This is a genomic window from Paenibacillus sp. E222 (assembly GCF_013401555.1).
In the GTDB taxonomy this organism is placed as follows: domain Bacteria; phylum Bacillota; class Bacilli; order Paenibacillales; family Paenibacillaceae; genus Paenibacillus.
Map to the genome: position 1 here is coordinate 2825733 of NZ_CP058552.1, position 230686 is coordinate 3056418.

General features: G+C 46.3%; 200 protein-coding genes, 2 pseudogenes and 1 riboswitch (2 of these 203 only partly in view). Of the genes and pseudogenes, 154 read left to right on the plus strand and 48 right to left on the minus strand.

What is annotated here, in order from left to right:
* The 3 genes and pseudogenes from ilvD to HW560_RS12650 all read right to left on the minus strand — a co-directional run.
* Positions 1 to 297, minus strand: partial view of a dihydroxy-acid dehydratase gene (ilvD, locus tag HW560_RS12640; protein ID WP_090903949.1) — the beginning only. 1389 nt of this gene lie to the left of the window's left edge; only the first 297 of its 1686 coding nucleotides appear in the window; its start codon is at positions 295 to 297; its stop codon lies beyond the left edge, outside the window.
* A gap of 315 nt (positions 298 to 612) precedes the next feature.
* Positions 613 to 861 (minus strand): annotated as a pseudogene (locus tag HW560_RS12645) (KGG domain-containing protein); the annotation flags it as partial.
* 112 nt (positions 862 to 973) lie between these two features.
* Positions 974 to 2026, minus strand: coding sequence for an acyltransferase family protein (locus HW560_RS12650; RefSeq protein WP_179263280.1), 1053 nt, complete (start codon positions 2024 to 2026; stop codon positions 974 to 976).
* A 221-nt stretch (positions 2027 to 2247) separates the two neighbouring features.
* Between HW560_RS12650 and HW560_RS12655 the strand changes: the two genes are divergently transcribed.
* The 6 genes from HW560_RS12655 to mgrA all read left to right on the plus strand — a co-directional run bounded on the left by HW560_RS12655 (position 2248) and on the right by mgrA (position 7524).
* A complete protein-coding gene (locus tag HW560_RS12655; RefSeq protein WP_090903947.1) occupies positions 2248 to 3213 on the plus strand; it encodes a sugar kinase in 966 nt (321 codons plus the stop codon).
* An 85-nt stretch (positions 3214 to 3298) separates the two neighbouring features.
* On the plus strand, positions 3299 to 3964 hold the full coding sequence (locus HW560_RS12660) for a bifunctional 2-keto-4-hydroxyglutarate aldolase/2-keto-3-deoxy-6-phosphogluconate aldolase (RefSeq protein ID WP_024633088.1): 666 nt from the start codon (positions 3299 to 3301) through the stop codon (positions 3962 to 3964).
* Positions 3965 to 4054: 90 nt separating this feature from the next.
* Entirely contained in the window at positions 4055 to 4819 is a 765-nt protein-coding gene (locus HW560_RS12665) for an alpha/beta fold hydrolase (RefSeq protein WP_090903946.1), read from the plus strand.
* A 61-nt stretch (positions 4820 to 4880) separates the two neighbouring features.
* Positions 4881 to 5666 carry an HAD family hydrolase gene (locus tag HW560_RS12670; RefSeq protein ID WP_090903945.1) on the plus strand — a complete coding sequence of 262 codons (786 nt, stop codon included), beginning with the start codon at positions 4881 to 4883 and terminating at the stop codon, positions 5664 to 5666.
* A gap of 21 nt (positions 5667 to 5687) precedes the next feature.
* The gene (locus tag HW560_RS12675) at positions 5688 to 6428 is read left to right on the plus strand and encodes an NAD-dependent protein deacylase (protein WP_090903944.1); all 741 of its coding nucleotides are present in this window, start codon (positions 5688 to 5690) and stop codon (positions 6426 to 6428) included.
* A gap of 88 nt (positions 6429 to 6516) precedes the next feature.
* Positions 6517 to 7524 carry an L-glyceraldehyde 3-phosphate reductase gene (mgrA, locus tag HW560_RS12680; protein WP_179265793.1) on the plus strand — a complete coding sequence of 336 codons (1008 nt, stop codon included), beginning with the start codon at positions 6517 to 6519 and terminating at the stop codon, positions 7522 to 7524.
* Between the two features lie 103 nt (positions 7525 to 7627).
* Here mgrA and HW560_RS12685 read toward each other — a convergent pair whose 3' ends face one another.
* Positions 7628 to 8599: an AraC family transcriptional regulator gene (locus HW560_RS12685; protein WP_179263282.1), complete on the minus strand. Its 972-nt coding sequence runs from the start codon at positions 8597 to 8599 to the stop codon at positions 7628 to 7630.
* A gap of 156 nt (positions 8600 to 8755) precedes the next feature.
* Between HW560_RS12685 and HW560_RS12690 the strand changes: the two genes are divergently transcribed.
* The 11 genes from HW560_RS12690 to ptsP all read left to right on the plus strand — a co-directional run bounded on the left by HW560_RS12690 (position 8756) and on the right by ptsP (position 22347).
* Complete coding sequence (locus tag HW560_RS12690) at positions 8756 to 9937, plus strand: galactokinase (RefSeq protein WP_179263284.1); 1182 nt, start codon at positions 8756 to 8758, stop codon at positions 9935 to 9937.
* 1 nt (position 9938) lies between these two features.
* On the plus strand, positions 9939 to 10928 hold the full coding sequence (gene galE, locus HW560_RS12695) for a UDP-glucose 4-epimerase GalE (RefSeq protein WP_090903940.1): 990 nt from the start codon (positions 9939 to 9941) through the stop codon (positions 10926 to 10928).
* 15 nt (positions 10929 to 10943) lie between these two features.
* A complete protein-coding gene (locus HW560_RS12700) occupies positions 10944 to 12542 on the plus strand; it encodes a UDP-glucose--hexose-1-phosphate uridylyltransferase (RefSeq protein ID WP_179263286.1) in 1599 nt (532 codons plus the stop codon).
* 131 nt (positions 12543 to 12673) lie between these two features.
* Entirely contained in the window at positions 12674 to 13261 is a 588-nt protein-coding gene (locus HW560_RS12705) for an MSMEG_1061 family FMN-dependent PPOX-type flavoprotein (protein ID WP_090903938.1), read from the plus strand.
* Between the two features lie 92 nt (positions 13262 to 13353).
* Positions 13354 to 14517 carry an iron-containing alcohol dehydrogenase gene (locus HW560_RS12710; protein ID WP_090903937.1) on the plus strand — a complete coding sequence of 388 codons (1164 nt, stop codon included), beginning with the start codon at positions 13354 to 13356 and terminating at the stop codon, positions 14515 to 14517.
* Between the two features lie 261 nt (positions 14518 to 14778).
* A complete protein-coding gene (locus HW560_RS12715; protein ID WP_090903936.1) occupies positions 14779 to 15315 on the plus strand; it encodes an NfeD family membrane protein in 537 nt (178 codons plus the stop codon).
* A 58-nt stretch (positions 15316 to 15373) separates the two neighbouring features.
* Positions 15374 to 16927, plus strand: a complete 1554-nt coding sequence (locus tag HW560_RS12720; protein ID WP_090903935.1) for a flotillin lipid rafts scaffold protein FloT — start codon at positions 15374 to 15376, stop codon at positions 16925 to 16927.
* Between the two features lie 166 nt (positions 16928 to 17093).
* Positions 17094 to 17948 (plus strand): glucose PTS transporter transcription antiterminator GlcT, encoded by an 855-nt coding sequence (gene glcT, locus HW560_RS12725; RefSeq protein ID WP_090903934.1) that lies wholly within the window; start codon positions 17094 to 17096, stop codon positions 17946 to 17948.
* A 288-nt stretch (positions 17949 to 18236) separates the two neighbouring features.
* On the plus strand, positions 18237 to 20288 hold the full coding sequence (gene ptsG / locus HW560_RS12730; RefSeq protein ID WP_179263288.1) for a glucose-specific PTS transporter subunit IIBC: 2052 nt from the start codon (positions 18237 to 18239) through the stop codon (positions 20286 to 20288).
* A 78-nt stretch (positions 20289 to 20366) separates the two neighbouring features.
* Positions 20367 to 20642, plus strand: coding sequence for an HPr family phosphocarrier protein (locus tag HW560_RS12735; protein WP_036617010.1), 276 nt, complete (start codon positions 20367 to 20369; stop codon positions 20640 to 20642).
* Positions 20635 to 22347, plus strand: a complete 1713-nt coding sequence (gene ptsP / locus HW560_RS12740) for a phosphoenolpyruvate--protein phosphotransferase (RefSeq protein ID WP_090903932.1) — start codon at positions 20635 to 20637, stop codon at positions 22345 to 22347. Before HW560_RS12735 ends, ptsP begins: the two co-directional genes overlap by 8 nt.
* 259 nt (positions 22348 to 22606) lie before the next feature.
* On the opposite strand, the gene gcvPB is transcribed toward ptsP, so the two are convergent.
* The 3 genes from gcvPB to gcvT all read right to left on the minus strand — a co-directional run bounded on the left by gcvPB (position 22607) and on the right by gcvT (position 26675).
* Complete coding sequence (gcvPB, locus tag HW560_RS12745; protein WP_090904024.1) at positions 22607 to 24094, minus strand: aminomethyl-transferring glycine dehydrogenase subunit GcvPB; 1488 nt, start codon at positions 24092 to 24094, stop codon at positions 22607 to 22609.
* A gap of 92 nt (positions 24095 to 24186) precedes the next feature.
* Positions 24187 to 25542 carry an aminomethyl-transferring glycine dehydrogenase subunit GcvPA gene (gcvPA, locus tag HW560_RS12750; protein ID WP_090903931.1) on the minus strand — a complete coding sequence of 452 codons (1356 nt, stop codon included), beginning with the start codon at positions 25540 to 25542 and terminating at the stop codon, positions 24187 to 24189.
* A complete protein-coding gene (gcvT, locus tag HW560_RS12755) occupies positions 25539 to 26675 on the minus strand; it encodes a glycine cleavage system aminomethyltransferase GcvT (protein ID WP_179263290.1) in 1137 nt (378 codons plus the stop codon). The genes gcvPA and gcvT overlap by 4 nt, the downstream gene beginning before the upstream one ends.
* Before the next feature lie 301 nt (positions 26676 to 26976).
* Positions 26977 to 27099, minus strand: a riboswitch (glycine riboswitch).
* 346 nt (positions 27100 to 27445) lie between these two features.
* On the opposite strand from gcvT, the gene gcvH reads away from it, so the two are divergent.
* The 5 genes from gcvH (at position 27446) to HW560_RS12780 (ending at position 33554) form a co-directional block, all read left to right on the plus strand.
* A complete protein-coding gene (gene gcvH / locus HW560_RS12760; RefSeq protein ID WP_062324957.1) occupies positions 27446 to 27835 on the plus strand; it encodes a glycine cleavage system protein GcvH in 390 nt (129 codons plus the stop codon).
* Positions 27836 to 28403: 568 nt separating this feature from the next.
* Positions 28404 to 29870 (plus strand): PTS mannitol transporter subunit IIBC, encoded by a 1467-nt coding sequence (locus HW560_RS12765; RefSeq protein WP_090903929.1) that lies wholly within the window; start codon positions 28404 to 28406, stop codon positions 29868 to 29870.
* A complete protein-coding gene (locus HW560_RS12770) occupies positions 29870 to 31975 on the plus strand; it encodes a BglG family transcription antiterminator (RefSeq protein WP_090903928.1) in 2106 nt (701 codons plus the stop codon). Before HW560_RS12765 ends, HW560_RS12770 begins: the two co-directional genes overlap by 1 nt.
* Complete coding sequence (locus HW560_RS12775; RefSeq protein WP_024633110.1) at positions 31972 to 32406, plus strand: PTS mannitol transporter subunit IIA; 435 nt, start codon at positions 31972 to 31974, stop codon at positions 32404 to 32406. Before HW560_RS12770 ends, HW560_RS12775 begins: the two co-directional genes overlap by 4 nt.
* The gene (locus HW560_RS12780) at positions 32403 to 33554 is read left to right on the plus strand and encodes a mannitol-1-phosphate 5-dehydrogenase (protein ID WP_090903927.1); all 1152 of its coding nucleotides are present in this window, start codon (positions 32403 to 32405) and stop codon (positions 33552 to 33554) included. The genes HW560_RS12775 and HW560_RS12780 overlap by 4 nt, the downstream gene beginning before the upstream one ends.
* A 52-nt stretch (positions 33555 to 33606) precedes the next feature.
* Here the strand turns inward: HW560_RS12780 and HW560_RS12785 are convergent, their stop codons facing one another.
* Together HW560_RS12785 and HW560_RS12790 are read right to left on the minus strand one after the other, a co-directional pair.
* Positions 33607 to 33855: a cysteine-rich CWC family protein gene (locus HW560_RS12785; protein WP_090903926.1), complete on the minus strand. Its 249-nt coding sequence runs from the start codon at positions 33853 to 33855 to the stop codon at positions 33607 to 33609.
* 92 nt (positions 33856 to 33947) lie between these two features.
* The gene (locus tag HW560_RS12790) at positions 33948 to 35960 is read right to left on the minus strand and encodes an endonuclease MutS2 (protein ID WP_179263292.1); all 2013 of its coding nucleotides are present in this window, start codon (positions 35958 to 35960) and stop codon (positions 33948 to 33950) included.
* Between the two features lie 574 nt (positions 35961 to 36534).
* Between HW560_RS12790 and HW560_RS12795 the strand changes: the two genes are divergently transcribed.
* The 12 genes from HW560_RS12795 (at position 36535) to HW560_RS12850 (ending at position 54250) form a co-directional block, all read left to right on the plus strand.
* Positions 36535 to 38871 carry a helix-turn-helix domain-containing protein gene (locus HW560_RS12795; protein ID WP_179263294.1) on the plus strand — a complete coding sequence of 779 codons (2337 nt, stop codon included), beginning with the start codon at positions 36535 to 36537 and terminating at the stop codon, positions 38869 to 38871.
* 283 nt (positions 38872 to 39154) lie between these two features.
* A complete protein-coding gene (locus tag HW560_RS12800; RefSeq protein ID WP_063566889.1) occupies positions 39155 to 40108 on the plus strand; it encodes an ABC transporter permease in 954 nt (317 codons plus the stop codon).
* 45 nt (positions 40109 to 40153) lie between these two features.
* A complete protein-coding gene (locus tag HW560_RS12805; protein ID WP_090903923.1) occupies positions 40154 to 41026 on the plus strand; it encodes a carbohydrate ABC transporter permease in 873 nt (290 codons plus the stop codon).
* 64 nt (positions 41027 to 41090) lie between these two features.
* A complete protein-coding gene (locus tag HW560_RS12810; RefSeq protein ID WP_179263296.1) occupies positions 41091 to 42590 on the plus strand; it encodes an extracellular solute-binding protein in 1500 nt (499 codons plus the stop codon).
* Positions 42591 to 42613: 23 nt separating this feature from the next.
* A complete protein-coding gene (locus HW560_RS12815; RefSeq protein WP_179263298.1) occupies positions 42614 to 43723 on the plus strand; it encodes a glycoside hydrolase family 88/105 protein in 1110 nt (369 codons plus the stop codon).
* A 185-nt stretch (positions 43724 to 43908) separates the two neighbouring features.
* The gene (locus HW560_RS12820; protein ID WP_179263300.1) at positions 43909 to 45420 is read left to right on the plus strand and encodes an extracellular solute-binding protein; all 1512 of its coding nucleotides are present in this window, start codon (positions 43909 to 43911) and stop codon (positions 45418 to 45420) included.
* Between the two features lie 164 nt (positions 45421 to 45584).
* Positions 45585 to 47636 (plus strand): type I pullulanase, encoded by a 2052-nt coding sequence (gene pulA, locus HW560_RS12825; RefSeq protein WP_179263302.1) that lies wholly within the window; start codon positions 45585 to 45587, stop codon positions 47634 to 47636.
* Positions 47637 to 47995: 359 nt separating this feature from the next.
* Entirely contained in the window at positions 47996 to 50875 is a 2880-nt protein-coding gene (gene pulA / locus HW560_RS12830; protein WP_179263304.1) for a type I pullulanase, read from the plus strand.
* A gap of 271 nt (positions 50876 to 51146) precedes the next feature.
* Positions 51147 to 51779 (plus strand): 50S ribosomal protein L25, encoded by a 633-nt coding sequence (locus HW560_RS12835; protein ID WP_179263306.1) that lies wholly within the window; start codon positions 51147 to 51149, stop codon positions 51777 to 51779.
* Positions 51780 to 52087: 308 nt separating this feature from the next.
* Positions 52088 to 52606 carry a hypothetical protein gene (locus tag HW560_RS12840; protein WP_179263308.1) on the plus strand — a complete coding sequence of 173 codons (519 nt, stop codon included), beginning with the start codon at positions 52088 to 52090 and terminating at the stop codon, positions 52604 to 52606.
* Between the two features lie 271 nt (positions 52607 to 52877).
* Positions 52878 to 53843 carry a helix-turn-helix transcriptional regulator gene (locus HW560_RS12845; protein WP_090903915.1) on the plus strand — a complete coding sequence of 322 codons (966 nt, stop codon included), beginning with the start codon at positions 52878 to 52880 and terminating at the stop codon, positions 53841 to 53843.
* A 44-nt stretch (positions 53844 to 53887) separates the two neighbouring features.
* Positions 53888 to 54250, plus strand: a complete 363-nt coding sequence (locus tag HW560_RS12850; protein ID WP_090903914.1) for an HIRAN domain-containing protein — start codon at positions 53888 to 53890, stop codon at positions 54248 to 54250.
* A gap of 23 nt (positions 54251 to 54273) precedes the next feature.
* Here the strand turns inward: HW560_RS12850 and HW560_RS12855 are convergent, their stop codons facing one another.
* Entirely contained in the window at positions 54274 to 55374 is a 1101-nt protein-coding gene (locus HW560_RS12855; RefSeq protein WP_179263310.1) for a glycosyltransferase family 4 protein, read from the minus strand.
* A 174-nt stretch (positions 55375 to 55548) separates the two neighbouring features.
* Between HW560_RS12855 and HW560_RS12860 the strand changes: the two genes are divergently transcribed.
* The 6 genes from HW560_RS12860 (at position 55549) to msrA (ending at position 61801) form a co-directional block, all read left to right on the plus strand.
* Positions 55549 to 55863 carry a DUF3817 domain-containing protein gene (locus tag HW560_RS12860; protein ID WP_064635903.1) on the plus strand — a complete coding sequence of 105 codons (315 nt, stop codon included), beginning with the start codon at positions 55549 to 55551 and terminating at the stop codon, positions 55861 to 55863.
* A 279-nt stretch (positions 55864 to 56142) separates the two neighbouring features.
* Positions 56143 to 56961 carry a TerC family protein gene (locus tag HW560_RS12865; protein WP_090903911.1) on the plus strand — a complete coding sequence of 273 codons (819 nt, stop codon included), beginning with the start codon at positions 56143 to 56145 and terminating at the stop codon, positions 56959 to 56961.
* Between the two features lie 605 nt (positions 56962 to 57566).
* Entirely contained in the window at positions 57567 to 59030 is a 1464-nt protein-coding gene (locus HW560_RS12870; RefSeq protein ID WP_179263313.1) for an RtcB family protein, read from the plus strand.
* The gene (locus HW560_RS12875; protein ID WP_090903909.1) at positions 59030 to 60334 is read left to right on the plus strand and encodes an AAA family ATPase; all 1305 of its coding nucleotides are present in this window, start codon (positions 59030 to 59032) and stop codon (positions 60332 to 60334) included. The genes HW560_RS12870 and HW560_RS12875 overlap by 1 nt, the downstream gene beginning before the upstream one ends.
* 525 nt (positions 60335 to 60859) lie before the next feature.
* The gene (locus HW560_RS12880) at positions 60860 to 61117 is read left to right on the plus strand and encodes a GlsB/YeaQ/YmgE family stress response membrane protein (protein WP_017686880.1); all 258 of its coding nucleotides are present in this window, start codon (positions 60860 to 60862) and stop codon (positions 61115 to 61117) included.
* A gap of 165 nt (positions 61118 to 61282) precedes the next feature.
* The gene (gene msrA, locus HW560_RS12885; protein ID WP_090903908.1) at positions 61283 to 61801 is read left to right on the plus strand and encodes a peptide-methionine (S)-S-oxide reductase MsrA; all 519 of its coding nucleotides are present in this window, start codon (positions 61283 to 61285) and stop codon (positions 61799 to 61801) included.
* Positions 61802 to 61929: 128 nt separating this feature from the next.
* On the opposite strand, the gene HW560_RS12890 is transcribed toward msrA, so the two are convergent.
* Positions 61930 to 62796, minus strand: coding sequence for a putative RNA methyltransferase (locus tag HW560_RS12890; RefSeq protein ID WP_177185859.1), 867 nt, complete (start codon positions 62794 to 62796; stop codon positions 61930 to 61932).
* A gap of 298 nt (positions 62797 to 63094) precedes the next feature.
* A complete protein-coding gene (locus HW560_RS12895) occupies positions 63095 to 64369 on the minus strand; it encodes a hypothetical protein (RefSeq protein ID WP_179263315.1) in 1275 nt (424 codons plus the stop codon).
* Between the two features lie 256 nt (positions 64370 to 64625).
* Between HW560_RS12895 and HW560_RS12900 the strand changes: the two genes are divergently transcribed.
* From HW560_RS12900 to HW560_RS12910, 3 genes are all read left to right on the plus strand, one after another.
* Positions 64626 to 65222 carry a restriction endonuclease gene (locus HW560_RS12900; protein ID WP_090903905.1) on the plus strand — a complete coding sequence of 199 codons (597 nt, stop codon included), beginning with the start codon at positions 64626 to 64628 and terminating at the stop codon, positions 65220 to 65222.
* Positions 65223 to 65292: 70 nt separating this feature from the next.
* Positions 65293 to 65517, plus strand: coding sequence for a hypothetical protein (locus tag HW560_RS12905; RefSeq protein WP_090903904.1), 225 nt, complete (start codon positions 65293 to 65295; stop codon positions 65515 to 65517).
* A 140-nt stretch (positions 65518 to 65657) separates the two neighbouring features.
* Entirely contained in the window at positions 65658 to 66905 is a 1248-nt protein-coding gene (locus HW560_RS12910) for a DNA glycosylase AlkZ-like family protein (protein WP_179263317.1), read from the plus strand.
* Positions 66906 to 67013: 108 nt separating this feature from the next.
* On the opposite strand, the gene fabV is transcribed toward HW560_RS12910, so the two are convergent.
* Entirely contained in the window at positions 67014 to 68204 is a 1191-nt protein-coding gene (fabV, locus tag HW560_RS12915; RefSeq protein WP_090903902.1) for an enoyl-ACP reductase FabV, read from the minus strand.
* A gap of 198 nt (positions 68205 to 68402) precedes the next feature.
* Between fabV and HW560_RS12920 the strand changes: the two genes are divergently transcribed.
* The 3 genes from HW560_RS12920 (at position 68403) to HW560_RS12930 (ending at position 71258) form a co-directional block, all read left to right on the plus strand.
* Positions 68403 to 69683, plus strand: coding sequence for an XRE family transcriptional regulator (locus HW560_RS12920; RefSeq protein ID WP_179263319.1), 1281 nt, complete (start codon positions 68403 to 68405; stop codon positions 69681 to 69683).
* Positions 69684 to 69960: 277 nt separating this feature from the next.
* On the plus strand, positions 69961 to 70377 hold the full coding sequence (locus HW560_RS12925) for a hypothetical protein (RefSeq protein ID WP_179263321.1): 417 nt from the start codon (positions 69961 to 69963) through the stop codon (positions 70375 to 70377).
* 86 nt (positions 70378 to 70463) lie between these two features.
* The gene (locus HW560_RS12930) at positions 70464 to 71258 is read left to right on the plus strand and encodes a hypothetical protein (protein ID WP_179263323.1); all 795 of its coding nucleotides are present in this window, start codon (positions 70464 to 70466) and stop codon (positions 71256 to 71258) included.
* 102 nt (positions 71259 to 71360) lie between these two features.
* Here HW560_RS12930 and HW560_RS12935 read toward each other — a convergent pair whose 3' ends face one another.
* Together HW560_RS12935 and HW560_RS12940 are read right to left on the minus strand one after the other, a co-directional pair.
* Positions 71361 to 72176: a class I SAM-dependent methyltransferase gene (locus tag HW560_RS12935; RefSeq protein ID WP_179263325.1), complete on the minus strand. Its 816-nt coding sequence runs from the start codon at positions 72174 to 72176 to the stop codon at positions 71361 to 71363.
* A gap of 72 nt (positions 72177 to 72248) precedes the next feature.
* The gene (locus HW560_RS12940; RefSeq protein WP_257031877.1) at positions 72249 to 73190 is read right to left on the minus strand and encodes a helix-turn-helix transcriptional regulator; all 942 of its coding nucleotides are present in this window, start codon (positions 73188 to 73190) and stop codon (positions 72249 to 72251) included.
* A gap of 71 nt (positions 73191 to 73261) precedes the next feature.
* On the opposite strand from HW560_RS12940, the gene HW560_RS12945 reads away from it, so the two are divergent.
* Positions 73262 to 74713: a glycoside hydrolase family 1 protein gene (locus tag HW560_RS12945; protein WP_373564998.1), complete on the plus strand. Its 1452-nt coding sequence runs from the start codon at positions 73262 to 73264 to the stop codon at positions 74711 to 74713.
* Between the two features lie 197 nt (positions 74714 to 74910).
* Here the strand turns inward: HW560_RS12945 and HW560_RS12950 are convergent, their stop codons facing one another.
* Positions 74911 to 75579 (minus strand): phosphatase PAP2 family protein, encoded by a 669-nt coding sequence (locus tag HW560_RS12950; protein WP_179263327.1) that lies wholly within the window; start codon positions 75577 to 75579, stop codon positions 74911 to 74913.
* Positions 75580 to 75701: 122 nt separating this feature from the next.
* On the opposite strand from HW560_RS12950, the gene HW560_RS12955 reads away from it, so the two are divergent.
* Entirely contained in the window at positions 75702 to 76277 is a 576-nt protein-coding gene (locus HW560_RS12955) for an undecaprenyl-diphosphatase (RefSeq protein WP_090903895.1), read from the plus strand.
* A 121-nt stretch (positions 76278 to 76398) separates the two neighbouring features.
* On the opposite strand, the gene HW560_RS12960 is transcribed toward HW560_RS12955, so the two are convergent.
* Complete coding sequence (locus HW560_RS12960) at positions 76399 to 77808, minus strand: HAMP domain-containing sensor histidine kinase (protein ID WP_256222357.1); 1410 nt, start codon at positions 77806 to 77808, stop codon at positions 76399 to 76401.
* Positions 77805 to 78476, minus strand: a complete 672-nt coding sequence (locus HW560_RS12965; protein WP_090903893.1) for a response regulator transcription factor — start codon at positions 78474 to 78476, stop codon at positions 77805 to 77807. Before HW560_RS12965 ends, HW560_RS12960 begins: the two co-directional genes overlap by 4 nt.
* A gap of 182 nt (positions 78477 to 78658) precedes the next feature.
* Here HW560_RS12965 and HW560_RS12970 point away from each other — a divergent pair, with 182 nt between their 5' ends.
* A complete protein-coding gene (locus HW560_RS12970; protein WP_179263329.1) occupies positions 78659 to 79480 on the plus strand; it encodes a hypothetical protein in 822 nt (273 codons plus the stop codon).
* Between the two features lie 131 nt (positions 79481 to 79611).
* Positions 79612 to 80178: a hypothetical protein gene (locus tag HW560_RS12975; RefSeq protein ID WP_179263331.1), complete on the plus strand. Its 567-nt coding sequence runs from the start codon at positions 79612 to 79614 to the stop codon at positions 80176 to 80178.
* 136 nt (positions 80179 to 80314) lie between these two features.
* On the opposite strand, the gene HW560_RS12980 is transcribed toward HW560_RS12975, so the two are convergent.
* Together HW560_RS12980 and HW560_RS12985 are read right to left on the minus strand one after the other, a co-directional pair.
* The gene (locus HW560_RS12980) at positions 80315 to 81091 is read right to left on the minus strand and encodes an AraC family transcriptional regulator (protein ID WP_179263333.1); all 777 of its coding nucleotides are present in this window, start codon (positions 81089 to 81091) and stop codon (positions 80315 to 80317) included.
* 21 nt (positions 81092 to 81112) lie between these two features.
* Positions 81113 to 81694, minus strand: a complete 582-nt coding sequence (locus HW560_RS12985) for a LysE family translocator (protein ID WP_179263335.1) — start codon at positions 81692 to 81694, stop codon at positions 81113 to 81115.
* 196 nt (positions 81695 to 81890) lie between these two features.
* Between HW560_RS12985 and HW560_RS12990 the strand changes: the two genes are divergently transcribed.
* From HW560_RS12990 to mmsB, 6 genes are all read left to right on the plus strand, one after another.
* Positions 81891 to 82898, plus strand: a complete 1008-nt coding sequence (locus HW560_RS12990) for a substrate-binding domain-containing protein (protein ID WP_110002013.1) — start codon at positions 81891 to 81893, stop codon at positions 82896 to 82898.
* 91 nt (positions 82899 to 82989) lie between these two features.
* Positions 82990 to 84864, plus strand: coding sequence for a cache domain-containing sensor histidine kinase (locus HW560_RS12995; protein ID WP_257032012.1), 1875 nt, complete (start codon positions 82990 to 82992; stop codon positions 84862 to 84864).
* Between the two features lie 41 nt (positions 84865 to 84905).
* Positions 84906 to 86171 carry a response regulator transcription factor gene (locus HW560_RS13000; protein WP_257032013.1) on the plus strand — a complete coding sequence of 422 codons (1266 nt, stop codon included), beginning with the start codon at positions 84906 to 84908 and terminating at the stop codon, positions 86169 to 86171.
* Positions 86172 to 86486: 315 nt separating this feature from the next.
* Positions 86487 to 87572 carry a multiple monosaccharide ABC transporter substrate-binding protein gene (gene chvE / locus HW560_RS13005; protein WP_090903886.1) on the plus strand — a complete coding sequence of 362 codons (1086 nt, stop codon included), beginning with the start codon at positions 86487 to 86489 and terminating at the stop codon, positions 87570 to 87572.
* Between the two features lie 21 nt (positions 87573 to 87593).
* Positions 87594 to 89144, plus strand: a complete 1551-nt coding sequence (mmsA, locus tag HW560_RS13010) for a multiple monosaccharide ABC transporter ATP-binding protein (RefSeq protein WP_110001923.1) — start codon at positions 87594 to 87596, stop codon at positions 89142 to 89144.
* Entirely contained in the window at positions 89128 to 90291 is a 1164-nt protein-coding gene (gene mmsB / locus HW560_RS13015; protein ID WP_110001922.1) for a multiple monosaccharide ABC transporter permease, read from the plus strand. Before mmsA ends, mmsB begins: the two co-directional genes overlap by 17 nt.
* Positions 90292 to 90436: 145 nt before the next feature.
* On the opposite strand, the gene mgtE is transcribed toward mmsB, so the two are convergent.
* Positions 90437 to 91804, minus strand: a complete 1368-nt coding sequence (gene mgtE / locus HW560_RS13020; RefSeq protein WP_179263340.1) for a magnesium transporter — start codon at positions 91802 to 91804, stop codon at positions 90437 to 90439.
* Positions 91805 to 92209: 405 nt separating this feature from the next.
* Between mgtE and HW560_RS13025 the strand changes: the two genes are divergently transcribed.
* The 11 genes from HW560_RS13025 to HW560_RS13075 all read left to right on the plus strand — a co-directional run bounded on the left by HW560_RS13025 (position 92210) and on the right by HW560_RS13075 (position 99620).
* The gene (locus HW560_RS13025) at positions 92210 to 92914 is read left to right on the plus strand and encodes a DNA alkylation repair protein (RefSeq protein WP_090903882.1); all 705 of its coding nucleotides are present in this window, start codon (positions 92210 to 92212) and stop codon (positions 92912 to 92914) included.
* A 63-nt stretch (positions 92915 to 92977) separates the two neighbouring features.
* On the plus strand, positions 92978 to 93532 hold the full coding sequence (locus tag HW560_RS13030) for a methylated-DNA--[protein]-cysteine S-methyltransferase (protein ID WP_090903881.1): 555 nt from the start codon (positions 92978 to 92980) through the stop codon (positions 93530 to 93532).
* 571 nt (positions 93533 to 94103) lie between these two features.
* Positions 94104 to 94805 (plus strand): DUF1361 domain-containing protein, encoded by a 702-nt coding sequence (locus HW560_RS13035; protein ID WP_179263342.1) that lies wholly within the window; start codon positions 94104 to 94106, stop codon positions 94803 to 94805.
* Between the two features lie 123 nt (positions 94806 to 94928).
* Entirely contained in the window at positions 94929 to 96152 is a 1224-nt protein-coding gene (locus HW560_RS13040) for an amidohydrolase (protein WP_179263344.1), read from the plus strand.
* Positions 96153 to 96265: 113 nt separating this feature from the next.
* Positions 96266 to 96670, plus strand: a complete 405-nt coding sequence (locus HW560_RS13045) for a GNAT family N-acetyltransferase (RefSeq protein WP_090903878.1) — start codon at positions 96266 to 96268, stop codon at positions 96668 to 96670.
* A gap of 29 nt (positions 96671 to 96699) precedes the next feature.
* Positions 96700 to 97155 carry a GNAT family N-acetyltransferase gene (locus tag HW560_RS13050; RefSeq protein ID WP_090903877.1) on the plus strand — a complete coding sequence of 152 codons (456 nt, stop codon included), beginning with the start codon at positions 96700 to 96702 and terminating at the stop codon, positions 97153 to 97155.
* 13 nt (positions 97156 to 97168) lie between these two features.
* Positions 97169 to 97597 (plus strand): GNAT family N-acetyltransferase, encoded by a 429-nt coding sequence (locus HW560_RS13055; RefSeq protein ID WP_179263346.1) that lies wholly within the window; start codon positions 97169 to 97171, stop codon positions 97595 to 97597.
* A 66-nt stretch (positions 97598 to 97663) separates the two neighbouring features.
* Positions 97664 to 98074 (plus strand): DUF6157 family protein, encoded by a 411-nt coding sequence (locus HW560_RS13060; protein ID WP_179263348.1) that lies wholly within the window; start codon positions 97664 to 97666, stop codon positions 98072 to 98074.
* Between the two features lie 64 nt (positions 98075 to 98138).
* A complete protein-coding gene (locus HW560_RS13065) occupies positions 98139 to 98630 on the plus strand; it encodes a GNAT family N-acetyltransferase (protein WP_090903874.1) in 492 nt (163 codons plus the stop codon).
* A 27-nt stretch (positions 98631 to 98657) separates the two neighbouring features.
* A complete protein-coding gene (locus HW560_RS13070; protein WP_090903873.1) occupies positions 98658 to 99131 on the plus strand; it encodes an NUDIX hydrolase in 474 nt (157 codons plus the stop codon).
* Positions 99132 to 99158: 27 nt separating this feature from the next.
* Positions 99159 to 99620: a DUF6896 domain-containing protein gene (locus HW560_RS13075; protein WP_179263350.1), complete on the plus strand. Its 462-nt coding sequence runs from the start codon at positions 99159 to 99161 to the stop codon at positions 99618 to 99620.
* Between the two features lie 82 nt (positions 99621 to 99702).
* On the opposite strand, the gene HW560_RS13080 is transcribed toward HW560_RS13075, so the two are convergent.
* A complete protein-coding gene (locus HW560_RS13080) occupies positions 99703 to 100605 on the minus strand; it encodes an ArsR/SmtB family transcription factor (RefSeq protein WP_179263351.1) in 903 nt (300 codons plus the stop codon).
* A gap of 177 nt (positions 100606 to 100782) precedes the next feature.
* Between HW560_RS13080 and HW560_RS13085 the strand changes: the two genes are divergently transcribed.
* From HW560_RS13085 to HW560_RS13130, 10 genes are all read left to right on the plus strand, one after another.
* Positions 100783 to 102273 carry a glycoside hydrolase family 43 protein gene (locus tag HW560_RS13085; RefSeq protein WP_179263353.1) on the plus strand — a complete coding sequence of 497 codons (1491 nt, stop codon included), beginning with the start codon at positions 100783 to 100785 and terminating at the stop codon, positions 102271 to 102273.
* A gap of 183 nt (positions 102274 to 102456) precedes the next feature.
* Positions 102457 to 103026: a hypothetical protein gene (locus HW560_RS13090; protein WP_179263355.1), complete on the plus strand. Its 570-nt coding sequence runs from the start codon at positions 102457 to 102459 to the stop codon at positions 103024 to 103026.
* A gap of 112 nt (positions 103027 to 103138) precedes the next feature.
* Positions 103139 to 103684, plus strand: coding sequence for a GrpB family protein (locus HW560_RS13095; RefSeq protein ID WP_090903868.1), 546 nt, complete (start codon positions 103139 to 103141; stop codon positions 103682 to 103684).
* A gap of 41 nt (positions 103685 to 103725) precedes the next feature.
* Positions 103726 to 104148 carry a hypothetical protein gene (locus HW560_RS13100; RefSeq protein ID WP_090903867.1) on the plus strand — a complete coding sequence of 141 codons (423 nt, stop codon included), beginning with the start codon at positions 103726 to 103728 and terminating at the stop codon, positions 104146 to 104148.
* 45 nt (positions 104149 to 104193) lie between these two features.
* Positions 104194 to 104721 carry a cysteine hydrolase family protein gene (locus HW560_RS13105; protein ID WP_179263362.1) on the plus strand — a complete coding sequence of 176 codons (528 nt, stop codon included), beginning with the start codon at positions 104194 to 104196 and terminating at the stop codon, positions 104719 to 104721.
* Positions 104722 to 105094: 373 nt separating this feature from the next.
* Entirely contained in the window at positions 105095 to 105661 is a 567-nt protein-coding gene (locus HW560_RS13110) for a GNAT family N-acetyltransferase (RefSeq protein ID WP_179263364.1), read from the plus strand.
* Positions 105662 to 106144, plus strand: a complete 483-nt coding sequence (locus HW560_RS13115) for a DinB family protein (protein ID WP_179263366.1) — start codon at positions 105662 to 105664, stop codon at positions 106142 to 106144. It begins immediately after the preceding gene.
* 57 nt (positions 106145 to 106201) lie between these two features.
* A complete protein-coding gene (locus HW560_RS13120; protein ID WP_256222353.1) occupies positions 106202 to 107065 on the plus strand; it encodes an aminoglycoside phosphotransferase family protein in 864 nt (287 codons plus the stop codon).
* A gap of 47 nt (positions 107066 to 107112) precedes the next feature.
* Positions 107113 to 107466 (plus strand): hypothetical protein, encoded by a 354-nt coding sequence (locus tag HW560_RS13125; protein WP_090903862.1) that lies wholly within the window; start codon positions 107113 to 107115, stop codon positions 107464 to 107466.
* 460 nt (positions 107467 to 107926) lie between these two features.
* Entirely contained in the window at positions 107927 to 108475 is a 549-nt protein-coding gene (locus HW560_RS13130) for a hypothetical protein (protein ID WP_179263368.1), read from the plus strand.
* Between the two features lie 78 nt (positions 108476 to 108553).
* On the opposite strand, the gene sdaAA is transcribed toward HW560_RS13130, so the two are convergent.
* The 4 genes from sdaAA to HW560_RS13150 form a co-directional block, all read right to left on the minus strand.
* Entirely contained in the window at positions 108554 to 109429 is an 876-nt protein-coding gene (sdaAA, locus tag HW560_RS13135; protein ID WP_109998997.1) for an L-serine ammonia-lyase, iron-sulfur-dependent, subunit alpha, read from the minus strand.
* A gap of 66 nt (positions 109430 to 109495) precedes the next feature.
* Complete coding sequence (gene sdaAB / locus HW560_RS13140; protein WP_090903859.1) at positions 109496 to 110164, minus strand: L-serine ammonia-lyase, iron-sulfur-dependent subunit beta; 669 nt, start codon at positions 110162 to 110164, stop codon at positions 109496 to 109498.
* A gap of 4 nt (positions 110165 to 110168) precedes the next feature.
* Positions 110169 to 111611: a M20 family metallopeptidase gene (locus tag HW560_RS13145; RefSeq protein ID WP_179263370.1), complete on the minus strand. Its 1443-nt coding sequence runs from the start codon at positions 111609 to 111611 to the stop codon at positions 110169 to 110171.
* A gap of 94 nt (positions 111612 to 111705) precedes the next feature.
* Entirely contained in the window at positions 111706 to 112953 is a 1248-nt protein-coding gene (locus HW560_RS13150) for an MFS transporter (RefSeq protein ID WP_256222352.1), read from the minus strand.
* A gap of 143 nt (positions 112954 to 113096) precedes the next feature.
* Here HW560_RS13150 and HW560_RS13155 point away from each other — a divergent pair, with 143 nt between their 5' ends.
* Positions 113097 to 115166, plus strand: a complete 2070-nt coding sequence (locus HW560_RS13155) for a helix-turn-helix domain-containing protein (protein ID WP_179263372.1) — start codon at positions 113097 to 113099, stop codon at positions 115164 to 115166.
* A gap of 13 nt (positions 115167 to 115179) precedes the next feature.
* On the opposite strand, the gene HW560_RS13160 is transcribed toward HW560_RS13155, so the two are convergent.
* The gene (locus HW560_RS13160) at positions 115180 to 116247 is read right to left on the minus strand and encodes an ABC transporter substrate-binding protein (RefSeq protein WP_177185855.1); all 1068 of its coding nucleotides are present in this window, start codon (positions 116245 to 116247) and stop codon (positions 115180 to 115182) included.
* Between the two features lie 88 nt (positions 116248 to 116335).
* Positions 116336 to 117904 carry a helix-turn-helix domain-containing protein gene (locus HW560_RS13165; protein WP_179263374.1) on the minus strand — a complete coding sequence of 523 codons (1569 nt, stop codon included), beginning with the start codon at positions 117902 to 117904 and terminating at the stop codon, positions 116336 to 116338.
* A 411-nt stretch (positions 117905 to 118315) separates the two neighbouring features.
* On the opposite strand from HW560_RS13165, the gene HW560_RS13170 reads away from it, so the two are divergent.
* Positions 118316 to 119446 carry an MFS transporter gene (locus tag HW560_RS13170; protein ID WP_179265797.1) on the plus strand — a complete coding sequence of 377 codons (1131 nt, stop codon included), beginning with the start codon at positions 118316 to 118318 and terminating at the stop codon, positions 119444 to 119446.
* A gap of 5 nt (positions 119447 to 119451) precedes the next feature.
* On the opposite strand, the gene HW560_RS13175 is transcribed toward HW560_RS13170, so the two are convergent.
* Entirely contained in the window at positions 119452 to 119892 is a 441-nt protein-coding gene (locus tag HW560_RS13175) for an Lrp/AsnC family transcriptional regulator (RefSeq protein WP_109998991.1), read from the minus strand.
* 170 nt (positions 119893 to 120062) lie between these two features.
* Here HW560_RS13175 and HW560_RS13180 point away from each other — a divergent pair, with 170 nt between their 5' ends.
* The 7 genes from HW560_RS13180 (at position 120063) to HW560_RS13210 (ending at position 126693) form a co-directional block, all read left to right on the plus strand.
* Positions 120063 to 121238, plus strand: coding sequence for a serine hydrolase domain-containing protein (locus HW560_RS13180; protein ID WP_179263376.1), 1176 nt, complete (start codon positions 120063 to 120065; stop codon positions 121236 to 121238).
* Between the two features lie 90 nt (positions 121239 to 121328).
* Positions 121329 to 121505 (plus strand): hypothetical protein, encoded by a 177-nt coding sequence (locus tag HW560_RS13185; protein WP_179263378.1) that lies wholly within the window; start codon positions 121329 to 121331, stop codon positions 121503 to 121505.
* A gap of 264 nt (positions 121506 to 121769) precedes the next feature.
* Positions 121770 to 122588 carry a purine-nucleoside phosphorylase gene (locus HW560_RS13190; RefSeq protein WP_079697326.1) on the plus strand — a complete coding sequence of 273 codons (819 nt, stop codon included), beginning with the start codon at positions 121770 to 121772 and terminating at the stop codon, positions 122586 to 122588.
* 285 nt (positions 122589 to 122873) lie between these two features.
* Positions 122874 to 123413, plus strand: a complete 540-nt coding sequence (locus tag HW560_RS13195; protein ID WP_179263380.1) for an SMI1/KNR4 family protein — start codon at positions 122874 to 122876, stop codon at positions 123411 to 123413.
* 45 nt (positions 123414 to 123458) lie between these two features.
* On the plus strand, positions 123459 to 123899 hold the full coding sequence (locus tag HW560_RS13200; RefSeq protein WP_179263382.1) for a GNAT family N-acetyltransferase: 441 nt from the start codon (positions 123459 to 123461) through the stop codon (positions 123897 to 123899).
* Between the two features lie 141 nt (positions 123900 to 124040).
* Positions 124041 to 125288 carry an MFS transporter gene (locus tag HW560_RS13205; protein ID WP_257031882.1) on the plus strand — a complete coding sequence of 416 codons (1248 nt, stop codon included), beginning with the start codon at positions 124041 to 124043 and terminating at the stop codon, positions 125286 to 125288.
* An 82-nt stretch (positions 125289 to 125370) separates the two neighbouring features.
* A complete protein-coding gene (locus HW560_RS13210) occupies positions 125371 to 126693 on the plus strand; it encodes an LLM class flavin-dependent oxidoreductase (protein WP_179263384.1) in 1323 nt (440 codons plus the stop codon).
* 157 nt (positions 126694 to 126850) lie between these two features.
* Here the strand turns inward: HW560_RS13210 and HW560_RS13215 are convergent, their stop codons facing one another.
* Entirely contained in the window at positions 126851 to 130000 is a 3150-nt protein-coding gene (locus HW560_RS13215; protein ID WP_179265799.1) for an alpha-mannosidase, read from the minus strand.
* 231 nt (positions 130001 to 130231) lie between these two features.
* Between HW560_RS13215 and HW560_RS13220 the strand changes: the two genes are divergently transcribed.
* The 20 genes from HW560_RS13220 to pstB all read left to right on the plus strand — a co-directional run bounded on the left by HW560_RS13220 (position 130232) and on the right by pstB (position 158689).
* Positions 130232 to 132064, plus strand: a complete 1833-nt coding sequence (locus HW560_RS13220; RefSeq protein ID WP_179263386.1) for a cache domain-containing sensor histidine kinase — start codon at positions 130232 to 130234, stop codon at positions 132062 to 132064.
* Complete coding sequence (locus HW560_RS13225; protein WP_179263388.1) at positions 132061 to 133620, plus strand: response regulator transcription factor; 1560 nt, start codon at positions 132061 to 132063, stop codon at positions 133618 to 133620. The genes HW560_RS13220 and HW560_RS13225 overlap by 4 nt, the downstream gene beginning before the upstream one ends.
* A gap of 283 nt (positions 133621 to 133903) precedes the next feature.
* Positions 133904 to 134809 carry an ABC transporter permease gene (locus HW560_RS13230; RefSeq protein WP_205524889.1) on the plus strand — a complete coding sequence of 302 codons (906 nt, stop codon included), beginning with the start codon at positions 133904 to 133906 and terminating at the stop codon, positions 134807 to 134809.
* 24 nt (positions 134810 to 134833) lie between these two features.
* Positions 134834 to 135790: a carbohydrate ABC transporter permease gene (locus HW560_RS13235; RefSeq protein WP_179263390.1), complete on the plus strand. Its 957-nt coding sequence runs from the start codon at positions 134834 to 134836 to the stop codon at positions 135788 to 135790.
* A 58-nt stretch (positions 135791 to 135848) separates the two neighbouring features.
* On the plus strand, positions 135849 to 137348 hold the full coding sequence (locus tag HW560_RS13240) for an ABC transporter substrate-binding protein (protein ID WP_076287867.1): 1500 nt from the start codon (positions 135849 to 135851) through the stop codon (positions 137346 to 137348).
* A gap of 100 nt (positions 137349 to 137448) precedes the next feature.
* Positions 137449 to 140112 carry an endo-beta-N-acetylglucosaminidase gene (locus HW560_RS13245; RefSeq protein ID WP_179263392.1) on the plus strand — a complete coding sequence of 888 codons (2664 nt, stop codon included), beginning with the start codon at positions 137449 to 137451 and terminating at the stop codon, positions 140110 to 140112.
* 325 nt (positions 140113 to 140437) lie between these two features.
* On the plus strand, positions 140438 to 141445 hold the full coding sequence (locus HW560_RS13250; RefSeq protein WP_179263394.1) for a zinc-dependent alcohol dehydrogenase: 1008 nt from the start codon (positions 140438 to 140440) through the stop codon (positions 141443 to 141445).
* A gap of 12 nt (positions 141446 to 141457) precedes the next feature.
* Entirely contained in the window at positions 141458 to 142285 is an 828-nt protein-coding gene (locus HW560_RS13255; protein ID WP_179263396.1) for a sugar phosphate isomerase/epimerase family protein, read from the plus strand.
* Positions 142286 to 142320: 35 nt separating this feature from the next.
* On the plus strand, positions 142321 to 143205 hold the full coding sequence (locus HW560_RS13260) for an AraC family transcriptional regulator (RefSeq protein ID WP_179263398.1): 885 nt from the start codon (positions 142321 to 142323) through the stop codon (positions 143203 to 143205).
* Between the two features lie 70 nt (positions 143206 to 143275).
* On the plus strand, positions 143276 to 143707 hold the full coding sequence (locus HW560_RS13265; RefSeq protein ID WP_179263400.1) for an RrF2 family transcriptional regulator: 432 nt from the start codon (positions 143276 to 143278) through the stop codon (positions 143705 to 143707).
* Between the two features lie 72 nt (positions 143708 to 143779).
* Complete coding sequence (locus tag HW560_RS13270; protein ID WP_179263402.1) at positions 143780 to 144649, plus strand: aldo/keto reductase; 870 nt, start codon at positions 143780 to 143782, stop codon at positions 144647 to 144649.
* 212 nt (positions 144650 to 144861) lie between these two features.
* A complete protein-coding gene (locus HW560_RS13275) occupies positions 144862 to 146349 on the plus strand; it encodes a dockerin type I domain-containing protein (protein ID WP_257031885.1) in 1488 nt (495 codons plus the stop codon).
* A gap of 21 nt (positions 146350 to 146370) precedes the next feature.
* The gene (locus tag HW560_RS13280; protein WP_179263404.1) at positions 146371 to 148767 is read left to right on the plus strand and encodes an S-layer homology domain-containing protein; all 2397 of its coding nucleotides are present in this window, start codon (positions 146371 to 146373) and stop codon (positions 148765 to 148767) included.
* Between the two features lie 190 nt (positions 148768 to 148957).
* Positions 148958 to 151993 carry a hybrid sensor histidine kinase/response regulator gene (locus HW560_RS13285; RefSeq protein WP_179263406.1) on the plus strand — a complete coding sequence of 1012 codons (3036 nt, stop codon included), beginning with the start codon at positions 148958 to 148960 and terminating at the stop codon, positions 151991 to 151993.
* Between the two features lie 150 nt (positions 151994 to 152143).
* The gene (locus HW560_RS13290) at positions 152144 to 153274 is read left to right on the plus strand and encodes a response regulator (protein WP_179263408.1); all 1131 of its coding nucleotides are present in this window, start codon (positions 152144 to 152146) and stop codon (positions 153272 to 153274) included.
* A gap of 311 nt (positions 153275 to 153585) precedes the next feature.
* Positions 153586 to 154980 (plus strand): stalk domain-containing protein, encoded by a 1395-nt coding sequence (locus HW560_RS13295; protein ID WP_257031886.1) that lies wholly within the window; start codon positions 153586 to 153588, stop codon positions 154978 to 154980.
* Positions 154981 to 155035: 55 nt separating this feature from the next.
* Positions 155036 to 155899 (plus strand): phosphate ABC transporter substrate-binding protein, encoded by an 864-nt coding sequence (locus HW560_RS13300; RefSeq protein WP_063565318.1) that lies wholly within the window; start codon positions 155036 to 155038, stop codon positions 155897 to 155899.
* A gap of 107 nt (positions 155900 to 156006) precedes the next feature.
* The gene (pstC, locus tag HW560_RS13305; protein ID WP_063565319.1) at positions 156007 to 156975 is read left to right on the plus strand and encodes a phosphate ABC transporter permease subunit PstC; all 969 of its coding nucleotides are present in this window, start codon (positions 156007 to 156009) and stop codon (positions 156973 to 156975) included.
* Complete coding sequence (gene pstA / locus HW560_RS13310; RefSeq protein WP_179263410.1) at positions 156972 to 157880, plus strand: phosphate ABC transporter permease PstA; 909 nt, start codon at positions 156972 to 156974, stop codon at positions 157878 to 157880. Before pstC ends, pstA begins: the two co-directional genes overlap by 4 nt.
* Positions 157881 to 157933: 53 nt before the next feature.
* Positions 157934 to 158689 (plus strand): phosphate ABC transporter ATP-binding protein PstB, encoded by a 756-nt coding sequence (pstB, locus tag HW560_RS13315; RefSeq protein WP_179263412.1) that lies wholly within the window; start codon positions 157934 to 157936, stop codon positions 158687 to 158689.
* 65 nt (positions 158690 to 158754) lie between these two features.
* Here the strand turns inward: pstB and HW560_RS13320 are convergent, their stop codons facing one another.
* On the minus strand, positions 158755 to 159633 hold the full coding sequence (locus HW560_RS13320; protein WP_179263414.1) for an SDR family NAD(P)-dependent oxidoreductase: 879 nt from the start codon (positions 159631 to 159633) through the stop codon (positions 158755 to 158757).
* Positions 159634 to 159768: 135 nt separating this feature from the next.
* On the opposite strand from HW560_RS13320, the gene HW560_RS13325 reads away from it, so the two are divergent.
* From HW560_RS13325 to HW560_RS34410, 4 genes are all read left to right on the plus strand, one after another.
* Positions 159769 to 160227 carry a MarR family winged helix-turn-helix transcriptional regulator gene (locus HW560_RS13325; RefSeq protein ID WP_179263416.1) on the plus strand — a complete coding sequence of 153 codons (459 nt, stop codon included), beginning with the start codon at positions 159769 to 159771 and terminating at the stop codon, positions 160225 to 160227.
* A 507-nt stretch (positions 160228 to 160734) separates the two neighbouring features.
* The gene (locus HW560_RS13330) at positions 160735 to 164268 is read left to right on the plus strand and encodes an S-layer homology domain-containing protein (RefSeq protein WP_179263418.1); all 3534 of its coding nucleotides are present in this window, start codon (positions 160735 to 160737) and stop codon (positions 164266 to 164268) included.
* A gap of 217 nt (positions 164269 to 164485) precedes the next feature.
* Positions 164486 to 164800 carry a hypothetical protein gene (locus HW560_RS13335; protein ID WP_179263420.1) on the plus strand — a complete coding sequence of 105 codons (315 nt, stop codon included), beginning with the start codon at positions 164486 to 164488 and terminating at the stop codon, positions 164798 to 164800.
* A 33-nt stretch (positions 164801 to 164833) separates the two neighbouring features.
* Entirely contained in the window at positions 164834 to 165208 is a 375-nt protein-coding gene (locus HW560_RS34410; protein WP_373564999.1) for a phosphodiester glycosidase family protein, read from the plus strand.
* Here the strand turns inward: HW560_RS34410 and HW560_RS13345 are convergent.
* Both HW560_RS13345 and HW560_RS13350 read right to left on the minus strand, forming a co-directional pair.
* Complete coding sequence (locus HW560_RS13345) at positions 165172 to 165582, minus strand: hypothetical protein (RefSeq protein WP_090903826.1); 411 nt, start codon at positions 165580 to 165582, stop codon at positions 165172 to 165174. The two genes, HW560_RS34410 and HW560_RS13345, sit on opposite strands and share 37 nt — an antisense overlap.
* 186 nt (positions 165583 to 165768) lie before the next feature.
* Positions 165769 to 166197, minus strand: a complete 429-nt coding sequence (locus tag HW560_RS13350) for an RNA polymerase sigma factor (protein ID WP_179263422.1) — start codon at positions 166195 to 166197, stop codon at positions 165769 to 165771.
* A gap of 328 nt (positions 166198 to 166525) precedes the next feature.
* On the opposite strand from HW560_RS13350, the gene HW560_RS13355 reads away from it, so the two are divergent.
* Both HW560_RS13355 and HW560_RS13360 read left to right on the plus strand, forming a co-directional pair.
* Positions 166526 to 166726: an S-layer homology domain-containing protein gene (locus tag HW560_RS13355; RefSeq protein ID WP_179263424.1), complete on the plus strand. Its 201-nt coding sequence runs from the start codon at positions 166526 to 166528 to the stop codon at positions 166724 to 166726.
* Between the two features lie 201 nt (positions 166727 to 166927).
* On the plus strand, positions 166928 to 167875 hold the full coding sequence (locus HW560_RS13360; RefSeq protein ID WP_179263427.1) for a helix-turn-helix transcriptional regulator: 948 nt from the start codon (positions 166928 to 166930) through the stop codon (positions 167873 to 167875).
* A gap of 106 nt (positions 167876 to 167981) precedes the next feature.
* Here HW560_RS13360 and HW560_RS13365 read toward each other — a convergent pair whose 3' ends face one another.
* The 4 genes from HW560_RS13365 to HW560_RS13380 form a co-directional block, all read right to left on the minus strand.
* Positions 167982 to 169013 carry an alpha/beta fold hydrolase gene (locus tag HW560_RS13365; protein ID WP_179263429.1) on the minus strand — a complete coding sequence of 344 codons (1032 nt, stop codon included), beginning with the start codon at positions 169011 to 169013 and terminating at the stop codon, positions 167982 to 167984.
* Positions 169014 to 169089: 76 nt separating this feature from the next.
* Positions 169090 to 169296 carry a DUF554 family protein gene (locus HW560_RS13370; RefSeq protein WP_179263431.1) on the minus strand — a complete coding sequence of 69 codons (207 nt, stop codon included), beginning with the start codon at positions 169294 to 169296 and terminating at the stop codon, positions 169090 to 169092.
* 16 nt (positions 169297 to 169312) lie between these two features.
* Entirely contained in the window at positions 169313 to 170635 is a 1323-nt protein-coding gene (locus HW560_RS13375) for an amidohydrolase family protein (RefSeq protein WP_179263433.1), read from the minus strand.
* 198 nt (positions 170636 to 170833) lie between these two features.
* Complete coding sequence (locus HW560_RS13380; RefSeq protein ID WP_179263435.1) at positions 170834 to 171445, minus strand: TetR/AcrR family transcriptional regulator; 612 nt, start codon at positions 171443 to 171445, stop codon at positions 170834 to 170836.
* Positions 171446 to 171807: 362 nt separating this feature from the next.
* Here HW560_RS13380 and HW560_RS13385 point away from each other — a divergent pair, with 362 nt between their 5' ends.
* The 9 genes from HW560_RS13385 (at position 171808) to HW560_RS13425 (ending at position 179601) form a co-directional block, all read left to right on the plus strand.
* Entirely contained in the window at positions 171808 to 172812 is a 1005-nt protein-coding gene (locus HW560_RS13385) for an ABC transporter ATP-binding protein (protein ID WP_218152295.1), read from the plus strand.
* A 14-nt stretch (positions 172813 to 172826) separates the two neighbouring features.
* Positions 172827 to 173615 carry an ABC transporter permease gene (locus HW560_RS13390; protein WP_090905545.1) on the plus strand — a complete coding sequence of 263 codons (789 nt, stop codon included), beginning with the start codon at positions 172827 to 172829 and terminating at the stop codon, positions 173613 to 173615.
* 25 nt (positions 173616 to 173640) lie between these two features.
* Positions 173641 to 174435 (plus strand): ABC transporter permease, encoded by a 795-nt coding sequence (locus tag HW560_RS13395; protein WP_090905543.1) that lies wholly within the window; start codon positions 173641 to 173643, stop codon positions 174433 to 174435.
* Positions 174436 to 174439: 4 nt separating this feature from the next.
* Complete coding sequence (locus HW560_RS13400) at positions 174440 to 175819, plus strand: nucleotidyltransferase family protein (protein ID WP_090905541.1); 1380 nt, start codon at positions 174440 to 174442, stop codon at positions 175817 to 175819.
* A 62-nt stretch (positions 175820 to 175881) separates the two neighbouring features.
* Positions 175882 to 176592, plus strand: coding sequence for a hypothetical protein (locus HW560_RS13405; protein WP_090905539.1), 711 nt, complete (start codon positions 175882 to 175884; stop codon positions 176590 to 176592).
* Positions 176593 to 176622: 30 nt separating this feature from the next.
* Positions 176623 to 177252 (plus strand): AAA family ATPase, encoded by a 630-nt coding sequence (locus HW560_RS13410; RefSeq protein ID WP_090905537.1) that lies wholly within the window; start codon positions 176623 to 176625, stop codon positions 177250 to 177252.
* A gap of 20 nt (positions 177253 to 177272) precedes the next feature.
* Complete coding sequence (locus HW560_RS13415) at positions 177273 to 178118, plus strand: class I SAM-dependent methyltransferase (protein WP_177185949.1); 846 nt, start codon at positions 177273 to 177275, stop codon at positions 178116 to 178118.
* A 40-nt stretch (positions 178119 to 178158) separates the two neighbouring features.
* Positions 178159 to 178824, plus strand: a complete 666-nt coding sequence (locus tag HW560_RS13420; protein WP_090905534.1) for a hypothetical protein — start codon at positions 178159 to 178161, stop codon at positions 178822 to 178824.
* 24 nt (positions 178825 to 178848) lie between these two features.
* Entirely contained in the window at positions 178849 to 179601 is a 753-nt protein-coding gene (locus tag HW560_RS13425) for an IMP cyclohydrolase (protein WP_090905532.1), read from the plus strand.
* A 176-nt stretch (positions 179602 to 179777) separates the two neighbouring features.
* Here the strand turns inward: HW560_RS13425 and HW560_RS13430 are convergent, their stop codons facing one another.
* The 5 genes from HW560_RS13430 to HW560_RS13450 form a co-directional block, all read right to left on the minus strand.
* A complete protein-coding gene (locus HW560_RS13430; RefSeq protein ID WP_179263437.1) occupies positions 179778 to 181100 on the minus strand; it encodes an amidohydrolase family protein in 1323 nt (440 codons plus the stop codon).
* A 195-nt stretch (positions 181101 to 181295) separates the two neighbouring features.
* The gene (locus tag HW560_RS13435; RefSeq protein ID WP_179263439.1) at positions 181296 to 181907 is read right to left on the minus strand and encodes a TetR/AcrR family transcriptional regulator; all 612 of its coding nucleotides are present in this window, start codon (positions 181905 to 181907) and stop codon (positions 181296 to 181298) included.
* A 717-nt stretch (positions 181908 to 182624) separates the two neighbouring features.
* Complete coding sequence (locus HW560_RS13440) at positions 182625 to 184133, minus strand: hypothetical protein (protein WP_179263441.1); 1509 nt, start codon at positions 184131 to 184133, stop codon at positions 182625 to 182627.
* Positions 184133 to 184612, minus strand: a complete 480-nt coding sequence (locus tag HW560_RS13445) for a hypothetical protein (RefSeq protein WP_111618596.1) — start codon at positions 184610 to 184612, stop codon at positions 184133 to 184135. Before HW560_RS13445 ends, HW560_RS13440 begins: the two co-directional genes overlap by 1 nt.
* A 298-nt stretch (positions 184613 to 184910) precedes the next feature.
* Complete coding sequence (locus HW560_RS13450) at positions 184911 to 185126, minus strand: helix-turn-helix domain-containing protein (RefSeq protein WP_111618597.1); 216 nt, start codon at positions 185124 to 185126, stop codon at positions 184911 to 184913.
* A 108-nt stretch (positions 185127 to 185234) separates the two neighbouring features.
* On the opposite strand from HW560_RS13450, the gene HW560_RS13455 reads away from it, so the two are divergent.
* The 11 genes from HW560_RS13455 (at position 185235) to HW560_RS13505 (ending at position 195368) form a co-directional block, all read left to right on the plus strand.
* Positions 185235 to 185504 carry a hypothetical protein gene (locus tag HW560_RS13455; protein ID WP_179263443.1) on the plus strand — a complete coding sequence of 90 codons (270 nt, stop codon included), beginning with the start codon at positions 185235 to 185237 and terminating at the stop codon, positions 185502 to 185504.
* 197 nt (positions 185505 to 185701) lie between these two features.
* Complete coding sequence (locus tag HW560_RS13460; protein WP_179263445.1) at positions 185702 to 186739, plus strand: ROK family protein; 1038 nt, start codon at positions 185702 to 185704, stop codon at positions 186737 to 186739.
* A gap of 336 nt (positions 186740 to 187075) precedes the next feature.
* Positions 187076 to 188275 carry an MFS transporter gene (locus HW560_RS13465; RefSeq protein ID WP_179265803.1) on the plus strand — a complete coding sequence of 400 codons (1200 nt, stop codon included), beginning with the start codon at positions 187076 to 187078 and terminating at the stop codon, positions 188273 to 188275.
* Positions 188276 to 188462: 187 nt separating this feature from the next.
* Positions 188463 to 189425 carry a phosphatidylinositol-specific phospholipase C/glycerophosphodiester phosphodiesterase family protein gene (locus HW560_RS13470; RefSeq protein ID WP_179263447.1) on the plus strand — a complete coding sequence of 321 codons (963 nt, stop codon included), beginning with the start codon at positions 188463 to 188465 and terminating at the stop codon, positions 189423 to 189425.
* Positions 189412 to 190110: a response regulator transcription factor gene (locus tag HW560_RS13475; protein WP_179263449.1), complete on the plus strand. Its 699-nt coding sequence runs from the start codon at positions 189412 to 189414 to the stop codon at positions 190108 to 190110. Before HW560_RS13470 ends, HW560_RS13475 begins: the two co-directional genes overlap by 14 nt.
* Positions 190085 to 191395, plus strand: coding sequence for a sensor histidine kinase (locus HW560_RS13480; protein WP_218834991.1), 1311 nt, complete (start codon positions 190085 to 190087; stop codon positions 191393 to 191395). The genes HW560_RS13475 and HW560_RS13480 overlap by 26 nt, the downstream gene beginning before the upstream one ends.
* 157 nt (positions 191396 to 191552) lie before the next feature.
* Positions 191553 to 192404, plus strand: a complete 852-nt coding sequence (locus HW560_RS13485) for an aldo/keto reductase (RefSeq protein WP_109998948.1) — start codon at positions 191553 to 191555, stop codon at positions 192402 to 192404.
* Between the two features lie 77 nt (positions 192405 to 192481).
* Positions 192482 to 192730 (plus strand): transcriptional regulator, encoded by a 249-nt coding sequence (locus tag HW560_RS13490; RefSeq protein WP_090903813.1) that lies wholly within the window; start codon positions 192482 to 192484, stop codon positions 192728 to 192730.
* A gap of 33 nt (positions 192731 to 192763) precedes the next feature.
* Entirely contained in the window at positions 192764 to 193252 is a 489-nt protein-coding gene (locus HW560_RS13495; protein ID WP_090903812.1) for an NUDIX hydrolase, read from the plus strand.
* Positions 193253 to 193810: 558 nt separating this feature from the next.
* Positions 193811 to 194266: a DinB family protein gene (locus tag HW560_RS13500; protein ID WP_179263451.1), complete on the plus strand. Its 456-nt coding sequence runs from the start codon at positions 193811 to 193813 to the stop codon at positions 194264 to 194266.
* A 109-nt stretch (positions 194267 to 194375) separates the two neighbouring features.
* Positions 194376 to 195368 (plus strand): phosphotransferase enzyme family protein, encoded by a 993-nt coding sequence (locus HW560_RS13505; RefSeq protein WP_090903809.1) that lies wholly within the window; start codon positions 194376 to 194378, stop codon positions 195366 to 195368.
* A 186-nt stretch (positions 195369 to 195554) separates the two neighbouring features.
* On the opposite strand, the gene HW560_RS13510 is transcribed toward HW560_RS13505, so the two are convergent.
* The gene (locus tag HW560_RS13510) at positions 195555 to 196931 is read right to left on the minus strand and encodes a hypothetical protein (RefSeq protein ID WP_179263453.1); all 1377 of its coding nucleotides are present in this window, start codon (positions 196929 to 196931) and stop codon (positions 195555 to 195557) included.
* Positions 196932 to 197258: 327 nt separating this feature from the next.
* Between HW560_RS13510 and HW560_RS33810 the strand changes: the two genes are divergently transcribed.
* The 9 genes and pseudogenes from HW560_RS33810 (at position 197259) to HW560_RS13555 (ending at position 205505) form a co-directional block, all read left to right on the plus strand.
* On the plus strand, positions 197259 to 197654 hold the full coding sequence (locus HW560_RS33810) for a hypothetical protein (RefSeq protein ID WP_257031891.1): 396 nt from the start codon (positions 197259 to 197261) through the stop codon (positions 197652 to 197654).
* Between the two features lie 100 nt (positions 197655 to 197754).
* Positions 197755 to 198255 (plus strand): ClbS/DfsB family four-helix bundle protein, encoded by a 501-nt coding sequence (locus HW560_RS13520; protein ID WP_179263455.1) that lies wholly within the window; start codon positions 197755 to 197757, stop codon positions 198253 to 198255.
* Positions 198256 to 198482: 227 nt separating this feature from the next.
* A pseudogene (locus HW560_RS13525) lies at positions 198483 to 198728 on the plus strand (winged helix-turn-helix transcriptional regulator); the annotation flags it as partial.
* Positions 198729 to 198759: 31 nt separating this feature from the next.
* The gene (locus tag HW560_RS13530) at positions 198760 to 199128 is read left to right on the plus strand and encodes a GNAT family N-acetyltransferase (RefSeq protein WP_179265805.1); all 369 of its coding nucleotides are present in this window, start codon (positions 198760 to 198762) and stop codon (positions 199126 to 199128) included.
* Between the two features lie 111 nt (positions 199129 to 199239).
* A complete protein-coding gene (gene rarD, locus HW560_RS13535) occupies positions 199240 to 200118 on the plus strand; it encodes an EamA family transporter RarD (protein ID WP_090903805.1) in 879 nt (292 codons plus the stop codon).
* A gap of 420 nt (positions 200119 to 200538) precedes the next feature.
* Positions 200539 to 200841 carry an AbrB/MazE/SpoVT family DNA-binding domain-containing protein gene (locus HW560_RS13540; RefSeq protein ID WP_017687001.1) on the plus strand — a complete coding sequence of 101 codons (303 nt, stop codon included), beginning with the start codon at positions 200539 to 200541 and terminating at the stop codon, positions 200839 to 200841.
* Positions 200838 to 201173 carry a type II toxin-antitoxin system PemK/MazF family toxin gene (locus HW560_RS13545; protein ID WP_179263457.1) on the plus strand — a complete coding sequence of 112 codons (336 nt, stop codon included), beginning with the start codon at positions 200838 to 200840 and terminating at the stop codon, positions 201171 to 201173. The genes HW560_RS13540 and HW560_RS13545 overlap by 4 nt, the downstream gene beginning before the upstream one ends.
* Before the next feature lie 299 nt (positions 201174 to 201472).
* On the plus strand, positions 201473 to 204625 hold the full coding sequence (locus HW560_RS13550) for a GNAT family N-acetyltransferase (RefSeq protein WP_179263459.1): 3153 nt from the start codon (positions 201473 to 201475) through the stop codon (positions 204623 to 204625).
* 1 nt (position 204626) lies between these two features.
* Positions 204627 to 205505: an amidohydrolase family protein gene (locus tag HW560_RS13555; RefSeq protein WP_090903802.1), complete on the plus strand. Its 879-nt coding sequence runs from the start codon at positions 204627 to 204629 to the stop codon at positions 205503 to 205505.
* A gap of 177 nt (positions 205506 to 205682) precedes the next feature.
* On the opposite strand, the gene HW560_RS13560 is transcribed toward HW560_RS13555, so the two are convergent.
* The gene (locus HW560_RS13560; RefSeq protein WP_179263462.1) at positions 205683 to 206639 is read right to left on the minus strand and encodes a phosphotransferase family protein; all 957 of its coding nucleotides are present in this window, start codon (positions 206637 to 206639) and stop codon (positions 205683 to 205685) included.
* A 176-nt stretch (positions 206640 to 206815) separates the two neighbouring features.
* A complete protein-coding gene (locus HW560_RS33815) occupies positions 206816 to 207832 on the minus strand; it encodes a hypothetical protein (RefSeq protein ID WP_257031892.1) in 1017 nt (338 codons plus the stop codon).
* Between the two features lie 245 nt (positions 207833 to 208077).
* On the opposite strand from HW560_RS33815, the gene HW560_RS13570 reads away from it, so the two are divergent.
* Positions 208078 to 210135: a methyl-accepting chemotaxis protein gene (locus HW560_RS13570; RefSeq protein ID WP_179263464.1), complete on the plus strand. Its 2058-nt coding sequence runs from the start codon at positions 208078 to 208080 to the stop codon at positions 210133 to 210135.
* 263 nt (positions 210136 to 210398) lie between these two features.
* On the plus strand, positions 210399 to 210872 hold the full coding sequence (locus tag HW560_RS13575) for a hypothetical protein (RefSeq protein ID WP_090903799.1): 474 nt from the start codon (positions 210399 to 210401) through the stop codon (positions 210870 to 210872).
* A gap of 61 nt (positions 210873 to 210933) precedes the next feature.
* On the opposite strand, the gene HW560_RS34415 is transcribed toward HW560_RS13575, so the two are convergent.
* A complete protein-coding gene (locus HW560_RS34415; RefSeq protein ID WP_090903798.1) occupies positions 210934 to 211272 on the minus strand; it encodes a winged helix-turn-helix domain-containing protein in 339 nt (112 codons plus the stop codon).
* 312 nt (positions 211273 to 211584) lie between these two features.
* Here HW560_RS34415 and HW560_RS13585 point away from each other — a divergent pair, with 312 nt between their 5' ends.
* Complete coding sequence (locus tag HW560_RS13585; protein WP_090903797.1) at positions 211585 to 213405, plus strand: S8 family serine peptidase; 1821 nt, start codon at positions 211585 to 211587, stop codon at positions 213403 to 213405.
* Between the two features lie 91 nt (positions 213406 to 213496).
* Here HW560_RS13585 and HW560_RS13590 read toward each other — a convergent pair whose 3' ends face one another.
* Positions 213497 to 213871, minus strand: a complete 375-nt coding sequence (locus HW560_RS13590; RefSeq protein WP_244192784.1) for an iron-sulfur cluster biosynthesis family protein — start codon at positions 213869 to 213871, stop codon at positions 213497 to 213499.
* A gap of 247 nt (positions 213872 to 214118) precedes the next feature.
* Here HW560_RS13590 and HW560_RS13595 point away from each other — a divergent pair, with 247 nt between their 5' ends.
* The 8 genes from HW560_RS13595 (at position 214119) to HW560_RS13630 (ending at position 226836) form a co-directional block, all read left to right on the plus strand.
* Complete coding sequence (locus HW560_RS13595) at positions 214119 to 215147, plus strand: LacI family DNA-binding transcriptional regulator (RefSeq protein WP_179263466.1); 1029 nt, start codon at positions 214119 to 214121, stop codon at positions 215145 to 215147.
* Between the two features lie 182 nt (positions 215148 to 215329).
* On the plus strand, positions 215330 to 216589 hold the full coding sequence (locus tag HW560_RS13600; RefSeq protein ID WP_179263468.1) for an ABC transporter substrate-binding protein: 1260 nt from the start codon (positions 215330 to 215332) through the stop codon (positions 216587 to 216589).
* 101 nt (positions 216590 to 216690) lie between these two features.
* Positions 216691 to 217578 (plus strand): carbohydrate ABC transporter permease, encoded by an 888-nt coding sequence (locus HW560_RS13605; RefSeq protein WP_063565348.1) that lies wholly within the window; start codon positions 216691 to 216693, stop codon positions 217576 to 217578.
* Entirely contained in the window at positions 217571 to 218416 is an 846-nt protein-coding gene (locus HW560_RS13610; RefSeq protein ID WP_072734634.1) for a carbohydrate ABC transporter permease, read from the plus strand. Before HW560_RS13605 ends, HW560_RS13610 begins: the two co-directional genes overlap by 8 nt.
* An 82-nt stretch (positions 218417 to 218498) precedes the next feature.
* Positions 218499 to 220037 carry a glycoside hydrolase family 30 protein gene (locus tag HW560_RS13615; RefSeq protein ID WP_257031893.1) on the plus strand — a complete coding sequence of 513 codons (1539 nt, stop codon included), beginning with the start codon at positions 218499 to 218501 and terminating at the stop codon, positions 220035 to 220037.
* A gap of 105 nt (positions 220038 to 220142) precedes the next feature.
* Positions 220143 to 223133: a beta-galactosidase gene (locus HW560_RS13620; protein WP_257031894.1), complete on the plus strand. Its 2991-nt coding sequence runs from the start codon at positions 220143 to 220145 to the stop codon at positions 223131 to 223133.
* 289 nt (positions 223134 to 223422) lie between these two features.
* Complete coding sequence (locus HW560_RS13625; RefSeq protein ID WP_179263470.1) at positions 223423 to 224757, plus strand: glycoside hydrolase family 43 protein; 1335 nt, start codon at positions 223423 to 223425, stop codon at positions 224755 to 224757.
* A 234-nt stretch (positions 224758 to 224991) separates the two neighbouring features.
* Positions 224992 to 226836 (plus strand): RICIN domain-containing protein, encoded by a 1845-nt coding sequence (locus tag HW560_RS13630; protein ID WP_179263472.1) that lies wholly within the window; start codon positions 224992 to 224994, stop codon positions 226834 to 226836.
* Between the two features lie 89 nt (positions 226837 to 226925).
* Here HW560_RS13630 and solA read toward each other — a convergent pair whose 3' ends face one another.
* On the minus strand, positions 226926 to 228092 hold the full coding sequence (gene solA / locus HW560_RS13635; protein ID WP_090903790.1) for an N-methyl-L-tryptophan oxidase: 1167 nt from the start codon (positions 228090 to 228092) through the stop codon (positions 226926 to 226928).
* 231 nt (positions 228093 to 228323) lie between these two features.
* Here solA and argH point away from each other — a divergent pair, with 231 nt between their 5' ends.
* Both argH and HW560_RS13645 read left to right on the plus strand, forming a co-directional pair.
* Complete coding sequence (gene argH / locus HW560_RS13640; RefSeq protein WP_257031897.1) at positions 228324 to 229832, plus strand: argininosuccinate lyase; 1509 nt, start codon at positions 228324 to 228326, stop codon at positions 229830 to 229832.
* A gap of 17 nt (positions 229833 to 229849) precedes the next feature.
* Positions 229850 to 230686 carry the 5' portion of an amidohydrolase family protein gene (locus tag HW560_RS13645; RefSeq protein ID WP_090903789.1) on the plus strand. It continues 108 nt past the right edge of the window, so only the first 837 of its 945 coding nucleotides appear in the window; it begins with the start codon at positions 229850 to 229852; its stop codon lies off the right edge, out of view.

A 230686-nucleotide genomic window follows, 5' to 3' on the forward strand; every position in this document is an offset into this window, starting at 1 on the left:
ACGGCTTGGCAGCGAGTAACGCATACCAATGTGTCCCATGGCAATTCCGTCGTCAACTCCGATGGTGTTGAATTCGAATGGAACGCCACCGGCTTCACGAATAGCTTCCTTAACAATTTTACCGAATTCCTGCAGGTGAACATGTCCGGGCACGATATCAATGTATGAGTTACATACGGCAATAAATGGTTTGCCAAAGTCCTCTTCTTTAACGCCCGCTGCGCGGAGCAAACTGCGGTGCGGTGCACGGTCAAAACCCTTTTTGATCATATCGGAACGCATCTTCTTGGCTGACATGGTGTATTTCCCCCCAAATTTATAATATTGAGCAACATGAATGGAAATATAAATGGCAGTGCATCTGTCGTTTAATTTCATCCGTACTCTAAAAAAATTGACCAGTGATACTGGTTTCGAGCTTCCCGTAGTTTGTGAAAGTCTTTGCTGCTTTAAACCCGTGAACAACCCGGTTTTTCTATAGAGTCTATCACAACCGTCATCATATTTCTACAATTCAATAGAAAGAAGCTTCAATCCATTAGTGGAATGAAGCTTTCTTAATTTGCTGCACAATATCAGTCTATCTTTCACCATTGCTATGGGGATAGGCTAACTGCTCCCGCCTTTGCGGCCAATCTCCCGATAGAATTCTTTATTATGAGTTTCGGAAGTTGCTTCTCCACCCTTGCGGCCAATTTCCTTATAGAACTGAGAATCGTGCGCATCTGAAGTCGCTTCTCCACCTTTTTTACCTATCATTTGGTAGAAGCTCCGATCATGCTTTTTGGATGTGGCCTTGCCACCTAATCTACCCGCTTCCTCGCGACTCATTTTGTGTTCAGACGTCTGTGGACGTGCCATTACAAATCACTCCTTATATCATAAGTAGATTGTTGTAGCGCGTAATGCTACTTACCACAACATTTCCAGCCTGAAACAAGGCAATTCTAATGGAAAGGAGCAGGATTTCAGTTCATCTGAACCAGGAGGCTGGACGTTTTAATCCCCCCTGACGATTGAAGTGAACGCGGGAAATGTCGGGCTCAATGAGCGGCCGAAAGGCATGACGGAGGGCTGGGTGGGCCAGCGTTATAGCGAACAGTAATGCAATGGAAACAATCACCGGAATGTACAAGCTGGTCTCTATATAATTGTAAACCCCGGACCAGACCGCCAGGCGAACGAGAAATCCATGTAAAAGGAATACATAAAGAGTACGTCTTCCCAGATCGGTCAATCTGGATGTTAATGAAGGGACCCAGGCGAGAAATAAAGCTCCCGATCCGATTTCAAGCGCATAGATGCCGAGTCTGTATATTCCTGCAAACCACTCATGGTGTCCAAGCTCTGCGTAAGTCATGCTCCCCAGTAACCAGCCTGGTGAAATGTTGAACGCTCCGAGTCCAATCCAACCAAGAAGAGCAGCAGACAACGTAGCAGCAATTCTACGGCCCCATCCGGATCGTAAACGGGAGCGGATAGATGCTCCGTAGTCATACCCGATAACAAAGAAAGGTAGAAATACAAATGTTCGACTGAAGCTCAGCCAGAAACCATCCATAGGTAAATATCCTGCACATACTCCCAGCATCACGGCAACGAGTAGTCTGTATAGCGGTTTCCAAGAGAGGGTAAGACGAAGCAGCAGCCGCCAGCAGAAATGACTTGCCAGAAACCAGAGCAATAAATAAGGTGCAAAGAAAGACAAACGCATATGCGGTGTGTGGAATACGGTGAAATCCATTATTGCATACAAAGACTGAAACAGAAGGTACTGTAGTGCAATCTGTATAAGCACATTACGGCCAGATGCACCTTTGAGTGTATGTCTGGCAAAGTAGCCGGTTACCCATACAAACAGCGGCATGTGAAACGTATATATCCACAGAAACAGAGCCTCTGCTCCTGCAAAACGTGTAATGATTGGTTCGAGAGCATTGCCCGCGAGTACACAGACAATGAGCATAAAGCGCAAGTTGTAAAAAAAGGAATCCTGATCTTCGTGAATGATGGCCGGTTTGGTCATGTTGTAGCCCCCCTGATAACCCTTGGCGATTGCAATCTGGTTCTGTAATAAGGGTAATATGGATGTGTATCATTCATTGTGATATATTTCACAATAGAAAGCGCTATCCTTTCTCAAAGCTGTGACAACAAAATGAACGCTCCGGGATTGACAACGGTTGCATAGAGGCTGACAATGGGGAAAGAAGATGAGAAATTGTAAATATAAGGAGGGGAGAATTCATGTCGACGAATACCCGCCGAAGCCCTGAAATTGTTACGTTTGGCGAAAGCATGGGTTTACTGACAGCAAAGGATACAAGAGGTCTCGAATATGCCGCGACATTAGACAAATCATTTGGTGGCGCAGAGAGTAATCTGGCGATTGGTGTATCCCGGCTTGGGCATACCAGCGGCTGGTTTGGCCGCCTGGGTAATGATCCGATCGGTAACATGATCTTGAAGGCTATTCGTGGTGAAGGTGTAGATGTATCCAGAGCAAGGATGAGCGACAAAGAACCTACCGGTTTGATGATTCGTGAGAACGCTTCCGGGAAAGCCTCGGTGCATTATTATAGGAAGCTGTCCGCTGCAAGTGCGATTACTCCTGAGGATCTGGATACAGATTATATCGCGGGTGCGCAGATCCTTCACGTTACAGGCATCACCGCAGCAATAAGCGCGTCGGGACTTGCTACTGTTGAAGCTGCTATACATATAGCCAAGCAGGCTGGTGTGAAAGTGAGTTTTGATCCGAATCTGCGTCTTAAGCTGTGGTCGGCTGAAGAAGCGCGTCCTGTTCTGCTTCGTCTGGCTGAGCAAGCCGATTATTTCTTGCCGGGTCTGGACGAGATGAAACTTCTGTATAACGAAGAAGATGATCAAAAAGTACTTGAGCGTTTGTCCGCCATGAATGCAGTCTGTATCGTGAAGGGCGGCCCTGATTTGACCTACGTATTGGTGAATGGTACCCTAACGGAAGTTCCGTACTTCAAGGCAGATCATGTCCTGGATACGGTTGGGGCAGGAGATGGATTCTGTGCGGGCTTTCTGTCCGGCCTTCTTAAAGGATATTCCCCGCAGGAGGCGACCCGCCTGGGGAATTTGACCGGTTCCATGGTTATACAGGCTGTTGGCGATTGGGAGGCGCTTCCGACGTGGGAGCAGGTCGAGGCCAAGCTGAACAATGTAGCTCATGTTGAGCGCTAGTCGCTGCTGATATCATAATGTCTCATCTTCGTTCATTAATGTAAGGCTTGTAATACACAACCACATTGACAAGGGAGAGAATGAAATGAAGAAGCTTCAGCTGCTGCAAAAAATAACGGACAGTGGGGTTGTAGCGGTTCTGCGTGCAGATTCTGCTGATCAGGTTATCGCCATGGCCGAGCAAGCCATCGCGGGTGGCATCAAGATTATCGAGATTACGATGACGGTGCCTAGTGCCCTCAAAGCTATCGAGAAATTAAGCCGTGTATACCATTGGAACACACAAGATCCAGAGAAATTTGCCATTATTGGAGCTGGAACAGTGCTCGAACCCCAGACAGCGCGTGCCGCAATTATGTCAGGGGCGGAGTTTGTTGTGGGTCCTTCCCTGAACCCGGACACTGTGAAAATTTGCAACCTATACCGGATTCCGATTCTCCCAGGTGTGATGACCATTGCGGATGTACAACGTGCACTGGAACTTGGCGTGGATATTGTGAAGTTGTTCCCGGGTAATCTCTACGATCCGTCCATAATCAAAACGATGAAGGGACCTATGCCACAAGCGAATTTCATGCCGACTGGTGGGGTTTCCTTGTCCAATCTGGGTGACTGGATCAAGGGAGGCGCCGTTGCTGTAGGTATCGGTTCTGACCTTACAACGGAAGCAGTGAAGACGGGGGACTTGAGTCATGTTCGCCGCAAAGCAGAACAATATATGGATGCTTACCGCAAGGCCAAGGCCGAATAGCAATGAATGATGGAGAAGGGGAGCCTCAGGAATGAAGGCTCCCGTTCTGCAAGCCGCGGAACCTGCGGAAGTGCAGAAAGGTGATGAACGTTGAGAAACCGATATAATACAGGGCGCAAGAAGAGGGGCATAGGGAAATTCCTGCTCGTTCTTCTGGCGCTCATTGTCATTGGGTGTGGGTTTGTGGCCTGGAAGCTGTTTACGCCTTATGGACCACAGGAGATGGCTCAGACAGCTATGGAAACTGCAAATCAGGTGACAGTAACTGAAAAAGACAGCTGGATTGATTTTGTGCCGGACAAATCTGCTGGGGTGAGTGTTATTTTTTATCCAGGCGGATTGGTTAAACCGGAAAGTTATGCACCTCTTGCCCATGAACTTGCGGCAGCAGGACATCATACCATTATTGCGAAAATGCCGGTAAATCTGGCGGTACTCAAGCAGAATCTCGCAGATGACATTATTAAAGCCTATCCGGATGAACCATTTGTTATGGGAGGGCATTCTCTTGGTGGATCGATGGCGGCACGTTATGCGGCTTCCCATCCAGATGCACTTCAGGGCATCTTTTTCCTCGCATCCTATCCGGATGAAAAAGGCAGTGTGAAGTCACTGGGAATACCCGCGTTATCCATCCTGGGGACTAATGATGAAGTTGTGAATGCCACGAAGTATCAGAATGGTCGGGCATATTTGCCAGAAGATACGGTGTATTACACCATCGAAGGTGGTAACCATTCGCAGTTCGGTGACTATGGCCACCAGAGCGGTGACGGCGAAGCTGGGGTCAGTGAAGAGGAGCAGCTGTCCCAAACGGTTAAAACGACTGTAGGTTGGCTGGATACCATTAAGTAAGCTGCAAGTTCATTGGTGAATGTCACCAATCCATAGCAGACGGGAAGTGGAGGTGATACGTATGTCCATGCTTCAAATCCGTGGTAAGCAAGTTACGTGCCGAGGCATTCTATTTGATAAGGATGGTACGCTGCTGGATTTCTTACAGCTATGGGGGCCGTGGGCGGAGTCTTTGCTGAATCAGCTGGAGTCACAACTGTCAGAGCTTGGGGCCTCGTTCACGGTGGAGCGTGAGCAAGTTCTCGGTACGGTCCGCAATCGCGAAGGTCATCTGATCGGATATGATCTTCAAGGGCCATTGGCTATTGCCACGGTGGACGAGAGCAATGGTTTGCTTGCTGGGCAGTTGTATGCAGCAGGCATGCCTTGGAATGAAGCAATCACTACGATCCGCCATTTTTCCAGTGTCGCCATGGGTGAGGTAAGGCAGAGAAAAATGGCAGAATCGCTGCCTGGACTAAATGCATTCTTGCAGAGCTGCAAGGAAGCATCGATTCCCATGGCAGTCGTCACTTCGGACAACACAGCTGCTGCCGAGGAGCATATGGAGTGGATGGGAATCCGGTCGTATTTTACATCGATTGTTGGCAGTGACCGGGTGACTCGGGGCAAACCGGATGGAGAGGCTGCGGTTCTGGCTTGCCGGGAATTACATATTCTTCCTGAGGAGGCTGTTGTGATCGGTGACAGCAATGGGGATATGCAGATGGGACGCAACGCAGGGGTGTCCTATAGGATTGGTTTCTGTCCAGAAGTCGAGGGAAGCCACTATTTATATGACGCCGATGCCATTATCCAAAATTATGATGAGTTAAAAATCATCTCTGAACGTTCCTCACAGGGGTGATCTCGTAAAGGAGGAGAGAGGATGAACGCAACAGAACAACTGGCTGCCTGGATTAAGGAAAGTTCAAATATTGTTTTTTTCGGAGGGGCCGGAACTTCAACGGAAAGCGGGATTCCCGACTTCCGCTCTGCCGCTGGCTTATACCAGACAGAGCAGCATTCACCTTATCCACCCGAAGAGCTGCTGAGCCGACATTTTTTTGACCAGCATGCTGATATTTTTTATGATTTTTATCGAGGCAAAATGCTTCATCCCGATGCGATGCCCAACGGCTGCCATCGACTGCTCGCCAGATTGGAGCAGGAAGGAAAACTTCAGGCGGTTATCACACAAAATATCGACGGGTTGCACCAGAAGGCTGGCAGCAGCAATGTCCTGGAGCTTCATGGTTCGATCCATCGAAACGCCTGTATGGATTGCAAGAGGTTTTACGGGTTGGATGACATTATTACGGCAAAAGATACGGTTCCTCGCTGCACTGCGTGTGGTGGCGTGATCAAGCCGGATGTCGTACTGTATGAAGAGGAGCTGGACCAGACGATTTTATATCGTTCGGTTGATGCACTGTCCTCGGCGGATTTGCTGCTGGTAGGTGGAACTTCATTAACGGTGTATCCTGCCGCTCAATTGATTACGTATTTTCAAGGGAAACACACGGTCTTGCTGAATGCTACACCTACGGCTTACGACAGGCAGGCTGATTTGCTGATTACAGACCCTATTGGTGAGGTAATGAATAAGATGGACCAGCTTCTTGGTTAAATGTAAGTCAACATTGTCCGAATAACCGCATTCTCCGGCATACGGACCGGGTACTAGAGGCGGAACCTGGGGAAAGAAGGGATTCATGATGGTCTACGTAGCCAGCGATGCACGCTACGAAACAATGAAATACAACCGCGTTGGACGTTCAGGATTGAAACTGCCAGCGATTTCACTTGGGTTATGGCATAATTTTGGTGGCATTAATAATGCGGAGAACGGCCGAAATATGATCACCCGTTCGTTTGATCTGGGCATTACGCATTTTGACCTTGCCAACAATTATGGTCCGCCAGCAGGTTCTGCTGAGCAGTTATTCGGTCAGGTGTTGGCGCAGGATCTGAAGCCATATCGAGATGAACTTGTCATCTCCACCAAAGCCGGGTACTATATGTGGCCTGGACCTTACGGTGAGTGGGGTTCTCGTAAAAACCTGGTTTCCAGTCTCAATCAGAGCTTGAAGCGCATGGGTCTCGATTACGTAGACATCTTTTATTCTCATCGTTATGATCCCGAAACACCTCTGGAAGAAACGATGATGGCGCTGGACCATATTGTTCGTTCCGGCAAAGCATTGTACGTCGGCATCTCCAACTATCCTGCTGAACAGACGAAGCAGGCGGCAGAGATTCTCAAAGGGCTGGGTACACCTCTGTTGATTCATCAACCCAAATATTCCATGCTGGATCGCTGGATTGAAGGTGGGTTGCAGGATGTACTTGATGAGTATGGAACAGGCAGCATTGCCTTTTGTCCATTGGCACAAGGCGTGCTCACCAACAAATATCTGAATGGTATTCCAGAAGATTCACGTGCCAAGGGCCCGTCTGTATTCTTGAATGAAAACAACATCTCACCAGAGACATTACGCAAAGTACGTGCTTTGAACCAGATTGCAGCATCGCGTGGTCAGAGTCTGGCCCAATTTGCGCTCGCTTGGGTATTGCGTGATGGCAAGGTAACTTCTGCACTGATTGGTGCAAGTCGCCCTTCGCAGATTGAAGAGAATGTGGCTGCTCTCAGCCAGTTGGAATTCTCCTCAGAGGAATTGGAGCGCATTGAATCGATTCTCCGTCCGGAACCGGATCATAAATAAAGTTCAAAAGGTGCATCTTAGCCATAATGGCTGGATGCACCTTTTTTGTCTCTTATTATTTAAGCTGATCTACGGGATAGAAGATCCTGCTTTTGATTACAGGTTATCGCTGGTTCGGTGGTACTTGGCGTGTCGTTTGATGCATGGCCCTGTTAAGAATGTTCTCCCGGTACAGACTAGGAGCTTCCCCATGGAATCGCTTGAACTGTTTGGAGAAATACAGCGCATCTGGCAACCCCACGGAGGCCGATACCTGTTCAATGGACAGATTCGGACGTTCACGCAGCAGCTGGCGCGATTTGTCGATCCTTAGTTTCAGCAGGTAGGTAACTGGGGATAGCCCGGTTTCCTGTTTGAAAATGCGGGACAGGTACGCGCGGTTATAGCCAAGACTGGCCGACATTTGCTCAATTGAGACAGGGTAGGCATATTGGGTAGACATGTATTGAATCATCTGTTTCACAGTTCGTCGTATTGAAGATTCACCTGGTATTAAGGTTTGCCCCTGAGAAAGGTGATTTTGTGCCTCGGCTAGAATCATATATAACGTACCCAATGATGTAAAATGAGAGCTTTCTTTCCGCTCGGCAAAAGCCGTCTGCATCACGGATAACCAGTCGGAAATACCGCACGAAGGACCGGCATGAAAGACGGATTTCTCCGGACGGAAGCCTGCTTCCTCTATATGCTTCGCAGCCTGGCTGCCAGTAAAGGCCATCCAGCGGTATTGCCAGGGGTTCCGGGTATGGGATTGGTAGCTTACAAGCTGCCCTGGTTGAATAAGGAAACAATCTCCTGCGGATAGTTCGTAGGTATGTAGTTCAGTACGGAATGTACCGGCTCCTTTTTCTACATAGTGCAATAGATAATAATCGTATAGCTTCGGTCCAAGGGCGTGACCGGGAAGGGTCTGGCTTGCGCCTGCAAAGAGGACATGCAATGCCCCTTTTTCATAATAAACAGGATTGGAGGCAACCGAGTAGCTGAGTGCTCCACTTTTTCCAGAGGTTTCCGGAATATGTTTTATCGGATCTACCGAAGCCCCCATTGGACCTTCCTTACGTTGTTCAGTCATGATGACATTCCTTTCCTTCCTGGATGTTCCATTCATTATACGTCGAAAGGTCACATTTATCCATATGGAACACACATGGTTTCATTTCAAGGGGAACCGCCTTCTTGTATAATAACATTAAGAAAACCAACAACATTGAGATGGGGTGCAGCAGCAATGAACATAAATGAATTGAAACAAAAGTTTATTGACAAGTACGGAGAGAGTGGAGCGGACATCCGTGTGTTCCATGCCCCTGGGCGGGTGAATCTGATCGGTGAGCACATTGACTATAACGGTGGATACGTGCTTCCGGCAGCGCTTGAATTCGGTACCACTTTGATTATCCGTGAGCGTGAGGACAACAAGTTGCAGTTGGCTTCCACGAATATGTCCTATGAAGGAACGCTGGATACATCCACGATTGGCAAGGAAAAAACAGGGGAATGGACGGATTACCCGGTTGGCGTCATGGTTGAACTGCAAGGCAAAGGCGTAAAAGTAACCAAAGGTTGTGACTTCCTCTATCATGGAGAAATTCCGAACGGCGCAGGACTTTCCTCTTCCGCATCGCTGGAGGTTCTTACCGGGTTTGCCATCCAGTCGCTTGAAGGTGTGAAGGATATTGACACGGTTCAACTGGCGCTGCTGTCCCAAAAGGCAGAGAACGAATTCGTCGGCGTCAACTGCGGCATCATGGATCAGTTCGCTGTAGCCAATGGAGCAGAGGATCACGCGATCCTGCTGATGTGTGACACTCTTGAATATGAAAAAGTGCCATTCCGTACCGGCGCCTACAAGCTGGTTATTGGTAACACGAACAAACGTCGGGGGTTGGTGGACTCGGCTTACAACGAACGTCGCTCCCAATGTGAGCAGGCACTTGCCATTTTGAAAGAACAACTGCCTGCACTGAACTATCTGGCGCAACTTACACCTGAACAATTCGTTACACTGCAGGATCACATCAAGGATGAGAAGGTAAGACAGCGTGCCCAGCACGTCGTGGAAGAGAATGCACGTGTACTTGCATCAGTGGATGCACTGCGTGATAACGATCTGGAAACTTTCGGCAAGCTGATGAATGCTTCTCATGAATCCCTTCGTTATCTATATGAAGTGAGCTGCGAAGAACTGGACGTGATGGTTGAAGAGGCTCAACGTATTCCAGGCACTCTGGGTGCTCGGATGACTGGTGCGGGATTTGGTGGATGTACGGTATCTCTTGTGCATGAAGACGATGTAGAGCGTTTTGTAAGTGAAGTTGGAGCGGCATATGAAGCACGTACCAGTCTCAAAGGCGAGTTCTATGTATGCGGAGTAGGCGACGGCGTTAAAGAATTGAAGGAGGCGAAGTAAGATGGCGATTTTGGTGACAGGTGGAGCAGGATATATTGGTTCTCATACGGTGGCGGCTTTGTTGGAGCGAGGCGAAGAGGTCGTTGTACTGGATAACTTGCAGACAGGGCATCGTGAAGCTCTGCTGGGCGGAAAATTGTATGAAGGTGATCTGCGTGACAAGGAACTTCTGGCGAAGCTGTTCGCTGAGAACTCCATTGATGCAGTCATCCACTTTGCAGCTAACTCACTGGTTGGCGAGAGCATGAAAGATCCTGTTAAATACTATGACAACAACGTATTTGGCACACTCTGTCTGTTGGAAGCGATGAATGCAGCGAATGTACGTCGCATCGTCTTCTCCTCCACAGCTGCGACTTACGGCGAGCCGGAGAAAGTGCCGATTGAAGAGAGCGACCGCACAGAGCCTACGAATGTATATGGTGAAACCAAGCTGATGATGGAACGCATGATGTCCTGGTTCGATAAAGTACAGGAAATCAAATACGTCTCCCTTCGTTACTTTAACGCAGCCGGAGCCCATGAGAGCGGCAAAATCGGTGAAGATCACCAGCCTGAGAGCCATCTCATTCCACTCGTACTGCAAACCGCACTGAAACAACGTCCGCACATCGCCGTGTTCGGTGACGACTACGCAACAGAAGATGGAACCTGTGTACGTGATTACATCCACGTAAGTGATCTGGCGGATGCGCATCTGCGGGCCGTAGATTATCTTCGTAAAGGGGAGAACAGCAACGTGTTCAACCTGGGCAACGGTCAAGGCTTCTCTGTTAAACAGGTTATTGAGACGGCTAAGAAAGTAACCGGACTGGACATTCCAGTTGTACAGGAACCACGTCGTGCGGGTGATCCGGCTGTACTGGTGGCTTCATCTGCCAAAGCAAGATCCGTACTGGGCTGGAATCCGAAATGGACGAATCTCGAAGATGTTATTCAAAGCGCATGGAGCTGGCATCAGTCTCACCCTGACGGCTACGGAAAAAACTAGGAGGCGAACATCGATATGTCACAGACTCATATTGCAGCAGGCGCCACAGAGCGGACACCGGAGCAGCAGGAAGCACTGCATGCCATTGAACGTCTGGTAGCATTTGCCTTGCAGAACAAATTGATTGAAGAAGCGGATCGGGATTACAGCCGTAATCTTCTGCTGGAACAGTTCGGGTTCTCCGAGCCGTATGCTGGAGTATTGAACGAGACGGTGTTGGATGGACCCCAACCATTGCTGGACACGCTGATTGATTATGGATTCGAAATTGGACTTATACCTGAAAATACCGACACGTACCGTGATTTGCTCGATGCGAAAATTATGGGTCAATTGATGGCCCGTCCATCCGAGGTGGTGCGCGCATTCCGTTATACCGAGCAGACCGAAGGCATCGAAGCGGCTACCTCGCAATTCTATGAGCTTTCGATTCATTCCAACTACATTCGGATGGACCGCATTTCCAAGAATGTGTATTGGACACAGCATACAGCTTATGGAGATATGGAGATTACGATCAACCTCTCCAAGCCGGAGAAAAGTCCGAAGGAAATCGCGATGGCCAAGCTGCTTCCGCCTCCGGTATATCCGAAATGCCAACTCTGTCGTGAAAATGTGGGCTATGCCGGTCGGGTCAACCACCCGGCACGTCAAAACCTGCGTGTCATTCCATTGGAATTGAACGGCGAACCTTGGTTTTTCCAATACTCGCCATATGTGTACTACAACGAGCACTGCATTATTTTCCATCACGATCATGTGCCGATGAAATTGACCAAAGATACGCTGCGCAGGCTGCTGGCTTTTGTGGGAGAGTATCCGCATTACTTTATCGGTTCCAATGCCGATCTGCCCATCGTTGGCGGTTCCATCCTGACTCATGACCATTTCCAGGGTGGACGTCATACCTTTGCCATTCAAAATGCGAAGCCAGAGGCTGTATTCCGCCACGCTGGTTCACCGGGCCTTACGCTCAGTCTTGTGAAATGGCCAATGTCCGTACTGCGGCTGGCCTCACAGGATCCGACTGAGTTGCTCGAAGCGGGGAATGCCGTTTATGAAGCGTGGAAGGTGTACAGTGATTCTACGGTGGAGATCGAAGCATTCAGTGAGGTTGATGGAGAGCGGATTCCGCACAATACGGTTACGCCAATCGTTCGTCGCAGTGCGGACGGTGGATATGAGATGGACCTCGTTCTGCGGAACAATCGCACGAATGATGAACATCCCGAAGGGATTTTCCACCCGCATCGCGAAATGCATCATCTGAAAAAAGAGAACATTGGACTCATCGAAGTGATGGGGCTTGCAATTCTGCCAGGTCGTTTGAAAGAAGAGCTGGACAGCATCGCGGATATTCTTGCTGGGGATACCCAACTTGCTGAGGCGGCCAAAGCCTCCGAACATGTGTTGAATAAACATCTGGGCTGGGCAGAAGAATTGATCGAACGTTTCGGTCCCAACCTGAACAAGGAGCAAGCTGTTGCGCTTGTGCAACAGGAAGTCGGCTTGAAATTCGCCGAGATTCTGGAGCATGCGGGTGTTTACAAATATGATGAGGCAGGACGTAAAGCATTCCGTCGTTTTGTAAGCAGCATGGGATACACCGAATAAACATGATAACGAGGAACACCAGCCCATACAAGGGCTGGTGTTTTTGGTACTTCTTTTCTATGCACACATGTATAATCTTAGAAGAAAAGTCATGGACACTCCTTATCATTTGAAGAAAAGGGGATACGAAAATGGAAAAAAAGGTTTTGAATTTACCATTAGTTACCGATGCAGAGGAATTGCAGACCATGGTAGGAGAACCAAGCGAACAAGTACTCAACAAGGTGATTTCCTTTGTGGACACACATGTACAGCACTTTCTGTCCATGTCGCCATTATTCTTCCTGTCCACTTCAGACAGTTTAAGTAAAAGGGATGTATCCCCTCGCGGCGATGAGGCAGGCTTTGTGAAAGTGTTGGATCAATATCGGCTTGTCTATCCCGAACGTCCGGGTAATCGCCGTATCGATTCGTTGCTGAACATCCTGTCCAACCCTGGAGTTGGCATGATTTTTCTAATTCCGGGTATGAATGAAGTGCTGCGCATCAATGGGAGGGCCTCAATTACGAAGGATGAGGAATTTATCGCGAGCATGGGGTGGAGCGGCAAAACCATCGGGGCTGCTGTCATTGTGGATGTGGAAGAATGTTTCATTCATTGTCCAAGAGCGTTTAAACAGGCGGGAATATGGTCTTCTGAGACATGGGTGGATAAGGAAAGTCTGCCTTCAACCAGTGAAATGTTCCGTGCACACTTGCAAATTAATGGATTGCTATAAAGTGAGTGGCTATCGATTTGTTTTTGTATAATCGGGGTACTATAATTGGAGTTGCACTAAAAATTCTAAACTCCATTGGAGGCGACATAGATATGAGATCTTTTCAATTTTATAATCCAACCCGATTGATTTTCGGTAAAGGTCAGCTGGAAGCACTGAAAACCGAAGTACCGAAATACGGTAAACGGGTTCTGCTTGTATATGGTGGCGGCAGTATCAAACGCAGCGGTTTGTACGAGCAGGTGATCGGACTGCTGAAGGAAGTTGGAGCTGAGGTTACAGAGCTGGCTGGTGTAGAACCGAACCCGCGTCTTTCGACTGTTCACAAAGGCGTAGACCTCTGCAAAACGAACAACATTGACCTGGTCCTCGCTGTAGGCGGCGGCAGTGTACTGGATTGTGCCAAAGCGATTGCCGTAGGTGCCAAGTATGATGGCGATATGTGGGATTTTGCTCAGCGTAAAGCCGTTGCACAGGATGCTCTTCCGCTCGGAACCGTGCTGACAATGGCTGCAACGGGCTCGGAAATGAACTCTGGATCGGTTATCACCAATCAGGATACACAGGAGAAGTTGGGCTGGGGCAGCGCGTATTCGTTCCCTGCGTTCTCGATCCTTGATCCGGTAAATACATATACCGTTCCTTTGGACCAAACGGTTTATGGCATGGTTGATATGATGTCCCACGTACTGGAGCATTACTTCCATCTGGATGCCAACACACCGGTTCAGCTCGGATTCTGTGAGACGATTCTGCGCACAGTTATGGATGCAGCCCCTCGTCTGGTTGAAGACCTGGAGAACTATGAACTGCGTGAAACGATTCTGTACTGCGGAACGATGGCATTGAACGGCGTACTGAACATGGGTCTCGCGGGTGACTGGGCTACTCACAATATCGAACACGCGGTATCCGCAGTGTATGACATTCCGCATGGCGGAGGGCTCGCGATTCTGTTCCCGCACTGGATGAAGCATAATGTGGACGTCAATGTGGATCGGTTCAAACGTCTCGCGATCAATGTGTTTGAAGTTAACCCTGAAGGTAAATCGGACAAACAGATTGCTGAAGAAGGAATTGAAGCGTTGAGCAAATTCTGGACATCCATTGGTGCGCCTAACCGTCTGGCTGATTATGATATCGATGACAGCCAAATCGAAGTTATGGCTGATAAAGCCATGCTCTTCGGCCCATTTGGTAACTTCAAAAAATTGCAACGTGAAGATGTTGTATCCATCTACAAGGCTTCTCTGTAAAAACAAAACGCAAAAGGCACAGCAATGTGTTCTGGAACCGCACGTCTCCTTTAACGGAGATTTGCGGTTTTTTGTTGTGAATAAGAGCCAATCGGAGATTGTTCCAGCAACGGGGCCATATTGCGAGGAGAATAACCATTATCGGGTCTGGAAACCAAATGAGGAAAGATTTTGAAACATAACGGCACCTTGCTACGTATTTATTTACATGAGGAATGCCCAGTTGGATGGAATTGCGGCAGAAGAGAGGAGGAACGGGGAATGGAGTCAATCTATTGGGGGTGTCTAATTGGAGGAGCCATATTTGCAGTTGTCAGCCTTGTACTAGGTGACTTGATTGATGGCTTGCTGGACGGGGCCTTTGAATTGCCAGGCCTTGATTTTTTCAAACCTGTTGTGCTGGCCGGTTCCATAACAACCTTTGGCGGAGCCGGTATTATGCTGACACGTTATAGCTCGTTAAGTGCAATTTCGGCATTGATACTATCCCTGCTTATAGGTATTGCTGCAGCCATGCTGGTATTCTTCGCATATATCAAGCCGATGCGTAACAGTGACGTCTCCATAGCGTTTTCCATGAAAGAGCTATCTGGGAAAATTGGAGAAATTACCATTCCGGTACCGGAAAAAGGTTTTGGTGAGGTTATGATCAAAATTGCTGCCGGTAATACGGTGCACACGGCATCCAGCTTTGAACATCGTCCCATTGCGGCGGGAGCGCGTGTTGTAGTTGTGGATGTAACCGAAGGTGTCCTGCGAGTATCGGAATGGGATGAAGATGTACTTAAAAATGTTTAAGGTAGTTTAACCGTTAGCAGTGTAAGCAGTCATGTATGAATAAGGGGAGAGATGTGGAATGGATTTGAATTTGGATTGGGATGTATTGTTGATTCCTGCAGTTGTGGTAGGTGTTATTCTGATTCTTGGTTTGGCGTTCTGGGCGAGGTACAAAACGGTTGGGCCGGATGAAGCCATGATCGTTACGGGTTCATTCCTGGGAAGTAAAAATATATCCGACGATGACTCCGGACGAAAAATTAAAATTGTTCGTGGAGGCGGCGCATTTATCTTGCCAGTGTTCCAGCAGTCAGAGTTTATCTCGCTGTTGTCCCACAAGCTGGACGTTTCCACGCCGGAAGTATACACGGAACAAGGGGTACCGGTCATTGCCGATGGTGTCGCCATTATCAAGGTCGGAAGCTCTGTAGAAGACGTGGCTACTGCAGCCGAGCAATTTATCGGTAAGCCGGTAGAATCGTTAAGAGGTGAAGCGCAGGAAGTTCTGGAAGGGCATTTGCGGGCCATCCTCGGAACGATGACGGTGGAAGAAGTATACCGTAACCGCGATCGCTTCGCGCAAGAGGTTCAAGGTGTAGCTGCCAGGGATCTGAAAAAAATGGGACTGCAAATTGTCTCTTTTACCATCAAAGATGTTCGTGACAAACAAGGTTATCTGGATGCCCTCGGTAAACCGAGGATAGCAGCCGTCAAGCGGGATGCTGAAATTGCGGAAGCGGAAGCGATGCGGGATGCACGTATTCAGAAGGCTAATGCGGAAGAGCAGGGGCAAAAAGCCGAGTTGCTGCGTGATACGAATATCGCTGAAGCTGCAAAAGAGAAGGAACTGAAAGTAGCGACATTTAAGCGGGATCAGGATACAGCTAAAGCCGAAGCGGATCAGGCGTACCATATCCACGAAGCACGTGCGAGACAAACCGTGGTGGAAGAAGAGATGAAGGTTGAGCTCGTTCGTAAAGAACGTGAGATCGATCTGCAAGAGAAAGAAATTATCGTACGTGAGAAGCAATATGATGCTGAAGTGAAGAAAAAGGCAGAAGCAGACCGTTATGCGGTGGAGCAGGCTGCCGAAGCGGATAAAGCCAAAAGAATGCGTGAAGCCGATGCGGTACAGTACTCCATTGAAACGCATGCAAAAGCTACTGCCGAGCAGAAGCGTCTCGAAGGTCAGGCGATGGCAGATGCTGAACGCGCTAAAGGTACAGCAGATGCAGAGGTTATTCGCCTCCGGGGTCTGGCGGAAGCAGAAGCGAAGGAAAAACTGGCCGAGGCGTTCCAAAAGTTCGGCGAAGCTGCCGTGCTCGATATCATCGTCAAAATGCTGCCTGAACTTGCTGGTAAAATTGCGGAGCCGATCTCCTCGATTGATAAGCTGACTGTTGTGGACACAGGTAAAGGTGAAGGCGCCACTCGTGTAAGTAATTATGTAACTGAGCTCATGGCGACGGCTCCTGAGATGCTCAAAAGTGTCTCCGGCATTGATGTGGAGCAGTTAATTAAAGGTCTCACCAAACCTAAAACAACAGCACCGGTTGCTATTCAACAGAGTGAACCTGTTACAACCCCATCGATAATCGATAAGATTGTGGAAAAAGCTGGAGTTGAAGATTAAGACAACGAATCATAACGCACTCATGCTCTATTGACCTTAAGGCAAATTTTTGTTACTTTTTAAGCGAGACGTCCGGCGCGGTTTGCCCGCTTCCGGATGTCTTTTCTTACTTAATAGGGTGTGACTGAATCACACCTAAGATGGTGTGAAAAAAGAGGTGCAAACATTGAGTAGCCTGCAAGTAGCCAAAGCGCTAAATAATAATGTAATTATTGCACAGCATCCTGAGCATGGAGAAGTTGTCGTGATTGGTAAAGGCATCGGCTTCAATCGGAAGACGAAAGACATTATTCCACTGATGGCTGTGGAGAAGATGTTCATTTTGAGAAACCAGCAGGAGCAGGAGCAGTATAAACAGCTTCTTCCACAAGTGGATGAAGCATTGATCGAAATTATTAACGAAGTCATTACGTATATTGCAGAACATACAGACGTTCCTTTAAATGAACATATTCATATCGCATTGACCGACCATATTTCTTTTGCATTAAAACGAAAAGAACAAGGGATTGTCATTCAGAATCCTTTTCTATATGAGACCCGTGAAATCTATCCTGACGAATATCGCATGGGCGAATATGCAGTTCGTTTGATTAAAGAAAAACTGGGCGTAGATCTGGGAATGGATGAAATCGGTTTTATTGCGCTCCACATCTACAGTGCGATGACCAACCAAAATATTTCTCAAGTTCGCGAGCATTCCCAACTGATTACCGATTTGGTGAGCCTGGTGTCCACCCAACTGGATTATTCGTTTGAGACGCAGTCACTGGATTACTCCCGGTTACTGACTCATCTTCGGTTTGCCTTGGAACGAGTCCGTCGGGGAGATAAAGTGGAAGAAATCCACAAATTGGATTCCCTATTGAAGTTAGAATATCCTGAAATGTACTCGCTTGCATGGAAGCTGACGAAGGTGATGGAAAAAAGGTTGAATCTTCCAGTCTATCCTGCTGAAGTAGGGTATCTGACCATCCATTTGCAGCGACTGAATCAAAGGAAAGAAGAAGACAACCAGTGAATTTTTTCCACAAGTGGAATTGCAGTTTGAGAAATTTCTTGTAAAGGCTTGCATCGTTTTTGAAGTGATGCTACAATGGTCTCCGTAATCAAGCAACTGAATAAACACAAACGACGTGTTACTGATTCGATCAGGCATGAGTTATCTAGAGCATGATTGTTCTTACCTTATACCGGGTATGCTATACCCGAAGGTTGGACCAATTTAGCTTTGTTAACTCGTGCCTTTTTTGTTTTCCCTTGCTTGCATCACAACATAAAAATTTAAGAGAAAGGTGGATACGACGCAATGTTTAAAAAGCTTTTTGGTGTATTGCAAAGAGTAGGTAAAGCTCTTATGCTACCTGTAGCAATCTTGCCAGCGGCAGGTTTATTGCTAGGGATCGGTAACATGCTTGTGAATCCGGATTTCTTGCAGTATGCAACAGTGCTAGATACCCCATGGGTAAGCTCAATCGCGACCATTATGATGAATGCGGGTCAGATCGTATTTGATAATCTGGCATTGCTGTTCGCTGTCGGTGTAGCCGTCGGGCTGGCCGGAGGCGAAGGTGTCGCAGGTCTTGCGGCCATCATCGGTTACTTGGTCATGAACGTGACTCTAGGTACGGCTGTTGGTGTTACACCAGCCATGATCGGTGAAGTACCAGGTTATGCGAGCATCTTGGGTATTCCTACATTGAGTACAGGCGTGTTCGGGGGTATCATCATTGGTATTACCGCCGCGCTATGTTACAATCGATTTTTCAAAATCGAACTGCCGTCTTACCTCGGTTTCTTTGCAGGTAAACGATTTGTTCCCATTGTCACTTCAGTCGTTTCCCTCTTAATCGGGTTGCTTCTGGTGATCATCTGGCCTCCAATTCAAAATGGGCTGAATGCTGTATCTCACTTCATGGTAGATACAAGTCCGACATTATCGGCATTCATATTTGGAGTGGTAGAACGGTCACTTATTCCGTTCGGACTGCATCACATTTTCTATTCACCATTCTGGTTTGAATTCGGTGAATATGTGAACAAAGCTGGAGATGTCATTCGTGGTGACCAGCAAATCTTCTTCAATCAACTGCGTGATGGCGTGAACCTTACAGCGGGAACGTTCCAAGTTGGTAAATTCCCGTTCATGATGTTCGGTTTGCCAGCTGCGGCGCTTGCGATGTACCATGAAGCAAGACCGGAGCACAAAAAGTATGTTGCAGGGATCATGGGATCAGCTGCGCTGACTTCGTTCCTCACAGGGATTACAGAACCGCTTGAGTTCTCATTCCTGTTTGTAGCGCCAATCCTGTTTGCAGTACACTGTATCTTTGCAGGTTTGTCTTTCATGACAATGCAAATTCTTGGAGTCAAAATCGGGATGACATTCTCCGGTGGATTCATTGACTTCCTGATCTTCGGGATTATCCCGAACCGCACGCCTTGGTGGGATGTTATCATCGTAGGTTTGATTCTTGCAGTGATCTACTATTTCGGATTCCGCTTGATCATTCGCAAATTCAACCTCAAAACACCAGGTCGTGAAGAGGCGACACCTGAAACAACTTCGGGCGGTGGAGGCTCAGGTTCAACAGATGATCTGCCTCACAACATTCTTGCTGCATTCGGCGGACAAGAGAATATCAAACATCTGGATGCCTGCATTACTCGTTTGCGGATTGAAGTATATGAGAAATCCAGTGTAAATAAAGATCGTTTGAAACAATTGGGTGCATCTGGCGTACTTGAAGTGGGTAATAATGTACAGGCCATCTTCGGTACACGTTCAGATACGATTAAATCCCAAATGCAGGATATCATTGCAGGACGGACACCGGCACCAGCAGCTGTGGCTAAGCCAGCTCCTGAACAGGAAAAGGCGCAAGGTGAAGAAGGCGAACGTATTATTGCGGAAGACATCGTTATGCCAGTTAACGGCGAATTGATGGATATCACAAACGTTCCTGATCCGGTCTTTGCTGAGAAAATGACAGGTGATGGCTTTGCTGTTCTGCCTCATGATGGCAAGATCACTTCTCCTGTATATGGTAAGGTGTTTAACGTATTTCCAAGCAAACATGCCGTGGGCATTATGTCTGACGGAGGCAAGGAAGTGCTTGTTCATATAGGTGTCAACACGGTGAAGCTGAAAGGACAGGGCTTCAACGTGCTCGTGCAGGAAGGCGACCTGGTATCTGCAGGACAGCCGATTATGGAAGTGGATCTGGAGTATGTGAAAGCTAATGCTCCGTCAATCATCTCTCCGATCATTTTCACCAACCTGCCAGAAGGCTCGACAGTAACGCTAACGAAAAGTGGGTTACTGAAAATTGGCGATCAGCCGATTATTGAGATAAAATAAGAAGTGTTACAACAATGGCAAGCAAGTGTAAATATATGCAATGCCTAAAACTAAATTATTGAAAGTGAGATGATTGTAATGCAACAAACATTCAGAATTACAGATGAAGATGGTATCCACGCACGTCCGGCGACAGCCCTGGTTAATACAGCAAACAAATTCAAAGGTGCAGAATCCTTTGCAGAAGCTAACGGTAAAAAAGTAACGTTGAAATCCATCCTGGGCGTACTTTCCCTTGGTCTGGAACAAGGCGACACTATCAGCATCATCGTTGAAGGCGAAGGAGAAGCTGAAGCTCTTCAAGCTCTGACAGACGTTATGGTTAACGAAGGGCTGGGCGAAATTAATGCTTAATGTTTCTGGGATCGCGGCTTCGGCGGGTATTGCTATCGCCAAGGCGTTTATCTTGGAGCATCCCAATTACTCTGTAGAAAAACGCGAAATCAACGACGTTGACGCAGAGATCGCGAAACTCGACTCAGCACTGGGCAAGTCCCAGGCTGAGCTTGAGGCGATCAAAGAGCGTACTTTACAAGAGCTTGGCGAGAAAAAAGCTGAGATTTTTGCTTCGCATTTGCTCATTCTGAATGACCCGGAACTGATTGATCCGGTTAAAGCGAAAATTGCAGATGATAAGGTTAATGCAGAATTCGCATTGAACGAAACAGCAACGCAATTTATCGAAATGTTCGAAAACATGAAGAGTGCTTACCTGCAGGAACGTGCTGCGGATATGCGTGATGTAACCAAACGTGTGCTAAATCACTTGCTTGGTATCGAATTCATGAGTCCGGCGGAGATCAGTGAAGAAGTGATCGTGCTTGCGGAGGATCTTACGCCTTCCGACACGGCTCAACTGAACCGTCAATATGTTAAAGGTTTCGCAACCAATATTGGTGGACGTACTTCTCACTCCGCGATCATGGCTCGTTCACTTGAAATTCCGGCTGTCGTTGGAACCAAGGACATTCTGGCTCAAGCGAAACAAGGTGATATGATTATCGTTGACGGTTTGGACGGTCACGTACTGGTTAATCCAACGGATGATGTGATTGCTGAGTATCGCTCCAAACAGGAACAGTACGATGCACAACGTGCCGAGTGGAGAAAACTGCGTGACGAGCCAACGGTAACGGTGGACAACGTTCATGTGGAACTGGCAGCCAACATTGGTACACCGAATGATGTTGCCGGTGTTCTGGAGAATGGCGGCGAGGCTGTAGGCCTGTACCGTACCGAGTTCCTGTACATGGGCAGAGACAAGCTTCCTTCTGAGGACATTCAGTATAATGCTTATAAGGCTGTACTGGAAAAAATGGAAGGCAAACCTGTTGTTGTTCGTACACTCGACATCGGTGGAGACAAAGAGCTTCCATATCTGGATCTGCCAAAAGAAATGAATCCATTCCTCGGTTTCCGCGCAGTTCGTCTGTGTCTGGACCGTTTGGACATTTTCCGTACTCAATTGCGTGCATTGCTGCGTGCAAGTGTACATGGTAATCTGCGTGTTATGTTCCCAATGATCGCAACACTGGGTGAATTCCGTGAAGCCAAAGCTGTCCTGCTCGAAGAGAAGGAAAAGCTGGTTGCTGAAGGTATTGCTGTTTCAGACAGCATCCAACTGGGAATCATGGTCGAAATTCCTTCGACTGCGGTTCTGGCAGATCAATTTGCCAAAGAAGTGGATTTCTTCAGTATCGGAACGAACGATCTGATTCAATACACCATGGCTGCTGACCGTATGAACGAGCGTGTGTCGTATCTGTATCAACCATACAACCCTGCTATCTTGCGTTTGGTTAAAATGGTAATTGATGCAGCGCACCGTGAAGGCAAATGGGTTGGCATGTGTGGAGAGATGGCCGGAGACGAAACAGCAATTCCATTGCTGCTCGGTCTCGGACTGGATGAGTTCAGCATGAGCGCAACATCCATTCTGCCAGCTCGCAGTCAGATCACCAAGCTGTCCCGTGCAGACATGCAAGAACTTGCTGCCAAAGCACTGGATATGCAAACGGCTGAACAAGTCGTTGAATTGGTTCAAAGCATTCAAGCGTAATGTAATTTTACGGGGTTTCCACCCGATTTTAAGGGTTTCTTTTTCCGATAAAAAAGCTGCAGTCGTGCAGCGATTTTGCCGGTATCTGTTGTTATAGCAGATACCGGCTTTTTTTGTTCTGAGCCGGTATTTCTATTGTAAGGTTTGTCTTAAGCAGACGGAATCAATAAAAGAAGACACAGCAACAGCGGCTTAGAGCTAGGCTGTTACTGTGTCTATATGTGCCGATATCGGAATTGCGTTTTTTTGTCAGACTGTTTTAACTGCAAGCGCAGTTCAATACAGGTTTACGGGCTGCTGTTGTTTCATCCAGACGGGTAACCGGTGTGCTATAAGGGGCATTGAGTACCAGTTCAGGTGTCTCTTCTGCTTCCTTGGCAATACGAATCATCGTATCGATGAACCCATCAAGGGTTTCTTTGCTCTCGGTTTCCGTTGGTTCAATCATGATGCACTCCTCCACGTTCAGTGGGAAGTACACGGTTGGCGGGTGATACCCAAAATCAAGCAATCGTTTGGCAACATCCAGTGTACGTACACCGTACTGCTTCAACCCCCGGCCAGACATAACAAATTCATGTTTGCATACGCCTGGATACGGAATCTCGTAGTAAGGTGCGAGACGAGCCATCATGTAGTTGGCATTGAGCACCGCACATTCAGATACCCGACGTAAGCCTTCAGGTCCATAAGTACGAATGTAGGCATAGGCGCGGACCAGAATACCGAAGTTACCATAGTACGCTTTGACCCGGCCAATGGATTGATCACCTTCACGATCCAATGCATATATACCCTCATCATTTTTGATGACCATCGGTTTCGGCAGAAATGGAATCAAGCGGCTCTTCACGCCAACCGGGCCGGCACCAGGTCCACCTCCGCCGTGCGGAGTACTCATTGTTTTGTGCAAATTCAGATGCACCACATCGAAGCCCATATCGCCAGGCCGAGTGATGCCCATAATGGCATTGGAGTTGGCTCCATCGTAGTACAGCAGGCCACCTGCCTGGTGCACAATGGAGGCAATCTCCTGAATGTCTTTTTCAAAAAGGCCGAGTGTGTTCGGGTTAGTCAGCATGAGCGCTGCGGTGTCCGAACCAACAGCTGCGCGAAGTGCGTCCAGATCCACCAGCCCGTCTGCGCGGGAAGGGATCGTTACCGTTTCGAAACCTGCTACGGTTGCACTTGCCGGGTTGGTCCCGTGAGAAGAGTCCGGTACGATAACTTTTGTACGCTGTTCACCACGGCCTTCGTGGTAGGCGCGGATCATCATGAGCCCGGTCCATTCGCCATGTGCACCAGCGGCAGGTTGCAGCGTAACGGCGTCCATACCGGTTAGTCCGGCAAGGTCATTTTGCAACGTGTAGAGCAGCTCAAGTGCACCTTGAATGCTGGATTCGTGCTGATAGGGGTGAATTTTGGCGAACCCGTTGTAACGGGCCACATCCTCATTAATCTTCGGATTATATTTCATCGTACAAGAACCCAGTGGATAGAATCCGTTATCTACCCCGAAATTACGACGAGACAGGGCAGTGTAGTGGCGAATGACGTCAACTTCAAAAACCTCAGGCAATGCTGCTGCTTCAGACCGGAGCAATTCCCGGGGAATCAGGGAATCCACAGCTTGACGGGGAACGTCGCATTCAGGCAAGGAATAAGCGACCCGACCCGGACTGCTGAGTTCGAAAATCAACGATTGCTCCGGTGCTGGAGAGGCAGTCTGATTAGTGACTGTTGTGATAGTTTCAGGTTGGCCCGAAGTGGAGATAGAGGTTACCGTTTCAGATTGTCCTTGTGCCGATGTTGTCGTTGTCTTTGTTGTCGTTTCCTGAGTCACAGCGATCCCTCCAATACACGTGCGAATTCATCGATCTCTTCCTTACTGCGTCGTTCCGTAACCGCAATCAGCATATGTCCGGCGAGCTCTGGATAATCACGTCCAAGTTCATACCCGCCAATGAAACCTGCATCGAGCAATTTCAGTTGCAGTGGTTCCACGTTTGTTCCTTGAGGCAGTTGGATCACAAACTCATTGAATGTAGGGGCGGTAAATGTAAGAGAGACGCCTGGAATTGCGGTAAGCGTGTTAAGGGCATAATGGCTCTTTTGCAAATTCAGATCAGCGACGTCGATCATGCCTTGTTTACCCATAATAGACATATAGACAGAGGCGCTCAGCGCGAGTAACGCCTGGTTGGAACAGATGTTGGACGTCGCCTTTTCCCGGCGGATATGCTGTTCCCGTGCTTGCAGCGTGAGTACAAAACCACGCTTGCCGTTGCGGTCCGTTGTCTGGCCTACAATTCGGCCAGGAATCCGACGCATATGAGCCTGGGATACGGCGAAGTATCCGCATGTTGGGCCGCCGAGTGAAGCGGCGATACCAAGGGGCTGTGCATCGCCAACAACGATGTCAGCACCCAGCTTGCCTGGGGCTTCCAGCAGACCCAGCGATAGCGGGTTGGCGCTGACCACGAGCAGGCTCTTGTGCGCATGCGCAAGGTCTGCGGCCTGTTTTACATTTTCCACGGCGCCGAAGAAGTTCGGGCTCTGGATCATGACGGCTGCGGTGTCATCGGAAACGGCGGCTTGCAGGGCATCCCAGTCTGTTACTCCATTTTGATATCCAATCTCAACAATCTCCAGATTGAGGCCGTGTGCGTAAGCTTGCAATACCTGACGGGACTCAGGGTGCACGGTACGTGACACAATCAGCTGTTTGCGGCGGGTTGCTGCTGCGGCCAGATTGCCTGCTTCCGCAAATGCAGTTGCACCATCGTACATGCTGGCATTGGCTACGGCCATGCCTGTTAACTCACAAATGTAAGATTGAAACTCGAAAATCGCCTGCAATTCTCCTTGGCTGATCTCGGGTTGATAGGGTGTATAGGCAGTGTAGAACTCGGAACGGGAGATGACATGATTAATGACAGAGGGAACGTGGTGATCGTAAATGCCTGCGCCCAGGAAGCTGGCGTGTGTCTCGAAGTTGGCATTGGCTCCCGCCTGCTTCGACATATGACGTGTCAGTGCATATTCATCCAGTTTGGAGGAAACGGGCAGTTCACCCTGATAGCGAATCTCCTGTGGAATGTCATGGAACAGATCCTCAATCGTTTCCACACCGATGGTTGCCAACATGGCACTCTGATCCTGCTCGGTCATGGGAATGTAGCGATGCTTGCTCATGCTTGATCAGCTCCTTGAGTAGGTGTCTTTGATTCACGTGTCCGTTTATGAAAAGGGGTCTTCACGACCTCGGCTTTTAGTTTCTTGCCACGAATCTCAATCTCCAGCGGGGTACCCAATGCAGCATATTTGCTGTCAATCAAGGCCAGCCCCAGATTACGTTTCAACGTAGGCGACTGGGTGCCTGTGGTCACTTCACCAATCTGCACGCCTTCGGCGTAAATGGGATAATGAGGGCGAGGGATGCCGCGCTCCAGTACTTCGATGCCGACCAGCTTGCGCGCAGGCCCATCATTTTTTTGCTGCAACAAGGCTTCATGTCCGATAAACGGGCCTGCATTTAGCTTCACAAACATGCCAACGCCAGCCTCCAGCGGTGAGATGGTTGCAGACAATTCCTGTCCATACAGAGGAAGCTTGGCTTCAAAGCGCAGCGTATCCCGAGCTCCTAGTCCAGTCGGAACGAGTCCGTGACCTTCTCCGGCTTGCATCAATCCGTTCCAGACCTCAGCGGCTTGTTCTGCAGGAACGTATAGCTCAAAGCCATCTTCACCCGTGTATCCGGTGCGGGATAACAGCAATGTAACGCCACATACCTTCGCATTTGCCACAAAGCGGAAAGGCTCAATCGATGACACATCGGTGTCTGTCACCGTTCTGAGAATATCCACTGCCAGCGGACCTTGCAGAGCAAGCAGCGCCGTTTGATCCGAATCATTGGTCATCGTTACGCCTGGCGTCATGTGCTGTTGCAGCCATGCCCAGTCCTTGTCGATGTTGGAGGCGTTAACGACCAGCATATAATGCTGTTCTTTCAGTTTATAGATCAGCAGATCATCGACCACGCCGCCATCCGGATAACACATTAACGTGTATTGGGCCTGACCGGGAACGAGTGTTGTTACATCATTGGTGGTCATGTGCTGTAAAAAAGCTTCCGCGTGTTCACCTTGGACGGTGAATTCGCCCATGTGGGATACATCAAATAATCCGGCACGTTCTCGCACCGCTTCATGCTCTTTCTGAATTCCACTGAATTGTACCGGGAGCTCCCAACCGCCAAAATCAATGCATCGTACGCCTTCATATTGCTGATAGAGTGGAAAGAGTGGGGTTCTAAGCAAATCGGACATCCAATCACCTCGTCATGGGCCGTCAACCGGCCGAGTGTATAACCGTGGATCAATGAATCTGGCATCACATTTTATTATAAAAGTAAGGCAAGGGCGCTATAGGCAGCGCCGCTCTATAACCTGTTTTCGTTTTTTTGGGAAAAAGGAAAAGGACAGGCCAAAGAACCGGCATGCCAGAAGCACGCTGTATTCTTAGGCTCTGTCCTTGGTACCTGAGAGTTACCCCGCCGCCTGATGCAGCAGGTTTCCCCTTGGGTGATCATAACGCCCGCACAGGGCGAATAGATGCTCTCCAGAGTTGCGTCCCGTAAAAGTCCTTTTGCCTGAGAGATTCACCTCCGCTTGTCGGTGGTTTACTCCTTCGGCGTTACCGCATGTACACCCTGATTCGGGTGTCAAGGGTAATCTCTCCCTTTACATTCATCCGCGGGTATTGCATAGACCAATTAAACACATTGACTACTCTCATTAAAGCCTGAATCGTCTATTGATGTCAAGAACGATATCATAGAAATGAATAAAAAACCGAATGATATTTTTATTTTATTTCTTAATGTTCGTCTATTTATAAAGATCGCGCTTACTTTTCTAATATTCACCATTATATGTAGGGAGGGCCCATTTGAGTTACAGGTATATAAGGAAGAAAATCAAATAAATTGTGAGGTATCTTGACATTTGAATCGAAAATATCATACGCTATGTTCTGGGAAAAAGGTTAAGGTCAAAGAAACGCATGCACTCATTAATGAAAAGCGAGGCGGATATCGATGAGCGAATTGAAAAGTGATTTCCTGTACAGTGAAGAGCACGAATGGGTGCAGACCGTTGGGGAGGATACCGTACGTATTGGCATTACCGAGTTCGCGCAGCATCAGCTGGGTGACATTGTGTTTGTAGAATTGCCTGACCTGGAATCGGATGTAAAAGCGGAAGACAGTATTGGAACGATTGAATCCGTCAAAACCGTTTCAGATTTGTTTTCTCCTGTCAGTGGAACGATTATTGCTGTGAATGATGCATTGCAGGATTCCCCGGAGCTGGTTAACAACTCTCCTTATGAGGAAGGCTGGATGATCGAGATTCGTGTTGAAGGCGACCTGACAGCAGCGCTATCCACATTGATGAATGCGGATGCGTATCGTAAACATACGGAATAATATGAAGGTATAATTCATTGGTTGGATCGAGAGCTATAGCTTGATGTAAAAGTCCGTTTAGCTTGAAAAAAATGAAATGATTGTTTATAGATCCGGATAGTGACACTGCTTATTCGGAGAATACTTGGGCGCAATGGCCTCACCTGAGACAGGGTGAGGTGATTGCGCTTTTTTGCCGTTGTTAAATGATGAATGGGATGGAATGTTTATCACTCTAATGTGTTCCAATATCATTTCTAAATTAAATAGAAATGGCTCGTTTAAATAGAATATATTTACCATTTTATTTGTCATTAAAATGGGCTAATTCGTGGGTATGATACATGAAAGGGAATAACAGGTTCCATTCCATATACAAGGTCAAACGTTAGAAAATCCTTTAAATTTAAATCTTGTCATCAACGTTCATGACGGAAGTAGGTTTTCATTTCGTTGTAGAAGATACCGTTTTCATTTACGATATGGTTGTAAATTAAGATTTATTGCAGATTTGTACCTTTGTTCGTCTGGATCATCGTTGTCAAAATTCAGTGGAATTAAGGTTTAATATGTTGAGGAGGTTTTCAGTATGAGTTCAGTGGACGCAAAGTCCGAGAAAAGCGGAGGAATACGGGTCGGCGTTCAGAAGTTTGGACGTTTCCTGAGTGGTATGGTTATGCCAAACATGGGTGCATTTATCGCCTGGGGTCTAATTACGGCATTGTTCATTCCAAAAGGATGGTTCCCTAACGCAGATTTTGCATTGCTGGTTGATCCAATGATCAAATATTTGCTGCCTTTGCTTATCGGTTACACAGGCGGTACCATGGTACACGGCCAACGTGGTGGTGTAGTCGGTGCAATTATGACCATCGGGGTTATTGTCGGCAGTGACATTCCAATGTTCCTTGGAGCCATGATAGCCGGACCATTGGGAGCCTGGGTCATTAAAAAATTTGACAAGGCTGTTGATGGCAAAATCAAATCAGGGTTTGAGATGCTGGTTAACAACTTCTCCGCTGGTATTATTGGTGGGATTTTGGCCCTTCTAGCCCTTAAAGGCATCGGGCCTTTTGTTGAAGCAATTAGCAAGGTGTTATCGGCCGGGGTAGAAGCTTTGATGAATGCTGGACTTCTCCCGCTGGTCAATTTGATCATTGAGCCAGGAAAAGTATTATTCCTGAACAATGCGATCAACCATGGGATTTTGACGCCAATTGGTACGGATCAAGCAAGAGAACTGGGTCAATCCGTATTATTCATGCTTGAATCCAATCCAGGACCTGGACTCGGCATTTTGCTGGCATACTGCTTCTTCGGTCGCGGATCAGCCAAATCTTCCGCTCCAGGTGCTGTAATCATCCATTTCTTTGGCGGGATTCACGAGATTTATTTCCCTTACATTCTGATGAGACCGATACTGATTCTGGCTGCAATGGCTGGTGGTGTAGCGGGTACATTGACCTTCATGCTGACTGGAGCTGGTTTGGTGTCAGCACCGTCACCGGGAAGCATCATTGCATACTCGTTGTTAACACCTAAGGGTGGATATCTTGGCATGTTTGCAGGGGTAGCCGTAGCTGCAATCATCTCGTTCCTCGTAGCATCCATACTGCTCAAAACAGGTAAACAGAAGGACGACGAAGATCTGGACAGTGCGTCCAACCGCATGAAGGATATGAAAAATCAGGGCAAAACAGGCAACCTCACTGTTGATAAAGACAATCGGGAAGCTGACCGTGCAGCCGATATTGCTTCTTCGGCAGTAAAAACGGATATCAATAAAATTGTATTCTCCTGTGATGCAGGGATGGGTTCGAGTGCCATGGGGGCCTCCATTCTGCGCAAGAAAATGAAGGCAGCCGGTGTGGATGTTGCTGTAACCAATACGGCGATCAGTGAGATTCCACAAGATGCCGACATCGTCATCACACAGAAAACATTGACTGACCGGGCCAAATCCGTGGCTCCAAATGCAGAGCATATTTCCATCGATAACTTCCTGAAGAGTCCTGAATATGAGGCACTGGTGGAGCGCCTCAAATCCGACTCCTGATGAGTAATATTACAAGGAGACAGCGTGAAATCGTGGAGTTCCTGCTGGAGCATCCGCATGAGGTAACTGCTGGCGATATAGCTGTTGCGGTCAAAGTAAGCACTCGTACCGTACATCGGGAGTTGCAGATGATTGAACAATGGCTTGAGCCCCTTGGTATGAGATTGGAAAAAAAATCGGGAACCGGGGTTCGAATTGATCCCGGTTCCGATGATTTGGCCGTATTGCGTCAACAACTTGAGCTTAACGAATATGTGGAGTTTACGCCCGAAGAGCGTAAACTCTTCATGCTTTGTATTTTGCTGGATGAAGCCGAGCCTGTGAAGCTGCTTGCGCTGGCCTCAGATCTGAAGGTAACCGTGTCGACGGCAAGCAATGATCTGGACGATCTGGAGCCGCGCATTCAGCTGGCTGGCTTGAAGTTGGTTCGCAGGCGTGGATACGGGGTCAAAATCAATGGAAGCGAGCTGGCTCATCGCATGGCTATTTCCGCGCTTGCTCTTGAATATCTGGATGAATCCGATTTGTTCGGTAGACAAGCGGAGCATGGAGTTTCCAAAGTAAACAGCAAGCTTCTGGAAATGATAGGGCATGAGGATGTACTTACGGTCGAAAATGCATTATGGCAGCCGGATATTGAGTGGTTGGAAAATATACCGGAGCGTCAATACATGAAGCTGCTGATCCAATTGTCTGTAGCGGTTGTGCGGATTCGCAAAGGCTTTGGCATAGGTCGGGGTACTCAACAGGACAAAAAAGACGTTGGAATGCCTCTACATGGTGAGCAGAAGGTGCCGGAATATTTAGCTTCCAGACTGTGCGGTGTTCTATCTGCCCAACTTGGGCTGGAGTTTGTGAGCGAGGAGCAGGCTTATTTTCACAGGCTGCTGATTGAAATCGCGCAATCGATTCATTCCTCGCGTCTGCTGCCCGTAGACGATCTGGTCTTACTTGACATGGTTCGTTCCCTCACAGATCGGATGCAGCAGAAAACTCATTATTCGTTCCATGAGGATCGTATGCTCCGTGAAGGTCTGATTGCCCATATGGAGCCGGTGCTGGAACGAATGGATGGGCGGCAGCTCATCCGTAATCCGCTGCTTCAACAGATCCGCAAGGATTATGAATCACTGTTTGAGGATGTAAAGTTAGCGGTGCGAGAGGCTTGGCCCCATACGGATGTGCCGGACGAGGAGATCGGATTTTTGGTGATGCACTTCGGTGCTTCCATTGAACGGCTGCGTGTGCTGAAACGTGAGATCAGAGCAGTCGTCGTCTGTACGAGTGGGATCGGATCTTCACGGATGTTATCGAGCCGTCTGTCCAAGGAAATTCCCGAGATTCGGATTGTGGACAGTGTGTCCTGGTATGAAGCCGCACGTATACCGAAGACGGAATATGATCTGGTTCTCTCTACTGTGGATCTGCCGATGGATAAACATCAATACTACAAGGTGAGTCCACTGCTGACGGCAGAAGAAAGTGAACGTTTAAGGCACTTCATCAGGACAACGACGCTTCAGCGGGAACATAGCCCCCCACCTGAAGCTGAGTTAAGGACAATAGGACGAATTGCCGATCCAGTTGGACTGGAAGCAACCCTGATTGAAATCGTACAGATTATCGGCAAGTTTCAGGTGTTCCCGTTGGATAATCAGGAGATCGGATTTTTTGACACGGCCTACGCGATGTGCAGTGTTTTACATCAATCCGGTGTGTTAAATAATCCAGAAGAGATTGCCAGGCTGCTGGAGGAGCGTGAAGCGATTGGAAGCCAGAAAATTCCTGGGACTTCCCTCGCTTTGTTTCATACACGCAGTGATGGCATTCACAGTCCATCCATTACACTGTTCCAACTGACAGAGCCGCTTCTACGCACGACGGAAGACCCGACAGGTGTCAGCCATGTGCTCTTGATGCTAGGACCCAGACAGTTATCGAAGGAAAGCTTGGAGGTACTGAGTGAGATCAGTGCACTATTGTTGCAGGAAGAAATGATCACTTTACTTGAAAAAGGCAACCGGGATGATCTTATTCATTACTTGTCCCAAGAACTTGCGGGATTTTACCGCAGCAAAACCGAAATTGGAGGTATTCAAACATGAGTGTGTTAACTAAAGATAAAGTCATCATGAATGCAACGGCTCAGGACAAATACGAAGCGATTCGTATGGCAGGTCAAATTTTGAAAGATGCGGGACATATCACCGCTGAATACATTGACAAAATGCTGGAGCGTGAAGAGATTGTCTCCACGTATGTCGGCAACGGACTTGCAATTCCACATGGCACGAAGGAATCCAAATCATTCATTTTGTCCACAGGTATATCGGTGATTCAGTTCCCGCAAGGTGTTGATTTTGGGGAAGAGAAAGCGTATATGGTCATTGGTATCGCTGCTCAAGGTGGAGAACATATGGAGATCCTGACCAGCATCGCAGTCATCTGTGCCGAGGAAGAGAACATGGAAGCTTTGCGTCATGCTCAAACCGCTGAAGAAGTCATCACTATTTTGGAAAGCGAAATGGAACTATGAAGGCCCTTCACTTTGGAGCAGGTAATATTGGACGTGGCTTTATCGGGTTGATTCTGTCCCGTGCAGGCTACAATGTCGTTTTCTCGGACGTTAACCAGGAGCTGGTTAAGGCTCTAGAGCAGCGTGGAGAGTATACGGTTGAACTGGCTAACGAGGCCAAGGATCTGGAGACAGTTACCGGTGTGAGTGCAATCGATGGAACCAATCTGGATACTGTTGCTCAGAACGTTGCAGAAGCTGAACTGATCACAACCGCTGTGGGTGTGAACATTCTGAAACATATTGCTCCGGGTATTGCAAAAGGACTTACATCCAGACTGGGAACAGGTGATGTCTTCCAGCCCCTTCACATTATTGCCTGTGAAAATGCAATTGGAGCCAGCACGCAGCTGAAAGAACATGTATATGGTCTACTTGATGAGCGTACTCGCCAGCTTGCGGATCAGTACGTGTATTTCCCGGACTCTGCCGTGGATCGGATTGTGCCGATTCAGCATCATGAAGATCCATTGCATGTACAGGTAGAGCCTTTCTATGAATGGGTTGTTGACCGTTCACAAATGGCCCCTGCATTCAAACCGGTTGAGGGTGTAATGTATGTGGATGATCTGGAGCCTTATATCGAACGGAAGCTGTTTACCGTAAACACCGGACACTGTATTGCTGCCTATATTGGATATGTGAACGGGTATGATACGATTCAGAAGGCTATTGCCGATGAAAAAGTCAAATCCATCGTATATGGTGCCTTGCAGGAAACCGGAGCTGTTTTGGTGAAGCGTTTTGGATTCAATGCCGACGATCATCAGTTGTACATTGCCAAAATATTGGAACGGTTCGTTAACCCGCATCTGACGGACGAAGTAACTCGTGTAGGACGTTCGCCGCTGCGGAAACTGTCCCCGAATGATCGTCTGGTTCGCCCGGCTCTCCAGGCTTACGAGTATGGAACGGAGACAACACATTTGGCAATGGGTATGGCGGCTGCTTGCAAGTTTGACATTTCCGAAGACCCAGAAGCAGTGGAACTCCAGACTACGATCCAGCAAAAAGGGATTGAAGCAGCACTCAGCCAGTATACGTCCATGGATGAGAGTCATCCTGTACTGAAGCAGGCTGTAGCGCATTATCAACAAATGCAGAAGTAACGGTCTGTATTTCAATACAAAATCATATCGATAGAAGAAGAGCCTCACAGGGTTAACTGTGGGGCTCTTTATTTTGCTCTTTCTTCTTTTTATACGTATCCAGACATGCCTCGCAGATGCAGGACTTCCTGCGCTGTTCTGCCGGAATGGGGTCAAATACCCCTTCTGGGAACACAGCCCGGTTACACCAGCATTCTGAATGAGGACGACCAGCGGCATAGGAGCAACCATTGGCCTCACCGCATAAAGGACATACAAGAACTTCTGGAGTGACTTTCTTTGTATCCTGCTCAACAGACATACGAGTCTTCCTTCCCCGATAAATTTCTAACCACGAACGATCGACAGGTTTATTCAAGTATAGCAACTCAATCCATTATATCAATCCTGTGGTTATTCTTCAGGGGGCAATTCAATCTTCAATCCTTCCACATGCTTGCGACTCATCAGTTTGCGTTTTTTGCGGTTCTCTTTGGTCTCCAGCACGATGTCGAGGTCATAGTCGTCGCCCGGATAAAGTTCCTGTGCAGAAATATGCAAAGTCAGGCGTTTCTTGTGAATTTTGACTTTACGTCCACGCAGCATGACTCCGATATTTCCGCGACTGTCCTCCACATCACAGACGATGCCTGACTGGTTCAGATAAGCTGCATAGACGCGATCCCCTTTTCGGAATGCTTTAACAGGGGCGGTGGGTTCTAATGTTTCAGGCCGATCAGCAAATTTCTTTTTTGTTCCAGTCTGTACGGGCGGACTGACAGGTTTCATCATGTTCCTTGTTTCATTCAATCGTTCTTGTTCAACCGTGCTGTTTGTTTGTGATGACGTTGAACTTACATTAGGCACGGATGGAGAGGAGATGGAAGAGACACTTTGCGGGACACCCTGATCTGAGATGAGCTTGGATCGCTCAATAATGCGCTGTGGCATACCCAATTTCAGTGCAATGGAGTAGGCATAGCTGTCCCCGGCTTCTCCGATCCGCAATCGATAAAGAGGTTGAAGAGAGACCGTATCGAATTCCATTCTTGCATTCTCAAATCCAGGCGTGGCTGCAGCAAAATGTTTGATTTCCCCAAAATGGGTTGTAGCGATAACGGTAGCTCCACGGCTGTGCAGCTCCTCCAGCATGGCGATCGAGAGTCCCACTCCCTCACCGGGATCGGTACCGGAGGCCATCTCGTCAATAAGCACAAGCGTCGATGAATCGGCTTGCTCCAGGATGCCAATCATGTTGCGAATATGTGCAGAAAAGGTACTAAGTGCTTGCTCCAGGCTCTGTCCATCACCGATATCCACAGCAATTTCATGATACACGGCCATCTCGCCATCTTCAGCGACAGGCACAAGCAGACCGGATTGCATCATCAATGTCAGCAGACCCAATGTTTTGAGTGCAACCGTTTTGCCACCCGTATTCGGCCCTGTAATGATTAGTGAGGAATACGTCTGACCAATTGCAAAATCAAGCGGAACCATGGATGCGCCCATAAACGGATGGCGGGCATGATGAAGCCGAACCCGTCCATTGGCATTGACACGTACAGTCCGTCCGTCCATGGTCGCCGCATATTTCGCTTTGGCGAACAGGAAATCCAGAATTCCTACCGTTTCCGTGTTTAGTGAGATTTCTCGATTATAAGACTCTGCAAGAGAGGTTAAGTCACCGAGTATTTTCATCTCCTCCCGTGATTCCTCGGCTTGCAGTGAAGCCAGCTCCATTTGCAGACCTACTAATTCAGCAGGTTCAATATATACGGTTTGGCCACTTCCCGATTCATCCAGCACACTGCCTTTAACGTGTTTGCGGAATTCTTTCTTAATGGGCAGCACTGTTCTTCCACCACGCTGACTAATCACATTTTCCTGCATGATGGAGCGGTGTTTGCTTATTAGCGAATCCAGCTTGCGCTTCATTCGTTCCTCGTTCACCGTCATTTTTTTACGAATACGTATCAGCTCCTTGCTCGCCTGATCCTGAATGCGTCCACTATGGATACAGCGTTCAATCTCGCTCAGCAGGGATTCCATCCATATCATGGATGAAGCGTAGCGACTTACTGTGGGTGCCACTTCGGATTTGCCTTCCATGTATTTCATCAGCTGTGCACAGCTGCGCAGAAACTGGGCAAGATGGCTGAAATCACGTTCCGTAAATAAATAACCGGTACCTAGCAGATCCATAATGGTCTCCATGCCATCCAGTGATGGAATGGGCACACTGGCGCCGTTACGAATCAAAGCAGCCGCTTCAGCGGTCTCTTCCAGACGCATTTGAATCAGAGGAGCGTCCACCATTGGCTTCATGTCTCTTGCGTAACGTTTGCCTAAATAGGATAGGGCACAGGCGGCAACGTTTTTTTGAATTTGGAGATAACCCAGACTGGTTAACGTTTTTTCATTCATGCTTGATCTCTCCTTGGATATAAAATGGAATTTCGGTTAAAGCGATGGAACATATTCCTGGAAAACGCAAAAAGGGCGGAGAATGAACAAACGTCATTCTCCGCCCTTAACGTACGGGAAAGTAGGGCCCGTTATAGGTCTATACAAAAAAATCCACGCTGAACACAGCGCGGAAATAGACCCGGACAAGTACAATCCCGGAGGCGATTTATGATATCCGCTGTTCTTAACTAAGTACAGGGTAATGGCGCATCATGAAACACACGTATGCCACAAGGCACAAGTGAATCGAAGGCCAAACTCCTGAATATGAAACTTGTTAGTTAAGAACGCTCACCGACATCAAAATCTCTCCTTTGATTGAGGAATATGCATTCAATATAAACTGGAAATTGCCTTGAAGTCAACCTTCAAGAATAAATAGTGGACTTGAATAACAATGGGTTTTAAAATAACAATAGTAAATTAATCCAATGAAAGCGATATTATACATACGTTTTGCATTCGATCGGGAAGTGATTTCGAAATCGTTCTCGTTCAAATCACGCAAAATGCACAAAGGAGGATGCTCTATTTGCCTAAATACCTGCTGCGTTTGCTCTGTTTTACGATGATTCTCGGAGCCCTTCCGGTCATTGTTATTGGTTCAGTCTCCTATTCGATTGCTTCACGTGACATTGAGCAGAAGGTGCGGGAGAGTAATTTGCAGATTCTGCATCAGACCCAAATGCGGGTAGAACAAGTATTGCGCAGCCTGCAATTATCGTCCATCCAATATGTGAATTCTCCCTTGGTATTACAAGCGATGAAAAAACCGCTGGACAGCAGCGAATTTCAGGAAATTCGTGATCTGACTTCCGGATTTAATAATCTGCAATCGGTTACAAATATCGATCAGGCCTACCTTGTGAATCTGGATGAAGACTGGGTTGTTTCGATGCGATCCTTTGGAAAATTGGATGATTTCAGTATTCGGGACCGGATAGGCTCTTATTTGAAATATACAAACAGCCTGTTCTGGGTAACGCAAAATGTGAGTTCAACCAAAGAAAGTGTGTCGGGATCGGCGGAAGTTGGTGAAGCGACACCAGAACACTCGCCTACCCTTATTTCATCCGACAACGTGGTCAGCATGGTATTCAAGATTCCGATGATACCAACGAATGTGAAACCCAAGGGATTTCTGGTTATAGACATAGCCGATACAGAGCTAAGTACATTTCTAAGCCGAAATCCGAATTCAGGGGATATGTACGTCCTTGATCGGGAGCAGAAATATTTTCTCAACGATACAGAACAAGATGGGAAATACGACACGCTGAATCAGGAAATCCACGAAAAGGTACAAACGACGGGACAGTCGGAGGGTTTCTTCAGCGCAGAGGTGGAAGGAAGCCAGGTGGCGGTTAGCTACAGGCAGTCCCCACTTAATGGCTGGTTGTATGTATCTGTTGTATCGCTGAGTCAGATAACCGCCCAGTCGCAGAAAATTGCATTGGTTACAGGTGTGGCTACGCTGGTCATGTTATGTTTAACGGGACTAGTAGCCTTTTATGGCAGTCGCAAGATGTACTCTCCCATTTCCAGACTTCTGCAGTTTACGAAAGGACTGGATTCTCCTATGGCTCCGTCGGGACGCCGCCAGGATGAATTTATATACATTGAAGAGCAATTATCGACCTTGTTCAGCTCGGAGAAAACGATGCGTGAGCAGATGAAGGGCCAACATGTTCATTTGCAGGAATTTTTTATGACCAAACTGCTTACAGGCAAAATATCGGAAGATGACTTCAGATATCAGGGTCAGTTATACGATTTTCCAACCTCATGGTCTAGACTTGGGGTACTTACACTTCAGATTGATACTCTTGAAGGGACAAGATATGAAGAGCAGGACCGGGATCTGCTGCTGTTCGCGTTAAACAATATGGTCGGTGAGCTGCTGCCCTCTGAGATTCGTTTCGCACCTGTCATGATTGATGACGCCCAGGTTACGGTATTGGCATCCGTGTTGGATGATGAAGTACAACTAAAAGAGTGGATGCACACTCAAGCGGAATTGATTCGTGAGCGGGTCGTGACCTATCTGAATCTGCCTGTAAGTATCGGTATTAGTCGCTCCTATTCTGCAATAGGTGATTCACCAAGGGCTTACCAGGAGAGTCGTGAGGCGCTGCAAGGCAGGGTAAGTCTGGGCAGCCGTATTATTTTGCATTATGAGGATATTCAGCCGCGCGGTCAGACGGAGGCAGCGTTATATACACAGCTCAGGATGATTGAAGACCAGTTGGCTTCTGCACTCAAGCAAGGGGACGAGGAGAAAACCGATGTGTACTTTAAGCAATACCTCGGTCTGCTCGCAGACAAGAAGCTGCACTTCAGCGAATACCCCGTTATCATGGTTCAGCTGTTGTCCCATGTGTATCAGCTTGTTCAGGAGCAGGGTGGGAATGTTGCGGAAGTGTTGGGCGAAAAGGCCTCTATGGCTCGACTGCTGAAGTTGTCCACATTGGATGAAATGACGAACTGGTTCCGCAAATGTTTATTTCAACCCGTCATTCGATTCTGGCGCGAACAGGAAGAGTCTCAATATTTGAATATTGCCCGGCGCATGATTCGGCTGATCGAAGAGCGATATGATCGCGAATTGTCGCTGGAAGCTTGCGCAGAAGAACTGAATTTTCATCCGGTTTATTTGAGCCGTGTGTTCAAGAAGGAGGCTGGTGTCAACTTTACGGAATACCTTGCCGAATACCGGATGGAAAAAGCCAAAACCTGGCTGCAGACGACCAATCTGAAAATATCGGAAATTGCCGAGAAACTCAATTACACCAACCCTACCGCTTTTATCCGTACATTTCGTAAAATTACGGGAACCACCCCCGGAAAATACCGGGAGCAGCAGCGATAAAAGAAACCTGCTCTGCCTGCCATGGCAGGCAGGTTTTTCTTTGTTTCAGGGTCAGCCTTTATTCTGCGTTTGCAGCAGAGTTAAGACAGGAATATCGGAGGTTAAAAGTGGTTCATTCAGGGGAGCAGCCCAGAATTACAAATGCCTTAAACCCTTGCTGCATAAGGGAAAACAAGAAGCTAAAACGAGACGATAGCCAGTTACCCGTTTATCCTCCACAATGAAGACATGAATTCAGGAAGTGATATTTTGTAATCGTTTCCAATGTGGGGAGGAAGACACTATGAAAGCCGAAACGGCGGCTCGGACACGACCCGCTACCCGCAGTGACAAAAACCTGCTGTGGAGGGACATCATCAAAAACCGGTGGCTCTATATTATGTTGATACCGGGCGTGCTTTACTTTGTTATTTTCAAATACATACCCATGTACGGCATTACGATGGCTTTTCAGGATTACACGCCTTACAAGGGCATTCTGGGCAGCGACTGGGTAGGGTTCAAGCACTTCCAGCGTTTCTTCGGGGAACCGCAGTTCTGGACTTTATTCCGGAATACGTTTTTGTTAGCGATTTATAATATGGTGTTCTTCTTCCCGCTGCCAATTGTATTGGCACTCATGATGAATGAAGTTCGCCGTGAAAGGTTCAAACGCTTTGTTCAGACGCTGGTATATGTTCCGCACTTTGTTTCCTGGGTTGTTGTGGTTGGTGTGTTCTACATGCTCTTCACAACCGAGGGTGGAGCTATTAACGAATTACTTTATAACCTGACGGGACAAAAAGTGGCTTTTCTGCTTGAGCCCGGCTGGTTTCGAACCATGATTGTTGGACAATCCATCTGGAAAGAGGTAGGCTGGGGCACGATTATTTTCCTGGCGGCACTCTCCGGTGTAGATACACAGCTCTATGAAGCTGCACGGATGGATGGTGCCAATCGCTGGCGTCAGACATGGCATATTACGTTGCCTGCCATACGCAGTACAATCATTATTTTGCTCATTCTGCGTCTGGGTAACTTCCTGGATACAGGCTTTGAACAGATCTTCCTGATGCTCACGCCGACGAACCGGGATGTGGGTGAGGTATTCGATACCTACGTCTACACCAAAGGTCTCACACAAGCACAGTACAGTTATAGTGCTGCTGTCGGTTTGTTCAAGTCGGTGGTCGGACTGGCGCTTGTATTGGGTGCCAACACGATGGCCAAAAAATTCGGGGAGGAAGGCGTCTACTAACACTTGACAGCAGACGTTCTTCACCAGACAGGAGTGAACATTAAGATGCAACAGGATAAAACGTGGGGCAATCGGATCTTTGATATCCTCAATCATGGCTTGCTGTTATTGATCGGAATCGTGACCGTTATCCCGTTCATTTATATTTTGGCCGTCTCGTTTACTAGTCCGCATGAAGTGGCCAAGGGAGGATTCATTCTTTTCCCAAAAGAATTCTCCCTCGCTGCTTACCGTTACATCTTCTCTACAGACACATTGATTCGCAGTCTGGGTGTATCCATTTATATCACCGTAATAGGAACACTGCTTAACCTGTTGTTCACGTCGCTGATGGCGTATCCGCTCTCCAGAAGATACTTGCGTGGACGTCAGCCGATCTTGCTGGGTGTACTGTTCACCATGTTGTTCAGCGGCGGGATGATCCCAACCTACTTTGTCGTAAAATCATTGCACCTGACGGATACATTATGGTCTTTGATGCTGCCTACCGCCATTAGTGCGTTCAACCTGATCGTACTTAAGAACTTCTTCCAAGCCATTCCGGACGAACTGGAGGATGCTGCCAAAATCGATGGATGTAACGATGTGGGCGTATTGTTCCGTATTGTTCTGCCTTTGTCGATGCCAGCAATGGCTACATTCTCTCTCTTTTACGCGGTGGCTCATTGGAACAGCTTCTTCAACGCTGTCATTTATATCAACGATAGTGAAAAGTGGCCCGTACAGGTATGGTTGCGGGAAATTGTCATCCTGGCTCAGAGCCGCATCGGGGACACCAGTATCGAAGAGACTGAGATTCAGCCGCTCACTATTCGCATGGCCGTTATTGTGTTCTCCACGATTCCAATCATGCTGGTGTATCCGTTCCTGCAAAAGCACTTTGCCAAAGGAGTGATGCTGGGATCGGTAAAAGGTTGAAATTGCACCAGGTTGAACATCAGAACGGGTTATCGACTGTATAAAAAGGGGAGGTTTTCGTTTAATGAAAGCAACAAAAAAGAAAGCCGTAGCTGTCTTGAGCACACTGGCATTGGTAACAGGCCTGCTGGCAGGATGCGGATCGGATGAAGGTCAGGCTGCCGAGGGCGGCGTGCAGAATGTGTCCATTGCAATAGCACAGGTGGGCGACGTACCGAGCAAAGGCAATGAGGTCCAGCAAAAGATCGAGGCGTATACGAACACCAAGCTGGACATTCAGTGGATTCCGGCTTCGGCTTACAATGACAAAATTAATGTCATGATTGCATCCAGCGATATGCCCAAAATTGTGAAAGTGCAGTATAACCCAACCGTAACCAGTGCGATGCGTAACGATGTATTCTGGGAAGTTGGACCTTTGCTGAAGGATTACAAAAATCTGTCTGCACAGAACGAGCGTTTCTTTGACAATATCAAGGTGGAAGGCAAAATCTACGGGGTACCCGTATTCTCTGATATTGCTCGTGCAACGGTGATTTACCGTAAAGACTGGTTTGATAAGCTGAATCTCAAAGTACCAACGACACCGGATGAATGGTATGAAACGATCAAAACGCTGGCGACCTCCGATCCGGATGGAGACGGTCAGGATAATACGTTTGGACTAATGCTTTTCAAAAAGTATAACGAGGATCAATATTCCTTCACTACACGCCTTGGTGTAAGTTTTGGTGCACCAAACAAGTGGAAGGTAGAAGATGACGGCAGTTTTACGCCGGAATTCATGACACCGGAATATATGCAGGTGCTGGATTTACTGAAACGTTTGTATAGCGAGAAACTGCTGAATCAGGACTTTGCTGTATTTGACTCCACAGAAGCGGAGAAGAAATATGATACAGGGGTTGTCGGCATGCGTATCGGTGTCGCCCAGAACGGAAAGAGCCAGCAAGAGCGTTTGTCCAAGAATGACCCGGATGGCGTAGTAGACATTGCCGGTTTGCTTGGCGTGAGTGGTGACCGTGTAGCGGGGCAGACGGGTAACTCCGGTATTCTGGCCTTTCCGAAAGCGACGGTAAAATCGGAAGACGAGTTGAAAAACCTGTTGTCTTTCCTGGATAAATTGATGGACCCGGAGATGGCGACGCTGCTAATGCGTGGTATTGAAGACAAACATTACAAGAAGGCTGGCGAAGACCAGGTAGAGATGAGCGACTTCGATGCATTCCAGCGGGAAGTGAAGCCATATCGTGATAACTTGCCTTACGTGGAAGGATACAATGTGCCGAAATTGAAAGATACCGAACTGGGTGAGAAGGGGACGGAACTTGCCAAAGAATTGGCGGAACATGCTGTGCCAAACCCTGCATTAACTTTGTATTCGCCTACTTATGGCGATCGTGGGGCAGATCTGGATCAGATGATTGCAGATGCGCAGACCAAATATATTATGGGCAAGATCGATGAAAATGGCTGGAAACAGGAGATCGAGAATTGGGGCAATGCGGGCGGTACCAAAATTCGTGAGGAATATGCCGAAGACTACAAAAAACAGGCTGAATAAAAAGCCGGAAGCGGAGGAACATCATGAAAGAAACACTGCAATTCACACCGGTACGGATGGCCGAACAGTTCATGGAAAGTTATCGCAATCATGAGTTGTATCCGACCTGGCATTATGAAAATGGTTGTCTGCTGAAAGCGCTGGAGGAGCTGTACATCCATACTGGAGAACAGAAATATTTCGACTACATCCGTGAACTGATGGATAACTTCATTCAGGAAGATGGCTCGATTCGCTTGTATGCGGTCGAGGAATATAACCTGGACCAGATTAACCAGGGGAAATCGCTGTTCCTGTTGCTGGACAAAACGGGTGAAGAGAAATACCGTAAAGCCGCGGATTTGCTCATGGTACAGCTTAAGGGACAGCCCCGGACGAGTGAAGGCGGATTCTGGCACAAGAAAATCTATCCGTTCCAGATGTGGCTGGATGGGCTGTATATGGCCACGCCGTTTCTAACGCAGTATGGTGCGGTTACTGGCGAGGAGAAGTGGTTTGACAAGGCGGCATTACAGCTGCTGCTGGTGGAGAAACGTACACGTGATTCACGCAGCGGTCTGCTGTACCATGCCTGGGATGAGAGCAAGGAACAGCGCTGGAGCTCGGGAGAAACCGGGTGTTCTCCGCATGTATGGAGCCGGGCGATGGGCTGGTATGTGATGGCAGTAGTGGATACACTGGATCATCTGCCTGTAGATCATGAGCAGCGGGGTCAGATCGTAGGGATTTTCGAACGTGTAGCGAATGCGCTTGTACATGTACAGGACCAACAGTCCGGGTTATGGCCTCATTTGCTCGATCAGCCAGGGCGTGAGCGTAATTATTTGGAGGCTTCGGGAACGTCAATGTTTGTGTATGCACTGGCGAAGGGCGTACGTAAGGGGTATCTGAGTGGCAAGTTCAAAGCGATCGCAGAAAAGGGTTATCAGGGTTTGCTGCTGCATCTGCTGCAAACGGACCGTGAAGGTGTATTGTCCCTGACGCAGTGTAACGGCGGGGCAGGGTTGGGCGGTACCCCGTATCGTGACGGGTCATACGAGTATTATGTGACGGAATCCATTCGGATTAATGATCCGAAATCGGTAGCTCCATTTATTTTGGCAGGAGTGGAGATGGAACTGGCGACACGCTAGTTCTTTCTTCAGACTTATTTATGATAGCGCATTCATGGGGCATTTTGCATCAATCCAAGGAGCGGCTTCAAATCAGCACCATATAGATCGGAACGGTTCAGTCCGTCTATATGGTGTACCCGTAGCGATTTGAATCAAATGAGGCAAAATGTGAACAATTTGGTTATCCAAAGGAGAGATGGTTCATGAGTCCAAAAGGTCGGATGTCTCGGTTAGGCGGATTGGTCGTGGTTGGTGCAATGTCCGCCGGACTGCTTGCAGGCTGTGGGGGAGAGAAAGCACCTGCGGCAGGGGAGGGCAAGCTTCCTATTTCGATTTCTTTGATGCAGGTTGGTGATGTGCCAGCCAAGGAGAACGGAATTGAACAAAAGATTGAGGAATATACGAATACGGATGTCAGTGTACAGTGGATTCCGCAGTCTGCTTTTGATGATAAAGTGAATGTCATGGTTGCTTCGGGCGAGATGCCGACCATTATGCGCGTGAATTATGTACCCACAACATTCAACGCAGCCAAAACAGGGCTGTTCTGGGAAATTGGACCCTACCTGAAGGATTATAAAAACCTGTCTGCTCAATCCGAGGCTTATTTTGACAACATCAAGATCGAAGGAAAGGTCTACGGGGTACCCAACTTTCGCGATATCGGGCGTACAGCCATCGTGTACCGCAAGGACTGGTTCGACAAGCTGAAGCTGGATGTACCAAAAACGCTGGATGACTGGTACGAAGTGATGCGCTCCATTCGCAAGGATGATCCTGATGGTAACGGTAAGGAAGATACGTATGGAACGGTACTGTTCAAAAAGTACAATGAAGGCGTATCCTCTCCGCTGACACGAATCGCCGTAAGTATTGGTGGGGTGAACAAGTGGGGTGTGAACGATGCGGGTAAACTTACCCCTGAATTCCTGACCACAGAATATGTGGATACGATGAAGCTGTTCAAGCGTCTGTTCAGTGAGGGATTGATCAACAGTGACTTCCCAGCGCTGGACCCTTCCGATGCGGACAAAAAAATCGACTCTGGTCTCGTAGCCATGAAGCTGAACGGTGTTGCTCAGAACGGAAAGTCGTTCCAGCAGCGGCTGACACCAAATGTGCCTGATGGCGAGATTGATGTGGCCCCGTTCCAAGGACCGGATGGCATTCGAATTGCCGGGGAACCGGGAAACTACGGCATGCTTGTTATTCCTAAAGCTTCCGTACCGGACGAAGAACAGTTAAAACAGGTGCTGACGTTCCTGGATCAACTGATGGACGAACCACTGAGTACGCTTCAGCTGCGTGGTCTGGAAGATGTGCACTATACGAAGACTGCGGATGGCAAAACCGAGTTCAAGGACTTCGATGGATACCAGCGTGAAGTGAAGCCTTATCGTGACAATCTGCTAAGCGTTGAAGGTCATAATGTGCCTGAGCTTGTCGATGTACCAATCGGTATGAAGGGCACGAAGATGGCACGTGAGAATGAGCAGTATGCCATTCCAAATCCGGCGCTGACCTTGTCTTCTGCCATTTATACTGAGCGTGGCCAGGAGCTGGACCAGATGATCTGGGATGCACAGACCAAATATATTATGGGCAAAATCGATGATGCTGGATGGGAGCAGGAAGTGGCGAACTGGAGAAAATCCGGTGGCGACCAGCTCATTTCCGAATTTGAAGCGTCTTATGCCCAGCTAAACGGAAAGTAATTTGAAGAACAAGCTATGTTTTACGTGAAATGACGTGAAGCATGGCTTGTTTTTTATGGTCTTTTTCATTCCCGAGATTATGGTTAGGTGACAGAAGGGGTATAAAAGGTAAGGAGCATTTGTTCACATCCATTTTATTGCTCATCGAGAGGGGAATATACAGCATGATTGATGACCATCACAAGCTGGACGTATTGAATGTAGTGGATACATACCAAGGAAGAGATCTGGGTGTCACGATGGAACCACAAGCCTGTAGTTTCAAAGTGTGGGCGCCTGCTGCAACGCAGGTGGATGTGCTGTTATACCCGCCTTCAACAGGGGGAAGTCCCAATGAACAGAAGAATCAGGATGTACAGAAAGAAATACCTATGAACCAACAGGACCAGGGCATCTGGTCCCTGAAGCTCGAAGGCGAGTGGAACGGTTATCGTTATATGTACAGAGCCACCTTTGAGGACGGACGACAGGAGATTGCGGTTGATCCCTATGCACATGCTGTGACCATGAATGGAGAAATGGGAGTCATCGTCAGGCTGGAACAGACCCACCCGAATGGCTGGAATGAGGATATTCGTCCAGAACTGACGAGCCCCGTAGATGCGGTCTTATATGAGCTGCATGTGCGCGATTTCTCGATCCATGAGTCATCCGGCATGAGGCACAAAGGAAAGTATCTGGCTTTTACCGAGACAGGTCTGCGTGATTCAAACGGGAATACACTGGGAATCGATCATTTGACTGAGCTGGGAATCACTCATGTACATCTGCTACCGGTTTTTGATTTTGCGACAGTGGACGAATCGAAGACAGATGACGGGACCTCCGATTGCTCACGTTATAACTGGGGTTATGATCCGCTCCACTACAACGTTCCAGAAGGTTCCTATGCATCCCGTGCAGATGAGCCGGAGACAAGAATTCGTGAGTTCAAATCTATGGTACTCGCTCTTCATAAGAAGGGAATCGGAGTCATTATGGATGTGGTGTACAATCATACGTTTGACACGGCAGCCAGTTCATTTGAAAAGCTTGTTCCAGGATATTACTACCGTCAGAATCCGGATGGTACGTACAGCAATGGCTCAGGTACAGGCAATGAAGTGGCTACGGAGCGCCCGATGGTGCGCAAGTTCATTATCGACTCCGTACGGTACTGGGCAGAGGAATACCATATGGACGGGTTTCGATTTGACCTGATGGGGCTGATTGACACGGCAACGATGAAAGAACTCGCAGCAGAACTGCATGACAAAGTTTCTCCGTCCATCCTCTTATACGGTGAACCCTGGGGAGCGCTGGAATCACCACTTGGGGATCAAATGACCCTTAAGGGAGCACAACGTGAAGCCGGATTTGCTGTATTTAACGATAACCTCCGTGGAACGATTAAAGGCGATAGTGATGGAACGGGAACCGGATTTGCTACAGGAGCGGAGGAAAAAGAAGACGATATTTGGACAGGTGTACGGGGAGCCATTACCGATTTTACCGCTGGCCCATCTGAAACGATTAATTATGTAACTGTACATGATAATCTCAACCTGTGGGACAAAGTCGCCCAGACACAAGGATTGCACGATACACTGGGATTTATCACCTATAGCGAGGATGGTCGTGTGAAAGGCAGCGCCAACGTGGAAGAGGCTGTACAGCAGGCGAAGCCCTATTTGCTCGTTGACCCGAATCGCATACTGGAGAACGAAACGGTCCGGCGCTGTCTGCTTGCTAATGGTATCGTGTTGACTTCCCAGGGGGTTCCCTTGCTTGCGGCTGGGGATGAATTTCTGCGAAGTAAATATGGTGATGCCAACAGTCATGAGAGTGGAGATTCGGTTAATGCCATTCGGTGGGAGCAAAAGCAGCAGTTTAAGCCGGTTTATGATTATTATCGTGGCCTGATCCGTCTTCGGCGCGAGCATCCTGCTTTTCGTCTTCGCACCCGGGAAGAGATTGAGAAGTATGTTCGATTGCTTGAAAAAGGAAAAGGGCTGTTGGCCTATGAACTGTCAGGAACGGCTGTGGGAGATTCATGGGGACGGATGATCATTATCTACAATGCTTCCAAAGAACCCCGTACAACCTCCGTTCCTTCAGGTACATGGAATGTGGTTGTAGAGCAGGGGCAGGCTGGCACCGAGACGCTGCGTACAGCCAAAGACGGTCAGGTCAGCGTTCCCGCTATATCCATGACGGTGATGTATTCAGGTGAATGACGTTCACACCACTTGCTAAACCTCAACAGGCATCAAGGTACCTTGCCGACCTAACCCAAATTAGTTGTTTAAAAACAGTAATGTTGCACCCTTCTCCATTCTGGAGTGAGGGTGTTTTGCTTTTCTCCATCTTTTTTTCATCAGGACAGGTACAAATGCTGTCAATCTATGGCGCTTGTTTACATATGCTGTATCTTGAAAGCGATTGCTGTGTAGATTTGCATCACATTCAATATGCTAATTGAAAGCCTCTGCTCAACCGATATGTTGAGTACAGACAACCCCGGGTTGACAAATGACGTCTCGCTCCGTAACATCGGGACAACACGAAATCAATGGATATAAAGGCGGTGGGAACGATGCCGGAATGGACATCTTTTCGTTATGAAGGCAACGATCTTGGCTTAACATATACGCATACAGCAAGCACATTCAAGCTGTGGGCACCTACAGCACAGCAGGTTTCCCTACTCATTTTTGATAATGAGGGACATTACGATGCAAATGGTAGAGTAACCGAACATGATGACGGACAGAAACGGTCGATGACCCGTGACCCGGATGGAATATGGAGTATACAGCTTGAAGGGGATTGGGCCGGACATTATTATATGTATCACATTACGCATGATGATCAGCATATTGCGGTGGCACCCGATCCTTACGCTCGTGCTGTATCGGTGAATGGACAGCGAACAGCCATTATTGACCTGGATACAACCAATCCAGTGGATTGGGAAGAGGATGTGAAGCCCGTATTTTTGCGTCCGGCAGATGCAGTTCTATACGAATTACATGTGCGCGACTTCTCCTCTGACCCCCATGCCGATATTCCGTATAAGGGCAAATATTTGGCATTTACAGCTTCCGGGTTGACGGACAGAGGTGGCAATTCTATCGGAGTAGATCATCTTGTCGAACTTGGCATCACGCATGTGCATCTTCTGCCTGTAGCGGATTATCAGACGGTGGATGAATTGGCAGTGACAACGGACGTTGGCTCAAATGCCAAACTGCCATACAATTGGGGATATGATCCGCAGCACTATAACGTGCCGGAAGGTTCCTATGCCACCAATCCACGTGATCCTGCGGTTCGAATCCGGGAGTTCAAGGCTCTCGTTCATTCCTTGCACCGACAAGGCATTCGTGTCGTGCTTGATGTGGTGTATAACCATACGTATAGCGTGGATGATGGACCTTTTGAACGGATTGTACCGGGTTACTATTATCGTTACCGTGAAGACGGCACATTAAGCAATGGCTCGGGTGTGGGCAATGAACTGGCTACAGAACGCCCGATGGTGCGGAAATATATTTTGGACTCTCTCCTGTACTGGGCAGAGGAATATCATGTGGACGGATTTCGCTTCGACCTCATGGGTCTGATTGATACGGACACGATGAACGAAGTGACTCGCGAGCTAAGAGAACAGATTGATCCGGCTTTTCTGATCTACGGGGAGCCGTGGACAGGTGGAGAATCACCTCTGGAGCGGAAAACGTTAAAAGGGACACAACGTGGTCAGGGATTTGCCGTATTCAACGATCATTTCCGCAGTGCCATCAAAGGGGATAGTGATGGCATCGGGAAAGGTTTTGTTACCGGAGCAGACGGTAGGGAGTACGAAATTGCCATGGGTGTAGCCGGAGCGCTGGATGATTTCACATCTTCACCTGTGGAATCCGTCAATTATGTGACGGCACATGATAATCTCAACCTGTGGGACAAAATCGCAACAACGATGTACCTCAGGCATGATCTCGGTTACGCGGTATGGAGGGACGGACAGCCTGTGGAAGGAGGCAGTGCGGAGTCAGCGGTTAAAGCGGCGGACCCTTATCGGTATGTCGATGCGGATGATGTACTTGATCATGAGATGGTTCGTCGTTCCTTGCTCTCAACAGGAATTTTGCTTACCTCACAGGGAATTCCATTTCTCCATGCAGGGGATGAGATGCTGAGATCCAAAGCAGGAGATCACAATAGTTATCGCAGCGGGGACGCCGTGAATACGATCACTTGGGCTAACAAAGCTCGATTCAGACCTGTGTTTGATTATTATCGCGGCCTGATTCATATGCGCCGCACACATCCGGCCTTTCGCATGATTAACGCCGAGCAGGTACGGAATCATCTTCGCATGATGCGTGCAGAAGGCAATGTGGTTGCATTTACACTGGATCACGGAGCAAATCAGGATACCTGGAATCAGATCGTGGTGATCTACAACGGAACGAGTCAGCAGCAGCAAGTGGGTCTGCCGGAGGGTGACTGGCATATTGTTGTGAATGATCACCAGGCAGGTACAGATGTCATTGAGACGGTGAGCGGAACCGCAGTGGTAGAACGATGGTCATTGATGGTACTGTACGACACAGAGTATGCTGGCGGTGCTGAACCGGCTGTGATTGAGATTCATTCGCCGCGTCTTGTGTACAGTGCCGGAGAGGTTGCCAGTTTGCGAGCATCGGTCAGAGACCGTTTTGGTAATGTGGTGGAGAATGCATCTGTGACCTGGAGCTCTTCGAACCCACATATTATTGCCATTCAATCCGATGGAACAATTCATACGGGGCAGACCGGAGAAGCAACGATCAGCGTCCAATGTGGCACGATTACCACAGAGTGTACGCTGCAGGTTGATTACCTCCATCCGGAACGAATTGAGATTATCGGGGAAGCCGTGATGTACACGACACGTGTCAGTCGATTCCGCGCCTTGGTTCTGGATCAATTCGGCCAGCCTTTGCAAGGTATGAATATACGGTGGAGCTCGTCTCATCTGGAGCATGCAGCGGTTAGTACAGCAGGAATCGTACGTGCTCTAGCGCCAGGGTCCACCCAGATTATCGCGGAGGCTGGAGGGATTCAGGCATCGCTGAATATCAAAATCCACAAACCCATTTCGCGAATTGTGACTCTCCGATATGAACGGGAAGATCAGCATTATGAGGGATGGGATGTCTGGGTATGGGGCACAGGCATGGAGGATGGAGCTGTCCCTTTTGAGCGAGTGGGCAATGCAGCTGAAGCCCGTTTTCGGGTGGCTGCAGGACTGCATCACCTGGGTTTCATCATTCGGCTGAATGAATGGGAAGCGAAAGATACCTGCGGAGATCGTTATGTTGATATCGGTCCTGAAGACGGAGATGTGCACATTATCGTTCACAGTGGGACGGATCAGATGCAGGTTATCCGTGAAAGTGATGACGAGGATGATCGTAACAGCGCATAGCTGGCCAGGTTATAACTTCATAAAATATGTAGGCTTAACAAGCGGTCGGAAGGGATTCCGGCTGCTTTTTTGTTCATCAGAAAGAACCATTTTCACCCGAAAAATAAAAAAAAGGTACATGTCAGTGTTTGAGATGGTCTTTCATTGGGGTAAATATAGATATGGCCCCAGATTCGGCCACGCTTGAAAAGGCCATTCTGGTCTAAGAGAGAAGCTTTATGGCTTCCTAACAAATATGAAGTAAGGATCCCTTGAAGGAGGATGTTCAATCATGAAATCCAACGGAAAAATGGCTCAACTTACGGCAACACCAAGAACTGAAAAGAAAGGTGCAGCATTGCGCCTGTTAAGACAAGGCGGACGTGTTCCGGCTGTCGTTTATGGTCCGGGATTAGAAGGTGCCGCGATACATGTAGATGAAAAAGAAATGCTGAAAGTAGCACGTACAGGTCGCTCCGAAATGTTCAACCTCAATCTTGAGGGTGGCAAAACGGTTCCAGTGCTGATCAAGGATCAGCAGGAGCGCAACGGGCGTCTGCTGCACGTGGACTTCCTGCAAATTTCGAAGAACAAGCCGATCAGCGTTAGTGTTTCCATCGACTTCCAAGGTACCGCAGCCGGCTCCAAGGCAGGCGGTGTGTTCCAGACACAGGAAACTCAACTGGAGGTCGAAGGACTTCCGGCTGATCTGCCAACCTCTATTGAGGTGGATGTCAGCGGACTGGAAATTGGCGATCGTTTGACAGCTGCAGATGTTAAGCTTGATAAAGGTCTGACTCTGGTGACGTCAGGTGATTCCATCATCGCTTCCGTGATGCCGCCACAAGCGGCTGAGGAAGAGCCTACGGCTTCTGCTGATGAAGCAGCACCGGCAGCACCAGAAGAATCAGCTAAAGAAGAATAAGCAGGCAGAATATGTATTATTCTGTACCTCAACCAAGCCCGGTCGTAATGACCGGGCTTTTTGATGTTGGGAAGGACCCAAGTGGAGTTTCGGAAGAGGCGTTGTATCGAATGCCGTCCAGACTGGTGTAGATTGCCGTATAGTCTCGTTATTCGGTATGATGGCGGGCATCTGTTTGCGTGAAACAGCATTACAGTATACTATGATTCGGAGCAGCAACAATTCTACTCGGCAGAAATGGCAGCATGATTTGCCATGGAAAAGCGAAGTAATCGGCATAATTTGCACAAGAAAGCAGGTTTCGCAACATGTTTGATCCGACGATTTATGACAATTTGAAAGTAGGCTTCGAAAATCACCTGTATGATCTCGATAATTTGGATGAACTTATTTCCATAACAGATCGGAAGGATCAGCTTGAGATGGCACGTATGTCCAGAAAGTTCGTGCTGCAATTCTGTCTGAGAGCTTGCCCTGAAGTAACAGGTGAAGTGGTACTGAGTACATCGCTTGAGGATCTCGCGGCTGAGATTCTGGAGACGCCAGGTAGTCCATCAGGTTGCCGTTTGCGATTGCGTTTCAGGATGGTTATTAAGGAGCCTGAGACTCAGTGTCCGGCGATTAGCACCATATTACAACAGAGCTGGCCAGAACAACGAAAGTTGCAGCATATTCATTATATATTTGAAGATCAGCCAGCAACTTACGCTGTCACCGCTGAAGTACATTTTGACCGCAGTGTGAATGAAGATCAGATGGGAGATATCCCTGATCTGTGCGACCATATGGTCAATGTGCTGACTAAATTATTGCAATTGCACAAATAAACAAGCGAAAAAGTCTTGTCTCTGGTCAAAGAGGCAAGACTTTTTTATTTTTTTTTGAATTCCTAATAGGCTATCAGGCGTAGGTATAAGGACTTGAGGTTAATATTTTACGCAAGCAAGTAAGAGAATGTATATTTAATAAGCTGAATAAGTGCGATTGAACTATATACATAAGGTGAAATTGCGAAAAAAAGTTTGGGACTAAAGATTTAGTACCGGACTAAAGGAACTAGTTTTCCTTGCCGATAAAATATCGAAGGGGAGAAACTACATGACAGAGAAATTAATTCGTCTTCTGCGTATACTTCAGGCTATACAAGCGAATCCCGGAATTTCCGCCAAAGAATTGGCGTTGAAATGCGGTACAACTGTGCGCACGATTTATCGCGATCTCCGAATTTTGGACAGGGTTGCCCCTATCATGAATGAAGGTTATGGCAAAGGGTATCGATTCATTGGTGAATTTGCCATGTATCCTCTGGATTTTACCGAACAGGAAGCGATGGTGTTCTCCATGCTTCCATCCGTGGTGGATACTTCGCAGCTCCCGGCTGAATTCGATTCAGCCTTTGACAAGGTAATGACAGCCCATACCAAAATGAAATCGAGAAACAGTGACATTGTAGAAAATATCGCAGGTATTATTCGTATGGGCACACCTGCATACCGGGAAGAAGGGAAGTATCCCAATTTGCTTATTCCAGTGATTGAAGCCATTCTGGATCAACAAACGATTAGAACTCAATATCACACGCTTACGAAAAATGAAATAACGGTTCGGGACATTGACCCCTATTACCTCATTCCGCGCGATCAGCGTTTCTACTTGATTGGTTATTGTCACTTGCTGAAGAAAGTCCGTTTGTTTCGGATCAGTCGCTTTCTGGACGTTATACAGACCAATACCCGTTTTGTTATGGGTGATTTCAACATAACGCAATTCATGAAAAACACATGGTCCATTGATCGTGGGGATCAACTTATCCATTTCAAAGTAAGATTCACTGAGAAAGTGGCCCCCTACATAAAAGAAGAAGAGATGTTTGTTCGCCCACGAATGACGGATTTGCCTGATGGCGGATTGTTATTTGAAGTAACGCTGAACAGTAGTCGTGAATTCCTGAAATGGTTATATCAATTTGGCCCCGAAGCGGAGGTCCTTGAACCCCGCGAATATCGTAAAGAAATTCGTAAACAACTCATAGAGTGGATGAAGCATTATGAGGAAGATCAATAATTCAACCCATCTAAATTTAAAAAAATGTAAAAGGAGCTTTTTCGATGAGTACCAAATTATTTGCAGCCATGTATGGAATGGAACATTATCATGGTGTAGAAGCTTTAAACGTAGGTGATATCCTGTTTCTGGTCAAAGACCCTGACAATCGGGTGGACCCCCGAGCCATTAAGGTAGTGGTTCCCCCCATTGGGACGGTTGGATATATTGTTAATAATCCGCTGCTCGCTCCTCACGGCTGCTGGACAGGCTCGGGAATTTATGATGCTTTCCGCCAACAGACCTGTGCTAAGGTGAGATTTGCCATGAAGGATATGATTATTGTGGAGTTAATTGAAATGATGTATGTTCCTGTTCCGTATATGGATCGCTTTATTGCAGACTGGCAGTCACGTGAAAAAGCCTGACGAAAGCTAGGTTGGGATAAGATTTATCCACGGATGAGTCTTGTATAGGCTGCTTCAAGATGCATGGCTGTTCGGGCCCAACTGAACTTTTCAACTGCACTGGCACGACCAGCTTCTCCAAGCGAACGAGCGAGAGAAGGATTGACTGCCAGTTTATACAGGCAAGCAGCGAAACTTCGGGGGTTCTGATACTGTCTCACAAGGTAGCCGCTACTCCCCGATACAATGATTTCACGAATGCCTCCATTGTCTGAAGCAATGACGGGTAGTCCTGAAGCCATAGCTTCAACATTAACCAGCCCGAAGGCCTCATGCTGTTGGGAAGGGCATACCAGGCAGTCTACAGCCCTGTACAAAAGGTCAATGCGTTCATGGGGGATTTGACCTCGGAAGGCAGCATCAACCTTTAATTTTCGGGCAAGCTGTCGCAGCTTGCGGACGTAAACAGGAGGTCCTTTACCTGCAATGATCAGTTGCACCGATACCTGCTGCTGAATAAGAGATACGGCACGAATTAGCACATCCACACCTTTGCCGGGGATCAGTCGGCCTACATACAGAATGGAGAATGGCCCTGAAATACCGAACTGCTTCCGAAGAAGCTGCTGTTCTCCTTTAGTTGCAGGCAAAAAACGGCTTAGGTCCACACCAAGTGGCACAACACCCATCCGTCGTTTCAAGGATGGGAATCGACGACCGAGCCTTTGTCTGAGGGATTGACTGTTGACGGCAATCCAGTTCGCTTTTTTTAACAGCGCTAATCTTGCGGGCCCTGGTTGTGCAAAGGTTAATGAGTGAAGATAGAGCACCACAGGCAACGAAGGGAAGGCACGTTTAATTGCTGCCATACTATGTGGTCTGTTGTCTACCTGGATCAGATCGAAGGGTTGAATTTTTAGAAAACGGATTACTGCCCTTGTGTACTCGCTGGGACTGGCTGCTGGCACACGACGGATCGTAATGCCATCTATTTGCTCTGTGATGGCAAGACCGGGTATCTGACGGCTTATGATCGTCACCTGGTGACGGAGAGCAAGTTCGCGAGCAATGCCGAGGATGCAGATTTCGACTGATCCGTTACCTGGGACTGGCAATTTTTCCGGTGCGATCAGGGCTATTTTCATCAACAGGCTCCTCCTTGTCCATATTCACAACAATCTATCTTGGTCATATATCCTATGTGCATTGGATGGATTTGGCTCCTGTGGAACTGTGCGTGAGGGGAAATTTCGTTTTTGTGATATACTGAACAGGATGCAATGAATTCGTTGCGCGTATTTAGAAGCAGGAGGAAAAAAATGTTACATTCAACACTCAGCCGCTTTCGACTGCTATTGTGGTTGCAGGGGCTTTCTTATGTGCTGTTGTTATTTGTTGCTTTTCCATTGCGGGAATCGGGGATTATGCCTCAGGCAGTCACGTGGTTTGGCAACATCTATGGCTTTTTATTTCTGATGTATTTATTATTTATGGTGAGTCTTTATACCACGCAAAAATGGCGTTTGCGTCGTCCAATTGCTTTATTTTTTGTCTCGTTTATCCCGCTGGGCAATTTCATCTATGATTTGCTGGTGTTTCGCAAGCTGGACCGCAGTCAGTCAAATAAAGCTTGACTTTGCTTATCGTTATGAATATGATGAGAACAGATTATTGAACCTGTTTCAACTTAAAACTAAATATTCCTGATGTTAAAGGGGAGTAGCTTTCACAGTAAAGTCGTCAGTTCGGGATCATATCCCCGGCTTTATTGGCAGCAATTTTGTTGTTAGCGAGACCTTTACCAAGTTTTCATACTGGGTAAAGGTCTCTTTTTGTGAATAAAAAGGACCTTACCAGCAATGGTAAAGGTCCTTTTTTTTGTACATCATAAGGATACTAAGGAGGAGTCAATTTTGGATTTGTCATTATTATTGGAGTATGGGTGGGTTCTCGTCGTATTAGTAGTCCTGGAGGGATTACTTGCAGCGGATAATGCATTGGTTCTTGCCATTATGGTTAAGCATTTACCTGATGATAAACGCAAAAAGGCGTTGTTTTATGGTTTAATGGGAGCGTTCATTTTCCGATTGGGTTCATTGTTCCTGATCTCATTCCTGGTGGACGTGTGGCAGGTTCAAGCGATTGGTGCCCTGTACCTCTTGTACATCTCGATTAACCACATTATCAAGAAGGTTATGGGTAGCCGAAACAAAACAGATGAAGCGGCAGACTCCACTCCCAAAAAACCAAAAAAACAATCTGGTTTCTGGATGACTGTATTCAAGGTAGAAGTGGCGGATATTGCGTTCGCGGTCGATTCCATTCTCGCAGCTGTGGCGCTGGCTGTTGCCTTGCCGCCAAGTGGTCTGCCTCCGATCGGTGGACTTGACGGTGGACAGTTTATCGTTATCTTCCTCGGCGGATTTATTGGTCTTGTCATCATGAGATTTGCGGCTTCCTTCTTCGTTAAGCTGCTTCATTCGCGTCCAGGGCTTGAAGTTGCAGCCTTCGTTATCGTTGGTTGGGTAGGGGTTAAGTTGGCTGTTATAACACTTGCTCACCCTTCACTAGGGGTTTTGGATGAACATTTCCCGGAAAATAAAATTTGGAAATTTGGATTCTACATTGTCCTGATTACGATTGCCGTATGCGGTTGGTTCCTTTCTTCCAAAGTTCCTGAAAAAGAAGATGAAAATCCTGTGGAAGAACTGGAAAAACAAGCTGGGAAATGATAAGAGTCAAAGTCGAATCTGTCAAAACATGTACCAGCAATAATCGATATCTAATCTCATGATATGCTTGAGTAAGCAAGGTCTGTTCCTTACAGACCCTGCTTTTTTTTATGTGAATTATTCGCACAAAGTTAAAGCTAATGCATATGCAAAATAGGGGATTTTCCAAGAAAAGGGTTGACACATTGAAACGAGTCCGCTTAATATAAACATATTATTGATGAAAGGAGGCCGAGAGAGATGATGGTTGGTTATGATTTGAAATTCACGAAGACACTACGAAGCACAGACACAATTGTATATCCAGTTCATCGTCTCTTTGGCCTCATACGGGCGACATAGGGGAAGATGCATATCGTTTATCCTGGGAACGTTATTAATCGATATGCTACTCTCGGCGTATATTGCAATGGAGAACAGATGCGGCATGTTCATGCTGCTTTTGTTATCTGTTATTGTCATAAAGAAGTCACGGGCGAACTGTCCGTGGCTTCTTTTTTTGTTGTACTGAATATGGATATGGATATGAATTCGGAATAACATCAGGTTCAATTTTTGAAATGAACCGAATTAACGGAACGTACAGGAAGGAATAATAAACATTTATGAATACACAACCTCATTTATTTACAAGTCAAAATGAACTCACAGGTGGCTACCGACATGAAGTCAAATTGCCAGCCGGGGACTTAACGGTATATGCGGCACAACAACTATTCTCGTCATTGGACTATAAGGTTTTCGAGATGGCGAACAACAATCTTCAAATCCCGGGTATTTCCTATATGAGCTATACGCCTGACGTACATGTCGGTGTAGGTACCTGCATCGGCACAACGGCGGTATGGGATGCCAAGAGTGGTTATGTATCTCCATCCATTGTAGGCAGTGATATCGGTTGTGGCATGCGGGTGCATATGACCAATTTGCATAAGGACGATCTCAAAGATGTAAAGCTGCGCCGTAAACTCGTGAAGGCCATTGAGAAAGTGCTGCCGATGGAGGCAAATCAGCGCGGTCATTACTCGGACATTCGTTTGGAACATATTGTGCGCAAGGGTCTGCATGGCTTACCCAAAAAATATATCCCGGACAGCTATACACCGAAAAAATCAACATCGATTACTCATGTGGAGAGCAGCAAATTTGCCTTTAATGAGGACGTGTTGAATCTGGTACCGGATATGACCTGGCATCGGGCTCATCGCCAGTTGGGAACTTTGGGTGGAGGCAATCATTTTGCCGAGATTCAAGCGATTGAGATTGCCGAGGAAAATCGGGAGATTGCGGAAGCCTGGGGTCTGTACGATGGACAAATTGTTGTTATGATTCATTCCGGCTCCCGTGCCTGGGGCGGGTATGTAAGCCAAACCAGTTCGTCGGCGATTGCGAAAGTGATGCAGCGGAATGGTTTGGGAACATCCGATCCAAGACTGGTTTTTGCTCCGCTTGAACATGCGGAAGGGCGTCATTATGTCAATATGATGTATTCTGCGCTGAATTATGCCGTTGTGAATCGCCATCTGATTGCTTATGCTATTCGCGAAGCTTTTCGGGATGTATTTGGTCCAAAATGCGAGTTCCGTACCCTCTATGATCTGATGCACAACTATGCATGGGAGGAATCGCACTCGGATCAAGGTTTCGTTTTTGTACACCGCAAAGGAGCTACACGTGCATTACCTGCCGGTCATCCGGATAATCCGAAGCCATATCTGGCAACAGGTCATCCCGCGCTTATACCCGGTTCAATGGGGACTGCTTCGTATATCATGGTAGGTCAACCCGAGGGGAAGAATAACTATTATTCGATTTGTCATGGGGCAGGTCGCATACGTTCGCGTACAGCAACGAAGCGCCTAGTTACCGTGGAGGATTTTGCCTCGGCGCTGGGCGTGGGAACTGAAGATGAGATTGTGGTGAATCAGCGTTCACTTGAATCCATTATTGATGAATCACCGCAAGCGTATAAAAATGTCGATGAAATTATAGATAGTGTTACCGGCGCAGGTCTGGCTCAAGTTGTAGCCAAATGTAAACCACTTGCCGCTGTGAAGGGAGCTAAGTAATGACGATAGAGAAAGAACAATTGAATCATAATACAGTTATTTATTCCTATGAAGAGCAACAAGACAGTCAAATCCGAAACGAAGGTTATGCCATATATGCTCGCTTGATTCGCGGCATCATTGAAGCGCTTGGCAATCGATACGGCGTTCGTTATGAACTCTATGCCAGCGATGATCCAAACAGTGAATACTGGGATTTGCTAAAAGAAGATCTGCAAAGCAACAGCACGGAAGTGGAATTGGTTGCCCGGATTTTCGAAGATCTGGAGCTACGTACTCTGCATTATGAGGATGATGGAGATGCACCAACTTATGGGGTGCATGATTCGATTCGCAACAATGTATTTGCCTATCCCCAGTGGGGCGTAGCTCTCGTCCGCATTCCTTTCTTCCGGGAGAATGGGATATACAATGAGGATTTTGTTTTTGCTACAGGAGAAGAGGAATTGAAGCAATTTCTGGGCAGTGTAAGGGAACGGGAACGGCAGCAAAATATGAAAAAGGTCACGGTGTACACAGATGCCCGCAATGGCAGTGACCGTCATGTGGAATCCATTACCCGCGCTGTGGGGAGAGATGAGGTCGTGCTTTCTCCGCAAATTAAACAGGATATTTTCCGTTCGCTGGACCAGTTTTTCGAGGCGGATCGCTCTTTTTATAGAGACTATGATATTCCGTACAAACGCGGCATCCTGCTGTATGGTCATCCTGGAAACGGCAAGACGACTCTCGTCAAATCCATTGCAGGTAGCATTCCGGGGCCTGCGGCATACTGGCAAATTACCGAATACACAAACAGTGAATCGGTACGTGAAGTCTTCGAAGCAGCCAAACGTTTGGCACCCATGGTATTAATTATTGAAGATATCGATTCCATGCCGGATGAAGTTCGTTCCTTTTTCCTGAATACACTGGATGGGGCAACGTCCAAAGAGGGTATCTTTCTGATTGGTACCACGAATTACCCGGAGAAAATAGACCCGGGGCTCATGAACCGTGCCGGACGGTTCGATCGGGCATATGAAATACCACTACCGGACGAAGGGCTGCGCCTGCAATATTTGAATCAACGTGGCTTTGCGGTCTTTGCAGGGGAAGAAGGTACGCTGGAAGCTGCACGATTGACGGATACCTTTTCTCTTGCCCAGCTTGGAGAGCTGTATGTCAGCGCAGCGCTGGAATGGCACCAGAATGGCCGGACGGACATTGTGCAGATCATTCAGTCGATGCGAGGAGAGCTGGACAAGAGTCATAAGCATAACTGGCTAACCCAGCCAGGTAAAGGCCGCGCAGGATTTTATTAATATCTAAATATTTTGGAGATCTTAAAAATTCTTGTACAGATGAGGACGATGTAGTGGAGGTTACGAAATCTTCTGAAGAAGCGAAGCTAAAAGATTTCTGCAAGAAAGCTACTTCGTAAGCATGATCTTGCCTTTATCAACGGATCTTCCCTTCTATAAAGGGAATGCAAAAAATCCGGGGATAACAGCGATCGGAAGAACGATTCGTAACCGGAACGGCTGCTAATCTGTACGCTAACTTTTTAAAATAGACCAAAAATATTCTTACCTCAATTGGTTATACTAAGGCTGTCTGAACCAACATACAATGACTTTCGGGAGGTACATAACACAGTCCTGAACTGTGTAAAATGCCGGACAGTAAGTCGATATGTTCAAAAAGCCGTGTTAGATGATGCTAAACAGAGAAAAGAGCATATGAACAAAAGGTAATATACAACAATTTTCATGCCAGTTGTTTAAATGCTTCTGTAGCGGTTAATAGTAGACAGACAACAACAAAAACTTTAATTAGAGGTGAATGATATGGGTTGGTTATGGTCATTAATTATCGGTGGTATCATTGGATGGTTGGCAGGTCTGATTGTTGGTCGTGACATTCCCGGCGGCGTTATCGGTAACATCATTGCCGGTTTTATCGGCGGATGGTTAGGTGGAGTAATCCTGGGAGACATGGGTCCAGAAATGGGCGGATTCTATATCGTACCGGCATTAATAGGTGCCATTGTACTTGTAGCGATCGTGAGCTTGATCTTCCGTTCTATGGGTCGCAGCCGCGGGTAACGAATTCAAGATCTCTTGAATTACAGCGAGTTGGCAACAAGCAGTTTGAATAACTGTTGATATAACAGATGCTTCTGAAGAGGTTGATGGAAGTCCACTGCGGTGGCTTTCCATCAACCTCTTTTTGTTTTAAGATATAGGTACAACAGAAAGGGATGAGTGCGCATGGAAAAGGCTACATTTGCCGGCGGATGCTTCTGGTGTATGGTTACACCATTTGAAGAGCAACCAGGTATTCATGGTATTGTATCTGGCTATACCGGCGGTCACGTCGATAATCCAACATATGAGCAGGTCAAAACCGGGGAAACCGGTCATGTTGAGGTCGTTGAAATTACATTTGATCCAGAGGTATTTCCGTATGAACGTCTGCTGGAGCTGTATTGGCCCCAGACGGACCCAACCGATGACGGAGGGCAATTTCAGGATCGTGGAAGTCAGTACCGGACAGCGATCTTTGTCCATAATGAGCGTCAGCGTGAGCTCGCAGAACAGTCCAAGCAGGAGCTTGCAGCAAGCGGGCGATTCAATCAACCGATTGTGACGGAGATTCGGGATGCAGTTGTGTTCTATCCAGCAGAAGATTACCATCAGGATTACCACAAGAAAAATGAGAAACATTATAAAGAAGACCGTGCGATATCCGGACGGGATGAATTTATTGAAGAAAACTGGAATAATTAATTCCATTTATATTAGACCAATTTGTATCAGAACTTATTGAAAAAGCCGGGAGAGTTCCAACAGGAACTTCACCGGCTTTTTTTGATTGTTCAATGATCAAGAGGATGTTATCTCAATGGCTACATAACTTATCTCCGTTTTCCCACCAGTATTTCTAAATCAATCGTAATCTGGGATAAGGATTCTTGAACTCTGGCTATAGCTGATTCTGTCCCATGCCAGGAGAGTGGTGTCATATGAATGAGTGAATTTTTCCTGACTTCTGTAACGGGCAGAGTGTATGTCACCGGAATGCTCTCTATGAGATGATGATGCTTGGTAAATCGGTCCAATACATACTCTCTGCCGTCTAGTTGATGAGATTGGTCCGGAAACAAAAGCTCTCTCATTTCCATTAGATATCGGTCACGGGGAATCACTTTGATGATCCAGCCATCCTTTTTCATCACTCGCCCGAACTCTTCATAATTCGAAGGGGAAAGGATATTCAGGATCACGTCTAGCTGCCCCTCTGCAAAGGGACTATAAGCAAGATCACCAACAAACCAGATTTGCTGGTCGTAGGTAGAAGAAGCCATGGCAATACCCTCTTTGGCGATGTCGATCCCCCAGCCCACAGCTGGAGTATTCTGTGTAATCTGCTGCAAAAGAGATCCTTCTCCTGCACCTGCATCTAGAATATGCAAGGGCTGACTGCTGCCACTGGAGTAATCTTCAATACAATAGCGAATGATATCGATCAGAGGTGTATAGATTGCAGTTTGAGATAAAATATTCCTTTTGGCCGTAAATAAACGTTTGTCATAGCTGCCTTTGAAAAAACGTGTCATGAAATTGATATAGCCTTGTCGTGCCAAATCAAAGGTATGTCTGGAACTACATTGAATATTGTCCCGACTAATCGTTGTCATTGTGTGATGACAGATGGGACATTTAAGCATATGGATGTATGGATAAATAAGCGCAGCACTACATTCTCTGCGTTGGATTGACATGGAATAGCACCCCATTCATTCAGATCTGGATAACTGAAGAAAAGGGCATAACAAATAAACCTCTATCGAACCTTTTGAAAAAAGAGGTTTATGTTATGCCCTAAGTTATCTGTATCGAATGAATTGAATAATCATGGGAGGGCTACGCTCCTTGCCAATCAAGAGTAGGGTGAAAAAGTGAACGGTACTATTATACCAGTTTGCGCAGAGAGGATAAAAGGGAGGGTATTCTCATCGTTGTGTGAAATAACAGAGCGCCCTGTTAACCGTCAGTCGGTCAACCAGAGCGCTCGATTTATTATTTTGCTGAGGCTGTCTTCAATACATACTTGGATAAGGCATCGTCATTGATCTGATAAATAATATGATTATTGTACGTTGAATATCCATCGAGCAATCCAGGAGAGGATGCGAACTCATATTCATGTACCGTATCCAATGTTTGCGGATCAAGAATATAACCTTTTTTGGCGAAATCAAGTTTGTACTGTCCGTCCTGTGTACGATCAACCTGCATGAGAATAGGCTGCTCTTCCTTGAATGTACGTTCAGTCACTTGGCCTTTCATGGTGTACAGCTCCAGCTTTTGGCCTGTAAACAGAGTGTAACTGTTGCCTGCGGTCTGAACATAGGCATCACCGGCAATAGCACGGCCCCAGGCGAGTTTGCCGTCGGTGCCAAAGCCCATCAGCTTGTTGCCCGTGTTCGCAAAATTGGCGCGCATAATCACGGAGCCATCTTCCAGAATGGCCAGCGATTCACCGCCGCCGTCTCCCAGAGTGTTGGCATTGCTCGGGAACTGGTAGAAGGAAAGACGATTCATCGTACGATCGTAAATCTCGACTTTGGGATTAGCGGCCGGCTGCCAGAAGCTGCCGACTTTAGTTTGTTTGCTGGCATCGACTACAATTCGATCACTGCCTGCTTTGAGCACAGAACCGTTGATTGTTTTTTCTGTAATCAGTTTTCCCTTTTTGTCATACAGCGAGATGGCTGAACGAACGGAACCGTTCGATTGAACACCAGGGCTCGAAGCGATCAATAACGTATCGTCGTCCAGAAGGTACATGGATGATGAATTACTCACGTTTTTGACCCAGTTGGTTTTGCCGGAAGTATTGAACGAGTATACCTTTTTGGTTCCATCCGAGTATTCCATATACACATAAGCTGTGCCGTTGCTGGTATATAGTGAATTGGAGTAGGTTGTATAAGGCCCACTTTTCTCATGGAAAATAACGTTCCATTTCAATTGTCCGGTTGTGGCATCCAGCGCTTGAAGCGAATCCAGCTGCCAATCCAGCTTCGTATTGCTGCTTGTTTTGGTCACGGGCTGGGAAGAATGCACATACACCAGATTTTTCGCAGGTACAGCGTTCACTTCGTTGACGATAACGTCTTTCTCCGTATTCACTTGTGTGAGTGACAGAGAAGATGAGGTCCATGAAGGCTTAGGCAATGGTGCATTTTGTTCTGCGGCCGCGTAGCTTGGTGTATGCAGGCTGAAGAGGAGCGTGCCACTGAGAAGAAGCGCAGCCCATGTTTTGGACTTTCGTTTGTTGGATGTATGCAAGTTATAAACCACCTTTCTTCGATTCAAAATAGAACCGATTGTTGAATTCTACCATTTCATACCTATGAAATTCAACCTGAGTGTCTGTAACCTTTTATAATAGAGGTATAATATTATTGTTGTTTGGAGAAGTTCGAGGGTTACAGGGAATTCATCTTCTTTCTGTTACGAGAGAAGTCTGCTATATTTAGTCGGGTGACGAGGGCTAATAGGGGTACAAGCCTGCCAGATTAGAGGAACGACAAGGAGAACAGACATGAATTGGAATGAAAATATGACCACTGTGGGTATAGGCATTATTGTCCTTTTACTGCTCATTGCCTGGATCATTCGCCGTGTAATTCGGCGAGGGCAGCGCATACGAAGTGAGGCCAATCCGCGTAAGATTACGATTAAGGATATCGATAAAATGCAGGATGGGTCGGAATTTGAACTGTACCTGTATCATTTATTCCAACAACTCGGTTATGCCGAAGTACATAAGACGACAAGCAGCCGAGATTTTGGTGCGGATCTTGTATTTGTGGATAGGGCAGGCAGACGTAATGTCATTCAGGCCAAGCGTTACGGAGCGAATCATCCGGTTGGGCTCAGCGCAGTACAGGAGATTTACACGTCCATGCGTTATTATGAAGCAGATCGATCCATCGTGCTCACCTCAGCCAGATATACGGAAGCATGCCGGACGCTGGCCGCGGTCAACGGGGTGAAGCTGCTGGACCGGGAAGATCTATTGGACCTGATCACGCTGTTTAAATCCAGAAGAATGGAAGAGGCACTGGAATTGATTGAGGAGGATGATCAGGAGCCTGTGGAAACTTGGCAATCACGGCGGAAAAGAGTTCCACGTTAATCACCTTCACTTGTCTGCCTGCACATGATATATTGAGTGCATACCAATCAAGGGAGTGTGTTCAATTATCATGGCACGTACACAAACGCAAAAAGCATTGCGCAAAGCAGAGCGGTCGGGACAATGGTGTCCGGAGCAAAGTCGGAGAGTAAACGGAGATTATGGAGCGTTATCCCAGCATGTTCGGCTCATGCCTACCAAACAGGAAAAATTGCAAAAGGTCAAACACAAGAAGCGGACCCAGGATGGTGGTGCTTCTTTTTATTTTGTCTATGGTGTGCGGAGAGCTGTGTGAGGCATCAACATTTTTATAAAAAAGCTCTTCCTTCGATTGGAATGACATCCCTTGGATTGTTAAAATCAATATATCTCTTTTGAATTGGATCATTATAGCTATACATCCTCCTATCTTCGATGAAGGGAAGAATTGTACATATGACAACAGCGCTTCGCATGAATAAGAAAATCGTTCGGCGTTTTTTGCTGCAAACACAATCTTTGTTGGGACGTTGGCCCGCAGCTACCTTGCCTTCGGGTCCTGAACAGGTGATGCAGCTGATTCGCACCCTTGGCTGCGTACAGATTGATCCTGTTGCTGCTGTAACCGGAAATCAGCATTTGGTGCTGGGCGCTCGTGATCCGGGCTATACTTCCGAATATTTACATACCTTGCTAAGTGATCATAGAGTGTTCGAATATTTTGCCAATGCCGCCTGTGTCATTCCGATGGAGGATTATGCTCTGTTCGAACCTGTACGTGCCCGATTACGGGAGCGTCTGGCTCCTTCCCTGCAAGGGCTGGAGAATACGGTGCAGCATGTGCTGAAGCGTTTGGAAGAAGAGGGACCACTCCCGTCAAGAGCTTTTCGTGCGGTGGAACGGGTGAGTGGATATTGGGACAGTGCAGATGTGCCTAAAACGAAGGACACCTCGTTAGCGTTGAACTTGCTGCTGGATTCGGCTGCCATTCGTGTCGTGGCAAGGCAGGGCAATGAGCGTTATTTTCATATTACGGAATCCGGACTGCTGGAGCAGGGCCAATCCATGACAGCGGAGATCGATCTTTTGACTCAAAGGCAGGCTCTCATGGACAAGTACATATATGCTTATCGGGTCGTGGACGTGCGAGATCCACGATTGGGCTGGATGAAATCCACCGCTGCTGAACGTCGGAATGAGATGGCAGCACGAGTCGCAGATGGTCGCATGATCCCGCTGGAGGTTGAGGACGTAGCGACGCCTTATTACATCCGTGCAGAAGATGAGGGTTTGTTGCGTGAGTTGGAAAGGGAAGAGCCGCATTATGATCCATCAGGTCCGGTACGATTCTTGCCCCCGCTGGACAACCTGCTGTGGAGACGGGAACGGATTGTAGATTTATTTGATTTCCATTATAAGTGGGAGATATACACACCAGAGGTGAAACGAACTTACGGCTATTACGCCATGCCCATTCTCCACGGCGATCGGCTGATTGGACGCATGGACCCGCGACTCGATCGCAAAACGGGCGTACTAACGGTTCGGTTGTTATCGATGGAAGAGACTGCTCCGCCTGTGGAGGAATGGATCGCGGATTTTCGGGAGGGACTTCGTTTCTTTGCAACGATGCATGGAGCGCGATCCATCACGGTAGAGAAGACCGTACCAAAGGGGTTGAAAAAACAGCTTAAGTCGATTTGATAGAATCGGTAGACGTCAATAAAGGGAGCGAAAGCTCGCTCCCCTAAGGCTGAATCTGGACCTGTAATAAGCTTGTTACTCCAGTCTCACAGCAAATTTAGTTTTCAATTAACGCAGATGTGGGACTTCAACATTTGGATCAACATCTGCTTCATAATCCACGCCGTCGGTTTCGAAACCAAACAGTTGGAAGAACTCCTGACGGTATCCTGCCAAATCGGACAGATCGTAGATGTTTTCAGTGGTCAGCTCGTTCCAGAGCTTCGCCACTTCTTCCTGAACGTCTGCTCTCATCTCCCAATCATCAATACGAATACGCCCTGCTTCATCGGTCGGAACTTCTCCTCCCGCATACAGGCGATCAGCGAACAAACGTTGCAATTGCTCGATGCAGCCTTCATGCAAGCCTTTTTCCTTCATGACTTTGTACAATGCGGAGATATACAACGGCACCACTGGAATTGCGGAGCTTGATTGGGTGACCAGCGCTTTGGCTACGGTCAGGTAAGCACGTCCGCCCTTTGCACTCAGACGATCATTCAACTTATGGGCTGTCGCTTCCAGATGGTTTTTGGCCTGACCGATGGAACCATCACGATAGATCGCATGCGTAAGTTCAGGACCGATGTAAGAAAAGGCAATGGTTGTTGCGTTGTCTGCGAGTACGCCACCCTGTTGCAAGGCATCCATCCACAGTTCCCAATCATCTCCGCCCATCACGGCTACCGTCTGACGGATTTCTTCATCGGATGCCGGATCAATCGTAACGGAAGTCACTTCACCCGTATGGAAATTGACGGTTTTGTTGGTGTACGATTGTCCAATCGGTTTGAGCACGGAGTTGAATACTTCACCAGTATTCGGATCGGTACGGCGTGCCGACGCTACGCTGTAGACCACCAGATCAACCTGACCGAGTTCACTGCGAATCAGTTCAACGGTCTTTTCTCTTGTTTCGTTGGCAAAGGCATCGCCTGTGATGCTGTATGATTTCAGTCCTGCTTCTTCCGCAGCTTTTTCAAATGCAGCGGAGTTGTACCAGCCAGCTGAAGCCGTACGTTTATCAGTGGCGCTGCTTGGGCGGTAAATGCCGATGGTGTTGGCTCCGGCACCGAATGCGGATACGACGCGCGATGCAAGTCCATATCCAGTGGAAGCTCCGATAACGAGTACGTTCCGCGGTCCGTTCAATTGCGGTTGGGATTTTACATAATCAATTTGCTCCTGCACTTGTGCAGCACAGCCTACAGGATGGGAAGTTGTACAAATAAAACCACGTGTTCTTGGTTTAATAATCATTCATTTGCATCCTTTCATATTCAACTCTTGTTCTTCATTGTTGGATAATGCTCTTGTACATACCACCTTATTGTAAAACAATTGCCTCCGAAACGGAAACCGTTTCGATGGATTTGGCTAAAAGACGGTATCCGGCTTCGTACCCTGGATGATATTATATAGTAGATTCACAGGATCCAAACGAAAGGAAGACTAGTCATGCTGAAGGAACGGATTGAATTTCTGAGCAAAAGAAAGCAAATTTCTCGCAAAGACCTCGTGGAAGGTCTGGTTACGCAGGCTCACTTTGCCAATATTCTGGCCGATCGGTATCCACTCCCTGAAGATCTGGCAGAGGCTATTGCGTCACGTCTTGGCGTTACGACTTCCTATCTGTTAAATGCTGCTGCACAGGACAAAGAAACCCTGGCGCGGGCAGAGGCTGTTTTTGAACAAATGTCAGTTCCAGCTTCCGCCATCTCCGAAGAAACGGTCCATGCACTTGAAGATCGGGATGATGCGCTGACAGTTGAGCTGACCACGGCCTTGATGAAGGCGGTCTATTACCAACAATTAAATGATGCATCGGCTCATGAATATATACATATGTCCTATCTGAATTTTTATCTGGAGAAATACGGTCGTCCTGACGATGTAGATCTGCCACGTCCGTTAGCGAAGGCATTATTATTTTACAAAGTGCAGTACTATCGTTCCAAGCTTGCTTATGTGGATGTGTTAACGCACGCAACCAGGCTAAGTGAATTGGCCCTTCCTGGCAGTGAATTCTGGCTGTCTGTGCAAAATATCAAGATGGAAGGCTACATTCAGGTCAAACAGTACGAAGAGGCCAAGCAGGTGTTCGAGCTTACGATGCGGCATGTCTATGATCAGCGGCTTTTTCATCGGTTGTCCGGTTTATATGTGGCGTATAGCGGATATTGCTTTGCGATGGGACTGGTACAGGAGGCGCTCTCGGCATTGACCATGGCAGAGGCGAATCTGGTGTATGCCGGTAATCAGGGCGATCTGGTCACCGCCATTGCGAATAATCGGATTGTTATGTTAACCATGACGGGTGAACTGGATCAGGCGCAGTCGGAGATCGAGCGATTCGAATCCCTGTTGCAGCAGGAACCCGAAGAAACCCAGCAGGCCATGAAGCCTTTAGTGAGTGTGTATCGCTGTGAAGTGGCACTGGCTCGAAAGAACTGGGGGGTACTCGCGCAGAGTTTGGATCAACTGCTGAATAGTGCAACGACTCAGGATCAGCAGATGAGTGCAACCTTCTACCAAAGCCATCTGGCCCTTGCACATGGAGATCGTGAAGTGTTCATGGAGCGTGCGCTCGCGTGTCTGCCTTATTTTGAGTCCGTGCAGCATGTCATGCGTCTTGAACCTCTATATGAGGGAATGGCCGTGGTGTCCGAGGATCAGCGAAAATATAAGGAAGCCGCCATGTATTATCGGAAGCTGGTCTACCTGTTACGCAAAAAATAGATCAAAAATCGGCGTGGAACCGCCGTTTTTTTGCAAGATTTTGTTCAATATCAGTGCGATAGGCACAAAATATGCATCACAACCTTTCATTTAAGAGTCGTTTTACGGCTCTTTTTTTGCGAAATCAGCCAAAAAACGTGTTATAGAAACGAAAATCAAGCGGTTCAATTGCCGGAAGTTTCGTTTCTTTTGTATGCGGCCAGAAGGGTATTCAAGGACAAGCCGTCCTGTTTATACTTTAACTATAACCAAAAACAAAAAAAACGAGGTGTTCATTATGGGATGGTTTGGTAAAAAGAACAAGCAGGAAGATGTGATTGCAAAGGCAGATAAAATGATGAATAAAGGACTTACGGGCATGATGATGAAAGGTTTTGTATCGAAGGAGCATCGGGAAGCCATCAACCAGAGTCTGGATTCAGCGAAGCAGGCACAACTGGCGGCAAGTGGTTCCCTTCCCTTAACCGCAACAGCCACGGTAATCACGATCACCGATACGGGCAAGCTGATCAATTTTGATCCGATTGTTGTGCTTGTGCTGGATGTAACAGAGGCGAATGGCAGTCAGTATCAGCGAACATTGGAAACACTGGTGTCCAAGATGCAGATTCCGCGCGTGGGAGATCGGGTGGGTCTGGGGCAAAATCCAGCCAATCCGACAGAGTTGATCTACATGGGGCTGTTGTCCGTCTAGAAGGTGTTCGAACTGCAAAAGGGCAGGTTATTATGTATTGAATACAACTAACAACGAACAATAGAGATATAGAGAGGGTGGGGAAGATGGTAGGTTTCCTGAGATTGGTCGGTGTGTTGACTGTGTTTGGGGTGGGATTCTCCCCATTTCTGGCACAGCAGCTGTGGAATGATCCTTTTATCATGATGCAGGCATGGTGGTATACACCAGCGATTTTTGCCGGATTTGGGCTGATCTTTATTCCCTCCATTTTGGCTAATATCTTCGGTGTTGGGAGAGTGAAGTCAGGATTACCAGCGGTTGGTGTCATTAAAAGCATCCAGCAGACGGGTACGTATATTAATGAGCAGCCGGAAGTTCGACTGGGCCTGACCGTCTCGCGTAAAGGACGTGAGAAATACGATACCGAGTTGAGAACGATCATACCGTTGACTTCAATGTCTCAGTTTCAGCCGGGCAGCTTAATTCCCTTAGTGGTCTCTGTGAAGGATGAACACAAGGTAGGGCTTGATCTGAAGGGGAGGCTATCGCAGGAAGATATACAGCAATTGCTGGATGAGAAGATGGTGCAGCATGGCGTGGCACCTGAGATGATGGATATTGCACGAACGGGCGAGAAAGCGATGGCCAAAATTTTGGATGTTACTCCACTTGGAAGCGGAGGTAATGGCAAAATAAAACTTCAGCTAACGCTTAGTGTAACGAAGTCAAATGGAGAGACGTTTAAGGTGACGATACCGAAGGAAATTTATCCATCTGTCCTACCTCAGGTTCAGCAAGGTCATATTATTAACGTGATCTATTCGAAGCAGGACCCGTCAAAGTTGATGCTGGCACTGAGTGTACAGGAAGAACAACTAAGCAATTTGTTCTCATCCTGATGCTGTTTGAACAAAAAACCTGTACCATCACGATTCAAGTGATGGGCAGGTTTCTTTTGTGTATTTTATTTTAGGGGGAATCTGGATGAGCTTAGCTTAAAATCAGACGATGCCCAGGCGCATCCGATATGAGAATAGAACTTGTCTCGATTCTCCGGCAAAAATGCGAGCAGCCAGCTGTCTGAATTCGTCAGCTACCTCAAGCAGATCAGTGGCACCGAGTTTCACTGCCGTTTGCAGGCCGCCTTGGCTCAGTGCCAGATTGACGTATCGGTCCGCATCGAATGTTTCCCAGTGGTGAAACACAATTTCACGCGAATAACGGAACAAGCCGGACTGCTGAATCTGCTGCAAATGACCGTCTTTATTCCATTTATGTGCCTGATTTTCCTGGGGAGCCAGACTGGCAGCTCGATGATCTGCCTCCGTATTCAACTGCAGATAGGCTTGTTCCAGCTGCCAATCGACCACGGGTGGCCAGTCACAGTCGTAGGCAGCAAATATGCCGCCTGGACGCAGTACACGCGCAAATTCGAGCAGTGTGGACTGGGGCTCCATCCAGTGGAACGACTGTGAGCAGGTCACAACATCCACACTGCCATCAGGCAGTCCCAGTTCGTGCGACAGGCCGGAGACAAAGCGAAGATGGTCCGGTTTGCCTGCCGCTTCCCATTTGGACTCTGCGACAGCTCTCATATCATCGCTTGGCTCGAAGCCAATAACACGTTCTGCCTCATTTAGCCAAATCCATGATGATAAGCCGGTACCACAGCCAACATCCGCAACCATGCGAGGTTTGCTGCCCAAATAATTCGTCAGAATATCTACGACCTCGGTGGGCGCAGCAGGCCGGTTCTGGTCATATAACGTACCGAAACCCTTGAATCGTTCCACATTGTTACGTCTAATGTCTTGCATGGACAAACCTCCTTCAGGAAATGGATCGATAGCCAAGCAAAAGAATCAACAGATGATCAGAGCTCAATTATATCATTCATTCTTCAACCTATTGTTAACGCCCTGTTGCAAATGCTCTACCGCTTTGATATGTCGTCTGAGCAGTTCCTGTCCGATGTGTGGAGGTTTGATTACGGTCAGGTCAGATCCAAACGACATCAGGAAGGAGTACAGCCATTCTCCCTCATTCAGTTCTAGGGCAACGCGCAGCCTGCCATCGGGCTCTTTTTCGATGCGGGAAGGTTCAAAAAAATCATACACCCTATACGCAATAGAGTTGGAGAACGACAGTTCCAGAGCGATTTGGTTGATTGTGACGTGAGGCTCATTTTCCGGTGATCCGATGTTTATGTTGTTCCTGGAAACCTTGGGTAGAAATTTCAACTGGGTAATTCGTTTCATTTTGAACGTCTGAAATTCGTTTCGGTCGGGCTCGTCGTGAATGTATCCTTTGAAATACCAGGTACTGTTCTTAAACAAAAGTTTGAGCGGCTCAACCGTCGGCACACTCTTCTCTCCATCCGAATTGACATAGTGAAACGTAATCCATTGATTGGTGAAGATCGCTTGTTTGACCTGGTTGAACAGTTCCCTCTCCTGCTGTGGAATGCTGCCCCATGGTGAAAAGTCGAACTCGATCCAATCCAGCTTATGATCAAACAGAGCGGTTAAACGTTTGAGCATATGGGCAGTGTTAAGGTGAGGGATGGCGCTGACGCTATATAATCCAAGCAAAATTTCATTCTGATCATCTTCGGACAACAGGGATTTGTCCATGACAAAGTTGTCCATGAGATGGATTCCGCCATGCTTTCCGGTTGTCGTGTACACAGGAATACCTGCCGCACTCAGTCTGTCGATATCACGATACACGGTGCGTACGGATATCTCGAACAAACGCGCAAGCTCGGGGGCGGTAGCTTTCTTTTTCTCCAATAACAGCAATAGCATTCTGAATAATCGGTTATTTTCCATGCCTGTATTATACCATGACAATAGGTGTCAGGGTATGGGTGGTACACTGGATGTACAGTGTTACGAAGAGCATGAAGGAGGAATTAATGATGGCGATGAAAGAAGGATTTTTCTGGGGTGGCGCAACGGCTGCCAATCAGTTTGAAGGTGGATGGGACAAGGGAGGGAAAGGCCCAAGTACTTCCGATATGATGACAGGTGGAACGCACACGACACCGCGGCGGATTACGCCTGTACTGGAAGAGGGCACGTATTATCCGAGCCATGAAGCGGTTGATTTTTATGGTCATTACAAAGAGGATATTGCCCTGATGGCCGAAATGGGCTTCAAAATGTTCCGCATGTCCATCAACTGGTCCCGAATCTACCCGAACGGGTATGATCTGGAGCCAAACGAAGAGGGATTGCAGTTCTATGACAACGTCTTTGCCGAGTTGAAAAAGTACAACATTGAACCGCTCGTGACCATTTCTCACTACGAGACGCCATTTGGTCTGACCCAGAAATATAACGGCTGGGCTTCCCGCGAAGTGATTGATTGTTATATCCGATATTGTACAACCCTCTTTACCCGATACAAAGATCAGGTGAAATACTGGCTGACCTTCAATGAGATTAACTGTTTGACGATGCCAATGGGGGCTTATATGGCTGCAGGTATCCTGTTTGAAGGTAAAGAGACACTGATCGATGGCGTTGATGATCCACAGACCCGCTTCCAGGCGCTGCATCACCAATTTGTTGCAAGCGCAAAAGCGGTGAAGCTGGGACATGAAATCAATCCTGATTTCCAAATCGGCTGTATGGTCGCATTCATGACAACATATCCGAATACATGCAACCCGGACGATATTCTGCTCGCGCAGAAGAAGGACCAGCTGTCCAACATGATCTGTGGAGACGTACAGTTACGTGGAGCATACCCTGGATTCGCCAAACGTTTCTTCGCCGAAGAAGGCATCCAGATCGAGATGCAGCCGGAAGATGCACAGACTTTGCGTGAAGGCTGCGTAGACTTCTATTCCTTCAGCTATTACATGTCCTTGGTCGAGAGTGCGGATGAGTCGTTGGATAGAGCAGAGGGAAATCTGCTGGGCGGCATCAAAAATCCGTATCTGGAAGCTTCCGACTGGGGCTGGCAGATCGATCCGAAAGGATTGCGTTACACCCTGAACCACCTGTATGATCGTTACCAGATTCCATTGATGGTTGTGGAGAACGGATTGGGTGCAGTGGATGTTGTGGAGGAAGATGGCTCCATTCAGGATGACTATCGGATTGATTATTTGAGAGGTCACATTGAACAAATGAAAGAAGCCGTCGCCGACGGTGTAGATCTTATCGCTTACACGATGTGGGGATGTATCGACTTGGTCAGCGCATCCACGGGCGAGATGAAGAAACGTTATGGCTTCATTCATGTGAACAAGGACAATGATGGCAATGGTGATCTGAGCAGAACACCGAAGAAGAGCTTCCACTGGTACAAAAAAGTCATTGAATCCAATGGTGAAGATCTCTAAGTTTCCACTGTAAAATAGATTCCTAATGACGTAAAAGAACCTCACTGGCGCAGGATGGCGCACGTGAGGTTCTTTCATGTATTCAGCGATGGCTCCGGCAGGACTAAGCAGGCTTGTTCGTACGGCTGGTCATCGCAATGTGCTATGCACATGATGTGAAGTTGTGAATGCACATTCTGGTAAATCTTACAGCTTGCTCAAGTCAGAGGTTTAGACTGTAGAAGGGAGATTCGCTCCAGATAGCGTTGGTAGAACCATATGCATGTTGCCAGCCAGCATCCGCTCAAAAAGTAACCTCCAACTACATCACTGGGATAATGCACGCCCAGATAGATGCGGCTCATGCCAATGGTAAGGATGAAGGCTGCGCTTACAACTATTATCGCTATTCGTCCGACTGTTGTAGGTACATGCTTCCAGATCAGGAAGGCCAGTCCGCCGTACAGGCTGAACGCTGCCATGGAGTGTCCGCTGGGGAAGCTGTACCCGGTCGCTTCAATGATCCGGTGTATGGTGGGGCGCGCACGCTGAAACACGAGCTTCAGCAGGGTGTTTAGTATTGCAGAGCCTGCGATGACACAGCCAAAAAAAAGAAGCTCCCGTCGGTGTCCTAAAAAGACATACAAAACGATCATCGAAATAAGGGTAATAGCGACGACGGGCAAGCCGCTGCCAATCCAGGTGAACAGCTCCATCCACCGGGTCATGCTAGGGGATTCCATGCCCTGAATCCAGGTTATTAGGGTGTCGTCAAATCGGTGAATCTGATTATCACTGATGGACAGAGCGATGATTGCAAATATAGCAAGGCTTAGCGCTGCGGTGAGCAGCGGAATGGAAATATTTTTTTTCCAATTTTGCTTCAATGGTTATGTTCCTCCAGGGTGTCTTTTTTCTTATCGTTTTCTAATTTACCCTTAAAGCTGCTCCCAGAATAATGGGCTATGATTAGATCTAGGTTCATTAAATTGGGAAAAGGGGATTACTTATGTCTTTTATACGATTGGATTACCAGCTTTTTCATTGGATTAATCAACAGGCGATGCACCTCTCGTATTTGGATGGCATCATGATATTTTTTGCGAAATATGCCCTTTTTATGTATCCTGCGGGAATGTTTGTGTATTGGATATCGAAGAGTCAAAAAAAACGCATGATTGTGCTGCAAGCCATATTGGCAGCATGTGCGGGGACTGCTATCAGCTTTGTTATAGGTCACTTGCTGCACAGAGACCGGCCCTTTGTGACCCATTCGGTGATTCAATTAATCAGCCATAGCGCTGATGCATCCTTTCCAAGTGACCATGCGACGGTTGCCTTTGCATGTGCCGCTGCATTTTGGCTGGGTCGCGTCAGGTATCGGTGGGGTTGGGTTCTCATCGCCACCTTCATTATGATTGGCCGTGTATGGTCTGGCGTACACTATCCCTCCGATGTAGCTGCCGGGGCTCTCATTGGTATGGCAAGCGCCTGGGGAATCGGGCGTATTTTCATCCGTATGAAACTTCCAGCCCTGTTCATCCCTCATCAGGCCAGAACACTTCATTCTGAAGACAGCAAGTGAGCGGTTGTTCACCCGAAGCTGTGAATCCGCTATTCTGCCGGAAGTAAGGACGCCACACTGGTGAATAAAGAGGGCTGTAGTGCTACCCTCTTTATTATTGTCTGGTGTTGGTGCCCGACTTTCAGAATGCAGATGTGGGAAGCAGGACAGTTACGGTCGTTCCTTCATCCACACGGCTATCGATGAATATTAGCCCGTTGTATCGTTTAACGAGGCGTTCTGCAATGGCGAGTCCCAAGCCGGTCCCCCCTTGTTCGCGAATACGTGCCTTATCAACACGGTAGAAGCGGTCAAAAACATACGGCAAATCCTCTGCCGGAATGCCCATGCCTTTATCAGTAACCTGAATACATACATCGTTGTCACGTCGTATTCCTTGAACCCGAATCTCTTTGGTAACCGGTGAATATTTAACGGCATTATCAACCAAAATCCTTAGAATCTGCTCCATGTGCTGAGGAAGTATCTTCACTTCAATACCGGATATGAATTCCATATGAATGTCAAAGGCAGCATCCGGGTGCAGCTGCACAACATTGGCAAGCGCATGCTGTACCGTCTGGCGAAGATCGACAGCAGCTTCCATTGCAATGTGTCCAGACTCGGCCTGACTAAGTAATAACAGTTCATTCACTATCGTTTTTAACCGGGTAAGCTCCTGAGCCGAAACATCCAGGGATTCATTCAAAATATCCGGGTCATGCTTGCCCCAACGTTTCAACAGGTTAATATGTCCTTCAATGATGGCCACTGGTGTACGCAACTCGTGCGAGGCATCTTCCACAAACTGCTTTTGTTGCTGAAACGAAAGCTCCAGCTCATCCATTAGGCGGTTAAACATTCGAGCGAGGTTGGTCAACTCATCATGCTGATCCGGCACATCCACGCGTTTATGAAGTCCCTTCTGCTGAATCTGGATCATCGTTGCATTCATGGTCGTAATAGGCTTCACGAACTGTCGTGAAAGGACACTTGCGCCCAGAATGCTTAAACCGACAGCAGCAATTCCCCCGCCAAACATGACCAGCAGCAGCATATCGCTTAGTTTATCGGTATTTTCCAGATTGGTTACCATCTCAATCGTTCCGCTAAAATTCGTGGTGATGAGTGGTGATCTCATAATGAGCAGATGATCTTCGTAATGCCAGGCATTAATCAGAACGCGTTTTTGCACTGCTTGCGGCTCCACCCACTGTTCAGGAAGACGATCGGTTACTTTAAGAAGCACCGTTCCTTCCTGATCCAGAATGCGGATCATCTGATTCTCTTGATTGAACTTTGTCATAAAAGAACGGTAATCTGCAATTTCTGCTGCTGACACATCTTTTTCTAGCAGGTAGATTTCCATCTCATTCATGCTTTTTTCCATACTTTTCTGTTCCTGATCAATGAGCCATTTATTAATTACAAAGTATTGAACGATGTTATACACAATAAACAGCGTGATCAGCAGCAGTGAAATCCAGATCGTCAATTTCCAGCGGATAGACCAATGGGAGCGGGGAAGGAATGTTCGAATCCAGCGCATCATTTCTGAATTCCATAACCCAAGCCTCGTATCGTTTGCACAAAGCTGTTGGAGCCCACACCATCGATTTTACTGCGCAAATAACTGATATAGACATCTACCACATTGGTCTCCACGTCAGCATCGTATCCCCACACCAGATCCAGAAGCATCTCCCGGGTCATGACTCGGCCTATATTTTGCATGAGGATGACGAGCAGGTCGAATTCACGCCGGGTTAATTCAACAGCCTCTCCGTCTTTCTTGAACATGCGCGCCTCCAGGTCCAGCTGCAATCCATGATGAATCAGTACGGAATGCTCGCTGCCGCTGTTGGAACGGCGAAACAAGGACCTCATCCGTGCCAGAAGCTCTTCAATGGCAAAGGGCTTAGGAATATAATCATCGGCTCCGCTGTCGAGTCCCATGACCCGATCCATGACACCATCCCGAGCCGTAATCATAATAATGGGTGTTTGTTTGATATTGCGTATTCTTCTGCACACCTCTACGCCGTTAAGGCCGGGCAGCATCAGATCGAGCAGGATCAGATCCCACTCCTGTTCCAGTGCCAGTTCAAGTCCGCTTCTTCCATCGTAGGCTACACTGACCGTGTAGGCTTCATGTTGCAATTCCAGTTCTATAAAACGAGCCAGATTTTTCTCATCTTCAATCAGCAATATATTTCTCATCAGAATCGGTCCTTCCTTAAATTTGGAAGCATCAGATCGAGCTTACAGGTTAAGCTTACCAAGTCCAGTGTACAACATTCAAATTGGAAAACATTAAAAAAAGTAATGTAGTTTTCTTATCAAATTTTAATGAAAAATGTCTAGACTGGACTTAACCCCAGTACGAGAGAGAAGTGGTCATAATGAGCCAGTCCAATATCAAGCCTGAACAAGCTAAGAGTGCATCCAAAACTTCAAGAAAGAAAAAATCATCCGGGATGGGGTGGCTTATTGCCCTGATCTGCATTGGCGCTGCAGGAGCAGCGGCATTTTTCCTGATTCCTTCGGTCAAGGACACTGTGCTGCATACCGTAGAGAATGCAGCTGGAGTCCATGCCACATTGCCTGATGTATCTGCCAAACCAGTCAGTCAAGCTCAGAAAACGCTACCCGGAGCTTCGTCGAAAGCACAGCAATCCGTTCAGTCACAGGCTACAGCTTCCATAACCTCGACGCTGCCAACTGTACCTTCAACAGATCATATTGCGGCAGCTAAGGACATCGCCAGAACTTATGCCGATATGCCTCCAAGCAAGGCTGCAGCGGCACTTGCACCATTGACCGATCTGGAGATTGTGTATGCCATGACCGAGATGTCCACAGAACAGCGAGCTAAAATATGGAGTAAAATGGACCCGGATCGAGTTGGCATCCTTTCGGTGCAAATGAAACCTCGTTCGGTGGTTACGGATCATGAGCTTGCGCTCATTCAGCGTAAAATCAATAAGCAAAACAGCGACATCGCCAGTCAATCAGTCCAGGAACTAGTACATACCTTCTCAAAAATGCCTTCCCCACGTGCTGCCAAGCTGATTCAAAAATTATTCCAGACCGATACCGTCAAAACGATAGATATTTTGAAGAAAATGGATGTAAATACGCGAGCGAGTATTTTAACCGTGATGTCCGGTGACTCGGTTATGACAGAAACGGCAAAACAGATTTCTCAGTCATTTCTGAAATAATGAAAAGGCTGGTGGATCACCAACCAAGCGATAGATCGAAAAAATCCCCATAAAGGGGATTTTTTGGTGTGTTATACTATTCCATAATGATAGCGAGTGGCGTTCAATTCAAAAACAGAAGGGGAAAAGTAATGAAGCGTATAATGATCGTAGCGTTCGTTCTGCTGTTTATTACAGCCGGATTGGCGTTGGTACCGGATGGCCGAGCTTATGCCTGCAGCTGTGTAGAAGCGAATGCCCAAGAGAAACTGAAGACGTCCACGGCGGTTTTTACAGGTAAAGTGGTAAAGAAGGGCGGAACACAAATATTCAGCCCTGACAGGTTGAGAGCATATACCTTTGACGTGGACACTGCATGGAAGGGTGTTTCTTCTAAACGAATGACCGTCATGGGAAATGATGCCGGTTCGGAATCTTGTGGGATTCAATTGGAGAAAGACCAGTCCTATCTGATCTTTGCTTATCAGAATAAAATGGACAATAAACTGCATACGAATCTTTGCAGTGGCAATGTTTCCGTTGATCAAGCTGGAGACGCGTTGAAGCTGCTGGGAGCAGGAAAAGCAGTGAGTCAGGATGATTTTGGAGAAGCGGATCATGGAAGAAGTTGGTCATTTTATTTCATAATATATGGTGGGGTTATTCTATTGCTTATATTGGTAAGTGGCTGGATCTGGAGAAGGAAGAAGCGCGCCTGATGTTAAGATCTGATTCAAGGGGAAATGGTATAACGGGAACGAACGAAAAAATAAATCCCCGTGTGGAACGTTTGAGATAAGCTCGCGTTCCATGCGGGGATTTTATACATTTGGTCGGATAATCGTACCGATTCAATTAGTTTAACTGCAGCATATATTCATAAGCCGTGATCCCGAATACTCGTTTAAAGTGTCTGTTCAGATGAGTCAGATCAACAAAACCACATTCGGCTACAGCGGAGTAAACATCCTTGTGCGTTTCAATGGACTGTCTGGCACGCTCCACCTTGCAATTCAGAAAAAACTGGTAAGGTGAAATGCCGGCATGGGACTTGAACTCGCGGATAAATTGAAACTTGGACATGTTGAATTCTGCACACAGGTCGTCCAGCTTCAGCACATCTTCTATACTGCAAAACATCATTTCTTTCGCTTTTCGCACCAGATTGTCCTGAGGCCGCCATAGCTTGGTGTCCATTTCCGACTGGGACAGCAGTTGCAACAGGTCAAAGAGCAGTTCACTGCACTTGGCTTCATCCTGTCCGTTTTGAACGGCATCATTCAGCATCAGGATGCTTCGTGCAAGCACAGGGTCATAGACAATCGGGCTATTAAAACGCAATTCCTTCTTCCCAAGAACCTCTTCGACCAAATCGGGCTTCAGATAAAGCATGACATAGTCTATGCCAGCCTTGTCATAGGAGCTTCCATCATGGGACTGTTCCCGGTTGAATAACATCACGCCGTTTTTGTGGGAGGCCTGATAGTGTCCGTCCAGATGGTATTGCTGAATACCGCGAAGCGTTACTCCAACCGCATATTCCTCGTGACAATGTTTTTTATAGGTGAAATCCGTAAAGCTGGCGGATAGAGCCAAGACGTCCTGTGATTTCTTATAGTTAAACAATTCCATGCTGTACACACCTCCCGCGCGTTAGATGATTCCCGAGACCATAATGGCTGAGTATATCAAAAAAAGAGCCATAAGGATACTCACTGCTTTTTGATGACGATTGAGTAACGTTCTGAAGACGGAGCCAAATACGACCCAACTGGAATAGGCGAAGAAGCCGATGATGGTAATGATGATTACGAACAAAAACGTGGACATGGTGCTGTCGTAGTACGGCAGCACATAGCTGGGAATAACTGTGAACGTGAACAGAACTACTTTTGGATTCACAAACTGCATGATTAAACCGTTCAGAAACCCCGTAACTTGCTTCGATGCCGTCTCGGTGGAACCCATTTTATAGACTTGATAAGCCAGATATATCATATAAACACTACCCACGATCTGCATCACTTGGAGAATGCCAGGCAATATCTCAGCGAGAAGGTGATTGAGAAGAGCAGAAGCAGCAAGTAACACGCCAAATGCAACGGTGGCTCCCCACACATACTCCATCGTTTTCCGGGGACCCACCTGCCCGACGGAAGTGAGAATCACAATATTGCTGGGGCCAGGTGTAAACGTAACGACAATACAATAGATGAAAAAAGATGTAAGATTCATAGGGCCTCCCCAAGTTGTAGTTACATGATCATACTGCGGGGAGGCATTGGCTTATAGTACATTATTGCAGCAGAGTGCACATGAGCAGGAAAAGAAAGATGAATTCCGAATAGGGAGGGCTGTTTCCTTTTTACATGATTGCGTTTACAATTTAAGCAGAATGTTGACTGCGACACCACTTGAGGAAGTGAATGGAATGAAAAAAATGCTGCTGGTTTATATTTTGCTAATCTCGGCGTTTGTATTGTATGTACTTCGGTTCGAATATTCCAGTCAGGTGAATGGCTCCTGGGAAGACCGGGGGCTACGCGGGGATATCGGCGAAACGTACATCATGATTACATTCCAGTCCGGCCTGGAATATTGGAAGAGTCCCTTGAAAGGTTTCGAGGATGCCGGGGATGCGCTTGGCGTAACCGTAGAATACCGTGGAGCGACCCGGTATGATGCGAAGGAGCAGACAACGGTGATTGAGCAGGCTATTGCACGCAAGCCCGCGGGAATCGCCATATCTGCCATCGACCCGCAATCGCTGATCCCGGCCATTAATAAAGCACTGGACGCGGATATACCGGTGGTGCTGTTTGATGCCGATGCACCGGGAAGCCGGGCGTATTCTTTTCTCGGGACGGACAATTACAGGGCGGGTGTGACGGCTGCTGATAAAATGGCCGAGCTGATGGCCCGTGAAGGTGAAGTCGCCGTGCTGACCCTGCCGGGGCAGCAGAATCATGAGGAACGGACCAAGGGGTTCCGCGATACGATTGAGCAGCGGTATCCCTCAATGAAGGTGGTTGAAGTCGCGGATGGACACGGAGATACGATCGTATCGAGAGACGAGACGCTTAGAATGATGAAGGCTCATCCGAAGCTGGCAGGGATTTTTGTGACCGAGGCGACCGGAGGGGCAGGTGCAGGTGAAGCTGTCCAAAATTCAAGTGAAGGCCGTTCGCTCAAAATTATATCCTTTGATACCAACAAGGCTACACTGGATATGATTAAGAGCGGCACGATTTCGGCTACAATTGCGCAGGGAACCTGGAACATGGGATACTGGTCGCTTCAATATTTGTTCCATCTGCATCATCAGCTAACCGTACCTGCGCCATCCTCCTCCGGTGAGAATGCACCGCTGCCAGTGACGGTGGACACCGGAATTTCCGTGGTGACAAGCGTGAATGTGGATGATTATTATGCCAAATAAACAGAATCAGAATCAACAGAATAGTTCCTTGATACGGGCACCCATTCGTCTCTGGATGAAGAGGAGCCTGTACCGTTTGCGCTTACGCAATATGCAGCTGCGTTATCAGCTGATGCTGCTCTTTTTGTTATTTGCCATCGTACCTTCCGTAGGTCTGGGATTGTTAGTGAACTGGACGGTGGAACGGATTGTTGAGCGACAGGTGGAGGGTCATACAATGCAGCTCATTGGCAAAGTGAATGAAGCACTCGACAGCAAGATGGAGAACCTGCAAAACATGACGTATCTGATTGCCTTTGATCCGGATATTATCGCTTTTATGCAAGGAAAAACAACATCGGATAACGATCCAGGTACCGGCACCGGCACCGACACAATTGCTTCCAAGAAGGAACGAAATGTGTCGGATCAGGATCAGCTGTATGGAATTAAGCAAACCTTGCAGGGCTTCACGACGTTGTATCCTGAGATTGCCGGAATCGTTCTTGCTAATGGACGCGGTGACTATATCAGTAATGAGATGTACCCCCGTGGGAGGCAAAGCCTGACCCGGGAGGACTGGTACAGGAGGGCTGCGGCGAATCCGGGCATTTTTACAGTGCTGGGTCAGCCGCTGGATCGCAATATTACAACACACGTACAGTATAAGGATAATGAGATCGTATCCGTTGCCCGTTCCATAACGGATGAAGCCTCGGGACGTGTACTGGGCGTCATTATGATTGACCTCAAGCTGAGAACCGTCTCTCAGGCTGCAAGGAATGTCACTTTGGGGAAATCCGGTTATGTGATGGTGACGGATGCAGAAGGACGGAGCGTCTATATGCCGGAGCATCCGTTGGTGGAACAGATTCCCGCAGAATGGTTTCCATCCGGTGACAGCGGGACGTTTAATGCTGAAGCGGACGGGAGGGAGCTGTTATTCCTCTATCAGTCCTCCGCGTTTACGGGGTGGAGAACGGTAGGCGTATTTCCTGCACGGGAATCGACCACGGAGGTGCGTCAGATTCAGTTTTATGTGGTCAGCTTTGTGTTTGTGGTGTGTTTATTCGGTCTGAGCGCCTCCTTGTGGTTCTCGCGTTCCATTGCGCAGCCCATTTTCCGGCTTATGTCTTACATGCGCAGAGCGGAGACGGGCAATCTCATGGCGGGCCGCTGGAGCGACCGCGCCGATGAGATCGGTATGCTGGGCAGAAGCTTTAACCGAATGCTGGTTCAGATCCGGCAGCTTATATCCCTGAATGAACTGAAGGAACGGCAGAAAAGGGAGGCCGAAATGCGCAGCCTGCAGGAGCATATCAAACCTCATTTTTTATACAATACATTGGATACGATCCATTGGATGGCTCGCAAAGAAGGCGCGGACGATGTATCCGAGATGGTTGGCGCTCTCTCCAGACTGTTTCGCATCGGCCTTAGCAAAGGCAATGACTTCATCCCTTTGCATGCCGAGCTTGAGCATATAACCAGTTACTTGCAAATTCAACAGACCCGATACCGTGATCGTCTACAGTACGAATTGATCGTACCGGAGGATATGCGTGAGTTGTTTGTGCTCAAGCTGCTGCTCCAACCCCTCGTGGAAAATGCCATCTATCATGGAATCAAAGGCAGACGAGGGCCAGGCAAAATCCGGGTGGAGGCCAAAACAGAAAACGGAAAACTGGTGCTATTGGTTCAGGACGATGGAGCGGGCATGTCCGGTGAACGGCTTGCGGAGATGGAGCAGCTGCTAGCAGCGCCTTTGGAAAGTATGGAAACCGCGTCGTCGTCCGGGAAGGCTGGCAAGAGCTATGGCATGTTGAACGTACAGGCCCGTCTGCGGCTTTCCTTTGGTGAAGAATATGGCATTATGCTGGGCAGTAGAGAAGGAGAAGGCACCAGTGTGACGATCATTCACCCGCTGCTGCGGCAGCTTCCGCCAGCGGGTTCACTGGACAGGGAAGAGGGGGAGGAGATCGAATGAAAAAGTTCAATACACAGACAACATGGACGTCAGCGGATGAGATGACAGCTTTGGCTACGACAGAGACAGGGAATTTGGAGAAGCGTTACCGGGTGCTGATTGCCGATGATGAGCCCATTATTCGGGAGGGGATTCGGGATTCAACCGACTGGACAGCACTGGGCATGGAGGTTGCCGGAGAAGCAGAGGATGGCGAGGAAGCGCTGGAACTGGCTAGAGGTCTGGGTGTGGATATCATCTTGGTTGATATGAACATGCCCTTTCTGAACGGGATCGATCTGATTCGCCGCCTTCAGGTCGACTGTCCGAATTGCCGCTGTGTGATCGTGTCCGGACATGATGAATTTGCTTATGCCCAGGAGGCGGTTCGGCTAGGGGTAGAGGATTATATTTTGAAGCCTGTACAGGCAGAACAGCTGTATTCGGCGCTTGCACGTCTGCGTCAGCGGTTGGATGAAGAACGGAAGCGTACGGCGTATGTGAGACAGGCTGCGGATCAGATTGAACGCAATATCCCACTGCTGCGCCAACGCTTTTGTCTGGAGTGGCTGGAAGGACAGGCGGAGGAAAAGAAGCTGACCGAGCAGCTCTCGTTTTTGCGTCTGCCCTCTGCGCCGCCAGTGCAGATCGGAATCGTGCGTTGGCCTGCGGCAGAAGCAAGACAGACCATTATGCGGGAAAATGATCGTCAATTGTTCCTTTTTGCTGTGGAAAATATTATCAGTGAGCTGCTGACGGACCTGTCTCATGTACTGTTCAGGGAACCGAACGGGTTAATTGGCATATGTCTGTGGCAGGCGGCTTCGGCAGATATGGAGTCCACGATTGAACAGTCCGTCAGTTCCGCTCTGAACATTGCCGTTCACGTCCATATGGAGACGCACATGGGTACGTTGAAGGAAGCGCCGGATACCTATCGCGAGTGTCGTGAAGTTATATATGGACAAGCCCGTTTGTCCCCGCTGGTTCGCCGGGCACGCCAGCTTATTCAAGAGGACTATACGGATCGGAATCTGACGCTGGAGTCGCTCGCTTCCCGCCTGCAAGTATCTGCTGTGTATTTGAGCCGGGTGCTCAAGAAAGAGCTGAACGACTCCTTCGTGACACTTGTCACGCATGCCCGCATCCGTAAGGCTGTGCAGCTGCTGGACTCTACGTCATTGCCTGTCCACCGGATTGCAGAGCATGTAGGGTACGATACGCAGCATTATTTTAGTACCGCGTTCAAAAAAACGATGGGCATCTCGCCTGTACAGTATCGCAAAGGCGGTGGTACAAGAGAGGGAGTCTCATCGGAGTGTGAATAGGCTGGTTTAAAAAGGGTTTCTCATCAAGGGATTTGTTCTGCTTGTATCAAGCGGAGCGGGTCCTTTTTTGTTGTTAGCCGATGTCTGAATGATTTATTCCGTACAACAGGCCTGTTCTTCACCTGATCCTTGAACCCGTTGGTTACAAAAGTTAAAAATTTATAAAAAAGGTTCAAATGCAGCAAAGACCTTCCTGTTCCGTGATGATAAGATGGGTCTCAGACAGGAACAACAGCTTGTATGTATCGGATGCATTGTAAGCGTTATCTTATCATTCATTCAAGTCCGTATGATTTGAGGAAAGGGGAAGTTCATATGAAAAAAGGAGCACTGATCATCTGGCTGCTGGTGATGACCTTGATGCTCTCTGCCTGCAACCTGGCTGAGAGTGAAACTGGCAGCAAGGAAAAAGGGTATGTCGGCATCTCGATGCCAACGAAATCCTCCGAACGCTGGGTTGGCGACGGGGAGAACATGGTTCGTCTTTTTCAGGAGCAGGGGTATAAAACCGATTTGCAGTACGCAGAAGACGTGGTGGAGAATCAAATCTCACAGATTGAGAACATGATCACCAAGGGTGTGGACGTGATGGTGATTGCGTCTGTTGACGGCAATACGCTGACGGATGTCATCAAGAAGGCGCATGACCAGGGCATACAGGTCATTTCGTATGACCGCCTGATACGCAACACTCCCTATTTGACGTATTACGCGACCTTTGACAATTTCAAGGTCGGCGTGCTCCAGGCGTCCTACATTGAACAGAAGCTGGGGCTCAAAGAGGGCAAAGGTCCTTATAACATTGAGCTGTTTGGCGGTTCTCCAGATGACAACAACGCCTACTTCTTTTTCGACGGCGCGATGTCGGTCCTGAAGCCATACATGGATTCCGGCAAGCTGATTGTACGAAGCAAGCAGACCACGATGGCCCAGATTGCGACGCTGCGCTGGGATGGCGCCTTGGCCCAATCGCGAATGGATAATTTGCTCAGTGCCTATTATTCGGCAGATAACCTGGATGCGGTGTTATCCCCGTATGACGGGATCAGTATCGGGATCATTTCATCGTTAAAAGGGGTTGGCTACGGGAAAGCGAACAAGCCTCTGCCGGTGATTACCGGTCAGGATGCCGAACTGGCTTCGATCAAGTCCATTGTGGCCGGGGAACAGACTCAGACCATATTCAAGGACACCCGCAAGCTGGCGGAGAAGACGGTAGAGATGGCCAACAGCATATTACAAGGAAAAACGGCAGAAGTGAATGATGAAAAGTCATATAACAACGGGATAAAGGTGATTCCTGCCTTTTTGCTTGACCCCATTTCTGTGGATCGCACCAACGTGGAGAAGGATATTGTGGGCAGTCAATATTACACGAAAGAAGAAATCGGACTGAAATAAAAAGTGAAAGGAGCACATCCCATGGCCGGAATAATTCTGGAAATGAAGGGCATCACCAAAACATTTCCCGGTGTAAAAGCGCTGGAAAATGTCAATCTCAAGGTCAGAGAAGGCGAGATTCATGCGTTATGCGGTGAGAATGGCGCAGGCAAATCCACGCTGATGAAGGTGCTTAGCGGTGTATATCCGCACGGAACGTATGAAGGGGATATTTTATTTCAGGGCAAAACGTGTGAGTTCAAGGACATCAAGCAAAGCGAGGATCTGGGGATTGTCATCATCCATCAGGAGCTGGCGCTCATTCCCTACCTTTCAATTGCGGAAAATATCTATCTGGGCAACGAGCGTACTAGCAAAGGCATTATCAACTGGAAAGAAACGTTTGTAGGTACAAGGGAATTACTCGGCAAGGTGGGCCTGAATGAAAATCCGAACACCCTGGTTTCCAGCATCGGTGTGGGTAAGCAGCAGCTGGTTGAAATTGCGAAAGCGCTCTCCAAAAAGGTGCGACTGCTCATTCTGGATGAGCCTACCGCGGCGTTGAACGAGGATGACAGTGAAAATCTGCTTCAGCTGATGCTGGAATTCAAGAAGCAGGGCATCGCCTGTATTCTCATTTCGCACAAGCTGAACGAGGTGTCGAAGGTGTCGGATTCAGTGACCATACTGCGGGACGGCAAGACAATCGAGACACTGGATATGAAAAAGGACAAAGTGACTGAAGACCGGATTATTAGCGGGATGGTAGGGCGTGATCTGACCAGCCGTTATCCGGAGCGTCATGCGAGCATTGGTGAAGTCATCCTGGAAGTGAAGGATTGGACCGTATATCACGAGCATCATGCCGACCGGAAGGTGCTGGATCAGATCAATATGAACATCAGACGAGGCGAGATTGTAGGCATTGCCGGTTTGATGGGAGCAGGGCGCACGGAGCTTGCGATGAGCATATTTGGCAAATCCTATGGTCGCAGCATATCGGGCCAGCTCATCAAAGAGGGCAAGCCCATTCAGAACAACAGCGTCACGGAGGCGATTCAGAACGGCTTCGCTTACGTGACAGAGGACCGCAAGGAATATGGTCTGATTCTGATGGACGATATCAAGCGGAACATTTCCCTGACGGGTCTTGGCAAGCTGACCAAAAATGCGGTGGTGAATGAACGGGAGGAAGTGCTGGTAGCCGAGGATATGAAAAAAAGCATGAATATCAAGGCACCTAGCATTTTGCAGAAAACCGGCAATCTGAGCGGAGGGAACCAGCAGAAGGTGGTGCTGAGCAAATGGATTTTTGCCGGACCGGATATTCTCATTCTGGATGAACCGACACGCGGCATCGATGTCGGAGCCAAATTCGAAATTTATACCATTATTCATCGGCTGGCCGCTGAGGGCAAGGGTGTGCTGGTGATCTCATCCGAGCTGCCGGAGGTACTGGGCCTGTGTGACCGAATCTATGTGATGAATGCCGGACGAATCACGGGAGAAGTCAGCCGGGAAGAAGCATCGCAGGAAACGTTGATGAGATATATGACCAAGTCAGGAGGCGGGAAGCATGGAAATGTTAACTAGACTGTTCAAAAACAATATACGGCAATACGGCATGATTATCGCGCTGGTTGTCATTATGCTGCTGTTTGAGGTACTGACCGGGGGACTGCTGCTCAAGCCGATCAACATTACGAATCTGATCTTGCAAAACAGTTACATTCTTGTACTTGCCATCGGTATGGTGCTTGTCATCATTACCGGACATATTGATCTCTCGGTAGGTTCGATTGCTGCTTTTGTAGGGGCGGTTGCCGCCATTATGATGGTCGATTGGCAGCTTCCGGCCTGGCTGGCGGTCATTGCTGCTTTGGTGGTCGGTGCGTTAATTGGAGCGTGGCAGGGCTTCTGGATTGCATATGTACGGATTCCGGCATTTATCGTTACCCTGGCCGGCATGCTGCTCTTCCGTGGTTTGACAATGATTGTGCTGGAGGGCCAGTCAATCTCTCCTTTTCCAGGAGGGTTTCAGAAAATAAGCTCCGGCTTCCTGCCTGATATTCAAATATCTGGCCTCGGTCTGGTATCGATCATTGTTGGTCTTGTTCTCACGGTCTGGTATATCGTAAATGAACTGCGGGAGCGCCGTTCCCAGCGAAAATACGGTTTCGAGGTTGTATCTCAGGGGCTCTTCCTGCTCAAGCTGCTGGTCGTGGCTGTAGTGACGAATTTGTTCACTTTCATGCTTGCGAGCTATGCAGGCATTCCGAATATTCTGATTCTGCTGTTTGTATTAATTGTTGTCTACTCCTTCATCATGAACCGCACCGTGATGGGGCGCCATGTATATGCACTGGGAGGCAATGAAAAGGCTGCCGGTCTGTCCGGGGTCAAAACGAAAAAAGTGACCTTCTGGGTATTTGTCAACATGGGTGTAATGGCCGCCATTTCCGGTCTGATCTTCGCGGCGCGGCTGAATGCGGCTACGCCAAGAGCCGGTACCAACTTTGAGCTGGATGCCATTGCAGCCTGCTTTATCGGCGGAGCTTCCGCTTCCGGAGGAATAGGGACCGTATTCGGTGCCATCATCGGTGGTTTGGTCATGGGGGTTCTGAACAACGGGATGTCCCTGATCGGGTTGGGTATTGACTGGCAGCAGGGCATCAAGGGTTTGGTACTGTTGCTGGCGGTAGCCTTCGATATTTATAATAAAAACAAACGATCTGCGTAGTTCTGTGTTGAAATGCAGTTTTGAAGCGGACGCCTCTAGCCTCTAGGATAGATGGAAAGGTATATCGAAATACAGAAACAGACCGTGATCCGCTGGATCGTGGTCTGTTTTCTCTGTGCACTTCTTCGTGTATGAAACAGGAGATTTACATTAAGGCATCCAGAAAACGAGTGGCGATACCGAAATAGATAAACAACGACAAAATATCATTCAGCGTTGTGATTAATGGGCCGGAGGCAACCGCAGGGTCTACTTTGAAACGACTGAGCAGAAGAGGAATGCAAGTACCAGTCAGTGTTCCAATTACGAGAGTGAAGAAAAGGGATACGCCAATAATGGCTCCGAGCAGCCAGTCACCTTGCCAGAAATAAGCGATGACCGTAATCAGCAAGCCGCATACAAGTCCAATCAGGGTGCCTACCTTAATCTCCCGTCCAATTAGCGCGAGTACTGTAGCCTTGTCCAGCTTGCGTCCAATCAAGCCGCGCACAACGACAGCAAGGGACTGCGTACCCGTATTCCCTGTCATACCGGCGATCATGGGCATGAAGAACGCCAGCGCCACAACCTGATTCAGCGTGTCCTCAAAAAAATCCACGATGCTGCCCGAGATCAGTCCGATAAATAACAATAAAATCAGCCAAGGAAGGCGACGTCTGACGGCAACTAACGGTTTGGTATCAAAATCAATGTCTTTACTGCCGCCACCCATCTTGGCGATGTCTTCACTGGCTTCGTCCATAATAATATCAATGACATCATCCATTTGGATAACACCGCATAGTCTACGGTTCTCATCCACGACAGGTAGAGCCATAAACTCATAACGCTGCAGCAGCTGTGCAGCTTCTTCCTGGTCCATATCAACTGTTGCATGGATGACACGCCGGGTCATCAGCTCTTCTACTTTGGTCTTGTCATCTGCCTGGGCAAGGGTTTGATAGCTCACGACTCCAACCAGTTTACCTTCATCGTCGGTGACATACAGATAACTGGTTGCAGGAATCAGCGTAGCCTGTGGTTCTCTCAGCGCTTCCTTTGCAGTTTCATGCGATAACAGGGTACGATAGCGATCGGTCATAATTCGTCCTGCCGTCTCCGGTGGATAGTTCAGCACGGAGCGGATAATTGAAGAGTGATCCAGATTCATCGTAGATAGCAGTTCTTCTCTGCGTTTGAGAGGCAGATCATGCATGAAGCGAATCAGATCACTTTTGTCCATTTGCTGCATGACTTCAAGGGTGCGTTCCGGGCCTAACTGTTCGAATAGATGTACCTGTTCGTGAAGCGTGAGCGCTTCTGCCATGTCGGCGAGAACGTCCGGTTTGAATAAGAGTAAGAATCGTTTTGTCTCTTGTTCAGGGAACTTTTTATATACGAGAGAAAGGTCGTAGGGATGCAGTTCTTTGGCCCATTTGTAAAACTCGGTCAAGTTTTGGGTTTGCACGAATTGCACAAGGAGCTCCGTAATCTCTTCAACCGAAACATCTTTTTTGGGATGGGATCGATTCATATGTAGTCTCCTTTCTAGATGGGTTCAACAAATGAATATTTACACTGGCACTCCGATGACAGAACAACCTTCCGATCGCTGTTATCCCCAGATTTCTTTGATTCCTTTCTGAAAAGGGAAAATCCGGGGATAGCGTATGCTTCCGATGTAGCTTTCTTTCAGAAAGCTTTTAGGCGAACGCTTCGCTTCTTCAGGTTATTTCTGTCCTCTCCGTTATTGTGTAAATGTTTGGTTGAACATATTTCAAATGGTTTCAACTCCGTATTCTTAAACGAAAAGGAATGGCAGTTAAACAACGACCACCGGAAAAGGATATTGTAATCTTGCTAAAACATTCGATATGGGCTTACAAATGGATGCTGCCGGGATATACTTGATCTAGAAAACCCGATGAGGAGGAGACATGTGGAATCGGTTGTAAGAACACAATTGTTATCTCTGGTCGAACCGGAATATCAGAAATTCTCGGCTGCGCTCATTCCGAATATCACGAATCTGCTAGGTGTGAGACTGCCTGAAATACGCAAGATGGCGAAACAAATCGTCAAAGAGGACTGGCGTGCCTATCTGAAAACAGCTGATGATGATTATTTTGAAGAAGTGATGTTGCAAGCGATGGTTATCGGTCATGCCCAAGCGGATATTGAGGAACTTCTGCAGCATATTGCCTGGTTTGTTCCCAAAATAGATAACTGGTCGGTATGTGACAGCTTCTGCGGTGGTTTGAAATATACAAAGACACATCTGGATGAGGTATGGCATTTCTTGCAGCCCTATCTGGTATCCAACCAGGAGTATGACATTCGCTTCGGGGTTGTGATGCTGTTGAACTTTTATATGGAAGAAAAATATATCAGCAGAGTGCTTGCTTCATTAGATACCATTCATCACGAAGGGTACTATGTGAAAATGGCAGTGGCCTGGGCAATTTCCATCGCTTATGTGAAACAGCCAGCAGCCACGATGCGTTATTTGCAGGACAACACATTGGACGATTTTACGTATAATAAGGCTCTTCAGAAAATAACGGAGTCCTATCGTGTTGATCCGGAGACGAAGCAGATCATCCGTAGCATGAAGCGAAAAGTGAAAAAAACGGTTCGTGTGTAGTATGTGTGCATAACGAAAAAAAGAAACCAGATATAAACCTGCAGGGGAAAGGACGATAAACGTATGAGAAAGAGCATCATGTGGACCAAAATGGAATTAGACGGTCGTCCGTGGGTATTGCTTGCCACCGAAAAAGGGTTATGCCGGGTCATTATGCCCAATGAAACGCTGGAAGATTGGAGCAGCTGGATTGGACGAATTGCTCCTGGAGTGGAGCTCGAAGAGAACGAATCAGCGTTGAAGCAGACAGGCATGATGGATTGGCTGCAATCCTATTTTGCCGGAGACAAAGTGGCTTTTACAGATACAATCCCGCTCGATCTGATTGGAACGGCATTCCAACAGCAGGTATGGACAGAGTTGGGAAATGTTCCTTATGGTGAGACAAGAACCTATGGCGACATTGCGGCTGCGGTGGGAAGACCTTCAGCGGTGCGAGCTGTTGGGGCAGCCAATGGAGCCAACCCCGTTCCGGTACTGCTGCCGTGTCATCGCATAATCGGTGCCAACCGCAAGCTGACCGGTTTTCGCGGAGGACTGGAGATGAAGCGAAGACTGCTGGACATTGAACAGATCGAAGGCGTGACCAATGGCGGGCATGCGCGGTTTAATTTCTGATCATCATATTTTCATATAAAAAAGAAGCAGTGAACTATCGCTAAGTGCTTCGCTCGGTTCTCAATCTGTACAGGCACTTCCTAGTGCCTGTTTTTTTGCATTGTCTACGGTTAACGGTTAGAAGAATGGATGCTAAACGGAAATATCGCGGAAGTTTTCTTTTCCTTCTGAGTCACGATGCTACCGAATCTCCTACACCTTATTGTGACCAATAGCGTGATATGCAAAAGCTAACGAACGTCAGGCGCCTTATTCCGGTAAAAACCTGCAGATTGATGCGCTAAGACTCACAAAGCAAGGGAATAAGGTGTCTGTGGTTCATTACGATGATTGATCCGTGGAATTTCGCTAAATAGGGTGTTCTGGATTCGTTAAAATAATAATGATTGGCTGGGAGCTGTCACTGTAAATGGCTCAAACGATCCTAAAATTTTCGTATATACCACATTTTGGGTTATGATGGACATAGATTATTAGGAAGGCGGAGTCATGGTTCGTTTATGAGATCGATGATCAGGGGATCCGGACTGCTCAGGCATACCACCAAGGAAAGGGAAATGGAAGGGAAGAAATGAACAATCATAAAAATACATTTTATTTAAAATTGAGTAGTGTTTTAATCATTGCTACCATAGGCTGCCTGCTTGTTGCTGTCAACTTGCGTACCAAATCAGACACAAACATGTATCAATTTTTGACGTGGGACATTTTCTTAGCATGGGTTCCATTCATCATTTCATCAACAATTAGTTATGTATACCATCTGAAACTTACAAAAACGAGTATCGCATTGGTCGGGGTGATGTGTGCAGGCTGGTTGTTCTTGCTACCGAATTCGGCATATCTTTTCACAGAAATTCTGCATGCATTCAGATACTTTGATTCTCAAGAGGAAACTAAATTCTGGGTTAATATTGATTTTTGGTATAGCCTCAGCCTAACGTTTGTCGTAGCTATACTGGGTTTAATTCTGTCCATTTGCTCGATACATCAAATCCACAGATTGTTAAATAAACGTTTAAACCCATTTAGCAGCATGGTAGTTGTAGGCGTTATTTTACTCCTGAGCAGTCTAGGAGTATACATCGGGAGATTTAATCGGTGGAATAGTTGGGATGTCTTGAAGCAGCCTGGACTCATTTTGAAGGATATCATGAATGATTTAAGTGCAGGCAACAGCATTCTGGTTGAGTTTGTGGCTTTGGTATTTGTGATTCAAGCTTTGGGATATATCACACTTCGTATACTAACGGGGAGGGCCAATAATATCTAAACGATAATCGTATGGAACACCAACGTTTTAACTATTTTTGCTGAATGAAGTCCTATGGTACCATTGACCACAGATGAATCGGTACTCGATGCACGATAGACCGAGTGGAAAGAGGGAGTGACCATGTTGAAGCAGGAATACTGGTTAACCAACGTATTATTGGAGCAAAGTTATGTAATGGAAGACGGGCAGGTAACGGGCACCCGGACAAGCCTTGGTCATCTGCGGATTGAAGATGGAGTCATTGCAGCTATTGTGGATGGGGATATGGAATTAACAAGCGAGTTGCCACAGGTTGATGGTAAAGGACTGCTGCTGTTGCCTTCGTTCGAGGAAGGACATATTCATTTGGATAAAACGTATTACGACGGACCATGGAAAGCGGTGCGACGCATCTCCAGCATTTTCGAACGGATCGAAGAAGAGGAAGTATTGCTGCCCAAGCTGTTACCCCATGCCAAACGTCAGGCGGAGAGCATTCTGAGCCTGATTCAAGGGTATGGGTCCACTCATGTGCGCAGTCATTGCAATATTGAACCGGTTAGCGGGTTGAAACGGCTGGAAGCGACGAAGCAGGCATTGGAGACATTTTCGGGCAAAATATCCGCTGAAATCGTCGCTTTCCCGCAGCATGGACTTCTCCGCTCTAAATCGGTTGAACTCATGCGTCAAGCCATGGCGGAAGGGGCCACTCATGTAGGTGGACTTGATCCTCACACTGTGGACGAGCATATCGAGAAATCGCTAAATGCAATGGTCGAACTGGCTGTTCAGTATCAGGCAGGCATCGATATTCATTTGCATGAATCCGGAGAACCGGGTAAACAAACATTGCTGCGGTTGGCTGATTTGACTGAAGAAGCGGGACTTCAGGGCAAAGTTACCGTAAGCCATGCGTTCTGGTTCGCCCGCGCGGAACAGCAGGAAACGGAAGATATGGCCAAACGAATGGCCTCCCTTGGTATGAGCGTTGTTTCGACCGTGCCTATCGGTAAAATGATGATGCCCCTTCCGATGCTCCATCGACATGGGGTGAACGTGAAGCTGGCGACAGATAGCTTGACGGATCATTGGTCTCCATTTGGCAATGGGGATCAACTGGAGAAAGCGGGTCGTTTCGCCGAACTGTACGGGTTTAACGATGAGCTGTCCTTGTCTCAGTCGCTTGCATTTGTCACAGGTGGGATGACAACGCTAGATTCTAAGGGACAACAGGTGTGGCCGAAGGTAGGGGACACGGCTAGCTTTATATTAGTTCACGCAAGTTGTTCTGCGGAAGCTGTTGCCAGAAGATCTGCACGACAGGCGGTATGGTACAGAGGGCAGTTGGTGAGCGGATCTTTGTAGGTCATAGGGAAATGGTACCGACATATGAAACCACGAATATTCGTGGTTTTTTGTGTTGCGTATTCCACATTTTGGGTTATGATGGACGTAGTTTAATGGGAGGAGCAATGACAATGAAAATTATACATGCTGATGAAACCGATTACAGTTATATTCTTGAACGAGATCGACATATCCATCCTTCGCTTGTGGAGACAAAGATCAAAGAGAACGAAATCCTGATGATATGGGAGCAAGAATCAAGAATTGGATGGATGAGGTACGGGTATTTTTGGGATAACATTCCTTTCATGAATATGATCTGGATCGACGAGCCCTATCGGAGTGGAGGGATTGGCAGAGCCGTCGTACAGCACTGGGAGCACCTGATGAAGCAAAAAGGGTTTGATACGGTAATGACTTCTACACAGTCAGATGAACATGCACAACACTTTTATAGAAAATTGGGGTATGTTGATGCAGGCTCTCTATTGCTGGAAACGCAGCCTTTGGAGATTATTTTGATCAAAAAAATCTAGTCATTTAATTCAAGGGGAAATATGTGAATATGAATGAAAAGCAAGTAACACTACAACGTATAACCAAGGAAAACAAATTAGCGTGCATTCAGCTTCAACCGCGCGAAGACCAACTAAATTTGGTAGCAAGCAATGCAGATTCCTTAATACATGCGACGAAGGAGATCACCTCGAAGCCATATGGAATTTTTGCAGAGGACCGTATGGTAGGCTTTATTTTATTTGATAATGAGATATATAATGATGGATATTATTGGATACTTCGATTCATGATTGATGAGAAATACCAGGGGAAAGGATACGCCAAACTGGCGATCAAGGAAGTCATTCATAAGTTAAAAGAGAGAACCGATTGCAAGCAAATCAGGGTATCTCATGTGCCGCACAACAAGGTGGCAAACGCTTTATATAAGAAATCCGGGTTTCAGGAGACGGGTGAATTCGAGGAAAATGGTGACATCATATTAAGTTATTATATAAGTTGAGGAGTGGAACCTGATGATCAGAGAGGCCGAAGCAAGGGATGTCGAGGTTATTGAAAGGTTGTACAAAGAATTATTACCGAACAACCTGAATACGAAGGTACTGGCAGAGCGGATAGAAGAAGTAAGGAATAATCCCAACAGTTTCTTATTCGTTTACGAAGTTGGTGATCAGGTTATTGGGACTGCGCATTTACATATTTGTCTGGATGCATTGGTGGAGAATAGACCGTTTGGCGTGGTTGAGCGGGTTATCATTACGGAGCATGTGCAGAGCAAGGGATATGGATCTGAACTTATGAAGTATATAGAGGATGTATGCATACAGAAAAATTGTATAAAAGTGTTTCTCACCAGCGGTTCATCCAGATACGAGGCCCATGGCTTCTACACGAAGTTAGGATACGATGGGGAGTCTAGCAAGGCTTTTAAGAAATATTTATAAAACGGGATCAAGCTTGATCGTATATTCGTATCCATATTTTTTCTGAATTGATGGGAGGATGTATAGATGAAAGACATGAACTATTATGAAACTTTTATTGCAGTAGCAGAAGATTGCCCTGTTAAAGTGGCAGAGATCCCCAAAGCCAAAAACGGCAGTAAAACCGTTCCAGTTATACAATATGAAATGATAGCAAACCACCCTTATCAATATACGCAAGAGGATGTCATGTTTGAAGTGTTCGCACAGCGCAATGATATACCCGACGAAAAAAGATCCATAGAGAGAACCAAGTTTTTCTCTAAGGGACAACCCTGTCTTCGTACTTCTTCGTTGGGTAAACGTTACGGTTGGGGCATTCATCATAATTCACAAGGAAAAGTGGCGATCTACGCCGTTGAATCCGAAGCATATAAAGAGTTCTTAAACGATAGTAGTTTAAAACATGTAAAGGCGATGCGTTCGAGCCGTCAATAGCTCTATTTGTTGGAGCACCAATGCTAAGCAGTCAGAATTTAAAAGAGAACTATAGGGAGGCAGTATGATAGTAGACCTCACTCCAGTAACATTGGCAGAGAAAAGTATGTTATCGAATCTGTATCAACTGTACCATTATGATTTCAGCGAATATACAAGCGAGGATATCAATCAAGAAGGTAAATACGATGTGAATATTGACTTCATTTGGGAAGGGGATAAAAGGTGGAGGCCATATTTCATTATGATTTCTGGCACTATAGCCGGCTTTGTGATTGTACTACTTGAAAATTTAGATACCGATCCAGATCCTACACATGTAATCTATGACTTTATGATCCTGAAGAAGTTTAGAAGAAGTGGGGTTGGATATGCTGCTGCGATGCAGATATTTGAGTTATACAAAGCCAATTGGGCACTTGCTCAGATGGAGAGTAATACTCCTGCAATAGCGTTCTGGCAAAAGGTGTTAAAAGATTATACAAATGATCATTATACGGAAACATTCAGAGACGATGCCAGAAAGTATATTCAGACATTTAGTACGAAGGAATAAAAACAAACATAGGTTAAGGAGAAAAAAATGAATATTCGTTCTGTCTCACTAGCTATTTTGAGGAAAGAAGACCGCATTTTGGTTCAGGAAATTAACTTCCCGGATATTTCAACTACTTTCTACAGGCCTATTGGTGGAACGATAGAGTTCGGTGAGAACAGTAAGAAAACTCTGATCAGGGAGCTCAAAGAAGAGTTGGATCAAGAGATCGAAGAGCCTCGATTAATTTCCGTTATTGAAAATATTTTTGGAATAGAAGATGAATTAGGTCATGAAATTGATTTTATCTATGAAGCATCATTTATAGATAAATCTCAATATAATCAGGAAGAATTTGTTGGATTAGAAGGTTCTATTCGCTATAAGGCATGTTGGAAACCGATCACTTATTTTTCAACAACAATGGATGATGTAAAGCTGGTACCTGATGGATTGCTGGATTTGTTATTGGAAAAAGAACTGGAAAATGGGTCTATGGTAAGGCATATAAGAACCAAGTAAGGGTGAGAAGAAGGCAGGAGGCAAGAGATGCACGCTTTAACCAAAGAAATAACAGATACATTATTGGAAGCGATGGACACGTACAAAAGAATTGCACAAGAACTGATCGACAAATTGATCTCGGAAAACAGCCAGGCTGAAAAGGAAGAGATCATCAATGGAGCGTACTACTTGCTATCCAATGAAGAAGTAGTAAACGGTGAAGAATATTTGAGTGGAAAATGGCATTTCGATGTTCATGGAGAGCATTGCATGTTCGAGAATGCAGAAACAGGGCAAACGTTGGAGGTTTCCCTCGGCAGTATAGATGATGTGGGTAACATGGACCCTTATTTTTTTTATAACTATTTGAAATCCACTGCAAATTATGAACACCTGATTGCCTATTTCGAAAATCCCTTTGGGGATATGTTGGATTTTTTTGAAAGGTTGGCAGCCCAGAACGTGTTGATTCATGTTCATGGTGTTGAATATAGAAAGCTTCTTTAACTGCGTACAGCAGTATCCCGTTCATTCAAGGGAATGCGTTTGAAGAGAAGAACGGGATTAATCGTTATTACATAAAGAAAGATTAGCGTTGTACGCGTATGACAATATCTTGGTCATGATTGCCGAACCCGGAACCATAGATTGTTAATCCCCCGACGTTAGTCCCCTCCTCGTCAACCGTGAAACGAAGTGTCCAGAAGGGTTGCTCCAGTTGGGTATCCTCAATCTTCACGTCTGACATCCACTCTCCATCCATATACGTACCCGAGCTATCAACACGAATTGTCTTTAATAATCCATATTGATTCACATTACGATGCCACCATGTTGGCGTATATTTGCCTCGAGCAGCTCTTCCGAAGTCAGCTGGGCTTGTCCACGTTCCTAGCGAAATACCGTTAAACGTAAATCGGATATCGGATGGCCAATGATCTCTTAAACCCGGGGCTTCAGAAGCCAGTTCCACTGAAATCTCAATGGCGCTAGCAGTCTCATCAGGAAGCATATAGTTAGGCGTTTTGTATTCGACATAACCTCTTCCGAACCAGAGGATGGCAGCGTGAACCCGCTCAGGATCAAGAAAGTAGCGTGGGTCGTCCCAGACTCCAATTTCTTTCTCGTGCGTCCCAAGACCACAGGTAGGATGAACTTCAAATGCAGTATAGTGCCCCACTGAAATGGTCTGTTCTCTAATTCTTGCTGTCCGACTGGCGGAGGGCAGTTCGATCTCGATGTTATTTTGTTTGAGGAAACATAATTTGTGCGTGCCTCCATTCAGGCGTATCCTACGGCTATCGATCAGTCCAGCTTGCTCAAGCTTTCGTATGTGCATCGTGACGATGGAGGGGCTAAGTTCTAACGCAGCCGCAATATCCTTCACATTCATTTCGCTATCTGCAATCATATCCATGATTCTCCATCTAACCTCGCTTGCCAGCGCTTCGTATAACGGTATGAATTTTGGATCTCCGTTCGCTTTGATCATCCTTAACCATCTCCTAACCCGATCTATTGAAATCATATATATATTAATTTAATGAAATTAACTTGACCCTTCAACTCTAACGCATTGAAAGAATGATTGCGATAGTGTTTAATTTTTTTATCTGCTTATGAAGTTGGATTCTTAAATATGTGAATTAGAGAAAAAGAGGTGCCTCAAATGAAATACAATAATCCGGTCATTAAAGGGTTTTATCCAGATCCAAGCATCTGCAAGGTGAATGACACTTATTATCTGGTGTGCAGTTCTTTTCAGTATTTTCCGGGTGTCCCGCTTTTTGAAAGCAAAGATTTATTGAACTGGACGCAAATCGGTCACTGTTTAACCCGAAAAAGCCAGATTCATCTGGAAACGGTGAGCAGCTCGGGAGGTGTCTTCGCCCCTACAATTCGATACAACAACGGGCGATTCTATATGACCACGACGAACGACACCACGCGTCAGAATTTCTATATATGGACTGATGATATATACGGGGAGTGGTCAGAACCGATTATGGTGGATCAAGGGGGAATCGATCCGGATTTGTATTTTGAAGACGGTAAGGCCTTCTTTATGAGCAACGGAACCGACGATGAAGGAATTGGGGGAATCATTCAGTGTGAAATTGACATTGAAACAGGTCACAAAAAGACCCCAAGTCGCTCAGTATGGCAAGGATCAGGCGGACGTTATCTGGAAAGCCCACATTTGTATAAAATGAATGGTTACTATTACCTCATGGCATCTGAAGGCGGAACCGAATACGGTCATATGGTCACATATGCGAGGGGAGATTCTCCTTCCGGTCCTTTCGAGCCTTATGCCAAGAATCCTGTTCTGACCAACCGTAATCTAGGTGGTTATGAACTGCAGGGGGTTGGCCATGGCGACCTGATTCAGGACGAGGCAGGCAACTGGTGGATTTTCCATTTGGGATTCCGTCAGAGTGGACAGTGGCTAACCTATCATCATCTGGGCCGGGAAGTATTCCTTACGCCAGTTACCTTTGACGAGGAAGGCTGGTTTACGGCAGGACATAAAGGTACAACGCTTATGAGTTTTGACACTGATCGTATTTCCGACATAGTCATTCAACAAGAGAAGAAAAGCTATACGTTTGAGAACACGGATTGGAATCTGGACTGGTGTTTTCTTCGTCATCCCAATACAGAAAATTATTTGTTAGAGCAAGGCAACGTAAAGTTAAAAGGAACCGAAGTGACACTGGATGTTCCAGCATCCCCGACATTCATTGGCCTACGTCAAAAAGACTTTGACGCGACCATCTCTGTTGATGTCAGTCTTACGAACGGCGAGGCAGGCATCACCATCTACATGGATGAACAGCACCATTATGACTTGGCCATTCGCAAAGAACAGGGCGTGTATAAGGTAATTGAGCGTCTGAATATTGGGGATATCAAATCAGTCGAAAATGAAGTGGAATTGGGAAATGATCACCAGGCCACATTAATGATACAGGCAAGCCATGAGCGCTACAGCTTCCTGATTCATGCGGATGGCAAGGACAACCTCCTAGGGACAGCGCAGACGAAATACCTTTCCTCAGAAGTTGCCGGGGGATTTACAGGGGTGCTAATTGGTCTATACGCGAGTGGCGAAGGTTCTGTGGCTGAGTTTTCTAAATTTAAGTGTGATTATCTTTGAAAAGGTAAGGGGAGGGACTTTTGTTCCTTCTCTTTTTTTACTTGCGTTAATATATAGAATAGGAAAGGTATTAGTTGTAAAAAGAGAAGCGTAATGATAGCGATGTGGGTCTTGCCTAAATATAATCAAAGAATCTTCGATAGACTCGCACATCGTTATGATATCAGGAAGAGGTGTTTAAACGTGAAAATAAAATATGAAATGCCTGAATCATTAGTAGACATCGTCCGAATAGATAAGGAACTACGTGAACGACATGATAGAACCTTACAGGATTATGTGGGTTTTTATATTCGTTTTAATAATGATGATGATAGGTACTACTGTACCCCAGATGATGCCATCGTATTTGGAAAAACAGGGGTAGATGGTGATCACTTTGCTTTTTTAACGTTTAACGGATCAATTAGCGATCTGGAAAAAGCTCCTATTATTTTTATTCAGCCAATGGCATCGGGTAATCAAGTAACTTTAGTAGCCAGAAATCTCAAGGATTTTTTAGCTGTATTCATTAATCTCAAGGAAATTTATGTTTTGGAACGATTTCGATTTTATAAGAACAAATTAGATTTTATTAATGACTATAATGATAACTACTTAAAAGATATAAGGTTGAGAGAGAATGATAGTAATTTTATCAATGATCTATTAAGGAGGAATGTCAAAGGTATAGTAAATATTGATGATGTATACGAATACATTACTGAGTTAAAGAAACAAATAAAACTAGAAATATATGATGATGATTTTTAGTTTTCGGATGACAGGTGTAGTCTAGTGGATTTAATAATTTAAATTGCGACAAAAGTATTGAAAGACTTGTTGTTCCTTATATAGCTGGATTAGATAATTAAGGGAGGACTGCATGGAAGATCAATGGAGAATTGCAACGTATGATCCTTCTTGGAGGCACATGTTCCTTGATACCGGGATAAAATTAAGAGAGGCGTTGGGTGAAAAGGTTGTGCGGATTGACCATGTTGGATCAACTTCCGTCTTCGGCATGGATGCCAAGCCAATCATAGATATACAAATTTCCGTATCTGATTATGATGGTTTGCTTAACTACAAAAACGAAATTGAAGCGGTCGGTTTCATATTCAGAGAAGAAAATTCGGATAAAACCAAGCGATATTTTCGTGAAGTACCCGGAAGCAGGAGAACACATATACACGTAAGGAAAGCTGGGAGTTTCTCTGAGCAGATGAACTTGCTTTTTAGAGATTATTTGAGGGAACATCCAGCGGATCGATTGAAATATGCGGAAGAGAAGCACAGGCTTATGGCATTATACAAGGACCAGCGGCCAAAATACGTGGAAGGCAAAGGACCGATGGTGTGGAGCATATTAGAGAAAGCTCATCTATGGTCCCAAGAAATCGGGTGGCAACCGGGAGAATCTGACGCATAGGAACATTCATTGTATATGGATAACCTTACGGGAGTGGTGAGATGAACATTGGAAGAAAGCTGCTGACGACCGTTCTAACCATCATTAGTTTTACTTTAATTGCAAGTATAATATCCATGAATCAATCTTACAGCTTTGATTTTTATATTCTTGTTTATCTTGTATATGCGACTCCCCTGATCACATTGATCGGGCTACCGTTATCCTTATTGGTGGATTATCTGTTGAGCAGATCTCGTTTCGGAAATTATGTCATTTATCTAAGTTTGAGAATACTGGGTTACGCATGTGCTGGAGTCTTAGGTATGTATATCTATTATTTGCTCATGGGCGCGGGAGAAGAAATTATAAATTTTAAAGAGTCGATAGTATTGACCTTATTTGGCGTTCTAGCTGCTATACTATTTGTGTTGATCGATCTGGGATTGGAAGGTTTGTTAACGGTGCGAAAACGAAAGACGTAGTCATACAATTGCTGATTTAATATTATTTTTCAGGAGGAATATAAGATGCCAACCCACTGTGCAATTCTTGTTATCGATGTTCAGGTAGCCATGTTCGATGAATCAGATCCCGTATATCAGGGGGACGTATTGCTTCAGAAAATACAACACGTCATTTCCAAGGCTCGGCAAAAAGGTCACTCCGTTATCTACATTCAGCACAGTGAAGGAGCAGGCAGTCCCCTTGAGCGTGGAACGGCAGGTTGGGCGATTCATCCGTCCATTGCGCCAATCACGGGTGACCTTGTTATTGAAAAGCAAACACCGGATTCGTTTCACGAAACAGATCTTAATCTGAAATTGCAAGAAAACGGAGTGACGGATCTTATTCTGACTGGCATGCAGACGGAGATATGCGTGGATACGACTTGTCGTAGAGCAAGTAGCCTTGGCTATGCACTAACCTTGGTTCGTGATGCTCACAGCACATGGAATTCCAACATTCTTCAGGCTGAACAGATTATAGAACATCACAATTCGGTTCTGAGCATGTTTGCGAATGTGGTGGATACCGAAAATATACTGAATGGATGAGATGAATTGACGTTTAATAAAAGAATATTTAATCTTTCGGCTTGGATTGCCGTGTTAGCTGTGATCTGTATTCCAGGAACAGCCTATACGGAGGGGACTTTACGGACAGAGTATGGTTTTCCTTTGCGGTTCTTTACTGATTATCATTATAAGAAACCGGATGATACAATCTGGTTTCTTTCCACTATAAATGTGAATGCTCTTCTTTATCTGTTTAATGTCCTGTTTATATACGCTGGAATTCACGTTTTACTCTATGTAAAGAAGAGGATGACGAAGCCAAAAGAGTAGGGAGCTGCGACAATCGCGGCTCTTTTATTTTTACCATATCATGGGTTATGATAGAAGGCACGAAGAGATTGGGGATGATGATATGAAACAGATTCCAACGGCATGGAATTCAGAGCGACTTTTCATTTCCGATTTGAAAGAAGCTGAGATTTTCGATATCCAATCCATTGTTGATACGAGTAACTATGTACAGGAATGGGACGGACGAGATCATGAGCCGGATTATGTGAGAACGTGCTTTGAAGAAGGCAATCTTCCTCCTGGGGGAAAGCTGGAGAACTATCGAATTCAGACCATTCGTATGAATGAGGAAAACAAAAGTATAGGTGTGTTGAGCCTGTACCATGGCTACCCCATGGAGGATTCGGTTTATCTCGAATTTTTGTATATCCATAGTGAAATCCAGAAGCAGGGTTATGGACAAGAAATGATGCATGCGTTAACCCGATTGTTTTCCGAACTTGGTTATAAGGAAATCAGAATCAATGTGGCGCTCAAAAATTGGCCTGCATTACGATTTTGGACCAAATCGGGATTTGATCAGATTAGCGGGATTTACGGAGACCGTGAACATGCAGACAAAACTTTTGCCAATATGGAACTGATCAAAACACTTAAAAAGCATGATAAAGAAAAGGAGAATGGCTAAATGGAATCTTTCTTTCGTTATAACTGGATCGTGCGTGAGCAATGGTTTCAGTGGTGTGAGGATGTACCGCTGGAAGAGCTGCTTCGGCCTCGAACAGGCGGGGTAGGCAATATATTGCAAACGTTTTTTCATATTATTGATGTAGAGTGGAGCTGGCTTCAATTATTGCAGGGCAAACCGGATGGTATGGAGAATTTTGATAACTATAAAACACTGGAAGAGGTACGACAATTCGACCGCAAGCTGCGACCTGATGTGGAGGCATTTGTTCTAACCTGGGACCCCAGCATGGAAAAGAGACTTTGCATCGATCCCGAATTGGATAGCACCGTCGCCAAGGAATCGTGGGGAGAAGTGATGCGTCACGTGATTGCTCATGAGATTCACCATATGGGGCAATTATCGGTATGGTCCAGAGAACTGGACAAGAAGCCCGTGTCTGCGAATTTCATTGGTAAAGGACTTATTACACCTGACAACTAGAGTGAAAAGGAGACAGAAAGATCCAAATTCTAATTTCACAGAGAAGGGTTGGGCAAAATGAGGTTAACGCTGGAAAGTATCCGCTGGGTCGAGTTGAGCGAAGAAATTCGCTGCCTGCTTGAAAAACCATACAAGATGCTTCCCCTCTCACCAGGCTTGGAAGCGGACGTTGTGAAGATAGAATGCGTTGATCACTCTTATGTGTTAAAGATATGGAACAAGGACTCCAAACCCAATATTTGCAACCAGTATGAACTATTATCTCAACTATACGAGAGTGGAATACAAGTCTCCCAACCCTACGGTTGGGGCGTGGATGTGAATTCTAATCAAGTCCTGTTGACAAGTTATGACGGGGAGCCTATAGCCAAGTTAAGCAAAATCAAGCTGGAGCAATTGGCTCAAAAGTTAATTCAGGTCCATGGTTATGATGTAAAGGATACAGGTAACGCGGCTGCAAATTACATACCACAATATGATTTCGTTGGATATTTTTTTCCCTCCATTGAACTGCATGAGGATATGCATCAGATTCTGACGACCCTTCTTCAACGGACTGAGTTGAGGCAAGATCATTTGATCCATGGTGATTATAACCTGGGAAATGTTCTGGAGGCAGGTGATCAATATACGATCATCGATTGGACAAATGGGCAGCGCGGTGATCCGAGGTACGATATGGCGTGGTCCATTTTTTTGATGACTGTTTATACAGGGGAACGAAACGGTAAGATGTACAGTGCTCTATTCAAGAGTCTGACAGAATACACACCAGACGATGCGGAGATTTTTGAAGCGATGGCTTGTTTGCGCTGGATTCTATTAAAGCGAGTGTCTAATGTTCCTATGGGCCCGGGTGTGATGCAGCGGATTAAAAAGATTATTGGCAATAATTCATATTTAAATGATGAACTGCTGTAGTTGTCCTAAACTCTCCTTCGTTGCATACCTATGTATAGAGGAGCGTGATGGGTATGGAACAGAAGGTGCAAACCTATTTTGAATTAAAAAAGCAGCAAAAAGAAATTGAACAGCGTCTATCTGTGTTACGAGATGAGATTGTCGGGTATTGTGAGGAGCAGGGCGTCTATGAGACGCAAGTTGGTGGATACGCCGTGAAAACGGTGCTTCAGCACCGCAAGGAATATGATGATCAGAAGCTGTACGCATCTCTTCCTGATCCAGACATCTGGCGACTGCTATCCAAGGTGGACAGTCATAAGCTGAAAAGCCTGATCAAACTGAACATACTGACTGAGGAGCAGATTAGTCCAGCTTGTACGGTGAAGCCAGTAACATTATTACAGGTGGACAAGTTGTAACCGGACAATTTCATAGGTACATGAAGCAAAAGCTGGCTTTTTGTGTTCGATCAGCAGTTACAGCCGAAGGAGCCTTCTGGACTATCATTAAGGAGTAGCAATCATAATTTCTTTCATTCGCACATATATCCAACGCTCCCCCAGGAGCGGATTGAATCGGTCACGAGGTGGCCGGTTTTTTTTGTTAGGCAATATGTAGTACAAATTCCAGTCGAGAGTTTTGAAACATCTGTAAGCATAGGCCTGATTCAGTGCCGGAATAAAGAACAAACGGAATACTTTGAAAAAGTTATGCGAGTAGTTTATATGTTATAATTTGTAATTAATTCATGTGCCATCTTTGATAGGGAGGGGAGAAAATGAAGACTTTCCCATCCCTGTCCATATTCAATGGAATGAAGTTCAGGAAGAGACTGTATATCTTCAAGAGTTGTAGACCGATAAATTGAGGAGATGGGCCATGAAGAAAAAAATCATTTCGATCGTGCTTGCCATCTGGATATTGATGATTGTGATCAGTGTGGTTCTTCTGTTTCTGCCCAGAACGATCCATCTTGATGGTGTGGCTGTAAAATATCGGCTGGGAGAAGACAACAGGGAACCGGAGCAAAAGGTTCATATCAACATGGATGGCAAGCGTTATCTAACGACCTCGGGTGATTACATATTCAGAGGAACTATTGATATTGAAGGTGAGTCTTTCCCTGTACCCGAAGATCAAAAGGGGCTCGAAATTCGTTTTCATAAAGGATACGGATTGATGGAATACATCATTGATGAAAATGAGAAAACGGATATCTTCGTGTACGGAACACTATTCGTAGATCGTGCATTCACCAAACTCACCATCGCCATTTCGGAGGAGGATTCAAGCGGAGAGCAGCGCAGTAGAAGCTGGAGCTCCGAAGATGGGCTTATGCTCTCCATGCCCGCAACGAATCGTTCTGAAGCTATTCAGCTCTCTAATGAACTGATGGAAACCTATCTCGGGGGCTATACATTAAAATGAGAAATTATAAACATAAACAGGCATGCATTTACCTTGAGGGCCTTCCTTCTACCTCCATGTAAACCACATGCCTGTTTTTTATTTATGCTGCAAATCTCTAGTAATTTTGCGTCCTGTCGGGGTTTGGGCGAGACCGCCACCTGCCGTTTCTCGTAAGGATTCCGGCATCGCCGATCCAACTTCCAGCATGACTTGAACGACTTCATCCGAAGGAATAATACTGCGGACTCCGGCAAGAGCCATATCTGCTGCTCCCAGAGCGGTAATTGCGCCGAAGCCGTTGCGAACGATACATGGAATCTCGACAAGTCCCGCTACCGGGTCACAGATCAGGCCAAGCGTATTTTTCAGGGCTAGCCCCACGGCATGGATCGCTTGGGAAGGGGAGCCACCCCGAATATCCACCAAGGCCCCGGCTGCCATGCCTATCGCAGATCCCACTTCGGCCTGACAACCCCCTTCCGCACCGGAAATAAACGAATTGTTGGCTATGACGTAACCGATCGCTCCGGCTGCAAACAAACCATAGACCATCTGCTCATCCGTCCAGCCGAAGCGTTCCTGACTGCTGATGAATACGCCGGGGATAATACCGCAGGAGCCCGCTGTCGGTGTAGCTATGATCCGTCCCATCGAAGCATTTACCTCCGACACCGCCAGCGCGTAACTCATGGATAGGCTGGCATGATCACCAAGCAAGGACTGTCCATCCGAACGGTATGTCATCAACTTCCGGGCATCGCCTCCGGTGAGTCCACTTTTGGATGTCGTATCGGTGTGCAGCCCCTGATGGACGGCGCTTTTCATAATAGTATAGTATTCCTGCATCTGCTCGAACACGACGCCCATATCTTCGCCCGACTCCTGACACTGTTCCTCCAGCATAAGCTGGCCGAGGGAAAGCTCGCGGCTCTCTGCCAATTCGGCAAGTTGTTTTAACGTTCGGAAGTTCATCGATGTGTGCTCCTTTTATTAAAATTCAGTACAGACGAATTCGTACTTGGTTATCTGTAACTGAAGCTACAGACAGAGCAGGTTAACCTCCTGTACTTCAGGGATGGACTCAATCCCCTTGATCACGGCAGGATCTATTCTGCCATCACACTCCATTACCATCATCGCTTCGCCGCGCCGGTTTTTTCGATCAACCGACATATGACCAATATTGATGTGATTGTCCACCAGTAATCTTGTGACGACTGCAATTACACCCGGCTCGTCGCTGTGACGAATGATGAGTGTGGGATAGAGGGCAGTCAGCTTCAGGTTGTACCCGTTGATGCGCACAATCTCAATATTTCCTCCACCAATGGAGGTACCTACGATATCCAATGTGCGTTCTCCTGCGGCATTAGTCAGAACAAGCTCGGCTGTGTTCGGATGTGGATACAGACCTTTACCCGGACGAATGATGATTTCCATCCCAGCGGTTTCTGCGTGAGCGAATGCTTCAGGCAATCCGGGATCATCGGTGTCCATATCGAGAAGGCCGCCAACAATCGCGGTGTCTGTTCCATGTCCTTTATAGGTAGCGGCAAAGGAACCGAACATGATAATCTCCGCATGGGAGGGACATTCTCCGAATAATTGTCGCGCCGTGCGTCCGATGCGAGCTGCTCCTGCGGTGTGGGAGCTTGAAGGTCCAACCATGGCTGGACCGATAATGGAAAAAACGTCTTTGAACCTCACCTGCTCATTCTCCTCGCTGCGGAGGATGTACATCTGTCGGAACAAGACAGTCGTAGACTTCACCACCGAGTCTGTCCTGCAACTCCTGTTTCGCCTCTTTCACGATCTCCGGGTGAAGAATGGATTCGATGGCCGTAGCTGCCATTGCTTTCGCCGCTAGAAGCATACCTTTATGTGCATAAGTGCTCTTACCTTGAGCTACGGTCTGCCAGGCGTGTAGCGGCGTGCCAAAGGCCATCGTGGACGTGATGCACTGCGCAGTCGGTACATTCCAGCTTACATCCGCTACATCTGTTGAGCCACCCATGAATGTCTCCTTTTCATCTGAATAGGGAGCGATAAAGTTAGGCAGTGGCCGCTCAGCCAGAAGAGGGGCAAGCTCAGGTCCCACCATTGCTCCGGCTTCCTGCTGATTTTGCAGGGGCAGCGTGTCATAGATGGCTTTGGCATAGATGTATTCTTTCTCTTCATATTCGGGTGCGCCGCAGGCAACGAGATGCCGATGCATTACTTTCTCAAGCGTACTATTCGGAATCAGATTGGCGCATGCCCCTTCATATTTAAAGTCCATTGCTGTTTCTGTCATCAGGGCGGCCCCTTCGGCCACTTTCACCAGACGTTCAAACAAACTGCGGACCTGTGCAGTTTTGGGAGCACGAACAAGATAGGTGACCTCCGCTTCAGCCTGAACGACATTAGGGGCAAAACCGCCTGAATTGGTAATCGCGTAATGGATTCTCGCCTGATCAATCATGTGCTCCCGCATATAATTTGAACCAATGTTCATCAGTTCCACAGCATCAAGAGCACTTCGTCCCAGATGAGGAGCCGCGGCGGCATGAGCACTAATGCCTTTGAAGGTGAACGTTCCGTGAATGACGGCATTGGAGCTTCCGTGCATCACTGCATTCAAGGAATGAGGGTGCCACGAGAGTGCTGCATCCACATCTTTGAAATAACCTTCGCGAGCCAGATACGTTTTGCCATATCCGCTTTCCTCTGCAGGACAACCGTAAAAACGAATCGTTCCTTTTGTCTCCGGGTGCTCAACTAGATAATCCTTGACCGCCACCGCCGCAGCCAAAGCACCAATCCCGAGCAGATTGTGCCCGCAGCCATGACCATTTCCGCGGGGCTGAACCGGATGATAGGTACTGATTCCAGCTTCCTGGCTAAGGTCGGCCAGTGCATCATATTCACCTAATAGAGCAATAACAGGCAGGCCTGTACCATAGGAGGCGATAAATCCAGTCTCTAGACCGGCTACCCCACGCTCAATCGTGAAACCTTCGGATTCCAATAGCTCCATAAGCAGTTCTGCCGATTGAAACTCATCGAAACGTGTCTCTGCGAATTCCCAGATACGATCACTGGCATCGGTAAACAGTGCACTTTTTCCTTCAATAACATTGGATATATATTGGGTTAAATTTAGGGTTGTAGTCATAAGAATGGGCACCTCTTTTTTGTATAGTTGTTGTGTTGTTGATATAAGCGACAGACGATTGACGAAGCGACATTATAGCGCTATACCCGTATCTCTAAACGGCTGTGGCCTGCACCTCTGGCGTGGTATCTTGATCCGAATTAGTACGACGGGAGAACATCAGGGTGATGGAACAGATCAAGGCAAAGCCAATCAGCATGATGAAGGCTGTAGCATAAGATCCTCCGGAAGCCTGAACCAGAAATCCGATCAACATGGGGGTCAGAAAACCTGCAAGCTGAGCACCTGTGTTAATGAATCCATTGGCGGTAGCGACCACGGATTCGGGCATCGTTTTGAGCGACTTCGAAATGATCAGTGTGGAGATGAATCCAGCCATAACTGTGACGATGGTCATGTACGTAATGAAGGTTGTAATCGTACCGGAATGACTCATGAGATAAAGGAACACCGCAACCAGTACACCGAATACGGAAGCAATGATGCGATCTTTGCCTGCCGGAATTCGGTCAAGCACGTATCCACTGAGGAGCATGGTGAAAATGCTGACCAAAGCCGGAATGGCGGCGAGCACGCCCATCTGCGTCATATCCAGGCCTCTGACATTGACCATATAGGTCGGCATCCAGGATTGAAGTCCCCAGTTCACCGCATAGATACTGAAATAGCTGATGAACAGATTCCAGATCATGGGCGTTTTTAGGACGGCTTTTAGCGACATTTTAGGTTGTTGGCCTGAGGTTCCATCCGCAAGCTTGGATTTGACAGCAGGCTCTTTTAACAGGAAGAACATCAGAGCTGTAATGAAAATGCCCACAGCACCAATGATATAGAACAAGTTTCGCCAGCCAATAGAGACAAGCGCGGGCCCGGTAACAAGTGGAGTGACTACGCCCATAATGGCTCCGGATGCCAGCATGATGGACATGGCTCCACTCCTTTGATTGACGGGAAAGTTGGTCGCGATGGCTTTGGAGCCGGATGGAAAGAAGCTGCCTTCGCCAATACCAAAGAGAAAACGTACAAAGATGAGAGAGAACAAGGACCAGGCGGAGCCGGTCAGAATGGTGAACACAGACCAGGAGAACAGGGAGACGAGAATGACTTTCCGATAGCCAAAACGGTCAGCAAGTGCTCCGCCTGGAATTTGCATGATGGCATACCCGAGAAAAAAGCTACTAAGGATGACCCCTTGTGCAGAAGCGCTCAGCCCCAGGTCTTGCGTAATACCAACGATGGCATAGTTAATCACGAAACGATCCAGATTGCCGAGGCACCAGCCAAGAAACAAGAGAACGAGAACAATGTACTTGAAGTGTTTGCTTTGCATGATTTTGGACATTGTGTTACCTTCTTTCTCATTGATTGTCATATAAAATTCTTTGTTGGTTTAAAGTTACAGGATGAAGGCTTTCAACACAATGTATATCTCTGTATAATTATCCGTATGATGATGTGAAAACCTACATTGACTTGGGGGCGGCAATGTTGAATGGAATCTTACATGAAATTTTGCGAGAACGTTTGGGAGACTGCGATTATGAGGTATGGAGCAGCAGTAATTGGGCGGATTGGGTTCTGATTGAGGTAGTGGGTAGCAGGGAAAGTACACCGCCAAGATTCACTGAAATCCTGCCACTTCAACATCCTAAGGTAGATCAAGAATCAAAAGACTGTATGTTAGTTTTTCTTCCATATAACAACAATATATGTGTGGCTATTCGCTTGTTTAAGAGCTGGGAATATTCTGCGGAAGATTTAGTTACACTGTCGTCTCTGTTATACCCGTACTATTCGGAGGCTGTGGCGAGCAAGCATGAACGAGCATTGAATGAAATTATGAACAGCATTCGGGATGTGACTCAACTGCTGGATCTGAATGAGTTGCTGGGCCGGATTCTTGTAAGTGCTCTATCGGTTATTCCTTATGAATGCATTGGTGTTCTATGGAGATATGATCCTGCGATCGATGCGTTAACGGTCAAGGCCAGAGCAGGGGAGATGGGCGAGGGTATGCTGAGAATGAAGCTGAAGCCGGGTGAAGGGATTATCGGGAGCACGTTCAAACGAGGTACACCCAAGCTCTACAACAGTCTTTCCAACGTGGAAGACGACTTTGGTAACATGACATTGGAGAATAAATATCATCTGAATTCAGCGTACGATTTTCATAATATAGGTTCCATCATCTCAGTCCCCATCAAGGTGGAAGGTCAGCCGGATTGTGTTCTCATCGTGTATCAAAAAGGGAAAGTCCCTATATTTACCGAGTCGGATGTAAGGCTCCTGCAAAGCTTTGCCGATCAGGTCTCCATCGCGATTACGAATGCCAAGCTGTACGAGAGCCTGAGCAGACAAAATGAAACACTTATCAAGCGGGACGAAATCCATTCCTCACTCATGCGCCTGTCACTGCAAAATAAGGGAGCTGTCTCCATCGTAAGTGAATTGACTCGTGTCATTGGCGTGGCGCTTACCTTTGTGGATTTTATTGACAATGAATGGACCCCGAAACGGGGCAAGGTTATCCATGGCTGGAGTGTTGAAAAGCTGCGCAGCTTGTACGAATCGTTGCAGCACCCGGACTATCTGACATGGATCAAGGGTGAGGGCGAGCAGGCCCATCAATATTTATATCCAATCGCTTCGACCAATCAATGTCTCGGTTATCTCATCATTCAGATGAATACTTTACTGGAACCTTTGCAACTCGTCGCACTGGAACAGGGGAGTTCCATACTGGCACTTGAATTGATGCGCAAGCAGTCGTTAGCCGAGTTTTATTTCAAGAAAACCCAGCAGTTGTTTAACGATTTGAGACTGAGTCAGGCTTCAGAGGATTATTGGAATAAATCTGGAGAGATCGGGATAGGTCCTTCAACATCCATTGTCGTGGGTTTGATGGAGTTCGCGGATCAGGTCAATCCTTCGACGCTTAGTGTGTTATCTGTTCAACTGATTTCGTACTTGAGGGAGAAAATGCCCGCAGGGACGTTACCTATTGCCTTTGGCAATGAGCGAAGGGTAACCGTGCTGCTTATGATAAATGAATCGAACAAGCCGGGCATGCTGGAACAACAGTTCAGCTCTTTGTTACCTGGTTGGGAGAGTCGAAACCACGTAAAACTGTTTGGAGGATTAAGTTCTGTAAGGTCTGGAGTAGATGCAATTAATACGGGCTATCAGGAAGCGGATAAGGCACTTGCGTATCAGAAGACCAGGGGAGAAAAGGGTATGATCCGTTATACAGACATCGGCGTAAATCGTCTGTTTATTCGGCAATCTGCTGAGGATCTGAGTGCTTTTATCGCGGAGGTATTTGAGCCGCTGAGGCCTGCCAAAGGGCAGGCCGGCGGACTTGAGGAAACACTGATGACGTACATGGCTTGCGGAGGATCGGCAGTTCAGGCTGCAACCGCCCTTCATATTCACATCAATACACTATATCAGCGGATTCATAAAATCGAAGAGATTCTAGGCATGTCCCTGAATAACCAGGAGCATATGCTCCATTTGCAGCTGGCTTGTTATCTCCGACAGACCTATCGTACTTAAAAGTAAAATAAAATTAGTTTCCAAGCAAAGCTTGTTCTACTTCATCCAGAACCTGACCGTAGGCAATCGGTCCAAATCCAGCTACCCAGACCGTGTTGTCCACCAGGTAAACCTGGTTTCTCTTCACAGCCTTCAAGCCTTTCCAGACCGCATTGTCACGCAGCTTGGTGAGCGCTTGTTCGTTATCTGCTTCACTGCCGGAGATGATCATGAAAATACGATCCGGATTCAGTTCGGGCAGCAATTCGAGCGACACATTTTCAATAACTTCATTCATGACGATGCCTGCTTTGGCAAGATCAGGTGCATGGAGTCCGGCGATATCGTACAGCAGGTTCGGAGAATAGAAGGCATCGGGTGATTTGTCACTTGGGGCAAATACCTGAATCTGCTTATCAGTCAAACGAAAAATCAGAATGGTATCATCTGCGGCATCGCTGGCAGCAACCTTGGTGCCCAGATCCTTCGCCTTTTGATACAGCTGACTCACGATTTCGTCTGCCTCTTTTTCTTTGCCTAATACTTTGGCTGTGTCCTTGAACCATTCAAGCGAATTGCTGAAGTAACTGCTCATATAGACCGGTCCAATGGCACTGATCGCGTCGTATTCATCAACAAGTACCTCATTGGACAGAATGAGATCCGGCTCTGTGTCCAGAAGTGCTTCCTTGTTGAATTCATTGACAGAACCAAGCGGTACGACGCCTTCGAGCTTGTCCTTCAGATAGGCAGGCATCTCCTGACCGACTTGGGTCACCATGGCATATGGTTTCATGCCCAATGCCACGAGGTGATCGGCATACGCATAGGTCAAGCCAGCGATCCGCTTGGGTTCAGCAGGAATATCAACAGGACCTTTAATACCTTCAACGGTGCGTGTCACCGTACTGGTTGCTTCACTATCCGACGATGGAGTACTACTGCTGCTCTCTGTAGACTCACTGGCTGCGGAAGTGGATTCTCCCGTAGAGGTCTGTTCGGCCTTGGCGCACCCGGCGACCAGAATAAGCAGCAGCATTAGTAGGATGCCTGCCTTCAAATGGGGTTTAAATCCTCGTTGGTTACTTCGATCTGTATTCATTATGTGCATGTTCCCCTTTACTGATTATCATTCTCAATTACTAGTATAGGAGAGAAGATTCCGTGCGTCGAGGCACAAAAGGAACCATTCACATGCATGATTGTGACCGAAGGCGCGCGGGAATTTCCCGTAATAACAGATCATGCGAGAAGGCATTATAGCTGCCGAGTACATAATTCATCTGATCCAAATAAACCCGCCCCCTCTTCACCGCTTCTCGCCCTTTCCACCAGGGTGAGTTCAACCATCTCTGCCGCTCGGCCTCACTGACCGAAGGGTGGAACACCAGCATGATGTAATCGGCGTCCAGATCGTCCATCTTCCAATCCTCAGCAATATAATGGCTCTGCTGTTCATGGATCAGGGAGGGAGTGCACAATTGCAGATCCTGATACAGGACCGCACCCATATGGCGGTAGCCGGCCACAAAACAATCCTGACTTCGAACGAGTAATGACACGATGGAAGCAGAACCGATCTGCTGACGAAGATGGGCTGCAGCCTGATGGGATTTCTCATCATATTCATCCAGCCAGCTGTAAGCTTGTTGATTTTGTCCGGTAGCCTCGGCAATCTCAAGAAACTGACTGCGCCAGTCCTGGGATTGAAAAGCAATCGTCCGTGTAGGCGCTATCTGGTGCAGCTGCTGAACATGTGTATCGTGTGTATATTCACTGGTCAGAATCAGATCCGGTTCAGCCCGGAACAGTGTAGTTGAATCGGGCGCTTCACCTTCATAGGCCTTCATAAAAAGGGTATCATCCAGCAATGAGGTTACCGCTTTGAAAGAAGGACCCGTTGCGGCGCAAGGCTCAAGTCCCAGTGCCAGCAGATGCCCTGTATATTGATTATTCAGAGCGGCCACCCTGATCTGACGTGGATTCGAATGAATATAGACGGTGGGCGAGAGGCCCACGGTTTTTTTGAATATGCGACTGAAGTATAACGGGTTGTTATAACCCACTTGGGCGGCTACATCCTGTATGGAGCTTTGTTGCCTTGTGAGTAGCCGTTTGGCGTGATGCATTCGAATGTCGGTCAGATATTCCTGCGGACTTTTACCCACGTTTTTCTTGAAAAAACGGGAGTAGTACCCCTCGGAGAAACCTGCCCGTTCAGCAAGCTGTTGGCGAGTAATCTGCGTCGGATAGTTCTGCTCCATGTAACGCAGCGCGTCCAGTACAAGACTGGCCGAGTCATAATCGGAGGTGGCTTCAAGCCGCTCTCCTACATCTGCGACCCATTGCAGAAATTGTCCTTGGATACGAATCCGCTGCCAATGATTATGGTCCTGCCAGAGAATATGCAGCTCTTTTATTAACTCGCGTTCATGGGATTGGAGAATACCCACACGGTTATGCTTAAAAAGGGGAGGCAGAACAAGAGTCTCTTCGGCCTCCTCTACATGCGAGATTTGCCCCTCGATCTCCAACGCGATAATGCGTAATGGATCTGCGGAAGTCTGCCTGATCTGCAGCTGCCTGCCATCCTGGAGAAAAATAAAATATCCTGCCTTAAGATCGCGATGCTGACGATTCACAGTCAGACAGATCTCTCCATCCTCCAGCAGCAACAATAGTTGTCCTTCGGTATGAGTGAACGGGTTGCCGTTAGAGGGCAGCCTGGTGTGGTGCTCAATGGATGTAAGATTGTACATTGGCATATCCCTCTCTATGTAGCCGATTGGAGTGTGTGTTTAAAGGCATTGGAGTCAAAGCCTATGTATTATCTTATCATTCTAGCGAGTAACAGAAATGCTATCAATCATCTTCGATGTTCCCTTCGTTATTCTTCCATCCTCTTTCATGATCCAGCATGCGATGATAACTGTTTAATAGCGTTTACATTGAAATTCGAAGTGAAACACCGAAATTAAATGGATTATCCTCCTATAACGATTGATCTGCCGTTGATTATGTATGCCAAATGTGGGTCCGATTTTATAAGCTTATTTTGTAGGCCACACCCTTTTGGACTATACCAAATTAAAGGATAAAGGAGAGTCTTCGTGAACCAGAACACATTGGCAAAAGAACGCCTCCCCTGGTCAGCTCTGCTCGCTTTGGCCATGGCGGGATTTATATGCATTCTTACAGAAAGCCTGCCGGCGGGGCTGCTGCCGCAGATAGCACAAGATCTGGAGATCGGGGAAGGTTTGGCTGGACAGCTCGTCACTTTATATGCGGTGGGATCTCTTCTGGCGGCAATTCCCCTGACGACAGCAACTCGTGGATGGAGACGCAGGCCGCTGCTGCTATTATGCATCTTCGGTTTTCTAATTTTCAACACGATTACGGCCGTATCCTCGGTATATGGTTTGACCCTTGCTGCACGCTTCATGGCGGGCGTATCTGCTGGAGTGTTGTGGGGAATGACTGCGGGTTATGCGCGCCGGATGGTTTCAGACTCGTTAAAGGGAAAAGCGATGGCTGTCGCTATGGTAGGCACACCGCTCGCGCTTGCATTGGGCGTTCCCTTGGGTACCTTTTTGGGCAATTACGCAGGATGGCGTCTTATTTTTGGAACAGTCTCATTATTGACGGTAGTGCTTGTATTGTGGGTGCTCTGGAAAGTACCTGACTATGAGGGAGAGCCTGCACGTCATCAGATTGCGCTTCATCGGATTTTTGTTATACCAGGGGTTCGTCCCATATTGTTTGTTGTTCTGACCTGGGTACTGGCCCATAACATTCTGTACACGTATATCTCACCTTATCTGGGCGAGACGATGCTGTCCGAACGGGTAGATCTGGTTCTGATGATCTTTGGAGTGACTTCGGTAATTGGTATTTGGATTATTGGGCTGTTGATTGATCGTTACATGAGATTATTGATTCTGGTTAGCCTTGTTCTATTTGCGCTGGCCTCGCTGGCGATGGGGATCTTTATCCATCAACCGATGATGATCATTCTGGGAGTAGTGGCCTGGGGGCTTACATTTGGAGGGGCGGCTACGTTATTACAGACTGCAATTGCGCAGGCGGGCGGCCAAAGTGCCGATGTTGCCCAATCCATGCTGGTGACAGCATGGAACCTGGGGATCGGAGGGGGAGGGATCGTCGGAGCCATCCTTCTGAACCAGACAGGCGCTCGTTTCCTGCCGATTTCCCTGATCCTGTTGATCGTTATGGCCTTACTCGTCGCCTGGTCCGCCAGTAAACATGGTTTCCCAAGGCAGGTAAGGACCGATGATCGATGAAACATTTACACCGGATTCGTTCCTTCGATGAGATTTTTGGTTGCAATAGGTGAGGACATCGCGACGAGGGTGGTGTAAGTACCGTATTGATCGCATCGGTCCCCAAATGCTTCAAGACCAGCAATCGAATCCGTCATGATTTTCAACAGGTAATTATGTTCTCCACTGACGCGATGGCATTCGACCACTTCGGGTGACGAACGGCAGAAATCAAGAAAGGCATGACAATCCCGTGTGCGAAAAAGAACATAGGAAGTGCTCGATCTCCCTATTTTCTGCGGGGAAATGATGGTACGGTACTCCTCGATTACGCCGCTTTCTTCCAAGCGCTTCACGCGTTCCGTTACGGCGGGTTGAGATAAACCGACCAGCTTACCCAGTTCCGTCATGGACAGCCTTGCCTGATTTTGCAAATGAAAGAGGATATTAGTATCGATTTGGTCCATAAGATGGCCTCCTTTTAAATTATAGGAAATGTTTTGTAAATGCCTTTATATTCATCGCAGATTAAAGCGGATAACTTGGTTGTCTTATGTAATACAGATGAGATCATTTATATAATAAGCACACTTACTTTAAATAATCAAGCACGTGACATATGGAGGAGAAGAGTGAAATGAGAGACAAAGATATGAGGTTTAACCCTGCATTTGTGGAAGAAGTGATTCACCGTACGTTGGCAGAAAAAAGAATTGTAGGTTCCGTTGTTCAGATTGCGTGGAAAGGGGAGGTGGTCTATACCAGCGCAGATGGGCTCGCCGATCGGGAACAGAACAGACGCATGCAAGAAAATGCACTGTTCAGGTATGCTTCTGTAACCAAGCCGATTGTATCCACCGCCGCCATGGTATTGATATCTCAGGGTAAATTAAAGCTGGATGACCCGGTTATGAAATGGCTGCCAGAATTCCGTCCCAAACAGCCAAATGGGGAAGTTGCCTCTATGACGGTTCATCATCTGATGACACATACGGCGGGGTTAACGTATCGTTTTTTTCAGGAGAACGGGGGAACATACGAACTTGCCAGAGTATCAGATGGAATGGATATCGCTGGCATTACGCTGGAAGAGAATTTGCAGAGGATTGCTTCTGCTCCACTGCTGTATGAGCCCGGGAAGATGTGGAGATATTCGATTGCAACTGATGTACTCGGTGCAGTTATTGAGAAAGTGACCGGGCTGACACTGCGAGAGGCAGTACAACTGCTCGTGACTCATCCACTAGGCATGAAGGATACGGATTTTGTCGCTGTGGATTCGATGAGAATGACGGCTGCCTATGCGGACAGTTCCGACAGTTCGGGGCAACCTCGTCGCTTGCGTGATGAAGACCAGGTTCCTTTTATTGAAGGAACGGCGGGCTTCCAACTCGCTCCAGAAAGATACCTTGATCCGTCGGCCTATCTCTCGGGTGGTGCGGGCATGGTAGGAAGTGCGGGAGACTTTCTGGTATTGCTCGAAACGCTGCGTCAAGGTGGAGGTTCGCTGCTTCCTAAAGCGCTGGTCACCGAAATGATGACTAATCAGATTGGCGATCTGGATATGCCTTATTGGCCAGGCAGAGGATTTGGTCTGGGATTCACGGTGCTGAAAGATCCGGTAGAAGCAGGTACACCGGAGTCTGCTGGAACGTGGCGTATGGGAGGAACCTATGGTCACTCGTGGTTTGTTGATCCAACAGAAGAACTGAGCGTTGTCGCGTTTACCAATACAGCTCTGGAGGGCATGTCGGGCAGGTTCACAACGGAACTTTGCGAGGCTGTCTATGAGGGGATTGAGCGAGAAAGATAAGTGGTGTTGTGGATTAATATGGAAAAATGTGATAGAGTAAAGCAGCAGATATAGTGAATTCTAAATTTGATTCCGAAATGAGATGAGAAGATGGATCGCATCCGCATTTATCTGTTTGTCTTCGCAGGCAATTTTCTAGCTGCCTATATGATCTTTCCAGAAAGAACTATTGCTAAATCCGTGATGTTTGCTTCACTGATGCTGCTGCTGAGCATGGGAATGGATTTCATGAAAAGCAAAAATCAGCATTCGCTGGAGCAGCAGTAAGCCAGCATATCATTACATGTCATTCGGAATACCTTATCCGTATTTTAATAGTAGAACCGATTCTCGACAGAGGATCGGTTTTTTGTGTACAGTTGAAGCATGAATAGCTTGAATATTGATTGAGTCAGAAGGTGGGGGAGCTTTTCGTGATCCGAAACGAATATCTCTTTATCCGGCTCCCATTTACATGATCGCTATTGTTCATTACACTTGGTTTATAGTACTTATTTAATCCAAACTCAGATATTCAGGGGGAATATATTTATGCATCAATCCGCACATATTCAGGAAGCCAGAGATTACATATTAAACCGTATTAATGACAAACCTGTCGTGGGCATGATTCTCGGATCAGGGCTGGGAGCGCTCGCGGACGAGATCGAGAATGCTACCGTCATTCCATATACGGACATTCCTTATTTTGCTCAATCCGAGGCGATTGGTCATGCCAACGAATTGGTCATCGGAGAGCTGATGGGCAAGACTGTCGTAGCGATGAAAGGACGTCTTCATTATTATGAAGGGTTTACGCTGGATGAAGTCACGTTCCCTGTCCGGATTATGAAAGCACTGGGTGTCGAGCAGTTGATCATCACCAATGCTTGTGGAGCAATTAATACCAGCTTTGAACCCGGACAGCTTATGTTGATTACCGATCATATCAATCTGGTAGGCAATAATCCGCTGATGGGGCCGAATAATGCTGAGCTGGGTGTGCGTTTCCCGGACGTATCACAGGTATATAATCGCGAACTCCGCAGTATCGCCCTGAAGGTAGCGGAGGAGCAGAATGTTGGTTTGCAGCAAGGGGTGTATGCATGGTGGAGTGGTCCGGCGTATGAGACTCCAGCCGAGATTCGTATGATTCGTACAATGGGTGCAGATGCTGTGGGGATGTCGACGGTACCTGAAGCGATTGTAGCCATTCATGGCGGCATGAAGGTGCTGGGCATTTCCTGTCTGACCAATATGGCTTGCGGCATACTGGATCAGCCGTTAAGTCATGATGAAGTCATTGAAGTCGCGGCAAAAGTGAAAACAACCTTCATTGGGCTGGTCAAAGGTATTCTGAAAGAGATGTAATCCGTAATCGAGAAGGATGTTTCCTTTCAAAGCACAACTATATTGAGCATTGTCCAAGACGGAGTGATCCGTTGGGCAGTGCTTTTTTTTCTTTGGTGGACAAGGCTATTTGGCAAGATGGGCATAAGCTCCCTTGTATTTTTCAGACCTCTTATCGTACTGTTGAAAGATAAGGATTATCATGATTATCAGCGCATCATCTATATCTGGGGAGAAGCGTGAAGTATAGACTTTCTGTATGAACGGATGAGGCGACTATAAAGCGCACAAGAAGGAGGATGTAGAATGATCAAGCAAGCAGAGTTCCTGTGGCAACGTATTATTGAAAAAGGGACGGGTGCAAATGCAGACGTTGAAGCAGCGCTCAATCTTCAACCTGGTGTGAGCGATGAAGATTTTCGATCCGTAGAAAACGAACTTGGTGTGACCTTGCCTGAGGAGATGAAGGCTCTCTATCGTGTGCATAACGGACAAGCCTGGAATGTTGGCGTAGATTCCTTTGTTCGTAACCTGACGTTGTCACCTCTGGATCAGGTGAAGGAGAACTGGGCCTTTTTGCAGGAAGAATTCGACCCGGACGAGATGGAGCCCGAGATTGAGGATGATGCCATTAAGCCAGTACTGTGGAGCAGCAAATGGATTCCGATCGCGGAAAATGGTGGTGGGGATTATCTATGTCTGGACACTGACCCATCCAGTGCGGGAACGGTAGGACAGGTGTTGTACTTTTGGCATGATTGGGGACATCGTTCGGTTGAGGCTAAGGGATTATTTGAATTTATTCAGAAATGTATAGAAGAAAAGGATGAGGAAGATAGAACGTAGGAGCACGAGTTCAGAATAAATTAATGCATAAAAGGAGCCTTTACAATGATCCAAATAACCATGCGTCAAGCCAAGCAGGCAGATCAGGAGCACCTTGCAGAGCTGCGTGCCCTGGTTCTATATGATGATCTACACAGGTTGGGAAGGTACGACGAGGTGAAGGTACGTGAACGTTTCCGTCATACATTCGACCCAGTCCACACGTGGATGATCGAAGTCGACGGTGCACGGGTGGGGTGTGTAGCGTTGAAGCCCAAGTTGGAGGAGATGCTGCTGGAACATTTCTACATACATCCCGATTATCAAGGTCAGCAAATAGGGACCCAAGTGCTGGATATGCTGTTGAAACGGGATGACGTCCGGGGCAAACGCGTTATTTTAAATGTGTTGCAGGGCAGTCCGGCTCGGCGATTGTATGAACGCTTTGGGTTTGTTTTGGACAGTGAAGATGAGGTGGATGTATTCATGTCCGTTCAAGTGCAGTAATCGTTACTGTCAAAAAAGCAGCATATAACAGATCCATTCATTTAATTGTTGAATGGGTCTATTGAACTTTTCTATTATACTTTCCAGTTACGGTATCCTAATATGGATAATAACCTACTTTTTATATAGGAATTATATAGTATGGAGAATGCCAAGATGCCGCATTGGAAGCGAAATCTGTATATTCTGTGGTTTGGCCTATTTTTCAATCATATGGCTTACACCTTGTCTGTGCCGTTCTTTCCGCTGTTTCTGCAAAATGATCTCGGTATTCAGAGCGGATTGGAAGTCTGGTCCGGCATTTCGATCTCGATTAGCTTTCTGATCAGCGGACTATGTGCTCCCTTCTGGGGATCACTGGCTGACAGATACGGCAGCAAACTGATGCTGATTCGTTCAGGCGTTGGTCTCGCCATTGCTCACCTGGCTAACTATTTCGTTTATGATCCTTACACGTTTATCGCTGTGCGGATATTTCAGGGACTCATGGCCGGCTTCAATCCTGCATCCATTACGTTGGTTGGCACCAATACTCCGGAAAAGCATGTAGGTTATGCGCTTGGTGTCATCTCCACATCCACGGCTGCCGGAGGAATTCTGGGACCACTTGTGGGTGGAGTACTGAGCCATTGGATCGGGCTGCGCGGATGCTTTATCGCATCGGGGATCATTACGCTGCTCTCGGCTGTGATGGTGATATGGGTAAAAGAAGCCCGCGGTCCCCGCACTGTGGTTCGCACAAGTATTCTGGGTGATCTAAAAAAAGCAGCCTCCACTCCGGGATTAATGCGGATCTATGGTTTGATTTTGCTCGTTTCAACTTCCGTGCTCATTATTGAACCTGTACTGACGCTTTATGTGGTCCAGATTGGTGGAGATGTCAATACTGCAACACTTAGTGCAGGAATCGTTTTCTCGGCCATCGGCGTGGCAACGGTAATCATGGGGCCGCGCTGGGGAAGAATTGGCGGAAAAATTGGATACGAGAAAACGCTGTTTATCGGCCTGCTGGGCGGTGGCATTGGCAGTTTACTGCAACTAACGGCGGTTAACCTCATTTATTTTGGAAGTCTGCGATTTGCCTATGGCCTGTTCTTTGCTGCCGTGTATCCGGCCTTGAATGCGTTAATCATCCAATATGCTGACCGGGATTTCCGGGGGAGGGCTGTCAGTCTGAGTCAGACTGCGAATCAATTCGGTATTGTACTCGGCCCGTTACTCGGCGGTTTTCTCGGCGGATGGACGGGGATTCCTTTTGTTTTTCTCCTGACAGGCATTGTCCTTCTGGGAGCAGCCTGGACAGTCCGGGCAAGCGAAAGGAACCAGGCGAATAAACCGGGATTGGGTATGGCAGCAGCAGATGCAGGCGCAAAAAGCATAACGAAATGAGGAATGAAGAAACGGCTCTCAGAGAAAAAAGGTACTCGGACTGAATTAATTGTTCATCACCACACCATAGGGAGGAATTCATATGTCACAACGACGATTGAGATTGGGAGCAAACTTGAATGGAGTCGGAAATAGCATTTCTTTTTGGCGACACCCGGATATTCCGATCAATGCCAGCGTAAATCTGGATTTCTACAAGAAGCAGGCGATTAAGGCGGAGGAAGGGAAATTCGATCTGCTCTTTATTGCAGATGGTCTCTTTATCAACGAGAAGTCCAATCCTCATTTTCTCAATCGCTTCGAACCTCTGACGCTTCTATCCGCACTCGCTGGGGCAACTTCCCACATTGGGTTGGTTGCTACATTGTCTACTTCCTATAGTGAACCATTCACAGTGGCAAGACAATTTGCCTCGTTGGATCAATTAAGCGGAGGGAGAGCCGGATGGAATGTGGTTACTTCACCTCTGGAAGGCTCGGCGCTGAACTTTGGCAAAGGTGAACATCCGAACCACGCGCTGCGCTACGAAATTGCAGAAGAACATCTGAATGTGGTTAAAGGGCTGTGGGATTCCTGGGAGGATGACGCGTTTATCGGGGATAAAGAGAACGGTGTTTTCTTCGACCCATCCAAACTGCATACGCTGAACCACAAGGGAGATCACTTTTCTGTCCAAGGTCCACTCAATGTGGCACGCTCGAAGCAGGGACATCCTGTCGTTTTCCAGGCAGGTTCTTCCGAATCCGGCAAGGAGCTGGCCGCCCGATCGGCCGATGCTATATACACGGGGCACGAGACGTTGGAGGAAGCCCAGGAGTTCTATTCGGATGTGAAGGCAAGAGCGGTGGCTTATGGTCGTAAGGCGGAAGATATCCTGATCTTCCCTGGCATCGGTCCCATTGTGGGCAGAACGGAGGAAGAAGCGGAGCGCAAGTATCAGGAAATCGCAGAGTTGGTCAGTATTGACCAGGCACTGAATTATTTGGGACGTTACTTCGATCATTATGACTTCGCCCAATTCCCATTGGATGAGCCTTTCCCGGAGATTGGTGATTTGGGCAGTAACACCTTCCGCAGTACAACAGACAAGATCAAGCAGCAGGCCCGAGAACAGGGACTGAGCCTCCGCCAAGTGGCATTGCTTGCATCAACGCCCCGCACATCCTTCATCGGTACACCGGAACAGATCGCTGATCAGATTCAGGAGTGGTTCGAAGGCGGAGCTGCGGACGGTTTCAACATTCGTACAGTTGTGCCGAACGGACTCGGGGACTTCGTGGATCTGGTCGTACCTGTCTTACAAGAGCGCGGCCTGTTTCGTACCGAGTATGAGCATGAGACACTGCGCGGTAATCTGGGTCTTGAGATTCCACGCAATCGATATACATTAGAGACGGTAAAATAAACATCAATTATGGTACATCGAACTTGCTTCCAGTTCAGAATGCTTTATAAGCGCTCCAGAAAGCTCCTATCCTAACGATCGACACGAAGAAACCAGCAAGTCGCCCATCATCTGGGGATTTGCTGGTTTCTTTGGTTAAGCTGCTGCATTTATACGATTATACTCTCAGATCAATCTCAAACGTCTTGATTTCATAAGGTTCAAGAGCAAAAGTTATCGGTGTATCATACAGGAGTTCGCCTTCCGGCACTTCCATAAGATTGCATTCTCTCCACGCATGAATCCGTAGATCGCTTGTCAGTTCAAGCGTATTCATGCTGCCGGAATAATCATGAACGCGTACGATGACACGATCGGAATCCTCCGCCTTCTTAACTGCCGAGATCATGGCTGTGCTGCCGGACAAGGTGAGCATGGAGCGACTTGGCTGCTCTGATAATCCCTGTGTATATCGAGCTGGAGCATTCAGAAGCCAGGCCTGCTGCACGGTTCCGCCAACGAGCCAATCTCCCTGATGCGGAAGAAGAGCATAGGTGAAGCTGTGCAGTCCCTGATCGGCATGTGGATCAGGGTGCGTAGCGCTCTTGATCAGGGTCAGCCGCATGACGTTGTCTTTAATGTCATAACCGTACTTGGAATCATTCAGCAAACTGACGCCATAACCTCTATCGGACAGATCAGCCCATTGATGGCCAACGGATTCGAAACGCGCCCAGTCCCAACTTGTGTTCCAGTGCGTCGGCCGTTTAACGTTACCGAACTGAATATCGTAGGTGGCTTCCGTAGAGCGGATGCCGACTGGGAAGGCAACTTTCAGCAGTTGCTGCTGTTCATGCCAATCCACCTCAGTGGTGTAATCGATTCGTCGCTGCCCGGTATATACAGTCATGTTCTGCGTAATCGTGGAGCCAAGGTATTCCCAAGCAAAGCGAATCACGGTCTGAAGTGGTCCCGTCTCTACGACTTCAATGCTGGTGCATTTCGTAATCTCTCGCATATCCTCCTGATAGAAGATATCAATATCCCAGGCCTCGTGGGCAAGAGGTTTGTCCTCGAACACCTGAAGCACATTGCCTCTAGCGCCTTTGGCAAGCACCTCACGGTGTGACTCTTTATCGTAAAGGCGGGTCAACTGCCCATTCTCATTCCACTCGAGCAGATAGAACGGTGTCTCGATTCCATTAGCTGTGTGGATGAATGGCGATTGCTCAGGGATATCGTGTACCGTACCGCTCTGGAAGTGAATGGTGGTATACCCCAGCGAAGGAATATTATTCACCTCGACGGACCAACGTGCATCCTGGTATTGAGCATTCAGGATCTCTCCAGAATCGCTCAGCCAAGTTCCCGTTTCCAATTCGCCTGATGGCGCAGGAATGCTCACGATTTCTGTAACGACCCATGGGGAAGAGTTCCAAATGGTGTACGTATGCGGAGATTCTCCTCTGCCAGCGATAGCCATCCGAGCCTGCGTGTCTACGTGACTGCCAATCTGCTCAGCTTCTGCATATTCAATTCTGCTATCCTCATACACCTCTGTGATGGAGGAACCGGGAATGATGTCATGGAACTGGTTGCGCAAAATGATTTTCCAACCCGCAGTCAGGGACTTCGCTTGATACAGATTCCAGTCATTGTGCACAATACTTTGCAATGCATTCAGCCATTCCGCTTCGCGGTAAGCCAGCTCAAGCTTGCGGTTCATCCGTTTGTTGTACGCCTGACTGGTATACGTTCCGCGGTGATACTCCAAATACAGTTCACCATCCCATGTATGGATGTACGAATCGGTTTTCTCCACCGTCTCCTGCAGCTTCTCAAAATAATCATCTGCACGTCCTGTCTTGACCTTGGGCAATCCGGGCAGTTGATCCAGCCGTCGTCTCATCTCCAGCATTTCGCGGTTAACGCCGCCCCCGCCATCTCCGTATCCGTACGACAGCAGCAGATCCTGGTTCATCTCCTTATCGCGGTAGGCATCCCAGATGCCTTTGACCGTCTTCGGAATGATTTTCCCGTTATAGGTATAGAACCATGAACCTGGCTCGGACCAAGGCTCGGGTGTAGTAATGAAGTGGGTCAGCACCTCTGAGCCGTCAATGCCGCGCCAGTGGAATGTATCGAATGGCATGCGGTTGTATTGGTTCCAGCTGATTTTGGTTGTCATGAACGTATGAATGCCGGATTTTTTCAGAATTTGCGGCAAGGACCAGCTGTAGCCGAAAACATCGGGCAACCATAGATATCGGCAATCCGTCCCGAATTCTTCTTTGAGAAAACGAGTGCCAATCAGCAATTGTCGGACCAGCGATTCACCCGAGGTCAGGTTGCAGTCAGCCTCCAGCCACATGCCACCGCCCGCTTCCCAGCGACCTTCAGCGACACGTTCCTTGATGGATTCGTACAGTTCCGGGTAGTCCTCTTTCACATATTCGTACAATTGCGGCTGTGTCTGAAGGAAAACATACTCCGGGAACATCTCCATCAGACGCATGACCGTAGAGAAGGAGCGGGCGCATTTCTCGCGCGTGTGCTTCAACCGCCACAGCCAGGCAACGTCAATATGAGTATGGCCGATACAAGTAACGGTCACATCAGAGGCTTTGTCCATCGCACTTAGTCGGGTGCTCAAGTCATCCCTTGCCTCGTGCACAGAGGAATAGAAGACATCGGACTTAGGCTGCGACCAGTCAATCAGTCGGAAGGACTGCTGGAGTGCATGAAGCAGCTTTGTGCGCTCCGGTGCATGGGCATCCAGAATGTTGACCGTTTCCAGAATTGCTGACCCTGTAAATACAAGATCATCAACAGCTTCATCCAGCCAGCACAGTTCTGCTTGTCTGAACGTATGCGTCTGGTTGCGGGGCTGACCGCCACCTTCCAGACCGGACCATAAGCGGAAGACCAGCTCGTTGGTGCTGCCTGCGGCAGAGGCTGGAAAGAACACTTCCTTGTGGTTGGAATCCACGCCTTGAAACGGCTTGCCATCCCAGTAGAACAGGGATTCAAAGCCGGAATTGTTACCACCCCCGGTATCGCCGAAATCAAACAGGCCGACAATCCGTTTATCTTCCCAGGAGGCAGGGAACTCGACTTTTGTACGCAGCCACAAATAGAGATCTCGACCGGACCAACTTTCTCCTGTATGCATAGGCTTCCAATGGCTATCGTCTCCAGGCAGGACCGGGTTGATCTCTTCCCTGCGGTCTTCGCAGGCGAGAAAATGATTTAAAGGCAGACGATCCCGGTAACGGAGCTCGGATAATTCATGAATACGTGCTTGTAGTTTGTTTTCAGTAAGAAACATCATAAAAACCCCCAGTTCATTTTATCGGGGAGTGATTCATATATAGAGAGCATCCAAAGCGAGTATGTATTACATAACTTTTATAGGGGAATGCGCCCATTATAGCGCTTCCATTCAATTTTGACAAATCATAATATGGATTACTGGTTCTATGCGCTGGTGATTGTCGAATTTAACCAAACGGTGATACACTGAGTTGGAAATGGGTCTGGAGGAGGTGTTCAGGCGCGAATGTCCAGGATACGAACCATGTATAAGAACTACTTGAAGAAAAAAATGTTCAACAAAATTCTGCTGTTTTATTCCATGGTGATGGTCCTGTTGTTCATCAGCATCGCGGTATTGGCCTACCGCTACTATGAACAGCGAGTGGTACAGGAACAAATGGATGCGAGTTTGCAGGAGCTGGATATTGTCAGCATCAACCTGAATCAGCAGTACGAACGGCTGTATAGTGCCGTGCAGCAGATTTATACCGACGCCATGATCGGCGATGATCTGAAGTATTTTTTGACTCATGAATACGAGGATTTTCTCAATTGGCGTCTGAATCAATATGCTTACAGCTACCGCACGGAGCGAGGGAACTTCGATTATCAATTACGTCTGCTGTTAAAGGATGAGGCTTCGATTGCAAATGTCGTCTTATACAGCACGGATCAGGATTTCTTCTATGTTCTTAATCGGGAGACCCAGCACTTTTACGATCATCCCAAGCTGTCTGCAGGGCATCAGGACTGGTTCCAGCGGCTGAGGAGTGCACCTTGGCAGTACATGGGCAGCGAACCGCTTTTCGAAGGGAAAATGGATGATGAGCCTACTCCATATAGCTACGCGAATGTGCTCAAGGACTCCGTGACATTGAAGCAGTACGGAGCAATTATGTTTGAGCTGAATACAGACCGTATCAAAGGGCTTCTTCGAGACAGACCGGGCGGCAAGAACAGTCGGATCATGCTGATGACCGGGGAAGGTGAGGTGATTTTCGATTCGCAGGGCAAGTATGACAACACCGTCTACCCATACTGGGGGAAGATGAATTTGCCGGAGGATTGGGTGGATCTGGAGGAGCGCTCCAAGGTGCAGCTGCTGAATATCGGGAATACGGGCATGGTCGTGGCTTCTATTATTCCGGAGTCGCACATCAAACAGAGCCTTCAGGCGATTCGTTTCAGCCTCATTGGGATTGTGATTCTGTGCATCATGATTAGCATCGCGGTGACGTTCACCATCATCCGCCGTTATTCCAAAAAAATTCACAGACTCGTGCTTTACATGCGTCGCTGGCAGGAGGGGGATCTAAGTAAACGTATCGAGATGGAGGGGGAAGATGAGCTGCAGCAGATTTCGCAGAGATTTAATCATATGTGTGATCGGCTGGAGTCTTACATAGAAACGGTATATGTGTCAGAGATCAAGCAAAAGAACGCGCAGCTTGTCGCTTTGCAAGCCCAGATCAATCCCCATTTTCTGTACAATACGCTGGAAAGCATCCGCATGAAAGCCATCAGTATGGGAGCCAGGGATGTTGGGCAGATGATTTATATTCTCGCCACGATGTTCCGTCATTTGATCAAAAAGCAGACCCATGTAACTTTGGCGGAGGAAATAGAGCTGTGCGGCATGTACCTGGCTTTGGTCCAATATCGGTATGAGGACAAGCTGCACGTGGAGACCCATATCGAGAATGCAGCGGCGGGAAGCATGGTCGTCAAGTTGCTTGTCCAGCCGATTATTGAGAATTACATTGTGCATGGTTTTCGTACGAATGATGAGGATAACCGGATCTCCATCACAGCCGAAGAAGAGAACGGCGTGATTCACATCCGTGTGAAGGATAACGGAAGGGGGATGTCCGCAGAGAGATTGCTTGAACTGCAGCATGGGTTGCATAAGGGTGATGAAGCTGCTGAGACATCTGACCGATCTTTGGGTCTTAAGAACGTGCACGACCGCATACGTCTGAATTATGGCAGTGATTATGGACTGCACCTGAACAGTGTGGAGGGCGAAGGATGTGAGGTGACCATCAGCATTCCAGTTACAAGGGAGGAAATGGGATGAGAAGTGTAATGTTGGTCGATGATGAGCCGCTTATTGTGAAAGGAATGCAAGCCATCATTGATTGGGATCAGAATAACATGCAGATTGCCGGAACGGCATGCAATGGGTTGGAAGCGCTAGCAATGATGGACGAGGTTCCTGTCGATCTGATTATTACGGATATCATGATGCCACAAATGACCGGACTTGAATTGATCCGGGAGACTAAAGCGCGCAATCCATATACCAAATTCATTATTTTGAGCGGTTACGAAGAATTCAAATATGTGCGGGAGGGCATCTCGCTGGGCGTCGAGAACTACCTGCTCAAGCCAGTCAATATGGATGAACTGGAAGCGACCATCAAGCATATGCAGCGGGATTGGGAGCACGAAGAGATGCGCCAGATTCAAATGGATCAGAGCTGGAGGATTCTGCGCAACAATATTTTGCAGCGCTGGGCGAACGAGACCATTGACGCTAAAGAGTTCCGTGAGCGTGCGCAGATGCTTGAGATTCCGATGAACAAGTCCACATATTGTGCGGCTTCTCTTCGAATTGTAGGCGATGACAAGGGAGATGATCCCCAGATGTATCTGCCGGGAATTGCTGAGCAGTGTGAGCAGATTGGAAACAAAGGCCTCCCGGATGGCTGTGGTGTTATCTGCTTTCCCGATCAGGAAGGAGACATCATGCTGCTGTTCGTTTCAGCCGGTACGGAAAGTAGTGCTGAATGGCAGATTCAGGCACTCACCAGGATGAAGCAAGCGGTCGCCGAGGACACAGGTGCACGTGTATGGGGGATCATGGGTCAATCCGAGTCGACCTATCTGGGTTTTCCGAAGAGCTGCAAGTCCGTAAAGCTGTGGCTTCAGAATCATTTGTTTATGGATTGCGATACCTTCATCATGCAAGTGGAGAACGAAGAAGCTGTCAATGAGTATCAAGAGAAGCCAGGGCCTGCGATGGAGCAGTTCCACAAGCTGCTGCGGGATGGAGAAGGTCCTGAGGTGGATCGGTTCATCGACGAATTCTTCATTGTTGAGGGTAATGAACCCTGCCTCCCGAGAACACCGTTCTTCAACTCAGCGATCCAGCTTATGCTGGCCGCCAAGGAACTGGAGAAAACGCCTGACTACGGGGACATCTTCGGGCCCCTGTCCAGAATTCATACGCTCAGCAAACTGAAACAATTAGTCAGAAAGGTTGTTCATCGCACGCTGGATACATATCATACCGCCGAGAAAACGTACAGTCCGCATATCATGGCTGTGCTGGAGGTGGTGAAAAATCACTATCAGGATGAGCTTTCACTTAAGACGCTCAGTCAGAGGCTGGAGCTTCATCCGAACTACCTCGGCCAATTGTTCCAGCAAGAGGTCGGTACCACCTTTTCTGATTATGTGAACCAGTACCGAATCGAGCGTGCCACTCATTTGCTGTTATATTCGGACAAAAAAACGGCAGAAATAGCGGGCGAGGTGGGTTATTGGGACTCTACTTATTTCTACAGACAGTTTAAGAAATATGCTGGCGTTTCTCCTACGGAGCTGCGCTCAATCTACATGAAAAAGTAAGCCGGGGCTCCGGCTGAATGAAGACACTCCCTTGTGGGGGTGTCTTTTTTGTTATGCAATGAATGCACGATCTTTAATTAATCCATCAATTTATTGGGTTTTTCAACTATCTCAAAATTGGTAGCGCTTGCATAATGGAGGTAGGAGTGAACGAGGAAATCCAAAGCAACAAAAGAGCTTAGGTCCAGTGTTGATTATAGGGGATTAATGCTGGATGCAGCTAAAGCGATAATGAACGAGATTATAAGGAGGGACAGCCGTGCAGGGCATCTTCAAAAGTCTGATGAAGAACAAGGCATTTCTTCTGCTGGTACTGCCGGGAGCAGCTTGGTTTATCATTTTTGCCTATTTGCCAATGTTCGGAACGATTATTGCTTTTAAGGACTTCCGGATTCATCCGGGCGGATTTCTTGAAAGCGTTCTAAAAAGCGAATGGGTCGGGTTCAAGAACTTTGAGTTTCTGTTCTCCACCAGTGACGCCTATATCATCACACGTAATACCATTCTGTATAACCTGGGTCTGATCTTTCTCGGGCTGGTACTCGCGGTGACGCTTGCGATCATCATGAACGAACTGTTGAACAAACGGCTGGCGAAGATTTACCAGACCGCGATGTTTATGCCTTATTTCCTGTCTTGGGTTATTATCAGTTATTTCGTCTTCTCGTTTCTGAGTGTGGAAAAGGGTGTGTTCAACCAGATCATTACCTATTTTGGTGGAGATCCGGTTAGTTGGTACAGTGAGACAGGGTATTGGCCGTATTTTCTCATTCTGCTCGGCCTGTGGAAAGGTGCAGGTTATGGCAGTGTAGTATATCTGGCGGCAATCGCAGGTATCGATCGTTCTTATTATGAGGCAGCGATGATCGACGGTGCTACGAAGTGGAAACAGATCCGGTACATAACGCTGCCACTGCTCAGACCGCTAATGATCATCCTCACCATTCTGGCGATCGGCGGGATCTTCCGTTCCGACTTTGGACTGTTCTATCAGGTTCCGCGGGACTCTGGTGCGCTGTATCCGGTCACCAATGTCATCGACACGTTTGTATACCGCGGCTTGACCATTATGGGTGATACAGGAATGAGTACAGCTACAGGATTGTATCAATCGGTTGTCGGTTTGATTCTTGTCCTACTGGCAAACTATGCTGTGCGTAAAATTGAAAAGGATTATGCCGTATTCTAGGCTTGCGGCAAGGGGGTGCTGTCCATGAGTAATTTAAGCGAACCGGTAAAGCGGGCATCTGCCCATGCGAAGAGGACCAGAAAGAAATCGAGAGATCTGAATGCCATTTCGCCATTATCCAATGTGATTTTTAATATAGCTATCGGTCTGTTTGCCTTATCTTGTATCTTTCCGTTTCTGTTCATCGTGATCATCTCATTTACCGATGAGAAGACGCTGGCGATCAATGGCTTTAAGTTATTCCCTGAAGTCTGGACGCTGGATGCCTACCGATTCCTTATGGAGTCCGGGCAGCAGATGGCCCAATCGTTTGGGGTTACCTTAACGGTGACGGTTGTCGGAACCGCGCTAACACTGTATTTGGTCACCACGTATGCGTATGCCATCTCGCGCAAAAATTTTGCGCAGCGTCGGTTTTTCAGCTTTTTGGCCTTCTTCACCATGCTATTTTCCGGCGGTCTCGTTCCCAGTTACATCGTGGTTACGCAGGTGCTGCACTTGCGGGATTCGATCTGGGCGCTGATCCTGCCGTCAATCATGAACGCTTTTTACATTATCGTTATGCGTACATTTTTCACGACTACCGTGCCGGATGCGGTTATTGAGTCGGCCAAAATCGACGGAGCTACTGAATTCGGTATCTATACGCGCATCGTACTGCCGATTTCGTTGCCGGGCATTGCGACTATAGGATTGTTCAGTACGTTAGGATTCTGGAATGACTGGTTCAATGCGCTGCTCTATATCGACAATGCGAACTTGATTCCACTCCAGACATTGCTGATTCGAATACAGAACAATATGGATTTTGTAGTGCAAAACAGCAGCCGTGTCGTGTCCTATGACATTGCCGCGACACTGCCAACGGAGACCGTCCGCATGGCGATGGTTGTCTTGGCTACACTGCCGGTTGCGCTGGCGTATCCGTTTTTCCAAAAGTATTTTATACAAGGTCTGACCATCGGTTCGGTCAAAGAATAAGTCTGGTTGTGCCTGCCCTCAAAGGGCAGTAACAATAACATTAATAAGGGGGATACACATGAAGACAAGAAAAATCGCTCTGCTCATGGTTACTTTACTGCTTGCTTTTTCTACTGTTCTAGCAGGCTGCGGTGGCAGTAATACCAATGATACAAGCGGGAATGCGGCATCCGGGGGAGAATCCGGCGATAAGGACACAGTGAAGCTCAAGGTATATCTGATTGGTGGTCCACAGCGCGATCTGCCAATGGTACAGGAAGAAATGAACAAATACTTAATGGAGAAAATAAATACAACCGTCGACATCACGATGATTGACTGGGGTGATTATTCCAAACGTATGCCAGTCATTACCGCTTCGGGCGAAAATTATGATATCGCTTTCACCTCTTCCTGGGCTTATGACTATCTGCCAAATGCCACCAGAGGAGCATTCCTGCCAATCAATGATTTGTTGGATAAGTATGGTCAGGGCATTAAAGAGCAGCTTGATCCACGATTCCTCACAGGATCGCAGATCGATGGCCAAAACTATGCTGTGCCAGTGAACAAAGAGTTGGCTTCGCAATGGGTATGGCGCTTCAACAAGCAGTACGTTGATAAATACAACATGGACATCAGCAAGATTCGTACATTAGAAGATCTGGAGCCTTACCTGCAGCAAATCAAGGACAATGAACCAGCCGACATTACTCCGCTGGCTGTTCCGAAGGGCTTTAAGCCTTATCTGGCGTTCGACTTCCTGCTCGGTGACGAATTCCCGGTTGGTATCAACATGAATGGTGACACTGGTAAATACGTTAATGTGCTGGAATCCGAAGAGCTGAAAAGCTCGTTGAAAACCATCCGTAAATACTATCAGGCTGGTTATCTGCGCAAGGATGTAGCAACGTTGGAAGGCATCGACAACATCAAAACAGGCAAATGGTTTGTTGACCGTGAACAGACGCAGCCGTACGCCGAACTGGGATGGTCCAGAAGTGCGGGCTATGATATCGTGACTACACCGATGCAGGATCCGGTTATTTTCACTGGCTCGGCAACAGGCGCTATGCATGCAATCTCGGCGAACTCCAAGAACCCGGAACGGGCTATGATGTTCCTGAACTTGCTGAATACCGATCCATATCTGCGTAACCTGATCAACTACGGCATTGAAGGAACACATTACAATAAGATTTCAGATAATGTCATTGAGGATCTGCCAGCGATGAAGGACGGATTCCAGATGCCTGGTTTTGCCCTGGGTAACTTGTTCCTGACTTACATGCACAAGGAAGATCCAGCTGATAAGTGGGAAGCGTTCAAGGAATTCAATAATTCCGCGAAAGTTGCTCCAAGCTTTGGCTTCAACTTCAATCCTGATCCGGTGAAGACGGAAGTGGCTTCCATCTCCGCCATCGTGAAAGAATTCTACCCATCCATCATGACGGGAGCTGTTGACCCGGATGAGCATCTGCCGAAAGCGATCGAGAAGTTGAAAGCGGCAGGTCTGGATAAAGTGATTGCAGAAGCACAAAAGCAGTACGACGAATGGAAAGCTGCAAATCAAAAATAACCTGAATTATAAAGTAGACATGGAAACGTCTGTCCTGGTTTGACGGACGTTTCTTTTTTCACCCTGATTAGTTTGCCAAAACTGGATTGGAGGGTATGGTATGAAAAAACTTGGTGCGAGTCTCCTATTTGTAATATTGGTATGCGCTGTTCTTTCCTCAGCGGCCTTGGCGAAGCAACCTTATTCATCCTATTGGCTGCCTGAACAATTGCTTCACTGGAATCCAGCTTCCGACCCGGATGCGGCATTTAACCGGAGCACCATTCCGCTCCAGAGCCGATTCACAGGAGAGGCAGTTAACCCGAACGCAACAAAAGATCCTAAAGTGATGGCCTTGTCTGCGTTGAATCAGGGAACCAGTGGCGTTCCGTCACAGGGCTCGGATACATTCTCTGCAAATACGTTCTCTTACTGGCAGTATGTCGACAAGCTCGTATATTGGGGTGGCTCGGCGGGAGAAGGTATTATTGTGCCACCAAGCGCCGACACGATTGATGCGGCACACCGGAACGGAGTGCCAATCATGGGCACAGTGTTCTTCCCGCCATCCGTATACGGTGGCAAATATGAGTGGGTGAAGCAAATGCTTCAGCAGAACAGCGATGGTTCCTTCCCGGCCGCGGATAAATTAATTGAGGTAGCGGAGTACTACGGTTTTGACGGCTGGTTTATCAATCAGGAGACTGAAGGTGGAACAGCCACTGACGCACAGTTAATGAAGACATTCCTCCGTTATCTTCAGGATCATAAGCCTGCGGGTATGGAGATCATCTGGTATGATTCCATGACGAAGGAAGGCAATATTTCATGGCAAAATGCGCTGACGGACCGGAATGCAATGTTCCTTCAGGATAACGGGAACAAGGTATCAGACAGCATGTTCCTGAATTTCTGGTGGAATGATCTTGGCAGTTCTGCTGCCAAAGCCAAAAGCCTGGGCAGATCACCATTTGAACTGTTCGCAGGTATCGATGTGGAAGCGAAAGGATACGATACCAGTCTGAAATGGAATTTGCTGTTTCCTGAGGGAAAACCGGCTGTGACTTCCCTTGGCATTTATCGGCCGGATTGGTCGTACAACAGCGCGGACAGCATGACCGATTTCTTTGCCCGTGAAAATAAATTCTGGGTAGGGCAGAACGGCAACCCGGCCAATACGGCGACAAGCCAGGCCTGGAAAGGGATTGCGAACAATGTGGTTGAATCATCGCCGGTGGACCAACTGCCATTCACGACCAACTTCAACACGGGCAGTGGTAAGAAATTCTATGTTCATGGCCAGCAGGTACGGGATAGTGGTTGGAATAACCGCAGTTTACAGGATGTGCTTCCGACATGGCGCTGGCTGACAGAAAGTAAGGGTAACGCACTTACGCCGTCCCTCGATTGGTCGGATGCCTACTATGGGGGCAGTTCCCTTAAGGTATCGGGTACGCTAAGTTCGGCAAATGCTACCCATCTGAAGCTGTATCAAACCGATCTGAAGATTGAGCCAGCTACCAAGCTGTCGATCACGTACAAAACGCAGAACAAGCCGAGCATGAAGGTTGGTCTGGCTTTTGCAGACCGTCCTGATCAGTTCGTCTTTTTGGATGTAAAAGACAAAAAGGCATCGGGTTGGACGACGGACATCTTGAATCTGACGCCTTATAAAGGAAAGCGGATTGTGGCATTGTCTTTGTATTTTGACAGCAAGGAAATCATATCGGATTATGACATCCATATTGGTCAGATATCCATTCAGAAGAATGCTAATCCAGTGAAGCCACTTGAAGCAGTTCAAGCATTGAATGTCATCCAATCCGATTTCCGCGGCGGTATATACGGTGATGCAAGGTTGAAATGGAACGCGTTGGACAACGACAAGGAAGTTCAACAATATGAGATTTACCGTGTTCTGCCCGACGGCAAAGAGACTTGGGTGGGTGCGACCACCAATAACGTCTTCTATGTGCCTGAGATGAAGAGAATCAACGCGGAACAGGCAACTGTACTGAAAGTCGTGGCAGTGAATGCAAAATATGAGCGCGGCCAGGCTGCCAGCGTGACCATCCAATGGCCGGCGTATCCTAAGCCGGAAGCAGGATTCAAGGCCGATGTAACCCTGATCACACCGGGTCAGCAGGTGCATTTCACTGATCTCTCTTCCGAGGTGACGGAAGGCTGGTCTTGGACTTTTGAGAATGGCAGTCCGGCTGTCAGCACGGAGCAAAATCCAGTGGTAACGTATGACAAGGAAGGCACGTACAATGTGACGCTTACAGCTACCAACAGTTCGGGGCAGGATACGGTAACGAAGCAAGCTTTGATCACCGTCAGCAAGGGCGCTTCGGGAATCAAAAATGTCGCACTTGGCAAAACGGCCACTGCCGACCATGCCTGCGGACCTGCTGAAGATGCGGGAAAGGCCATTGACGGCAAGGTGACGGGCAACAGCAAGTGGTGCGCACTGGGGAACCAGCAGCATTGGCTGCAAGTGGATCTTGGCGAAGAACATCAGATCAGTGGTTTTGTCATCAAACATGCGGAGAGTGGTGGGGAGTGGTCTGGTTTTAATACGAGCGACTATTCGATCCAGGTCAGCGCTGATGGCGTGAATTGGTCTGATGTAGTTCATGTACAGGGGAATACCGCAGCCGAAACCTCGGATGCAATTACGCTGGTCAAGGCTCGTTATGTGAAGGTGAATGTGCTGAAACCGACGCAGGGCGGCGATACGGCAGCCCGAATCTATGAGTTTGAGGTTCATGGGTTGCAGCCGTAGTTGGCGGTTGAGAAGTGACAAGTGTAGCTGTGAAATTAGCAAAAAAGGAATCATGTGGCCAATCCGGTTTCAATGACGGCTGGATATCCCTGAAATATCCCGTCTTCTAATGGGGGGACCGCATTGTATCAGACTACGACTGAATAGGATTGAATATGAGGCTCACAGATCATTGGATCTTGTGAGTCTTTTTACGTTTATGCTGGATTCGCTTACAAAGGTTTTAAAATCGTTGTTTTAGATAAAAAATCGGTTTTGCAATCAAAGACAATGTTAATGAAAAGTCTTATATTGTAGTTGAAAAGATAAGAAAGGAGTGAAGGTGATGAAGAATAGAAAGATCATGTTTGCTCGTCCGCTGCAAGTGGAAACGGTAGAAGAGGATTTTATTTTGCCAGCTCTAGGGGAGAAGGACGTATTGGTAAAATTGATCTATTCCCTCATCAGTCCGGGAACGGAGTTGGCCATGTTATCGGGAAAAGAAGAGTGGGCCAAGCTCCCCGTATGTCCGGGGTATGCAAGTGTAAGTGAAGTGATCGAGGTGGGACAGGGTGTACACGATGTTCAGCCCGGGGACGCTGTGTTCCATTATGGTCAACATGCTGAATATCAAGTGGTATCCACAGATCATGTGTTCATCAAGGTACCTGAGCACTTGGATTTGAAGTGGGTTCCCTTCACCCGTATGGCAACCGTGGCATTCACCTCCGTTCGTGTATCCAATATTGAACTTGGGGATGTTGTTGGCGTGACGGGGCTTGGATTGGTAGGGAATCTGGCGGCTCAATTGGCACGCCTTCAAGGGGCAACTGTGATTGGCGTGGACCTCTCACCAGAACGAATTCGAACTGCCCAGACATGTGGGGTTGACTATACGCTCCATGGCGGAGAAGATAAAGTAAAAGAAAAGATACATGCCCTAACGAATGGAGCAGGGGTATCCACTCATATTGAGGCGACGGGTGTACCCAGTGTAGGTGTTCAGAGTCTGGAGTGGATCGGGAAGCTGGGAGAGATTATTTTCCTGGGCAGTCCACGAGGCGAATATAACACGGATGTCACCGATATATTGAACTACTGCCACCTGTATGGACGAGGCTGCATTACGTTTAAGGGGGCACATGAATGGCGCTTCCCGGTTGAGCCGAACGAATTCGTGAAGCATTCCCTGGTGAGAAATTCGAACATTGTATTTGAACTGATGTTAAAGAACAAGCTGCATATCGAACCATTGATCAGTCATGTGATGAAGCCGGATCAAGCGCAGGAAGCATACGAGGGCCTGAGAATGAATAAAGACCAGTATAACGGTGTACTGTTTGACTGGTCCTAGGAGGAGATTGGGATGATTAGAGGGTTAACAAGAGCAGGCTTGGGGAACATCGAGTCCAATGAACAATATATTACGAATGCTGCAAAATACGGATTTCAGTCTGTAGATTTGAATCCGCTCTCATTGATTGAAGAGGTTGGCAAGGAACAGGCTATACACCTGCTGGAAAGCAATCAGGTGATCATCGGTTCATCCGATCTGACCGTAGACTGGAGAACCACAGATGAACAGTTTCGTGAAGGACTTCAATCGCTGGTTCAAATGGCAGAAGCCTCTGCTGCATTGAACTGTTACAGCTGTTGTACCTATATTTTACCTTCCACAGATCAGCCAGCAGCATCATTTATGGCGGCAGCTACCAAACGATTGAGATTGTGTGCAGATATTCTGGACGCTTATGGAATAAGGCTAGGCCTGGAGTTTGTGGGTTGCCATCATCTGCGCACTCAATGGAAGAATCCATTCATTTGGAGTGTGGAGGATACGCTTGACTGGATCGAAACAATTCATGCTCCGAATGTAGGTTTATTGGTGGATTCCTATCATTGGCATACAAATGGATTAAAGATCGAAGAGGTGTTGGATCTTAAGAAGGAACAGATTGTCCATGTTCATATCAATGATGCTTATGATCTGCCCATTGAAGAATTGCTGGATCATGAGCGTTTATACCCTGGCGAGGGAGTAATTGATCTGCAGGGATTCTTGAAGAACCTGAAGACCATTGGATACAATGGCGTTGTATCTCAAGAGGTGCTGGCACCAACGCCAACCGTCGATTCAAGTGAATTGTTTGCCAAGTCCAAGGCAGGCTTCGATAAAGTGTTTGCGACAATATAACCGGATCAGTGAGAAGTCAGCGGGGAGGAATACATGTGTATGAGGCATGGATGAACAGCATTTCGCCATTCGTAAGAGCGGCAAGAGTGACGGAATCATTTTCTTTGGCAGGGGAATGGATAGACCACGATCATGTGTATACCTACATCGAACAAGGGGAAGCGGAGTTCTTCTTGAGTGGCGTGAAATACCTGGTCAAAGAAGGCGACATTGTGCTGATGCATCCATTCATGTCTCATATCATTCGGTCCACCTCCACGCAGCCATTGATTCAGTATATTTTTCATTTTGATCTGTACTATGAGGAAGAGCGTAGTTTATTGAAGAATACGAGTGCAGCTCATCGTGAAAGTCCCGATCTGGCGGATAGGGAAATGATGCTGGCTTCCATACGCCCAATATCTCATTTGCAGTTAGCCGATCGAATCGAATGGAAAAAGAGATTTGCGCTCATGCATAAGGAGTTTCAGGAAAAGCGGGGAGGATCTTCTTTAATCACGAAATCCATATGTTTGGAGTTGCTACATCTGTTTTTCAAAAATCAATCCGCTGATCAGGACCAAGAGGGGAACATGACCAAGGGATGGGCATTCATTGAAAAGTCGATTCGTTATATTCATGAATGCTACGCCGATCCTCAATTAAATAATGTTGCCATCAGTAGATATGTCGGTGTATCGACGAACCATTTATCGCATTTGTTCAAAAGCAAGCTGGGCATTACCCTTCACAAATATGTGACACATATCCGAATAGAGCAGGCCCAGAAAAGAATTATTGAAGGAACACATAATTTAACCCGGATTGCCGAGGAGGTTGGCTTTTCGAGTATTCATCTGTTCAGTCGGTCTTTCAAGGCTGCTGTAGGTATCACTCCCAGTAAATATGCAGCGATGAAATCGAGGGTAGAGTGGGAGTAGGCTGATAGTTGCTAACTAAACATAAAAGATATATAGTATATTTAGAAAAGAAATAGTTAGGATGAATGCTATGGCATACTCTACAGCCTTATCACAGGGAATCTCGATTCTGCTCTATATTCACGCTCTATCCGAGGAGAACTGTTCGAATTATTTGTCCACCAAGTTGATATCGGAGCAGCTAAATATTCCGGTTCCTACGACAGTAAAAGTCATTCGCAACCTGAATAACGCCAAACTGACGATGGCTAAAGAAGGTGCCAAGGGCGGCATCTTGCTTGCTCAGCCGTTATCGGAAATCACGATGCTGGATGTATTCCTGGCGGTTGAACCCGGCAAAGACTTGTTTAAAGTTCATACCGATGTAACACTCCAGGGACAAGATGTGGACGACGTGAAACAAAAGATTATTCACCATCTTGATGGCGCGGAGATCGCCATGCAGAATTATTTAAAAGACATACGGTTAACCGATCTGTTTCATGAAGAAAGAAAGGGTTAACCTCTTTTTTTGGACTAAACTAGATATAAGAAATATCAAGTATGTTTCGTTATTTTGAGAGGAGCAATCAAAATGAATTTGCATACTAAAGTGATTGAAGCCAGAAACGGGGTTCCCATTCCTCAACTGGGTTTTGGGGTTTACAAAATAACGAAAGAAGCAGAATTTACAACAGCGACTCGCGAGGCCATTCAGGTCGGGTACCGACATTTTGATACTGCCCGGATCTATGGGAATGAGAAAGCGCTGGGAGCAGAAATCCGGCATAGTCCAATTCCGCGCGAGCAATTCTTCATCACGTCGAAAGTCTGGAATACGGATCATGGCTATGAAGCGACCCAGAAAGCTTTCCAGAAAACGATAAACAAGCTGGGTGTCGATTACCTCGATATGTATTTAATCCATTTTGCTTCGCCCAAGTATATCGAAACGTGGAAAGCCATGGAGGAATTATATGAGGAGGGCAAGATCAGAGTCATCGGGGTCGCGAACTTTGAGATTCAGCATCTGGAAGAATTAAGGAAGCATGCGAAAATCTTGCCGATGATCAACCAGATCGAGACGCACCCGGAATTTCCGCAGAACGAACTGCGTGCCTATATGAATCAACATCAGATTTTGCATGAGGCGTGGGGTCCGTTGGGACAGGGGAATAAAGTGTTATTGCAGCATCCGGTATTGAAGGGAATCGCTGATCATCACCATAAGACGGTGGCTCAAGTGATTTTGCGTTGGCACCTGGAACGGGGCGTTATCCTGATTCCCAAATCATCCAATCCAAAGCGGATCAGAGAGAATAGTGAAATCTTTGATTTTAAGCTGTCGGCTGAGGAAATGGAGAAGATCAATAGCCTAAACTCGGGTAAGAGGTATTCGATCCATCCGACAGGTTATATTGTGAATCCGATTTTTAATGTGTTGATGAAACTTTTCGTTAGGTAAAACGAAGCAATCAGTTGCATTGGCATATCTAATTTTATATGAAAAAACATTAGCGATAGGGATAAACGGATTTTCCGTTAATTCCTATCGTTTTTATATGAAGAAATAGGGCTTCCTTCCTATTCTTTTGCTTCTTAAGTTTTCAGTGATTGTTAAGAACTGCTATGTATATTGAAATAGTACGTAATTAGAAAGGTTAAGGAGGAGACCATTTGAATCTATATACTGGAAAAGATGTAAGAGTGAATTTTACACAATGGAGTGTACTTGCCCTTGTCATTACATTACTCACAAGCGTGAGTTTTCCATCTTCATCGGCACTGGCTGCTGCGGTTCCTATTTCGCTAAGTCAACCTAAGGACATTGAGTTCTATAAAACGGCTGATGGGAAAACCGAAATGCTAATCGCAGACAGCGGGAACGATCGTGTCATCCGTGCAACAGCGGGAGGTGTGGTTTTATCCACCATGGTGGTCAACCATCTGACGGCTGCCACCGTAGAACCCAATGGTTTAATCTATGCAGCGGAATCAGGAGCAGCGGCCAAGGTACATATTTTTAACCCCGACGGTACAGTGCACTCGCCATACATCGATGTGATGTCCAAATTTTCACTTCAACCTGCTGCAGATGATGCGAAGCAACCGTACATAAAAAGTATGGCTATGATTGAGCAAAATAATAAGAATAATCTGATCATGGCTTATAGCTCATATGGTAAGAATGGAAATGATCCACAGAGCTCTGTTTGGTTATCCACCATTTATTTAGATGGTTCAGGAACGAGCGGAGGCAGTGGAGGTTACACAGAAAATTCTAGTGTGATACGAGGAGACAATAAGTCAAGGTGGTATACCCAATCAGGAGGGGTTATCCTTCAGGATATAACCAATATTTTTAACAATTCAATTAATTACGGAGATTTGGCCGCAGATTCAGCAAACAAGCTATTATACGTTGTGACCGACGATCAAATTATGCGGACAAGCTACGAAGGAGCGACCTATACTAATCGGCCTGTACTGAGCCCGTGGTTAAGTTCAAGCCCAGAACATCCAATTCGTGCAGGGAACCCAATTGCGGTTGGTCCGGGTGGGGAAGTCTATATGGCGGATACAGCGGATGACCGGATTGTTGTATTCAATCCAAACGGAACCTTTAATCGAATTCTGGAACTTGCGTGGGACATTAATCAGATCCCGACCGTGAGCTCGTTCTCAAAAACGATAAAGGTAGGGCAGCCCGTTATCTTTTCAAAGCAGGATTTTGAATATAACTTTGCCGATGCCGATGGGGAACCGTTGTCTGATATTCGTATTACTTCCTTGCCCTTGAGTGGCAAGTTACAGTTGAATGATACAGACGTAACGCAAAATCAAGTGATTCCTGTCACTGAATTGGCTCACCTGAAATTTATAGCTCCAACGGTGGGAGAAAAAGTTACGTTCAATTGGCAGGCGAAGGATGGCCGTGATTTCTCCGAAGAAGCAACGGTAACGATCATGCTGCGAATTAAAGGTGATGCGAATGGAGACGGTGTGATTACACCTGCAGATGCCTTATTGGTGAATAAATATATCAAAGGTTTAATCACGTTAACACCGAGTCAGATTGAAGCTTTGGACATGAATGATGATGGTGTACTGGATGCGAAGGATTCAGCGCTGATTATGGGCGTTTACTTGGGGATCAACTCATAAAACTAGGAAGGGGTGAATACTTTGTCACATCATAACTCATCTTTAATTTCAGCAAAATCGAAACGATCCATCAAGGCTATTCTGGCTGCGCTGCTTATGGTCTCCATGATCTTTTCGTGGCTTCCTCAGGCACAGGCCAGTGTAGATCCTGTAATTCATATTGGTCAAGTATCCGGTAAACCAGGAGACATCGTCGAAGTACCTGTATCCTATGATTCAAAAGGCTCAGAATTTTCTTTTTTTCACTCTGAATTGTCCTTTGCCTATGATTCGGCTGTACTTGAACTCGTTGAAGGGGACGAGGTTGTAAACCGCCAAGCCTATGAAAATTATCAGGGGGTCAGCCTGACTGAAGATACGTCTGCTCCAGGGTATATTTCAGTGATCATGACGACACAAAATTTCATTCAGGAATCTGCGGCATTATATTCCCTTCATTTCAAAATCAAGGAGAATGCGACTACCGGTCCAAGTTCAGTAACTTTGCATACGGGCGCATTGGTAGTGGAATATGATCCGTTTCAGGTGACTGGGGAAAATGGGCAAGTTACTGTGCTGGCCGATGAGAAGCCGGTTGGGTATGGTGTTGTCTATATCGGATCAGAAGAAGGAAAAGCAGGTGACCAGGTAACGCTAACGGTTGATACGGCGGTGCTTTCTCAACCGATTGGCTCTTATGGGGTACGTCTGAAGTTCAACCCTGCAGCTTTGCAGGTGACTGATGTTACAGGCAGTCCGGGAATACGACATCATGCGAATAATGAGACAGGATCGCTTATCGTGGGCTGGAGTGATGAAAATGGAGGACTGAGTCCTATTCCAGCATCCGAGAACTACCAAACGTTGTTCAATATTGAATTCAAGATCACCTCCAGTGCTGTCGCAGGTGTGTATCCGGTGCAGTTCGTCAACGAGACGCTACTCGAAAACTTCACCGTGACGGATACCGATGGGATTGAAATGATGAAACAGGCAGTATCAGGCGATATCACGGTCGTTGGTGAGCCAACAACACCAACAACACCAACAACACCAACAACGCCATCCAATCCGGGTTCGTCCGGTTCAGGAAGTTCATCCGGTGGTTCGTCAACACCATCCACGCCTGCAAGCACTTCCGAGAAGATTACCGTAAATGTGACCAATGAGCGGAATGCAACTGCCGTTGTCTCGGCAACAACGATTGAAAGAACAACTGGGGCAGATGGACGCAAAAAAGACGAGGTGAATCTAACTGCCGAGCAGACTTCTCGTGCAATTGCAAGCCTGAAGAAGGCCGGTTCGAATATTGCCCGAATCCTGATTCCGGATGAGAAGGACGAGGTATCCGAGCTGAATGTGAAACTGCCTGCCAAGTCTGCTTCACTGATGGCAGACGAGAAGATGAATCTGTATATTGAAACGGATAACGCATCCCTGCAACTTTCGCCGAATACTTTACAGGGACTGGACTCGGAAGTATACTTCCACCTTGTGCCGATCAAGGATGCAGCAGGACGTGAAGTGGTAGAGCAACGTATCCACAAAGATCCATTATTCGTCAAACAGTCAACCAATACCGCTGATTTCCGCTTGATAGGTCGTCCAATGACCATCGAGACGAATATGAGCAGTCGTCCAGTGACGGTTGTGCTGCCCATCAGAGATATGAACCTGACGCAGAAGGAACTGGACAAGCTGCAAGTATTTATTGAACATAGCGATGGAACGAAGGAGCTCGTTAAGGGGAAAATCGTTAAGTTTAATGGAACAGATCAACCGGGAATTGAGTTTGAAGTCACCAAGTTCAGCACATTTTCCATTGTTCTCATGAATGGCAGCAATACATCAGCCTACATTCAAGGTTATGCGGATGGCACGTTCAGACCGAATCAGGTAGTTCAGCGTGCTGAAATGGCTGCCTTATTGTCTCGAATACTGCCGTCTGCCAGTGAAGAGGTTACGCTCAGTACATCCTATCGGGATATGCCTGTTGCCGAGTGGGCACGCGAAGCGATTACAAAGGCGACTGCAGCAGGTTACATGCGTGGTAACGCTTCCGGGGATTTCATGCCGGTGCGTTCCATCACACGAGCCGAGATGGCTGTCATCATTGAACGAATTTTGGAAATTCAAGAATCAGCTGCGGATGTAAACGCAGAAGCAACTGCAGCAACAACGGCTGTGCCAAATGAAGCTGCGGATCTTACACAGCACTGGGCACGCGAAGCAGTTCAGCGTGTATTGGCAGCAGGGATCATGAGTGTGTCGCAAGACGGAGCATTCCGTCCGAACGATGCTGTGACACGAGCGGAGGCCGTTACTTTGCTGAATCGTTTGGTGAAGATCGAGCCTGATCTGTCCGGTGCATCGAGATGGAAGGATGTACCTGTGGGTCATTGGGCTTACGGCGCAATTCAGGCTGCATCTCAGAATTAAAATGGTGAGTGCTGATGCTGCTTGCCCCTCTTCAACTGGGGACAAGCAGCATCAGATGAAGTCCAGGAGGCATCTGCGGATGCCTTTTTTTCATCGTTACATTGTGGTTTGCAAAAAGGATGGACAGCTTCAGGTGTGAGTGGGAAAATAACGCTATGCTGCAAGACAGACGTTTACTGGAGAAAGAGAGATGACAGTCATCAGAACGGATCGATTTATGTTAGGGATCGGACTCATGACCCTGCTGCTTGCGCTAGTGGTTACATGGAAGATCTCAGGTGGACACGAAAAGCCTGTGGCCAGGCAGGGCATTCTGGACTTGGCAGGTATGGAGTGGACGAGCCTATCCGTCATACCGCTGGATGGAGAGTGGGAGTTCTATCCGGAACAGTTGCTCTCACCACAGCAGATTCATAGCACGCATAATAAACCTGTCATGATGCAAGTGCCAGGTAATTGGGACGACGAGAGAAACAGTCATGGATATCCCATGAAAGGCAAAAGTTATGGAACCTACCGCTTGATTGTGCGAAATGTGCCGCAAGATGAAATGCTGGCCATTGCCAAACGTTATGTTCGCTTCGCGGATGCGATGTATGTGGATGGCAAGTTGATGAGTCGTTCCGGTCAGCCGGGAACATCTGCCACATCGTACGTACCTCGCAATGAACCTTATACGATCTATTTTCACCCTGAACGTACAGAGATTGAAGTTGTGCTGCAGGTAGCCAATTTTGATTTTCGTAGTGGCGGCATCTATAATTCGATGGATCTGGGAGCAGGCAGTCACATGGAAGCAAGAACGATCATTCAATCCGGACTTGAGCTATTGATTATAGGCGTTGTGGTGATCTTTGGATTGTTGTTTCTGTATCTGTATGTTCGCCTGCATCGGGATGGAAATCAGCTGTTGTATGCGCTGTTCTTCATCGGTTTTGCCTTGACGGTAGTGACCAATGGGGAGCGTTTGCTGTTGCAGCTGCTGCCAGACATTCCTTTTGAGTTGGCGTATAAATTGAAATACATATCGGTATACGGAGTGTCTGTGATTGTCAGCATGATTACCTGGAGACTTACTCCTGATCTCGCGCCCGTGTTAAAAAGGTGGCTTCAGGTACCCAGCATGGTACTGACTGTCTATCTGGCATTTATTGCGCTGGCACCATTTCGTGTCTACTCCTATATTCAGGAGAGTATGTACGCGATTAATCTGTGTGCCTATGCAGTGGCTTTCATGGTTATTATACATCAGTATGTTCGGGCAAGGTACGGTAACCGGAGGCGCTCCCAGGCGCAATTGCTGATCATCTGCATCTGGCTTATGCTGGTCAATTATGTGCTTGGAATCATTGTGACATGGTACCCGATCAGCCAGGTGCTGCTGAACTGTACTACACTTGTGATTTTGTGTGTCTTTGCCATGTTACTGATCTATCAATACACGCAGGCATATGCTTCAATGCAGCAACTGACCCATCAACTTCAACTGTCGGACAAAGCCAAGGATGAGTTCTTGCTGCTGACTTCGCATGAGTTAAACTCGCCGCTCCATAGCATTATTCATCTGTCCCGTTCCCTTCTGACAACGTCACTGAGACGTACCAATGAATCGGAGATCCGGGGCAAGCTTCAGCTTATCCGCAATACGGCTTACCGGATGTCCAATCTGGTCAATGATCTGATCGATATATCCAGATTCAGGGATGGCAGCATAAAGCTCTCCATGGGGAGCGTTGATTTGGTATCCTGCCTTTCACTGGTTACGGAAGTGCTAGGATTTTTGGCTTCTGGCAAAAGCATTGTTATGATTCGCAGGCTGGAGCCTGAAGCACGCTACGTCATGGCGGATGAGAGCAGGCTGCTGCAAGTGCTGTATAACCTGGTCTACCACATGATGGGACAACATCATAATGGTAAGCTGGTACTGGCGTGCGAAAGGCATCTGGATCATGTGCGAATTATTCTTCGTATGGAAGCCGATTCAGATCGGAGTACTGGACATAGTCAGGGTGCAGACCCTGGTCTACAGCAAGCGGATGAGCTTGCAGCGGGGGTTGCTGTTGCAGCGGAAATGGTCGGTGCAATGAGAGGGAAACTCGTGATGAACGATGAAGCTGCATCAATCATGATTGAGCTTCCTTGTGCAGCTAGCACCAATATGGAAAATTTGGCGGAGATAGCCGCAACACAGGAGACTGATGGGAAGGAGGAGAAAAAGGTGGGAAGCGTGATTTCAGCCCACGTATTAATTGCGACATCTGATCTCGTAGATATGGAACAATTAAATACATTGCTTACTACAGAAGGCTTTCATCTGAGCTTCGCAGACTCTGATGTCAAGGTTCGGACTGCTCTGGCTGGTGGGAAGTTGCCCGATCTTGTGATTGTCGACGCCATGCTGCCTGAGGTGACCGGGTATGAGCTGTGCAAGCAGGTTCGGATGGAGTTCAGTCAGGTAGATTTACCAATTCTGTTTATTAACATGCGCAGTACACCAGCAGATATCGAGGCGTGCATTCAGGCCGGCGGCAATGATTTTATTACCCGTCCACTGGATGCTGGCGAAATTCTTGTCCGGATACATACCTTGCTTGGCATGAAGCAACTGGTGAAAGAAGCGGCGAATAACGAGATGGCCTTTCTGCGTTCACAGATTAAGCCGCATTTTCTATATAATGCACTAGGCACCATCATGTCGTTATGTTTTACGGATGGACCGAGAGCCGGGGAATTGCTAGGCAGCTTCAGTCGTTATCTGCGTATACTCTTCCATCTGGATAACACGGAGGAGTTGATTCCGCTTAGTAAAGAGATGGAGTTAATTCGAGCCTATGTGGAGATAGAGCAGGAGCGATTTGGTTCACGACTTCAGGTTAAACTGGACGTGGACAGCTCGTTATCTTCCTGTAAAGTCATGCCGCTCCTGATCGAACCGCTGGTGGAAAACGCCATTCGACATGGCGTATCCAAGAAGATTGACGGCGGAACCGTCCACTTGTTCATTCGAAGATATGAGGATAGCGTTCAGGTGGTGGTTGAGGATGATGGTGTTGGCATGTCTGGTAAGCAGGTTGCTTTTATGATGAACAGAAGTCATGCAGAACAAGGCATTGGCCTGCAAAATGTACAGAGACGACTGAAACATATGAATGGACAAGCGCCTGTGATCGAGAGTGAACAAGGTGTAGGTACCAAGGTGACCATTAGATTTCCATATCAATATTGAGAGCATTTTGCATCAATCCCCTAGCGTCTTCCAATCAGAAAGATATAGATCGAAATGATTTTGTTCGTCTCTATTTTTTACCCGAGAGCGGTAGGAATCGAATTACGAATTATGCACAATGCTGATAACTAAAACAGAGGGGGACGTACCGTGTTGCAGGCCTATTTGGTGGACGATGAGCCGCATGCTCTGAATATGCTGGAAATGTTCCTTGCTCGAACAGGTAAAGTACACGTCGCAGGGCGTGCGGCAAATGGCTTCGACGCGCTTGCTGCACTTCGGAACATTCACCCGGACATCTGGTTTCTGGATATTGAGATGCCAGGAATGAGCGGATTGGAGTTGGCGGCGAACATACACGAGGTGGAACCGGATGCCTTGATCGTGTTCACGACTGCCTATGATCAGTATGCTGTGGCCGCTTTCGAACATGAAGCATTGGATTACCTGCTCAAACCGATCGAGATGGAGCGCTTGTCACGGACCATTGAGCGATTGACAAAGGAAAAGAACAGACCCTCGGAGCCCGTTGTCGTCAACACGGATAATACGGACAAGTTATTTGTCCAATTGCTTGGAACTTTCCGTGTTGCAATTACTAATGGAAAGACGATGATGTGGCGAACAGCCAAAGAGAAGGAGCTTTTTGCCTATTTGCTGCTGAATAACCCTGCGACAAGTGCAGTTCACCGGGATCGCATTATCGAGAAGTTATGGCCTGATGAACCTTATGAGAAAGCCAAAATTTATTTGCACACCTGTGTGAGCCTGTTACGGAAAAACTTACGTAACATGGGTATTGAACATTTGTTGAGATATAAAAGTGAGCACTATATCCTGGATAAGGAACGGATCAGAGCAGACGTATATGATTTTCTGGACATTTCGTTCAGGATGGAGCAGGAAGTAGATATGCCGATATCTCTAATCGAGCAAACCTTACATTTGTATCAAGACGAACTGTTACCTCAGGAGGATTACCCATGGATAGTGGAGCTAAGTCATCGGCTGGAGCAATTTTCACTGGAGCTTAATCTGAAGCTTTCCGAGAAATATCTGGATTCCCATAACGGCAGAAAAGCAGCAGAGGCAGCAGAACGTGCAATCAGTCAATCGCCATATGAAGAAGAAGCCTATCGTCGTGCCATGCAGGCGTACTTGTACATGGGCAAACACGATCATGTGTTGCGGATCTATCGCAATCTCAAAGAAAGATTGACCGAGCTTAACATTCAGCCCTCCCTTGTCACGAGACAGTTATATGAACAGATTGAGGTCTGAAGAATGGACATGTTCTGATACTGGAGCCGCATTTTAACTCTCAAAAAAACGAGTCATGGATCATATTCCATCGACTCTTTTTGTGTTTATGAAAACATTGACAATTCGTTAACAATTCCAGGATTTCCCGTTTACAAATCTCTCCTATAATTACAATCGTGATAGGTCATTTTTACTATGAACGTGGAAGTTTGGGGGGATGAGCCGGACAAGCTCTCATAAAGACGATACATGCAGAATACCAGACAGCAGGGCATGACAAAACAAGGCAATCTAAATGGAATAGAGAAGGGTGACAAGAGCCAATGTCAATGAAAAAGGTGTTAGTGGTGTCCATGGTAGCAACAGTGTTAGGTACTTCTGTGGTTAGTGCAGTATCGGCTGCTCCTGCAGTGAAACCTGCGGCTAATGCAGCTCAGGTGCAAAATTCCACGCTTACAATAAACGGTAACAGCGTCGTCGTTCGTTCCATCGTTAAAAATGGCGAGACACTCGTTTCCCTTCGTGATGTGATCAAAGCCATCGGTGCACAAGCCGAAGTACATAGCGGAACGACGGTGATCAAGCTGAATGATCACAGCGTGACGCTCCAAAACAATAGCAAACAAATCGTTGTAGATGACGTGAAAGTGAATTTGAATCAACCGGTCACCATCATCGGTGGTACAAGTTACATCGCTCTTCGTCCACTGGTGTCGGGCTTTGGCGGTACGATTGTCAAGCGAAACGGACTGCTTGAGATCAGTACGGTATCCTTGATCGATGAAGTCGAGAATCCTCGTTTTGCCGGAGCGGATAAGCTGATTGTCTCCAAGAGTGACAACAATGGCAGAAACGATTATCTCGTGAATACAACAAGCGGCAAATATGAGTTGTTGTTAACGACAGACGGTGGATCGGATCTCGTTATTTCGCCAAGTGGTGATCAAGCGGCTTACACGAATGCCGAAGGAGCCGTTTATGTTATTGATCTGAAGACCAAGGCTTCCAAACTGATCACGAGCGACAACAGCATCAAGCCTGAATTGGTATGGTCTGCTGACGGGAGTGCAATCTACTTCCTGCAAGGGGATAAAGGGTCCGTGATTGCCAAGCTGAATCTGGCAGATGGCGCGATTACGAAAGTGGTCGAAGACAAGGTGGACTATAAGGAAAACCTGAATGTCTCTGCTGACGGCAAGAAATTCATCTATACCGTAACCACCCTTGGTACCGTAACTTCGGATACAACGAATGTGGATGAAGACAATGTCTCCATTGATTTCTCATCCAATCAACAGCAAATATTTTCGTATAACACAGAAAATTCAAAACCGGAGGCTGTGAAGCTCACAACATCAACCGACGACAAGGTATTTGTATGGTCTGCTGACGGACAAAAAGCCTACTACGTGAGTGTACCTTCCGAAGATGGTAAAGCATCATTGCTGTCTGTGGATTCATCTCAAAAGTCTACGCCGGTGTACACCGAGTACGATGTAGAACAAGCTATTTTGTCTGGTGGAACCTTGTATGTACTGGCGGCCCAGGATGACAGCAACAGCGTGATCCTTTCAATCGACCCGGTAACCGGAAAACAAACCAAGCTGTACACGGTATCTTCCGATGTATCATCTATCGCGGTTGCCGGATCACAAATCTCTGTGGTCGAGAACGGCCGTGTTCTGGTACAAGCTGGCGGAAGCTGGAGAGCCGTTACGAAGTAATATTTGATATCAAATATGATCACAAGCTTTTTAATTCGAGAGGAGTTTAATTAACATGAAAAAATGGATCAAACCCTTCACAGCAATGCTTATGGCTGTATCTCTGATTGGTGGACTTGGTGGCGCAACGACAGCATCAGCTGCCAAGAGTACAGAGAAAGGTAAAATTGTCATTAACGGTTCCTCGGCATTGCTTCCGCTGACACTTCAAGCTGCCAGCGAATTCAAAAAAGATAATCCAAAAGTTAAAATCTCGGCTTCTGCAGCAGGTTCCATCACAGGTCCTCAATCCGTTCGTAAAGGGATCGCGGACATTGGCGCTGTAGACTGGGATGCATCCAAAGATGTACCTGGCTTCAAAAAATTTGATGGCTTGGTAGCCAATCCGGTAGCTGTAACAGTGTTCACAGCTGTCGTTAATACCAATGTGGGTGTAAGCAATCTGACAACAAAACAACTGCAGGACATCTTCTCTGGCAAAGTGACCAACTGGAAGGAAGTTGGCGGATCGGATGCCAACATCGTTGTGGTTAACCGTAAATTTGGTTCCGGTACACGGGTTAACTTCCAACAAAAAGCTCTGGATGGCAAGGATTTCATGAGCAAAGGGGACAACTACAAAGAGGTTGGCTCCAGCGGTGATATGAAAACAACCATTGAAACAACACCAAATGCAATTGGTTATATTGACCTTCCGTACGTGACTAGCAAAATGAAGGCTGTATCCATCAATGGCGTGGCACCAACAGAGAAAAACGTCCTGAACAAAACATACAAAGTATGGGGCATTGGATATTACATGACCAAAGGTCAGCCTACGGGAGCAACCAAAGCGTTCATCGAGTATATCCAAAGCAGCAAGTTCCAGAACGGTTCCCTGAAAAAACTGAAATTCATTCCGCTTGCTGCCGTTAAATAACGAAAGCTGCGAACGTTTATCATTCTCGCATTTCATAAGGAAAGGGATAGCCAGCTTCTGCGCACGGTCGCCAAGCTGGCTTCTCTATGTGAAAGGAAGAGCCCTTCATGATCGATTTAAATCCATCCACGAACAGCCCTGCTCCGAGTGAGCTTGGTTCAAGCATCGGCAAGGCTCCCGGATCGGGAACCCGGTTTGACCGTAAGGCGCGTTTAAGATGGTCCAATAAACTGTTTCGCATGGTCTGTATTGGCAGTACATTGTTCGTTTGTCTAGTTCTGTTATGCATTCTGGTCCTTATGCTTCGTACGGGTGTTCTGACCTTTGCGGATGTTTCGCTCAGCGAATTCTTTTTCTCTACCAACTGGGACCCGGAAAATGAGCATTACGGTGCGCTGACCTTTATTCTGGGAACGCTGGCACTGACGGGGCTCACGATGCTGTTTGCCATTCCAATCTCCGTCATCATTGCGGTGTTTCTGGCCGAAATGACGCCAAAATGGCTTCGCCATATTCTGCGACCCGTATTGGATCTATTAGTGGGGATTCCTTCTGTGGTATACGGTTTCTTGGGACTGACGATTCTCATCCCCTGGCTTAGGGATATCAGTGGACATGATCTGGCGGACGGTTTGCTCGCAGCGTCCATCGTTCTGACGATTATGGTGCTGCCTACCATTAGCCGGATCAGTGATGATGCCATATCTGCTGTACCGAACAAATACCGGGATGCAGCTTATGCACTTGGTACGAACCGATTCCAAACTATAACTCGTGTGGTTTTGCCTGCTGCAAGAGGCGGAATCATGTATGCCGTCATTCTCGGGATGACTCGTGCCATTGGAGAAACGATGGCGGTGGTGATGGTCATCGGCAATACGGCACAGCTCGCTAACAGTCTGTTTACGCCAACAGCGGTGCTGACAAGTAATATCGTTATGCAAATCTCAAGTGTTGAATTCGATTCCACCTGGAATCACGGGCTGTACATGATGGGCTTTATCCTGCTTGCCATTTCCATCTTGATGATTGTAGCCGTAAGAATGCTTCAGAAGAAAGGGGGACGCTACTCATGAGTATGAGGAAGCAGGCGAACGCTGTCCCCGCCTATTCGTTCGGCAAACGCAGAGGTGCATCCACGCTGATGGACCGGATTTTTACGGGCATGGTATGGGGTGTAGGAATTGTCGTCATTTTATTCATTGTCGGACTGTTATTTCTTCTTCTGGAAAAAGGGCTGCCTTTGCTGAGCTGGGACTTTCTATATGGTGTTCCAAGCGAGATTGAAGAAGGAGGAGGGATTGGGCCGGCGCTGTTCAACTCGTTCTATGTGCTAATTCTATCCCTCCTGATCTCCATTCCCATCGGCATGGCGGCCGGGATTTATCTGGCGGAATTTGCTCCAAACAACAAACTTATGGAGATCGTGCGGATTTGCGTGGAGGGACTGTCGTCTGTTCCATCCCTCATCTTTGGATTGTTCGGTATTGCCCTGTTTGTGGAGTTCTTCGAAATTGGTCTTACCATTCTGGGCGCCGCCGTCAGCCTTGCCTTTCTGAATCTGCCTGTGCTGACTAGGGTAACCGAGGAATCGGTCCGGGCGGTTCCGGTTGAACTTCGTAATGCGTCCTTTGCCCTTGGCTCTACCCATTTGCAGACGATCCGTAATGTATTGCTGCCGGTAGCTATAAACGGAATCATGACAGGTATTTGCCTCACGGCAGGTCGGGCATTTGGTGAGAGTGCCGTCATTATTCTGACCGCAGGGGTGTCTACTTCCGGGGAAATGTGGGACTTCAATTTGCTATCGCCGGGAGGAACCCTTGCGGTACATCTGTGGTACATCCAATCCGAAGCGATTGTGCCGGATGCCGAGGAGATTGCGCAAAAGACAACGGCCGTACTGATCTTTGTGGCCTTGCTCATTAATGTTCTGTTCCGTGTGCCACTGTGGCTGAATGCACGCAAAAATCAAGTCTGATGTGTCAGACTGATCCAGTAACAAGATCAATTTCAACACCGGGAGGAACTATTGTGCAGTCAATCATTGAGATCAATAAATTGAATTTATATTACGGTCAGTTTCAGGCGCTTAAGGATGTCTCCATTGAAATTCCGGAGCGGGCCATTACTGCTTTTATCGGACCGTCCGGCTGTGGCAAATCGACGCTGCTGCGGACCCTCAACCGCATGAATGACCGGATACCCGGAACACGCATCGAGGGTAAAGTGGCCGTAGGCGGGACGGATATCTACAGCGGCGAAGTGCATGTGGAGACCATTCGCAAGAAGATCGGTATGGTTTTTCAGCAGCCGAATCCTTTTCCGAAATCCATCTACGATAATATAGCCTTTGGCCCACGACAACATGGCATTCATGGCAAAAAGAAGCTGGATGAAATCGTTGAACAGAGCCTGCGTTCTGCCGTCCTGTGGGATGAAGTAAAGGATAACCTGAAGCGTTCCGCGTTAAGTCTATCCGGAGGACAACAGCAGCGCCTCTGCATCGCACGGGCACTGGCAGTGGAGCCGGACATTCTGCTGATGGATGAGGCTACGGCATCGCTTGATCCCGTCTCGACCTTCAAAATCGAGGAGTTGGCTCATGAGTTGAAAGAACGTTATACCATCGTGATGGTTACGCATAACATGCAGCAAGCAGCTCGGGTCTCCCAGCAGACGGTGTTCTTCCTGAATGGAGAGGTCGTGGAATACTCTGCGACCCAAGATATGTTCGCCGAGCCCGTTGATTCGCGTACGCAGGACTATATCAGTGGTCGATTTGGTTAATTGTGAATCGGCAAGAGGTGGAAGTCTTTCAGATAGTTATCTGGAAGGCTTTTTTCTATTTTCGATTAGTTCAACAGACCGCGTTGCTCCAGTAATTGTGTTGTAACTATCCACAGCTTGTTTTGCATTCCGGCATCTCCGCCCGGATACACAGGAGTAATGGAAGCCCCGCTTCCAACATTGAAGTATCCTCCCGTTACTTCTCCGAAATTCGGCTCCACAGCCAACCGGGTCATAATGTCCGCACCCCGCCGTGGGTCGCCGATGTGTAAAAAGGTTAAAATGCGCTCAAGCACACTCGCAAACCACAACTCCCGACCAAGACCCGTAACATTAAAACCTGGATTCAAAGCATTCACTCGGATTCCGGTTCCGTCCCATTGACGGGCAAGTTCGCCAGTAAACATAATATTGAGCAGTTTGGTTTTGCCATAGATTGAGGAGGAGCCGCGTGCAGTAAAGGGATCGGTATCCGTCAAATCATCGGGCAGCACCAGTTTGCCGTGATTCCGTGAGGCTTCAGAGGCAACATTGACGACTCGGGCGTGGCCTGCCTGAACCAGAGACGTATGCAACGTGTGCGTTAGCAGCCAAGGTGCCAAATAGTTTACGGCGATCATCTCGGCAAACCCTTCGGAAGTGACTCTCTGTTCAAAAGCATGAAGACCCGCATTATTCAAAAGAACATTGATACGCGGATAAGCAGCTGCAATTTCAAGCCCCATACGTTTGACATCGCTCAGTAAGGATAGGTCTCCGAAGAAAACACGGATCTTGGTGGATGGTGCGATCTCCCTGATTTTGTTTCTGGTCGTCTCGGCGCGTTCTTCGCTTCTGGCTGTGAGCACAAGATGTGCACCGCGTTTGGCAAGTTCAATGGCGGCAAGCTGCCCTAGTCCACTTGTTGCTCCGGTAATTACAATAATGGGTTGTGTTGTTTTCATAATGAGGTCTCCTTTTGACACGAATAGGGTCGAATTATATAATGGACATAAATCAACTATATAATTTAATTGATATTTGTCAACTATATATTCAAAATCCTGTTTTGATGTATCGAGGAGAGGGGAACAACAATAATGAGTGAAAACCCGGTTAAAACCAAAGATAGAGAAACTCTGGAACTGGCACTTGGTGAGCAGATCCATGCACTAATTAGTGCCTCGCATGCGCTTAATGTCCGATCTGCCGAGCGTTTTGATGCGACTATGCAGCCTGCCGCTTTTCATCTGGTGCGGTGGTTGTACTCTTACGGTCCTACAAGCGCAGCAGCTTTGGCAGAAGCGACGGCTATGGACCGCAGTTCGGTAAGCCGTCTGATTAAACAACTTGAGAAGGCAGGGTATGTAAGCAAGGAGTCGGACCCCGAAGATCGGCGCGGCGTTTTGTTGTCTTTGACGGAGCTTGGTCAACAATCAACGGTGGGTGCGCTCAAGGAGAAGGAGTCAACTTTTTATGAACGCATATCGAGATGGAATGAAGAGGAACTGGAACGTTTCACCACTATGCTTCGGCGGTTTAATGGGTTTAATGGTTAGGGAGAGATGTCATTTCACAACCTGTTAACTTACCCTTCACAAAAGTAAACATGTAAAAGCTAAATCAAAACCCAGTCAAGCCCAGAGTACCTGCGGATTCAGGGCGCATTGTTCCTGTGCATTCGTGGGTTCTTTTTTCTATATTCGGTAAATGTTCCGTCCTCAGATGTTTACAAGGTCCTTCATTTATACCTCTTCATCACCCCTGTTATGCTAATTCTCTTCCTAATGCTCCACTAGTTGTGGTGGAACTTTCCTAAATGGTGAACAAAATCTGAATTTTTCTTCACCCTCTTGCAACCTCTCTCTAGTCCATTTCAGCACTTCAATATGGAGGATGACAGAGCATGATCTTCATAGACACAGCAAAAGAAATCGTTAACGAAATGTAAAGTAATGCAGGGATATGTCAAATTTTTAATAGGCGCTTTCATTGCGTTGACCCTGCCCTCAAAGTTTCTTATATTTACTCCCGACACAACAACTCAGAACGGTGGTGGGATGATTTTGTTCAACGATAAAGGAAAGAAAATGCTTGCTATGCTTACGCTTATACCACTGGCTACGGGCCTTGTCATGGGAGCTTTCCCTGCTGCGGTAACCTATGCGGATGCGGGAAATAATACACCAACCAACAGCTCGGCAACAGGTTCATGGCAAACGGGCGATCTGCACGTACATACGTTTGAGTCCGATGATGCGCAGAATTCGCTTGAAAATGTACTTGACGCGGGACTGACGAAGTATGGTTTGGACTGGATCGCGCTTACGGATCATTTGCGGTTATCCAAGCGGGATCACAACGGAGTAGACATTCCAGGCGGATCGATTCCGATGTCCAAAGGGATGAACGAATATCAGGTGCCACAGATCAAGGCCCTTCAGGAAGCAGGCAAATACGCAGGCAAAACGATTTTCTCCGGTTTCGAATGGGACATGCCGACACATGAACACGTTGGGGTAGGGATTCTCACAGATGAGCCGAATTCGACCGAAGCGCTGGAAGCTGCGAACGAATTTGAATATCGTTTTACGAATCGCGCAGCGAACCTGTTCAATGCGGCTGACGTAGCGAATTGGGATCAGACCGGTGGACGTGCCTATACAACTCATCAGGATGCACTAGCTGCTATCAATTGGCTGGCAACCAAGTATCCAACGACGAGTTATGCAATGATCAATCACCCTTCACGAGGCAAAAACAAATATACCATCGCGGACTTCCGGGAGTTCAACGATCTGGCTCCACAAGTTGTTTTTGGTATCGAAGGTATGCTGGGCAACCAGATGGAACCGGATCGTGGCGGGTATAACACAAGCTACAACGTAGCCAATCCGACCGCAGATGATGGATACAAATATCGTACATACGGCGGTGTGGACTATATGGTCGCCAAGGTGGGCGGTCTGTGGGATGCATTGTTGGGAGAAGGGCGTCACTTCTGGAACTATGGTAATTCGGATTACCATTTCAAGATGATTGACACGAATTCCAGCGGTTATTTTCCGGGCGAATATGCCAAGACCTATTCGTGGGTTGATGGTACAGGAATGCAAGCCGTGCTGGAAGGACTGCGTTCGGGGAAATCATTTTCCGTATTCGGTGATCTGATCAACGCACTGGACTTCACGGCTTCCGGAGCGGGTAATCAGGCTGAAATGGGCGGAGACCTGGGTGTGACCCAAGGTGACGAAGTGGAACTGAAAATCCGTTTCAAGAGTCCAACCACGAGCAACAATTATGAAAAACCAATCAACAGCGGCACGTCTGCTGGACAAGTTCCAGTGGTGGATCACGTAGATCTCATCGCCGGAGATGTGACGGGCAAGGCTGAGAAGGGCACACCCGCATATAACAAAGACACCAACGACTCCACCCAAGTGCTGGCTACCTTCACGTCCAACGATTGGACGACAGACGCCGAAGGTTACAATGTTATTACGTACAAGATCAAAGCCACAGACCAGGATAAGTATTTCCGTCTGCGCGGTACGAATCTGGGTATGAACGTTACAGGTGAAACCGTAAATGGTGAACCACAGCTTGATCCGAAAATTACAACAGCTGATGCAACGACTCGCTTCAATGAGATCAATGACAAGAACTATGGCGATCTGTGGTTCTACTCCAATCCGATCTTCGTGAGTGCCACACCTTACAGTGATGCACAGGCGGTAAAAGATACGCTTCAAGCAATTGATCTTGGTAATCTGAACACGGTCACTTCCGACCTTACCCTTCCTGTGGAAGGGAAACATGGAGCCACGATTAGCTGGTCCAGCTCCAACCCGGAATTGATGGATGCACAGGGGAAACTTCTTACACAGCCTGAGAATAATGAGCGACTGGAATTGACGGCAACGGTACAACGTGGCAGCGAAACGGATACCAGAACGTTCACTGTCATTGTGGAAGGAACGAATAATCAGGTATTGGTGTTAAAAGGCAACATGACCACTGCTGACAGCCAGCCGTATCATACGGATACATGGACGAATCAGTCCGTAACGGTTAGTGTAACCAGCGCAGTATACGCGCCAGCCACTTCGGCGACGATTGAGTTATCTCGTGATGGAGGACAAACGTACGAACCATATACGGAGAATACACCTCTGGAGGTAACGGAGCCGGGAGAGCATAAGCTGTTATTCAGAGCGACAGACGATCTGGAACAAACGTATACGTTACCTCTTGTCGTAAAAATAGACCGTGAAATTCCTGTCATCACCCTGCAAGGCAGCAGCCAGATGACATTAACCGTGGGAGATACGTATAACGAGCCTGGAGCACAGGCTACCGATAATGTGGGCATCCGTGGTTCCGTGCAGATGGACGGGACAGTGAACACACAATCAGCGGGGATCTACACCCTTCGTTATAACGTGAAAGATATTGCCGGCAATGCTGCACAGGAAGTCACACGTACGGTTACCGTACAAGCCCGTTCGGTCAATGGCGGCGGGGGCTCAGGCAGTGATGGAGGCAACGCTGGAGGGAATTCCGGTGGAAGCACACCAAGCGTGCCAACAACGCCTACCGTTCCAACCACACCAACCAACCCGGATGCGGGATCAGATTCAACGACTGAAGTGAAGGTAGGGGTCGAAGCGAATCAGCCAGTACAAACGGGTTTGAAAGACATCGTGCAATTCAACGCTCCAGCTGGAGCCATTGGAGAAAAAGATACATTGCAACTGTCTGTTGTATCCCAGAACCAATTGCAGAATGCAGTTTCGCTGAATGTACTGGGCCAAGCAGTACAGATTACTCGCAGTGGAGGACGGACATTGAACGATCAGGTAGCACTGATCCTGCAATATGACGCTTCCAAGCTGCCTCAAGGAACACAGCCAGCAATCTACTATTATAATGAAGCCCGTCAGAGCTGGGTATTCATCGGTGGCAAGATGAATGCAGCAGGAACAGTATCGGCAAATGTGAATCATCTGGGTACCTTTGTTGTGTCCAGTTACACACCAGCAAATCTGTCCGATCTGAACGGACACTGGGCATCCGACTATGCAGACCGCTTGATTGGCATGGACGTTATCCAGGGCTATACAGATGGTTCATTCCAACCATCCAAGAAGATTACAAGGGCAGAGTTTGTTACGTTGATCAGCAAGGCACTGGCCTTGAAGTCCGTTCAGTCGGATACGACGTTTGCAGATCAAGGCAGTCTGCCAGACTGGGCGAAAGGTGATATTGCCGCAGCCGTGCAAGCCGGAATCGTGAAGGGCTATGGAGACAACACGTTCAAGCCTAATCAGACGATCACTCGTGCCGAGATGGCTGTAATGATGGCAAATGCATTGAAGTTAAGTACAGATGTACAGTCGGGAACGAGCAAAGATGCTGTAAAACCAAGCTTCACTGACGAGTCGCAAACTCCAGCTTGGGCTCAAGATGCACTGAATACAGCCGTTCAGGCCAAAATTGTGAACGGATATACGGACAATACGGTTCGTGCAGGGAATATGACGACCCGTGCGGAAGCCGCGGCAATGATCTATAAGCTGCTGCTCGCAATGTACATTTAATCTCAATAGAATGAATGAAAGGCCATCCTGAGAGGGATGGTCTCTGTTTATTCCAACGTTTAGTACAGTCTATTAATTAAAAAAAAGTTGAGTATAGGTTTCAAATTACACAGTAAAAACTCCTTAGTTAGTGAAAGACGAAGAGGATAGAAAGGCTTGGGACGGTCGTTTCCTCTTGCTCCCCGTCTTTACTAAATTAAGAATGAGGGATAAGAAAATGGCTATTAACTATACTTATTTTGAAAGTAGTGGATATCGTGTAATCAAGACTCATGTTAGTAATATTGTCTCAGAAGTTATTAAGAAACCCGTTTGTTCTACAAACAATTATGGTATTAATGGGGGGTTTTTTGCATCAAATCTATATACTGCGCCTCCAACTGGCGGTCTCTCAATCAGTTATGATGGCGCAACCCAAGATCCTGGAAGCAATGCTGGGGGGACACGGAATCGTGGTACGTTTTTTACTTACCTCGATAATGGTGTTACTAAAGCAGGAATTACCCGCTGTACAACTATTCCAAATTTGTAGCAACAAGTTGGTAATTTACAGTTCAAAACAATTATTGGTGGGGGAAGCCTTCATCTAACTGGAACAGAAGACCAGTTTAAGACCATCCACGAAGATGAAGTGTGGAACGTACACGCTGGTATTGCTGCAACAAGACGGGCTGGACTAGGCTTTAAAAATGAAAGCAATGGTGTGTATGCATACTTAGTGACATCAACAGTATGGAAAACCCTGTACAATTTAAGAGATTTCTTTAAAGATGATCTTGGTTGTAATAACGCTGTTTTCTTGGATGGTGATGGTTCCGTTCAGATGCAAGTGTACGCTAATGGTGAGCTGATCAAAGCAGATGGTACAGATCCGAGCCCGGGAAGATATGTATGGAATATGGTTTATTTGATAGTTAACTCATATATTTCAAATAAATGATTATTTACTTGTCTCGTCCAACTTTCAATTTTATCACCTACATTAACTTCATCGAAATCAGCCTCGATTCGCATTTTACTAAATTTTGCATCTGCTTGATAAAAATCACTAGAAGTAACATAAAACCTCGAATTTTTCGTTACATTCAGATATTCTCCATTATCCAGTACGATTGAGTAAAGTACCTTGTCTCCGTCTACTTTACTGTTTTGCTCTTTTATTTCAACGATGGTGCCAGTGTAATATTGCTGTTCCTTTGCTGGTGAAGACCATCCTTTCATATAATCCGAAAAGAAAACGAAATAGACGATTACCAGAAGTATTACGACAAAGCTGCTTATTACGACGAAGGGCCATTTTTTTTTTGCTTTCAAATTTTTCATCCTTCCTCAATGTACTATAGTATGTAGACGTCCAATAATTAAAAAAGTTACAAAAAAAGAAGCTATGGCTAAAAATATCCATAGTATTGTTTTCTTGAATTTTATTGAGTTGGAAAAATTTTAATAAACTCGATTAGTTCGAGCCGTAAGCTTTGTATGGTATCTTCTTTTGGCATTCTAATGGTTTCTGCTAATTTCTCCATTTCTGGGTGATAAAGTTCTAATATTTAAGTATCGCCTGTTCTTCTCCAGCTCTAGCTTGGAAAAGTAGTTGGGTGAGATCTTCTTTCGTAGATCCTCTAGTGTTTTTCTTTTCCATTTATTCACCCCCTGAACACTAATATTCATTTCAACCGAGACTTCCTTAGCACTTTTGTCCTCCACGTAAAGTGAATGTATTATCTTTCTTCCACTCTCTTTATCGATCAAGCTTAATATATCTTTGACGTTTAACTCATCAATAATTTCATCTTCAAAGGATTCTTGTCTTGTGAAATCAAAAGTGAAGGGATATTGCTTCGCTGCTTTCCTACCGTGATACTGGAGTCTCCATGCCATCCGCTGGAGTTCGACATCAATTATTTCTTTAATTTGTACTTCGTTCATTGGATTCTCCCCCTTTCATGTGCAGTGTAATGATACCTAATATCTAGGAACTATATCTAAAGAATTTGAAACCAATTTCGCCAAAAAAGGGAACGCTAGTTCCTATATGTGAATATATTACCTTCTTTTAAGTCGGAGTTAAAGTGTTTTTGTATATAAAATCGATAAATTAGTTAGATTCTAATTATTGTTAATCTACTATTTTTATACAGATAGAGAATTGTATCTATATTTTACAATGGTCCAAACCCAGTTTAAGAGCTGTACACACGGATGTCAGTAGTCTGCCAGACTGGGTAAAAAGGAATGGCCGCTGCCATGCAGCCGAATGTCTGACAATACGTCCATTAAACCAAACTTCACTGACGAGTCGCAAACTCCAGCTTGGGCTCAAGATGCACTGAATACAGCCGTTCAGGCCAAAATTGTGAATGGATATACGGACAATACGGTTCGTGCAGGGAATATGACAACCCGTGCGGAAGCCGCGGCAATGATTTATAAGTTGCTGCTCGCAATGTACGTGTAAGAAATGAAGAAGAGAATTAACCGTATATAAAGTAGATAAAAAACTGATATCCTTTTGGGGATATCAGTTTTTTTGGATTAAGACTTTCTCATCTTCGGCTGATATTTAAGATATTCCATTGCTTTAATTCAAGAAACTAAAGGTCAAGTTACTGTGATAGAATGAGTTAGGTTTGGATGATGAATGGTGGGGGCTTAGAACATGAACAAAACGGAGCGGCAGCTTGCTATTACGCTTGAATTGCAGAGAAGTAAGATGATCAGAGCTGAGGATCTGGCATCTCAATTTGAGACAAGTGTACGTACAATATATCGCGATATCCAGGCATTAAGTGAGGCTGGTGTTCCGATTATGGGAGCTCCGGGTCATGGTTATTCTCTAATGGAAGGATATTTCTTACCCCCGGTAAGCTTCACGGCAGAAGAAGCTGTGTCCCTGCTCATGGGATCCGATTTTATCGAACAGAGATTGGATACAGAATATGCTATGCAGGCTAAGTCCGCTCAACGAAAGATTGAAGCGATTTTACCTGAAGTCGTTCGTAACGAATCAACACGTGTTCGTGAAACGATGCGACTGCTTCATGCGGCTGAACCTTTAACCAGAGCGAGCGTGAAAACATACCTTAACCAAATACGTAATGCCATTTTGGAGCAACGTAAAATCAGCTTCATGTACCTGAAAAAAATGCCAGGAACGGATGGCAATCGATATAACATGCGTGAGGTTTCTCCCTATGGACTCTCACTTGTTCAGGAGAATTGGATGTTGATTGCACGTTGTGATATGCGACAAGACATCCGTCATTTTCGTTTGTCACGCATGACTGAACTTTCCGTGCTGGAGGATCAGTTCCTTTTGCCGCCGGATTTTGATCTAAATAGTTATCGACCTCCTGACGACCGTAACGAACAAGTATTAATCAGGGCTAAACCTGAAATTGCTGACAAAGTTATGGAGGCAGTTCATTTTTATATGGATGCATTTGAGGAGCGGGAGGAAGGTGTTGTTTTTCATTTTCGTGTCCGCTATCCGGAGGAAATATTGCATTATTTACTTGGTTGGGGTGGAGATATCGAGGTCTTGGAGCCGGAGTCTTTACGCTTCCGAATGAAGGAAGTAGCCAAAAGCATCTTGAACCACTACTGACATACACCTTTCAGTAGTGGTTTTACGGATAATCAAATCCTCCACCGTTGATATTACATTTTCGAAGACGCTGGATTCCCAATGAAAGTCCTTTGATCACCTCGGTTCACTTGATAAAGGTATCTACCATCCAATCCAAAAATCTTTGCTTCTCTTCATAATGTGGGTAATGGGCCGAGTTATTATAGGCAATGAATTGCTTTTGATTTCCTTCAATCTGGTCAAAAAACACCTTGGCGGCATGGGATGAAGTCATTAAATCGTAATCTCCCATGACAAAATAAAAGGGAAGGTCCAGCTTCGTAATCAAGGAAGGCAAAGGACGGCTCATGGCTTCACTTATCAGTATTTCTTGCGAATAAATGTTTCCTTTATTATAACGAATGGCATCCAGCATATTATATTCATGGCTGAACGTCATTCCCAGAAAGCTGGTGTCAGGGCTGTCCATCAACCTTGATGTGCCCCCATAACGTTTAACGATATCTCGCGGCGTGAATGCCTGTCCTTGTTTGATCGGTTCATAGATCTGCTCCAATTGGTCTACGTCTTCATGATTATCAGCCAACTGGGCTTGCTCCATAACGTAATTCCATCCATCCATCTCGCTCTGTTGTGTATCTGCCATCTGCCCGATCCCAATGTAGGCTTCATATTTATCGGGTGCTCGATGCGCAGCAAGAGTTCCTATGTATGTTCCATATGAATGACCAATTAATAGTACCTTTTTCTTTCCCAGACGTTGAGTAATATAATCTGTGACGGCCAGTGCATCCTCAACCAGCACATCAGCTGAGAGATTGGAATAGTCCTCGAAAAAATGATAGGATTTGCCGCTTGCTCTCTGATCATAGTTAACAATCGTAAACTGCGATTCTAATAAATCTTGGTACTTTTTGGCGTACGGAAGTTCAGATGCACCGGGTCCACCGTGTAAATAAAGGATAACTGGGTTGTCTAGATCCTGCCCTCTGATCATGATTTCATGTCCCGTACCGTTGATTTTAACTTGTTCCAATACATGAATAGGGTTTGTTCCTTTTATTTTTGGCGTCCATGTTGGAAAGTGAAGAACTGCGAGTGATAGGGTTAGAGTCGTAATGCCAAGCCACAAACCTGTTTTTTTCATTTTGTTCATAGGATATGTCTCCTCTGGTTCAATGTCTTGAAGTGATTATTGTTCATAAACTCATAACTCTATCTTACGTGACTCGTCATTGATTCAAATCGTACGCCAGATTGAATTTGTTCTCCGTCTCAGGTTGGACCTGAAAGACCTCACTAATGCCTATGATAAGTGCGCTGATCCCAATCACTTGATTGAGTATGGACTTATAACCGTCATTCATGAACCTTTTGGAGATGGCTCCAAGGGTGCTCCCGCGTATAATGTAAAAACAATTGATCAATATACCAAGCATGATTTCACTCCTGAATTCACCAAACTGAGTTTAGAACATCGTCGACTTCTTTGATTTTGGTGACAGATGGTGTTTGAATTAGATTTCCCTTGACCATGACCATAGAGATGTCAGACAAGGCCTCAATATGTTCCAGCGGATTTTGCTCCATGACAATCAGATCAGCATGTTTTCCGATATCCACCGTCCCTGTAACATCGTCAACACCGAGGATCTTCGCATTGGTTCGGGTCACCATGTCGATGACCTGTTTGTTGTTCAGGTTGGCCTGTCTCATGTAGTGGTCCATCTCTCTCCACATATCATAGTGAGTCACGTAAGGCATAGCGGCATCGGTGCCTATTCCGATGGTGATGTCATTTTCGATCGCTTGCTTGACGCCTTGGAGCATGGAATCGTAGACGAGTCTGGAATTCTCTTTTACCGTTGCACTTACCTTCGTTACGCTGGTATCCAGTGAAGCGGATGGATAGGCGGCTTGCAGGGTGGGGATGAGTGCGGTGTAGCCATTCAGGGCATTGGGATTATTTTTGTATAAACGAATGATTTCGTCATCCATCTCCGAACCGTGCTCAATCGTATCGACGCCACCTTGTAACGCAACTCTTACGCCTTCCGTGCTTTCCACATGCGCTGCAACCCGCAGGCCAATCTTATGCGCTTCATCGCAGATCGCCGCAACTTCCTCCACTGTCATCTGTAAACGACCAGCTTCGCCAACCATTTTCGCATCCGTCACGCCTCCCGTCACACAGATTTTGATCAAATCCACACCGTGTTTCACGTTGATGCGTACATTTTTTCGTGCTTCCCACGGAGAGTCGCCCATCAGAGTGAGGAATGGAGCACCATGTCCGCCTGTTACACTTAGGAAAAACCCGGAGACAAGCAGATTAGGGCCGACAAAGTCGCCGTTATTAATCTCATCCCGCAGCTGGACGTCCGTGTAAAAGAATTCCCCTACACTGCGCATCGTCGTTACACCCGCATGGAGTGCGGTCAGCGCGTTGCGTTTCATGCGTTTTTTCAAAACGTTTCTGCCGAACTTCGTGTTCAATATCCGATCATAGGCAAACTGCAACAAACCTTCACTGACCGAAAGACTGAATGGTTTACCATCTGCAAAGAGGTGCACGTGAGCATTAATCAGTCCAGGCATTACGTATTTACCAGCGAGGTCGATGGTTGTGTAGTGACTTGGGATATGCAACTCATGATCTCGGCCGATATCCTGAATGAGACCTTGCTCATTGACGAGAATCGTCATGTTTATTTGCAGATTACGGTTCAGATCTCCGTGGATCAGATGGACGTTTTTCAATGCGTAAGCGGTGTTCATGTTGTGTTCCTCCTTTGGATATAGGTGAAGCGAGTAGTTAAGGTAACGAAGATACCTGTTTCAATAATGAATAATCAATTCATTTTTAGATCAAAAAAATAGAGCGACTTAATGTTAGATATTTTTTGCGTGCAAACCAAGTGAAGTTGATCTGATCTGCACGCTTTTTCTACCCGGTATAAATGATGAGATGGAGCCTTATTCGTTGAGACTCTTCATACCGTACAGTCTGTATATATACAAGGCTTCGAATATTTGTTTGCGGCTTTCCTCACTCATCTCTCGCTTCAATAGATCCAGGTTCATGTCGATCACGTTGTGTGCGAGGATGTTCAGCAAGATCAAATTCTCCTCGGTGCCAATCTCATATCGTTTATATTGATTCTTCAGATAGGCCTTCTTGGTTTCGATCATCAGCTCAACAAGCTCATTTTTGGCGTTGGTGTAGATGGTTCCGTTATTCTTTTCAAAGATGATGACAATCTGGTTGCGATACTTACGTAATACATCCACCTGTTCCTGCAACAACGCTGACTTTCGCTCGCTATCCGTTTCCTCGAACAAGGTCTGGTTATCAAAGTGAATGGTCTCCACCAGCACATTTTTCAAATAATCCACCAGATCCGGTGGCACGACGGCGTAGAATAGTTCTTTCTTGTTCTTAAAATATGTATAGATATTGCCCACGGAAATATTGATCTCATCCGCGATATCGTTCATCTTGGCATCCACATAGCCCTTTTCAAAAAAGACCTTGAGCGCCGCATATTCAATCTCTTTCCTGACTTCGTCTTTCTTGGCTTGCACCATCGGGAACGACTCCTTAATAGTGAATAATTGGTTCGTTATTAGAATAGGCTTTTTTGAGATGGGTGTCAAATGGGGATTTCTAGGTAAACTTCGACCTTATAGCGTTATTAGCTTTAACGAGATGACTTTGGTGAAAGCGAACGCAATCTGAGTTGAAGGATAGCACAAAAAGTGAGTAGATATATATATTATATTTACAATAAAAATTGCACACATAAAATACATCTAATTATTATATGGAAAAATATCTAATAAACATGGTATTTTTTCATTTTACAAAAAGGTAATATGTTAAAAAGAATGGTGGAAATTGTAATAAATTGTGTTGTGTTACATTAAATGAAGTGGACGAGGTGTGATTGATGAGCATCATTGATGTAAACGGTATCACAAAGGTTTATCGGCAATACAAAAGATTTCCGGGATTAGTTGGCTCTCTGAGAAGTCTAGTTACTAGGCAGTATACGGAGGAAGTAGCGGTACGTGATATTACTTTTTCGATAAAGGAAGGAGAAGCAGTGGGTTATCTAGGTCCAAACGGTGCGGGCAAATCCACCATGATTAAGATGATGACGGGAATACTGGTTCCAACTTCTGGAGAGCTGAGGGTTCTTGGTTTGACCCCGCATGAAGCCAGGCAGCACAATTCTCAACATATTGGTGTTGTTTTTGGACAAAGGAGTCAGTTATGGTGGGACCTTCCTGTCCGTGATTCGTTCGATCTTCATAAATACATATATAAGCTCTCAGACTCTACATATCAAAAAAATCTGAACTATTATTCCAACCTCCTAGCGTTATCCTCATTTATTGAAAAGCCTGTTAGACAATTAAGTTTGGGTCAAAGAATGCGAGTGGAAATCGCAATGGCCTTACTGCATGATCCCAAAATTTTGTTTCTAGACGAACCAACGATTGGTCTAGATGTCATTGCCAAAGAACAGATTAGGGAATTTCTTCGGATGATTAATCGTGAGAAGAAAGTCTCCATTGTTCTGACGACTCATGACATGAAGGATATTGAAGAAATTTGCCATCGAATGATTGTTGTGAACAAAGGCAATATGGTTTATGACGGATCTGTCGAACAACTTCGAACAACGTTGGGTGATCAGCGGCAGGTGATCATTTACTTCCGGGAAGAGCCAAAAGTGATTGAAATACCAGGGATTAAACTTATAAAGGACGAAGGGTTAAGGAAAACGTACCTATTTGAAAAAAGCGACAGGACCGTATTTGATTGCGTAAATCAGATCGCGAGTGAACATTTGATTGAAGATGTTTCTATTGAAAGCGCAGACATAGATACAGTCATTCGGAAACTCTATAGAAAATTGGACGAAGAAAATAGAACGAATGAGTTGTGAAAGGAGGGCCTGAGTTGAAAACGTATATTATGTTCGGTGTAAAAACATTCTCGAATCAACTTTCATATCGTTCTGAAGTATGGCTAAGATTATTGGGGAATTTTGTGGCTATTTTGATTCTGACTGAGATCTGGAGAGCAGTTCTAGGGAATGGAGAGATTGAAGGCGTAGGTGTAGAGCAAATGATTACATATAGCATTATCAACACGTTGCTTGCTGCCCTGTTACTTACCGGAATTAGTACAAAAGTGGATAACAGCCTCAAAACAGGTTCCATCGCTTCGGAACTTATTAAACCTCTTTCTTATCCTCTTCACCTATTATCTGAGGGACTAGGGAATTCATTCTATCAGTTGGTGTTTACTTCTATTCCTTCCTTATTCATCGCATGGATTTTCTTTGGTTTTCTTCCTCCAGCTTCGGCAACTCATTTTCTGTTTTTTTTGATTGCTTTAATCCTGGCATTGGCCATTTCGTTTTTGTTGGGGTACCTTATATCTTTACTGGCTTTTTGGCTCATGAATCACTTTGCATTAAATTGGATGTTGGGCGGATTCATCACGATTTTCTCTGGTTCGTTTTTACCCTTATGGTTTTTTCCGGAATCGTGGGTGACCATAACCAAAATGCTTCCTTTCCTGTACCTGGGATATCTTCCTGCTGCAATCTATTTAGGAACAATCAAGGTTCAGGAGATAGGAACTTTTATTCTCACAGGTTTAGCATGGACTGCGGGGCTGACTCTTCTGGTGTGCTGGTTATGGAATAGGGCGATCAAACGTCTGGTGGTCCAAGGTGGATAATGTAGCTGTAGAGAGGTTGAACTAAATGACATTAAAACTTTTCGGAAAATTAGTCTTTTTGTTAACCAAAGAAAGAATGGAATATCGCGGGGACTTCCTCCTTGCAGTTATCGCTCAAATCATTAATTATACCGGAGATTATATTATTATTTGGCTTTTCCTAAGAAAGTTTGATACTCTGGCAGGTTGGTCTTGGCCTGAAATTGCGTTGTTGTACAGTCTGGGGCTGTTCACATATGCACTAGGAGCCTCTTTTTCATTTGTGCAAATGCGGGATCTTGAGAATCAAGTGAAGAATGGGACATTTGATTCCATATTGATCAAACCCGTTAATCCATACCTATACTTGGTATGCAGGGGATTCAACTTGGGATACCTTGCACATGTGGCGATATCCGGGTCTGTGCTGCTCTGGGCACTTTTTAAGTTAAATCTGAATTTATCCGAGGTTGAAGTGCTGTACCTTATTCTCTGTATTATTGGCGGGGCCATGATTCAGGCTGGATTCATGTCGGTAATCGGAGCCGTATCCTTTATTTGGATTAGAACAAATTTTTTGTTCACCTTATTTTTTAAATTTAAGGAGTTCATATCGTATCCACTCCCTGTATTTGGCACATTCATACAAGTACTTTTAACGTTTGTCATTCCATTTGCGTTCATCAATTTCTATCCAGCTGCATTCTTGCTTACCAAAGGCACAGCGCTGTTGTCATCATGGAGCATGTGGATTGTACCTGTGATAGGTCCTCTGGTTTATTTACTCGGTTACCGTCTGTGGATGCTCAGCGTGAATAAATATCAAGGTGCAGGAGGTTAAGTCTGTGGAACAAATAAAGGAGGCCATCTCGAATCTTATACCTCAAACGGACAAAATGGGGGCCATCCAATTTGTCAGGCAACATCGATTAGAGAGTTTCGTTAGTGATCGATTCGATGGTGATTTTACAGAAGAGTTACAAATTGATCTGTATAACATCAAGAAGTTGAATGAGGATAAATTAGCTTTTTTGAAAAGAGTTCATTCAAGACAAGGAATAAAACCATTAGTTATCAAGGGGTTTACAGCGTTTTACTTGACCGGGAATACCGCTTTATTAAGGAAAAGCAAGGATGTTGATGTTTTTGCGCAAGATCCTTCCGAATTTGTCAGGATTCTGTTGGAGGATGGTTTCAATGAAATAAAGTCACCCAATCCGCATGAATATTCCATGCTAACTAAAGATTCTATTGAAATTGATTTGCATCGGCATTTTCCGATTGCTTCATATCCGAGAGATCTGGGGCAGAGGGAGTTGAACAAAGAATTAACTACGAATGAACCATTGCAGTTCGTAAATTATTTGGATTACGATTCGATCATTCATCATACGGTAGAATTGCCGGATTGTCTGATTCCTACAGTAACGATGTCAGCTTTAATCGCTTGCATTAATATATTCAATGATTATGTGACGGGTTTCGCCAAAGCTCCATCCATGAAGCTGATCGAGGTCATTGAAGTTATCGAGTTAATAGATCATCAGAATTTTAACAGAGGTGTTTTTGCACAGTTGGTTAATCTTTATGGGGCTCAAGATGCTGTGTCTTTCACTAATTATATCACCCAGGAATTATTCGGCATGGAGCTAGTTTATATGGATGGGTTAAGAACTTACTCAAAATACCCACAAATATTTTTCTGGCAATTTAACACATGGTTTATTCCTGAAAGAATTCAGGATATTACAGTGACAGATAAGTTAGACCCTATCTTCAGGGTTATGGATTCTTCGAAGGCTAAGGTCTCATGTCATGCACGTAATGTATATTCCAATAAGAGTATAAAATATCCATTATTAGGAATTGAGAAAAATAATGGCGGGGAATCACCTGAGATAGAGATGGAAGTCCTAATGAAAGATATATTATCCGTCACTGTACATGTGAATACGGACTCAGACATAGACGATGATGTTATTCATATCCAAATAGGGAAGTTTAGAAAAACGCTGACGAGAAACAAATTTGCATATTTTTCTAGGGATGTTGTCAAATATGATCGGACGGATAGAGGATATGCTGTGGAATTCAAAATCAGCCAAGAGGATATTCCTGACCTAATGAGTAATCATTATGATCATATCATTTTGTTTGTTGAACACCATCTAGAGAGACACGTTAGTAGCAATTTTTATTTTATTGATATTGTTTACCAGTGTTGATTATATGAAGGAGGGATGAATCTGAAAATGTAATCAAAATAATAATTTCCTGAGGTGATGATTTGGAAAAAGAAAAAGATTTTTTGTCTTGCCAACGAATTGGAAGAGAATTCCCCGACAGGGAATTTGAGATTAAGTTTGAATTTCAGCAAAAGGGTTTGGAATTATCTCATTATTTAGCGCTTATAGAGAATGCACTTAAAGGAAGTGGTCGATATGTAATTGATCCCGTCCAAGTACGAAGCACAATGACAACGCATTTTTTTTCTGATAACGACGTAGAGTACTCCATCTTTGAATATGAAAACAGGTTGATGTTAAAGAAAAAGAGACACGAAGTGTTACATTTGCAATCGTTCCAGGTCTATTGTAATGATGAGACATTTCTATATGACTTAAATGCTATCAAATCGGAATTGGAGAAAAACCATGTTCACTATATGGGGTGTATGACAAAGAGGCGTATCAAAGATTTTTTGCTCAATACAACGGATGGAAGGATATATTCATTGGCAGTAACAATCTGCGAAGCATACAATCAATTTCAGTACCAATTTGAAATTGAATATAACGGATATACATCAAAAATGAAACCTTCGGATAACAACCAAATTAAGGTGGTTGATGCTTTGGTTCTTACGGCAAATGATCTGTTTGAAGTGATTGGCTCAGACATGGTTCCATCTGGGGACAGAAAGTTTGAATTTGTTCAAAGATCACGACCAAACTCTGCTGAATTCAACAAGATCGACATATTGAATGAAATTTTATAAGAGAATCTACACTGGAGGTTTGAGGCGAAAATGAAGCATCCCATTTTTTTATCAGGTCCGCACGGGTCAGGCAAAACGACGTTGTTAAACAAATTAAATGAAAAACATGATATTTTCTACGAAAACGATTTTGACATTGATTTTCTCAAAGAGTTTCCCAACATCAGGAATTTGTCTGATTTTGAGCGTTGCTTAATCAGACTTTACCACAGAATCTACCTGACTAATTATGCAGACACATTAGCTGCCTCCAAACCTGAAAACGTAATCATTACATCTCGGGGAATTTATGATTCAGCTGCTTATATATCGACTTATCGGAAATTAAACTGGTTCGAAGAGCAACATTTTGAGAGACTGAAGTTCATTCTTGAGCATAGTGGTTATCAACCGTATACCATTGTGTTAAATCCGCCACCTGAAGTGGTGGCTGGAAGGCTCGATGGAAGACGAAAAGAGGGTACAAGAAAAACAAGGGACGACGTATTTTTGAGTGAGGACTCCTATGAGTTCATAGAAAATATATGCCAATTCTTTTCCGGCTTAAGAGATTCGGAGCACATTTTATATATTGAAGATAATACGGACAGTGATATTGAGAAAATACTGTCATGGGTCGATGAAATTAACGCAGATAGACCCATCTTCAATACACGATAAGAAAAGGAGTTGCACATGTTGTGGATTTAAGAGTATTCGACAATATCAGTTTCGAAAGCTTGTATGAGCGATTGGACAGTAGGTGGAATTCAAACCATGAGTTGAAAAAATATATTCATCGAGCTAAATTTGACAAGTTACTATCTCACCTAACAACTGGAGAGAGTCTGCTTGATATTGGGAGAGGCGGCTCTGTAGATGGTATACTTGGCGTATTAGCAGCCAAAAAAGGATTGAATGTGACCATAAGTAATGTGTCGGAGAAAAATCTGAAAGTGATTCAAAAATTTGCAGAGATTCAAGGTGTGAAAGAACAAATCACATTTGTGGAAGCGTTACCTTTTGAACTTCCTTTTAAGGATCAATCGTTTCAAAACGTAATTGCATTGCATATTTTGGAACACCTCCCCGACTTCAAACAAGGTCTGGAAGAAATAAGAAGGGTCAGTCAAAACAAAGCTATCGTTGCGCTTCCAACATGTTTGAATTTCTGTGCAATATCACGACTCGGTGGTGCCCATTATTTCGAGTTTTCCTGGAAGAGCCCCTTCTCGTTAATTTATGGTTCATGGAGATTGTTATACCATGCGGTAAAAGGTGACGAGGGGGTGGCGGAAGACATGGAGGAATTCGGGAGGGTTAACAAGCATTTGTGGAGATTTCCATGGAAGATGAGAAAGAGCCTGAAAGAGGGCGGGTTTGAAATTGTCCAATTTGGCCCGGATGCGATTCCACTGCCATGGTTTAATGCTTGGTTGCCTTTAATGAGAAAATTGGACAGGTTTAGTTACCATCCGATACTTAAGTATTTTGGAATGGGAAGTCATGCGGTTTTATCCAAAAAAATGGATATTAAAAATAACTAATCAGGGCAAATCCAGTTCATTTGTAAAGGAGACGATGAAGTTGACAACTTGGAATGAATTTATCGCCTATCTGGAAACGGAGATTAATTGGGATGAACCTACGCAAGAGCAGTGCTTAAAAGTGGAAGAAGCTTTAAAAAAAATCATTAAATATCCTGAGGAAATTCAGCAACGTTGTCGGGAAATTGCAACGAATGAAGAACTCTTTAACGATTATAAACCCCATAATCAATATCCACGGATAACGATGGATAAATTCATGTTGCATATGGATACTGAAGATCGCTTTCGTGTGAGACTGCACAGGTTCAAATCCAAAAAGCATAATGGAGAGTCTGTCCCTAAAGTACACAGTCATAAGTGGATCTATTCAACCATCATTCTTGCCGGTTCGTACAGAGAAAAACTGTGGAAAGTTCTTGAAACCAATGAAGATACGATGGAAGCAAAATTGGAACTGTTAGATCAATATATGTTAAATACAGGGGATACCAATTCGGGATTGCTTGATTACGCACATCAAACTATTAATGATAGCGATGATGAGCATTGCATAACGTTGTTTATCCGAGGTAAAACATTGCAAAAGGGAGCTAAGATATTTAATTTGGATCAAGGGACTTTTTCGTATACGTTTAGTCCGGACAAGCAACTGAAAGAAGCTTATACAAGTTTGTCTAATTATCAATTTACATTCTTGCCTTAACATACGTTCGAAAGGAGATCAGAAATGAGTAGTCATGTTAATGAAGTTTTGGAACGTAATTTAAACAATCTTAGAGAAAACCAATATCCTGGAAGAGGTATCGTCATCGGTCTTACGCCTGATCAGCTGCATTACGTTCAGATTTATTGGATAATGGGGAGAAGCGAGAACAGCCAGAATCGTATATTCGTGGAGGAAAATGGGTTCGTTCGGACGGAGGCTTTTGATTCCTCCAAACTGACAGATCCATCATTAATTATTTATTCTCCGATAAAATTCTATGAAGATCATCATATTATATCGAATGGAGATCAGACAGAAACCATTTATCATGCTCTGAGTGCAGGGAAAACTTTCGAGAATGCCCTGGATGAACGAGAGTTTGAGCCGGACCCACCTAATTTTACTCCGAGAATATCTGGATTGTTGCAAATCGGAACAGCCGTACCTCGTTATAAGTTATCCATATTAAAATCGTTTTATAATGATCCGCAATACTGTATAAGAAATATCTATAATTACGAAAAAGCCATTCCTGGGCTTGGCCACTGTATAACAACCTATGCGGCAAATGGAGACCCGATTCCTTCTTTTGAGGGCGAGCCGTTTATAGTCAGCGTCTTTGACGATATCAACGAAACGCTTGATTTTTATTGGAATACCTTAAATAGGGAAACCAAAGTAGCTGTTTTAGCCAAATATATTCATGTTGAGAACGGGAAAGTCACCATTAACTGCATTAATAAGCATTCATACAGTGGAATTACCCAATCATAATTATCGTAAAAAGTCGGCAATTAAATGTTGTCGACTTTTTATATGTTTCTGTGATAGTTTGTCTTAAGCAAAAATAACCGTCGTTCATGAACCTTTTGGAGATGGCTCCAAGGGTACTTCCGCATATAATGGAAAAACAATTGATCAGTATCCCAAGCATGATTTCACTCCTGAATTCACCAAACTGAGTTTAGAACATCGTCGACTTCGTTGATTCTTGTGACAGATGGTGTTTGAATTAGATTTCCTTTGACCATGACCATAGAGATATCCGACAAGGCCTCAATATGTTCCAGCGGATTTTGCTCCATGACAATCAGATCAGCATGTTTTCCGATATCCACCGTCCCTGTAACATCGTCAACACCGAGGATCTTCGCATTGGTTCGGGTCACCATGTCGATGACCTGTTTGTTGTTCAGGTTGGCCTGTCTCATGTAGTGGTCCATCTCTCTCCACATATCATAGTGAGTCACGTAAGGCATGGCGGCATCGGTGCCTATTCCGATGGTGATGTCATTTTCGATCGCTTGCTTGACGCCTTGGAGCATGGAATCGTAGACGAGTCTGGAATTCTCTTTTACCGTTGCACTTACCTTCGTTATGCTGGTATCCAGTGTGGCGGATGGATAAGCGGCTTGCAGGGTGGGGATAAGTGCGGTATAGCCATTCAGGGCATTGGGATTATTTTTGTACAAACGAATGATTTCGTCATCCATCTCCGAACCGTGCTCGATGGTATCGACGCCACCTTGTAACGCAACTCTTACTCCTTCCGTGCTCTCCACATGGGCTGCCACCCGCAGGCCAATCTTATGCGCTTCATCGCAGATCGCCGCAACTTCCTCCACCGTCATCTGTAAACGTCCAGCTTCGCCCACCATTTTCGCATCCGTCACGCCACCCGTAACACAGATTTTGATCAGATCCACGCCGTGTTTCACATTGATCCGTACATTTCTTTGTGCTTCCCACGGAGAGTCGCCCACCAGAGCCAGAAATGGAGCACCATGTCCGCCCGTTACACTTAGGAAAAATCCGGAGACAAGCAGATTAGGACCGACAAAGTCACCGTTGTTAATCTCATCCCTCAGTTGGACATCAGTGTAAAAGAATTCCCCCACACTGCGCATCGTTGTTACACCCGCATGGAGTGCGGTCAGTGCGTTGCGTTTCATGCGTTTTTTCAAAACGTTTCTGCCGAATTTCGTGTTCAATATTCGATCATAGGCAAACTGCAACAAGCCTTCACTGACCGAGAGACTAAACGGTTTACCATCTGCAAAGAGGTGCACGTGGGCATTAATCAGTCCAGGCATTACGTATTTGCCGGAGAGGTCGATCGTTGTGTAGTGAGTTGGGATAAGCACCTCATTATCTTGGCCGATATCCTGAATGAGACCTTGCTCATTGACGAGAATGGTCATGTTTTTTTGCAGATTGCGGCTTGAGTCGCCGTGGATCAGATTGACATTTTTCAATGCGTAAGCGGTGTTCATGTATGTTCCTCCTTAGAATGTGGGTGAGGTGAGTAGTTGGGGTAAATAAGATACTCTTTTCAATAGTGAATAATTAATTCATTTTTAGGTTAAAAAAATAGGCTGATCTATGATGAAGTTTTTTGCGTGCAAACCAAGTGGAGTTGATCTGATCTGCACGCTTTGTATACCCGGCATGAGTGATGAGATGGAGTGTTATTCGTTGAGACTCTTCATACCGTACAGTCTGTATACATACAACGCTTCGAAAATTTGCTTCCGGCTGTCCTCACTCATATCCCGCTTCAATAGATCCAGGTTCATGTCGATCACGTTGTGTGCGAGGATATTCAGTAGGATCAAGTTCTCTACGGCGCCAATCTCATATCGTTTATATTGATTCTTCAGATAGGCCTTTTTGGTCTTAATCATCAGCTCAACAAGTTCATTCTTGGCGTTGGTGTAGATGGTGCCTTTATTCTTTTCAAAGATGATGACAATCTGATTCCGGTATTTACGTAATACATCCACCTGTTCCTGCAACAACGCTGACTTTCGCTCGCTATCCGTTTCCTCGAACAAGGTCTGGTTATCAAAGTGAATGGTCTCCACCAGCACATTTTTCAAATAATCCACCAGATCCGGTGGCACGACGGCGTAGAATAGTTCTTTCTTGTTCTTAAAATATGTATAGATATTGCCCACGGAAATATTGATCTCATCCGCGATATCGTTCATCTTGGCATCCACATAGCCCTTTTCAAAAAAGACCTTGAGCGCCGCGTATTCAATCTCTTTCCTGACTTCGTCTTTCTTGGCTTGCACCATCGGGAACGACTCCTTAATAGTGAATAGTTGGTTCGTTATTAGAATAGACCTTTTTGGAGGGGGTGTCAAATAAGAAAAAGTATTCTGAAGCTACGCGCATCCGTAATCAAGTATATTAAAACGAGGATTATCACCATCTTTATTATGTACATTATTTAATCAATCTTAAACATAAGAGGGAATTTTGACTAATAGTTTTTAACTTAGAGCTTCTACATTCTAAATATAGTTTTGAAAGTGCATTAAGGAACTTAGATACGTAGAAAAGTTAATAAAAGTTTTGTTGAGAAATTCGGAGATGATGGAAGCCATTTGGACATCAATTTGTGATTATGGCGAGTTGAGATAAAGAGGAAACTTACTCGAAATAGTCTAATAGGAATATCTATGAAGCTGTTTAAAGTGACTACAGTGAACTCAATATACTTCCTTCAACACGACTCTGAATAGAGATCTCTTTAATCGATCATCAAGGTTTTTAAGATTAAACAATCAGCGTTTTTATACGGATGTGATCTTGCTGAAGATGCTTAAATAGTTACCGTTAGCCTTATTTGATAATAGACAGGAGGGGGGAAACTGGCGGCAAAAGTCTTGGTGTCTGTGTTTTACCCATTAGGGTAGGTCAATACTTCCGTTAAAATCGCAAATTTTCCGGAAATATTGACAGGTAAGGATTTTTATCATTATGATTTAATTGAATATCTTCTACCTTTTTTATAAGAGGTCAGTTAAATTTATTCTTCGTCCTAAAGGCGGAATCTCTGGATCGATCCTAAACATAGTAGTCTGTGTTAAGGATTTAATTATATCTTCATATTTCCACCAGTCTCTATTCTCCTTCCAAAAAACATCATCTATTATACCTTCGGTGTTAATATATCTGAAAAATTTATTTTTTATATCTTTATAGATTAATTTAATTGAATATTTGGTGTGGAACATGGTAAAAATAGCGTTACTTTTTAGTTTGATAAATACTACAATTATCTCATTATTTAAAAAGTAAAACATTAATTCTCGTTGTTCAGAAGAATACGTTTTAATGAACTCTTTACTATTTAAATATGGTTGCTCAGTATATATAAACAGTTCCCTTTTATCAATTTCTGGAAATTCGATTAAAAGTTTCTCATAATCCTCTGAATATATAATTATTGGTAAATTGTATTTTGCTAAAGATAATTTACAGATATTCTTATCTGCGAAAATAACGTAACGGGTTCCTTTTGCTATTTCATCAAATATTAATTGGTACATATCACCAATAATTACAATCCAAAAAGAGCTTATTATCCCATCAATACTTTGAACCTCATCAAATGATAAATGGAACTCATAATTATAATTAGTATTAATAACTGCAGGTCTAATAAGATCAAGTATTTCTAAAATATCATCTTCGGTAGGTTCATTCAGATCATTCATATTGGTTGGTTTAGCATTTCTTGTATTGTTAATTACCGTGTCAACTGGCTCAGTAGGGAAGCAATATTTAATGAAGAGTTTTCTCATAAAGGCAAAAAAATCTAATACAGTTTCTTTACTGCATTCAATAGAGTATAGGCCAGCTTCTGATAACAAGATTTCATCTGTTATTGACCCTATAGGGTATGATTTTAAAAGTTTTTTCAGTGAATTAACTAACATAATGAAGCGCTTATTTGGATTAAAATCTAAACCGTGTTTTATTAGTAATGATTGAACTAAATACTCCTCTTGTAGCAAATTTTCATTAAATAGGAGATCACTTCGTATATTCATAGCAAGTCTAGCAGTGCGGAATAACACCGTAGAGTTAAATATTACTTCCCAGTTCTCATCTTCTAGAAAGTCTATGATTAAATGAATTTTATGGGCAACATATGAATCTGTTTTTTTTAAATCTATAATTCTTTCTCTGAACTCTTCGGGATTGCTACTTTTTAAATAAGCAAATTGTGAATAATAGGATAAACATTCGTGAGTAATATCAGAAGCTTCTATAAGTCTTTTTGAAATTAAGTTTAATTTGTCCATATCTTGAAGCTTGAAATTTTCCAAACAATACTTTTTTCCCTCTTCAATAATGAAATTAAAGGCTCCAAAGCTTGTACCTCTTGCCAAGAACATATGAGATAATTCGTGTATGCTTAGTGAAAATAGTTCATCTGGGTTAGAATGATACTGATTTGACTCAATTTGAGTGAAGTTTTGGAAACTATATTGTGCAAGAAGATCTCTCATTATTGTGTACCTTTTAGCGTATCTGTTTTTCGAATACACCAAGCATTTTTCCCCAACTTTATAATTGTTAACAATACAGAAGATACAATCCCCGAAATCAGCCCTGATTCAATGCCGAACTTTGCAGACATTGACGCTGAAACAAGAGTAATAACAGTTTCATACTTTGTAACCAAAGAGGTTCTCTCTTTTGAATATTCTTTGTTACTTTTACAAATAAGTTTATATATTTCATCTTCTACATATTTAATAACATTCTTTTTTGAATTATTGAAATAAAGTTTCGTGGAATCCAAATCAGAAAAACTATTGAAAATCCTTAAAAGAATGCTGTGGAAGTCCTCTTCTGTAGAATAGGGGTTATCGAACGTTTCTAATAACTCAAGAATATGGAGCGGAGAAACCTTGATATCTTCTAATTCTTTTTGAATATTTCCTTTTAAAACTTCGAAATCATCATCTGTCATTTGCCAATTCATTTCTTTAAATCTCCTTTTCTAACGTTCAAAAGATGAAGTTTCATTCTACCATAACAAAAAAAAGGCAATTTTTGTAGTACAAAGAATATTATCTAAAAGTTTATTTATGGAGCAGTAACCCTCTGTTTTATGAACTTATAAAAAATCTGATTATTTACTTAATTTCCCCAACCAATTTCGATCAAACCTCTGATAGTATTAGGTTAACTAGTAACCACTCACATAGTTAAAAAAAAGTGCTGAATAGTTAACTACGAACAAAATTTCGGAAATGGCGATAATAGTGAATATAGAGGGATTAACAATCTCGAATCTCTATAATTTCCCTAATATCATCTATATCCAACGCTTCTGCAATCCGCTCAATATGGGCAAAATTGATATTCTCTCGTTTCCCAGACTGCAACTCACTTAACGCGGCGTGTCGGATATCAGACAACCTTGCCAGTTCACGCAACGAGATATTATGTTTTTCCGTGAGTTTATGAATATTGACGACGACTTTCTTAGCCATGAGTATCACTCCTAAAATTTCCATATGGACTTGACGTTACGCATGAGCGTACCATATACTTTTTGTATATACGGTACTCTTATGCGTACCAATTTTAGGAGTGGTGACATGACAAGTACCAACAGCGAAGACCTGTTTTCGCAGTACGCACAACTCATCCAAGAAGAAGACGATTACGTCGACCAACTAGTCACGTGCAACAAACTCATCCTAGACGCCATGGACATTATCGCCAAGCGAGCAGGGGTGCTACACATGGAGACAGTGAAACAGGCTGCATATCACCTTCATACGATGGAACAGGATCTGAACCGAAAGCTATTTAAAGTCCGACTGGAGAAGAGCATCTTGGCAAATCAAATGAGCCAGTCTACATAAACCACCTAACTAAAGGACAGTGCAGGATCACACAAGATGATCTTGAACTGTCTTTTTGTCTGTCCATCCAAACGTTTTTCGTTCTGAATTAAGCATTGACTTTCCCCACAAATCCCCCTACACTTCAATTATTAAAATACTTTTAAAAACATTCGTTGAATGGTTTGAAATGAACGAAAGGAGGCATATAACTTACCATGTTACCCACATCACACAACACCCAACAGGTGAAGCGGATCAACGTCGAACTGGTGAAGAATACACTGCGATCCATGGGCGTAGGCACCAAAGCTTCCATTGCGAACCTGACCAAACTTAGCGTGGCGACATGCGGTACGATCCTGAACGAATTACTCCAAACGGGTGAGATTATCGATCTTGGCCCGGATGAATCGAGTGGGGGAAGACCGGCGAGTCGATATCAATTCAATGCGGACTACGCCAGTGTGTTGTGCCTGATTATTCGAACGGAGGGCGGTATACACTCGATCACACATACATATGCCAATCTGAACGGAGAGATGGCGGATGAACAGACGCTCTTTATGGATGAGATTAATGTCACGGTAGTAGAAGATCTGATTGCAAACCTGATCGAACAACACCACAATGTGCAGGCCATCGGAATTGGCATACCTGGGGTGGCGCACAATGGCGTGATCGGCATTTGCGACGTACCGGAGTTGGCAGGTCAACCATTAGGGCCAAGGCTTAAGGAGCAGTATGAAGACGTGGAAGTGGTTATTGGCAACGACATGAACCTGACGGTCTATGGACTGTATAACCAGCAGCAATTTGAGGAAGAGAAGAACTTTGCGGTGGTGACTTTTCCGGAGAATCATTTTCCGGGTGCGGGCTTTATTATTGATGGTCGTCCGCTCACAGGGAATACGCAATTTGGGGGCGAGGTGTCCTTCTTACCTTTTGGCGTATCACGGGAAGAGCAGTTGCGAATGTTGAAAACGGTGGAAGGATTGCAGGAACTGGTTGTACAGACGCTAGTATCCATTATCGCGATTATTAACCCGGCTACGATTGTAGTCACAGGTGATACGATGGACCCGGCGATGAGTGATGGCCTGACGCAAGGTTGTCTGGGTCACCTGATCCCACAGGAGCATATGCCGGAGTTGATTATCCAAAGAGACACGCGGCGCGAATATGTGACTGGGCTGGTCGCGGTAACGCTAGAGAGCCTGACCTACCGTATTCAGGTGGTTGAGAAACAGTGGTAAAGGAACTGAACGTCAATCAGAAGGATGATCTCTCATCAGAACGGATAAGTTGTAGTAACCCTGTTATATAAAATGAACTATTTCATTAAACAGATAACGGAGAGGACAGAAAAAACCTGAAAAAGCGAAGCGGTCGCCTTTATCCCCGGATTTTCCCTTTGGAGAAGGGAATGGAAAAAAATCTGGGGATAACAGCGATTGGAAGGTTATTCTGTCATCGGAGTGTCCAAGTTAATGACCCTTGTTTCAACTTATATAGACACAATGGAGGAACTTATTTTGAATCAGCAAGCAGGTACGCAAGGCAACAAACGAAAGTTCAACAAGCTGTACGCCATGCAACTGGCAACGATCTTTCTGGGATTTATCGTATTTGGCATATCGGAAAATATTAAAGGGCCGGCCATTCCGCGCATTCAATTCGACTTTAATCTGGATGAGAAACAGCTCGGGACGTTACTGTCCCTAAACGCACTGGGTTATCTAATCGCTTGCTCCTTCACAGCTATTCTGGTTCGCAAATGGGGCATCAAGGCGGTTAGCATCATCTCGTTTGCCTCGATGATCCTCTCGGGTGTGTTCATTTATGTATCCCATACATATCCACTCTTTGCTTCATCGTACTTCTTCATGTACATCGGAAATGGCATGCTGGAGATTGCTTTGGCGATTCTGGGTGCGCGGATCTTTGTGAAAAATACAGGTACGATGATGAACCTGTCCCATTTCTTCTATGGGCTGAGTTCAACGGTAGCACCTTTGCTGGCGACGGGTGTCATGTCGTTGCGCGTGTTTGGACACGAGCTGGACTGGCGCGGCATGTATCTGGTGATGTTGTCACTCTGCCTGCTGCCGATTATTGCGGCACTGCGCAGCAAATTCCCGGGGGACGATCTTCCTCATGAAGATCGGACATCACTCAAGACGTTAACACGTGATCCTGCCCTTTGGCTGATGGTGCTCATTCTTTCTTTTGGCGTGGTATCGGAACTGGCGGTTGGGGGCTGGCTCGTTAACTTCCTGGAGAAAGCCTATACGTGGGACACGGTCAAAGCCTCCGGGTTATTATCTGCGTTCTTCCTCACGTTCTCGCTGGGACGCCTGCTGCTTGGACCATTGACGGACCGGATCGGATTTGTATTGTCACTGATTCTGTTCTCGGCTTTCTCGGGAGTATGTACGTTCGTGGCGCTTGCAGGGGGAGAGCGTCTTGCGATTTTCTTTGCGATATCTGGCGCGGGCATAGCGATGATCTATCCAACAGTTATGGCTTTTATCGCACGCAGATATCCAAACGGCAGTGACACCGCGATTACTTTCACGGTTACCCTGATGGGAGTTGGTAGTGTCATCGGTAACTATGTGATTGGTTGGGTGATTGAAGGTGTGAAGCATATGTATGGGGCAACCACTCAGTTAGGGCTGCTGCGCGGACTTCAGGCGGGATATGGATTCATTGGTTTATGTGCAGTGATCTGTGCGGTATCTGGCGTAGTGTTGTATGTGTATTTGAAGCGGAAGCAGGAACTGATTTAGTTATCATTCTAATGGATATGAATAGCGCAAGATGGTATGGGAATCCTCGTTTTGGCAAACGGGGATTCTTTTTTTATATGGATTTCAATGTATACAAACTTCATAAATTCATTCGTTTTTATACCAGTCCTTCTTTATTTGAGTCTTGTAGTATGACTTACATCGGGATAACAAAGGGGCAGAACGAATGAAGAAAACGATTATGTTAAGCTTATTCATAGTCATTACGGCTGGAATAATCTGGTGCATATGGGGCTTTGTTTGGTCAGGTCAGAATCAGCCTGCCTCTACAGCTGGCACCAGCGGCTGGCAGGGAAATAGGCTTATTGCGCATGCATTTGGTGGAGTCAACGGCGCTAGCTACACAAATTCTTATGAGGCATTTATAACCAATTACAATAGAGGGTACCGTTTGTTCGAGGTTGATCTTGTGCAGACGACGGACAGGGAGCTTGTAGCCAGACATGATTGGTCTGACAGGCTACAGCCGGATTTGGCCGCTCATCGCGGACAAAACGTAACAACGCTTCAGTTTGCAAACTCGCTTATCATGGGCAGATTCCACCCTCTTACACTGCCGGACATACTGCAACTGATGCAGCAATATCCTGATTTCGACTTAATCGTGGATACGAAAGTAGGCAGTAAAGAGCAAATTCAGCAGCAGTTTACGCATCTAGTCAATGAGGCGCACCGTACGGATCCTGCACTGCTCAACCGGATTATACCTGAAATTTTCAGCCCGGAAATGTATGACACGGTTATGGGAATCTACCCCTTTCCAAACAAAATGTATTCACTTTACAAAACTGGCGCCTCTGCCGAAAGTATTGTAGAATTCGTAAGGGACAAACATTTGACAGCGGTTGCCATGCCCGTATACCGTGTGTATCTCAACCCCAATCTAGTTCCAGCACTAAATAAGTTTGGGGTAAAAAGCTATGTTCACACCGTCAATCGCAGACCGGTTATGCAGATTCTGGACAGATTCGGGGTGCATGGATTTTACACGGATCAGGAAGAATCACCGGAAGAGCTGATGCTTGCAGACGTTCCCTCCGGCCATGTTGATTTTCCGGGATACATGAGTTCCGGATGGGCAAGTATAAGAAATATTGTGATGAAGGTGAGAAATAATGGCTATAAATAACATTCTTGTTGTAGACGATGAACCGGAAATTCGAGAAGCGCTCGTTATTTACTTGAAAAGCGATGATGTGGATGTATTAACGGCCTCTAACGGATTGGAGGCGCTGGAAATCCTAGAACAAGAAACCATTCATCTTATTATCATGGACAACATGATGCCACAGCTCGATGGAATTAAAACGACATTTAAAATTCGTGAAAACAAAAATATACCGATCATTATGCTTTCAGCCAAATCGGAAGATAGCGACAAGATTTTGGGACTCAACGTTGGAGCCGATGACTATATTACGAAGCCGTTCAATCCGCTAGAGCTGATCGCTAGAGTCCGATCTCAGCTGCGTCGGTTTACGAATTTAGGTTCCTTCCAGTCAAACGGGGAAGAGATCATTCAAGTAAGAGGACTCGTGCTGAACAAAAGCTCGAAGACTGTTGAAGTGGATGGAGAGGACGTCAGACTGACCGCGAAGGAATACAAAATTTTGGAGCTGTTGTTGGAGAACAAGGGTAGAGTTTTTTCAATTGAAGAGATTTATGAGCGCGTGTGGAATGAACCGATCTTCGCTTCAGAGAATACGGTTGCCGTACATGTGAGAAATATTCGTGAAAAAATTGAGATCAATCCCAAAGACCCAAAATATTTAAAGGTGGTATGGGGAATTGGATACAAAATCGAGAAAAAGTAAAGCAGATCGAAAGGTTGGAATCGACCTTATTGTCATAATTGTTGCCGCGATCTTATGGAGCCTCATACTCATAAACGAGTATTCATCCGTGGGGTTGAGTCTGAGCTATTCAACTTCAAGTTTCATCCAGGCACTGCTTGCCTTTACGATTCTTTGCTTGCTGGTGAGCAGACTGTTTCTTTATTTTAAGGCACCCCTTAGTAGGCGTTCCTTCTGGCATGGCAGTGTGCTGATGGATTACTTTCATTTTTGGAGAACTGGTCTTAGAGCCAGTCTGCAGAACTGGAGACTAACGTTAGGCCTCATCGTTATGCTTCTGCTAACCGCGATAGCCGGTATTTGTGTTTGGCAGGCAGCCACATATTACTACGAACGTGACTGGCACATACTTTATGTATTGCTGTATGTGCTTTTCCTGGTTCCGTATATACTTTCCAAGATTAGACGCTTTATCGCGATCATCAACGGGAGCAAAGAAATTGCCGAAGGGAATATTCAGAATACGATTCAGGATACCGGCAAGGATGCTCTATCCAAACTTGCTGGTTATATTAATAATATGAAATCCGGGTATCAAAGCGCGCTGGAGAATCAAATGAAGAGCGAACGGTTAAAAACAGAGCTGATTACCAACGTATCACATGATTTGAAGACCCCGCTTACTTCTATTATCAACTATGTCGATTTATTAAAAAAAGAAGATCTGTCTACGGAGACATCCCGAGCCTATATTGAAACCCTGGACCGGAAGGCGCTACGGCTGAAGCTGTTGATAGAAGACCTGTTCGAAATCTCAAAGATGGCCAGCGGTTCAGTAGAGCTGGATATGGAGTACGTCGATGTCGCAACCTTGTTAACACAGGCGATTGCCGAGTCCAATACCAGTATGGGACAAGCGTCGCTTGTGATTCGGGAGAGGATCGCGAAATTCCCGATCCATGCACATTTGGACGGCAATAAAATTTGGCGTGTCTTCGAAAATTTAATTGGTAACGCGCAGAAATATTCGCTTCCAGGAACCAGAATTTATATTTATTTGGACGAGTCTGATGATATGGTATTATTTAAAATTCAAAACACAGCTGCGTATGAAATTGATTTTGCTGCGGAAGAATTGTTCGAACGTTTCAAAAGAGCAGACGTATCTCGCCAGACAGAAGGCTCCGGACTAGGGCTGTCCATTGTGAAAAGTATCGTTGAGCTGCACGGCGGGGAGATCAAAATTGAAATTCATGGCGATCAATTCAACGTTATTTTGCATTTGCCCAAGCAGCGCTTAATTTAAACGTCATAAAACTAAGTTAACCCTCAATGCTCCTTTTCAGGATGCATGAGGGTTAACTTATCTTCAGGCTCTCTTCCAGCTCAAGCATTCATTGTGATCGGTGAACAAAGAATATTATTATGCGAATAAGTTTTCATTATTGTTAGGAGGTTAGTAGATGCTATATCGTAAGCTAGGTAACACGGAAGTAAGCATTCCTGTTATAGGCCAAGGGACATGGAAATATGGTGAAGATAAGCAGAAAGAAAAAGAGGAAGTAGAGGCGTTGCATTTTGGTATTAGGAATGGACTTACTCTGATTGACACTGCCGAAGAATATGGGAATGGTGGAGCAGAGAAAATTGTTGGTCAAGCCATCCATGGTATTAGAGATGATGTTTTTCTTGTGACTAAAGTCTCTGCAAAAAATTGTTCTTACAAAGGTGTCCTTAGAGCGGCAGAGGCAAGTTTAGAACGTTTAAAAACAAGTCATATTGATTTGTATTTACAGCATTGGCCTAGTCAACAACATGATGTTTCAGAGACGATGGGGGCCATGGCTGAATTAGTTAATAAGGGATTAGTCAAATATGTCGGGGTGAGTAACTTTAGCATTCAATTAATGAAAGAAGCTCAGTACCATTTAGGAAATGTGCCTTTGATATGTAATCAAGTACCGTACCATTTAAACGATAGAAGCATAGAGAATCAGATTTTACCCTTTGCAGAAGAGAATGGGATCACAATTATGGGATATTCACCATTTGGATTTGCTCCTCATTTACATACATTTGGTATGAAAGGTTTTCCTGAAGTGGGCTCAATAGAAAGAAATATACTCGACACAATAGGGGACAAGTACGGTAAAACAGCATATCAAGTTGCATTAAACTGGGTGTTAAGACAGCAAGGATTAGTTACGATCCCAAAAGCTGCGAACAAGAAACACATTGTTGATAATCTAAATGCCTTAGGATGGGAATTAGAAAAAGATGATATAGACCAGATTGAGAATCACTTTTCATTGTAAAAAAAGGAAGTATATTCACGCTGGCAATGGATTACGCTTAAGGTTAAATATGTTCTTATAAGGGAGGTCATCGTTTCTTGAAATTTGAATTAGGGCGTTGCTTACTGAATGAACGATTGAAGGAATCCGGAAAGTCAGCGGAATGGCTGGCAAAAGAATTACTTTTTAAACCGGAACGAGTTTACGACTTTATTGAAAACAAAAGAGTAATGCCACTCAAAATTGCCATATCAATCGCTGCTTCCATCGGTTGTGATGTTCGTGCCTTGTATGAATTAATTCCGAATGATACAAAGGCAGGGAAGTACGGGAATCATGTGGAATAAATATACAACTTTATCTTATTTGGAGGTTGTAAAATGGGGTTCCCGACACATATTGTATCTGCAGGCGGAATTGTAGAAGATGGAACTGGAAATATCCTTTTAGTAAAAGCCCATGACGACGGTTGGGTGTATCCTGGTGGGATAACTGAAGTTGGAGAAAACCTGATTGATGGTGTCATTCGTGAAATCAAAGAGGAAAGTGGAATAGACGCCACGGTTAGCCATTTAATTAGTGTTGTTTCGAATACAGCAATCCATAAGTGGTATGACGGTGTGACTGATGTCCCTACCAAGGTCATGTTTGATTTCGTATGTAAAGCTGTGGGTGGAGCGTTAGCTACTTCTAATGAAACGAGCGAATGCAGGTGGGTTCCAAAGGAACATGTTCTGGATTTGATTACTTTACCTGGAATCCGCATGCGTTATGAAGCTTATTTGAACTTTAATGGCTCTGTGAATTATATGGAGTATGTCACTGCGTCAACGACAGAATTTAATGTCAAGCTTCAAAGGAGTGTTTAGTTGTACGAGGGATCGTGTATTGAACTAACGGGAAGCGAGAAAAAATGAGGAGGCAACAAATACATAATGGTCAATGATCTATACCGAAAACTTGGTTCTCTCTTTTTAAAGAAAAATCTAGTTCAGTTAGCATCTCAGTTTTTTATTTCGGCGTTAATCGGAGTTATATATACATTTATGATCATTGATGAAACTATAGGTGGATATATTCATAAAATATTACCGAGTAAGGATGGACCGAATCTTCATCAATATTTGCCCATTGTGATCACTGTGTTAATTTACTCGTGCTTCATTCAAAGAAAAGAAAGAATTTTTATAGAAAAAATCTCATTCAGTTGTCTTCATATTTTGATTGCAATACTAAGCTGTATTTCTTCTCTTATCGTTATAATGATGGTTCAATTCCCATTGATGTAACTAACTAAATTATTCAACTAACGGGCAGGCTAGTTCACGGCACTATGCTTATGCGAAACAAATTAAAAGCTTCATTGATGAAACTATCAGATGGCAACAGGTTAAATTAATCAACGAGACGAAGAGGGGGAAATCGAAATGAAGACGATCAAGTGTATGATGGACCACCTTTACTGGGCAGACGGACGCATCTTGGACGCGCTGGAAGAGAGTGAGACGAAGAACAAGGACCTTCTGAAACTCGTTCGGCACGTTGCGGTCGCGGAACGAGTCTGGCTGTCTCGATTGCAGGGCAAGGGCAGTGCGCAGTATTCGTTGTGGGAGGAAGCGGAAGAGCTGACGGCGATCCGGACGATGTTCGAAGAAAACGCTGAGCAATATCGCGTCTATATCGAAGGGCTTGAGGAATCTGAGTTGAACGAAATAATCGACTACGCGAATCAGAGCGGGGTTTCATACCGAACATCCGTCCGGGACATCCTGTTGCAGGTCCTCTTACATGGGCAATATCACCGGGGACAGATCAATCGGGCACTTCGGATCGAATCGATAGAGCCTGTCCAAGTCGATTACATCACGTTCGCGAGGCTCTAACGGGGCCTAATCTTCACTATTACTTGGAATGAGATTGGCATTGAACTTTTATTGTCATTTTATTAAGCGAGTTAGGCCATAAATTAATCTTTATTACTAAGGAGAACTAATGGACCCCAAAATAAAATTATTGTTCTTGGACGAACATGCCTCAGAAGGCGCCGCGCGTTATGGGGTCAGCCAAGAGGAACTCACTTTCATTGGAGGTTTTCAAAACTTTATTTATTCCTATAATCGCGATGAATTGAAATATATTCTCCGTTTCACTCCAAGCACTCTTCGCACATCGGAAGTACTAGTAGCAGAAATAGATTGGATTCGTTATCTTTCAGAGAGTGGTATATCAGTGTCAGAACCGATTTCTTCAATTAATGGAGAGTATTACGAATTAATTCAAGGAAATTCAATTGATTTTTACGTAACCTCCTTTAAATATGCACCAGGCCGTAAAATCGGATATCCAGAATGTCTAGGTAATTCTATACTTTATGAAGAGTGTGGACGTATAACGGGCCGTCTTCATAAATTAGCGAAGCTTTACAAGCCTACCAAAGCCAAAAGGCACACTTGGGAGTTTAATGAATACCTTTTACGAGCCGAGGATTATTTGCCGTCAGAATTTCGACCAATCCTTATTGCTCTTGATGAACTTAAAGGACAATTGGCGAGTCTGCCTGTTAATGCGGATAATTTTGGTTTGATCCACGGAGATATTAATGTAGGAAACTTCACGATCGATGAAGCTGGGGGATTAACTCTCTTTGACTTCGACGAGTGCCAGTACAGTTGGTATGTCGAGGATATTGCTATCCAGCTGTATTACTTGCTATATGTATTCGGAGAAGATTCGAAGTTCGAACGAAAGGAACAGTATGAACTTTTCATAAAGCACTTCGAGTTAGGCTATACAGAGGATGGCCGAAGAATGCCAGACAACTGGAAGGATTTGTTGAAGCTTTTCCTTAGACTTCGCGAAATCATTGTGGTTGTCGGTATGCATCGGAGCTGGGATTTAAGCAAACCAGATGATTGGACCCGCGATTTCTTGCAGGATAGTAGAATGAGGATTACTAAAGGTATCTCGTTGATCGATGAGTTATGAACCACTAAAATGGGGGGATACTCATTGAGCTAACGGTAATGATAGCTTAATAAAACCAAGAAAGCAGCTGACCAACGTGATCGGCTGCTTTTTGTTCAACTAACGGACAGAATAGTTGAATTAAGTGGTACATTGAGAAGGCTACCTGCAGCGAGGTGGTCGTGGGGTTGCCTAGTTTTGTTGTGGTTACAAGCGGTAATTGATGCCTTCGTAAGCGCCTGTGAGGGCGTTTATGTACACGTGAGAAACGCCTTCGATTCCAGTGACAGAAAATGCGTATACAAGCTTGCTGTTGTAGATCTCCAGCTTTGGCTTACCCGAGACGATTACTTTTGGTCCGAGATTTTCAGAGGCTTGCTGCGCTGTCAGTTTCGGGTGAAGTGGAAAGGTTTTATTGTAATTGTAAAAATAATTATACGCATTAAAGGTCTTTAACGCACCAGTACGGCGATCAAACTCCCATAAGACTTGCATTTGCGGAATGGAAACTTGCTCCCGAACCGGTATATAAGTGATATGAATTGAGGTACCTTTTATTTCTTTTGCTACTATTGTCAGACGTTCGTCAGACCAACGCGCCATCCAGGTGTCTGCAACCGTGATAGCCTGCTTTAAGTCCATAGATTGCTCCACAGCCTCTTCTTCGGAGGTCGAGCCGTCGCGTGTCACTTGGAGCACGTGTCCGCTTTTACTCAGTGTTGCAATATAGGAGCTGGTTGGTCTTCCAGCGGTGTCTGATAACTTAAAATCCATGACTTCTCCTAATTGGGGGCTGCTCCCGCCTGAGACCATGTTGACGATTTGCTTACCTGCTCCTGTATTCCAAGCTTCGCCCATGAAGATTTTCGCTTTGGCCGCAAGCTCCGTAGCCTTATAAGTGGGTTCACCGGCGAAAACGGTTCCTGGCTTCGGAGGTGCGTAAGGATTCTGATTGTACACGAACTCGTTAAAGGCTTTATTGCCGTACGTGGAGACCGAGTCGAGTTGAGACAAGGCCTCTTCCATTTCGGTCGAGATCCGTTCTATATCCGATAAAGAAGTACCATCGCCTTTCTCTCTCATCAGATCAAGATATGGTAGGGCGGTCCTCACGAACTTTCTCAGACGCTGAATTTGGTCTAATTGATCCGGGTTGAGCGAAATTTCCTTCTCGTTGGCGGGATAGGCCAAGTAGCGGCTGCCGTTCGTGATAAACGATTCGTACGCTGGCCAAGATTGAAAGTTCGTTGTAGCGGATGCACTCCTTACTAATTGCAATATAAGATTGGCATTTTCAATCGCAGATTGAAGTGCTACTTGCCGATCTGCAAACTTAGGTGCCGCAAGGGACTCCGCAAGCGCATAGTCGAAATTGCGCAAGTAGATCGATTGCATATGCGACCAGTATTGCGTATTGCGCTGTTGTTGCTGCTCCCATTGTCGATTATTCTGATGCTCCGTATAACTGAAATACGTGCCCGCTAATGTCGTCGCGCAGAGCAGACCAATGATGGATTTGGTAAGAACATTCATGTCTATTAAAGCTCCCGTCTTTGTGTTCATAATGCTTATCCACTTTAACAAAGATGAGAACACAGTTTAATGAGTAAATATTGCCAATGCAAATCGCTAGCCCGGTGATCAATTCTGCACGCATGAGGCTGATGAAAAGTACATTAGAGGTGGGAAATAAGAGGATTTATATTTAATGAACGTGGAGAGAAAATTAACATAAATGGAATCGAAAATTCAAACTAACGGAAAACGAAAGCAATTAGGGCTGCCACCTTACATGGGGGCCTATTTTATATTTGACTTTAAGTAGACTATGAAAGCGGAATGACTTATACCCTTGAAATAGAGCAACAAATTCGATATAAATCCGTTGTAGTATGAGAGAGGTGATATGATGTGACAAAAATGAGTAGTTGGATCTTAATTTTGGTATTATTATCTTTAAGTGAAGAAGAGGATAAACCCTCCCACTATATTGCTTCTGGGGGCGCAACGGTACAGCAACCCTTTTCAATAAATCCGGAATTTGTACATATAAAACTTCTAATGAAGAACAATAGTAGACACGAAGTCAATGTTAGTTTAACGCACTTAGATACTAGTACAGTGTATTTCGCTAGAACGATTGCTGTCGGGGAATCTCTAGATTGGATAAATATTAATGAAGGTTTCACGCAAGGCATGCGTACTGGAGACTACTTGCTTCAATGGAGCGGTGGCGGTTATAGGGTTGAGGGGGAAGTATGGGGATCAGCTGGTTCAGACCCGGATACTGCTCCTCTATCTTATTGAACTAACGGGCAGGTTAGCGTAAAAACAGTTTATAAAATGATACGTATCAGAATGAATATTCATATGTTAATATACCGGATAAAAGGAGGTATTTGTAACAGTGACTCAAAATGAAAAAGAAACTTTATTATTAAATAGCGACATGAATTTTAAATCAATGCTTGCAATAATCGAATCTGTACCCAGAAGCAAAAGGAGTAGTTCTGTTGAAACTGAGGAGAGAGATAAGAATTTTCGGGATGTATTGATGCATCTATATGAATGGCATGCCATGCTTGAGAGGTGGTATAGAGAAGGTATGGACGGTGATATTCCTTTTATGCCGGCAGCTGGTTATAAATGGAGTGCGATTAAAATACTTAATATGAAAATATGCGAAAAATATCAAGATGTAACATTGAATCAAGCTATAAAAAAATTGAAATTAAGCCATGAAAGAGTGATGGAATTAATTAAATTACATACAAATGAAGAAATCATGACAAAGAAATACTATAAATGGACCAAAACAAGTAATTTATACAGCTATTTTGCAGCAAACACTTCAAATCATTACATTTGGGCTATACAAAAATGCGAAGCTATCGCAAAGTCCATATAAAGTTCAACCACAAATATGTTGATGAATAATACAGAGAATATAAGGAGAAGGAGCATTTTTATTGGAAAAAACAATTTTTTGATATTAACACATATGGATTACCCAAAAAAGACTTAAATAGTATCAGGAGCGCTACGCTTCAAGCTAATTCAACTAAAGGAAAATAATAGCGTTATAAAACAAAGAAAGCAGCTGATCAAACGATCGGCTTCTTTGTTCAATAAACAGGGAGGATAGTCGACATTTTATCCGAAAAATCAGTCAGATTTAATGAACTTAAACGATTAATACCAGGGATTTCACAACGGATGTTGACTTTACAACTCAGGGAACTCGAGGCGGATGGAATTGTGAAGAGGATAGTAGATGACACTGTGCCACCCAAAGTAGAATACTCCCTCACTGAACAAGGAAATAAATTGTCGAGTATCATCGATTCTATAAGAGTATGGGGAAAGGAGTTTCTATACTGAAGTTGTTTTTTTATGGAACGATGTCCTTGAGATTCGCAATGTTAATGATGAAAACTTTCGAGTTACTACAGAAAAAATGATTGAGGACGGGAATTACAAAACATTTGTTGCATTATTTGAAAATGATGTGGTTGGTTTTGTAACGATAGTTCAGGCATTATCTGTAGGGGTAACGATTGGTTATTTACATATACAAGCTCTGGCCGTAAAAAAGGAATTTCAGCATCATGGCGTAGGCACAAAACTATTAAGACATACTGAAAATTATGCTAAAGAACTCGGAATATCTAGTATTATTTTGTGCAGCGGATTCAAGCGAACCGACGCTCATGCTTTCTATGAGCATAATGGGTATGACAAAGATTCATACTGCTTTGATAAGATTATTAATCTTGACTAATAAGTATAAGTAATAATTAAATCAAACTAATCAATATTCCCTTTACTTGAGAGGGATCAAGACGTATAATCCGAGTTCAGACATCAGAGCAAGAAGAGGGGAAATTAGGTTATGAATAGTGGGTTGGTCAACGCTATTATTGCGTATATCATGTGGGGGGTTCTCCCGCTCTATTGGAAGTTGTTTAGCGAAGTGCCGGCAGGCGAGATTCTGTCGCATCGGGTTGTGTGGTCGTTCGTTTTCATGGGTATTCTGGTCGCCGCCCAGCGACGCTGGGGTGATATAAAGAAGATTGCGACTAGCCGTTCACTTTTGCTGTCGCTCGCTGCGAGCGGACTGCTAATCGCTTCCAATTGGCTCATCTTCATCTGGGCGGTCAACAACGGCCATGTCGTCGAGACAAGTCTCGGCTATTATTTGAATCCGTTGCTGAACGTCTTGTTAGCGGTTGTCTTCCTTCGGGAGAAGCCAAATCGCGGTCAATGGCTCGCGATTGCCATTGCTGGCGTAGCGGTGCTTATCATCGCGATTGACTATGGACGGTTTCCGTGGGTCGCAATCTCGCTGGCTGCATCATTTGGCTTATACGGCCTGGCGAAGAAGAAGATCAAGCAGGACGCTTCTATAGGCTTATTCTCGGAGACGGCTGTAGTCCTGCCTGTCGCGCTCGGCTACTGGATCTATTTGGCAGTTGCGGGGAAAACGACGGCATGGACGCTGCCTGCGCCGACCTTCATCGAACTGCTTCTTTCCGGTGTAGTCACGGCGCTGCCGCTGCTCTTTTTTGCGCGAGCAGCCGCCCGGATGTCGCTGTCAACGCTCGGCTTCGTTCAATACATCGGGCCGACGATCATGCTGTTACTGAGCATATTCGTATTCAAGGAATCGGTCTCGCCGGTTCTGCTCGTTGGCTTTGCGCTCATCTGGACAGCGCTCGTCGTATACGCTACGGCATCGATTCGCGGCACGAAACTCGCGAAGGCGAGCTGATGGCAAAGTACCCCGGTATTATCAAAATGGCTCTTTCCGTCCGATATGGCGGAAAGAGCCGTTTTTGGTGTTTCTGACGTACCTGAGCACACTACATTGACTGTGACTAACCCTATATTGAATTCACATTATACAAGGGTAAGCTACCGAGGGACATAGCTCCATAAAACAGGGGCAGTCTGGACTTCATTTTTTTCGTCTAAGGCTTACAGCTGTTTTTCATTGTTGGGGATGATCTGACTGGGAACCCTCGTTTCGACCAAACGAGGGTTTGTATATGCTCATTTTGCTTTATAGCAATGGTATATCTATTCGTAATCATAGGCTGTACAATCATTATTTTATGGTTGAATACAATGTATCCTTTTATTGTTTTATGTATATCATATAGATATACAACTGTAGGGAGGTGAGGTATAATTGGAGCATCAATCAAACGAAAGGCGTGGGATTGCCATGACTACAGCCACACTTAGCAAATGGGGAAATAGCAGTGCAATTCGCATTCCTAACCAATTGCTTAAACGTCTTAATCTGGAAGAAGGCTCGGAAATTGAGATTTTGGTGACAGAAGATAATGAATTGTTGTTGCGTCCAAAAACCAAGCCTGTAGAGTCCAATGAGGAACTACGTAACCATCTAAAGACTTTGCTCTCTAAAGTGAAACAGGATACAAGACATGAAGAAATAGACTTTGGCACTGAAGGGAACGAGTTACTTTGATTATTCCCAAGCGAGGCGATCTGATATGGCTTGACTTTGATCCTCAAGCGGGTCATGAGCAAGCCGGGAGACGACCGGCTATTGTTCTATCAGAACTTGAATTCAATGAAATAACGGGTTTTGCCGTTGTATGTCCCATAACGAGCCAAGCCAAGGATTATCCTTTTGAAGTTACACTACCAGAAGACCTGCCATTTTCAGGTGTTGTTTTGACGGATCAGTTGAAGAGTCTTGATGTGCGGCAACGACGTATCCAAATTGCGGGGCATGCCGAATCAAGCTCTGAATTTATGAAATCAGTTCTACGCAATGTCCGTTCTATATTGGCATAATTGAAAATTAGTAGCTGATCATATTCCTAAATCCACGTCTAACTAAAAGACGTGGATTTTTTCTTTCATACCTAAATAGATTCGTCCATTCTTGACGCTTCGAACAAGAGCTTCCAAAAGGCACTGATAAGTTGGAAAGAAAGATTTTTAATCCTCTGAAAATGTTTCCATTTATAGTATGATAAGACTATCGCCAGCTTCTTCAAACATGGCCTGTATTATCTCTGCGGCTATCGGGCAAAGGCCATATCGAATGACCACGAAGACCATCCTATAGATAAAGATAAGGAGATCCAAATATGACTATAACTTCGATTATCGAACAAATCCGCATTATCGAATACGATCCCTCCTACGCTGCCGCACTTGCTGATATGTGGAACCGCAGCAATGAAAGTTGGGGAGGTGGCACCAACCAGAGAACGGAGGATACCGTTCGCCGGGAGATGGAGACTTCGTCCAATCTTCATGTATTTCTGGCCGTTCATGAGAAAGAGGTTGTTGGCTTCTGCAGTTTTGCCCACTACCGCTATGACGAGAATGCCCTGTATGTGCCGCTTTTGAATGTTCGTCCCGATTATCATGGCTATAAGGTCGGACGTAATCTGATCCTGAATGCCGTTCGCAAGACCGTGGAAGCGGGATGGCCTCGCCTGGATCTGTTCACTTGGGCAGGTAACACCAAGGCTGTACCGATGTACAAGAAATGCGGATTCTTCTGGGAGAAAAAAGATGATAATGTGCATCTGATGAACTTCATCCCGACCATCTTGCAGACGGAAGCGCTTGCTCCTTATTTGGAGGAGCTGGATTGGTACGCAGACAGCACCCGCGAACTCCTCATCGAGCCGGATGGCCGACGGGAGCGTGGTTTCGATTTCTTTGATTATTCCTGGCAAAAGGGAGATATCTCCTTGCGAGCCGAATTCGAGAAATCGGGTCGCGGGCTGACAGCTCTCGAAACACCGGATTACGAGATTTCCACAGAGATCGACGATCATGATCTCGTATTTGGTTCCGCATACAAGGTTCGCTACCGGATCACGAACCGTTCAGCATCCGAGCTGAAGTTCGAGATCAAGGGTCAGGACAACAAAAATATTCGTTTTGCGCTGGACGCTGCAAGAGCGGTTGCTCCGGGAGAAACGGTAATCGTGGAGGGCGAATTCCATCTTGATCCTGTTCAAGAGGAGCAAAGTCAGAATAAGACCCATCCCGTTGTCACAAGCACATGGCTGATCGGTGGCAGAAAAGCCGAGTTTCGTATGGGGGTTGCCCCGAAATTCCCGGCCAAGATCAACACGGTGTTGCCCGTAAGAGAGCTCTATACAGGCACTCCTGCTGAGTTATACCTGAATGTGGAGAATAATTTTGATGCCGAAGCAGAGTTCACTTTTGACCTGCCAGAAGAAGAATTCCTGGAGTGGGCAGAACGTTCGGTGCGCTTCACGGTTCCTGCAAAAGGGAAAGCCTCTGTACCGGTAGCCTTTACCTTGCGTTCGTATGGTCTCTATTCGCGAGAAGTAGAGGTAACGGCTGTTCCGACGGATAGACAAGCGGTATCTTTTACAACCAAGCTGTCTGTTCTAATGAAGGGAACACAAGGACGTTATGGTGGGGAAAACGGGGAACAGTGGGTGGCCGTGAACGGTGCATTCTCCCTCCATATGAGCAAGCAAGAGAACAACATGTGGATTGAATACCCTGGCTCGGTTCACACGTTCTGGTGGACCTATCCGAAGCTGGGTAAGCCATTTGCAGAAGAGTTTTCCAAGAAACAAGCCAAGGAAGTCAACATCTATCCGGAGGGAGAAAACCAGGTTCTCGAAGCACTGTATGAATCGGAAGACTTCCCTGGTATAGAGATCAAGACCGTCGTCAAGCTGTTTGCCAACGGAATTGCGGAATTCCACCATGAAATTGGGAATAAGCGCAGTGCGGAACTGGAAGAGAATATGTTCTTGATGACGAACTTTGGTTTCTTCGGCAATCGGCTTATTCTCCCTTACCAAGGCCGTTATGTAGATATGGGCGATGCGTACTCTGGCGATCCGAGCCACTGGGACAGCGCCCAAATTACAGAGAACTGGTTGTTCTGTAAGGAAGAGTACGGTGCTTGCGGTATCTATTGGGACCCTTCCCTGAAGCTGCTTCGTCCGGAACACACGCTGGGGTTACAGCATGAGCTAGGCCGTATTCCAGCAGGAGCCGTTGTGCAAACGAAGGCGACCGTATTTGCTCTGAATACCTTTGCCAAATGGCAGGATTTCCGATCTTTCGCCCAAAAACGGCATAGCCCGGTTGTACCGAAGCTGGACAACCATCTTGAGCTGGCATTGGGTGGTGGCAATCCGTTCGCCCAGGATGTGCTGACAGCAGAACTGATTGAACGGAAAATGGTTCCGCTCGCTGGAAACCTGGAACTGTACGTGCAGAATGGTGGCACACCAGAGCACGTAGCTGCTGATATGGAATTAAATCGAGAGCAGGACCTGCGCTCCGCTAAATTGGAATTCTCCCCTGAGGAAAAGGATTCGACAGAAGAACGTGAATTTGGCTGGAAGGTTCGGGCCGTATATCGAGGAGAGGATCGGATTCATGAACGTACCGCCCTCTGGTATCCTCAGACAGGAACAGCCGTTGATTGCGTGATTGAAGAAGGTCCAGCAGGCCCTGTGTACACGGTGAGCAACGGAGTTCTTTCGATGGCAGCTGCCCCCGGCTTCGGAAGTGTCGTGCATTCCTTGAAGTACCAGGGTCAAGAATGGCTGGACAGCACGTATCCGGAAGCAGCCCCGCGTTCCTGGTGGAATCCGTGGTACGGCGGACTTGGTGTAGGTATCCCAGGTATGAACGGTTTCAGCCGTCAGTTGGAACAAAGAAGCGCGGTATGGACGGAGCGAAAGGATGAATTCGGTAACGTCTGGAAAGGAATTCAGCTCACGACCCGTATCGAGAAGCATGAAGCGAATCGGGGAATCACCTTACAGCAGCATTACCTTATGCTGCCCGGCGTTCCTGTTCTTTGTGAGCTGCACTCGGTTACGAACGAAAGTGGATTGGCGCTGGATTACTCGCTAGCCGAGGAACATTTCTTCAAACCCTCGCCTGTCTTTGCTGATGGTTGGCTGGAACACCCCGAGCAAGGGCGGTACCCTCTCGGAAAGGTAGACGGATATTTTCAGGCCAAGGGTTTCTTGCGAATGGGTGCAGTTTCGCGTAAAGACATGCTGCATGCAGTGAATCGTTACCCTAATCAGAACGCTGGGGGGTTTGTGAACAATGTGGTGCTTGGTCACAATGTGTATCAAAATCTGCCACTGCTGAACGGGGAAACAGTCTGGACAGAGCCGACCTATCTAATCTTGGGGCAAATGCCTCTGAATCCAGAGGATGTACGCGGCCTTCTGCAGCTAGACTTTGCAACTTCAAAAGGTAAAAAGGAGGCTTAACATGTCGATTATTGATATTCACATTCATCTGTCGGATATCGACAGCTTTCATCGAACGGCAATAGATTTATCGAAAGTGGATTACTCTGCCGCTGGCCTCAAGGCGGAGTTTGATAAGAACGACGTGATTCTTGGCATTGGTATGGGGGTTACGGAGCAGACGAAGGGAGCATTCCCGGATTCCAGTTCTCCCAACCCGATGGGACTTGATTTGGAAGAAAAGGTTCCTTCATTCCTCATGGAATGCGTCGGCATTAATCCAAACCACCTTGGCGGTGAACACGCTCAGGACGAACTGGACCGGATTGAAGCACGATTACAAGCTCCTGAGGTAGCCGGAATTAAACTATATGCAGGGTACTATCATCACTACGTGTATGACAAAATCTACACACCAGTCTATGAACTCGCAGCCAAGTATAACGTGCCGGTGGTCATTCATACAGGGGATACGTATTCGATGAATGGATTGCTCAAGTATGCACATCCGCTGACCGTGGACGAATTAGCCTTTCAACAGCGCGGTGTGAATTTTATGATCTGTCATTTGGGTGATCCTTGGGTGATGGATGCCGCTGAAGTCGTAGCGAAGAATCCTAACGTTTACGCAGATTTGTCAGGCCTTGTTGTTGGTGATCGGCCCCATTTTGAACGATTTATGAACGAGCCCTTGTTCATGGATCATTTCCGCCGGGCGCTGGTGTATTCGGATCATTACGAGAAAATGCTGTTCGGAACCGACTGGCCGCTTGCGCCGATCGATCTGTATGCAGAATTCGTCCGCCGACTTGTGCCGGAACAGCATCATGAGAAGGTATTCTACGAGAATGCTTTTGGTTTATTTCCGCGCATTAAACAGCGAATTGCAAATCTGGGTTAAGCATCAGTTCATTATTATCTGTGAAAAATGTATGCCATGTAGGTCATGGAAACATAGATGTTCAATGTTAATGCTGAATCCCTATCCTGTAAGCTCCTGTCACTTCTGGTGGCAGGAGCTTTTTTGTCCAGCAAAACAGTGAATTCATCTTATGCTTAACCTGGAATGAGGAGGGGATCAGGAAAACAAAGGTTGAGTTACCATCTTCATATACTTTTTTAAGTCATCTTTTGCATATGAGTGTTGTTCCCATACCCCAAGGTTCCAACTCATATAGCGGATGCCGAGGTATCGGGATGCCAGGGAGAAATAGTTTTCGAATTTATATTGTGGAATATCGTATCCGTGGGAACTTAGGGCCTCCCGATAGATGTCTACTTGTCTCATATGGCTACAGCGTAGAGGAATATCGAAGAACAAGGAACCGTACCTTGCTTCCTCCCAATCAATAAAATAGACATCCTCATTGTTATGTACCAGTACGTTTCCTGGATTCAGATCATTATGGATCATCGTATGCATATGTTCATCTCTGATTAGAACTTCAAGATCATCTAAGATGCTACTGGCTACAGCTTCAATTTCCGATATGATCGGTAATCCAAATTCCTCGATGAACGCTGGGCTTTCTATGGCGGCGTTCCACGAAGGTCTCCAACGGTTTTCCATCATGTCGATGATATGATTCAGATCCACAGTGGGTATCCAGGGCATTTCTTTTTTTAACCCCATATTCGTTCCATGTATGTAAGCCAGCGCTCGTAATTCTTTATTGTGAAGCAGATCCATATCCAGATGGCTATAATCGGTTTGGTAATCCACATCCTGAATGCAGATCAAGCTGCGATCTTCAGTAGGAGGTTCGTTTGATCGGCTAAAGGGCACATTGGCGCCCTGTGAAAATAATCTGGACAATGTAGAGCGTTCAATGAACGTAGCCTTCTTCGTAATGAGAGAAATGTCCTTTTGTACTCCATTTACTAGGAATTCGATATGATGTCGAAGCAATTCCACGGCCTGGAGTCCCAATTGGATAGGGTTACTTTCCATGTTTAGGATGTGAGCATCCGAGGATACATACTGATTAATGGTCTGTTCTATTAATTGTTGTACTGTGATAGATTCCTTACTCATCTGTTATCTCCTTCACGCCTATTAGTTGATTAGTTTACCGAGCTTCGCTGCAATTACAATTGGAACATTCACTTTATTGGTGAATCTATTCAACGAGGGGGGGCTTGTATTTTTCAGGAACGCCCCACGTCCCTATTTTACTAGTGTTTTCTGGTAAAAACCTAATTACAGAATGGTTATGGCTTCGATAGAAGCATAAAATTATTAATGAATCCCTCTTTTTGAAGAAATATAGCTTCGACTTCTTGCGTTTTCAAATCATAGTAATAGATTCCTCGTTCATGTTTGACGTTTGCATCTACATATTGCCCAAGGAAATAAAAACCTCGCCCATCTTTGGACAAGTACAATTCACTGCTGGCCTTGATAGGAAGGGGAATATTCGTTCTTTCCCCTGTTCTGATATTCACCATACTGTATTCAATGGGATATTTATTGATATGTTTTGCCGTGGCAATCATGATCTGATCTGCACGCGCGGACAGAGTTAAGATTTGTTCCTCATCCAGTTCAATGACCTTACGCGTCTGCATGGAAATAGGATCTATTTCAATGATGGTATGGTTTGGAGGAACCATCGGTGTTTGGGCCTTATTGGACTGCTCCATATGAATATATTGCTCTTCTTCGGAATATTGGATGGCATAGGTTTTATTCGTATCTGGGTTATAAGATATGTCCCATGTAGTTGTATCCGAATCATCATCGTTCAAGATGTTCATTTCTTGCGTTTTCTGATCAAAGAAAATGACTTTGACGGGACGTTCCCCCTTTTTAACAGCAGCCATAACCAAAGTATGATCGACGGTATTCGGAATCATTGAATTAATTGCAAATAAGCCTGAGCTTAATTGTTGAGTGGTTTGTGCCTGAATATCATAGGAAAACAACTCGTTACCCTTATCTTTTCCTGCTCCTGAATAATAGATGATGTCATCTGCTAAGGAAGATACAGTTAAGGGATATTGAGAGTTATAAGGCAAATCAGCCATTTTATCTAGAGCCTTCGTTTGGATGTCGTATGTGTATACTCGCATGATCATACCCTCTTTGGGATCTGTTCCATTAACATATTCCGTGTTCGTTATTGAAAGATATTCATGGGCTTCTTTTCCTGAACTACATCCCGTAATGAAGAGAAGCAGAGTAATGAAGACTGGAATACATTTTTGAATCGGAAAACGTTCCTTCATAACTCATCATCCTTTTCACATGTTCACGATAAAGCTACGATAAGATGCTCTTTTTTTAAAATTTCACTTTGCCTAAATTGGGAGAGAATCAATATATAAACATAACATATACACCTTACCATTTACATGAATAATATTTTTTTGAAATCGCTTTCCTTGCTGATGGAATATTTGATATCTACCGATATAAAGTTAACCCAAACAATATTGGACATAATCAAGGATGAAATGGAAGGTGGATTCATTTGGTATTCGCGAAGGCGAGAGAACGCATGATCAACATGTCGTTCAGAGTCAAATTGCCGCTAATGATCAGTTTACTGGTAACCCTCGTATTGGCGGTAACTGCGGTATTATCTTACACTGTAGCAGCAGTGATTACCCTCGACAAAAGCAAGGATGAGATTAAAGCAACTTCTGACCGGATTGGTGCGGGCTTGTTCACCTCATTGACGTTAGAAGAACAGTCCACATTCCTAATTACAAAACATCGCACATTCCAGGACCTGCTGGAGATTCGAAATAGCGAAGGACAGAATGATGATGTTTTTTTCTCGGAAAATAGTGAACTCGCGGATAAAGCCAATGGGATATTGGCAGACAGCCTCGCAGGGATGGAAGGCAACAGCGTTCTAATTCTCTTGGACCGGAACGGCGTTGTTGTTGCAGCGAATAATCCCGAAGTGGTCGGTGGAGAACGCGCCGGCCGTGCGTATTTTCAACAGGCAATGCAAGGACAGAATGTCATCAGTGAGGGTATAGTCTCTGAATCTTTGGGGACGCTGGGAACCGTCTTTGCAATGCCAATCTACAATGATAACAATGAAGTGGAAGGCGTGCTCGCGTCTACTGCCTCGACTTCATTTTTCGTTGACCAGCTTCAGAACATCAACATTAATGAAGAGGGGAAAGTCATTATTCTGGACCGCGTAGGTACAGTGATGTTCAATTCGGCGGATGAGAAGATGGCGGGGCAGAAGCTTGAGTCTAATGAATATCAGTCCCTGATTGATCTGCCCTCTAACAAGCAGTTGCAGCAAGGCGATGTTAGCACAGAGGACAAAGTCGTCTTTTATTCCAAAATTCCAAGATCGGATTGGACCATCATTGTTGAAGATAAACTAAGTGATGTGCAGAAGCCGTTAGGGGCAATGGCGAAACAGATGTATATCGTCCTGTTCAGCGCGATAGCGGTGTCTGTCATTGCAGGAATACTGATCTCTTTGCTAGTTACCAAACCCATTACAAGACTGACAGCATTGTTCAGACAACTTGCAGACGGGGATTTGACGGTGCAGGCTAAGGGCAAATATAGCGGAGAATTCAAACAACTGGTGGACAGCTTTAATACGATGGCGGCGGGCAACCAACAACTGATTTCCAGCATGAACCATTCCATCAGTGTGCTGAAAACAAGTACAACCGAACTGGATCATTCCACCCAGCAGACCTCGACTTCTATTGCCGAAACCACGACAACGGCGTTTGAAATTTCACGAGCCATGGAGTCGCAGGCCAATGATACGGAAGCGATCGTGGATAAGTTCATGAATGTGGGCAATAAAATTGAGAACGTCAATGAGATGTCACAGTCGGTGAAGGTCAAGGCAGATGAAATCACGGATGCATTCAGGAGCAACCATGAGGTCATTGATGCGTTGATTGCGGTAAACGGACAGAATGAGACCGAAGTAGCCAACATTTCCAAAATCACAGTACAGCTCGCTGAAAGTTCCTCCGGCATTCACCAAATTACAGGTACGATAACCGAGATTGCGAATCAGACGAAACTGCTTGCACTCAATGCCTCCATTGAAGCCGCTAGGGCGGGTGAGCATGGACGTGGCTTCGCCGTCGTTGCATCGGAGATCCGCAAACTGGCGGAGCAGACTACAGCCCAATCGGAGGATATCAAGCGGATTGTGATGCAGACGATTGATCATGTCGAGCAGAATAACCGGAGTGTACAAGCCATTGAGGCGATTGCTGAACAGCATAAGAGCAGTGTAGGCCAGACCAAGGAAACGTTCAATTTTGTTACCCAAAATATGAATGAAATGATGGACCAGGTTCAGGCCATTGCCTCCGAGATTGAATCCATTGAACGCGATAAGGATGACGTCATTGGAGCTGCGCAGAACTTGTCTGCTTCGGGTGAAGAAGTGTCCGCATCCGTGGAGGAAGTAACCGCGACGATGGAGGAACAGTCAGGCATGACCGAGCATCTGGCAGAGATGGTACAGACCATCGATGGGTTGACCAAACAGCTTGCTGAAGCATCCTCCCGGTTCAAAACAAAGTAAATAAGCGCATGATGTCATTTGACATGAAGGCATAATAAAAGCGTAACGATTTTGGTTCAGTTTGAACCAGAATACAACTCAACCTCCAAGCCTGTTTAGTTAAGGGCGAGGAGGTTTTATTTTTTTTATAAAATAGAGACCCAATGACATCAATTAGGAAAAATTATTATGGGAAAAGTGAGGTTAACAACGAAACATTTACTGTTATATCTACGTCTAAATAGGAAAGTATTGTAAATTTAGAGCGAAAAGGTGGGAACTTGATGCAAACACGAAGAAAAGTATTCATTGGCTTCATCGCTTGTCTCTTATTCATTCCTTCAGTAGCTTCAGCTCAAGAAGATCAACTGAGGGCACCCGTGGTCAAAGCGGTGAAAGTGAAAAAAAACTGCCCTTCAAATAAGGTGAAAAGTGAGAAACAAAAAGAAGATGGAGATAGAACCGTGAAAGACATAGTGATCCTTGAACCACTTCAAACGCTCATAGACGAATATAAACTGAATAAAACAGAAGAAAAGATTGAAGTGAGTATTATGCTTAGATATGATCTGAACATCTCCAAACAAAAATTTTTGAAAACGAAGTTCTCTGCGTTCAAGGACGCTGTCACTGACAGGGAGGGATTCGGAGGATACAGTTTTTTTGCCAAGTTGACGATCACCGAAATAGAGGAAGTGAGTAAATGGGATGCGATCTCTACCATTTCACTCCCATCAGACACGGTGTCCATCTATTAATTAGGTTGAGAAGCCCTTATTACGCTGATTCTAGGGGATTTGGCGGAGTTAAGGGCTTCTTTTATGATTTTTCAGAACTATAGGAGCGCAGCATATATCCAGTTCCTCTGACAGAGATAATAAATCGAGGTTTTCTTGGATGGTCCTCAATTTTTTTACGAACTCGGTTTATGTATACATAGAGCAGATGAAGATCTATATTTTCCTCTGAGAGCCACATGAACTTATAAATCGAAAGCAAGGGGACTGTTTCATCAAGGTTATAAGCGAGACGTTGGAGAAGACGGAGTTCTAGTCTGGAAAGGGAGAAAGGAAGACCGTTTTTCATGAGAATAGATTGATCGATATCAATATAACAGTGATTATCAAGGATTATGGGCTTGGTCGATAAAATATCCATTGTTCACCTCGTTATAATCTATAAACATTATTTTCCATAAGTGTATTATAGATGATAGAATTTAGATTGGAAAGACCTTGTTTGACGAATTTTAGGAAGGATATGTAGAATTGTTGATAACCTAAACAAATTGTGAGATTTAAAAGTAAAAATCTAATGTATGCTTGTTTTGTAAAAAATTAATTACACATCTAATCGAACGGAAATCATTACTGAACTCATTTACAAGAAAGGAGGGAACCCTGGTTTTCTAGTTTTTATTTCGAAATAGTACTTGAATTCCAAAATGTTTAGTAAGGAGGAGTCCAGTCCATGAATTCAAAGAAATTTGTTAAGCGTATTAGTCTTTGCGTCTTATCCTGTCTTCTTGTTTTGCCTGCAACTGTTAGTGCGAATGGGGTTCAAATTACTCCAGATCATTTTCCCTTTATCAAATCTCTGCCCACTCCTGAAGTACAAGTCAATCTAATGGATTCTGAATCCGATCTGACGGAGACTAGTCTGTCTATCAACCTTAATAGGATGGAATATAACACCTTGGCAGTTCCTTCAAAAATTCTGGACAAATTGAAAGAAAGACTTCAGTCTAAAGCATTATATGCACAAGAAAAAATTGAAGTAAGTATCATGCTCAAATATGATGCAGTTGTAACGAAGGAAGAATTCATAGAAAGAGAATGGGAAATATTCAATGGTAATATCACAGATTTGAATGGTTTTGGTGGTTATAGTTTTTTTGCCGCATTAACAACAGACGAAATTGAACAACTGGTTCACTTAGAGGAAATAGCATCCCTTTCAACCCCGGACGATGTAGTTTCTGTATATGGTGAGCCGGATGAACATCAATCAGAGGTCTATTTGAATGGTGCGACCGAGATGACTGGAATCAAAAAGGGAAGAAGTGACTATGGCGTAACAGGTAATCGTGATGGAAAGGCGTCATATTCCAAAAATGATTCAGTTATTGCAGTAATTGATACGGGTATTGATGGTGGTCATATTGATTTGAGTGGAGGAAAAATTTTAGGTTGGAAGGACTTTGTAAATACATCCTCAACTACAGCTTATGATGATCTGGGTCACGGAACACACGTTGCCAGTATCGCAGCTGGAACGGGAGCAGGAGATCCCGGAGTAGAAACCGGAGTGGCCCCAGGAGCAGCTCTAGTAGGAATCAAGGTATGCTCTAGTAATACGAATTGTTCTACCCAGAACATACTGAATGCGATGGATTGGGTTATTGCTAATAAGGACACATATGGAATTGATATCATTAATATGAGTATAGGCAGTTCAGGCTCGGCTAATGCAAGTTTCTGCAATAAGGTGTCTAGTGCAGCAAATAATGGAATACTTACAGTAGTTGCTGCCGGGAATACATCAGGAGGATCTGACTATGGCTCACTTAATCTTTTTGCCAAATGTTCAGACGTGTTGTCCGTTGCAAATGTGGCTGACCCTTACGAAGGAGGCTGGTATCTAAATCCTTCCTCCAACCGGGGAACAGGATCGGTAGGTCCTACACTTGCAGCACCTGGAACTTCTATCCGTGCGGCTAAGGCGAACTCTACTAGCGAATATATTACCTACTCTGGAACTTCAATGGCGTCTCCTATGATTGCCGGATTAGCAGCACTTATGCTTCAAGCTAGTAATGGGAGTCTTAATTATGATTTTAAGATAGAAGATTATGGGATGTCAGGATATGATAAAGTATATGGCAATGGACTCATCCTAGGACATCAAACTATTAAAGCTGCTTCTGGTTCTTCAACAGGTTCCTTTGATAACTATCGTAATCATATTAGAGCACAGACCAATATAGCAGCGAGCAACATTAATTTATATAATATTAAGGTTAACAGCACAGACGCTTATTTCGCCAACACGTTGATTATTAATAATGAAAATGGTGCAGATTTGGATTTGTTTATATGGAAACCGGGAGTTGAGCCTATTCAGAATGGTCAACTAAGACTAGATTTGGCTATCCAAAGTAGTGCAGGAGATCTTCCTCAGGAAACGATCAGTTTTAAGCCAACTGCAACGGGTAACTACACCATAGGAGTCTTAGCTTACGATTCTGCTACCTATGCCTTGGATTGGGCGGGGCAAATATCAATTCCATGAAAGATATTATAATGAGAAATCCACAACAAAAGCCGGTCAACCCTTATGGGTGCCGGCTTTTGTCCTATGTGTAGTTTCAAGATCAGTGAGGTTATCGTACGAACCAACTGAGCGGCTGCGGCGAAGTGTCTGCGGTATCCCGAAGATCATGGACCTTGACATGATTGCCGTAGATCATGGAATCACTGCTCAATCGGTAGGAAGGGAAACTGTTCTCTGATTGCAGGCGAAGGCAAGGCTCGAAATAGATCTGCTGCTGTTTGTTGATAAGGAAAGGAAGCGAATCGGATTCAATCCGAATGTCATCACTGTCCGGCTCGTTAACGATCAGAAGCACAGCAGTACCATCACATCCGCATCCATCGGTGTCATAAAACAGCTTGAAATAGCCCGGCCGATCTCCCAGCATCGCGTTAAGTCTTGATTCTGCCAGCGGACTGACCTGAATGATCATAACGTCGTTCACACTCCTCTAATCACCTTAAGAATTCGCTTACAATCTAATATATGGAACAAAGGTGTGAAATAGAAGGGAAAGCAGGCTGAATCCGATGAAAATTATAACTTTGGTGGACCATCCGACCGAACGGTTCAATTACCTGAATATCATCGCGGAGACGCTGTGATGGTGCCTCGGAATGAAACCCATTTCATCCCGATTCCTTATCTGGTATGATAAGCAGGAATATTAGAGAAAAAGGATGGTTCCACATATGACACCGATTACCATATATGACATAGCCAAAGAAGCTAACGTATCCGTATCCACGGTCTCCCGAGTGCTGAATGATACGGCACCTGTGCGTGCAAGCACAAGAGAGAAGATCATGTCCATCATTGAAAAACACCAGTTCCAACCCAACGCGCAGGCGCGCAGTCTGATCAAGAAAGAGACGGGAACCATTGCGATCATCCTGCCAGACATTACGAATCCGTTCTTCCCGGAAGTGTTCTGGGGGGCTGAGAACGAGGCACGTGGATTGGGATATACGTTCTTCCTGTGCAATACGGCCGGGGATTACAGCCGGGAGTCCGAGTATTTGTCCATTTTGCGCGAGAAGCGGGTAGATGGCATTATTTTTCTCGGTGGACGAATCAACATGCAGGTCTGTCCGGATGATATGGCTCAGGAATTGATTGATATGGGCAAACGTATGCCAATCGTGCTGGTCAATGGCAACATTGCCAAAGGCGGATTCCATCGGGTGTACACGGATGAAGGAGCAGGAGCCGTTTTGGCTGCTGAACATTTGCTCGAACTGGGACATCGGGATATTGCTTTTGTGGGCGGTTTGAAGGAGTTGTCCACCACGATGGTTAAGGTCAAGGCCATTCAGAAAAAACTGCGTGAGCATGGACTCGAAATTCCGAAAGAGCGTCAACTGCTTGGCAGCTTCTCCATTGAAGACGGCAAACGGGAGATGTCTAAGCTGCTGGACCGTGGAAATCCTCCAACTGCGGTGATCTGTGTGAACGACTACACGGCGATTGGTGCGATTAAGGCGACCATTGAGCATGGCTTATCGATTCCGAAGGACATTTCCATTGTCGGTTTTGATGATACGCCGCTCGCCAGTGCCGTTATACCGGAACTGACGACTGTGTCCCAGAATACGTATCAGCTGGGTAAGCTGGCTGTGGACAAGCTGCATGAATTGATTAATCAAGGTAACCCGAAGAAACAGACCATTTTGCAACCAGAGCTTGTTGTCCGCCAGAGTACTGGACCCGCACCACGATAATTGGGGAATGTTTGAAAAAGAAAGCGTTGACATTCCTTCGGAGGGTGAAATATAATGAGGTCGTAAATGAAACCCCTTTCATAAACTGGAACGGGTTTTAATTTTAAACTTTATGAAACCCATTTCATGAAACGGGTTTCAGTTGTCTGATCTTCCATTCATATTTCAAGGGGGCGTGCGGTATGAGAAAAAGTTTAAAGGTCATTTCGTTATTGATGCTGGTCATGGTAATGGGTCTGACAGCCTGTAGCAAGGGTGACAGCGGTGCAGCTGGCGGCAAGGTTGATCTGAGCATGACGATCTGGGGCTCGGAGGACGAGAAGAAGATTTATCAGGAGAGACTCGACATTGTGAAGCAGACCTATCCCGATATTAATGTGAAACTGAACGTCGTTGCCGGCGACTATGACCAAAAGGTTCAGACGATGATCGCCGGAGGAACCGCACCGGACATCATGATGATTGCCGAGAACTATCAGGCGTACGCCTCCAAAAACCAAATTGTTCCGCTGGATGATATGATCCAGGCCAACAATGTGAACATGTCAGAGCGTTATTCTGACGACATCGCCAACCTGATGAAATTCGATGGTAAACAGTTCGGAATGCCTGACCGCGCAGGCGCAATGGTGCTCTTCTATAACAAGGATCTGTTCGACAAGGCTGGGGTGGAATATCCGACCAAGGAATGGACTCAGGAAGACCTGCTCGCTGCAGCTCAGAAGCTGACGGTGAAGGAGAACGGCAAAACGGTTCAATGGGGGTACTACCCAGGCAGCTGGTGGCCGCAATGGATGCAGTTGATCTACCAAAACGGTGGTTCCCTGTTCGATGAGAGCGGCAAACCTACTTTTAATACCGAGCCAGTACGTAAAGCATTGCAATTCATGAATGATCTGACCTTCACACATGGTGTGGGACCAACACCAACCGAGATTGCCGACATGGGAAATATCGGTGCTGACCCATTGTTTGCCCAAGGCAAGATTGCCATGGAGACGACGGGATTCTGGAATATCGGTTCACTTGCCAAGGTGGAAGGTATCAATTGGGACATTTCTCCGATATGGGGAGAGACCAACGCTTTCTTCAATGGCTTCACAATTACGAACGCGTCCAAACATAAGGAAGAGGCATTCAAAATCATAGAAGCGCTGACTACACCAGAAGCACAATTACCGATGATCAAGGCTGGTCAGGATGCTCCGGCAACGAAGGCAGGTCTGTCCAGTGATGAGTTCCTGAATGCGGAATATGGCGGTAAGAAAATCAACATGGCTGCTTTCAGCGAGTCCACCATCTACGCCGAGCCGTTCAATCCGCAATGGAATGAAATGATGAAGCTCATTAACGACAAGCTGGGTGTCTACTTCAACAATAAAGCCTCACTGGATGATACCGTGACTGAAATTCAGAGCGGACTGGAAAGAATCTACAAATAGAGGTTGTTCACATGCATAAATAGCATCGACAGGGGACAGACGGAATTCGGCATGAATGAATCCGGGTTTCGTCTGCTCGCTTCGTTATGGGAGGGCTTAACGTGAGAAAAAAGGACGGGAAATGGTTTTATATCTTCATCTCGCCTTGGCTGATTGGATTCCTTGGACTTACCCTGGGTCCGATCCTGTTTTCCATCTACATGAGCTTCACCAATTGGGATCTGTTCCAGTCTCCTGAATTCATCGGTATAGACAATTACAAAAACCTGTTGACCGATGACCCGATCTTCTGGAAATCCGTAGGCAATACCTTCTTCTACGCATTAATATCGATTCCGCTGGGCATGTCCATCTCGCTCTGGATTGCGTATTACCTTAACAAAAAAATCAAAGGTATCACCTTCTTCCGCATCCTGTTCTATCTGCCATCTGTGGTTCCGGTAGTTGCAAGCTCACTGCTCTTTATCCATCTGCTAGCTCCAACGGAAGGCTTGATCAACCAGGCACTTGCCATCTTCGGCATTCAAGGTCCTGCCTGGCTGCTTGATCCGAACTGGGTTAAACCAGCCTTGATCCTCATGTCGCTATGGGGCGTCGGGGGTGGCGTGGTACTACTGCTGGCGGGTATGAAAGGTATTCCTCAGGAGCTGTACGAGGCCGCCGCCATTGATGGGGCGAAGAGCTCGCAATCGTTCTTCCACATTACATTTCCAATGCTGACTCCCGTCATCTTCTTCAATCTCGTCACCGGGATGATCGGGGCGCTCCAGACGTTCGCACAGGTATTCATCGTTACAGCGGGTGGACCGGATAATGCCAGCCAGATGGTTGTTCCTTACCTGTTCCAAAATGCGTTCCAGTTCTACAAAATGGGATATGCATCGGCCATTGCCTGGGTTCTGTTCATCATCATCATGGCGTTGACCCTGGTTGTGTTCCGTTCGTCGGCGCTATGGGTGCATTACGAGGAGGGAAAAGCAAATGAGTAATCCATCCACTGTGGAGAAAACGATATCTTACATTTTTCTGATTCTGGTCGGTGTGCTGCTTGCTTCCCCTTTCCTGTACATGATCTCCATCGCACTGGCGAGTGACGCTACAACAGTAAAATCAGCCTTTACCTTCATACCGCTCGAATTCCAATGGTCCAATTTCTACACGATCTTCACGAATAATAATCTGGGTACTTATCTGAAAAATTCAGTCATTATTACTGTCATTACCATTATCGGATCGGTGTTGTCAGCATCGGTCGTATCTTACGGCTTCGCTCGGATCAAGGCGAGAGGCAGTCGGTTCCTGTTCATTGTACTGCTTAGTACGATGATGATTCCGGGTGAGGTGACAATGGTGCCGCAGTTTATCATCTTCCGTCATCTGGACTGGATCAATACATTCTATCCACTGATTGTGCCAAGTTTTTTCGCGGGAGCCTTCAACGTATTTCTCATTCGGCAGTTCGTCATGAGTATTCCGAAGTCGCTGGATGAAGCTGCGATGATCGACGGCATGGGACATCCGGGCATCTACTGGAAGATCATTATGCCGCTCACGTATCCGATACTTGCCGCCATCGCCATTTTCTCGTTTTCCTATAACTGGGGGAACTTCATGGGGCCGCTCATTTACATTAATGATCCAGAGAAAATGCCACTGGCGCTCGGTGTACAGCTTCTGACCACGGTTGGTGGCGGACAGATGCCGCCATGGAACCTCGTTATGATTGCTTCTCTGTTCCTGACTATTCCGATGGTATTGGTATATCTGTTCGGACAGCGTTATGTCTATGAAGCGAATATCAGTGGTGGCAGCAGCGGGATCAAGTAACGGGAGGTGAACGCAGTGTTGAAGCCAGTTGTGAAGACCAAGAACCGTCTACATCGCACATCGGTAAAGGGCTGCATGAATTATGAATAACAACAAGGATCATTTCAACCATGACAACAATGACAACAATCATCACAAGCAGCGCAGGTGGCGCAGCCGGAGCTACATCCTGATGGGTGTGGCCCTGGCCGCGCTGCTCGTGGGAGGAGGAATTATCATCAATCATTTTGCCAATGAATCATCCAAAACACTTGCATTCCAAGGTGAGCCGGTACATCTGAAGCTGGAGCAATCCTATGATCATTTTGAAGGCTGGGGCACGTCGCTCGCGTGGTGGGCCAACGATCTTGGAGGGTGGAAGGATCAAGCAAAGGTCAGTGAAGTCATGGATCTGGTGTTTGATGCTCAGAAAGGACTAGGCCTGAACATTGTTCGCTACAATATTGGTGGTGAGGAGAACCCCGACATGAAGGCGCTTCGGCCCGGAGGAGATGTTCCCGGCTTCCAGCCTGAACCCGGCGTGTGGGACTGGGAGGCAGATGCAGGACAGCGAGCTGTATTACAGGGCTCTCTGGAACGTGGGGTCAACATTGCTGAAGCGTTCTCCAATTCACCCCCTTACTGGATGACGATCAGCGGCTCGGTCACGGGTGCTGTAGATGGTAGCAACAATCTGCGAGAGGATCAATATGATGCGTTTGCCGATTATTTAACCGAGGTCGTGAAGCATTATCGCGATGAGTGGGGCATTACGTTCCGTACACTTGACCCCCTCAATGAACCTTCCTCGGACTGGTGGAAGAAAGGCAACATGCAGGAAGGCAGTCATTTTACCAATGACAAACAAGCCGAGATTATCAAGAAGGTTGCGGCATCGCTCAAAAGTAAAGGGCTGGACGGTACGGTCATCAGTGCTGCGGACGATAATAGCATTGACGAGACGGTGCACAATTTCAGCCTCTATGATCAGGATACGCTCGATGTGATCGACCAGATTAACACCCACTCCTATAATGGTAGCAAAATGGAAGAGCTTCGCACGTTAGCCGAGCGATATGGCAAGAAACTGTGGATGTCCGAGTATGGGACAGGTGGCAGTGAACCGCATAATCATGAAGATATGACTTCCGTGCAGGAGCTCGCGGAGCGCATCATGTTCGATCTGAAAATCATGCAGCCTTCTGCCTGGGTGTATTGGCAGGCCGTTGAAGATGAAGGTGCCAACAATAACTGGGGCTTCATTCATGCGAATTTTAATGGAGAAGAGCAGTACGAGATGACCAAACAGTATTATGGCATGGCCCAGTTTACGAAGTTCATCCGTCCAGGCGCAACGATTATTCCAACAGATGATGGGCGAACACTGGCTGCCTATGATGCAGCTAATCAAAGACTGGTACTGGTTATTCGCAATGAGTTATCTGCCGGAACTACAGCATTTGAACTGGAGGCGTTTGACCACAGCAGTACTTTTACAGCACAGGTTTATCAGACGTCGCCGGATCGCAATATGGAGCAGCTTGAAGATGTTCCGGTGTATGCCAATGGATTGGAAGTATCGACTGCGGACAATTCCATCACCACCGTAGTATTGGAAGGTGTAACGTTGCAGGCGAACTGAGGGCCTATTGAAATAGGAATCAAAAAAATCTGGGGATAACAGCGATTGGAAGGTTGTTCTGTCAACGCAGTGATGAACTCAAACACAGAGAAGGAGGGCTTATCTTTGACAGAGAAAACATCCCTTTTGCTTCAGGAGCAGGAGAAGAATACACAGACGAGGGCTGAGCACGGCGTTCGTTCTGAACTGACTTACGATCAGCGCAGCTTCATCATGAATGGAGAGCGAGTATTTCTGAACAGTGCCACCATTCATTATTTCCGTATGCCAAGGGAGGAATGGCGGGAGGTTCTAATGAAGGCAAAGCTGGCCGGCATGAATTGCATTGATACCTATTTTGCCTGGAACGTGCATGAGCCGGAGGAAGGGCAATGGTCGTTTGAAGGAGACAATGATTGTGGAGCCTTTCTGGACCTGTGTGCAGAGTTGGGTATGTACGTTATCGCGAGGCCAGGTCCGTTTATTTGCGCAGAATGGGATTTCGGCGGCTTCCCGTATTGGCTGGAAACGAAGCAGGGAATCAAGTTCCGACAAAATAATGAAGCTTATCTGCATTTTGTAGAGCTGTATTTTGACCGGATCATTCCAATCATTCGTGAGCGCCAGCTATCTGCCGGAGGCACTGTTATTCTTGTACAGGTCGAGAACGAATACGGGTATCTGATGGATGATGCAGCAGCAAGTGCCCATATGAACCATCTTCGGGACAGCCTGCTTCAGCGAGGGATCGACGTTCCGCTTATCACCTGTGTAGGTGGTGCGGAGGGCACGATTGAAGGGGCCAACTTCTGGTCAGGGGCTGACGGGCATTATGCGAAGCTTCGGGAGAAGCAGCCGGATACACCGAAGCTCGTTACGGAATTTTGGACGGGATGGTTTGAGAATTGGGGTGGCCCTTCTGCCATTCAGAAGACGGCGTCACTGTTTGAGAAACGTATGATGGAAATTCTTCGCACCGGTTATACCGGAATCAGTCATTACATGTTCTACGGCGGAACCAACTTTGGCGGATACGGTGGCAGAACCGTGGGCAGCAGCGATATTTTCATGATTACCTCCTACGATTATGATGCGCCGCTTAACGAGTACGGGCGGGCAACGGCCAAGTATGCTGTAGCGAAGACGTTATCCTATTTTGTCCATGCATTTGGCGCATTGCTGATGGAGACGGAGGAAGTACCATCAGAGCAGATCAAGGTACGTCATCCACAAGGCATCTCTGTACGAGGCAGATCTAAAGGCAGCGAGAAGATATGGTTCTTGGAGAGTCACAAGGATGAGCGGGAGACGTTTCACGTCACGCTGGAGGAAGGCCGGACACTTCCCGTTGCCCTGAACCCGGGGCAGATTATTCCGATACTGGACAGGGTAGAAATTGCCGAGAATGTATACCTGACAGGTGGCACGATGATTACGGGCAATGAAGTGGTGAATGGAGAATTGACACTGTTCATCGTTGCGGAAGCGGGACAGCGTTCGGTTGTGGAACTTGAGACGAACGTCTTGAATGTACAGGGCAGCAGCATGCAAGTATTGGTTGAACGTGATCAGTTAAACGGAGCCTATCGCTTCGAACTGGTACATTTCCGTGAGCCAGGCATCATTCATCTGGAGGCGAGTGGTGTCCCCATTCGGTTCGTGGTTCTGGACAAGGAAACGATGGATCGCACGTGGAGAATCAATGGAAAGGGAGGGCCGAATCAGCTGCGTTACGCAATCGGATTCGATGATGTAGATGTCTCCCTATCCGGGCAGGTCACAGGTATGATCTCTGATCCGAATCGGAATATGTTGCTTCTCGGCAGCTGGGCGGATGGTGAACGGTCGTTGACTGGACGTGAGTTCGTATACGGAGAAGCAAACGATTCACAGGGCAGTATAGAGGATGAACATGTTCAGAAGTCATCCGCAGCAATTCAGCATGATCTGTTCACCACGCTGCCTATGCCACCGAAACTGTCGGATTCCCCAGAGTTGTCTCGTGTGACATTAACAGCGGAACAGCGTACTTCGAGTGGTCAACCAGAGCATTTTTCCCAGTACGGACAGGATTTCGGGTATCTGTTATACGAGTGCGATTTCGACCGTTCGGTGGATGGAATCACCACCCTTATTCTGCCGGATCTCCAGGACACGGCCAGAATATATGTTAATCGTGTGGAACAGGCATTGGTTCGTCAAGTTGGTGCAGCGGGGGTTCAGGTGCAGACGACGAAAGGAAAGAATACACTTCAGGTGCTGGTACAGCATATGGGCAGGCTGAATTTTTCTCCATATTTGGGTGAAAGCAAAGGTCTGACAGGATCTGTGTACATCGGTGGTTCCGCTCAGGACATACGCCGGAATTGGCATGCGGAGCATGGGGTGGTGCATCTCGATGAAGTGAATCATCTTGAGGAGGCCCCGCTTCTGAGCAGAAGCTTTACGCTGGATGGCATGGACCGTGCGATTCTCGTTGGAGCGGTGAGCCAGGGATTGCGCATGAATGGCATGGATGTGCCAATGGAAGGGTATCAGGACTGGTTTTCGTTCACCACGTTGGATCTTTCCCTTTACTTGCGGCCTGGAGAGATCAATACACTGGAGATGCCTTATAGCAGAACGCCGCTGAACCGGCTGGAACTGATCCTGTACCGGAGTGAAGATGAGCTGCAGGATTGGCGCATGGCAGGTACGGATGCTTTGCTTCCACGACAATGGGGATTATATGAGCCACCGAACAATTCAGGTCATCTCCATACCTATCGGCAGGATGCGGATTATAGTGGCAATTGGAATGCCATCTCTGTGGGAAATGATTCGTACGGTCAACCCGTCTGGTACCGGTGGCGCTTCTCCAAGTCAGCTGTGCCGGAACACTTCCGAGTGAACCTGATGCTTCGTCTTACCGGGATGAGCAAGGGAACACTTCATCTGAACGGGCACCATCTGGGCCGTTATTGGCAGATCGGTCCGCAAGAGGATTACAAAATTCCGGTATCCTGGCTGCAGGATGAGAATGAATTGCTGTTATTTGATGAGGAAGGCCGAACGCCAGAACGGGTGCGTTTCTTGTATGATAACCTGTCCCAGTATCCATGGGTTGTGGTCGAATAGTTCGCCTTTAATTGTACCTGTATAATGGAAAATAGTTTGTTCTGATCAGTCGTGTCCTGTTCTAGCTCGTCGTATTTGTTCTCCTTGTGGAGGCTGCTCGGTTGATTGAATCTATAGATTCTGAACCTCCGGGCAGCTCTTGCACGGGGAATGGACGACGAGGATAGCTTGTATCGTTTGTTGAAACCGTTTACATAACGAAGGTGTTATATGGCTACGTGATCTGTGAGAGGGGTGATGTTTGGCAAAAAGGTATGCCTGTCACACATTTTGGATAAGGAGATGACCCATGTACACAAGGAAAAGGTGGAGCACAAGATTATTCAAAACTTGTAAGTCTGGCATGATCATGCTGCTTGGAGCATTGCTTCTATTCATCACGTTGTTCCCGAATACAGCCAGAGCAGCAACAAGTGTTTACACGATTTCGGCTTTTACCAATACGAGCGAATCCAATTTGTATATCTACGAATCCTACAATGCGACTAATTACGGTTTGCTTAAAGGGCCTGCCTATACACCCCCGGCCAATCTGATCCGTGATCCCAGCATCATGAAGCATACGGATGGGCTGTATTATGTCGTTTATACCACGAACTGGTCAGGCAATACGATCGGCATCGCATCCAGTACAGATAAGGTGAATTGGACGTTTGTCCGCAATATTACCCTATCTGCACCCACCACGATTGCACATACCTGGGCACCGGAATGGTTCAAAGACAGCAACGGCAGTCTGAACATCATCGTGTCCATCTCCCCAGGCAACTATGAAAACTTCAAACCTTATGTCATCACGGCGACCAATTCAACCCTGTCTTCCACAACATGGTCTGCTGCCACAGAGCTTGCAGGCATTGCACCCAACTACATCGATACCTTCATCGTCAAGACCGGCTCAACCTATCACGCTTTCACCAAGAATGAGACCACCAAGTATATCGAATATGCTACAGCTGCTTCCCTCACCGGACCTTACACGTTCAAAGGGACAGGGGATTGGGCAGGCTGGGGCTCCTGGGTAGAGGGACCTGCGCTTGTCCAGCTGGATAACGGTTCCTGGCGAATCTATTTTGATGGTTACTCTGCACAAAAATATTATTACAGCGACTCTGTAGACGGGTTTCAGACCTGGAGTGCAAAGCAGGAGCTTGCCGGTCTGACTGGACTCGTCCGGCATATGACCGTCCTGAAAGAAACCGGACAGCCTGGCGATATCCGCAAGCTGGAGTCCTATAATGTGCCAGGCAGCTTCATTCGCCATTACAACTATGTGGCCCGAATCGATGCCAGTGTCAGTCCCGCAGAGGACGCACAGTTCCGAATCGTGCCCGGTCTGTCGAATAACGCAGGAATTTCGTTTGAGGCCATGAATTATCCGGGTTATTATCTGCGCAACAATAACGGTGCAATCGTGCTGGTGAAAAATGACGGCAGCGCAGCCTTCAGCAATGATGCCACGTTCAAACGAGTGAGTGGACTCGCAAACGCCAGCTGGACATCTTACGCTTCTTTCAGCAACCCGAATTTGTATCTTAGACATTACAATAATGTGCTGAAATTGGAAGCTGTCGTTACCGCACTCGATAAGTCAGACGCGACCTTCCGAGAGGTTGCACCATAATTGGTGTTCGTGTTTAAGGAGATATAAATAAGTTAAACTTTTTACACTATTTACACGATAACGGAGAGGTCAGAAATAACTTGAAGAAGCGAAGCGTGCGCCTAAAAGCTTTCTAAAAGAAAGCTGCATCGGAAGCGTAGGCCCCAGATTTTTTAATATTATTTAAAAGGGAAAATCCGGGGAAAGTTGTTCTGACATCGGAGTGCAAGTGTAAATTCATAAGGAGTGAATCGAATGAACTGGTTGAAACGATTGGGCACCCTGCTGCTGGCAGGAGGGTTGCTGACAGGCAGTCTGGGTCTTGGCTCAGAAGTTTCCGCTGCGGGTTTTTATACAGCCACCGCTGATCCCTCGAAGCAATATCAGACCATCGAAGGTTGGGGAACGTCCCTTGCCTGGTGGGGGAAAGTGGTCGGAGAGTACTCCAATCGGGATGAATATGTGGAAAAGATGTTTAGCCCAACAACCGGACTAGGTCTGAACGTCCTGCGTTACAACATTGGAGGCGGCGATAATCCTTCGTCAAATGTTCTGGAATATCGCAAAGCCGTGCCGGGATATCAGCCTTCCCCGGGTGTGTATGACTGGAATGCAGATGCCAATCAGCGTTATATGCTCCAAGCCGCCAAATCATATGGAGTCAACGTCTTTGAAGCCTTTGCGAACTCGGCACCTTACTGGATGACCATTAGTGGAAATGTGTCCGGTGCCGCGAATGGTGGCAACAATCTCAAGCCCGATTACTATGATGATTTTGCTGATTATCTCACAGAGGTCGTGAAGCATTTCAGAGATAATTGGGGCATCACGTTCGACACCGTAACGCCGCTCAATGAACCCATCTCTACTTGGTGGAAGCAGGGCAACGATCAGGAGGGCATGCACTTTGATCGGGCAGACCAGAACACGATTCTGAGTCAGCTGCAAGCCTCGCTCAATGCCAAGGGATTATCCACGAAGCTGAGCGCGCCAGAAGAATACAGTCTGGATGACACAGCCACTTCCTTCAACAGTTACAGCAGTGCAGTGAAGTCTGCGATCAGTCAGATTAACACACATACCTATGGCGGAAGCAATCGTGCATCATTGCGGAATACAGCGACTTCTGCGGGGAAACATCTCTGGACCTCAGAATATGGAGACGGAGATGCCAGCGGACTAACAATGTCCCGCACGATCCTTAAGGATATACGCAACATGGGGGCGAGTGCTTGGGTGTACTGGCAGGCCGTAGATAGTGCGGATGGCTGGGGATTTTTCAAAAACGTACTGAATAACACGCAAACGACCAACTACACCGTGAATCAGAAATATTATGTCATGGGCAACTACAGCAAGTTTATTCGTCCTGGATTCAAGATCATTGGCATGAGTGATGCCAATACACTTGCCGCCTATGATGCTGCTTCAGGTAAAGTGGTGCTGGTGACTACCAATTCGGATTCGAGTGATACAACGGTGACGTATGATTTGAGTCAGTTTACAAGTGTTGGATCGTCGGCTCAAGTGCACCGGACATCCTCTACGGAGAAGTTGCAGCAATTGACCAACATCAACCTTCAGAATAAAAAGTTTACAGCGACCGCCAAAGCGGGCTCGGTTACGACCTATGTCATATCCGGCGCGACGTATAATGGCAGCACAGGATATGAATCCGGGGCGATCTATAAGCTGATCAATCGGAACAGTGGTCTCGCTCTGGATGTGAATGGGGCTTCCACTGCCGGGGGTGCAACGATCATCCAGTGGAACGACAATGGCGCGGCCAACCAACAATGGAAGCTGGAGTCTGCGGGCAACGGTTATTATAAAATCCGTAACGTAGGCAGTGGTCTGCTGCTGGACGTGAATCAGAGCTCTACTCAAGGAGGCGCAGCCTTGATTCAGTGGCAGGATAACGGGGGCAACAATCAACAGTGGTTACCGGTGGATGTCGGAGGATATCTTGTGCTCGTGAATCGCAATAGCGGCTTAACCGTTGATATCAACCAGAGCTCCACAACCGCCGGTGCCTCGACCATTCAATGGGAAGACAATGGCGGGGCTAATCAGCAATGGAGCCTGGTCAAAGTGAATTAGAAATGACTGTGCGGCCTGTTTATTTGGATTAGACTTGGTTCATGGTACTCCTTTCTTGAAACATGGCGCGCTATACCACATGGCACGGTTCAAGAAAGGAGATCACCCTGAAATATGCTACCAAATCGGGAAAGGGCAAATCGGCCGATATCCTGATCCGTATGTCCTGTTTGCACCAAGTCAGACAATAGTTTGCCCACTGCACTTGCAAATTTGAAGCCATGACCGGAAAATCCGCCTGCCAGCCATACATGGTTATGGGCAGGGTGACGGTCGATAATAAAATCTTCATCCGGTGTGAACTCGTATTTGCATACCGCACCACGCTTCAGCCTTCCGGCTGCCAGTGGCATCCGAAGTTCAAGCAATCTTCGCAGATCACCCTCATCCGTCTCATCAGAGCCAAATGGAGCCAGTGTACTCCCTGGTGTCCACTCCCGCCCCGTATCGTGACGTCCAATCTTCAGACCCGACCCGTCAATGCTCGGAAATCCATAATATCCGCCTTCTTTTCCAGCCAGCGTGAAACCGGGAAAGTGATCCTCGGCGAACAATGCCTCCGGTGCATCGAACCATCCCACGGTTTTGCGTACAGCTCGAATGGGAAGGTTCACGAACGGTTTCAGCGTCTGAAACCATGCTCCGGCACTGAGAATGACCTGGTTCGCATAATACGTTTCGCCAGCAGATGTGATGACTCCAACAGAATCTGCGCTGCACTCGATATGTTCCACACGTGTATGCGTTAAGAGAGTGGCACCCGATGCTTCGGCTGCCTGACGGAAGGCAAGCACGCAGCGTTCACTGAACAAATATCCTGCATCAGGCTCATACATTCCCTCGTAATGTTCAGGGACTTCAATGCCTGGCCAGCGTTTCATAATCTCGGTTGCGCGCAAGGTTTCATACCGAATCCCCGCATCGTCAGCATGGGTTAAACGATTGTGAAAAGAATGAATGTCCGGGTCAACTACATTCAAGACACCCGAACGTACAAGCAATTTGGCCCCGGTAGTATCCTCCAGTTCTTCCCACAGTTCCTGCGCCAGAAGTGCCATCGCTATATAGTCAGGTCCCCCGCTGTACACATGGCGAATAAGCCGTGGTTCTCCGTGATGGCTGCCTTCCGAATGGGGAGGATCAAAGGCATCAATCAGCAACGTTTTTAATCCACTGCGCGCAAGATAATAACCTGCACTCATGCCCATCGATCCGGCTCCAACGATAATGACATCATAGGAATGGGATATAACCATCCCTCCCTCCGCTTATTTTTCACAGACCAATCTTATACAGGATAATCTAGTCTTCAAATCTACAGCAGTCAATAGAACAGGTTATAGAGAAAGCCGATACGACAATAGAAAATTTTGATTAAGGATAAAGTTGTATGTATATCAAAATAGTGGTAGAGTTTTGAACTAAACATTCCGACCTGATTAGTCGGTATTACAGGTCTCTGTATATTCAGATGAAGAGCAAGGAAGGTGAAGTCAACGTCAACGAATCCAACACAAACGTCTGGTTTTCCCAGTCAAACCTATGCCGAAATTGTACTTGAACCCGCCTATAACCAGGCCACACAGCATCTTCTGAACCCCATGATGGCCGTAAACAAAGCACATCTGATTATGCTCCGTGAACAACACATCATTCCGGAGCAAGAGGCATGCCACATCGCTTCGGTTATACAAAGTCTGGATGTGGATGGGCTCCGAACGAGCGAATATTCCCCCCACGTTGAAGATTTGTTCTACCAAGTTGAAGTTGAACTAGAGAAGCTTGGCGGACCCTCTGTCGGGAATCTGCATTTAGCCAGAAGCCGAAACGATATGGGAATCGCCATGTATCGTATGGTTCTGAGGGAGAAGCTGAACTCAACGATCTCCTCAGGGCTATCATTACATCGAAGCCTAAGAGAATTTGCATTACGTCATATCGATACCCTCATGATTGCTCACACGCACACCCAACAAGCCCAGCCGACAACACTTGCCCACTACATCTGTGCCGTTAGCGATTCCCTTGAACGGGATCTTAATCGGTTGAGATCCGCCTATACTGGCTGCAATCGCAGCAGTCTTGGTGCGGCTGCTCTCACCACTTCTGGATTTCCAGTCTGTCGAGACCGGACCGCAGAACTGCTCGGCTTTGATGGCATGATTGAGAATGCCTATGATGCCGTCAGCGGTGTGGATTATGCAGGTGAAGCCGCCTCTGTAGCCCAACTGGCAGCTATCAATCTGGGACGTTTTGTTCAGGATCTGCTGTTATGGTGCACACAGGAATATGGTGCATTAATTGTAGCTGCCCCTTACGTTCAGATTAGTTCCATCATGCCGCAAAAACGGAATCCGGTATCGATTGAACATGCCCGGTCACTGCTATCGAGTGCCAAAGGGGATGCAGCAACTGCGCTTAACATGATGCATAACACGCCCTTTGGCGACATTGTAGATACCGAAGATGATATGCAGCCCTATGTATGGAGAAGTCTGAATACGCTTGAATCCGTATATCGCTTGCTGTCCGAAGTGATGGATACCCTTAAGGTCAATGTGTCATTGCTGCGGGAACGGGCAGAGCATAGCTTCGCTACGGTTACCGAACTTGCAGATACGCTGGTCCGCACAGAAGGATTATCGTTTAGACAAGCTCATTCCATCGTGAGCCGCATTGTAACACAGCTGACGGAATCCGGTATTTCCATTTCGGGATTGAACTGGGAGGTTGTGAACACAGCGGTGCAGGAAATTGCCGCCAAGCCGCTTGCCCTAACCTTTGAGCAATTAGAGGAAGCAATATCCCCTGAGCATTTTGTACACATTCGGCATGTGCGTGGTGGACCGAATCCGGAAGAAGTGGCAAGAGCATTGGAGGCTCAAGCGCTCCGTCTTGACACACAGGAACAATGGAATCTTGGCACCACCAATAAACTCCGTTCCGTAGATGCGAATCTGGATTTAATTCTAAACGGCTGGCTTAACCAAACCTAAACGGAAGGAGCAAAACAATGTTCTCCAATCCCGACTTTCGAGTTTTTGATATCCATGCCCACCTGCCCTATAAACTTTTGCTTTCCTCATATAAAAACCATGAATTGGTGACGCGATATGGCAAGGAACGAAGTGAGCGAATGCGACTAACCTGGGACTTCCCGGCGGTGGAGGAGCAGGGAGAGGAAGCAGCACGGCCGTTAATCGAACGGTGGGTAGATGAATTGGACAAATACAATATTGCTGGACTTAACTTTCTGACGGCTCTGGATAATGACAATCTGGCTGAACAAATATCCATATACCCGGATCGGTTTACCGGCTTCGCTTATCATTCCATTGAAAATGAAGATGCATCCACCGAGTTGCGTCGGGCGGTTGATGAGCTCGGGTTGCGAGGATACAAGCTATTTGGTCCTCTCACCCAGATTCCCTTTGACTCCCCTTCGCTCGATCCGGTGTGGACATTTCTTGCAGAGCGGCGTCTGCCTGTGCTGATTCATTTTGGCATGCTTGGTCATGCCGGAGGCATCGTTCATCATCCCAACATCAATCCGCTTGCCATCTTTAACACGGCCCGTGCCTATCCGGATATTCCGTTCATCATCCCTCATTTTGGCGCAGGGTACTTCCAGGAACTGCTCCATCTAAGCTGGAGCTGCCCTAACGTCTACATCGACACATCGGGTTCCAATCAGTGGGTACGCTGGATGCCCTATGAGCTGAACCTGGAGACGTTATTCCGCAAAACCTACGAACTGTTGGGTCCGGAGCGAATCATCTTTGGAACGGATGCGAGCGGATTTCCGCGTGGTTATCCTTATCGTTATTTGCAGGATCAGGTGCGTGTATGC

Coding starts and splice junctions, on each gene's coding strand:
- HW560_RS12890 (WP_177185859.1), bottom strand. CDS start 62,796: ATGTCAATCCAACGCAGAGAATGTAGTGCTGCGCTTATTTATCCATAC.
- HW560_RS13190 (WP_079697326.1), top strand. CDS start 121,770: ATGCATCAATCCGCACATATTCAGGAAGCCAGAGATTACATATTAAAC.
- HW560_RS13205 (WP_257031882.1), top strand. CDS start 124,041: ATGGAGAATGCCAAGATGCCGCATTGGAAGCGAAATCTGTATATTCTG.
- ptsG (WP_179263288.1), top strand. CDS start 18,237: ATGTTTAAAAAGCTTTTTGGTGTATTGCAAAGAGTAGGTAAAGCTCTT.
- HW560_RS12840 (WP_179263308.1), top strand. CDS start 52,088: ATGTTTGATCCGACGATTTATGACAATTTGAAAGTAGGCTTCGAAAAT.
- HW560_RS33815 (WP_257031892.1), bottom strand. CDS start 207,832: ATGAAGGAACGTTTTCCGATTCAAAAATGTATTCCAGTCTTCATTACT.
- HW560_RS13500 (WP_179263451.1), top strand. CDS start 193,811: ATGAAGACGATCAAGTGTATGATGGACCACCTTTACTGGGCAGACGGA.
- HW560_RS13030 (WP_090903881.1), top strand. CDS start 92,978: ATGAGAAAGAGCATCATGTGGACCAAAATGGAATTAGACGGTCGTCCG.
- rarD (WP_090903805.1), top strand. CDS start 199,240: ATGAATAGTGGGTTGGTCAACGCTATTATTGCGTATATCATGTGGGGG.
- HW560_RS13595 (WP_179263466.1), top strand. CDS start 214,119: ATGACACCGATTACCATATATGACATAGCCAAAGAAGCTAACGTATCC.
- HW560_RS13550 (WP_179263459.1), top strand. CDS start 201,473: ATGACTATAACTTCGATTATCGAACAAATCCGCATTATCGAATACGAT.
- HW560_RS13575 (WP_090903799.1), top strand. CDS start 210,399: ATGCAAACACGAAGAAAAGTATTCATTGGCTTCATCGCTTGTCTCTTA.
- HW560_RS13160 (WP_177185855.1), bottom strand. CDS start 116,247: ATGAATACAGATCGAAGTAACCAACGAGGATTTAAACCCCATTTGAAG.
- HW560_RS13625 (WP_179263470.1), top strand. CDS start 223,423: ATGTACACAAGGAAAAGGTGGAGCACAAGATTATTCAAAACTTGTAAG.
- HW560_RS13065 (WP_090903874.1), top strand. CDS start 98,139: ATGATAGTAGACCTCACTCCAGTAACATTGGCAGAGAAAAGTATGTTA.
- HW560_RS12900 (WP_090903905.1), top strand. CDS start 64,626: ATGAATTGGAATGAAAATATGACCACTGTGGGTATAGGCATTATTGTC.
- HW560_RS13185 (WP_179263378.1), top strand. CDS start 121,329: ATGGATCGCATCCGCATTTATCTGTTTGTCTTCGCAGGCAATTTTCTA.
- HW560_RS13200 (WP_179263382.1), top strand. CDS start 123,459: ATGATCCAAATAACCATGCGTCAAGCCAAGCAGGCAGATCAGGAGCAC.
- solA (WP_090903790.1), bottom strand. CDS start 228,092: ATGGTTATATCCCATTCCTATGATGTCATTATCGTTGGAGCCGGATCG.
- mmsB (WP_110001922.1), top strand. CDS start 89,128: ATGGAAATGTTAACTAGACTGTTCAAAAACAATATACGGCAATACGGC.
- HW560_RS13375 (WP_179263433.1), bottom strand. CDS start 170,635: ATGAACACCGCTTACGCATTGAAAAACGTCCATCTGATCCACGGAGAT.
- HW560_RS13245 (WP_179263392.1), top strand. CDS start 137,449: ATGAAAAAACTTGGTGCGAGTCTCCTATTTGTAATATTGGTATGCGCT.
- HW560_RS12810 (WP_179263296.1), top strand. CDS start 41,091: ATGAAAGCAACAAAAAAGAAAGCCGTAGCTGTCTTGAGCACACTGGCA.
- HW560_RS13150 (WP_256222352.1), bottom strand. CDS start 112,953: ATGTCCAAAATCATGCAAAGCAAACACTTCAAGTACATTGTTCTCGTT.
- HW560_RS12960 (WP_256222357.1), bottom strand. CDS start 77,808: ATGATGCGCTGGATTCGAACATTCCTTCCCCGCTCCCATTGGTCTATC.
- HW560_RS12880 (WP_017686880.1), top strand. CDS start 60,860: ATGGGTTGGTTATGGTCATTAATTATCGGTGGTATCATTGGATGGTTG.
- HW560_RS12835 (WP_179263306.1), top strand. CDS start 51,147: ATGAAATCCAACGGAAAAATGGCTCAACTTACGGCAACACCAAGAACT.
- HW560_RS12985 (WP_179263335.1), bottom strand. CDS start 81,694: ATGAATCTTACATCTTTTTTCATCTATTGTATTGTCGTTACGTTTACA.
- gcvT (WP_179263290.1), bottom strand. CDS start 26,675: ATGTCCGATTTGCTTAGAACCCCACTCTTTCCACTCTATCAGCAATAT.
- HW560_RS12655 (WP_090903947.1), top strand. CDS start 2,248: ATGTCGACGAATACCCGCCGAAGCCCTGAAATTGTTACGTTTGGCGAA.
- HW560_RS13385 (WP_218152295.1), top strand. CDS start 171,808: ATGAGCATCATTGATGTAAACGGTATCACAAAGGTTTATCGGCAATAC.
- HW560_RS13320 (WP_179263414.1), bottom strand. CDS start 159,633: ATGAAAACAACACAACCCATTATTGTAATTACCGGAGCAACAAGTGGA.
- HW560_RS13440 (WP_179263441.1), bottom strand. CDS start 184,133: ATGAGAGATCTTCTTGCACAATATAGTTTCCAAAACTTCACTCAAATT.
- HW560_RS13610 (WP_072734634.1), top strand. CDS start 217,571: ATGAGTAATCCATCCACTGTGGAGAAAACGATATCTTACATTTTTCTG.
- HW560_RS13165 (WP_179263374.1), bottom strand. CDS start 117,904: ATGTACAATCTTACATCCATTGAGCACCACACCAGGCTGCCCTCTAAC.
- HW560_RS12675 (WP_090903944.1), top strand. CDS start 5,688: ATGAACGCAACAGAACAACTGGCTGCCTGGATTAAGGAAAGTTCAAAT.
- HW560_RS13370 (WP_179263431.1), bottom strand. CDS start 169,296: ATGCTTGGTATATTGATCAATTGTTTTTACATTATACGCGGGAGCACC.
- msrA (WP_090903908.1), top strand. CDS start 61,283: ATGGAAAAGGCTACATTTGCCGGCGGATGCTTCTGGTGTATGGTTACA.
- HW560_RS13230 (WP_205524889.1), top strand. CDS start 133,904: ATGAAGAACAAGGCATTTCTTCTGCTGGTACTGCCGGGAGCAGCTTGG.
- HW560_RS12790 (WP_179263292.1), bottom strand. CDS start 35,960: ATGAATGAAAAAACGTTAACCAGTCTGGGTTATCTCCAAATTCAAAAA.
- pulA (WP_179263302.1), top strand. CDS start 45,585: ATGATTGATGACCATCACAAGCTGGACGTATTGAATGTAGTGGATACA.
- HW560_RS13270 (WP_179263402.1), top strand. CDS start 143,780: ATGAATTTGCATACTAAAGTGATTGAAGCCAGAAACGGGGTTCCCATT.
- HW560_RS13240 (WP_076287867.1), top strand. CDS start 135,849: ATGAAGACAAGAAAAATCGCTCTGCTCATGGTTACTTTACTGCTTGCT.
- HW560_RS13410 (WP_090905537.1), top strand. CDS start 176,623: ATGAAGCATCCCATTTTTTTATCAGGTCCGCACGGGTCAGGCAAAACG.
- HW560_RS13265 (WP_179263400.1), top strand. CDS start 143,276: ATGGCATACTCTACAGCCTTATCACAGGGAATCTCGATTCTGCTCTAT.
- mgtE (WP_179263340.1), bottom strand. CDS start 91,804: ATGAATCGATCCCATCCCAAAAAAGATGTTTCGGTTGAAGAGATTACG.
- HW560_RS12685 (WP_179263282.1), bottom strand. CDS start 8,599: ATGACTGAACAACGTAAGGAAGGTCCAATGGGGGCTTCGGTAGATCCG.
- HW560_RS12670 (WP_090903945.1), top strand. CDS start 4,881: ATGTCCATGCTTCAAATCCGTGGTAAGCAAGTTACGTGCCGAGGCATT.
- HW560_RS12845 (WP_090903915.1), top strand. CDS start 52,878: ATGACAGAGAAATTAATTCGTCTTCTGCGTATACTTCAGGCTATACAA.
- HW560_RS13175 (WP_109998991.1), bottom strand. CDS start 119,892: ATGGACCAAATCGATACTAATATCCTCTTTCATTTGCAAAATCAGGCA.
- HW560_RS13075 (WP_179263350.1), top strand. CDS start 99,159: ATGCACGCTTTAACCAAAGAAATAACAGATACATTATTGGAAGCGATG.
- mmsA (WP_110001923.1), top strand. CDS start 87,594: ATGGCCGGAATAATTCTGGAAATGAAGGGCATCACCAAAACATTTCCC.
- HW560_RS12715 (WP_090903936.1), top strand. CDS start 14,779: ATGGAGTCAATCTATTGGGGGTGTCTAATTGGAGGAGCCATATTTGCA.
- HW560_RS13555 (WP_090903802.1), top strand. CDS start 204,627: ATGTCGATTATTGATATTCACATTCATCTGTCGGATATCGACAGCTTT.
- HW560_RS12860 (WP_064635903.1), top strand. CDS start 55,549: ATGTTACATTCAACACTCAGCCGCTTTCGACTGCTATTGTGGTTGCAG.
- HW560_RS13035 (WP_179263342.1), top strand. CDS start 94,104: ATGAACAATCATAAAAATACATTTTATTTAAAATTGAGTAGTGTTTTA.
- HW560_RS13450 (WP_111618597.1), bottom strand. CDS start 185,126: ATGGCTAAGAAAGTCGTCGTCAATATTCATAAACTCACGGAAAAACAT.
- HW560_RS12800 (WP_063566889.1), top strand. CDS start 39,155: ATGAAAGCCGAAACGGCGGCTCGGACACGACCCGCTACCCGCAGTGAC.
- HW560_RS13455 (WP_179263443.1), top strand. CDS start 185,235: ATGACAAGTACCAACAGCGAAGACCTGTTTTCGCAGTACGCACAACTC.
- HW560_RS12965 (WP_090903893.1), bottom strand. CDS start 78,476: ATGAGAAATATATTGCTGATTGAAGATGAGAAAAATCTGGCTCGTTTT.
- mgrA (WP_179265793.1), top strand. CDS start 6,517: ATGGTCTACGTAGCCAGCGATGCACGCTACGAAACAATGAAATACAAC.
- HW560_RS13250 (WP_179263394.1), top strand. CDS start 140,438: ATGAAGAATAGAAAGATCATGTTTGCTCGTCCGCTGCAAGTGGAAACG.
- HW560_RS13060 (WP_179263348.1), top strand. CDS start 97,664: ATGAAAGACATGAACTATTATGAAACTTTTATTGCAGTAGCAGAAGAT.
- HW560_RS12990 (WP_110002013.1), top strand. CDS start 81,891: ATGAAAAAAATGCTGCTGGTTTATATTTTGCTAATCTCGGCGTTTGTA.
- gcvH (WP_062324957.1), top strand. CDS start 27,446: ATGAGCGAATTGAAAAGTGATTTCCTGTACAGTGAAGAGCACGAATGG.
- HW560_RS13105 (WP_179263362.1), top strand. CDS start 104,194: ATGCCAACCCACTGTGCAATTCTTGTTATCGATGTTCAGGTAGCCATG.
- HW560_RS12660 (WP_024633088.1), top strand. CDS start 3,299: ATGAAGAAGCTTCAGCTGCTGCAAAAAATAACGGACAGTGGGGTTGTA.
- HW560_RS13080 (WP_179263351.1), bottom strand. CDS start 100,605: ATGATCAAAGCGAACGGAGATCCAAAATTCATACCGTTATACGAAGCG.
- HW560_RS13365 (WP_179263429.1), bottom strand. CDS start 169,013: ATGAACAAAATGAAAAAAACAGGTTTGTGGCTTGGCATTACGACTCTA.
- HW560_RS13050 (WP_090903877.1), top strand. CDS start 96,700: ATGAATGAAAAGCAAGTAACACTACAACGTATAACCAAGGAAAACAAA.
- HW560_RS12955 (WP_090903895.1), top strand. CDS start 75,702: ATGTCTTTTATACGATTGGATTACCAGCTTTTTCATTGGATTAATCAA.
- fabV (WP_090903902.1), bottom strand. CDS start 68,204: ATGATTATTAAACCAAGAACACGTGGTTTTATTTGTACAACTTCCCAT.
- HW560_RS12850 (WP_090903914.1), top strand. CDS start 53,888: ATGAGTACCAAATTATTTGCAGCCATGTATGGAATGGAACATTATCAT.
- HW560_RS12700 (WP_179263286.1), top strand. CDS start 10,944: ATGTCACAGACTCATATTGCAGCAGGCGCCACAGAGCGGACACCGGAG.
- HW560_RS12775 (WP_024633110.1), top strand. CDS start 31,972: ATGAGTGTGTTAACTAAAGATAAAGTCATCATGAATGCAACGGCTCAG.
- HW560_RS13325 (WP_179263416.1), top strand. CDS start 159,769: ATGAGTGAAAACCCGGTTAAAACCAAAGATAGAGAAACTCTGGAACTG.
- HW560_RS13485 (WP_109998948.1), top strand. CDS start 191,553: ATGCTATATCGTAAGCTAGGTAACACGGAAGTAAGCATTCCTGTTATA.
- pstC (WP_063565319.1), top strand. CDS start 156,007: ATGATCGATTTAAATCCATCCACGAACAGCCCTGCTCCGAGTGAGCTT.
- HW560_RS12975 (WP_179263331.1), top strand. CDS start 79,612: ATGAAGCGTATAATGATCGTAGCGTTCGTTCTGCTGTTTATTACAGCC.
- HW560_RS12905 (WP_090903904.1), top strand. CDS start 65,293: ATGGCACGTACACAAACGCAAAAAGCATTGCGCAAAGCAGAGCGGTCG.
- HW560_RS13505 (WP_090903809.1), top strand. CDS start 194,376: ATGGACCCCAAAATAAAATTATTGTTCTTGGACGAACATGCCTCAGAA.
- HW560_RS12780 (WP_090903927.1), top strand. CDS start 32,403: ATGAAGGCCCTTCACTTTGGAGCAGGTAATATTGGACGTGGCTTTATC.
- HW560_RS13155 (WP_179263372.1), top strand. CDS start 113,097: ATGTTGAATGGAATCTTACATGAAATTTTGCGAGAACGTTTGGGAGAC.
- HW560_RS12995 (WP_257032012.1), top strand. CDS start 82,990: ATGCAGCTGCGTTATCAGCTGATGCTGCTCTTTTTGTTATTTGCCATC.
- HW560_RS13225 (WP_179263388.1), top strand. CDS start 132,061: ATGAGAAGTGTAATGTTGGTCGATGATGAGCCGCTTATTGTGAAAGGA.
- HW560_RS13070 (WP_090903873.1), top strand. CDS start 98,658: ATGAATATTCGTTCTGTCTCACTAGCTATTTTGAGGAAAGAAGACCGC.
- HW560_RS13445 (WP_111618596.1), bottom strand. CDS start 184,612: ATGAATTGGCAAATGACAGATGATGATTTCGAAGTTTTAAAAGGAAAT.
- HW560_RS12785 (WP_090903926.1), bottom strand. CDS start 33,855: ATGTCTGTTGAGCAGGATACAAAGAAAGTCACTCCAGAAGTTCTTGTA.
- HW560_RS13255 (WP_179263396.1), top strand. CDS start 141,458: ATGATTAGAGGGTTAACAAGAGCAGGCTTGGGGAACATCGAGTCCAAT.
- HW560_RS12940 (WP_257031877.1), bottom strand. CDS start 73,190: ATGGAAAATAACCGATTATTCAGAATGCTATTGCTGTTATTGGAGAAA.
- HW560_RS13425 (WP_090905532.1), top strand. CDS start 178,849: ATGAGTAGTCATGTTAATGAAGTTTTGGAACGTAATTTAAACAATCTT.
- HW560_RS12705 (WP_090903938.1), top strand. CDS start 12,674: ATGGAAAAAAAGGTTTTGAATTTACCATTAGTTACCGATGCAGAGGAA.
- HW560_RS12765 (WP_090903929.1), top strand. CDS start 28,404: ATGAGTTCAGTGGACGCAAAGTCCGAGAAAAGCGGAGGAATACGGGTC.
- HW560_RS13215 (WP_179265799.1), bottom strand. CDS start 130,000: ATGTTTCTTACTGAAAACAAACTACAAGCACGTATTCATGAATTATCC.
- HW560_RS13335 (WP_179263420.1), top strand. CDS start 164,486: ATGGCTATTAACTATACTTATTTTGAAAGTAGTGGATATCGTGTAATC.
- HW560_RS12650 (WP_179263280.1), bottom strand. CDS start 2,026: ATGACCAAACCGGCCATCATTCACGAAGATCAGGATTCCTTTTTTTAC.
- HW560_RS13475 (WP_179263449.1), top strand. CDS start 189,412: ATGGCTATAAATAACATTCTTGTTGTAGACGATGAACCGGAAATTCGA.
- HW560_RS12925 (WP_179263321.1), top strand. CDS start 69,961: ATGGGATGGTTTGGTAAAAAGAACAAGCAGGAAGATGTGATTGCAAAG.
- HW560_RS13125 (WP_090903862.1), top strand. CDS start 107,113: ATGGGTATGGAACAGAAGGTGCAAACCTATTTTGAATTAAAAAAGCAG.
- HW560_RS13235 (WP_179263390.1), top strand. CDS start 134,834: ATGAGTAATTTAAGCGAACCGGTAAAGCGGGCATCTGCCCATGCGAAG.
- HW560_RS13210 (WP_179263384.1), top strand. CDS start 125,371: ATGTCACAACGACGATTGAGATTGGGAGCAAACTTGAATGGAGTCGGA.
- HW560_RS13180 (WP_179263376.1), top strand. CDS start 120,063: ATGAGAGACAAAGATATGAGGTTTAACCCTGCATTTGTGGAAGAAGTG.
- HW560_RS12875 (WP_090903909.1), top strand. CDS start 59,030: ATGACGATAGAGAAAGAACAATTGAATCATAATACAGTTATTTATTCC.
- HW560_RS12815 (WP_179263298.1), top strand. CDS start 42,614: ATGAAAGAAACACTGCAATTCACACCGGTACGGATGGCCGAACAGTTC.
- HW560_RS13145 (WP_179263370.1), bottom strand. CDS start 111,611: ATGACTACAACCCTAAATTTAACCCAATATATATCCAATGTTATTGAA.
- HW560_RS13295 (WP_257031886.1), top strand. CDS start 153,586: ATGAAAAAGGTGTTAGTGGTGTCCATGGTAGCAACAGTGTTAGGTACT.
- HW560_RS13495 (WP_090903812.1), top strand. CDS start 192,764: ATGGGGTTCCCGACACATATTGTATCTGCAGGCGGAATTGTAGAAGAT.
- HW560_RS13395 (WP_090905543.1), top strand. CDS start 173,641: ATGACATTAAAACTTTTCGGAAAATTAGTCTTTTTGTTAACCAAAGAA.
- HW560_RS12710 (WP_090903937.1), top strand. CDS start 13,354: ATGAGATCTTTTCAATTTTATAATCCAACCCGATTGATTTTCGGTAAA.
- HW560_RS13095 (WP_090903868.1), top strand. CDS start 103,139: ATGGAAGATCAATGGAGAATTGCAACGTATGATCCTTCTTGGAGGCAC.
- HW560_RS13430 (WP_179263437.1), bottom strand. CDS start 181,100: ATGAACACCGCTTACGCATTGAAAAATGTCAATCTGATCCACGGCGAC.
- HW560_RS12930 (WP_179263323.1), top strand. CDS start 70,464: ATGGTAGGTTTCCTGAGATTGGTCGGTGTGTTGACTGTGTTTGGGGTG.
- HW560_RS12945 (WP_373564998.1), top strand. CDS start 73,262: ATGAAGGAGGAATTAATGATGGCGATGAAAGAAGGATTTTTCTGGGGT.
- HW560_RS12935 (WP_179263325.1), bottom strand. CDS start 72,176: ATGCAAGACATTAGACGTAACAATGTGGAACGATTCAAGGGTTTCGGT.
- HW560_RS12970 (WP_179263329.1), top strand. CDS start 78,659: ATGAGCCAGTCCAATATCAAGCCTGAACAAGCTAAGAGTGCATCCAAA.
- HW560_RS12805 (WP_090903923.1), top strand. CDS start 40,154: ATGCAACAGGATAAAACGTGGGGCAATCGGATCTTTGATATCCTCAAT.
- HW560_RS13460 (WP_179263445.1), top strand. CDS start 185,702: ATGTTACCCACATCACACAACACCCAACAGGTGAAGCGGATCAACGTC.
- gcvPA (WP_090903931.1), bottom strand. CDS start 25,542: ATGAGCAAGCATCGCTACATTCCCATGACCGAGCAGGATCAGAGTGCC.
- HW560_RS12735 (WP_036617010.1), top strand. CDS start 20,367: ATGCAACAAACATTCAGAATTACAGATGAAGATGGTATCCACGCACGT.
- HW560_RS12910 (WP_179263317.1), top strand. CDS start 65,658: ATGACAACAGCGCTTCGCATGAATAAGAAAATCGTTCGGCGTTTTTTG.
- HW560_RS12820 (WP_179263300.1), top strand. CDS start 43,909: ATGAGTCCAAAAGGTCGGATGTCTCGGTTAGGCGGATTGGTCGTGGTT.
- pulA (WP_179263304.1), top strand. CDS start 47,996: ATGCCGGAATGGACATCTTTTCGTTATGAAGGCAACGATCTTGGCTTA.
- HW560_RS13195 (WP_179263380.1), top strand. CDS start 122,874: ATGATCAAGCAAGCAGAGTTCCTGTGGCAACGTATTATTGAAAAAGGG.
- HW560_RS13120 (WP_256222353.1), top strand. CDS start 106,202: ATGAGGTTAACGCTGGAAAGTATCCGCTGGGTCGAGTTGAGCGAAGAA.
- HW560_RS13055 (WP_179263346.1), top strand. CDS start 97,169: ATGATCAGAGAGGCCGAAGCAAGGGATGTCGAGGTTATTGAAAGGTTG.
- HW560_RS13085 (WP_179263353.1), top strand. CDS start 100,783: ATGAAATACAATAATCCGGTCATTAAAGGGTTTTATCCAGATCCAAGC.
- HW560_RS12855 (WP_179263310.1), bottom strand. CDS start 55,374: ATGAAAATAGCCCTGATCGCACCGGAAAAATTGCCAGTCCCAGGTAAC.
- HW560_RS13470 (WP_179263447.1), top strand. CDS start 188,463: ATGAAGAAAACGATTATGTTAAGCTTATTCATAGTCATTACGGCTGGA.
- HW560_RS13220 (WP_179263386.1), top strand. CDS start 130,232: ATGTCCAGGATACGAACCATGTATAAGAACTACTTGAAGAAAAAAATG.
- HW560_RS13435 (WP_179263439.1), bottom strand. CDS start 181,907: ATGGTGCAAGCCAAGAAAGACGAAGTCAGGAAAGAGATTGAATACGCG.
- HW560_RS13465 (WP_179265803.1), top strand. CDS start 187,076: ATGCAACTGGCAACGATCTTTCTGGGATTTATCGTATTTGGCATATCG.
- HW560_RS13040 (WP_179263344.1), top strand. CDS start 94,929: ATGTTGAAGCAGGAATACTGGTTAACCAACGTATTATTGGAGCAAAGT.
- HW560_RS13355 (WP_179263424.1), top strand. CDS start 166,526: ATGTCTGACAATACGTCCATTAAACCAAACTTCACTGACGAGTCGCAA.
- HW560_RS13380 (WP_179263435.1), bottom strand. CDS start 171,445: ATGGTGCAAGCCAAGAAAGACGAAGTCAGGAAAGAGATTGAATATGCG.
- HW560_RS13630 (WP_179263472.1), top strand. CDS start 224,992: ATGAACTGGTTGAAACGATTGGGCACCCTGCTGCTGGCAGGAGGGTTG.
- HW560_RS13360 (WP_179263427.1), top strand. CDS start 166,928: ATGAACAAAACGGAGCGGCAGCTTGCTATTACGCTTGAATTGCAGAGA.
- HW560_RS13300 (WP_063565318.1), top strand. CDS start 155,036: ATGAAAAAATGGATCAAACCCTTCACAGCAATGCTTATGGCTGTATCT.
- pstA (WP_179263410.1), top strand. CDS start 156,972: ATGAGTATGAGGAAGCAGGCGAACGCTGTCCCCGCCTATTCGTTCGGC.
- HW560_RS13560 (WP_179263462.1), bottom strand. CDS start 206,639: ATGAGTAAGGAATCTATCACAGTACAACAATTAATAGAACAGACCATT.
- HW560_RS13350 (WP_179263422.1), bottom strand. CDS start 166,197: ATGAACGAAGTACAAATTAAAGAAATAATTGATGTCGAACTCCAGCGG.
- HW560_RS12920 (WP_179263319.1), top strand. CDS start 68,403: ATGCTGAAGGAACGGATTGAATTTCTGAGCAAAAGAAAGCAAATTTCT.
- HW560_RS12720 (WP_090903935.1), top strand. CDS start 15,374: ATGGATTTGAATTTGGATTGGGATGTATTGTTGATTCCTGCAGTTGTG.
- HW560_RS13285 (WP_179263406.1), top strand. CDS start 148,958: ATGACAGTCATCAGAACGGATCGATTTATGTTAGGGATCGGACTCATG.
- ptsP (WP_090903932.1), top strand. CDS start 20,635: ATGCTTAATGTTTCTGGGATCGCGGCTTCGGCGGGTATTGCTATCGCC.
- HW560_RS13115 (WP_179263366.1), top strand. CDS start 105,662: ATGGAATCTTTCTTTCGTTATAACTGGATCGTGCGTGAGCAATGGTTT.
- HW560_RS34415 (WP_090903798.1), bottom strand. CDS start 211,272: ATGGATATTTTATCGACCAAGCCCATAATCCTTGATAATCACTGTTAT.
- HW560_RS12770 (WP_090903928.1), top strand. CDS start 29,870: ATGAGTAATATTACAAGGAGACAGCGTGAAATCGTGGAGTTCCTGCTG.
- HW560_RS12870 (WP_179263313.1), top strand. CDS start 57,567: ATGAATACACAACCTCATTTATTTACAAGTCAAAATGAACTCACAGGT.
- HW560_RS13585 (WP_090903797.1), top strand. CDS start 211,585: ATGAATTCAAAGAAATTTGTTAAGCGTATTAGTCTTTGCGTCTTATCC.
- HW560_RS13000 (WP_257032013.1), top strand. CDS start 84,906: ATGACAGCTTTGGCTACGACAGAGACAGGGAATTTGGAGAAGCGTTAC.
- HW560_RS13615 (WP_257031893.1), top strand. CDS start 218,499: ATGAATAACAACAAGGATCATTTCAACCATGACAACAATGACAACAAT.
- HW560_RS13045 (WP_090903878.1), top strand. CDS start 96,266: ATGAAAATTATACATGCTGATGAAACCGATTACAGTTATATTCTTGAA.
- HW560_RS13600 (WP_179263468.1), top strand. CDS start 215,330: ATGAGAAAAAGTTTAAAGGTCATTTCGTTATTGATGCTGGTCATGGTA.
- chvE (WP_090903886.1), top strand. CDS start 86,487: ATGAAAAAAGGAGCACTGATCATCTGGCTGCTGGTGATGACCTTGATG.
- HW560_RS13100 (WP_090903867.1), top strand. CDS start 103,726: ATGAACATTGGAAGAAAGCTGCTGACGACCGTTCTAACCATCATTAGT.
- galE (WP_090903940.1), top strand. CDS start 9,939: ATGGCGATTTTGGTGACAGGTGGAGCAGGATATATTGGTTCTCATACG.
- HW560_RS13170 (WP_179265797.1), top strand. CDS start 118,316: ATGGCGGGATTTATATGCATTCTTACAGAAAGCCTGCCGGCGGGGCTG.
- HW560_RS13130 (WP_179263368.1), top strand. CDS start 107,927: ATGAAGAAAAAAATCATTTCGATCGTGCTTGCCATCTGGATATTGATG.
- sdaAA (WP_109998997.1), bottom strand. CDS start 109,429: ATGAACTTCCGAACGTTAAAACAACTTGCCGAATTGGCAGAGAGCCGC.
- HW560_RS12690 (WP_179263284.1), top strand. CDS start 8,756: ATGAACATAAATGAATTGAAACAAAAGTTTATTGACAAGTACGGAGAG.
- HW560_RS12980 (WP_179263333.1), bottom strand. CDS start 81,091: ATGGAATTGTTTAACTATAAGAAATCACAGGACGTCTTGGCTCTATCC.
- HW560_RS13110 (WP_179263364.1), top strand. CDS start 105,095: ATGAAACAGATTCCAACGGCATGGAATTCAGAGCGACTTTTCATTTCC.